At 34.3% G+C, this 180422-nt stretch carries 146 protein-coding genes, 5 tRNA genes, 1 other RNA gene and 1 riboswitch (1 of these 153 only partly in view); of the genes, 79 read left to right on the forward strand and 73 right to left on the reverse strand.

Going from position 1 to position 180422, the window contains the following annotated elements; all coding sequences use genetic code 11:
• From AC6QZF_RS04665 to AC6QZF_RS04680, 4 genes are all read left to right on the forward strand, one after another.
• Nucleotides 1-1908, forward strand: the 3' portion of a protein-coding gene (locus tag AC6QZF_RS04665) for an OmpA family protein (protein WP_499798715.1). It extends 738 nt beyond the left edge of the window; only the last 1908 of its 2646 coding nucleotides appear in the window; the start codon falls outside the window, past its left edge; its stop codon occupies nt 1906-1908.
• Nucleotides 1909-2290: 382 nt separating this feature from the next.
• A complete protein-coding gene (locus AC6QZF_RS04670; RefSeq protein WP_499798716.1) occupies nt 2291-2725 on the forward strand; it encodes a hypothetical protein in 435 nt (144 codons plus the stop codon).
• A 24-nt stretch (nt 2726-2749) separates the two neighbouring features.
• A complete protein-coding gene (locus AC6QZF_RS04675; protein ID WP_499798717.1) occupies nt 2750-3046 on the forward strand; it encodes a hypothetical protein in 297 nt (98 codons plus the stop codon).
• Nucleotides 3047-3288: 242 nt separating this feature from the next.
• The gene (locus AC6QZF_RS04680; RefSeq protein ID WP_499798718.1) at nt 3289-3819 is read left to right on the forward strand and encodes a T9SS type A sorting domain-containing protein; all 531 of its coding nucleotides are present in this window, start codon (nt 3289-3291) and stop codon (nt 3817-3819) included.
• 57 nt (nt 3820-3876) lie between these two features.
• Here AC6QZF_RS04680 and purH read toward each other — a convergent pair whose 3' ends face one another.
• From purH to AC6QZF_RS04700, 4 genes are all read right to left on the reverse strand, one after another.
• Nucleotides 3877-5424, reverse strand: a complete 1548-nt coding sequence (gene purH / locus AC6QZF_RS04685; protein ID WP_499798719.1) for a bifunctional phosphoribosylaminoimidazolecarboxamide formyltransferase/IMP cyclohydrolase — start codon at nt 5422-5424, stop codon at nt 3877-3879.
• Between the two features lie 21 nt (nt 5425-5445).
• Complete coding sequence (locus tag AC6QZF_RS04690; RefSeq protein ID WP_499798720.1) at nt 5446-6678, reverse strand: ABC transporter permease; 1233 nt, start codon at nt 6676-6678, stop codon at nt 5446-5448.
• 1 nt (nt 6679) lies between these two features.
• Nucleotides 6680-8302, reverse strand: coding sequence for an Ig-like domain-containing domain (locus tag AC6QZF_RS04695; protein ID WP_499798721.1), 1623 nt, complete (start codon nt 8300-8302; stop codon nt 6680-6682).
• Nucleotides 8303-8566: 264 nt separating this feature from the next.
• Nucleotides 8567-9643, reverse strand: a complete 1077-nt coding sequence (locus AC6QZF_RS04700) for an ABC transporter ATP-binding protein (protein ID WP_499798722.1) — start codon at nt 9641-9643, stop codon at nt 8567-8569.
• Between the two features lie 115 nt (nt 9644-9758).
• On the opposite strand from AC6QZF_RS04700, the gene murQ reads away from it, so the two are divergent.
• Nucleotides 9759-10694: an N-acetylmuramic acid 6-phosphate etherase gene (gene murQ, locus AC6QZF_RS04705; RefSeq protein ID WP_499798723.1), complete on the forward strand. Its 936-nt coding sequence runs from the start codon at nt 9759-9761 to the stop codon at nt 10692-10694.
• A gap of 98 nt (nt 10695-10792) precedes the next feature.
• Here the strand turns inward: murQ and AC6QZF_RS04710 are convergent, their stop codons facing one another.
• From AC6QZF_RS04710 to AC6QZF_RS04785, 16 genes are all read right to left on the reverse strand, one after another.
• Complete coding sequence (locus AC6QZF_RS04710) at nt 10793-12268, reverse strand: TatD family hydrolase (protein ID WP_499798724.1); 1476 nt, start codon at nt 12266-12268, stop codon at nt 10793-10795.
• A complete protein-coding gene (bcp, locus tag AC6QZF_RS04715; RefSeq protein ID WP_499798725.1) occupies nt 12261-12731 on the reverse strand; it encodes a thioredoxin-dependent thiol peroxidase in 471 nt (156 codons plus the stop codon). The genes AC6QZF_RS04710 and bcp overlap by 8 nt, the downstream gene beginning before the upstream one ends.
• Nucleotides 12732-12739: 8 nt before the next feature.
• Nucleotides 12740-14356, reverse strand: a complete 1617-nt coding sequence (gene dnaX / locus AC6QZF_RS04720; protein ID WP_499798726.1) for a DNA polymerase III subunit gamma/tau — start codon at nt 14354-14356, stop codon at nt 12740-12742.
• 83 nt (nt 14357-14439) lie between these two features.
• Entirely contained in the window at nt 14440-15615 is a 1176-nt protein-coding gene (locus AC6QZF_RS04725) for a M20 metallopeptidase family protein (protein WP_499798727.1), read from the reverse strand.
• A 12-nt stretch (nt 15616-15627) separates the two neighbouring features.
• Nucleotides 15628-16725 (reverse strand): hybrid sensor histidine kinase/response regulator, encoded by a 1098-nt coding sequence (locus tag AC6QZF_RS04730; RefSeq protein ID WP_499798728.1) that lies wholly within the window; start codon nt 16723-16725, stop codon nt 15628-15630.
• A 1-nt stretch (nt 16726) separates the two neighbouring features.
• Nucleotides 16727-17407: a bifunctional demethylmenaquinone methyltransferase/2-methoxy-6-polyprenyl-1,4-benzoquinol methylase UbiE gene (gene ubiE / locus AC6QZF_RS04735; RefSeq protein ID WP_499798729.1), complete on the reverse strand. Its 681-nt coding sequence runs from the start codon at nt 17405-17407 to the stop codon at nt 16727-16729.
• Nucleotides 17404-18033 carry a tetratricopeptide repeat protein gene (locus AC6QZF_RS04740; RefSeq protein WP_499798730.1) on the reverse strand — a complete coding sequence of 210 codons (630 nt, stop codon included), beginning with the start codon at nt 18031-18033 and terminating at the stop codon, nt 17404-17406. The genes ubiE and AC6QZF_RS04740 overlap by 4 nt, the downstream gene beginning before the upstream one ends.
• Before the next feature lie 8 nt (nt 18034-18041).
• Nucleotides 18042-19367: a tRNA (N6-isopentenyl adenosine(37)-C2)-methylthiotransferase MiaB gene (gene miaB / locus AC6QZF_RS04745; protein WP_499798731.1), complete on the reverse strand. Its 1326-nt coding sequence runs from the start codon at nt 19365-19367 to the stop codon at nt 18042-18044.
• A gap of 61 nt (nt 19368-19428) precedes the next feature.
• Nucleotides 19429-20910 (reverse strand): phytoene desaturase family protein, encoded by a 1482-nt coding sequence (locus AC6QZF_RS04750; RefSeq protein WP_499798732.1) that lies wholly within the window; start codon nt 20908-20910, stop codon nt 19429-19431.
• On the reverse strand, nt 20900-21640 hold the full coding sequence (locus tag AC6QZF_RS04755) for a hypothetical protein (RefSeq protein WP_499798733.1): 741 nt from the start codon (nt 21638-21640) through the stop codon (nt 20900-20902). Before AC6QZF_RS04755 ends, AC6QZF_RS04750 begins: the two co-directional genes overlap by 11 nt.
• Nucleotides 21616-22716, reverse strand: coding sequence for a glycosyltransferase family 2 protein (locus tag AC6QZF_RS04760; protein ID WP_499798734.1), 1101 nt, complete (start codon nt 22714-22716; stop codon nt 21616-21618). Before AC6QZF_RS04760 ends, AC6QZF_RS04755 begins: the two co-directional genes overlap by 25 nt.
• On the reverse strand, nt 22713-23315 hold the full coding sequence (locus AC6QZF_RS04765) for a lysophospholipid acyltransferase family protein (protein WP_499798735.1): 603 nt from the start codon (nt 23313-23315) through the stop codon (nt 22713-22715). The genes AC6QZF_RS04760 and AC6QZF_RS04765 overlap by 4 nt, the downstream gene beginning before the upstream one ends.
• Nucleotides 23308-23964 (reverse strand): carotenoid biosynthesis protein, encoded by a 657-nt coding sequence (locus AC6QZF_RS04770; protein ID WP_499798736.1) that lies wholly within the window; start codon nt 23962-23964, stop codon nt 23308-23310. The genes AC6QZF_RS04765 and AC6QZF_RS04770 overlap by 8 nt, the downstream gene beginning before the upstream one ends.
• The gene (locus AC6QZF_RS04775) at nt 23961-24803 is read right to left on the reverse strand and encodes a phytoene/squalene synthase family protein (protein ID WP_499798737.1); all 843 of its coding nucleotides are present in this window, start codon (nt 24801-24803) and stop codon (nt 23961-23963) included. Before AC6QZF_RS04775 ends, AC6QZF_RS04770 begins: the two co-directional genes overlap by 4 nt.
• A 39-nt stretch (nt 24804-24842) precedes the next feature.
• On the reverse strand, nt 24843-25781 hold the full coding sequence (gene miaA, locus AC6QZF_RS04780; protein ID WP_499798738.1) for a tRNA (adenosine(37)-N6)-dimethylallyltransferase MiaA: 939 nt from the start codon (nt 25779-25781) through the stop codon (nt 24843-24845).
• Nucleotides 25774-26430 (reverse strand): protein-L-isoaspartate(D-aspartate) O-methyltransferase, encoded by a 657-nt coding sequence (locus AC6QZF_RS04785; protein ID WP_499798739.1) that lies wholly within the window; start codon nt 26428-26430, stop codon nt 25774-25776. Before AC6QZF_RS04785 ends, miaA begins: the two co-directional genes overlap by 8 nt.
• Nucleotides 26431-26593: 163 nt before the next feature.
• On the opposite strand from AC6QZF_RS04785, the gene sucC reads away from it, so the two are divergent.
• Together sucC and gmk are read left to right on the forward strand one after the other, a co-directional pair.
• Nucleotides 26594-27835 carry an ADP-forming succinate--CoA ligase subunit beta gene (gene sucC / locus AC6QZF_RS04790; RefSeq protein ID WP_499798740.1) on the forward strand — a complete coding sequence of 414 codons (1242 nt, stop codon included), beginning with the start codon at nt 26594-26596 and terminating at the stop codon, nt 27833-27835.
• Between the two features lie 63 nt (nt 27836-27898).
• Nucleotides 27899-28471: a guanylate kinase gene (gmk, locus tag AC6QZF_RS04795; RefSeq protein WP_499798741.1), complete on the forward strand. Its 573-nt coding sequence runs from the start codon at nt 27899-27901 to the stop codon at nt 28469-28471.
• Between the two features lie 54 nt (nt 28472-28525).
• Here gmk and AC6QZF_RS04800 read toward each other — a convergent pair whose 3' ends face one another.
• The 3 genes from AC6QZF_RS04800 to AC6QZF_RS04810 are packed head-to-tail and all read right to left on the reverse strand — an operon-like array spanning nt 28526 to nt 30817.
• On the reverse strand, nt 28526-28942 hold the full coding sequence (locus tag AC6QZF_RS04800; RefSeq protein WP_499798742.1) for an acyl-CoA carboxylase biotin carboxyl carrier protein subunit: 417 nt from the start codon (nt 28940-28942) through the stop codon (nt 28526-28528).
• Between the two features lie 10 nt (nt 28943-28952).
• Nucleotides 28953-29252 carry a hypothetical protein gene (locus AC6QZF_RS04805; protein WP_499798743.1) on the reverse strand — a complete coding sequence of 100 codons (300 nt, stop codon included), beginning with the start codon at nt 29250-29252 and terminating at the stop codon, nt 28953-28955.
• A gap of 11 nt (nt 29253-29263) precedes the next feature.
• The gene (locus AC6QZF_RS04810; protein WP_499798744.1) at nt 29264-30817 is read right to left on the reverse strand and encodes an acyl-CoA carboxylase subunit beta; all 1554 of its coding nucleotides are present in this window, start codon (nt 30815-30817) and stop codon (nt 29264-29266) included.
• A 302-nt stretch (nt 30818-31119) separates the two neighbouring features.
• Between AC6QZF_RS04810 and dnaE the strand changes: the two genes are divergently transcribed.
• Complete coding sequence (gene dnaE, locus AC6QZF_RS04815) at nt 31120-34659, forward strand: DNA polymerase III subunit alpha (RefSeq protein ID WP_499798745.1); 3540 nt, start codon at nt 31120-31122, stop codon at nt 34657-34659.
• Complete coding sequence (locus AC6QZF_RS04820) at nt 34634-36172, forward strand: NAD(P)/FAD-dependent oxidoreductase (protein ID WP_499798746.1); 1539 nt, start codon at nt 34634-34636, stop codon at nt 36170-36172. The genes dnaE and AC6QZF_RS04820 overlap by 26 nt, the downstream gene beginning before the upstream one ends.
• On the opposite strand, the gene AC6QZF_RS04825 is transcribed toward AC6QZF_RS04820, so the two are convergent.
• The 6 genes from AC6QZF_RS04825 to guaA form a co-directional block, all read right to left on the reverse strand.
• Nucleotides 36153-36332: a hypothetical protein gene (locus AC6QZF_RS04825; RefSeq protein WP_499798747.1), complete on the reverse strand. Its 180-nt coding sequence runs from the start codon at nt 36330-36332 to the stop codon at nt 36153-36155. The two genes, AC6QZF_RS04820 and AC6QZF_RS04825, sit on opposite strands and share 20 nt — an antisense overlap.
• Nucleotides 36329-37537 carry a sodium ion-translocating decarboxylase subunit beta gene (locus AC6QZF_RS04830; RefSeq protein WP_499798748.1) on the reverse strand — a complete coding sequence of 403 codons (1209 nt, stop codon included), beginning with the start codon at nt 37535-37537 and terminating at the stop codon, nt 36329-36331. The genes AC6QZF_RS04825 and AC6QZF_RS04830 overlap by 4 nt, the downstream gene beginning before the upstream one ends.
• Before the next feature lie 158 nt (nt 37538-37695).
• Nucleotides 37696-37980 (reverse strand): hypothetical protein, encoded by a 285-nt coding sequence (locus tag AC6QZF_RS04835; RefSeq protein ID WP_499798749.1) that lies wholly within the window; start codon nt 37978-37980, stop codon nt 37696-37698.
• Nucleotides 37981-38147: 167 nt separating this feature from the next.
• Complete coding sequence (locus AC6QZF_RS04840) at nt 38148-38807, reverse strand: radical SAM protein (RefSeq protein WP_499798750.1); 660 nt, start codon at nt 38805-38807, stop codon at nt 38148-38150.
• Entirely contained in the window at nt 38804-40066 is a 1263-nt protein-coding gene (murA, locus tag AC6QZF_RS04845) for a UDP-N-acetylglucosamine 1-carboxyvinyltransferase (RefSeq protein WP_499798751.1), read from the reverse strand. The genes AC6QZF_RS04840 and murA overlap by 4 nt, the downstream gene beginning before the upstream one ends.
• Nucleotides 40067-40082: 16 nt before the next feature.
• A complete protein-coding gene (gene guaA / locus AC6QZF_RS04850) occupies nt 40083-41615 on the reverse strand; it encodes a glutamine-hydrolyzing GMP synthase (RefSeq protein WP_499798752.1) in 1533 nt (510 codons plus the stop codon).
• A 155-nt stretch (nt 41616-41770) separates the two neighbouring features.
• Here guaA and AC6QZF_RS04855 point away from each other — a divergent pair.
• A tRNA-Gly gene (locus AC6QZF_RS04855) sits at nt 41771-41843 on the forward strand.
• A 78-nt stretch (nt 41844-41921) separates the two neighbouring features.
• On the opposite strand, the gene AC6QZF_RS04860 is transcribed toward AC6QZF_RS04855, so the two are convergent.
• Entirely contained in the window at nt 41922-43067 is a 1146-nt protein-coding gene (locus AC6QZF_RS04860; protein ID WP_499798753.1) for a hybrid sensor histidine kinase/response regulator, read from the reverse strand.
• Nucleotides 43068-43400: 333 nt separating this feature from the next.
• Here AC6QZF_RS04860 and AC6QZF_RS04865 point away from each other — a divergent pair, with 333 nt between their 5' ends.
• Nucleotides 43401-44486 carry a PorV/PorQ family protein gene (locus tag AC6QZF_RS04865; RefSeq protein WP_499798754.1) on the forward strand — a complete coding sequence of 362 codons (1086 nt, stop codon included), beginning with the start codon at nt 43401-43403 and terminating at the stop codon, nt 44484-44486.
• On the opposite strand, the gene AC6QZF_RS04870 is transcribed toward AC6QZF_RS04865, so the two are convergent.
• Complete coding sequence (locus AC6QZF_RS04870) at nt 44483-45367, reverse strand: hypothetical protein (protein WP_499798755.1); 885 nt, start codon at nt 45365-45367, stop codon at nt 44483-44485. The genes AC6QZF_RS04865 and AC6QZF_RS04870 overlap by 4 nt on opposite strands.
• 72 nt (nt 45368-45439) lie before the next feature.
• On the opposite strand from AC6QZF_RS04870, the gene nth reads away from it, so the two are divergent.
• The 6 genes from nth (at nt 45440) to tsaE (ending at nt 50853) form a co-directional block, all read left to right on the forward strand.
• Nucleotides 45440-46081, forward strand: coding sequence for an endonuclease III (nth, locus tag AC6QZF_RS04875; protein ID WP_499798756.1), 642 nt, complete (start codon nt 45440-45442; stop codon nt 46079-46081).
• Nucleotides 46082-46120: 39 nt separating this feature from the next.
• Nucleotides 46121-47158, forward strand: a complete 1038-nt coding sequence (locus tag AC6QZF_RS04880; protein WP_499798757.1) for a cytochrome c biogenesis protein — start codon at nt 46121-46123, stop codon at nt 47156-47158.
• A 1-nt stretch (nt 47159) separates the two neighbouring features.
• Nucleotides 47160-47318: a CcmD family protein gene (locus AC6QZF_RS04885; RefSeq protein ID WP_499798758.1), complete on the forward strand. Its 159-nt coding sequence runs from the start codon at nt 47160-47162 to the stop codon at nt 47316-47318.
• Nucleotides 47319-47320: 2 nt separating this feature from the next.
• Nucleotides 47321-48649, forward strand: a complete 1329-nt coding sequence (locus AC6QZF_RS04890; RefSeq protein WP_499798759.1) for a PAS domain-containing protein — start codon at nt 47321-47323, stop codon at nt 48647-48649.
• A gap of 137 nt (nt 48650-48786) precedes the next feature.
• Nucleotides 48787-50364, forward strand: a complete 1578-nt coding sequence (gene porX / locus AC6QZF_RS04895; protein WP_499798760.1) for a T9SS response regulator signal transducer PorX — start codon at nt 48787-48789, stop codon at nt 50362-50364.
• A gap of 39 nt (nt 50365-50403) precedes the next feature.
• Nucleotides 50404-50853, forward strand: coding sequence for a tRNA (adenosine(37)-N6)-threonylcarbamoyltransferase complex ATPase subunit type 1 TsaE (gene tsaE / locus AC6QZF_RS04900; protein ID WP_499798761.1), 450 nt, complete (start codon nt 50404-50406; stop codon nt 50851-50853).
• Nucleotides 50854-50910: 57 nt separating this feature from the next.
• Here tsaE and aspS read toward each other — a convergent pair whose 3' ends face one another.
• Nucleotides 50911-52680, reverse strand: coding sequence for an aspartate--tRNA ligase (gene aspS, locus AC6QZF_RS04905; protein ID WP_499798762.1), 1770 nt, complete (start codon nt 52678-52680; stop codon nt 50911-50913).
• A 117-nt stretch (nt 52681-52797) separates the two neighbouring features.
• Here aspS and ffs point away from each other — a divergent pair.
• Nucleotides 52798-52896, forward strand: an RNA gene (ffs, locus tag AC6QZF_RS04910) — signal recognition particle sRNA small type.
• Between the two features lie 146 nt (nt 52897-53042).
• Entirely contained in the window at nt 53043-54287 is a 1245-nt protein-coding gene (locus tag AC6QZF_RS04915) for a hypothetical protein (protein WP_499798763.1), read from the forward strand.
• Between the two features lie 51 nt (nt 54288-54338).
• On the opposite strand, the gene AC6QZF_RS04920 is transcribed toward AC6QZF_RS04915, so the two are convergent.
• Genes AC6QZF_RS04920 through tilS form a run of 4 tightly spaced genes read right to left on the reverse strand, consistent with a single transcriptional unit; the run spans nt 54339 to nt 58515 of the window.
• Nucleotides 54339-55484 carry an amino acid kinase family protein gene (locus tag AC6QZF_RS04920; RefSeq protein WP_499798764.1) on the reverse strand — a complete coding sequence of 382 codons (1146 nt, stop codon included), beginning with the start codon at nt 55482-55484 and terminating at the stop codon, nt 54339-54341.
• The gene (gene truA, locus AC6QZF_RS04925) at nt 55471-56256 is read right to left on the reverse strand and encodes a tRNA pseudouridine(38-40) synthase TruA (protein WP_499798765.1); all 786 of its coding nucleotides are present in this window, start codon (nt 56254-56256) and stop codon (nt 55471-55473) included. The genes AC6QZF_RS04920 and truA overlap by 14 nt, the downstream gene beginning before the upstream one ends.
• Nucleotides 56256-56804 carry a hypoxanthine phosphoribosyltransferase gene (gene hpt, locus AC6QZF_RS04930; RefSeq protein WP_499798766.1) on the reverse strand — a complete coding sequence of 183 codons (549 nt, stop codon included), beginning with the start codon at nt 56802-56804 and terminating at the stop codon, nt 56256-56258. The genes truA and hpt overlap by 1 nt, the downstream gene beginning before the upstream one ends.
• A gap of 7 nt (nt 56805-56811) precedes the next feature.
• Nucleotides 56812-58515: a tRNA lysidine(34) synthetase TilS gene (gene tilS, locus AC6QZF_RS04935; protein ID WP_499798767.1), complete on the reverse strand. Its 1704-nt coding sequence runs from the start codon at nt 58513-58515 to the stop codon at nt 56812-56814.
• Between the two features lie 154 nt (nt 58516-58669).
• Here tilS and AC6QZF_RS04940 point away from each other — a divergent pair.
• Together AC6QZF_RS04940 and AC6QZF_RS04945 are read left to right on the forward strand one after the other, a co-directional pair.
• A tRNA-Ser gene (locus tag AC6QZF_RS04940) sits at nt 58670-58759 on the forward strand.
• 5 nt (nt 58760-58764) lie between these two features.
• A tRNA-Leu gene (locus AC6QZF_RS04945) sits at nt 58765-58848 on the forward strand.
• Between the two features lie 59 nt (nt 58849-58907).
• Here AC6QZF_RS04945 and AC6QZF_RS04950 read toward each other — a convergent pair.
• The 3 genes from AC6QZF_RS04950 to AC6QZF_RS04960 form a co-directional block, all read right to left on the reverse strand.
• Nucleotides 58908-61562, reverse strand: coding sequence for a T9SS type A sorting domain-containing protein (locus AC6QZF_RS04950; RefSeq protein ID WP_499798768.1), 2655 nt, complete (start codon nt 61560-61562; stop codon nt 58908-58910).
• A 32-nt stretch (nt 61563-61594) separates the two neighbouring features.
• Nucleotides 61595-64447, reverse strand: coding sequence for a S8/S53 family peptidase (locus AC6QZF_RS04955; RefSeq protein WP_499798769.1), 2853 nt, complete (start codon nt 64445-64447; stop codon nt 61595-61597).
• Nucleotides 64448-64544: 97 nt separating this feature from the next.
• Nucleotides 64545-64772: a hypothetical protein gene (locus tag AC6QZF_RS04960; protein ID WP_499798770.1), complete on the reverse strand. Its 228-nt coding sequence runs from the start codon at nt 64770-64772 to the stop codon at nt 64545-64547.
• 159 nt (nt 64773-64931) lie between these two features.
• On the opposite strand from AC6QZF_RS04960, the gene AC6QZF_RS04965 reads away from it, so the two are divergent.
• The 3 genes from AC6QZF_RS04965 (at nt 64932) to AC6QZF_RS04975 (ending at nt 67826) form a co-directional block, all read left to right on the forward strand.
• A complete protein-coding gene (locus tag AC6QZF_RS04965) occupies nt 64932-65828 on the forward strand; it encodes a proline dehydrogenase family protein (RefSeq protein WP_499798771.1) in 897 nt (298 codons plus the stop codon).
• Entirely contained in the window at nt 65828-66721 is an 894-nt protein-coding gene (locus tag AC6QZF_RS04970; RefSeq protein ID WP_499798772.1) for an endonuclease/exonuclease/phosphatase family protein, read from the forward strand. The genes AC6QZF_RS04965 and AC6QZF_RS04970 overlap by 1 nt, the downstream gene beginning before the upstream one ends.
• Nucleotides 66722-66827: 106 nt before the next feature.
• Complete coding sequence (locus AC6QZF_RS04975; protein ID WP_499798773.1) at nt 66828-67826, forward strand: YhdH/YhfP family quinone oxidoreductase; 999 nt, start codon at nt 66828-66830, stop codon at nt 67824-67826.
• On the opposite strand, the gene AC6QZF_RS04980 is transcribed toward AC6QZF_RS04975, so the two are convergent.
• The 3 genes from AC6QZF_RS04980 to AC6QZF_RS04990 are packed head-to-tail and all read right to left on the reverse strand — an operon-like array spanning nt 67819 to nt 71294.
• Nucleotides 67819-68412, reverse strand: coding sequence for a hypothetical protein (locus AC6QZF_RS04980; RefSeq protein ID WP_499798774.1), 594 nt, complete (start codon nt 68410-68412; stop codon nt 67819-67821). The two genes, AC6QZF_RS04975 and AC6QZF_RS04980, sit on opposite strands and share 8 nt — an antisense overlap.
• Nucleotides 68405-70129: a DNA repair protein RecN gene (gene recN / locus AC6QZF_RS04985; protein ID WP_499798775.1), complete on the reverse strand. Its 1725-nt coding sequence runs from the start codon at nt 70127-70129 to the stop codon at nt 68405-68407. Before recN ends, AC6QZF_RS04980 begins: the two co-directional genes overlap by 8 nt.
• A 22-nt stretch (nt 70130-70151) precedes the next feature.
• On the reverse strand, nt 70152-71294 hold the full coding sequence (locus AC6QZF_RS04990) for a DNA polymerase III subunit (protein WP_499798776.1): 1143 nt from the start codon (nt 71292-71294) through the stop codon (nt 70152-70154).
• 76 nt (nt 71295-71370) lie between these two features.
• Here AC6QZF_RS04990 and AC6QZF_RS04995 point away from each other — a divergent pair, with 76 nt between their 5' ends.
• From AC6QZF_RS04995 to AC6QZF_RS05045, 11 genes are all read left to right on the forward strand, one after another.
• On the forward strand, nt 71371-73554 hold the full coding sequence (locus AC6QZF_RS04995) for an alpha-ketoacid dehydrogenase subunit alpha/beta (RefSeq protein ID WP_499798777.1): 2184 nt from the start codon (nt 71371-71373) through the stop codon (nt 73552-73554).
• 21 nt (nt 73555-73575) lie between these two features.
• Nucleotides 73576-74007, forward strand: coding sequence for a nucleoside-diphosphate kinase (gene ndk / locus AC6QZF_RS05000; protein ID WP_499798778.1), 432 nt, complete (start codon nt 73576-73578; stop codon nt 74005-74007).
• A 58-nt stretch (nt 74008-74065) separates the two neighbouring features.
• Complete coding sequence (locus AC6QZF_RS05005) at nt 74066-74545, forward strand: NUDIX domain-containing protein (RefSeq protein ID WP_499798779.1); 480 nt, start codon at nt 74066-74068, stop codon at nt 74543-74545.
• Nucleotides 74542-75519, forward strand: a complete 978-nt coding sequence (locus AC6QZF_RS05010; RefSeq protein WP_499798780.1) for a hypothetical protein — start codon at nt 74542-74544, stop codon at nt 75517-75519. Before AC6QZF_RS05005 ends, AC6QZF_RS05010 begins: the two co-directional genes overlap by 4 nt.
• A gap of 2 nt (nt 75520-75521) precedes the next feature.
• A complete protein-coding gene (locus AC6QZF_RS05015; protein WP_499798781.1) occupies nt 75522-76739 on the forward strand; it encodes an HD domain-containing protein in 1218 nt (405 codons plus the stop codon).
• Between the two features lie 7 nt (nt 76740-76746).
• On the forward strand, nt 76747-77271 hold the full coding sequence (locus AC6QZF_RS05020) for a hypothetical protein (protein WP_499798782.1): 525 nt from the start codon (nt 76747-76749) through the stop codon (nt 77269-77271).
• Nucleotides 77271-77687 carry an EVE domain-containing protein gene (locus tag AC6QZF_RS05025; protein ID WP_499798783.1) on the forward strand — a complete coding sequence of 139 codons (417 nt, stop codon included), beginning with the start codon at nt 77271-77273 and terminating at the stop codon, nt 77685-77687. The genes AC6QZF_RS05020 and AC6QZF_RS05025 overlap by 1 nt, the downstream gene beginning before the upstream one ends.
• A gap of 1 nt (nt 77688) precedes the next feature.
• A complete protein-coding gene (locus AC6QZF_RS05030) occupies nt 77689-78291 on the forward strand; it encodes a CheR family methyltransferase (protein ID WP_499798784.1) in 603 nt (200 codons plus the stop codon).
• Between the two features lie 2 nt (nt 78292-78293).
• Nucleotides 78294-78893, forward strand: coding sequence for an MBL fold metallo-hydrolase (locus tag AC6QZF_RS05035; protein ID WP_499798785.1), 600 nt, complete (start codon nt 78294-78296; stop codon nt 78891-78893).
• Nucleotides 78890-79765 carry a TraB/GumN family protein gene (locus AC6QZF_RS05040; protein ID WP_499798786.1) on the forward strand — a complete coding sequence of 292 codons (876 nt, stop codon included), beginning with the start codon at nt 78890-78892 and terminating at the stop codon, nt 79763-79765. The genes AC6QZF_RS05035 and AC6QZF_RS05040 overlap by 4 nt, the downstream gene beginning before the upstream one ends.
• 68 nt (nt 79766-79833) lie before the next feature.
• The gene (locus tag AC6QZF_RS05045; RefSeq protein WP_499798787.1) at nt 79834-80340 is read left to right on the forward strand and encodes a hypothetical protein; all 507 of its coding nucleotides are present in this window, start codon (nt 79834-79836) and stop codon (nt 80338-80340) included.
• 4 nt (nt 80341-80344) lie between these two features.
• Here AC6QZF_RS05045 and nuoD read toward each other — a convergent pair whose 3' ends face one another.
• The 7 genes from nuoD to dnaN all read right to left on the reverse strand — a co-directional run bounded on the left by nuoD (nt 80345) and on the right by dnaN (nt 87649).
• Nucleotides 80345-81619, reverse strand: a complete 1275-nt coding sequence (nuoD, locus tag AC6QZF_RS05050) for an NADH dehydrogenase (quinone) subunit D (protein WP_499798788.1) — start codon at nt 81617-81619, stop codon at nt 80345-80347.
• Nucleotides 81620-81663: 44 nt separating this feature from the next.
• Nucleotides 81664-82200 (reverse strand): DUF5683 domain-containing protein, encoded by a 537-nt coding sequence (locus AC6QZF_RS05055; protein ID WP_499798789.1) that lies wholly within the window; start codon nt 82198-82200, stop codon nt 81664-81666.
• Between the two features lie 63 nt (nt 82201-82263).
• Nucleotides 82264-82339 (reverse strand) — tRNA-Pro (locus AC6QZF_RS05060).
• A gap of 120 nt (nt 82340-82459) precedes the next feature.
• Nucleotides 82460-83455, reverse strand: a complete 996-nt coding sequence (locus AC6QZF_RS05065; RefSeq protein ID WP_499798790.1) for a DHH family phosphoesterase — start codon at nt 83453-83455, stop codon at nt 82460-82462.
• 89 nt (nt 83456-83544) lie between these two features.
• A complete protein-coding gene (gene olsF, locus AC6QZF_RS05070) occupies nt 83545-85278 on the reverse strand; it encodes a bifunctional ornithine lipid synthase OlsF (protein WP_499798791.1) in 1734 nt (577 codons plus the stop codon).
• 94 nt (nt 85279-85372) lie between these two features.
• On the reverse strand, nt 85373-86485 hold the full coding sequence (gene recF, locus AC6QZF_RS05075; protein ID WP_499798792.1) for a DNA replication/repair protein RecF: 1113 nt from the start codon (nt 86483-86485) through the stop codon (nt 85373-85375).
• Between the two features lie 3 nt (nt 86486-86488).
• Nucleotides 86489-87649: a DNA polymerase III subunit beta gene (dnaN, locus tag AC6QZF_RS05080; RefSeq protein ID WP_499798793.1), complete on the reverse strand. Its 1161-nt coding sequence runs from the start codon at nt 87647-87649 to the stop codon at nt 86489-86491.
• 163 nt (nt 87650-87812) lie between these two features.
• Here dnaN and AC6QZF_RS05085 point away from each other — a divergent pair, with 163 nt between their 5' ends.
• The 6 genes from AC6QZF_RS05085 (at nt 87813) to AC6QZF_RS05110 (ending at nt 93044) form a co-directional block, all read left to right on the forward strand.
• The gene (locus AC6QZF_RS05085) at nt 87813-88475 is read left to right on the forward strand and encodes a hypothetical protein (protein ID WP_499798794.1); all 663 of its coding nucleotides are present in this window, start codon (nt 87813-87815) and stop codon (nt 88473-88475) included.
• An 82-nt stretch (nt 88476-88557) separates the two neighbouring features.
• Nucleotides 88558-89664 carry a flagellar biosynthesis protein FlhF gene (locus AC6QZF_RS05090; RefSeq protein WP_499798795.1) on the forward strand — a complete coding sequence of 369 codons (1107 nt, stop codon included), beginning with the start codon at nt 88558-88560 and terminating at the stop codon, nt 89662-89664.
• Nucleotides 89665-89689: 25 nt separating this feature from the next.
• On the forward strand, nt 89690-90469 hold the full coding sequence (locus AC6QZF_RS05095) for a MinD/ParA family ATP-binding protein (protein WP_499798796.1): 780 nt from the start codon (nt 89690-89692) through the stop codon (nt 90467-90469).
• 64 nt (nt 90470-90533) lie between these two features.
• A complete protein-coding gene (locus AC6QZF_RS05100; RefSeq protein ID WP_499798797.1) occupies nt 90534-91298 on the forward strand; it encodes a hypothetical protein in 765 nt (254 codons plus the stop codon).
• A gap of 11 nt (nt 91299-91309) precedes the next feature.
• Nucleotides 91310-92116: a sigma-70 family RNA polymerase sigma factor gene (locus AC6QZF_RS05105; RefSeq protein ID WP_499798798.1), complete on the forward strand. Its 807-nt coding sequence runs from the start codon at nt 91310-91312 to the stop codon at nt 92114-92116.
• Nucleotides 92103-93044, forward strand: coding sequence for an HDOD domain-containing protein (locus tag AC6QZF_RS05110; RefSeq protein ID WP_499798799.1), 942 nt, complete (start codon nt 92103-92105; stop codon nt 93042-93044). The genes AC6QZF_RS05105 and AC6QZF_RS05110 overlap by 14 nt, the downstream gene beginning before the upstream one ends.
• Here AC6QZF_RS05110 and AC6QZF_RS05115 read toward each other — a convergent pair.
• Complete coding sequence (locus AC6QZF_RS05115; protein ID WP_499798800.1) at nt 93034-93915, reverse strand: 3'-5' exonuclease; 882 nt, start codon at nt 93913-93915, stop codon at nt 93034-93036. The genes AC6QZF_RS05110 and AC6QZF_RS05115 overlap by 11 nt on opposite strands.
• 169 nt (nt 93916-94084) lie before the next feature.
• Between AC6QZF_RS05115 and AC6QZF_RS05120 the strand changes: the two genes are divergently transcribed.
• On the forward strand, nt 94085-97993 hold the full coding sequence (locus tag AC6QZF_RS05120) for a T9SS type A sorting domain-containing protein (RefSeq protein ID WP_499798801.1): 3909 nt from the start codon (nt 94085-94087) through the stop codon (nt 97991-97993).
• Between the two features lie 70 nt (nt 97994-98063).
• Here AC6QZF_RS05120 and AC6QZF_RS05125 read toward each other — a convergent pair whose 3' ends face one another.
• Nucleotides 98064-100034, reverse strand: coding sequence for a hybrid sensor histidine kinase/response regulator (locus tag AC6QZF_RS05125; RefSeq protein ID WP_499798802.1), 1971 nt, complete (start codon nt 100032-100034; stop codon nt 98064-98066).
• Between the two features lie 126 nt (nt 100035-100160).
• Between AC6QZF_RS05125 and AC6QZF_RS05130 the strand changes: the two genes are divergently transcribed.
• The 3 genes from AC6QZF_RS05130 (at nt 100161) to AC6QZF_RS05140 (ending at nt 104295) form a co-directional block, all read left to right on the forward strand.
• Nucleotides 100161-100967 (forward strand): chemotaxis protein CheW, encoded by an 807-nt coding sequence (locus tag AC6QZF_RS05130; protein ID WP_499798803.1) that lies wholly within the window; start codon nt 100161-100163, stop codon nt 100965-100967.
• A gap of 154 nt (nt 100968-101121) precedes the next feature.
• The gene (gyrA, locus tag AC6QZF_RS05135) at nt 101122-103617 is read left to right on the forward strand and encodes a DNA gyrase subunit A (protein ID WP_499798804.1); all 2496 of its coding nucleotides are present in this window, start codon (nt 101122-101124) and stop codon (nt 103615-103617) included.
• Between the two features lie 54 nt (nt 103618-103671).
• The gene (locus tag AC6QZF_RS05140; protein WP_499798805.1) at nt 103672-104295 is read left to right on the forward strand and encodes a regulatory protein RecX; all 624 of its coding nucleotides are present in this window, start codon (nt 103672-103674) and stop codon (nt 104293-104295) included.
• On the opposite strand, the gene AC6QZF_RS05145 is transcribed toward AC6QZF_RS05140, so the two are convergent.
• Nucleotides 104281-104949, reverse strand: coding sequence for a M48 family metallopeptidase (locus tag AC6QZF_RS05145; RefSeq protein ID WP_499798806.1), 669 nt, complete (start codon nt 104947-104949; stop codon nt 104281-104283). The two genes, AC6QZF_RS05140 and AC6QZF_RS05145, sit on opposite strands and share 15 nt — an antisense overlap.
• 126 nt (nt 104950-105075) lie before the next feature.
• On the opposite strand from AC6QZF_RS05145, the gene AC6QZF_RS05150 reads away from it, so the two are divergent.
• The 17 genes from AC6QZF_RS05150 to ade all read left to right on the forward strand — a co-directional run bounded on the left by AC6QZF_RS05150 (nt 105076) and on the right by ade (nt 124850).
• Complete coding sequence (locus tag AC6QZF_RS05150; protein ID WP_499798807.1) at nt 105076-107427, forward strand: chemotaxis protein CheA; 2352 nt, start codon at nt 105076-105078, stop codon at nt 107425-107427.
• A 16-nt stretch (nt 107428-107443) separates the two neighbouring features.
• Nucleotides 107444-107953 (forward strand): chemotaxis protein CheW, encoded by a 510-nt coding sequence (locus AC6QZF_RS05155; RefSeq protein WP_499798808.1) that lies wholly within the window; start codon nt 107444-107446, stop codon nt 107951-107953.
• Between the two features lie 3 nt (nt 107954-107956).
• Entirely contained in the window at nt 107957-108811 is an 855-nt protein-coding gene (locus AC6QZF_RS05160; protein WP_499798809.1) for a CheR family methyltransferase, read from the forward strand.
• A 26-nt stretch (nt 108812-108837) separates the two neighbouring features.
• The gene (locus tag AC6QZF_RS05165; protein WP_499798810.1) at nt 108838-109914 is read left to right on the forward strand and encodes a protein-glutamate methylesterase/protein-glutamine glutaminase; all 1077 of its coding nucleotides are present in this window, start codon (nt 108838-108840) and stop codon (nt 109912-109914) included.
• A 4-nt stretch (nt 109915-109918) separates the two neighbouring features.
• On the forward strand, nt 109919-112333 hold the full coding sequence (locus AC6QZF_RS05170; protein ID WP_499798811.1) for a response regulator: 2415 nt from the start codon (nt 109919-109921) through the stop codon (nt 112331-112333).
• A 2-nt stretch (nt 112334-112335) separates the two neighbouring features.
• Entirely contained in the window at nt 112336-112731 is a 396-nt protein-coding gene (locus AC6QZF_RS05175; protein WP_499798812.1) for a response regulator, read from the forward strand.
• A 29-nt stretch (nt 112732-112760) separates the two neighbouring features.
• On the forward strand, nt 112761-113558 hold the full coding sequence (locus AC6QZF_RS05180) for a ferredoxin--NADP reductase (RefSeq protein WP_499798813.1): 798 nt from the start codon (nt 112761-112763) through the stop codon (nt 113556-113558).
• Entirely contained in the window at nt 113542-114192 is a 651-nt protein-coding gene (locus tag AC6QZF_RS05185) for a hypothetical protein (RefSeq protein WP_499798814.1), read from the forward strand. Before AC6QZF_RS05180 ends, AC6QZF_RS05185 begins: the two co-directional genes overlap by 17 nt.
• Complete coding sequence (locus tag AC6QZF_RS05190; RefSeq protein WP_499798815.1) at nt 114193-115428, forward strand: DUF1343 domain-containing protein; 1236 nt, start codon at nt 114193-114195, stop codon at nt 115426-115428.
• Nucleotides 115429-115504: 76 nt separating this feature from the next.
• Nucleotides 115505-117133 carry a CTP synthase gene (gene pyrG, locus AC6QZF_RS05195; protein WP_499798816.1) on the forward strand — a complete coding sequence of 543 codons (1629 nt, stop codon included), beginning with the start codon at nt 115505-115507 and terminating at the stop codon, nt 117131-117133.
• A 110-nt stretch (nt 117134-117243) separates the two neighbouring features.
• Nucleotides 117244-119535: a coiled-coil domain-containing protein gene (locus AC6QZF_RS05200; RefSeq protein WP_499798817.1), complete on the forward strand. Its 2292-nt coding sequence runs from the start codon at nt 117244-117246 to the stop codon at nt 119533-119535.
• On the forward strand, nt 119528-120259 hold the full coding sequence (locus AC6QZF_RS05205) for an SIR2 family NAD-dependent protein deacylase (protein ID WP_499798818.1): 732 nt from the start codon (nt 119528-119530) through the stop codon (nt 120257-120259). Before AC6QZF_RS05200 ends, AC6QZF_RS05205 begins: the two co-directional genes overlap by 8 nt.
• Nucleotides 120260-120261: 2 nt before the next feature.
• Nucleotides 120262-120654 (forward strand): holo-ACP synthase, encoded by a 393-nt coding sequence (gene acpS, locus AC6QZF_RS05210; RefSeq protein ID WP_499798819.1) that lies wholly within the window; start codon nt 120262-120264, stop codon nt 120652-120654.
• Between the two features lie 14 nt (nt 120655-120668).
• Nucleotides 120669-121301 carry a ribonuclease H family protein gene (locus tag AC6QZF_RS05215; protein WP_499798820.1) on the forward strand — a complete coding sequence of 211 codons (633 nt, stop codon included), beginning with the start codon at nt 120669-120671 and terminating at the stop codon, nt 121299-121301.
• Nucleotides 121298-122212, forward strand: coding sequence for an N-acetylmuramoyl-L-alanine amidase-like domain-containing protein (locus AC6QZF_RS05220; RefSeq protein WP_499798821.1), 915 nt, complete (start codon nt 121298-121300; stop codon nt 122210-122212). Before AC6QZF_RS05215 ends, AC6QZF_RS05220 begins: the two co-directional genes overlap by 4 nt.
• A 95-nt stretch (nt 122213-122307) precedes the next feature.
• A complete protein-coding gene (locus AC6QZF_RS05225) occupies nt 122308-123021 on the forward strand; it encodes an SPOR domain-containing protein (RefSeq protein ID WP_499798822.1) in 714 nt (237 codons plus the stop codon).
• 200 nt (nt 123022-123221) lie between these two features.
• Nucleotides 123222-124850, forward strand: a complete 1629-nt coding sequence (ade, locus tag AC6QZF_RS05230; RefSeq protein WP_499798823.1) for an adenine deaminase — start codon at nt 123222-123224, stop codon at nt 124848-124850.
• Between the two features lie 75 nt (nt 124851-124925).
• Here the strand turns inward: ade and AC6QZF_RS05235 are convergent, their stop codons facing one another.
• The 4 genes from AC6QZF_RS05235 to sppA form a co-directional block, all read right to left on the reverse strand.
• Nucleotides 124926-125291 carry a DUF190 domain-containing protein gene (locus AC6QZF_RS05235; RefSeq protein ID WP_499798824.1) on the reverse strand — a complete coding sequence of 122 codons (366 nt, stop codon included), beginning with the start codon at nt 125289-125291 and terminating at the stop codon, nt 124926-124928.
• A gap of 3 nt (nt 125292-125294) precedes the next feature.
• Complete coding sequence (crcB, locus tag AC6QZF_RS05240; RefSeq protein ID WP_499798825.1) at nt 125295-125678, reverse strand: fluoride efflux transporter CrcB; 384 nt, start codon at nt 125676-125678, stop codon at nt 125295-125297.
• A gap of 27 nt (nt 125679-125705) precedes the next feature.
• Nucleotides 125706-125767, reverse strand: a riboswitch (Fluoride riboswitch).
• A 97-nt stretch (nt 125768-125864) separates the two neighbouring features.
• Complete coding sequence (locus AC6QZF_RS05245; RefSeq protein WP_499798826.1) at nt 125865-126593, reverse strand: FkbM family methyltransferase; 729 nt, start codon at nt 126591-126593, stop codon at nt 125865-125867.
• A 149-nt stretch (nt 126594-126742) separates the two neighbouring features.
• Nucleotides 126743-129181 carry a signal peptide peptidase SppA gene (gene sppA / locus AC6QZF_RS05250; RefSeq protein ID WP_499798827.1) on the reverse strand — a complete coding sequence of 813 codons (2439 nt, stop codon included), beginning with the start codon at nt 129179-129181 and terminating at the stop codon, nt 126743-126745.
• A gap of 145 nt (nt 129182-129326) precedes the next feature.
• Here sppA and AC6QZF_RS05255 point away from each other — a divergent pair, with 145 nt between their 5' ends.
• The gene (locus AC6QZF_RS05255) at nt 129327-131027 is read left to right on the forward strand and encodes a proline--tRNA ligase (protein ID WP_499798828.1); all 1701 of its coding nucleotides are present in this window, start codon (nt 129327-129329) and stop codon (nt 131025-131027) included.
• Between the two features lie 67 nt (nt 131028-131094).
• On the opposite strand, the gene lpdA is transcribed toward AC6QZF_RS05255, so the two are convergent.
• Entirely contained in the window at nt 131095-132498 is a 1404-nt protein-coding gene (gene lpdA / locus AC6QZF_RS05260; RefSeq protein WP_499798829.1) for a dihydrolipoyl dehydrogenase, read from the reverse strand.
• Between the two features lie 118 nt (nt 132499-132616).
• Between lpdA and AC6QZF_RS05265 the strand changes: the two genes are divergently transcribed.
• Genes AC6QZF_RS05265 through AC6QZF_RS05280 form a run of 4 tightly spaced genes read left to right on the forward strand, consistent with a single transcriptional unit; the run spans nt 132617 to nt 136769 of the window.
• Nucleotides 132617-134224, forward strand: a complete 1608-nt coding sequence (locus AC6QZF_RS05265) for a S41 family peptidase (RefSeq protein WP_499798830.1) — start codon at nt 132617-132619, stop codon at nt 134222-134224.
• Between the two features lie 9 nt (nt 134225-134233).
• Complete coding sequence (locus AC6QZF_RS05270) at nt 134234-135046, forward strand: hypothetical protein (RefSeq protein ID WP_499798831.1); 813 nt, start codon at nt 134234-134236, stop codon at nt 135044-135046.
• A gap of 11 nt (nt 135047-135057) precedes the next feature.
• Nucleotides 135058-135621: a flavin reductase family protein gene (locus AC6QZF_RS05275; RefSeq protein WP_499798832.1), complete on the forward strand. Its 564-nt coding sequence runs from the start codon at nt 135058-135060 to the stop codon at nt 135619-135621.
• Nucleotides 135622-135629: 8 nt separating this feature from the next.
• A complete protein-coding gene (locus tag AC6QZF_RS05280; RefSeq protein WP_499798833.1) occupies nt 135630-136769 on the forward strand; it encodes an iron-containing alcohol dehydrogenase in 1140 nt (379 codons plus the stop codon).
• Between the two features lie 179 nt (nt 136770-136948).
• Here the strand turns inward: AC6QZF_RS05280 and AC6QZF_RS05285 are convergent.
• Together AC6QZF_RS05285 and AC6QZF_RS05290 are read right to left on the reverse strand one after the other, a co-directional pair.
• Nucleotides 136949-137021, reverse strand: a tRNA-Phe gene (locus AC6QZF_RS05285).
• A gap of 57 nt (nt 137022-137078) precedes the next feature.
• Nucleotides 137079-137774 carry a lysophospholipid acyltransferase family protein gene (locus AC6QZF_RS05290; RefSeq protein WP_499798834.1) on the reverse strand — a complete coding sequence of 232 codons (696 nt, stop codon included), beginning with the start codon at nt 137772-137774 and terminating at the stop codon, nt 137079-137081.
• A gap of 129 nt (nt 137775-137903) precedes the next feature.
• Between AC6QZF_RS05290 and AC6QZF_RS05295 the strand changes: the two genes are divergently transcribed.
• Genes AC6QZF_RS05295 through AC6QZF_RS05315 form a run of 5 tightly spaced genes read left to right on the forward strand, consistent with a single transcriptional unit; the run spans nt 137904 to nt 143151 of the window.
• Nucleotides 137904-139217, forward strand: coding sequence for a TolC family protein (locus AC6QZF_RS05295; RefSeq protein WP_499798835.1), 1314 nt, complete (start codon nt 137904-137906; stop codon nt 139215-139217).
• Nucleotides 139218-139229: 12 nt separating this feature from the next.
• Complete coding sequence (locus tag AC6QZF_RS05300; RefSeq protein WP_499798836.1) at nt 139230-139883, forward strand: RDD family protein; 654 nt, start codon at nt 139230-139232, stop codon at nt 139881-139883.
• 12 nt (nt 139884-139895) lie between these two features.
• Nucleotides 139896-141173 (forward strand): efflux RND transporter periplasmic adaptor subunit, encoded by a 1278-nt coding sequence (locus AC6QZF_RS05305; RefSeq protein ID WP_499798837.1) that lies wholly within the window; start codon nt 139896-139898, stop codon nt 141171-141173.
• A complete protein-coding gene (locus tag AC6QZF_RS05310) occupies nt 141173-141883 on the forward strand; it encodes an ABC transporter ATP-binding protein (protein ID WP_499798838.1) in 711 nt (236 codons plus the stop codon). The genes AC6QZF_RS05305 and AC6QZF_RS05310 overlap by 1 nt, the downstream gene beginning before the upstream one ends.
• 14 nt (nt 141884-141897) lie before the next feature.
• Nucleotides 141898-143151 carry an ABC transporter permease gene (locus AC6QZF_RS05315; protein WP_499798839.1) on the forward strand — a complete coding sequence of 418 codons (1254 nt, stop codon included), beginning with the start codon at nt 141898-141900 and terminating at the stop codon, nt 143149-143151.
• Between the two features lie 94 nt (nt 143152-143245).
• Here the strand turns inward: AC6QZF_RS05315 and lpxA are convergent, their stop codons facing one another.
• The 3 genes from lpxA to AC6QZF_RS05330 all read right to left on the reverse strand — a co-directional run bounded on the left by lpxA (nt 143246) and on the right by AC6QZF_RS05330 (nt 147027).
• On the reverse strand, nt 143246-144025 hold the full coding sequence (gene lpxA, locus AC6QZF_RS05320; protein ID WP_499798840.1) for an acyl-ACP--UDP-N-acetylglucosamine O-acyltransferase: 780 nt from the start codon (nt 144023-144025) through the stop codon (nt 143246-143248).
• A gap of 3 nt (nt 144026-144028) precedes the next feature.
• Nucleotides 144029-145432 (reverse strand): bifunctional UDP-3-O-[3-hydroxymyristoyl] N-acetylglucosamine deacetylase/3-hydroxyacyl-ACP dehydratase, encoded by a 1404-nt coding sequence (locus AC6QZF_RS05325; protein WP_499798841.1) that lies wholly within the window; start codon nt 145430-145432, stop codon nt 144029-144031.
• Nucleotides 145433-145533: 101 nt separating this feature from the next.
• Nucleotides 145534-147027, reverse strand: a complete 1494-nt coding sequence (locus AC6QZF_RS05330; RefSeq protein ID WP_499798842.1) for a PAS domain S-box protein — start codon at nt 147025-147027, stop codon at nt 145534-145536.
• Between the two features lie 161 nt (nt 147028-147188).
• Here AC6QZF_RS05330 and AC6QZF_RS05335 point away from each other — a divergent pair, with 161 nt between their 5' ends.
• Complete coding sequence (locus tag AC6QZF_RS05335) at nt 147189-149000, forward strand: HD domain-containing protein (protein WP_499798843.1); 1812 nt, start codon at nt 147189-147191, stop codon at nt 148998-149000.
• A gap of 18 nt (nt 149001-149018) precedes the next feature.
• On the opposite strand, the gene AC6QZF_RS05340 is transcribed toward AC6QZF_RS05335, so the two are convergent.
• The 10 genes from AC6QZF_RS05340 to AC6QZF_RS05385 all read right to left on the reverse strand — a co-directional run bounded on the left by AC6QZF_RS05340 (nt 149019) and on the right by AC6QZF_RS05385 (nt 171731).
• Nucleotides 149019-150095 carry a YncE family protein gene (locus AC6QZF_RS05340; RefSeq protein ID WP_499798844.1) on the reverse strand — a complete coding sequence of 359 codons (1077 nt, stop codon included), beginning with the start codon at nt 150093-150095 and terminating at the stop codon, nt 149019-149021.
• A gap of 17 nt (nt 150096-150112) precedes the next feature.
• Nucleotides 150113-151375, reverse strand: a complete 1263-nt coding sequence (locus tag AC6QZF_RS05345; protein WP_499798845.1) for a 3-deoxy-D-manno-octulosonic acid transferase — start codon at nt 151373-151375, stop codon at nt 150113-150115.
• 63 nt (nt 151376-151438) lie between these two features.
• Nucleotides 151439-152476 carry a PorV/PorQ family protein gene (locus AC6QZF_RS05350; protein ID WP_499798846.1) on the reverse strand — a complete coding sequence of 346 codons (1038 nt, stop codon included), beginning with the start codon at nt 152474-152476 and terminating at the stop codon, nt 151439-151441.
• 72 nt (nt 152477-152548) lie between these two features.
• Nucleotides 152549-157150 carry a hypothetical protein gene (locus AC6QZF_RS05355; RefSeq protein ID WP_499798847.1) on the reverse strand — a complete coding sequence of 1534 codons (4602 nt, stop codon included), beginning with the start codon at nt 157148-157150 and terminating at the stop codon, nt 152549-152551.
• A gap of 40 nt (nt 157151-157190) precedes the next feature.
• A complete protein-coding gene (locus tag AC6QZF_RS05360; RefSeq protein WP_499798848.1) occupies nt 157191-160403 on the reverse strand; it encodes a TonB-dependent receptor in 3213 nt (1070 codons plus the stop codon).
• 45 nt (nt 160404-160448) lie between these two features.
• On the reverse strand, nt 160449-162407 hold the full coding sequence (locus AC6QZF_RS05365; RefSeq protein WP_499798849.1) for a T9SS type A sorting domain-containing protein: 1959 nt from the start codon (nt 162405-162407) through the stop codon (nt 160449-160451).
• A gap of 102 nt (nt 162408-162509) precedes the next feature.
• Nucleotides 162510-163880, reverse strand: a complete 1371-nt coding sequence (locus AC6QZF_RS05370) for an anti-sigma factor (protein WP_499798850.1) — start codon at nt 163878-163880, stop codon at nt 162510-162512.
• The gene (locus AC6QZF_RS05375) at nt 163870-164433 is read right to left on the reverse strand and encodes an RNA polymerase sigma factor (protein WP_499798851.1); all 564 of its coding nucleotides are present in this window, start codon (nt 164431-164433) and stop codon (nt 163870-163872) included. The genes AC6QZF_RS05370 and AC6QZF_RS05375 overlap by 11 nt, the downstream gene beginning before the upstream one ends.
• A 141-nt stretch (nt 164434-164574) precedes the next feature.
• Nucleotides 164575-165996, reverse strand: coding sequence for an MFS transporter (locus AC6QZF_RS05380; RefSeq protein WP_499798852.1), 1422 nt, complete (start codon nt 165994-165996; stop codon nt 164575-164577).
• Nucleotides 165997-166088: 92 nt separating this feature from the next.
• Nucleotides 166089-171731 carry a C25 family cysteine peptidase gene (locus AC6QZF_RS05385; RefSeq protein WP_499798853.1) on the reverse strand — a complete coding sequence of 1881 codons (5643 nt, stop codon included), beginning with the start codon at nt 171729-171731 and terminating at the stop codon, nt 166089-166091.
• 99 nt (nt 171732-171830) lie between these two features.
• Between AC6QZF_RS05385 and AC6QZF_RS05390 the strand changes: the two genes are divergently transcribed.
• From AC6QZF_RS05390 to AC6QZF_RS05415, 6 genes are all read left to right on the forward strand, one after another.
• A complete protein-coding gene (locus tag AC6QZF_RS05390) occupies nt 171831-172448 on the forward strand; it encodes an RNA polymerase sigma factor (protein WP_499798854.1) in 618 nt (205 codons plus the stop codon).
• An 11-nt stretch (nt 172449-172459) separates the two neighbouring features.
• Nucleotides 172460-173710: a competence/damage-inducible protein A gene (locus tag AC6QZF_RS05395; protein WP_499798855.1), complete on the forward strand. Its 1251-nt coding sequence runs from the start codon at nt 172460-172462 to the stop codon at nt 173708-173710.
• On the forward strand, nt 173703-174518 hold the full coding sequence (locus AC6QZF_RS05400) for a carbohydrate ABC transporter permease (protein ID WP_499798856.1): 816 nt from the start codon (nt 173703-173705) through the stop codon (nt 174516-174518). Before AC6QZF_RS05395 ends, AC6QZF_RS05400 begins: the two co-directional genes overlap by 8 nt.
• A 115-nt stretch (nt 174519-174633) precedes the next feature.
• Complete coding sequence (locus tag AC6QZF_RS05405) at nt 174634-174930, forward strand: ArsR/SmtB family transcription factor (protein WP_499798857.1); 297 nt, start codon at nt 174634-174636, stop codon at nt 174928-174930.
• Between the two features lie 20 nt (nt 174931-174950).
• On the forward strand, nt 174951-175295 hold the full coding sequence (locus AC6QZF_RS05410) for an OadG family protein (protein ID WP_499798858.1): 345 nt from the start codon (nt 174951-174953) through the stop codon (nt 175293-175295).
• Nucleotides 175296-175307: 12 nt separating this feature from the next.
• Nucleotides 175308-176465, forward strand: coding sequence for a sodium ion-translocating decarboxylase subunit beta (locus AC6QZF_RS05415; protein ID WP_499798859.1), 1158 nt, complete (start codon nt 175308-175310; stop codon nt 176463-176465).
• Nucleotides 176466-177110: 645 nt separating this feature from the next.
• Here AC6QZF_RS05415 and AC6QZF_RS05420 read toward each other — a convergent pair.
• Nucleotides 177111-180422: DUF8696 domain-containing protein (locus tag AC6QZF_RS05420; protein ID WP_499798860.1), on the reverse strand; the 3312-nt coding region annotated here is incomplete at its 5' end.

The following is a 180422-nucleotide window of genomic DNA, read 5'->3' on the forward strand; positions in this document are numbered from 1 at the left end:
TGGAAACCTGCCAAAAATTTAGAAGCAATAAATACAAAAGGGCGTGAAGTATCGCCATTCATTGCTGCTGACAATCAAACATTGTTTTTTGCTTCAGATGGACACAAACCCAACTATGGTGGGCTTGATTTCTATCTTACACGCTATGATCCTGCAACTAAAACCTGGAGTACTCCTGAGAATTTAGGTGAACCAATAAACACAAAAGAGGATGAAATGTTTATCACTTTGCCTGCCTCTGGAGATATTCTCTACTTCTCTTCTCGAAGGACAGATATTCAAGGCTACCAGGGAGATTATGATATTTTTATGGCATTTGTACCTACTTTTTTCCGTGCTGTAAATGTTGCGGGTACTGTTGTTGATGAATGTACAGGCGAATTTATCCCTGCAAAAATTGAAATAAAGAACCCACTTACTGGTAGAGTATATACAGATTCACTTAACTTACAACGCACAAAATTTGAATATGTTGTAACTAATAGCGATTATGGTGAAGGAAAAGATGCAGCGAATAAAGTTCAATTAGAAATAACTGCATTTAATCCGAAATACGGGAAAAAATCAGTATTTCAAGAAGTAGTCAAACCAAAGAAAACTGACGACCCAGAAGAAGCTAAAAAATTTGCTGATGAAATTAATGTTAAAATATTAATGGGACAAAGACCAGTCCTTACAGCAGAAATCGATGAAGCCGATTATATAAGAAGAGCAAAAGCTGCTGACCCAAAACTCGCAAGTTATCGCGGACTTGTAATGGAGGAGGTTCAAACTTGGGATTTATATCCATTACTAAACTATGTATTTTTCGATTTAGGTTCATCTGTACTTCCACCTCGTTATATTTTATTTAAATCACCTGAGGATACTAAAAACTTTACAGATACAACAATTGCAGGCGGTACACTGAATAAATATTATCACGTTCTGAATATTTACGGTTATCGCTTGAACAAATTCCCGGATGTTAAAATTGAAATAGTTGGAACAACTGACGGGACCTCTCCTGAAGAAAAAAGACCAAATCTTTCGAAAGAAAGGGCTGAGTTTGTATATAATTATTTCAAAAATATCTGGAGAATAAGTCCTGATAGAATGAAGCTTACATTTAGAGAGAAACCACTTGTAGTTTCAAATCTCAAAGATTCATTAGGTATTCAGGAAAATCGCCGTGTAGAAATTCTTTGCGACGACTGGAATATTACAAAACCTGTATTTGATAAAGATCCAACGACATTCCCACAACCAGAGGAAATGAAATTTGTAATAAAAAATGGCATTGATGACGCAATCATTGCAAAAAGAAGAATTGAGATTAAGCGTGGGAATGAAAAATGGATAACATTGAATAATATTGGGTTGACAGAAGCAAATTATATTTGGGATTGGACAAATGAAGATGGAAAATATCCAAAAGACGAAGTTTCATATACAGCTCAATTAATAGTAACTACAAAGAGCGGTGCAGAATGTTCTTCTGACCCAATAACAATACCAGTTAAGCAAATTTCAACATTGGAGAAGAAAACATCAGTTGTTGGCGATAGCACTCTTGAACGTTACAATCTTATTCTCTTCCCATTTAATTCTGCAGAAGCGGGTGAAACAAACAACAGAATTATGCGTGAATACGTCTACGATCGCGTTAAACCTACTTCTGTGGCAGAAGTTGTCGGGCATACTGATGTTGTAGGTTTATTTGATCATAATTTAAAACTATCTGAAAGACGTGCTGAGACTGTACGCCAGGGAATTATCAAAGCAACTGGTGGTAGATTTGCTTCGCTGAGCTCAAAAGGCGTAGGTGAAGACGATCCATTATATACAAACGATTTGCCAGAAGGACGCTTTTATAATAGAACAGTTCAGGTGGTTATTCGAACTCCGGTTTCAGAATACGAAAAGTAGATTTTTTTATTCTTTCAATCAAAAAAGGCGGGCTAATTTTGGTTCCGCCTTTTTTATTTAAAATAAAACTGAACATTAATAATAGAACTTTTCACAAAAAGTAAAAAAATAATTGTAACTTTTTTACACATCAAATAATCTATATTCATCGAAAGACATTCATGTTAATTCAATAATTACCTTGTATAGAATATTTTCTGCATATTACTACAACAGATTTGCAAAACGTATCAGTAAAAAAAGTATTGATTCTCTATCGTTCGTTTTGGGAATAAAATTATTTATTTGATAGCTTAAAAGATTTCTCTTTGGATAATTCTGTTTGTAAATATATTTAAAAATATAATACATATATCTACAAAAAATTATCAAGAGGCAAAAAATGTGCAAGTATTTTTCTACTTTTTATGTCATCCTTTTGCTAATAATATTGACGAGCAAACGCTCAAAGGCACAAATGATTGAACAATGGGAAATATTCTATACAAAACCAGTGTATGATATTATTGCTTTAGATGAAGATCATTTCGGTTTTTTTGATAAAAGAACCAATTTTTCATACAGCTCCGAACAAGTAAAATTATTATTAACAAATGATGGTGGAAAAAATTATCGCGAATCAATAGTTCTGGGGAGCAGCGATACATCCTACTTTCCATACGTACAAAAATGGTGTTGGATAGATTCCAAGTATATATATTTACTCGTGGATAGCGTATATTATGCTGGATTAGATGCGAATTATAATCCGAAACTATACTTTCGAACAAATATTTATAAGTCAACAAATTCTGGTCTTGATTGGGAATTGATATAAATTAATACAGAGTGGAGAAAAACTTTGTCCAAAGATTTAATGATGTTCGATTCATTGAATGGAATAATGATACAGCGTTTAAACACGTTTCAAGAACAATCGGATCCTATATATATCACCAATGATGGATGGAAAACCTGGGAAAATTTTTTTCAGGATATTGCTTTCTTCTCACCAAACAGATTGTTATTTTTAAACGATAGCACTTATTTTACCTTTTCAAATAAAAATCTTTTCAGAACAACAAATTCAGGAAGAACCTGTGGCCCACTTCTTAAGCCAGATTGGCAATATCCTATTATCTATAATGCAATAATTTAGAATGATAGCACTTATATTGTTAATACGAACTATTATCCTTTAATAACTACGAATTATGGTAATAACTGGGAAAAATTAATATATCCATATTTTTACAGTAATAATAAAAAATACAGCGTTTCAATAGTCAAAATATTTAGAAACAACAATATATTAGGTCAAAATGCAAGTATGTTATTCAAATTCAGTGGCAAAAAAATCTCAAACCACCTGATTTTACAAATCCAGTAGAAAGATATCTTTTGCCACTTGATTTTACCATTTCCTGGACACCGATTACCGGTGCAGAACAATATGAGTTACAGATAGTTGAACGAATAGGACACGACTTATATTCCCCGGAAGATCGTCCACCAGTAAATTTCGATACAATTTTATTTGCAAACGTATGCTTGCCGTCAAGCGACACTTCTTATCAATTAACAGGAACAAAAAGATTTAGAGAATATTTATGTAGAATTCGAGCAATCAATTCAGAATATTCGTCAGAGTGGTCCTCGGACTTCTGGGTTACTGATAATACATCGAGCGTTGCAGACGAACAAAAAGAAAATGAACTGAGTGTATCTCCAAATCCAGCATCTGATTACATAGATATCAGAATTCCAAAAAATTCTGAACGAATTGATGTTTTCAATATTTTTGGAGAAAAAGTATTGGAATTGAATTTTATTAATAATTCTGAAAGAATAAGAGCCAATATCAGCAGATTGCCAAAGGGTATCTACATCGTAAGAGCTGGAAATAGCAGTATAAGATTTGTCAAATTATAAACGAAATAGAAAAGGGGCCGAACAGCAATAATCAGCCCCTTTATTTAAGTAACAACATTAATGTCTAAAATGCCTAATCCCAGTAAAGATCATTGTCAAATTTAGTTCGTCGGCAGTTTTAATAACTTCTTCGTCCCTAACTGAACCACCAGGTTGTATTACGGCAGTAGCACCAGCTGAAGCAGCATAGCGAACACCATCATCAAATGGGAAAAAAGCATCGGAAGCAATCGCAGAACCCGATAAATCAATACCTTGAAGTTTTGCTTTTTCAACTGCAATTCTTGAAGAATCGACACGCGACATTTGTCCAGCACCAATAGCCAGTGTCCTATCGCTTTTTGCATAAACAATAGCATTAGATTTCACATGTTTGCAGACTTTCCAGGCAAACATCATTGATTGTAATTCTTCGTCCGTTGGCTTTCTTTTTGTTACAACTGTTAGGCTATTTTCGTTAAGCAATAATTTATCGCTATCTTGTGTAAGCAGTCCGCCAGGAACAGAACGAATATTTTTTGAAGAATGTTTTTTTAATAATTCAAAGTTTACTTTAATGAGCCTTCTATCTTTCTTTTTCATAAGCAATTCCAAAGCATCATCAGTAAAGTCGGGTGCAATGATTACTTCTGTAAACATAGAATGAATTGCATTGGCGGCATCTAAATCGATTTTCCTGTTGACAGCGATTATTCCACCGAAAGGAGAAACATTATCAGTAGCAAGTGCTTTTTCGAAGGCATCAGCGATAGTATTGCCAAGAGCAACCCCACAAGGGTTTGTGTGTTTTATTATCGCAAGAGCAAGTTCATCGAACTCGAGTATGAGTTCAGAGGCTGCACTAATATCAATAATATTGTTGAAGGAAAGCTCTTTCCCGTGCATTTTTTCGAAAATGCAATTAAAATAGCCATATAAAGCAGCTTTTTGGTGAGGATTTTCACCATAACGCAATGTTTGGGATAAATTGAAAGACAGGTTGAGTTTTTCAGGAATTTCAATTTGATTGTGTTGATTAAAATAATTAGCAATAAGGCTATCGTAATATGCAGTATGAGAAAATACTTCACCAGCAAGTTTCACACGATAGTCTTCCGGGATTGATTGCCCTGCTTCGAGATATGCAATGATTTCCGAATAGCGTGCTGGATTTACAACAACGGCAGTCCATCGGTAATTCTTTGCTGAGGCTCGTAGCATAGCGGGACCGCCAATATCAATGTTTTCAATTAATTCTTCGTGAGTAACATTTTCTTTATTTAAAGTTTGTTCAAAGGGATATAAATTTACAACAAGTAAGTCGATTGATTTAAGATTGTTTTCAGAAAGTTGTTTTGTGTGTTCTTCGTTCGATAGGTCAGCAAGCAAGCCAGCGTGGATTGCGGGATGCAAAGTTTTTACACGACCACCTAAAATCTCTTGGAAGCCTGTTAACTGAGATATGCTTTTAACATCAATCGAAGCATCTTTGAGAATTTTGGCGGTTCCGCCGGTTGAGTAAATTTCAATGCCAAGATTTGCAAGTGTTTTTGCGAAATCCACAATACCAGTTTTGTCAGAAACTGATATAATTGCTGTCTTGATTTTGTACTCTGATGGGTTCATAAAAAAATCTCCTAAAATTTATTAATCATTCCGTAATTCTTCTGCAATATTGATTTTAATTGCCTGTTTTGCAGGATAAATAGTTGCTAAAAAGCATAAAAAAATCGAGAAAACCGCAACAATAATCACATCAAATACATTCAAGCTCACAGGTATTGCATCAATAATATAGCGGTTAATATCGATTTTGAACCATTTGTAATTAGATTGTGCAAAAACAAAACCTATCCCAAGCAATAATCCTAAGCAGGTAGAAATAACGCCAATAAATAATCCAACCTTCAAAAAAATCTTTTTTATCAGTTTATCATTTGCTCCGAAAGCTTTTAGAGTTGCAATATCCTGTTGCTTTTCGGTAATTGTCATAGAAAGAGATGCAAACAGATTAAAAATAGCAATGATAATAATAATTCCAACAATTGCAAAAGAAACTAGTTTTTCAAATTTCATAATCGAATATAGTTGGCTATTTAAATCTTTCCAAGTTAGAATTTTGACATCTGGTGAGACTATACTTGATAACTTTGCTTTTATTTCATCGGATTTCCGAAAATCATCCAGAAAAACATCAATTGAATTAACTGAATTGGAAGGAATGGGGAGTAAATTATTTAAATCATTGGAATTTATAAATGCAAGCGTTAAATCATAATCTTTGATATTAGTATTGAAAATAGCACCAACTGTTACGGTATAGCCTTTGGGCTGTGAAAATGCCAACAAACTACCTTCGATACTATTGGGAGTGAAGAGTTCTATGCTTTCACCGGCAGATACTTGTAACCGTTCAGCAAGAGCAGAACCGATAAATATGGTTTGCTCGCTCAATTGATTGAAAATTCCTAAACTACCTGAAATAACATATTTTGGTAATTCATTATTAAACAAATGGCTATTTGGTTCTAATCCAATAAGGTTGAACACCTGCATTTTAGAATTATGCACAGCAACAACTTTACTTTGTAAAGTTGGATTTATGAAGTTTATCTGCTCAATTCCTTTGATTTGCTTAATGTTTATTGTGTTTAAGTTAATGTAATAACCTTTTTGAGGGACTAATCTGATATGTGGGTCGATACCAACGATTTGTTTGATAGTTAATTCCTGAAATCCATTAAAAATGGACTGAACGGCAATGAGCGAGGCATTACCAATGATAATTCCAAGAATAGAAAGAAATGTTATATAAGATATAAAATTGAATGAATGTTTTGGGAAAATATAGCGCATTGATATTAAATTATCAACTTTCATATTATTTCCCTATATGAAGAGTAATGCCTTCGGTTTCCCAGCGGCTTTTTACAGAAACTGTAAGACCTGTAAGATAAAACTTTTCAGAGAATTCGAAGGGTAACACATTTCCATAATCATATTTATTATTGCCATTTCTATCCTCGTATACCCAAATTCTGTAATCACCGCTTCGAATATTTTCGATCAGCCACTTGCCATTGTGATTTACTATTGCTTGATAAAATCTATTATCATTGATACCTTCTAAGACAACGCCTTTTTGCAACTCAGTGCCCGAAGAGTCTATCAATGTTCCACTCACTGTTCCATAATTTCTATTGTCTTCTGTCTTAAAGAACAGTGGAATTGTATCCTGAAACTTGTTTATTCCGAATTGTGGAATAATCGCTTGTGGCAGTATTTTAATAAAATAGGAAGAATTAAAATTTAATGGAGCATTTAGCAATAATTTCGTAGAATTGATAACATGCGTTGAGAAAGCAATAGATGAACTATCTGAGAATTGATAAAATTCAATAAATTCGTCTATTACACTATCAATTGGCTCAGTGAAAGTAAATGAAATTTGTCTGTCTAACGGTATGTTTATTGAACTATCTTTAATTGACGTAGAAAGAAAACGGAATTCAGATACATCTTCATCTGTAATGGATTTTGCTTTTACAGTTTTACCGAATTCGTTGAAGATATTACCCATTGTATCAGAAATAACAGCATTGCTATCGGGAATTGAAATATGTAGAACTTTTTGAGCCTCGATTTTTTCATCTAAAATTAGAATGAGAATATTCTGATCTTGATTATCTATATAAAAATTTCTGATTTTGTAGGATTGATTGCTTAATGAATCGAGAATTGAAATAGAAGAAGAATTTAAATTACGTATTAGTATATTCTCGCTAAAAAACAGTTTAAGTTTTTGATTGCTTTCAAATTCAGCAGAAAATAGTTTGGGAGGAGAAAAATCAATAATTTTCCCAAATCTAAAAAGAGCATCATCAGATTTACCGTTTATCACAGAGAAATCCTGATAAACGGTTGAGAAAAAGTCCTGGTTTTCATTCAATATTAGGTCCTTGAATTGGTCTTTAACGGCAATTAATCTATATTTGCCGTCAGCCAAACCTTGAAGAGTGAAGTTGCCTGATACACCAACCTGAACGCGATATTTAGGCAAAGCATTTAGTAATTGGAAAGTATCGATATCAATGTTTGTTATATCATAAGCAAAAATGAAAATACCCTGTGGATTTTTGTCGACGACAAGCCCGTTGATTCTACCAGTATCAATAATTTCGCCAGTCGAAAAAATCAAAGAAAATGCTTCGCTAGGTTTTATATTTTTGAAATCAGTGTAATCGGTGCCTAAATTAATGAGATAAGTTGTCCTAGGTTTAAGATTCTCTTTAAATTCAATAGAAAGTTTTCTGCCCGACCAACCAAATTCGGCATTAGTAAGAGGTTGAATATATAAATTTTCAAGAACAGAGTTTTTGTTCATATATTTAGTGAAATGCAATTCAACTTTTTTACCATCGAAATTAATTGTTCCTTGTTTAGGATATGTATTGGATATTGCAGGCGGGGTAACATCAGGAGGTCCCCCCGAAGGTGCTTGCACATTCGCACAGGAGTTAAGAAGTAAAAGAATGAACAAGAAGCAATATGTTAATTTGTTTTTCAATCTTGATTATTCACATTTAACAAAACATAAATGAAGCTTAAAAACAGTGATAGCAAAACTCCAAATGCCAGATGTCCCATAAAGAACTTTGACAGAAGACCGTAAGTTATTAACAATTGGTTGGAAATTGTCAGTGAAGTGTAGAAAATTGCGAACATAAGTAAGATTTTTTTAAATATTTTGGTTAGTCTATTCATAGTATCAGTAAATTAGTTCGCCTTGCTCATTATAAAAAAGAAGTTTATCTTCGAGAAGAGAAAAATAAATTTCATCATTGATATTAATCGAATTTTCAATATTAGTTTTGCAAGAATAAAGCAATTTCCCATATTCAAAATATATATTTTTTTCGTAACCTAAATTTTCAATATTAACAACTTTGCCCTTTATTGAATTTATATTTTGAGTTTTCAAGATAAACAAATTTTCAGGTCTAATAGCAAGAGTAAACCTTTCTGGAAGTTCGTGTTTTGCAAGAATATTAATAATATCGCCATTAGCAAGAGCAAAAGATGCTCGAAAATTGTTATATTCAAGAAGTTGGCAGTCGAAAAAATTAATTGGGGTAGAACCTACGAAACTTGCAACAAATTTATTTTTAGGTAAATTGTAGATTTCATCAGGAGTGCCAATTTGTTGAATTTTGCCATTATTAAGGATGATAATTTTGGTTGCCATTGTCATTGCTTCGATTTGGTCGTGAGTAACATAGATAGAAATTGCATTCAACGTGCGGTGCAACTTTGTTATTTCTGTTCTCATTTCAACACGCAACTTGGCATCTAAATTAGATAAGGGTTCGTCGAAGAGTAGAATTCGAGGTTGGCGAATTAATGCACGACCGAGAGCAACTCTTTGGCGTTGTCCGCCGGAAAGTTCCTTAGGTTTTTTATCGAGGCAATCATTAATTTTAAGGAGCTCAGCTATTTTTTCAACATTAGATTTTATTTGATTTTTTTTGAATTTTTGAATTTGCAACGGAAAAGCTAAGTTCTCAAAAACAGTTAGATGTGGATAAAGGGCATAATTCTGGAAAACCATTCCAATGTTTCTATCCTTAGGAGACAAATCATTGATAATTTTATTGTCGAGATATATTTCACCTTGAGAGACGTCTTCCAAGCCAGCAATCATTCTCAAAATAGTTGTTTTGCCACAACCTGATGGGCCTACCAGAACAACAAATTCACCTTCGGAGACTTCGAAAGAGATATTTTCAACTGCTTTGGTCCCGTTTGGATATACTTTTTCAATATTTAGTAATTTTAAATAAGCCATACCTACAATTATAAAAAACAAATTTATTTATTTTTCATAGAATTTCATAAGAAAAGTATTTTTTTGTTAATTTTGGTATCAATTTTGAGAATTCTCACTAAAAAAGGGAAGTCCATTGGAAAGGCAGGAACTATTTAAAAAACTATCTGCACTTGAGACAGAACAGATAAATCCAAACACATTGGATATTGATATAACCTCAATTGAAGAAACAATAAGATTAATTAATAACGAAGACAAAAAAGTTGCGTTCGAAATAGAAAAGATTATCCCTGAAATCGCATTAGCAGTTGAAACGATTAAAAACGCTTTTGAAGTAGGTGGAAGATTATTATATTTTGGTGCCGGAACAAGTGGCAGACTTGGAATACTTGATGCTGCTGAATGCCCACCTACATTTGGGACTTCGTCAGAAATGGTGGTTGGGGTAATTGCGGGTGGCAAAGAAGCAGTTTTTGTTGCACAGGAAGGTGCAGAAGACAAACCAGAAAATGGTGCAACTGATGTCGAAAAATATAATGTTTGCGAAAAAGATGTAGTATGCGGGATTGCAGCATCAGGAAGGACACCTTATGTTATCGGGGCACTGAAAAAAGCAAAAGAAATTGGTTGCAAAACAATATTAATTTCAACAGTAAGCAAAGAAACTGCAATTGACAATGGAACGATTACTGATATTATGATTTGTGTGCCAGTTGGTCCGGAAGTAATTGCTGGCTCAACACGTATGAAAAGTGGCACAGCCCAGAAGATGATATTAAATATACTTACAACAGCAAGCATGGTACATATTGGCAAAACATACGGGAATATTATGATAGATTTGAAGCCAACGAATATTAAGTTGCAGGAAAGAGCAAAAAGGATTGTAATGAAATTGACAGGGGTTGAATATAATATTGCCGAGAAATATTTAATATCTACCAATTGGAGTATCAAACACTCTTTGCTTATGATATTAGGTAATATATCATATGAGGAAGCAGAAAGTTTATTGAAAAGTTCTAATGGAAAAGTGAGATTAGCACTGGGGAAAATACCTCAGAAGTAACAAGTGATACATCGGTATATTAGTTTATATAAAAAATAATGTTGCTACAAATAGCAACATTATTTTAATTTTTAACATAGATTTATTTAACTCAATTATCAAAATTTAGGATACCAAAGAATAGATAGGCGTGGAATTGAATAAAATGTTGAAATATCGGTTTTTCTAATATGATTTGGATCTTGTGGGTTTTTTCTTGGGTCGAATTCCAGATTAGTTTTTTGCAAAGCAAAATTTAGTTTCCATTCGAGCATAAAACATAATATGCCTGCATTATTTAAGTCAATATTAACATTGAACCCTAATCCTGTATTTGCAGCTAATTTATTATCATTTTCATATTCTTTACGTCCGAATGGAAATTCATCGGAATAAATTCTACGACCATATTTATTAATCAAGTAGGATAATCCAAGGATACCGTAAAAATTGACACGTCCATAAGGATTAGGAGAGATAAAAGAAGAGAATTCAATAGCGTGATGATGATTAGGGTCAACTTTGTATTTTTCGACATATTCAATACTTTTAGAATAATGATAAGAAGCAGCAACTGTTAAATATTTAAGCACTCTGTAACTTGTAATAAACCCATATGAAACTAAACCATCATAAGAAATATCTTGCCCATCATCATAAGTTTCAACAATTGTATTAGTGCCGAGCATAGGACCAAAACCAAAAGTACGGGGATATAAATCGTAAATATCTTCTTTTGGTGAAGCATCTTCGAAATCATCATCATAAACTGTTGCTCTCGATTGAGCGAAAGCGGTTGTTGAGAAAAATAACAGGGAAATCAATAATATTGATAAATTAAAAAGCTTTTTTGCATTTTTAGTAGTCATCGAAATAACCTCATTTATTGGGATAGACTTTATTTCAGATATTTTCTGAGCAATTAATTTGAGAAACTTTGGTTCGTTACGCTTGCCACGATGTGGAATTGGAGCCATCCACGGAGCATCTGTTTCCAGAAGCAAGTTTTCGATAGGTGTTTGACGCACAACATTTGTTAGTTGAGTAGCATTTTTAAATGTAATATTTCCAGTAAAAGATATGAAAAAACCTAAATCAACGGCTTGCCGCATCATTTCTATATCGCCTGAAAAACAATGAAGAATACCACGCAAATTACCATCTTGATTTTGTTCCAGAATTTGCATCAAGTCTTCGTCGCTTTCACGGTTATGAATAATTATTGGCAGCTGTAAGTTTTTTGCGATAGCAATTTGGTCGGCAAAGCATTTTTTCTGAATATCAGTGGGAGAAAAGTCGTAATAGTAATCTAAGCCAATTTCTCCGATTGCAACAGTCTTATTATTTTCTTGAGCAATACTTTCTATTTCGTTTAAAACTTTCTTATTGACTTCAAAAGAATTATGTGGATGCACACCAATGCCGTTGAAAAGGCAATCGTAGCTGGAAACAATTTTCAGCAACGAAGCAAAAGTTTTAGGTTCGATGGCTGGAACGATAAGATATTCGACACCATCGTTAATTGCTTGATTTATAACATCATCTCGGTCTTTGTCAAATCTTTCTGTATCTATATGACAATGAGTATCAATCATTTTGTAGTTTTTTTAGTTCTTCAATAATTTGCTGGGCATGGTTTTCAGGTTTAACTTTATAGTTAGCATACTTAATAATGCCGTCAGGCGAAATAATAAAAGTTGAGCGAATGACGCCAATATACTTTTTACCATACATAGATTTTTCGCCTATAGTATAAAATTTTTGACAAATTTCTTTACTTTCGTCGCTAATTAAATAAAAATTCAAATTAAATTTTTCAATAAATTTTTTGTGAGATAATGGGCTATCAGGGCTGATGCCAATGACGACAGCGCCAAGTTTGGTAATTTCTTCCATACCATCACGGAAAGAACAAGCTTCTTTAGTGCAACCAGAAGTATTATCTTTTGGATAGAAATACACAACAAGCCATTTCCCAGCGAAATCATTACTACTAATAATTTCGCCATTAGCAGTATATCCGCTAAAATCGGGTGATTTATCATTAATTTTTAACATAGATACTCCTATTTAATTTCAACTGCACCAAATAAATCAATAATTTTTTTTTCAATGGGATGCTTTTCTTTATCATCCGTTATTTCGTTATTGAGGGACGATTTTTCTTGCGCTTCCGTGTTAATTTTGTCATTATTATGTTTTTGAAACACTTCAAGCACAATGTCGTCAATCAATACAAATTCGGATAAGTATTTTTGTAGTTCGGTTAAGTTTCGTTTTAATGTTTGGTAAATAATTTTGTTTTCGTGTTTAATCGATAGAATATTATTATTCAATTCAATATCGCAATTTATTAATTCAGCAAATATAGGATTACGTTTTGCGATTTCTTGGATTATGGAATTATTATTTGCTAAAAATTGTTGAACAGATATTTTTTCTGTTGCAATATTATGAGTTTCTGGTTTATTTATTGAAGATTTGATCTTTTCAACTGACACAGAGCTCTCATTTGTTGTATAAATTACATAATTACCTGATTTAATTTGTCTTATTTCCTCGATTAGTGATTTTAATTCTATTGCTTTATCCATTTCAGCCATATTAATGAGTGCAAGTTCAAATCGGACACGAGGTTGAGGCAAGTATTTAATAGCTTGTTCTGTATTATTAATAATATGGATGTAACGCAAAATATCAGATTTAGAGATTTTTTTTGATACTTCGAGATATTTCTTTTCAAATTCTTTGCTTGTATTTAGCAGTTTGGTATTTTTTGTAATAATAACAGTTAAGATATTGCGAAAATGTTCGAGCAATCCGCTTAGAACTTCTTGAATTTCATAACCTTGTGAAATAACAATTTGAGACAGTTCAAAAACTTTGGCGGAATCTTTGTTTGAGATTGATTCTGATAATTGAAAGAAAAAATCTTCATCAAGCAAATGAAGTGATTTAGCCATTTCACTGTAACTAACATTTTTACCACAAAGGGCAATTACTTGGTCGAAAATACTCTGGGAATCACGCATAGAGCCATCGGCTTTTTTTGCAATAGTAAACAGTGATTCTTCATCTATATTTATTTCTTCTTTTTTGGCAATGTTTCGAAGTTGATATACAATATCGGGAATTTCCATACGGCGGAAGTCGAAACGCTGACAGCGACTAATGATGGTAGCAGGAACTTTATGAGCTTCGGTTGTGGCAAATACGAAGAGTAAATGAGATGGAGGCTCCTCCAATATTTTAAGAAGTGCGTTGAAAGCAGAAGTAGATAGCATATGAACTTCGTCGATAATGTACATTTTAAATTTGCCCTGCGACGGTGGATACTTGGCATTTTCACGAAGTGTTCGTACATCGTCAACACTATTGTTAGAAGCTCCGTCAATTTCAATGATATCAATAGAACGATTGTTCAATGCTGCTTCGCAATTAGTGCACTGATTACAAGGTTCGGAATCAACCAGTTGCGAACAATTGACAGCACGGGCTAATATTCGTGCGGTGGTGGTCTTCCCTACTCCGCGTGGCCCGCAAAAAAGATAAGCGTGATGAATTCTACCAGTTTTAATGGCATTTTTCAAAGTTGTTGTGATATGCTCCTGCCCAACGACATTATTGAAAGTAAGTGGTCGCCATTTTCTTGCAGTTACAATAAACTCTTGGTTTTTATTCATACGATGCTACCAATTGAAAAATACTATTGCAATATATAAAAAAAACATAAAACAAAAATTAAATTTATCAAAGCAGTCCAATATTATAACAATTCAATGGCAGCATTAACCATTGTAAGTACACCTGTTTTCATTGCAAGTTCATCAGGATTAAGCTTTGAGTTATGCAATGGGATAATTTCGTTATCCAAAGCATTTTTCACCCCAAGGAGCCAGAAAACTGAAGGGACTTCACGCGCAAAATATGCAAAGTCTTCAGCCCACATTTTTGGTTCAAAATTATGTACTTTATCATTGCCAAGCAAAGAAACAGTAATTGTTTTAAATTTTTCTGCTAATTCTGCATCATTAATTAAGGCGGGAAAACCTTTTCGGATTTCTACATTACATTTAACATCGAATAGTGAAGATAATTGACGCGAATTATGTTCAATTAATTTATGGAGTTTTGAACGTAATTCTGCATCAAAAGTGCGTAATGTGCCTTGCATAGAAACAAAATCTGGGAATACGTTTGTGGCTTTGCCACCAATGACAGATGTAACAGAAAGAACAGCGGGAGAAAAAGGATTTTTGTTTTTGTTGAGCATAGTTTGCAAATGAATGATTAAATGAGCAGCAACAACAAGTGGGTCGTTGCCCATATGAGGCTGAGCTGCGTGAGAACCTTTCCCATACAAATTCCAATATAGTTCATCGGCGGCAGCCATAACCGGACCAGCCGAGACGGCAATCTCGCCTGTATTTAATTCAGGGTATATATGTTGCCCTAAAATAAATTTTGGGCGAGGATTATCGAGAACACCTGCTTTAATCATTTTCAAAGCACCACCGGGAATTGATTCCTCGGAAGGCTGAAAAATAAGTTTGATGGTCCCATTGAGATGGTTTTCAAATTTTTTTAAAATAATTGCTGAGCCAAGAAGCATAGCAGTGTGAAGGTCATGACCACAAGCATGCATTATACCGTGATTTTGAGAAGCGAAAGGCACGTCTGTTTCTTCTTTGATAGGGAGCGCATCAATATCTGCACGCAAGGCAAGGCAATTTTTGCCATAACCGATAACCCCGACAACACCCGTTTCTGTAATTCGCTTATATTCAATGTTATTTTCTTTTAAAATACTAATAATAAATTCAGTAGTAGCAAATTCCTTATTTGACAATTCAGGATTTTGGTGAATTTTTCGGCGAAAATCTACCACTTGTTGGTAAATTTCTTCTACTTGATTATTAATCTCAATAATTGAAGGTTTCATATAAATCAAAAATTAATTGATACATTTTAGTTTAATATTGATTTTTGTATATTTATTTAATTCGCTTTCAATATTAAAAGTGCCTTCATAAATTTTAACTAAGCGCTGAATAATAGCAAGTCCGAGTCCTAATCCTTGCTGTTCGTAGAAATCTCGTTTAAATTGTTTCATAGCACTTAATTGCATAATTTCAGGGTTGCTAAGCCCTCTTCCGTTGTCAATACATTCGATTATATATTCATTTCCAATAACTAATCCAGAAATATTAATATTATTAGTTTGTTCGTTGGAGAATTTAACAGCATTTTCAAGCAATTCTTTAATAATAAAGTTCAAATGTTCTTCGTAAATTTTAATATTGCTATTTTCGAAATTATAAGAAATATTATGCTTTTTCCCTTTTGTATTAATAAAACCGTGTATTAAATTTTCAATTCTATTTTTTGGAAGAAAAGAAACAGCATTTCGAGCGGTAACAAGCTTATCAACATCAGCAAGAATTATTTCAGTATCGACAAAAAGTAAGTATCGAATAATCAGTTCATTTAATCTATTGGCTGCTTGATACAAAACTTTGTAGAATTCATTCAGTTCCTGTTGAGAGAGTGTGTTGCCAAATTTCACCAAATAATCAGCTGAGCCAATAATTCCATTCAGAGGGGTGCGAAGTTCGTGCGGCAATGAACTTGCAAGATTAAGGCTTAACTGTTTTATTGAATTTTCGGAAATATATTTGATATCTTTAGTTTTTTTGAGTAGATTATCAATTTTAATCCATAGTGCTTCGGGAGTAAATGGCTTTGAGAGGAAATCATCTGCTCCAATATTGATGCTTTCCTGTATTTGTTTCTTGTTTTCTAAAGTTGAAACTACGATGATTGGAATGCTAATTGTACTAATTGAACTTCTAAGATTTTTAATCAATTCAAAACCATTGAGTTCCGGCATCATTAAATCACAGACAATTAAATCTGGCTTAGATTCTAATGCCATTTTGAGTCCGGTTTTGCCATCAGTAGCTGTAATTACATTAAAACCTGTAGCGATAAGAACATCTTTTACATTTCTTAAGATGAGCTTATCATCATCTATAACTAAAATCGTTTTCATATTATTTTTCTAATATATATATATACGCTATACCAAATGTCAGGCTGTAATAATTCATTTTTACAAAATCAGCAGAGTTTCGAGCTATATTAAAAAAATCATTCCTGCAAGGGAATTTGGCAGCAGTTTTAGGTAAATAGGTATAGGCTTCTTTTGAGCGGGCAAAAATTTTTCCGATAAATGGCATAATGTATTTAGAATAAATATTATAAATAAATCTAAAGAATGAATTTTTGGGTTGTCCGAACTCCAAAATAACGGCTTTACCACCTGGCTTAAGAACACGGTGCATTTCAGAAAGAGATTTATTAACATTATCAACATTTCTTATACCAAAACCAATTGAAACGATGTCGAAAGTAGCATCTTCAAAAGGTAAATTTAGAGCATCACCTTGAATAAACTGGACAGAACTATTTCGTTTGCTTGCTTTTTGACGGGCAATTTCGAGCATTTCTCTGCAAAAATCAATACCGATAATATTTGGTGTAAAACGTTCGAATTCAAAGGCAAAATCCCCAGTACCACAAGCAATATCAAGCACTTTTGAACTATTGTCGGGCGAAGCTAAAAGAACTGATTTTCGTCTCCACTTTTTATGAATACCGAAAGAAAGAATATCGTTTAATAAATCATACTTTTTTGAAATAGAAGCAAACATATTTTGGACGAATTGACTCATTTATCAGCTCGATCAATAATTTTAAGAATTCGTAGTGCTTCATCTTGAAGATTATCTTTATTAGCATTTAAAGAAATATAATTTTCAAGGTCTATTTTTGCAAGTGGGAATTTATTAGCCATATAATATGCGATTCCTCTACCATAGTAAGCAAGCCCAAAAGAAGGTTCTAAGTCGATCACGCGTGAATAATCTTCAATTGCTTCATTGTCCATTTGTAAAAAGTAGTAAGCATTTGCACGAGAATAAAGAAATTTTGTGTTGTTTGGAAGAATTGATAAAGCATCGGTAAAATATTTAATAGCATTTTTGTAATCGTTTAACTCAATTGAATTTAGTCCAGCAAGGAAAATAGCATCAGCATATTTGTTATCCAAAGAGATTGCTTTTTTGCAATCTTCAAGAGATTTGCTATAATTTTTTAATTTGTAGCTGGCTAGTGCACGACCATAGAAAGCAGGTGCGTATTTTTGATTGTTGGCAAGAAACTTGTTATATAGATTTAAAGCAGCGGAATAATCACCGCTACGCAAAGCATTCAGTCCAGCAGTGATTTCACTATCCTGTGCACAGAAGATATAAGCAGAAGAAATTAACAAAAAGACAACTAATAATAATTTTTTCATAGCTAGCCCTATATATTTTTTCCAAAGACTTCACCAAATAAAGTTGCTGATGTTGATTTTTTAACCAAAACATTAACATAATCACCGATTTTATAGATTCCATCGGGATTAGGGAAAATCACAACTTTGTTAGAAGAGGAACGTCCCATCCATTCTTGTGGATTCTTTTTGCTTGGCGCTTCGACAAGCACTTCCAAAACTCGACCTTTTTCGAGTTGGTTTAATTCTTTTGAAATAGCATTCTGCAAGTGAATGATTTCGTTCAAACGGCGAATTTTGGTTTCTTCGGGAACATCATCTTGTTCTTCGAAGGCACGAGTACCTTCGCGAGGAGAATATTTGAACATAAAAGCACCAGAGAAGCGGACTTGTCTCAATAGATTAAGTGTCTGTTGATGGTCTTCCTCAGTTTCAGAGGGATAGCCAGCAATAATATCGGTTGTAATAGCAGTATCTGGAATATCTGACTTTATTTTATCAATAATGGATAAATAATGTTCGACTGTATAGCGGCGGTTCATTTTTTTTAAAATGCGATTGGAACCAGATTGAACAGGTAGATGAATATGTTTACAAATATTTGGATAATCAGCAATAGTTTGGATTAACTTATCGCTCATATCATGAGGGTGAGATGTGGTAAAACGAACACGAAGCAAAGGGCTTATTTCGGCAATTTTGCTAATTAATACATCGAAAGTTGCGCCAGTTGATTCATCTTTGTAGCTATTTACGTTTTGACCGAGCAAAGTAACTTCACGAAAGCCTTTCTGAAAGAGCTGTTGGATTTCATCAATTAAGGAGAGCATCGGACGGGAACGTTCTCGACCGCGGGTATATGGTACAACGCAATACGAACAAAAATTGTTGCATCCGCGCATAATAGAAAGCCAAGCTGAAATACCCTCGGTGCGAAGTGGAATAATATCGTCGTAAGTTTCAACTGTGCTAAGTTCAACAGCCACAGCTTTGTTGCCTGATAAAGCTTGGTCGAGCAATACAGGCATACGACGATATTCGTCGGGACCGATAACAACATTAACGGAGTTTTCTAAATCAACTAAATGTTGATTGAAACGTTCTGCCATACAACCGATAATACCGATGATATAGCGTTTATTAAGTTTCTTAAATTTGTGGTTATATTGCTTCAAGCGCCTAATCACCCTGCTCTCCGCGTTTTCACGGACAGAACAAGTATTCAGCAAAACGGCGGTTGCTTCCTCTGGTGTAGGGACAATCTCCCAACCTGAATTCTTCATTATCGAAGCAACAATTTCAGTGTCGTTAAAATTCATCTGGCAGCCGTATGTTTCAATGTATAGTTTTTTCAATTTTTTATCCAAAAATACAATTAAATAGTATTAAATAGACGGTAATTATGATAATAAATTTTTATTTTTGAGCATAATGCACAATTCTTTCGAAAGCAAGTTTAGAGCTAATTATACCCATTGGGAGCCCAGCACCAGGATGAGTAGAGGCACCGGCATAAAAAACATTTTCGAAAACTTCATCATAATTTTTCGGTCGGAAAGCACCAATTTGCCACATATTATGAGCAAGTCCGAGCCCACTACCACGATAGAGATTAAATTTATTTTGCCAATCAATTGGAGTAAAAAATCTTTTAGCAATAATATGATTATTAATATTAATGCCTATTCTTTTTGAAAAATCCTGTATTATGCTATTGACTATCACATCTGCACCGTCCCAATTGTTCTTGTAGCGTAAATCTGGGACTGGACAAACGATAAAAACACTCTCGCAGCCAACAGGAGCAAGTTCAGAATTATGTTTTGAAATAACATTCACGTAATAATAAGGTTTTTCTAATGTATCAGGATTGCGATAAACATTTTTAGCGTAATCAGTATAGTTTTCACCTAAAAAGTAGTTGTGGTGGGCAACATTATTTAGTTTTATGTTTAGTCCAAGGTATATTGTAAGGTATCCCATAGTCCACTGCATTTTGTCTAGTTGAGATTGAGAAAAATCTTTTCTTTTAAGAACTTTACCACGAAAATAAGCAGCATCAGAGTTGATTAGATATATATCAGCTGACCAACTATTGCCATTGTTGTCAATAAATGCTGATAATTTAGATCCATTTGATTGAAAATCAACTATTTCTGTATTAAAATAAATTTTTACATTGTGCTTTTTTAATTCTTCGAGGATACCTTCGACGATTTTATACATTCCACCTATTACATTATGGTAGCCATCGTGCTTAAACTCTGTGTAAGAAAGCAAGGTGTAAATTCCCATAGTATCAAATGGTGTTCTTCCAAGGAAGAAAGCAACAAGTGAGATAATTTGTTTAACAGTATCAGAGTCAAAGTATCGGGAAACTTGATTATAAAAATTTCTCATAAGAACTGGCAAATGGCTTGGATTGACTTTCATTAAATTCCGGCAATAATGTAGATAACTATCGAAGTTTGATTTTATAACAATATTGATAGTATCGTGAAACATATCGCCTGCTTTAGATAGATATTTATTGAATTTTTGTTCAAATTCTGGTTCAATATCTTTAAACTGTTCGGCAAGTTTTGCTTCGTTTTTGAAGAGATGAAAATATTTAGGATTATTGCTCAAATTGACTACATAAAGTGGGTCGAGCGGATAGTATTTGAAAGGAAGGTTGATTTTACAATCTTTTGCAAATTGTTCAAATTCGTAGGACATGCTAAAAAAACTCGGACCTGTATCGAAAGAAAAGCCGTCGAATGAGAGTTTGTTTAGCCTTCCACCAGCAGTAGCGGCTTTTTCGACAATTGTAACTTGAAAGCCATTTGTTGCAAGGCGTAGTGCGGCAGCAAGTCCAGAAATGCCAGCACCGACAACCAGAACAGATTTATTTTGCATTTTTGCTCCAGATTTTTTTATTCAATTCTGGGTAAAGTTCGTTCTTTACCCAGTGGAAATTCGGAAAAAGTGATAAAGCAGAGTCATAGTATTTTTTTGCTAAATCTAAATTATCGAGTTCGATATACGTATTAGCAATACTGACAAGAAGATTTAAATAATTCCAATTAGATTTATAAGTATTATTATCTTCAAGTAATCTTTTTGCGCGCAAATAAGAATTCAGAGCATCAGTTTTAGAACCACCGACAATAGAAGGAGTATAAAATTTTATATTACCCATTTGTAAATGAGCAAACCAATTATCTTGAGATAATTTAAGAGCATTTTCAACATTATTCACACTCTTGGGCCCTAAAAATGGAGCTTTCAGTGGAGACATCGCAACTTTGAATCCAATGAAAGCAGCTCTGTAAGCATAAACTGTTGATAGAGAAAATTTGATTTTTTCTAATTCTGTAAGAGTATTTTCGGCTTTTTCGATATATTTTCTTGCTTCATTATATTTTTTCTTACCGACACACCAAGCAATATATCCATATTGATAATTAATAAACTCAAGTTTTAATTCAGGAGTACTTTGATACAGAATTTCATTATTGTCGATAAAATTCTTCCATTCGTTCATTTTATCAGAAATAAAATAAAATAATATTTTTTCATTACTTTGAGAAACAGCAAGCATTGGAAACAAAACAAAAAAAATTATTTTACATAACGACCTTTCCATAAGTATCCTTTTTTCTTCCTTGCAATTAATGATTTGAAAATTAAATAAATTAAAACAATTTGACGAATAGGTTGAGTAAGTATGTTAAAAATAAATGATTGATTGCTGAGTACGAAAATAATAAGCAATGTAAGTAATTGGATAATAAAAGCAGCGTAAAAATACTGAACATTTGAATAACATAACAAAAAAGGAAGTGCAAAGGTATTGATAACAACATAAAACAAAGATAATAGAGCAGAATTTCTGAAAAATGAGATGATGTTTTTTGCAAATCCCTCAATTGCATCAAAAAAGGAAGAATACATACGACAAGTGATTTCATTGTCTCCTAGCAAACAAGCGATTGGCACTTTTTGTTGCTTTAAATAATAAGCAATAGCAATGTCCTCTGCCTTATTTGATTTGAAATACTGGTATGGTCGAAATTTATCATAAATATCGCGATTATACATCATAAATTGGCCATTTGCAGCAGAAAGAGATGGGAAAAAACGGGAACGGACCGTAATCAATGGTAGTAATGAAAGCAAAATAATATTCATTATTGGAACAACCAATTTTTCTCCAAACGTCATCATAATTTGTTTCGGGAAAATACTGATTAGGCCAAGTTTTTTTCTTTGCATATAGGAAATAGAACGACGGATGATCTTTCCAGAAATCCGAACATCTGCATCTAAATAAAGAAAAAAATCACCGTTTGCGTGTTTGCCTAAATTCCAGCAGGCATAGGTCTTCCCATACCAGCCGCTAGGAAGAGAGTTACCATTAATAACTTTGATAAAACTGTATTTTCTGGAAAATTCTTCTGCAATTTTAAGTGTATTATCAGTTGAATCGTCGTTATAAATAATTATTTCAATATCTTTGTAGTTTTGGGATAAAATACTGTTGACAAGAGCGGGTAAATTATTTTCTTCGTTTCTTGCAGGGATTAAGATCGACACAAGAGGTTCTTGTTCGAATGTGAAATTCTTTCGAGGCAACTTATTACGAAAAAGTAAATTACTAAATGCAACCAATAACTGGAGCAATAAAAACCCGATAATAAAATATATTATAAATTCTATCATTGGCGCGATGAAACCTTACATAACTCATAAAAGTCATTAAAATCACTTTCAAGTGATTGAATATTACCAGGCTTCCACTCTTTATAATAAATAAATAGAGATAGCTTAGGATTTGAGAAATATTCGATAAAGTTACATACAAACAAAACTTGAATGTCGTTGCATTTATTTATTATTCTGCTAATTCCCTTCTCAAAATGAATATAATTTGTGTGAACACTTTGAATTTCGCCCTGTGGAAAAAGAAAAACAGCATTTTTAGGATTTTCGAGAAGTTTTATGGTGTAATTGAGAGAACGGACTGCATCTTTTGAGTTTTTCTTAATAGAGAATCCCCCAATATTATTAAAGAATCTGTGTTTTAGAAGTTGCTCTTCTAACATCATAAAGTACAACTTTCTGTGTGTAATTTTTTCGTTAAAGTAGTTGAGCCAAAATCCATCCCACCAGCTTTGGTGATTTGCTAATATCAGAATTGGCTTTTTTCTATCATTGAAAGTGCCCTGCAGAGTTACTTTTTCAAAATTTCGATTAATCTTGAAAATAGTATAAAATTTAAAGAATAGGTAATATAAGTAATTATGCTTTGCTTCAATCATATATAAAAATTTTCACAAAAAAGACAATTATTAAAAATGACAATTGAGATAAATACACAACAGAAGACAATGGGTTGTTGAACTTAATTTTAGAAAAATGGAAAATATATTGAATGAGTAGAGCGATCGAAAACCACACAACATAATTTTGAATTGGAATAGTATTATTTTGCCAGTACCACATTCCTAAAAAATCGGCAACAAGTTCTACAAAAAAATCATACAATACCATCAAAAAAGAGGCAAAAACAACTTTAATCAACCAATTAGCATTAATCAAACGCTCAGCAATCGAGGCAGTAATATAAGAAAGAAAAAGCCAGTTAACACCAATCATTAAGGGTGTATCGAATAGTTTCGGGCCAAGTCCAATACCATAGTAGTATTTGCCGAAAATAATTCCAGTTTGAACACCTGTTACTTCTATGAAATAAGAAAACAAATATACAAATGCAAAAGCAGTAATCTCTTTTGCTTTGATAATTTCTTGATGGAACTTAAAAATAAGGAAAGTTGTAAAAATCAGAGTGAATGGTGTTAAATATTGAAAAAATTGACGAGAAAAATGAATGGAAAAACCCAGAGAACCTATAATGTATATTAAAATTATTAGTTTTTTTGCTTCGAATTCGCTTATTTTCAAAATCATAATAATCTCAGCTTGTAAACTAAGAAGGATTTAATTGTAAGCAATATTTTGATAAAATTAGGAACGCTTACTCTTTGTTGCAATACTTCGTTTGCTGAGAGTTTATCAATACGATGAGTGAGAGAACGATAGTAATAATACGCCACTAAAACCGCGAAGCGGGCTCTTCCTTCCAGTTTTTTTATGCCTTTGACTGCTTCCGAGAAATCGTTTTTAATAATATCAGAGATAATTTGCTTTTTTACTTCATCAGTGAATTCCTGGTCAATTAGCTCCGGAAAATATATTCTGTTGAGTTTATTACTATCGAAGTTTAAATCACGCAAGAAATTAACTTTTTGGAATGCAGAGCCTAATTTCATTGCTGGATGGTAAAGCTCTCGATATTTGTTTTCGTCGCCATCAACAAACACTTTTAAGCACATAAGCCCTACGACATCGGCAGAACCATAAATATAATTTCGAATTTCTTCTTCGGAAAAATAAATACTTTTAGTAATATCGCTTTTCATACTTGAGAGAAATGCATCAATAAGATCGTAAGAAATATTATACTTTTTTACAGTTTCAGCAAATGCAAAAAGCACAGGGTTAGAGCTCATCCCATTCTTAAGTGCATATTGTAGATCTTTTTCTAAATCGTTTAGCAAATACTCTTTATCAAAATTATGAAATGTATCTACAATTTCATCAGCAAGACGAACAAATCCATAAATAGCAAATATTGCATCTCGTTTTTCTTTCTCTAAAAAACTCGTGGCAAGAGAGAATGATGTACTATATTGTTTTGTAATAATTTCACTAATTTTAAACGATACTGATTTATATAAATCAAGCATATTCATCAAATACTTGTAACTAAAAAAGTTAAATGAATATTAAAATACAGATTTTTTCTTAATAAAATCAACAAGAAATTTTACATTTTCTGTTAAATTTTGATTTAACCATTTTATTTCAGGACATTGATTTTTGAACCAAGTAAGTTGCCGCTTAGCATAATGACGAGTGTTTTGTTGAATTCTAGAGATTGTATTTTTTTTGCTTAAATTACCTTTAATGAATAGAATAGTTTCTTTGTACCCGACAGTATTAAGTGCATTTAAGTTTTCAGTGTACCCCATTTCGAGTAGTTTTATAGTTTCTTTAAGAAGTCCGTTGTTCCACATATTTACAGTTCTGAGATTAATTTTATCGTAAAGTAGTTTTCGAGGAATATCTATTGCGAAATAATAACAATTATAGTTTTTTTCAATAAGTTGAGAACTGTGAGATACTGAAAAAGGAATGCCTGTGAGACGATAATAAGATAGGGCACGAATAACACGGCGAGGGTTCATATCTGAGTATTTTTGAGCAGAAATTGGGTCAACAGCTGATAGTTCTTGATAGAGTGCTAAACGCCCTTTTTCAGCTAATTCTTGTTCGAGTTGCTCTCTGATTGCAAGAAGTTCACTTGAAGAATTTTCATCTTGAAAAAATCCTTCGCAAAGCGCCTTTATGTATAACCCAGAACCACCAACAACAACAGGGATTTTACCGCGAGAAATAATTTCTTGAATGGTATTATCAGCATCTTTTTCAAACACACCAGCAGAATAGTATTCATCAGGATTTTTAATGTCAATAAAATGGTGAGGAACTCGACTGAGTTCATCTTTAGTTGGTTTTGCAGTGCCAATATCCATAAATCTATAAATTTGGCGAGAATCAGCTGAAATAATTTCTATGGGCAAGTAATCACTTAGAGCAAGAGCTAATTCTGTTTTTCCAGATGCAGTAGGACCTGTTAACACAAACGAATCAATTTTATTCATTACTCCAACCTTCTTCACCGATAAGTGGAACAAATCTAAAAGAATCTTTTCTGATAATTTCGTATTTATTGGAAGAAGAACGAATAACAAGCGTCATTATTTGTTCATTTCGGGAACCCACAGGGATTACAATCTTTCCACCAATTTTTAGTTGGCTGATTAAAGAAGAAGGGATATCTGGTGCAGCAGCGGTAACAATGATTCTATCGAAAGGGGCAAATTCAGGTAAACCTTTCGAACCATCGCCTAAAAACAAGTTTGCTTTAATATTAAAACTAGCAAAAATTTTTTTGACTTTATTATGCAAAAATTCAATACGTTCAATAGAATAGATTTCACAACCAAGGACAGAGAGTATTGCACATTGATACCCGCTGCCAGTACCAATTTCCAAGACTTTGCATCCTTCGAAAGTATCAAGAAGTTCTGTCATATAAGCAACTGTATAAGGTTGAGAGATGCTTTGTCCACATTCAATAGGAAGTGCATTATCAATGTATGCTTTTTCTTTTTGGTCGTCGGACACAAAAATTTCGCGCGGTACTTTCTCAATAGTAGTTAAAACTCGTTCATCTTTAATACCTTTACGACGAAGAGATTCAACCAACTTAATTCTTTCTTCCAAAAAGTATTTTGGATTAATAACCAAATCGCTTAATGAATATTAACTAAATAATTTATTAAAATAATGATTTTTCAAGATTTGAGAAAATAATTCTACTAAACTTTAAACTTATCAAAATAAAAAAAATATATATTCGATTAATAAAATTTGAAATACGATGCAAAACAAATAATATAAAGGTTATTTTATGAAAATTCACGAGTATCAAGCAAAAGAGTTACTGAGAAAATACGATCTTCCAATCTTAAGAAGTGTAGTTGCTTATTCAGCAGAAGAAGCTGGCAAATTGACGTGGGACTTGTTTGAATCGCAAGGAGCAAGTGTAATTGCATTAAAAGCACAAATACACGCGGGAGGAAGAGGCAAGGGCATTATTTATAAAATAGATACAAATGAACCTGTAATTTTCGAAGAAAAGCAGCTACACGGAGTTACAATTATCAAGAACGGGCAATTAGCTGATAAAGCATATAGAATATCTAAAGAAATTTTGGGGAATAAACTTGTAACTTTACAAACAGGTTCAGAAGGCAAGGTTGTTAATAGAATACTAATTGAAGAGGGATGCAATATTTCACGTGAATTTTATGTAGGGATAGTATTGGATCGCCAACTTGGGAAAAATACAATAATGGCATCTACCCAGGGAGGAATGGAAATCGAAAAAGTTGCAGAAGAGACACCAGAATTAATTTTGAAAGAGATTATTGACCCTAAAATTGGATTTCAGGATTATCAAGCACGACGTCTTGCATTTGGGTTAGGTTTAAAAGATAGAGCATTCAAAAATTTTGTAGAATTTATTCATAAATTAGTTCTTGCGTATGATGAGCTTGATTGCAGTTTGCTTGAAATAAATCCACTTGTTTTGACAAGCGATAATAGTTTTGTTTTACTCGATGCAAAAATTACTTTTGACGATAATGCTTTATTCAGACATCCAGACTATTTATCATTACGCGATATAAGTGAAGAGGACCCATTAGAAGTAGAGGCCTCGAAATATGATTTAAATTATATAAAATTAGATGGAAATGTTGGCTGTATGGTGAACGGAGCTGGGCTTGCAATGGCGACAATGGATATGATAAAGCTTTCGGGGGGGTCACCGGCTAATTTTCTCGATGTCGGTGGTGGTGCAAACGTAGAAAGGATATCGAATGCATTTAGAATAATGATGAGCGATCCAAATGTTCGAGCAGTGTTAATAAATATTTTTGGTGGAATTGTTCGTTGCGATAAAGTTGCGAACGGAATAGTAGAAGCATTGAAAACAGTTCAAGTAAATTTACCTGTAATAGTGCGATTAGACGGAACAAATGCAGAAGAAGGAAAGCAAATTTTATTGAATTCAGGATTACAATTTGAAGTAGCTTCGGATTTGAAAGAAGCAGCTGAACTTGTAACAAAAGTATTAAGTAACAATTAGCAATCACAAGATTATCACAATAAGACAGGGTTTCCGCCTGTCTTTTTTTATTAGGTAATAAAAATGGAAAATATGAGCAAAAAACAATTAATTGTAATTTCTGCACCAAGTGGTGGGGGAAAATCAGTAGTGACAAGATACATATTAAGCAAATTTCCTAATGTGATTTTTTCTATTTCTGCAACTACACGTCCAAAACGTCCTAATGAGATAGACGGAAAAGACTATTATTTCCTTTCAAAAGATAAATTTCAAGAATTGATTTCACAAAATCAGCTAATCGAATGGGAGGAACTTTTCGGCAATTATTATGGCACACTGAAAAGCGAAGTTCAGAAAGCATTAGACAATAATAAAATCATGCTGTTTGATATTGACGTAAAAGGTGCTTTGTCTTTGAAAAAGCATTACCCAGACAATACACTATTAATTTTTTTAACACCACCATCGCGAGATGTTTTAATTGAAAGATTGAGGAAACGCGGTACAGAATCAGAAGAACAGTTGAAAAACAGACTTGCACGAGCAGAAATGGAAATATCTATGAGCAAGGAGTTTGATTATATCGTAGTAAATGATATTTTAGAGGAGACATTGCAAAAAGTAGAACAGATATTTACAGAAAATTGCCAATAATAATAGAGGCTGTCTTAGAGAGACAGCCTCTTTGTTTTTGTTAGAAGATAAATATTATTTATAAGTAAGAAGAATTTGTCCCGATTCAACAGAATCATTAACTTTAACTTTAATATCGGCAATAACGCCATCGCGAGAAGAAGAAATATTAGTTTTCATTTTCATAGCTTCGAGAACAACGACAACTTGTCCTTCTTTGACCGAATCACCAGGTTTGACAGGCACTTCGATAACGACACCATTCATAGGAGAAGTAAGCGAATTAGCATCAGAAGCGGAAGTGGAAGCTTTGAAAGCACCTTTCTGGCGTGGTTCTGATGCAAAAGCAGTAGGTGGCGGTGTCATAGGAGTAACCTGTGCGACAGGAGGCACAAAAGGAAGTTGAGGTACAGATGAAGAATCGGTATCTTCTAATACTTCAACTTCTACCTCGTATTCTTTTCCATTTACAGTTATTCTTAATTTTTTCATAAAAAACCTTTTATTCTTGTGAACTAAATAATTTCAATTTCCCAATACGAGACCAAGAGGTATCAGCCTGGTCGTGAACAAATTTTATTTTACGTATATGAAAAGCACGACCGAGAACAAAACTTGCAGCAGCAGTAATAGCAGCAACAGTTTCTTTGTCAATTGCATTAGATTGCACATTTTCAGCATTATTCTCCTGGTTTGCAGAATTAAGTGATGAAGTCAGTGCTGCAATAACTTCTTTGCTATTCGGGTTTTGTGGAACAATAACAAGCACTAATGCGGCTTGTTCAATTAATTTATCGAGCATAATAACTCCTATTATAAAGGAATAAGTCCGTGTTTCTTTTGTGGACGTAAATCTCTCTTGTTCTTCAAAGATTCGAGAGCAATAGAGAGATATTGTCTTGTTTTTATAGGTTCAATAACAGCATCGACCAAACCAGCTTCAGCAGCTGGGTAGGGTGAAGCAAATTGAATTCTGTATTCTTCGATAAGTTCTCTGCGTTTAACTTTTGGGTCAGGTGCATTTTTTATTTCATCTTTGAAAAGAACAGAAACGGCACCTTCTGCACCCATAACAGCAATTTCAGCAGTGGGCCAAGCAGCGACACGATCTGCCCCCAAGCTTTTAGCACTCATAGCAAGATAAGCCCCTCCATAAGCTTTACGCACAATAATAGTAACCTTTGGTACAGTAGCCGCAGAGAAAGAGAATAACATTTTCGCGCCGTGACGGATAATTCCGCCAAATTCTTGCTCAACACCTGGTAAGAAACCTGGGACATCAACAAAAGAAATAAGTGGGATATTAAACGCATTGCAAAAACGAATAAAGCGAGAAGCTTTATCTGAAGCATCAATATCAATACAGCCAAATTTTTCTTTAGGTTGGTTAGCAACAATACCTACAACATTACCATTAAGGCGAGCAAAGGCAACAATCATGTTTTTAGCAAAATGTTCCTGCACCTCCATAATACTACTCGGATCGAAAACGCGAAGCAGTATTTCCATCATATCATATGCCTCACGATGGTCATCAGGAACAATCTCATTTAGATAAGGATCTTCTATTATCTGAATTGTACCATCGCCGTAAGAAGGAGGATTTTCAGTATTGTTTTGAGGCATATATGAAAGCAATTTTTTGCAAATTTCAATTGCTTCAGCATCATTTTGAGCAACAAAATGAACATTACCACTATGGCTTGCTTGCGCCATCGCTCCGCCAAGTTCTTCGGCAGAGATTGCAACACCAGTAGCCTCTTTTACAACATTAGGACCGGCAATAAACAATTTTCCAATACCTTGAACCATAATAATAAAGTCCATCAAAGCTGGGGAATAAGCAGCTCCACCAGCACAAGGGCCAGCTATAATTGCAATCTGAGGCACAACCCCCGATAGCAAAACATTGTGGTAGAAAATTTCACCGTAACCGCGAAGCGAATTAATAGGTTCTTGGATTCGAGCACCACCACTATCGTTAAACGCTATATAAGGAACTCCGTTTTTTAATGCCCTGTGCATAACTTCGCAAATTTTCCAGGCATGGCGTCCTCCGACACTCCCACCCATAACTGTAAAGTCCTGGGATGAAGCATAAGCAAGGCGACCGTTAATTGCCCCCATTGCTGTAACAACGCCATCACCCGGTAATTTTTTACCTTCCATCCCAAAAGCATCACCGGAATGCTCAACAAATTTGTTAATTTCATCGTAAAAACCATTATCAAATAATAGATGAAGTCTTTCACGTGCAAGTAATTTACCTGCATTGTGTTGAGCTTCAATTTTGTCGATACCTCCACCAAGAAGGATTTCTGCTTCTTTTTTCTTAAGCTCTTCGATTTTTTCTTTTACTGTTGCCATACTCATTAATTGTTTTTTAGAAAAACGATTTTAATGATACAAAACTATAAAATATATCTTACTTATACAACTTTTTGATACAAATTTATCGATAATTCTCTATTCTCAATACACCCAATATTTTCAAAGACTTACAAAGTTTTATTAATGTTTTTTAATATTTTGATGATTTTTATCGAGATAATAATATCAATAAATCATTATCAAATTAAATTTTTCCACAATTTAAAATCTATCGTTATTGAATTTTTAATATTCATTATATTTGTTAGGTTACATTGATGAATTATTAAGGGTAAAAAATGCCTCAATTTGTTCATTTGCACAATCATAGTCATTATTCAATATTAGATGCACTACCAACGATAAAGGAATTAGTTGCTGCTGCTGTCGAGGATAGACAACCGGCAATAGCATTGACTGACCACGGAGTAATGTATGGAACAATAGAATTTTACCAGGAAGTTTTGAATGTAAATAAAAGTTTAAAGGAAAAAGGAGAAGAATATCAAATTAAGCCAATTATTGGTTTTGAAGCGTATATAGCAAGTGGCTCGCGTTTCGACAAGACATCACTGAAAGCAGATACAAAAAAGAAAAATTATTATCATCTCTTATTGTTAGCAAAAGATATAAAGGGATACAAAAACTTAATTAAGTTGACTTCAATTGGGCATCTGGAAGGATTTTATTACAGACCAAGAATTGACAAAGAGGTGCTTGAAAAATATAGCGAGGGTCTCATTTGCACATCGGCTTGTCTTGGTGGAGTAGTTTCATCTCACTTGCTAAAAGGGGATTATGAAAAAGCAAAAGAAGAGGCGAAATATTATAAAGAACTGTTTGGAAATGATTTTTACTTAGAAATTCAAAATCATTTTTACGACGAGGATAAAATTGTGCTTCGGGATATGCCTAAATTAGCAAAAGAGCTTGGAATAAAGCTTGTCGCCACAAATGATATTCATTACTTGAAGCAGGAAGAAGCAATTGCTCATAATATTATGTTGCATATCAGAGATACCTCCGGTAACGAAGCAGTTGATTACAAAAAGTTACGATATAGAACACCTGAATTTTACTTTAAGACTTCTGCTCAAATGGTGGACATATTCAAGGAGTTTCCTGAGGCAATTGCTTCTACACTTGAAATTACTGAAAAATGCAACTGTCAGATTGATTTAAAAACACTGTATATGCCGGAATTTCCAATTCCAGTTAATTCTAAATCTGAAACATTAGATGATTATTTGCGAGAACTTGTTTTCCAAGGATTAAATAAAAAATATGAAAAATTAACTGAGGAAATTGTTCAAAGAGCAGAGTACGAACTCGAAATAATTAAAAATATGAAATTCCCTGGTTATTTTTTGATTGTGTGGGATTTCATCCGAGCAGCAAAGGAACGTGGCGTTAGAGTAGGTCCGGGACGAGGTTCAGCTGCGGGAAGTATCGTAGCATACGCTCTTGATATTACGAATGTAGATCCGCTAAAGTATAATTTGCTTTTCGAAAGATTTTTAAATCCGGATAGAATTTCAATGCCAGATATAGATATTGATTTTGCAGACGACAAGAGATACAAGGTAATTGAATACGTCAAAGAAAAATATGGTGCGAATGCAGTTGCACAAATTATTACGTTTAGTAAATTATCGAGCCGAGCTGTTTTGACTGATGTAGCAAGAGTATTGAGTATCCCACTGAACACAGTAAAAGAGATAACTTCTAAAATACCGGTTATTCTTGGAAAAGTAATGCCAATAGCTGAAGCAATAGAACTGCCTGATCTAAAGTGGCTGAAAGAAACTAAAGATGAGAAACTCCAGGAATTCATTGAATATTCAAAAATGCTGGAAAATCGAAACAGAGGTGTTTCTACTCATGCAGCAGGAGTTGTGATTGCGCCGGGGGAAATTACTGATTTTGTCCCGGTTGTTCCACCTGCCAAAGGTGATAAAGAGTCGAATGACGTTGTTACACAATATTCTATGGCGGAACTGGAATCAGCGGGACTTGTCAAGATGGACTTTTTGGGTTTAAAAACTCTTTCTGTAATAGAAAACACGCTAAATATGATAAAGGAAAATCATAACATTGAAATAGATATTGACAAAATTGATTTTTATGACCCAGATACATATAATTTGATCAGCGAGGGACATACACTTGCTGTATTTCAATTTGAATCGGACGGGATGCAAGATTATTTGAGGAAGTTGAAGCCACAGAATTTAGAAGAACTTACTGCTATGAACGCTTTGTATAGACCAGGACCAATGGAGAACATTCCTGAATTTATTGATAGAAAATTTGGGCGAAAACCGATTGAATATTTGCACCCATATATGGAAGAATCGCTGAAAAACACATATGGAATTATCGTTTATCAGGAACAAGTGATGCAACTTGTTCAAAAAATTGCAGGATTCTCACTTGGGCAAGCAGATATTTTGCGAAGGGCAATGGGTAAAAAGAAAAAATCAGAAATGGATAAAATGAAGCCGCTATTTATCGAAGGAGCGAAGAAAAATGGTATAAATGAAAAGTTGGCACAGGAAATATTTGATTTAATTGAGAAGTTTGCAAATTATGGCTTTAATAAGTCACATTCGCTTGCATATTCATATCTTGCATTCCAGACAGCATGGCTAAAAACGCACTATCCTGCTGAATTTTTAGCTGCAAATATGACAAACGAAATTAATAATCAGGACAAGATAGTTGAATTAATTGATGAGGCAAAAAAGTTTAAAATTAAAGTATTAGCACCGGACATAAATCAATCTAAAACAAATTTTATTGCAAGAGGAAATGTAATTTATTTCGGGTTAGCAGCCATAAAAAATGTTGGGATTCCAGCAGTGGAAAATATAGTTCAGGCAAGAGAGAGTAGAGATTTCACTTCGTTTTTTGATTTTGTGCGGCGTGTCGATACATCTCTTATAAATCGGAGGACAATTGAAGCACTGATTTGTGCCGGTGCATTTGATAAACTTCACCCAAATAGCAGAGCTTCGTTATTTGAATCGATTGACATTGCATTAAATTATACCAAGGCATACCAAAATTACAAAGCAGATGCAACTGATAGCTTATTCGGCGGCCAAAGCGATGCAGAACCCAAAATGCCGAAATTAACAAATATAGAAGAATGGGAACAAAGTAAAAAATTAGAAAAGGAAAAGGAATACTTGAACTTTTATATTTCGGGACATCCTCTGGAAGAATATGAAATAATTTTGAAGTCAGTGAATAATTTTTATTTTGCTGATGTAGTTAATCCTCAAATTGGTGATTACCTACGAGTTATGGGGCTTGTTTCTGAAATTAGAACTAGATTGGATAAAAATAAAAATACTGTTGGATTTGTTACTTTGGAGGATTTCAACAGCAAATTGCGGGTGATTTTTTGGAGCGACGCTTATAGCCAATATCAAAGCGTAATTGAAAAGGACAAACCGCTGATAGTAGTTGGTAACTCGTCTTTTAACGGTGAGTTTATTGAAATTGTTGCTGACCAGGTATTCAGTATTGAAGAATTTGTCCAGAAATTCGTGGAAGGTTTCAAAATATGGATTGATGTTGATAAAATAACTGAAAATGATATAGAAAAGATGGCAAATAATCTTGAAAAGTCAGACAAAGAAATAAAAATTCAATTTTTTATAAAAAACGGAAATGTAAAGAAAAATTACATAGCATTTAATCAGTACTTTTCTACAAGCAAGAAGAATATTGATTTATTAAATGAAATTTTTGGCGAAGAGAATGTAAGATTACTTATTTCCAGTTTTGAAAAGCCATCAAAGAAAAATGGAAACCGATGGAATAAAAATTAAAACCATAGAAATACGCTTACCGATTGAGTATTCTAAAGGCGAATTGGAACAGGAAATTGCTCGAATTGTGGGTAGTAATTTATTTTTTTATGATATTATTTTGAAAAGTCTTGATGCACGGAACAAAAAAGACATTCACTGGAAAATGAGAATAAATGTAATTGAAGGCGAAAGTAAATATCACTTCAAAAGTAATACTTTAGAAATACCATATAGAAAAAGACATAAAAAAATATGTGTTGTCGGGAGTGGTCCGGCAGGATTTTTTGCAGCATATGTTCTTCAAAAAGCTGGATATGAGACAATTATTATCGAAAGAGGGAGTGAAGTAGCGAAAAGAAGCAAGCAGATTAGCAATTTCGAGCAAAAAGGTGAATTTTCTGAAAGTGCAAACTATGCATATGGTGAAGGTGGAGCAGGAACTTTTTCAGACGGGAAGCTTACTTCTCGAACAAAAAATATTGATAGAGAAAAAAACTTTGTAATAGAAAGTTATATTGAAGCCGGGGCACCAGAAGAAATACGGTATTTATCGCATCCACATATTGGGACTAACAATTTAATAAAGGTTGTAAGAAATTTAAGGGACAAGTTTGAAGAAATTGGAGGCAAAATTCTATTTGAGACGACACTACAAAATATTGAAATAAACGATAGCCAAGTAGTAGCAATTGAAACAGATAAAGGGAAGATAGACTGTGATTATTTATTCGTTGCAAGTGGTCATTCAGCGTATGATACATATCGATTGTTATTGCATAAAGGCGTAAAATTTCAAAATAAAGCATTTGCTATTGGTTCAAGAGTAGAACACTTACAGGAAGTAATCAACCTTTCGCAATGGGGCAAGCGAAAAATTAAAGGCCTCAAAGCAGCAGAGTACAAATTAACTCATAAAGCGAAGAATGCTCTTCCAGTTTATTCATTTTGTATGTGTCCGGGTGGCAAAGTAGTTCAAGCAAGTCCTAGAAATGGACTTAGCATAGTAAACGGGATGAGCTATTACAGTAGAAGTTCACCTTGGGCAAATTCAGCAATAGTTGCAGGAATTTATTTGCCGGAATTATTGAACAAGGAAATAACACCTAGCGAAGCACTTGATTGGCTTGAAAAAAAAGAACAAGTTTTTTTTGAGCTACACAATAATTTTGAGCTACCGGCAAATATTATTCAAAACTTTATTGAAGGAAAAGGAAGCAATAAGTTCCCTGAGACAAGTTATTCCTTTGGAGTTTTTGATTATGATTTTCGCGAATTATTTCCAGATGCGATATATCAGTCTTTAAGAAAATCATTAATAGATTTTTCAAGGAAAATAAGAGGGTTCGAGGAAGGATTGCTGATGGGATTTGAGAGCAAAACTTCATCACCAATACAAGTGATAAGAAATGAGAATTATTTAGCAGCAGGATTCACAAATCTATATGTGATTGGAGAAGGAAGTGGAAGAGCAGGTGGAATAATAAGTTCAGCGGTTGATGGAATAAAGGCATCTACGACTTTGATTGAGTAGAATTTCGCTTAATGCCAAAAGCAATGATCGAAAGACCTGTAAAAGCAAGTATATAACCGGCAGAGTTCCAAAGAGAACCTGCCGGTAATGTCTTTGTAAGTATAATACCCAAAAAAGAAGTAAGAATTCCTATTATCCAGTATAAATAATATTTTCTCATTTGAGCAATGTTACAAAAATTGCAGCAATAATTGCACTTGTAATAACACCGGAAATGTTTGCTCCCAATGCATCTGGCATAACTATAGAATTTGGATTTTCTTTGAAAACTGATTTTTGAGCTACTTTTGCTGTTGTTGGGACGCAACTAACACCCGCAATTCCAATGACAGGGTTAAATTTGCCTTTTGTAATGAAAAACATGATGTATCCGCCAAGAATGCCACCAATACCTGAAAGCAACAATGCTAAAATACCCAGCACAAGAAGCTTAAAAACAGCAGGATTTAAAATAATGCTCGCTTCACATAACACACCTAAAAGAACACCCAGAAAGAGTGTCGCAGTATATAACATTGGTCCGCTAACAAGAGAGATATAATGATTGATACCAGATTCGCGTATAGCTACACCTAAAAACAGAGAAAAGAAAAGTGGCGCGGCAACGGGAAAGAGCAAGCACAGCACTACACACGTAACAAATGAAAATGCTAATTTTTCGTTAGAAGTAATTACTAACACTTTTTTTGGTGGTGGCATTTTTATTGCTCGCAATTCTTTGGGAACCATTAGTTTTATCAAATACGGATAACCGCCATAAGTTAATCCAAGATAGAGATATGCAACAACTGTAATTGGAATGAAAAGATTTTTCGATAGCATAAGCGAAGCAAAAAGCACCATAGGACCATCAGCACCACCCACCATAGCAATGGAAGCAGCATCGTTTGGCGAAAGCCCCATCCAAACGGCAATTGGAAAAGTAAGAATTGTTCCAAGCTCAGCACATAATGCAATAAACATACTGGTAAAAGGTCTTGCCAGAAGGAAGCCAACATCAAGCAAAGTGCCAATACCCATAAAAACAACACAAGCAATTAATCCATTGCTAAAAGTATACGTAAAAACAGGTTGAAGGAAATCAATTTGTAACACAGTGAGAAGTTCATTGTAATCGGAAATCATAGGATTGATAAAGAGAGTACCATGAGCACCATTATCGAGAATTAATACACCAGCATTAATAGCTGCCATTCCTAAACCCATAGGAATCATTAAAAGTGGTTCGAGAATTTCTTTCCTTCCTAAATAAACAAGCAACCCACCTAAACAAATCAAGAAAATTCTGCCAATTGAAATAAGAATTGGAGCAGAAAAAAAAGTAGAAATACCTTGAAACATATTGACAATATCAAAATCGCCCATTTGCAGAAATCCCTAATTTTTTTTAATAATTTTTAAGAAGGAATACACTGATTTAATAACCAAAACCACGAAAAATGAGATTAAAGATGCAATTGCATAAACTATAAGTGAAAGTACAAGCGGATTTTTCATAACAAAACATCTATAATATTAACAAATTATCTTAAATAATGAGATTGCATAATATGAAGTTTACCAATTCGAGACCAAGCAGAATCATTTGAGTTTTGGAGAAATTTAATGCTTTTGACGACCACAGATTTATTAAGCACTGATTCGCAAGCAGCTGTTAAGATTGCAATAAGTTCGTCGTCTGAAATTTCGTTTTTCTCTAAAAATTTCTTTTCTTCAATATTTTTGATTTTGTAATAATACTTTAAGCCGAAAAATCTAAATAGCCAAGTAATAATGGCCAATATTGCCAAAACCAACAAAATTTCCATTTTTCCTGCCTTGAAATAATAAAAAAGATATTATTTGTGATAAATAGTCTGTTTTTGAGTTGCTACTATGACTATTATCTGCAATCATATAATAAAAAACTTTACAATTTAAATATATACAAAATTAGAAGAAAATTATGTATAAAAAAATACCGAGAAAAAAAACTTCATACACCGCGGGTGTTGGGTTCCCAAATGTATTTATGAATTTGGAGTTGCAATCTGATATTCAGATGTGAGGAAAGCACTAATTCGGCTAATTTACGAGGTTCAAATAGTCCGAAAGCGGGAGAAACTAAAACGGCACCGACGCGGTAGACAAGATCATACTGTTTAATAATATCGACAGCCCAACAGAAGTCGTTTTCGTCAGAAATGACAAACTTAACTTCGTCTTTTTTGTCAAGGTAATTGATGTTGGAATAATTGTTGAATTTGCTCATTCCTGAACCAGGGCATTTGAGGTCTAAAATTTTGATAACACGGCTGTCAAGTTTGGAAACATCTGCATGTCCGTTTGTTTCAATAGCAACCTGATAGCCTGAATCGCACAAGTATTTAGCAAGAATGTATGTATTTTCCTGAGCAAGTGGTTCGCCACCAGTAAGTTCGACAAACTGGCAGTTGTAGGATTTAATTTTTTCAATAATTTCAGCAATTGACATAATATGTTTGTTTTCACGTAGCTCAAGAGCATAGTCGGTGTCGCACCAACGGCAACGAAGCATACATCCCTGCATTCGAATAAAAACACAAGGCAAGCCGGCACGTATTCCTTCGCCCTGAATTGAAAAGAAAATTTCGTTTATATTTAATTTCTCTGTCATATTAAATCGGTTTTAACTCTTTTGATATTAGCACCAATGGATTGAAGTCTTTGTTCGAAATTTTCATAACCACGGTCAATATGATAAACACGAAGCACCTCAGTAGTACCTTCTGCGATAAGAGAGGCAAGCACAAGCGAAGCCCCAGCACGAAGGTCGGAAGCCATAACTGTTGCACCAGAAAGTTTCCGGCCACCTATAACAATTGCTGAATTATCAACAACTTCCACATTAGCACCCAAACGAATTAATTCAGGGACGTGCTTAAATCTATCAGGATAAATTGTATCAATGATTTTTGAAGTGCCATCAGCAGCAAGCATTAATGCTGTCCATTGAGCTTGGACGTCTGTTGGGAATCCGGGGTAAATAGTTGCAGTAATATCAACTGGTTTGGGCTTTCCGTTCATTTCAATAGAAATTTTATCGGCATTCACATCAATATCACAACCGGCTTCTTCTAATTTAGCAATAATAGCAGTTAAATGATACGGGTTAGTGTTTTCAAGTTCTAATTTGCCACCAGTAATTGCAGCTGCAATTAAGTAAGTAGCAGTTTCAATCCTATCGGGAATAGTAATTTCGTCGGCGGGACGAAGAGAATCAACGCCTTCAATTTCAAGTTGCGGTGTGCCTATACCATCAATTTTAGCCCCCATTTTTACAAGGAAGCGAGCTAAAGCGGTAATTTCAGGTTCAGTTGCAGCATTAGTAAGAAGAGTAGTACCTTTTGCAAGCACAGCAGCCATAAGCAAATTACCTGTTGCTCCAACGCTTGAAACGTCAAAATGGAAGCGGTTGCCAATTAGACGTTCGGCTTTAGCAACAACGTAACCGCTTTCGAGTGAAATTTCAGCACCGAGTTTTTCAAGACCTTTCAGATGTAAATCAACGGGACGAGGTCCCCAAGCACAACCACCAGGCATAGAAACTTTTGCAAATCCATAACGGGAGACAAGCGGTCCAAGGACATAAAAAGAAGCACGCATTTTTTTAACGTGCTCGTAAGGCGCCTCAAAACTTGTAATATTAGTTGTATCAATGAACAATTCGTTGCCATTAAGTTCGCAGAAAGCACCTAAACTGTTCATAAGCCGGGACATAGTCCAGACATCGCGTAAATTTGGCGTATTTTTCAAATGGTAGGTTCCGGGTGCCAATAGAGTTGCAGGCATGAGAGCCAGAGAACCGTTTTTTGCACCGGAAATTTTCACACGACCGACTAATCTATTTCCACCTTGAATAACAAATTTATCCATAACTATTCCTTTTAAATTATTCCCATTCGATAGTTCCGGGTGGTTTGCTTGTTATATCATAAACAACGCGATTTATGCCCCGAATTTCATTAATTATTCTATTGCTAATTTTTGCCAATACATCATAATGGAACTGGAACCAATCAGCAGTCATACCATCGACAGATGTAACTGCACGTAATGCACAGACGTTTTCATAGGTTCTTTCGTCGCCCATCACACCAACACTTTGAACTGGCAACAAAACAGCAAAAGCTTGCCAAATTTTATCGTATAATCCAGCTTCGGTAATTTCTTGAATGTATATATCATCTGCTTTTTGCAATATTTCAATACGTTCTTGGGTTATCTCACCGATAATTCTAATTGCAAGTCCGGGTCCAGGGAAAGGATGGCGACGAATAAACCACTCGGGAACACCAAGTTGGCGACCAACAGCACGAACCTCGTCTTTGAACAATTCTCGAAACGGCTCGATTAATTTAAGTCCCATTTTTTCAGGTAAGCCGCCAACGTTATGGTGCGATTTGATTACTGCCGAGGGTCCTTTGACACTAACAGATTCAATCACATCGGGATAGAGAGTTCCTTGGGCAAGCCATTTTGCGTTATTAAACTTTTTTGCTTCAATTTCGAAAAGTTCAATAAAAGTATTGCCTATTGTTTTTCTTTTTTGTTCGGGGTCGGTAACACCTTTCAAACGAGCAAGGAAAATATCGCTTGCATTGACTAAATCAATTGAAATATTGAAATTATCATTAAACAATTTCATTAATTTTTCACTTTCCTGAAGTCTCATCAAGCCGGTATCTATATGGATGCAATGTAGTTTATTTCCGATTGCCTTGCTAAGCAGCACAGCGAGCACAGTTGAATCGACACCACCCGAAAGGGCACAAATAATTTCGCTTGTTCCGACTTCCTCTTGAATTTTCTTAATGGCACTATCAACAAAAGAGTGCATATCCCAAACTTCTTTGCAAAGACAAATTTTTCGGACAAAGTTTTCAAGAATCTTTATTCCTTCGAGCGAATGATGCACTTCGGGATGGAACTGAACCCCGTATATTTTTTTATCTTGATTGCGAATAGCTGCAATTGGGGCATTTTCAGTATGAGCAATAATTTCAAAACCGTCAGGAATTTTAGTAAGAGAATCACCGTGGCTCATCCAGACTTGTGAATTTTTCGATACATCTTGAAAAATCAAATCAGATTTATCAATAATGAGGTTTGCTCTCCCATATTCACGTTTTGCAGCTTTGTTGACTTCGCCACCTAACTGATAAGCAATAAGTTGCAAACCATAGCAAATACCCAATATAGGCACATCCAAGGAAAAAACATCAAATTTTGGAATAGGTGCGTTTTCAGAATAAACACTCGAAGGGCCACCTGATAGGATAATGCCATTGGGGACAATGGACGTAATAGTATCGATATCTATTGAAAATGGATGAATTTCAGCATAAACATTTAATTCTCTAATTTTACGTGCGATAATTTGAGTATATTGAGAACCAAAATCTAAAATTACAATTTTTTCCATAATAACCTAAGAATGAGAAATAAAAAAGCAAAAATAATAAAAGTGGAATAAATAAAAAATTAATAAAAAAATCGAGGAATGGTGATTTTTTTCTTGCATAGTTAAAAAAAAGAATTTATTTTTGCATTCACCAAACGGTTGTTCTTTGGTATAAAGCGAAAGTAGCTCAGTTGGTAGAGCACAACCTTGCCAAGGTTGGGGTCGCGAGTTCGAGTCTCGTCTTTCGCTCGACGAACAAAGTTCGTCTCTTCCTCTTTATGCTGCGTGCCTTGCTGTCACAATCCCCCCGATAGCAGGGCTTTTTTATTATGTGCTATTTTGAGTTGGCTTCGGAAGCTTAACATAAAATGTGGTACCCTTATTAAGTTCAGTTTCGAAATATAAAGCACCATTTTGTTTTTCAGCAAGTTCTTTGCATAGGACAAGTCCGAGACCAGTGCCGGGTTCGTTTTGGGTTCCGGGAGTAGTATATTTAGATTCGATGCGAAATACTTTATCTTTGGCTTCGTCTGGGAGTCCAACACCAAAATCTTTAACATAAATTTCGACGCTATCGCCTAAGTCGCGAGCACCAAGGATAATTTTGCTGTTTGCATAGGAAAACTTAATTGCGTTGGAAACTAAGTTCCGGATTATGGTGTTTGCTTGATAATTATCTGCCCAGATGAACAATTTATCTTGCACTTCTTTTACAAGCTCGATGTTTTTGTTGTCGGCGTTGTCTTTGAAAAGACTTGATACTCTATCGAAAATGTCATTTACATCTATGATAGTTGGATTGTACTGCAAGCCTCCAATTTGCGAGCGGGACCATTCGAGCAAATTTTCAAGAAATTCGAATAATTTTTTAGCTGCAGAATTCATACTATTAGCAATTTGCTGTATATCATCGCGTTCTAATGAATCGTAGGCATCAACTAAAAGTTCGGATAGACCAATGAAACCTGTAAAAGGACCCCGCAAGTCGTGAGCAATAATAGAAAAGAACTTATCACGTTGTGCAATTGCTTGTTTAAGTTCAGATTGTGCTTTTTCGAGTTCCTTACTATAACGAACAACATTGTCGTGCGAACATTTTAAATCCAAATGAGTTTTTACTCTACTTAGTAACTCAACAATATTGAAAGGTTTTGTAATATAATCAACGGCACCCAGTCGAAATCCTAACACAATATCTTCGGTCTCGATCCTGCCGGTAATAAAAATAATTGGAATATTTTTGGTTATAGAATTATTTTTAAGTTTTTTACAGACTTCAAATCCATTGATATCCGGTAGATTGATATCCAACAGAATTAAATCTGGGTTCTGAATTTGAGCAATTTCAATAGTTTGTTTGCCAGTAGATGCAAATAAAACAGTATAGCCTTCTTTATATAGGGCTGTACTTAATATTTGCAAGTTTTTGGGATTGTCATCAACCACAAGAATTAGAAATTCATTATTTATCATAATAAGCTCGATAGATTGTGATGCATAATTGGGAATGATTTTAAATTTGTTGACGCAAGAAATATATAGAAATTGAAAATAATTAATAAACAAACTGTTAATTTATGATAATTTTTTTAAAATATTACAGTGGGCAATTAGTTTGAGAATAGACTAATTTAACTATACCATAAACGATATAACTATAAACATAATTAAGCAAATAAGTAAAAACGTAAAACATATCTAATATTAAAATCAACAAATAGATAATAAAATATGGTGGCATAATAATTGAGGTGATTAATTACAAATTATTTGTAGGCTTGAAACATACATATTATCGAGCAAAAAATGAAAAAGGAAGAAAATACATTGTGCAATATTAGCCAAATCAGTAAAAAAAACTGGCTGCTAATGATATTGTTGATTGCAATAAATTATCTCCCGCTGTATTCGGTGCAAACGTCTGGCGGCTATTCACAATCGTGGTTATCAAGAAATGTTGGAGGCAGAGGACTTGCTATGGGTGGAGCATTTACAGCAATTGCAAACGACCCTTTTGCAATATACTATAATCCCGCAGGAGTGGGATTTTTCTCGCCAACACCAATCGTTGCATCATCTGCTTCGAATTTAGGCTTCGATAGGACAAATGTAACGCTTGCTTATGCTCAGAAAGTTACCGACAATGTGGGAATTGGATTTGGTGTGAATAGCCAATATGCGGGTTCATTTACTCAAAGGGATATTCGAGGCAATCCGTATAAGCAACTTTCTTCGTATCAATATAATATTGGTGCTTATAGTGCGTACAGTATGGAGTTTGCAAGCATTGGATTTGGATTGAAGTATTTAATAGACAATCTAACCGGAGTACCGACCGAAGCAACAGGTATAGCGCTTGATGTAGGTGCAAAATTTAACGTATTTGATTTGTTTTCATTTGGTTTAGCGGTTCAGAATATTGGCGGAACCATGCTATGGAACACACAAAACTATAGCACGGAAAACATTCCATACACGATTAGAGCTGGTATTGGGCTTGAATTTGGATTTAACGAGCAAATCTATACAATGCGTTCAACCACTGATGGTGAAGAGGAAACCGTATATATACCGCCAACAAGATATTTGATTTTATCAATGGATGCAGTTTATAATCAATATGATTTGACGCCAACATTTATTGTTGGAACAGAGATGGTACTACACGAATTGATTGGGATACGTGGTGGAATTTCTGTTTATGGTAATAAATATGGCAAACCGCAGTTCTTCCCAAATACGTATTGGGGAACTGGTATTTCATTAAGACCGAAGTTAGGCGAGCTATTTCCGAATATTCCTTTCAAATCACACATTGATTATACAGTTGGGAAAGAAATAAATGCAGAAAGCGGATTACTGCATAACATTTCATTAGTATTTGAATTTTAATATAAATTAAGAAATTTTCGGGTAATCAAATCACTGGTTGAATAATCGTAAATTGAAAAAATTAGGAATCCTTTTGGCAGAATACTTTTGGGTATTTCGCAAAGCGAACTTGCTTCTGAGCTATAAATCAAGATACCTTGCAAATTATAAACACTGATTGTGCCTCTGATAAGGTTAATGACAAATCTATCATTCATTTCTTGAATTGACAGTTTAGTGTCAGTTTGGTCAATAATTGATGAATAATCAGGATATAGGACAGCAACAGCATCTAAATCAAATCCGGAGACTAAAAAAGATGGTTGATAATATGGATGAGTTTCGTTTATTGAGACAATCAAAGATGCATCTTTGATTTTAATATGAGTTATATAATCCAGCCCAACATTGTTTAAATCAAAGCCATCACCGCCACAATTTGGATAGTCGAATGATGATATTTGACCATTGGTAGGTGTTTTCCCTGCCATACCTTCGAGCGTCCATTCGTTATAAGGAAAAGTAATGAAATTCACACCATCTTGGCTGACAGAAACAATAGCTGGTTCAGCAAAGATTTTATCATCTATAAGTCTTTGAAAAGCATTTTCAAAAATAATAAAATCAACCCCTTCCCCATTTCGTATTACTCCATTTTTTATACCTACTATTATTTCACCGCCAATACCTATGGAGCAAAGTTCTTCGGGACGCGACTCAGGAATAGTCCAGGATGCGACACAAGATGGAGTCCCGAAAATATTTTTTGGGAAATATTCAGATGATTGTCCAGCGTTCTGCCCTGTTCCAGGAATAAACGAATATACAGTATCTATAAAAGTTCCGCAATGTAGAAATGAATTGCTTAGTAAAAACACCAAAATAAATAAAAATCTTTTCATATTTTTTTCACCAATTCGTTAATACAAATTTATTGAGAACATTAATTTTAACAAAGCAATATTAAACCTCTTATGAATGATAAACAGAGAATGGTTAAAATATTAGATATTTTATCAAAAGAATATCCTGATGTCAAAATACAGTTGCATTTTTCTAATCCGTTTGAATTATTAATTGCAACGATACTATCAGCACAATGCACAGATGAGAGAGTAAACAAAGTTACACCATCACTTTTCAAGAAATATAAAGGACCCGAGGATTATGTAAATACTCCGATTGAAGTGTTAGAGAAAGAGATTTTCTCGACTGGATATTATAAAGCAAAAGCAAAGTATATAAAAGAAATGAGTAAAATGCTACTGGGACAATACAACGGAGAAGTACCCACACAATTGGAAGAATTAATAAAATTACCAGGTGTGGGACGTAAAACCGCTAATGTGGTACTTGGACATTGCTATAACGTTCCGGCGATTGTTGTCGACACACACGTAATTAAGCTAAGCAATAGATTAGGATTTGTTTCAACAAAAAACGCTGAATTTATTGAAAGAAAACTTACGGAATTAATACCAAAAAAGAAATGGGTAATATTTACTCATTATTTTATTAGCCACGGACGAAAGGTATGCACAGCAAGAAATCCAAAATGCAATGAGTGTGTGATTTCGCAATACTGTAAATATTATTTGGAAAATATTAAGAATTAAGATAAATTAATTTTGTTTTATTACTCATTCTGTCTTGTTATGAAACTATTAGTAATATTAAGTGGATTTAGTTTAGCAATCGTGATTGGATTTTACAAAGGTCTAAAACAAGAGAAACCTGTAATTTGGAAATTAGGAGCCATGTTCTTGCTACTTTTAGGTGCGTTTTTGACTTTATATCCGCGTGTAGCTGCATCAATATCGGAAATTGACGAAATTGCACCATATATAAATAAGATGCCCATTCCAGCTGAAATTTTCATCAAAGACCATACTGTTTATGAGCAAGACAGCAGAAAGTTTTTGGAGATTTATGGGACTAAAAATTATGTAGATAAACCTCACAGACTACTTCTTGATGAAAATGACATGGAAATTTTGAAAAAATCAAATCATTGGGTAATAAAAGTTCAGGTTATCGAAGAGAACGAATTTTTATTGCGGGAAATAGTCCAGTCAAGTCCGTGGATTAGTTATCCATTTATATTATCGCTGGATGATAGAATAAAAATACTCAACTTTCACGTACCAATGGCTTGGATAGCTGTATTGGCATATTTTATTTCAATGCATTTTGCTGTGAAGTATTTGAGAGGAAAAGATATAAGTGATGATGTAATGGCTGCAACATCAGCTTCGTTAGGGACGCTTTTTGCTATTCTTGCAACAGTCACAGGTTCAATATGGGCAAAATTCAACTGGGGAAGTTTCTGGAATTGGGACCCAAGAGAAACATCAATTTTTATACTATTGTTAATATATTTCGCATATTTTGCATTGCGTGGAAGCATTGAACGAGAAGATATTCGGGCAAAAGCTTCGGCTGTATATTCAATAATAGCATTTATTACAGTACCATTCCTTGTTTTTGTATTGCCAAGAATAACTTCGGGGCTACATCCTGGTTCGCAAGGCGGTGGGATGAGTGGTCCAATTTTAAGCGCACAGAAAGGGATGCTTGATTCATCATTAATGTTTTCTTTTTCATTGTGTGTAATTGGCTTTACTTTGTTTTTCTTCTGGATGCTAAATGTAAATTATAGAGCAAACATATTAAAGAAAAGAGTGGAGGATTAAAATGGAACAATTTTTTCACGATAATTCGATATTTATTGTATTAACTATCGTTCTAATTATTATTTTCGGAATAGGTATGTATATGTTTTCGATAGATAGAAAGCTTACAAAAATTGAAAAAAATTGTAAAGAATATGTTGAGCAAAATATTAACGAGTAACAATGCAGCACGACCGAGAACAAAAATATAAAGATGAAATTGCTGAACTTAAGAGAAAAGTTTTGATTTTAGAAGATAAATGCAATGAGGTATTGCAAAATGCCGAAATGGCAATTGTTGAGACACGTGCCGATATGAGAATAATTAATGCAGAAGGTGCAATTGATCTAATATTTGAAGAAGCGATTGACGATTTTGAACGCGGCGAAAACCTATTAAAAGTAATATACAAAATAACGCATAATATTAAAGCAACAAGCAAAGAGCTTCCTAATAGTACTGAACAAGGAGACTCAATTGAAGAATTGATTAACAAATTTGTCGAAGGAACACTTGAAGAAAAAGTAATACGAATTGTCGGCGAAAAGGAAAGCGGTGAATTATTTTTATTAACTTGGAAAATAAAGCGATTAGGCAAGAACTTTAAATCATTTTTTAAGATAATTCCTACAAATCAAATAATTAAATCCGCACAGGATAAGCATATTGAAGAAATCAATGAAATGAAAAAAGTGGTACGGGACACACTTAATATTATCGAGGAAGGCGTTTTTATTCTGAATATGAAAAATGAAATTGAGTTTATGAATAATTCTGCAAAGAGATTTTTTTTCAGTAATAATATTAATTTGCTAAAAACTGCGCCAATCGAAGGGAGATTATACAATGAAATATTCATAAATGAAAGCGTTGACGAAATCAAGCATAGAATTGAGCAAAATGCAAGATGCATTTCCTCGAAAAAGCCTATCAAATACGCTGTTAAAAACAATGATCAGCAATTTGAATTTACTATTTTCCCACATTTTAACCACAAGAAAGAAGTTATCGGAACAATCACAATAATCAAAGACGATATTCCTATTTTTTCAGCAAATTCGCCAAAAGATGAAATTGAGAAGCTCTCAAAGGCTCTGAAATATTACTCCAAAATTGCAAAACAGTCCGAAGCAAGACTTTTAGAACTTGAAAACAACCAAAAATGGCTAATGAATAAAAACACTGAATACCAAATGTTGATTAGGTCATTAAATACATTTTTAGATCATATTCCGGCGCCTATTGCAATCTTATCACTTCCTGCAAGGAAATATGAATATGTGAATAATAGCTTTGTGCAAAAGTTCAGCATTTCTAAAGAACAAATAAAAGGAAAAACTGACGAAGATATTTTTAGTAAGGAAGATGTTGACGTTTTTGACACTAAAACAATTGAGACAATAGAAACAAAGGAAATTGTCAAGATATCTACTCCTAATTTTTATGCTAAACAAGTTGTATTAGTTAATTCCAGTAATAAACCAATAAATATTATTAGAATGTTTCTGTAGAATCTGTTTCATATAATTTGAAAAAGATTTAATACTACAAATTAATTTTATCATAAACTCGTCATTGAAAAACAAATAAGGGAGTTTTATGAAGCAATTCAAAACCACTGTTCTATTATTTTAAGGAAAAAATTAAGATGAAAAAAGGAAAAATTTTGTGGATCGACGATGAAATCGAATTGCTTAAGCCACACATAATTTTACTTAATCAGCGTGGTTTCGAAACAGAAACAGCCACAAACGGCGAAGATGCGATAGAGATGGTTCACCGAACTCATTACGACTTGATTTTTTTAGATGAAATGATGGTTGGCATAAGTGGTCTTGAAACTCTATCCCGTATAAAAGAAATCGACTCTACAACACCAATTGTAATGGTTACGAAAAACGAAGCAGAAAGTGTGATGGAAGAAGCCATTGGTAAGAAGATAGACGATTATCTTACAAAACCTGTAAATCCGACACAAATATTACTTGCCTGCAAAAAATTTATTGAAGGTGAGCGCATTGAAAAGGAAAAATTCACACAAGACTATCTTTCGGGGTTCGCCCAATTATCGATTAAGATGTTAGAACCACTTAACTGGGGGGATTGGCGAGACATATATATTCAGCTGGTGAATTGGTCAATAGAACTCGACCGACATAACGAAGAGGGATTAATTCAAACTTTACAAGACAAATGGCGTGAGTGCAATACTGAATTTTCAAAATTTGTGGAAAATAACTATATAGATTGGATTAATCATCCCGATGACAAACGAAATGATGATTATCCGGTATTATCCCCACACGTATCGGATTATTATGTACTGCCACATCTACGTGAAGGCAAAAAAGTATTTTATTTCGTAATTGATTGTATGAGATTAGACCAATGGTTGATGATGAAAGAACTTCTTCAACCATATTATACATTCAAAATAAATTATTATTCCTCTATTCTTCCGACAGCCACACCTTATGCTCGAAATTCAATATTCGCGGGGCTATATCCTATTGATATAAAGAAATACTTTCCACAGTGGTGGAATGTTGATTCGAATACAGAAGACCACAAGCAAAATGCCTACGAAAGGGAATTGCTCGAAACCTGGTTAGAAAGAAGACGAATAAAAACTAATGGAAAAGTTGGATTTATTAAGATTTTCGATACAGATTTTGGGCGGAAAATCGAACGAGAAATTAATGATTACGTCGATAATGCAATCACAGCAGTTGTTATCAATGCAGTGGATATGATTGCCCATAGCCGTTCTGATTACGCAATTTTGAAAGAGATTGCGCCCGACGAAGCCGCATATAGAAGTTTGACAAGTTCGTGGTTTAGGCATTCCAGTTTGTTCGGGATACTAAAATCATTATCAGAAAGAAAAGACATTAAAATAATAATAACTACTGACCACGGTTCGATACGTTGTATGCGAGGAGTGAAGGTATTGGGAGATAGAGACACATCTACAAACCTACGCTATAAATTTGGAAAGAATGTCAAAGCCGATAAGCGACATGCTATGCAAATACCTGATCTAACTAAATATAAAATACCATCATTAGGAATTTCTGTAAACAACATTATTGCTAAAGAGGATTACTACTTTGTTTATCCAACGGATTATCATCAATATTTGAATAGATACAAAGACAGCTTGCAGCACGGCGGTATTTCGCTTGAAGAAATGATAGTTCCAATAATTGAGCTCGAACAAAGATAACTTGTTTGCAATTTTATACATAATTTGTATATTTGAAGAATGGAAACACAAACATATACAACAAAGAGCGAAGACGAAACAATTGAGCTTGGCAAAAAGTTCGCAGAGAACTTGAAAAAAGGTGACGTTGTGCTTTTTTATGGTGATATTGGAGTTGGGAAAACTGAGTTTATTAAGGGAATTTGCAAGTATTTCAATGTGGAAGAAATTGTTACAAGTCCGACTTTCACAATAATTAATCAATATAATGGGACGAAAGATGGCGAGAGTATTGCTATTTTTCATATTGACCTATACAGAGTGAAAGACAAGAAGGAATTACTGGAAATTGGATTTGAAGAATGTTTATATTCAGCTGACTCAATAAAACTTGTCGAATGGTCAGAAAATTCTTTTGAAATTGTTAAGTTCGTTAATTATAGAATTGTTATTAAAGCTGATTTTGAAAATGTGAATGAGAGATTAATTGAGATCACATCAGAAAATTAATTTATTGATTTTATTATAAAAAAGGGGTTGCCTAAATTAGACAGCCCCTTTTTTGATTTATAATTTCAGCGAAATACCTAATTCATCGAGCTGAGATTGGTCAACTTCTGATGGAGCACCATCCATAAGAGAAAGCCCCGTGGTTGTTTTAGGGAAGGCAATAACATCGCGAATATTATCCGTCCCTGTTAAAATCATAACTAATCTATCTAATCCTAATGCTATTCCGCCGTGTGGAGGTGCGCCAAATTTCAAGGCTTTAAGCAAAAATCCAAATTTATTTTCGGCAGATTTTTCGTCCAATCCAATTAGTTCGAACATTTTTTTCTGTATTTCCCCATCGTGAATACGAATACTACCTCCACCAACTTCGGAACCATTGATAACTAAATCATAAGCTTTTGCTCTCACTTTATCCGGTGAAACATCTAAAAGTGGAATATCTTCGTCCATTGGAGAAGTAAAAGGATGGTGCATCGCTACGTAACGGTTAGTTTCTTCATCAAATTCAAAGAGGGGGAAATCAACGACCCAATGGAAGCTGAATTTATTTTTCACAGCGCCCAAAACTCCAGTTCTACGAGCAATTTCCAAACGCAAAGCACCCAAAATTGTCAATGCTTTATATTTTTTATCTGAAGAAATCAGAACCAAGTCTCCATTTTCTGCTTCAAGTACAGATTTGATAGAGTTCATTTCATTTTCGGATAAAAATTTGGCGATTGGTGAGTTGATTTCACCATTTTGCATAAATTTAATATATGCAAGACCTTTTGCACCGTATTTTTTAGCAAATTCAGTAATTTCATCAATTTGTTTTCGAGAAAAATCTGAGCAGTTTTTTGCATTAATTGCAAAAATTTTGCCACCGCTTTGGAGAGTGTCAGTAAATACTTTAAACTTTGAATTTGCAACAATATCAGATAAATCTTTTATTTCTATGTCGAAACGTAGGTCTGGCTTGTCGCTACCGAAGCGTGTCATAGCTTCTTCGTAGCTCATTTTTGTAAAAGACGTTGGGATTTCGATATTTAGTATTTCTTTCCAAACGCGAGCGATATATTTTTCGATAAGATTGAGGACATCATCTCTATCAACGAAGGACATTTCAACGTCGATCTGAGTAAATTCGGGTTGGCGATCTGAGCGAAGGTCTTCATCACGGAAGCATTTAACAATTTGCATATATCTATCGAAGCCAGAAACCATCAAAATTTGTTTGTAAATTTGAGGAGATTGAGGCAAAGCATAGAATTTGCCTTTGTTTATTCGGCTGGGAACAAGAAAGTCCCGAGCACCTTCGGGAGTAGATTTCATCAAAATGGGAGTTTCCATTTCGATAAAATCATTTTCGAAAAAATAATTATGAGTAATATGATATAATTTATTTCGAACAATAAAATAGTTCTGCATAATCGGGCGGCGCAAGTCAAGATAACGATAGCGAAGTTTAATTTCCTCATTAGTGCCGATATTATTTTTAATTTCAAAAGGAGGTACTTCTGATTTATTAATTATGCCGAAATCATTTGCAAGAATTTCGAACAAGCCAGTTGGGATATTATGATTGGGATTCTCGCGCTCTCTGACAACGCCTTTAAGCCAGATAACATATTCCGAACGAAGTTCTTTTGCACGTTCGGCAAGTTCCGTATTATTTTCTGGTTCGATTACTGCCTGAACTAAACCGTATCTATCGCGAACATCGAAAAATATCATTCCTCCCATATTTCTAACAGTATCGACCCAACCGTTAATTATCACTTCATTATTCAGATAAGAGCTTGAAATTTCTCCACATTTGATATTTCTTTTGCGCCAATTCATATTTACACCAAGTAATTTTATAAAGATTGTTAAATTAAGTAAATTTCAAGTTATTTCAAAAAATTTTGTATTTATCAAATATTTTGTTAATTTTGTAGTCCTTAAAGAAATATTTCGGGTCAAGCCCCTAACAGCTAAGAGTTGCCAAACCCCGCCAGGTTCGGAAGGAAGCAACGGTAGGCAAAATCTTAGAGTGTTCAGGTAAGCTTGGCCTTAATTTTTTATTTCTAGTTTCAATTACACAATTCAATACAATTCAATAAAATTAACTTTGGATTAATTTTTTCTCATAAAATAATAAATATTAGATTAATCCTTTATTATATTTATGTAATTGATTTTTCAAACAAAAAGGAGCTCTTATGAAAGTTTCTAAAATTTTAATTGCAACAATTGCAGCTGTATTAATTGCGAACTTAGGTTTGTTTGCCCAAAGTGATGCTTTTAGCATTAAGTTTTCAGGATTTGTTAAAACCGATGCATTTTATAACACGCGGAGTATGGTTTCAATTAGAGAGGATCACATTACTTTATGGCCTAGCAATAAGAATCCAGACAAGAATAATGAAGATCTAAACGAAATTGGTAACTTTCACATACTTTCGATTCAAACACGATTAGGAGCTAAGATTGATGGGCCGGGGATATTCGGTGGAAAAACATCTGGATATGTTGAAACTGAGTTTTTAGGTACAACTGATGCTGACATAAATTCATTAAGACTGCGCCATGCTTATGTCGATTTGATTTTCGATAATACGACAATACGTGCAGGGCAATTCTGGCATCCTTTATTTGCAACTGAGAATTTCCCAGATGTGTTAAATTTCAATACTGGTATTCCTTTAATTCCATTTAATCGTTCTCCTCAAATTAGGTTAACTCATAAATTTGATCAATTGAGTGTTTTTGCTGCTATTAACACTCAGCGTGACTTTACAATCGATGGTCCGGATGGATATTCGAATAAATATGTGAGAAATTCGGGAATTCCAGAAGCAAGTTTCGGTATTAATTATTCCACACCTGAATTTTACGCAGGAGTTGCTGCATCTACTAAAACATTTCGTCCTTTTACATATTATTCAGTAGGAACAGACAAATATAAAAACGAAGACAAAGCAACAACGTTTTCTGCTACTGGGAATATAAAAGTTAAAATTGATAAATTCCAAATTAAAGCACAAGGCAATTATTTCCAGAACAATCCTGACTTTCTGACAGTTGGAGGATATGGAATAAAATCAATTGATAACATAAATCATAAATATGAATTTACTCCAATTTCATCAGTAGCAGGCTGGATGGAACTAATGTACAAAGACGAGTGGGAATTTGGTATTGTTGGTGGTTATTTGCAAAATTTAGGTGCTGCTGATGATATTGCTCAATCGGGAAGTGTTTACGGTCGTGGTCTTGACATTGAAAAAATCATCAAAGTATTCCCAAGAATTGCTTATAATTATAATAAATCAAAGATCGGTTTTGAAACTGAATGGACTTCTGCTTATTATGGGAAAAAGATTTCTCCATTGAATAAAAAAGTTGAAGATGCTGAGGCTGTTAATAGTTTAAGATTTTTGTTAGCCTTTTACTTGTTCTTTTAGTTAGTATTTATGAGAATAGTGGAGAGTGTCAAATCATTTGGCACTCTCTTTTTATTTACTAACAACTATTTCGTGAAATAGTTGCAATAATTTAGGAGTCAATTGCTGACTGAAGAAGAGAACCAAGAAGTTATCCTCGCTGGAATAATTCATTGCAAATGATAAGTTACACGAATTAAGAAAATTTATGATATTCGTCAATAGAGTATTATTCACGTTCGCTACAGCAATATAAGATATTGGCTTTGTACAATTGAGCAAAAGTGAATAAATATCTTTATCAATCATTTCGTTATAACAAACAATTGGAATGCTAACGTCAGCAACAGTGGGAGAAATCAAAGTCGTCCGAATATTATTTAGCGAAGTATATTTTAACAAGATATCTTTATTTTCAATACCCTCTATCATTTGACGATGGATTAATTTAAGACCAAATTTCGAAAGTAGTTTAGCCGTTCTGCTGCTAATTCTTTCAATGGGAATTGTTTTTTTGATCAGTTTGGGGTCAGCAGAGTAAATACAATCAACGTCAGAAATAATAGTAATAGAATTAGCATCGAATACAGAAGCCAAAAGTGCAGCAGTTAAATTTGAGCTTTCGTAACCCATAGTTGTGATTTCACCATTAAGTGTCGAACCGTAAAATCCAGCAATTAGATAAATTTTATCTTGTATTGCAAGATTTTCTAATCTTTTTTTTGTTTTTTCAATAATTGGACTTGCTGACCCAAAATTATTATCGGTAATGATATAATCATCTGCGTCAATCAAAGAAACAGGGAAATTGTTGTTGGTTAAGTAATGATACACAATAATGGAACTTAATATTTCACCTTTTGCTAAAATTTTATCTACAATTTTATTATTGAGTTCTCTTGTTATAGAAATACCTTTGATAAGATTTTGAATTTCGATAAATGCATTATTTAATTGGATATTAACATCATTTTCTGCAACAAATAAGTTCCTGAGAATTGATAGATGCAATTCTTTTATTGCGTTAATTATTTCGATAGCACTTTCATAATTATTTTCGAAAGCTAAATATGCAGCTTTTTGCAAAAGTCGGGTTGTTTTTCCAATGGCTGAAATAACAATAAAAGTAGGTTTCGAGAATTCTTCGAGAAATTTCTTGAATTTATCGTAATTAGCAAAATCACTCAGAAGAATACCGCCAATTTTAATGATGTTCATAATTCATTAACTGCTTGTTATTGAAAAATATTTCGTTTGGATAATAAATTTTATTAAGATATAAGCCAGAAGCAGGTGCAAGAGCCGAAATATTATTTCTGGATAAATTATTTAGTGCTTCGACAATAATTTCCTTTGATTTATATCCACGAGCGTAGTCAATCATAGTTCCAATAATTGTGCGAACCATACCATAAATAAATCTGTTTGCTTTAATAGTGAAAAAATAATGATAATTATCGATTTTTTCCCAAAAAGACTTTTCAACATTACAAATATATGATTTTGTATCAGGATTATTTTTTGAAAAGGAAGTAAAATTGAATGAACCAACAAAAATGGCAGAAATTTCGAAAAGCTTATCAATATCAATTTTGAATGGGATGAAATGGCAGAAATTTCTCTCAAAAACAGAAAATTTAGTGGAAATTTTATAGATATATTCACGAGCAATTGCAGAATAGCGGGCATTAAAATCATCAGGGACATAATTTGCGTTTAATATTCTAATATCTGGATAAAGCAAAGAGTTAATTGCTTTTGGAATTTTTTTAATTGGGATAGGATTATTCTCTACCTTGAAATTAGCAACTTGACCATATGAATGAACTCCCGCATCGGTTCTTCCAGCGGAAACAACTGATACTTTTGTTTTATAGATATTTTGCAAAGCTTTTTCTATCGCTTCTTGAATTGAAATAGCATTTGGCTGGAATTGCCATCCAGCATAGTTTGTCCCATCATACTCTATTAGTAAAGCAATATTCGGCATTATTCTTTAAGGACATAAACAGCAGAGAGGTTCCTTCCAAGTTCGGCATAGTCCAGCCCGTAGCCTACAACAAAATCAGGAGGAATTTCAATTCCAACGTAATCAATTTCAACAGGATTGCTAATCATAGAAGGTTTCATAAGAAAAGTAGCAACACGAATAGAATTTGGCTTGTATAGTTCAAGTTCTCTTCTTAATTGAAAAATAGTAAGCCCCGTATCAACAATGTCTTCGACAATAATCACATCTTTTCCAGAAATATTTCCAGTCATCTGAGAAATAAGCACACTACCACCTGAAACCATACCTGATCCATAGCTTTTTGCTCTGATAGTTTCAATTTCACAGTCAATTTGAATTTTTTTAAGCAAATCAACAGCAAAAATAATAGCACCTTTCAAAGTTACAATAAAAACAGGTTTTTTATCTTTATAATCATGATTGATTTGTTTAGCAATTTTGTCAATTGCATCCTGGATTTGTTCAGGATAAATAAGAATTTTGAATTTTTTATCATTCAAAATCACTTCATTTTTTAGTTCTAACATATCAAACTCACAATTTAATTAGTTCAATTTTTAAAAATCGCTTAGTGCCTTCAGTAATCTTATATTTATCGTTAATTCTTTTACCAATAATCCAAATTATATCATTTTTAGAACACAAAACTAAAACTTTTGAACGCTCTAAAAAAGAAATTTTTTGATTAGTAAGGAAATCGGAAATTTTCATTGTCCCTTGCATTCCCAAAGGCTGGAAACTATCGCCTTCTTTCCAGTTTCTAACATAAAGAAGCGAAGGTACTAAATCAAAATCTAAGTATTCTTCGTTTGGAGAGTTTGAAAGCTTCACCTGTCGTTTATTTACTTCCTGTAAATTTATTTTGTAACCATTAATAGTATGAGTTCCGATTTTGCTAATAATTAAATTAACATCTTTTTTTTCGAAATTTTTGAAGAAAACTAGATAATTTCTATCTTTTGCAACAGTAATAGATTTAGTTATTTCGAAAAATGCACCAGTTTCGGAATCGATCAAGTCAAGTATTCTATCAATCTTAGCAAGCGTGGGTGGAGTAAGGCGGAAATACTTTAAGAAAGCAGTTTGTATCATTTCGCCCTGAACAAACTTATCGAAAGTTGAGAAAATAGGGATATTTATGTAGAAGCTATCAGGTGAGACATTTTCGATAACATCGGATAAATGTTTTTTTACGTAACTATGAATAATTTTATCAGCAGATTGTATCAATTTAGTCGTTCGATTAATAACATCAACAATCGAAGGATTGAAATCATTTTCTAATTTAGGGATTAAGTCTAGTCTCACTTTATTTCGAGTATATTCAAGCAAAGAGTTTGAGCTATCTTCACGCCATTTTATGTTTCTAATATTTGCATATTCGATAAGTTGGCTTTTTTTGAAATCAATTAAAGGTCTGATTAAGAGAACATCTTTGATAAATTGCCTGCGGAATGGAATACCGCAAAGTCCTGTGAGCCCGGAACCTCTGAAAAGATTGATAAAAAAGGTCTCAACGGAATCATTGGCAGTATGAGCGGTTGCAACGAAATCAGCATTAAAATTACGAGAAACTCTTTCGAAGAAATTGTATCGAAGGATGCGAGCAGCAGTTTCAATGCTAATACTGTTTTTTTCAGCGTATTTTTTTACTTTGCCACTTGCACAATAAAAAGGGAGACCATATTCTTTAGCTTCGTTTTTGACAAATTCTAAGTCTTTATTTGAATCAGCACCACGCAAATTATGATTGAAATGTGCAACAGCAAGTTTGAATTGATATTTCTCAGCAAGTATAGCCATCACATCCAGAAGCGTCATTGAATCGACACCTCCGCTTACAGCCAGAACAATTTTTGAAGTACCGTCAATCAGCATATCATTGATTAGGAAGTGCTCAATTTTTTGGACAAATTTTAGAAAAATTGGATTATTTTTTGGGTTGTTCGATAAAGATTTGCTTTTAGGTAATCGAAAAACTGTAATAGCATCAATTTTGTTTTTTTTGATAGATTTAGAGATATTTTTTGATTTGTCATTGATTTTTGCAGGTTTATCTAGTAATTTTGACAGCGTTTCTTTTCTATTTACATATTTTAATTTTTTCTCAAATTTCTTTTCAGTTTTTTCTGATAAATCAGAAGTAATTGGAGGTTCATTATTCTCTTCTAAAACCGGGTTTTCAGCTAAAAGAGCTAATAATTCTTCATCTGATAATATTTTCTTTTTTTTAGCCATTAGTTATTTTTTAAAAATAATAAATGCAAAAATAAAGATTTTTACTGTAAATATTAAATAAATCTGATAATTAATAATGAGAGGTATTCTAAAAGTTTATCGATAATAAATTTTTTGGCAAAAAGACAAAATATCACTAATTTTGTAGCTTATAGGTGAGGTGCGAGAGTGGTTGAATCGGGCGGTCTCGAAAACCGTTGTACCCGCAAGGGTACCGTGGGTTCGAATCCCACCCTCACCGCCAAAGTAGCCCGGATGGCGAAATTGGCAGACGCGCTACATTCAGGGTGTAGTGAGAGTAATCTCGTGCAGGTTCAAGTCCTGTTCCGGGCACAAGTAAAATAAAAATGGACTGATAAATTTTATCAGCCCATTTTTTGTATTGACTACTGCTATCTGGCTATTGTAAGATAACCGGATAGAATTTCTCCATCAATAATTATTTGCCACAAATATAATCCATTAGGAAGACCGCTAACATCAAATTTGATAGAGTTGTTACCTGATTGAACAAAGTATTGATTTTTCGTTAATACCTTTACACCGTTAAAATTGTAAATAGATGCATTAGCGATTGCAGATTTCGGGAAATCAAATGAAAAATGAACCTGGTTGTTTGCAGGATTTGGATAAATATTCATATTATACTTGTTAATAAACATTTCTGATACAGATGTCAAATCCATAGTTGTAAAATTATACGGTTCAGACCAATTACCTTCTCCAGCTTCATTCCATGCTTTAACTTTCCAATAGTATTTTGTCCTTGGTGATAAGTTATAGAGATTTAAATAGGTAAGGTATACATCTGGTTCATTAACAAAAAGGTTTTGAAATTCTGCATCAGTAGCAACCTGAACTCTATATCCCTCGGCACGCTGAACAGGCAGCCAGCTAATTCTCAAACCTAAAGGTTGATTAATAGCACCATTAGCTGGAATTGTTAAATCAGGAGACGTAGTTGGAGGAACATTAATTGTTCTAAAAGCAAAAGGAACAGACCAATCCGAAGGACCACCTTGATTTATGGCTCTAACTCTAAATAGATATACGGTATAGTTTTCTAAATTATTTAGAATATATGTTGTATCAATTAAATTGGTGACATTAACAACAAGTTGTTGAGTGAAATCAGGAAGTTTAGTAACTTGAAGCTGATAAGTTTGGGCTCTAAAAGCAGAATGCCAAACAAGTTTCAATCCATTGATTGGATGTTTAGTAGACTCGTTTGCCGGCGAAATGATCACAGGAGCTTCTGGTAAGAAATACCCAGTTGTAAAAGTGAATACAGACGACCAGTCGCTTGCACCTTCTTCGTTGACAGCCCTTACTCGCCAATAATAGATTGTATTTTCATTCAAAGTTTGGACAAGTCGCAATTCATTAGTTGGGATATTAGTGCGAGTAATTGCAGTAGAAAAGTTGCTTTTAGTATCGAGCATAAATTCATAGTTGCTGGCACCTGAAATAGGTTTCCAAGTAAAAGTTGGGGTATGATTTACATTTGAAGCGTTATTCTCAGGTGTTTGCAGAACAGGCGCAGGAAGTTTTGTTCTAAATACAAATGGTTTTGACCAATTGCTTGTGCAACCATTTAGCTCAGTACGAACTCGCCAGTAGTAATATTTGAAATGTTCTGTATGATAAACAGTGAAAGTTCTTTCTGTTAAGTTATTAACATCAACTATTAAATTCGAAAAATCTGCTTTATCAGAAACCTGCAGGCGATACTTTGCACCTACACCTTTATTTTTCCAAACATAGTGAACAGTAAGCGGATAACCACCTTTTTTATCTACTGGATATTCGTAATCCGGTGGCATCAAATTTGTAGTAAAAGTATATGGAGCAGACCAATAGCCGTTATTCCTGTTGTCTATTGCACGCACTCGCCAATGGTAAACAGATAGTTCTCTATCAAATGGAAATGCAATAAGTGTGTCAGTAATACCTGTTTTAAAATGCAAAGTATCAGAAAAATCCATTTTGCTTGATACGAGAACCTCGTATGAAGAAGCACCGTTAATTTTGTTCCATATCAATGGTTGTTCGAAATCAACACAAGTTGAATTATTCTCAGGAGAAAGTAAAGTAGGAGCTGAGTAAGGAGTCTTGAAACTATTCCAATTAGAGAATTCTGTAAAGCAATTCAAACTATCATTTACTATATGAGCTCGAACACGCCAATAATAATTCTTATTATAGGCGAAATTTGCTAAATTGATATTGACTGATGTATCGCTAACGGTTGTTTCATATAATATTGAATCGGACTGAATAAAATCGGTAACCTGAATATGATATAAATTTGCACCAGGAACACTTGCCCAAACAAAATTCACATTAAATTGACCAGCATTTGGTAAAATGTCAACACCAGAGGCAGCATTTGCAGGTTTTAATAAAACCATTGGAGCAGGAACAGTTCTGAAAGTTTTAGACGCGGACCAATAGCCATCGCAATCACCGTATAAGGCACGCACACGCCACCAATACCGGGTATTTGGAAGTAGATTAGTAATAAATTTAGTTGTATCAATGGATATTGTATCGTATGTTACAGTTGGTCCTACAAAGGTTGGTACGCGTGAAATCTGCAAAACATATTTTACAGCATAAGGAGCAGAATTCCAAACAAACTTTGTAGATTTTGTTACACAATATGAACTATCAATAGGAAACAAAGTCGTTGCTGGACGCGCGAGAGTTGTGAAATTCCAAATTTCAGAAACCAAAGTTGTATCACCAGCAGTTCGCCAAGCAGCAACCTGCCAATAGTATTTGGTTGAGTAGTTTAAGTTTTCAACATCTTCGTACAAAATTGTAATACTATCTTTCAAATAGACAACATTGGTTAAATTAGTATCTGTTGCAACAACAAGACGATAGAAATTAAATCCAGGAGCAGCATTCCAAGCAAGATGAATGTTTGGAGGAGCACATTTAACATTGTTAGGTGGAGAGAATAATCCAAAGTTTTGAGCATTTGCAAAGGTAGAAATAAATAAAAATGCAGCTAAAACAGCAAACAACTTGTTTTTTTTCATAATTAGATCCTTTTATTGATGAGCAAAAATTATCATTTTGATATTATTAACTTTTTAAAATAAATACTATTTTCTAATGAAATCTGAATGAAATAAATCCCATTCTGAAATTTCGAAATATTAAAGAATTCATCATTGCTAACACTTGACTTTTCAAAAATAAGATTACCAATATAATTATAAATTTTCAGATTATAAACAAGTGATTTTGGGTTAGAAATTTTAAAGAAATTTGAAGCAGGGTTTGGGAACAATTCGAATTCATCTAAACCATCAAATTCATCAATTGAATTGTAAGTTGAATCAACACAAATTTTCAATAGATTAGCCAAACCTAAACGAGCAGAATCAATTCCAATGCAGATATAACAATGAATAACTTCGCCCGGAAGCAAGGTATTATTAAAGTTCATTCCGACAACAAAACCAATGTCCGTAAGCAAGGAAGTTTGAATATTTCTACCGGAAGAAAGCAATTGCACCTGACGTGATTGGCTAAGTCCACCTTGGTTATAGACATCATCCATATTAATTCCAGCAGATTGAGCAATTGTGATTGGGTTATCAGAAAATGCAACAGCACCGATATATGTTTTTTTATCAACTGAATAAGCAATTTCAGCAGAGATATTAGAATTATCGACAAATTTCGGGGGAATGGCATCGGGGAAATACTCAACATAATTTTTCGATGCTTTCTGGTCTATATCCCAATCGAAAATATAACCAATTGCAGGTTGAAATATCGCAATATTTCCAACATTTTTAAGAGTTAATTTATTTTTCACAACGGGTTGATTTTGATTTGGGAATAGGAATTCAGAGGTAATTTGCATTCCCAAGACTTCATTAAATATTGCTGAAATAGTTCTTTTAGCTTCAACAATTCCAACATTATCCGGATTAATAAATTGCTTGACAGAAGTAAAATCGTTCCCTGAAAAGTCTTGGCCATACAAAGAGCTGAAAGCATAGGCAGTATTTCCAGTTGCCATTAATCCACCACGAAACAGATGATTGCCAACCGAGAAGGACTCAAATCCTACGCCATTTTTTCTATCATTATCATAGCCAAATGTGCCAAAGTCGCCAACTGAAAAGCGTAGAGCGTTATTCGACAATGTAGTAACTTCTTTTCCGAAATAGAATGGGATTTTGGCGAAATCTCTATATTTTTCATCTGCTGTTCTTATATCAAGGCGTAAAATAAACAGTTGCTTGAAATTAGAATTTACTATAAACTTAAAATTGTCAATGATTAATTCTTCTTTTTCATAGACTTTCGGAATGAAAACATTAGAATTGATGAACTCGATATTTTCCTGCAGAGCATAGCCTAATGATAAACTAAAATAAACGCTATCAGCAGCACCTAAATGATTTTTTAACTTTAAGACTAAACGAATGGTATCGTTTGCTAGGAATCTATCAATAATTTCGTTGTTTGAATTCATAAAATGGAAGTCTTCCACAGTAAGAGCACAATAGGAATATGGATTGCGAGCAAGAGCATTATATAGATTAATTCTATTTGGAATAAGTTTGCTATCGCTAAAGTTAATATCTGTAATATTATCACCATTTATGCGAAGCCATTCGGTTGCTTGCCGGGCAGATAATTCAGGGAAATGAGCACGTATAATTCCTAAGGCACCAGCAACAACAGGGGACGAATAGGAAGTTCCGTTGGATACAAAAACATAGCCATTTCCTGATGTAGTTAAATTGCCTTTTCCAGGTGCCATAATTCTAACACCAGCTGAAAGAGAAGTAGTAAAATAAGTAACTTTGTCATTTTGGTCAACTTCACCCACAGATAGAACACCACGATAAGCGCCGGGATAGAAATCTTCGTATTGAGTAATTCCCGAACGAATATTTCCAGCTGCAGCAACGATTGCCAAATCATTTGCAATTGCATAATCAATAATAGATTGCTCTATTACAGAGAAAGGTTTTACACCGCCCCAGCTACAATTGATTACATTGAAACCTCGAATTGCGGCGTAAACAATAGACTGATAGCCATAAATAATACCATCAAAGCTATTATTTGGCGAGCACTTAATGGGGAAAAATTTACAACTGTATCCCACACCTGCAATTCCTATGCCGTTGTTAGTTGTCGCAGAAGCAATTCCAGCAATTTCTGTTCCATGAGAATCGATGTGATATGTGCTACCGGGTTGAGTGCCATCATCGAGCCAAGCCAAATTGCAGCCAATGTAGTCATCAACATATCCATTACCATCATTATCAATTCCATCGTCTGGTATCTCAGCAGTATTAATAGCAATATTATCAATTAAATCAGAATGGTTTTGAAAAATGCCGTTATCGCTTATTGCAATAATAACATCAGGTGACCCTGTTGAAATATTATAAGCATCAATTGCTTTTATTTTTGTGAACAGATACTGCTCGTTAAATCTTGGGTCGTTAGGTATTGACATAGTTTGATAGACATAATAAGGTTCAGCGATTTCAATACGCGGGTCAATTTTTTTAATTTTTTCGGCAAAATCAAATGGATGCTTTTGCGAGTTGTATTCAACTACAAATGTTCTCAATAAAGGTTCTTCATAGCGTTCAATTTTGGCAACTTTGTCTGATGGGAAATTATGTTTTCTATTCGTAATTTTAGCACTATATGGAAGAATAGAAGCCAATATCTTGTAATTCTCACTATCATAAGAATGGGATTTATTCTTCGAACTGTAAAAATTTTGCTTGTATCTAATAAGCAAGGTATTAGACAAAACAGGTGTTGCAAGCCGATGTTCACGGTAAGAATTTAATAACTTTTTAGAATGGATATTCAAATATGAATTAGCCGGGCTAATAGCAAATAAGGAAATAAAGAAAAGAAGAAAGATTTTTTTCATAACCAGCTCTGAATAATAAAAACAAAAGCCATCTATTAAACCGTTGAATTGATTTAAAAGATGACACAAAAATATTAATAATTAAGCAACGAAACAACTATACTTTAATATCGAGATAGCCTTTTTCGAGCTGCTTTTGAGCAGTTTGTTGTGGATTTTGGTTAGTTTGCTGCGACGAAACAAGCATTTGAAGCATTTGGTTTTGGATACTTGTAGCTCCCATAGTAGCTTCTTTGAAAACTTGCTTTTGCAGCTCCATTTGAACATTATTCTGTGGCTTCTCGGGTATAGTTGGTTCTGGATATTTTACACCATCTACTGTCATAGATAACTCCTCCTATTTTAGGTATTTAACGTCTATAGATAATAAATATTTTAAATATTTCAAAATAATTTTTGATTAAAAGAAAATAATTTTACATTCATTATTCAAAAATTATTAAATTTGTAGCATCAATTTCAAAATTATATTGCGGTCGGAACTATGATTAATGAATTAATTATTAAAACTTTACCATTAGTACCAAAATCCTTGGTCTATGTTTTTGCAAAAAAATACATTGCTGGCGAAACACTTGATGATGCGGTTCGAGTAACAAAAGAATTCGCTCAATTAGGCGGGATGACAACTATTGATGTATTGGGTGAGTTTGTTCGTTCCAGAGAAAGAGCACTGCAAGAAAGGGAAGAATGCGTTAAAGTTATTGATGCAATTGTAAAGCATAATTTACCGACGTATCTTTCTATAAAGCCTACTTCGCTTGGATTAGATGTAGATTTCGATTTCTGTTATGAAAACATCAAGTATTTAGGAACAATAGCAAAAGAAAAAGGGATTTTCATCCGTATTGATATGGAAAATTCTCCATATACAACAAACACGTTGAAAATTTACAAAATGTTGCGTGAGGAGGGATTTGACAATTTTGGATTTGTAATCCAAGCGTATATGAAAAGAAGTATGGACGACTTGAAGAATTTAGCAGAATATAAGCCGAATGTGCGTCTTTGCAAAGGTATTTATGTTGAATCTGAGACCATTGCTTATAAAGACAAGGAAAAAATTCGGGATAACTACAAGGAATTGCTTGTATATATGTTTGAAAACGGGTACTATCCAGCAATTGCAACTCACGATGAACCATTAATAAAATTTGCAGAAGATTATATCAAAAAGAATTCAATAGACAAAAGTCGGTATGAGTTTCAAATGCTTCTTGGAGTGAGGGAATATAGAAGGGATGAATTATTAAAAGTAGGGCATAACGTTAGAATATATGTGCCTTTCGGAGAAGATTGGTACGGGTATTCGACTCGTAGGTTGAAAGAAAATCCGCAAATCGCGGGACATATAGTAAAAGCAATTTTTGGGATATCATAATGAAAAAATCTATATATTTTTTACTGACAATACTGATTTTCAGTACTTGCTTTTCTTCTTGTTTGTCAAATCCAAAACAAAATTTTTCGGATAGCACTGTTGTAAAAATTGGGACTTTTAACATTGAATGGCTTGGCGACGGGATTAAAGATACAAAACCCCGAACAGAAGAGGAATACAAATTTGTTGCCGAAGCAATTGCTTCAACTGGTTTTGAAATTTTTGGATTGCAAGAAATTGAAAATATTGACGCTCTAAACCGGATTCTAAAGTATCTACCTGAATATAAAGGATTTGTGCTGGGAAAAAGTGGCAACCAGAATTTAGGATGTATTTATAAAAATACCATCAAAGTAGATACTTTCTATGAATACTCACCAATTGCAATAGATCCTTCGAGAAACAGACCAGGACTGGTTATTTATGCTCGCAAAGGAAATTTTGATTGGATAATGGTGGTAGTGCATTTTAAAGCATCAACAAAATTCGACGATACAGAAGAGAAAAGAATAAAAAGTATAGAGACGAGAATGAAGCAATCTGAAATTTTGTCTCATTGGATTGATAGTGTGCTAACAAATTCAAAAGAACAGGATATAATTGTTGTCGGTGATTTTAATGATAATCCGACAAGAAAACAGTCTGGATTAGTACCACTGATTAGCAATGGAAACATTAAATTTTTGACCGAAAATGAGAGAAGTTGCAAAAATGAGAAATGGGACATTATCGACCACATAGTTGTATCAAGTTCAGCTAAGAATCGTGTTTTCATAGAAACATTAGTTATCGAAAACCACTATTATAAGTATGACGAACAAATTGCAAAACAAATTTCTGACCATTGTCCGGTAGGCATAGCTTTTGATATTGTCCAGCCCGACAATGATTAGGAGCTATTTAGGAAATAAAAACAATAAAAAAATCGCAAAACCAAATATTTTGCGATTTTTTCGTTTTTAGGGAATGATTTTTTGAATAAAATGAGGAGAGAAGAAAATGAGCACAAGATTCAAAGCGTTAGTCAGTAGATATATTGATGAAATTAATGTTACGAAAAATATTGAGTTAAAAGATATTTCGGAACTACCACAAAACGATACTTTAATTAAAGTCGAGTATTCATCTCTGAATTATAAGGATACTTTATCTGCAAATGGGCATAAAGGAATAACACGCAATTATCCACATACACCGGGAATTGATGCTGCTGGTATGGTTGTCGAAACAAAGGGTAAAAAGTTTAAATCAGGTGATAAAGTAATTGTTACAGGTTATGATTTAGGAATGAACACTTCGGGAGGATTTGCTGAATATATTAGAGTGCCGGAAGATTGGATTGTTCCACTGCCTAATGATATTTCAACAAAAGAGGCAATGATTTATGGTACTGCAGGATTTACTGCTGCAACTGCAATAAATGAGTTTCAGAAACACGGAATAGTCCCAGAAAGTGGGAAAGTGTTGGTAACTGGTGCTACTGGTGGAGTTGGAACGCTTGCTATCGCTATGTTAGCAAAACTTGGCTATAAAGTAGTTGCATCAACAGGGAAAATGAATTTATCCGGTTACCTGACAAAATTAGGAGCAAGTGAAATAATTCAAAGAGATGAAATCAATGATAAAACGGAAAAACCTTTGCTTGCAAAACAATGGATAGCAAGCTTAGACAACGTTGGCGGCAACACTTTGGCAACAATCCTGAGATCTACATTTGAGCATGGGATTGTTTGTAATTGCGGTATGGTCGAAGGAATTACTCTAAATACTAACATATTCCCATTTATATTGCGGGGAGTGCGGTTGGTTGGTATTGCTTCGGCAGAAACCCCAATGAAAAGAAGATTAGAAATCTGGAACAAAATTTTCAACGAATATCGTTTGGCGGAATATAATTTCAATATAAAGGAAGTAACACTGGAAGAACTACCAAATGAAATAGATTTAATGGCAAAAGGAGAGCAAGTTGGAAAAATACTTGTGAAAATTTCTAATTAGTGATTTTATTTTTTAAATTGATTAATTCCTCAATTAAGTAATAGACTGATTTTGAAGAACTTCTGCGAGCCAATGGCAGAAGTTTTTCATTTAATTGACACAAACGACTGACTAAATTTAGTTCGACATTGTGTATTCCATTTCGAAATACATCAACTTCTTCGGCTAATTTTATTATTAAGTAATCATCAAAAGGAATTTTCGCTTCGTAGGAGAAGTTTTCGGAAATATAAGCGGCTTCCTCTGTATCAAGCGAAAGCAAATCAACAAGGTAGGTAAGATATGCACCAAAATTGAAAGTAAGAATTTCCTTCGAAATATAATTCGAAATGATTGAATAATCGTGGAGAAGTGCAGCAACAATAATATCAGCGTCATAAATTTCGAGTTCAGTCAGAATTACCCGAGCGACACGGGTAAGGTGGTAGAAAAACGGAGTTCCATCTATGAAGACTGCATCTTTGAAAGCTTCTTCGCTCATTTCATAGCCGGCAATAATCTTATTAATATCGAGAGGGCTTGCTTTACCGGCAAGATATTCGTGAAGTTCATCAAGGCTCATCATTGAAGTATTTGCATCACTCATAGGCAACCGATTTGATTAGTTCTTTAGCATTTTTTATTGCATATTCGCTAATTTTCTCGCCACTAAGCATTTTGGCAATTTCTTTGACCTTCTCTTCAGCATTCAGGGCTTTGCTTCGGACGATTGTATCATCAAGCAAAGGAATTTTTTCAACAATGAAATTTCTATCGCCTGCGGCAGCGACCTGCGGAAGATGCGTAATAGCAATAATCTGATGAAATTTTGAGAGTTCTTTCATTTCTTGAGCTACTTTCTGTGCAATTTTCCCGCTTATTCCGGTATCAATTTCGTCGAAAATAAGCAGAGGAATATTGTCGGCTTTTGCAATAATGCTTTTAATTGCAAGCATAATACGAGAAATTTCGCCACCTGAAGCAACATTTTTTAGTGGCTGTACACTAAACCCCGGATTTGTAGAAATCAAAAACTCACAGTGAGAAATACCATTAGAAAAAGTTTTGTAATAATGATCTTCAATAATAGCACAAGGTTGCTCAAAAATTTCTTCAAAACCGTAGGCAGGTGATTGAGTGAAGCTAACTTCAAATTGGGCTTTCTCAATACCAAGATTTTTAAGTTTTTCGACAATTTCAGCTGACAATTTATTAGATCTTTCTTTTCTACGAGCATCAATTTTTTGAGCAATATCGCCTAATTGTTTGGACGTTGCAATAATTTTATCTTTAATTTCTGCAATCTTTTCATCAAATTTGTCGATGAGTTCTAATTCTTGACGAAGAGTTTGGCGAGCATCGATAGCATTTTCGAGTGAGCCAAATTGTCGAATAAGTTTCTTCAATTCAGCATATCGTTCTCTGAGTTGTTCAATTTCAAGCGGATTAAAATCAATGCTATCTAAAAAACTTTTGACAAAGACAGAAAATTCTTTTAAACTAATCGCAATTGAATTGAGTTCTGATTCATATTCGTTGAATTTTTCTTCGTATTTGGATAGATTGTCGATAATTTTTCTGGCACGATTAAGTTGTTGGTAGCATGAGAAATCGCCATCAAAAACAATGTTATACAATTCATTACCTAAAGAACTCAGAAATTCAGAATTTTCGATTTTTTTCAGTTTTGCGTTAATTTCTTCATCCTCATTAGGTAATGGATTAACTTTATTGAGAAGGTTAATATTGGCAACAATTTCATCTTTTTTATGGAAAATATCGTTCCTTTTGGAATAATATTCTTTCAGATGATAAATTAGCTCAGACAATTCGGTTAAAACCCGCTGATATTCAGAGATGAGCGAATGATTCTCTGCAAAATTATCTAAAATATGAAGCTGTTTCGAACTATATAATAAAGTTTGATGTTCGTGTTGTCCAAGGAAATCGATTAGCAAATCAGATAGCTCACGTAATTTGCTTGTTGGGACGGGCGTATCATTAATGAAACAACGAGAATTGCCTTTAATTGGAATTTCTCGGCGAACAATAAGTTCGTTGTCATCAATAAATTCATTAAAGCCACTTAAATCTATTCTTTCCTTGATATTCGATAAATCAAATATGCATTCGACAATAGATTTGTTTGCGCCATTTCTTATTAAGTCGCTTGAAGCACGTTCACCAAAAGCAACAGAAATAGCATCAACAATAATGGATTTTCCGGCACCAGTTTCACCGGTAAGGATATTCAGTCCCTTACTGAATTCTAATTCAATTTCTTCGATAATAGCGAAATTCTTTATATAAATACTTTTAAGCATAAAGATATTTTTGCAAAATTAACTATTTAGACAATAAATTTAATCGAATTTTCAAAAATAGCGAAAATACAATTAGTTGAAGGTTGACATTTCTACGAATTAAATAAATGGAATTTTCAATTTCATTGATGATTTTCAAGTAATCGGCATTTGGGAATAATTCAGCGAATTTAATTATCCTATCAAGCAAATCTAAATTTATTATACGTTCCTTAGAACAAGTGGTAATCAAAATAAAGCAGTCACGGAACCAATTCTGAAGAAGTCGCAAAGAATTTTCAAGAAACAGCTTATTTTTTGTATTGATTAATTCTTCAATTTTTTCAGAAAGCTCAGTTCTATATGTATTTTTCAGAGAGATACGTAGAATTTCAACAATATTATCGCGATATTCAGAAATATTGCTATCTAAAAATTCCTTTGCAGTATTGATAGACCCCTGAGCAAAATTAGCAATAATTTTGGCTTCTGCTTGCGAAATATTATATTCTTCAATCAAGCAATTTTCAATTATTGCATCAGGAATAGGTTCGAAATAAAGTTGTTGACAACGTGAGACAATTGTTTGAAGCAGCATTTCTTTCTTTGAAGAAATGAGAATAATTGTTGTGCGTTCGTGAGGTTCTTCTAATGTTTTGAGAAAAGCGTTCGAAGCTTCTGTTGTCATTTCCTCAGCATTAAATATTATTGCAACACGCCAACCTAAAATATTCGAGGTCATTGTTAAGTTACGTTTTAATTCTCGAATAGCACTTATTTTTATTTGCGTTGCATTTGGAATAGAAATTTTATGGTAAATATTTTGTGATTTAGCTAAAATCTGTTCTCTAACTAATTCAATTTGTTCATCGGATAATTTAGAAACGGCACTATCGACACTATCAGCATTCTTGGCTGGTGGGAGCGAGAAAATCAAATGCAAATTTGGATGTGAAAGATTTGCGAATTGCTTACAGGAACGACAATTGTCGCAAGCTGAGATAGAGTTTTCTTTGACAATAGGGTTTTGGCAGTTAAGAGTTTTTGCGAATTCAATGGCAACTGCTGATTTACCAATCCCCTCTATCCCCCAGAAAAGATATGCACCTGCAACCTTTTTTTCGAGGATAGACTTTTGCAATATTTTCTTACTTCTTTCGTGAGATATAATGTTTTTCCAAGACATTTTCAATGTTTCAAAATATTTTTTGCGAAAATTTTAAGTAAATATAAATGTTTTTTTTAATATTTCAGAGAACAATATGGCAAAGAAAACTCAACCAATCAAAAAAAAATCCAATGAAGACTCACCTGAAAAAATAATGAGAAAAGCAATAGAAGACTCTAATAAAGATTCACCTTGCACCAAAACAGATGGAGAAAGCTGTTCCTCTAAAAATGTATATATTTCTAAGAAAGATAAAAATACGTATAAGGAATTAGGACTGACAAAAGATGATTTGACAAGAGCACTCAAAAACATGATGATGGCACGCTACACAGATGAAAAACATCTTACGCTTGTCAAACAAGGTAAATCATATTTTCACATTGGTGGTAGCGGACACGAAGCAGTACAGACAGCAATTGGATTCCATCTTGAGAAATCTGCTTGGGGCTGGACTTATTATAGAGATTTAGCATTCGTATATTCTCGTGGATTTACCCCAAAGGATTATTTCTTGCTGGCTTTCGGTAAAAAAGACGATCCTGCAACAGGTGGTAGACAAATGCCGGGACATTATGGACATCCGAAACTCAATTTACCAACTCAATCCTCACCAACAGGCACACAATTTTTAAACGCAGTGGGAACCGCTCTTGCCTCAAAAAAACTTGGTACAAATGAGATTGTTTACGTTGCATCGGGTGAAGGGACTACAAGCCAGGGTGAATTTTATGAAGCGGTGAATTGGGCATCGAGAGATAAATTGCCTGTTATTTTCTGTATTCAAGATAATGGATATGCTATTTCTGTGCCCAAAGAAAAGCAATCAATGGGGGAAAGTGTAGGTCACACATTCTGCTGTTACCAAAATTTGAAAATGCTTACTTTCGATGGGACTGACTATCTTGCTTCTGTAAAAGCAGCTAAAGAAGCAATTGAATATATCAATAGCGGACGAGGACCGGTACTTCTGCATGCACTTGTGGAGAGACTTTTGCCACATTCTTCTTCTGACGACCATAGGAAATACAGAAAAGAAGATGAGTTAAATCGAATTTATACTGAGAATGATTGTATTAAAATTTTGTCTAATTATCTTGTTGATTTTAATTTATCAAATGAAGACGAAATAAATAAACTATGGGATGAAGTAAAGAAAGAAATTGATGAGGCAGCAGATTGGGCTTGGGAGCAACCAGACCCAGTTGCAGAAGAATCAACTTTACACATTTTTGCACCCGAAGAAACAAGAAGTCTTCCTTATGCTGAAAGCGAACCAACAGAAGGACAACCAATTGTGCTTGTAGATGCAGTCAATCATGCATTAGCAGAAGAAATGCGGCTTAATCCAAAGATGTTGATTTTCGGCGAGGACATAGCCGATCCGAAAGGTGGAGTATTCACTGCAACACGAGGATTGACAAATGAATTTGGTGAAGAAAGGGTGTTCAATTCACCTTTGGCGGAAGCTTCAATTGTTGGGGTAGCACTTGGACTTGCGGTACGTGGATTTAAGCCGGTTGTCGAAATACAATTTGGAGATTATATTTGGCCCGCATTCATGCAAATAAAAAATGAAGTGGCAACACTTCGTTATCGCTCGAATGGTGGATTTAGTTGTCCGATGGTAATAAGAGTTGCAGTGGGTGGATATATTCACGGAGGTTTGTGTCATTCACAAAATATTGAATCGATGTTTTCACACATTCCGGGGCTGATGATTGCATATCCGAGCAATGCTGCTGATGCCAAAGGTTTGTTGAAAACTGCTTGCCGATTGCAAGACCCCGTATTATTCCTTGAACATAAAGGGATGTATAGACTACCTTTTGCACGGGCAATTGAACCCGATGCTAATTATTTAATTCCGTTTGGTAAAGGGAAAATAGTGAAGGAAGGCAATGATTTAACAATCGTTACATATGGAATGGGTGTAAAGGACAGCATAACTGCAACCAAAAACTTTGAGAAAAACAACAGCAAAACAATAGAAATTATAGATTTAAGGACAATTATTCCGTGGGACACCGAATTAGTCCTTAATTCAGTTAGAAAAACTGGGAAATTATTGATTGTTCACGAAGATACAATGACAACTGGCTTTGGAGCAGAAATTGCAGCAACAGTTGGCGAGAAAGCTTTTCAATGGCTTGACGCTCCAATTGAACGTCTTGCAGCAAAAGATAGCCATATACCTTATGCTCCTGTTTACGAAGAAGATGTGCTCCCGAACGAAAAGAAGGTGTATGAAAAAATTGAGAAAATAATTTCATATTAATAACACCATACTGGAATAATTATGGGAAACAAAACTTTATGTATTATTAAACCCGATGCGGTAAGAAAAAAACACATCGGTGATATTATCAAAGCTATAATTGATGCAAATTTTGAGATAATTGGGCTGAAAATGACAAAATTAACAAAAGAAAAAGCAAGTGTTTTTTATTCTGTACACAAAGGAAAGCCATTTTACAATGATTTGATTGAATATATCACAAGCGGGCCGATAGTTGTAATTGCCTTACAGAAAGAAAATGCGGTAGAAGACTTCAGAAAATTGCTCGGATCAACTGACCCGAAAGAAGCAAGCGAAGGCACTTTACGTAAGAAATATGGCGAGAATAAATCCATCAATGCGGTTCACGGCTCGGATTGCGATGAAAATGCAGCAATTGAACTATCAATTATGTTTGAGAAATGCGAGATGATGGATTGTTGTGGAATGTAATAAATTTGGAAGAATTTCCAGAAAATTAATTGATAAAAATCCATATTGGAAATATTATGTGGATGAGTATCGGTTTCCCAATGGTAACATTGGGAAGTATTATCATATCGAGACTAATGGCTCGGTAATGATTGTCCCGATTTTAGATAATGGATTATTTTTAATGACGCGGCAATATAGGTATTTAGATAAGAGGTACAGCTTTGAGTTTCCTGGTGGGGGAATTAAATCTGGAGATACGGTGGAAGAAGCAGCTCGTACAGAATTAATTGAAGAAACTGGAGCAATACCATCAGAAATTGTGCAAATTGGGAGATTTAATCCTTTTAATGGAGTTACCTCAGAAATATGTAATGTTTTTTTTGCGAAAATATCTAATTTTGTTGAACAAAGGCTTGATGAAAGTGAAGAAATTGAGGTAATGAAATTTTCTTTGAATGATATTGTCAATATGATAGAATCAGGTGAAATTTATGATGGGATGACAATTTCGGCATTTACGATATATTATGTTTCACAAATTTTAGCAAAAAAATGAGAGTTTTATTGAAAATCGCAATATTATTGATTACACCACTTTTTTTGTTTAGTCAGCAAAAAGGTCTTCCCGAAGGTCAAGCAACACCATCAGAAAAATTTCGCCTATCTTATAAATTTGGGTTGAATATTTTTCATAATTATGTTTTTACTGAAGAATCAAAAATTATTAGAACAGACTTAAAAACAAATAAAGAAAGAGCTTTTCATAGAAAAGCACAAGTATTCATTACGTTAAGGCAAAACACCTTGCTGGAGAATGGATTTAACACAGTAAAGGTTTCTTTCGATTCAATACGTTATGAATTAGTTACAGATGATGGGAAAAGGTATTATTATAATTCGCAAGATGATGAGGCGGTTTCGCCATATTCAACAAACGAGTTTTATAATTATTCAATTCTACTTGGCAAAGATTTTCTTATTACATATTCTCCCTATAATGAAGTAGTAAAAATTTTTGGAGAAATGCTTGACACACTTAAAGTTAGGTTTAATCATCCAGAAGATGGGATAAAGGACCCGGAACTTAAATTTGTTTGGGATAGGATATTTCAACCAGGTTATCAAAAGCTTATTCCTGATTTATCAAAAAACTTAATACCTGAATTTTTAGTTTCGAAAACAGATGTCTGGAAGAGATTTTTCGACATTTTTGTTGATGGGGTGGTGCTTTCGGATACAGCAGAGGTGAAACTTGTTGATTTTTCTCCAAAAGAATATGTCATACAGGCAGAATTAAAGAACTTAAAAGGAACAAATTCAAAGAACAATGTGTATGGAATTAGCGAACTTGTAGATATATATAATATCCAAGGTAGTGGCACAATGAAAATGATAGTTTTGCCAAGAGGTGTAATCAAAGAATCGGAATTTGAAGGAAAACTTGAATATGAATTTGAATACGACGAAGTACCATACAAACAAAGCGTTCATACCAAATATTTCTGGAATCTTGATAAAATGTATAGATAAATATGATAGCCAATTTTGAACTTATCAATGAATTGTTTCGCGGATTTCACATTCAGCGATGGAATGATAGGGTTCGCCCTATGAATTTTTCGGAAATTGATAAGCATTCGCATAAATTAATCATAGCTTATGTGCTCGGCAAATACGAGGAAAAAGCAGGGAAGTTTGTTGATTGGGACAAACTGATACGAAATAGTATTTTCGAATTTTTAAGAAGAATAGTAATCTCGGACATTAAATCACCGATTTACAGAGAAATCAAGAAAAACAAGGCAGTTTTTCAGAAATTAAACGAGTATATTTTTGAGCATCTAAAAGACAAAATTAAAAATGAAAAAATAAATGAAGAACTTGAAAAGTATCTTTTCAGAGAAGAAGAGAATAATTTAACGGACAAGATAATCAATGCGGCACACATTTATTCGAGTTTTTGGGAATTTCAAATAGTAAGGACAAGCAATCCAAATAATTTTCAAAATCTCAGTATTGAAACTGAATTATTACAGGAAATAAAAAAGTACACTGAACCACCGAATGAATTAATAGGGATAAAGAAACTAATTGAACGAAATTCAATTACGAATTTTATTGATTTATGTGGACAGCTACGCTTTCAGATTAGATGGGCACAGACACCACGTGTTCCGCAAACCTCAGTATTAGGGCATATGATGATGGTTGCAACTTTGGTGTATTTCTTCACTGCTGATTTGCAATTCTGCAAAAAAAGAATGTATAACAACTTTTTTTGTGGACTATTCCACGACTTGCCGGAAGCGGTTACACGTGATATTATTTCACCGGTGAAGAGGTCCTCGCCTGAATTCGATAAATTAATTTCTGATTTAGAAAAGACTTTAGCAGAACAAGAGATTTTCCCACACGTTGAACCAGACTGGATAGATGAATTAAAGTATTTCACACAAAATGAATTTGAGAATAAAATAAACATTAATAATACAATTATCATGGAGCAAACAAATTTTGAAATCTCTGAAAAATACAATAAAGATGAATTTAATCCTCTTGATGGTAATATTGTACGATGGGCTGATCAACTTGCAGCATATTTAGAAGCTTGGCACTCAATAAATAACGGTATTAAATCGCAAGAATTAGTTTCATCGGCTATAAGTATCTCTAATAAATATTTGAATTCTGACATTAATTTTATTGACATTAAAACATTATATAAAGAATATCAAAAAAAATTGGGATAAAGATAAAATGAAAACGTTAAAATTCATAATTATAGTTGTCACTTTTTTGTTTTTGGTTAAATGTAGTGATGATAATTCTGTTTCGGATGCGATACCATATAAAATAGAAGATTTGAACAAGCTTCCTGGATATGGATGGTTTTACCAAGAATACGACAAGTATGATGTAGATACAAATTTAGTCAAGCTCATACAACATCAGTATAATTCATCAATTCACAAGATATTGATATATAGTATGCCTTCGTGTGCTTGTCCTGGACGAAAGTATGAACGATTTCCACAATTTTATAAAATTTTGCAAAATGTTGGTATTAGCCACGATAAAATAGAATTCTATTCATTAAACTCATTACGTTCACGTCATTCTTATGATAGCGTTATCGTTGTTACAACATTGCCAGCATTTTATGTACTAAAACAAGGCAAGCCTGTGTATTCGATTGCTGATACGCTGGATTTTAACATTTACTATGGCAAGCAATATCCGATAAAATTAGAAGAATTATTATTAGAAGGGTTGAAAAAATAATGGCTTATTGGATTGCAAAATCTGACCCCGAAACATATTCCGTATTTGATTTACAAAGAGATGGCAAAACGATATGGGATGGTGTTCGCAATTTTCAAGCAAGAAATAATTTAGCAAAAATGGCTATTGGAGATACTGTGCTGATTTATCACAGCAATACAGATAAATCAATTGTTGGGATTGCAGAAGTTACAAAAGAGGCTTTCCCAGACCCAACATCAGAGAACGTTCGTTGGTTAGCAGTCGAATTGAAATTTATTTCAATGCTTGAAAAACCAGTGAGCTTGGATACAATAAAGCAAGATAATATCTTAAATAAAATTGCATTGGTTAAGCAACAGCGATTATCTGTAATGCAGATTACAGAAAAAGAGTATAATAGAATTGTTGAATTTTCAAGAACAACAGAGGAATAAAATGGCTTTTACATTTTTTTTTCGCGATAGACATACATTAGAACAACTAACGAGTTTTCTGCTGCCACAAATCGATAGTTACGCAAAAATAAAAATTTGGGATGCCGGTTGTGCGATGGGACCGGAACCCTATACATTTGGGATCATTCTATGTGAAGCAATTGGTCCCGAAAAATATAAGAAAGTATCAATTTTAGCAACTGATATTGATGAAACAAGCAATTTTAAGGAAATAATTACACGCGGAGTTTATCCGTATTCTGATTTATCGCGAATGCCACCGAATATATTAGAAAAGTATTTCCACAAAATTGACGATTATGACAATTATCAAATTAATGATATAATTAGGAATAGTCTGTATTTCGAGCAACATGATCTTTTATCGTTGAAACCACTTGATACTGGGCTCAATGCAATTATTTGTAAAAATGTGTTATTACATTTTCAACCGGAAGAAAGAGTTAATGTAATCAAAATGTTTCATTCAGTATTACGTAACGATGGATTGTTAATTACTGAACAAACACAAACGCTTCCAGAAGAATGTTCTCACTTATTTGAAAAAGTATGTTCTGATGCCAATATTTTCAGAAAGAAATAATAATGAAAGTTACATTACTAAAAAAAAATCCGAATAAATATACTTGCAATGCATATCTTGTACGTGGGGATTGGAATGCAATAGATGATGTAAACACTCTAATTGATATTGGCAGCGACAGTTATATTATTGATGAAATAGAGACAATTTCGACAGGTGTTGGGAAAAAGCGAGTAGAGCAAGTGGTACTTACACACGAGCATTTTGACCATTCGGGTGGATTGAAGGATATTATCAAGGCGTATAATCCGCAAAGGGTAATTGCATATTCTATGATTAAAGGAGTTACAGAAAAAGCAAGAGATGGCAAATGGGTTCGCATAGGCGACCGCGACGCCCAAATTTTGCATACGCCTGGACACTCGCACGATTCAATTTGTATTTACGTGCCTTCGGAAAAAGTTCTATTTTCGGGAGATATGCAATTACAAATAAAAACACCGGGTGGTTCATATACGAGAGATTATTTTGATATTCTTGTTAGATTGGAAAGAATGAATATTCAGACTATTTATTCAGGACACGACGACCCAATCACATCAGGAATAAAAGAGATACTTGCACAAAGCATTGAAAATATTTTAAGAAGTAAAATAATATGAAAAAATCAATTATTCTATTGCTTTTTATTCTGTTTGTACTGAATACAAAGGCACAAGAGGAGCGTAGATTTTTTTTCTGGGAAATGACAGACAACAAGAGCAACAATGTAACATATTTACTTGGTTCAATACATTTAGGGAATAGCAGTTTATTCCCTTTACCAAAAATAATTGAAGAATCATTTGATAGAAGCAAAGTTTTAGTGCTTGAACTTGATTTAAATTCAATTGACCCATTTCAATTGGCGCATAGAGCTATGTATCTTGATGGCAGAACGCTTGAAAGTGCTTTATCTAAAAATACTTATCAAATGCTTATTAGAAAACTTGAAGAAAACGGTATTACCGAAGATATTGCTAATTTTTTTAAGCCCTGGTTTGCTGCAATGATTGCCAGTATTTCATATTACGAAGGAGAGGGATTGTCCGCTGAATATGGGATAGAATCTTATTTCCTAAAAAAAGCGAATGAAAAAGGCAAAACTCTTGCCGAGCTTGAAAATGTTGACGAGCAAATTAATGTGTTTGATGCAATGCCTGATAGTTTAAACGACTTAGTGGTAGAATACATTCTTTCAGGTGTAGCAAGTGGAAAAGAATTTGATACCGACAAGTTGCTTGAATGTTTTGTAAGTGGAAACGATCAAGAACTATCCAGTTATTTGTTTAAAGATGATAATCTTTCTGAAATTGATTTGCTATTTATGCAAAGATTATTAATCGATAGAAATATCAAAATGTCTGAGAAAATTGAGAATTATCATAAATCGAATAAAATACACTTTGTGATTGCAGGCGCCGCTCATTTTCTTGGTTTAAATGGAATAATAGAAATTTTAAATAAAAAAGGCTATAGAATAAATAGACTTTAATAAAATTAACTTTTCTTAATTATAAAAAATTCGTTAATTTTATATAAAGAAAAAGAGGAGCCTGCAAAATGAAAATTGCAAAATCAATATTTTTATTGAGCTTAATTGTGGTAATGAGTTCATCGGTTTTCTCACAAAAGCGCATAGCTGTTATTCCATTCAATAATATGGACGGTAATGTTCAGTATAATGAATGGTGTTATAATTTGCAGGACTCATTGATGAAAGAGTTGTTCAAATATGATGTTGATGGAAAATTTTTTCACATAGTTTCAATTGATTCAGTAGAAGCAGTGCTTGCAGAAATAAATATAAATCCAGATAATCCACAATATGAGTCAGATTTGTGGGCAGCTATTTCAAAATTGAATGTTCAAGAAGTGATAACAGGAAATTTCAAAATACAGGCAAAACGGTTTTTAATCAATGCCTATATTTATGATGTTGGGACAAAGCTACCTAAGCCAGAATTTCAGGTAAGGGATATTTTCAAAAAGGAAGATAAAATCTACGAAGCAATACCAATTATTGCTCGTACAATTGTAAAAGCATACGTACCACAAGTAGAACAATAAGGAATTACTTGTCGGCTTCGCCCATCACGGGATCAATAGAACCAATAGCAAGAATAACATCTGCAACCATCGAACCGATAACCATATCGTGTAAAGATTGAAGATTTGAAGCAGAGGGGGAGCGAATTTTTAGCTTCCAGGGGTGACCTGTTCCATCAGAAACGATGTAAAAACCGAGTTCGCCTTTTGGAGCTTCTACAGCTGAATATGTTTCTCCGACTGGAGGAGCAGCACCAAAATTGATAAGCATAAAGTCTGCAATAAGTTCTTCCATTTTAGTATAAACAGAAGCCTTTTTAGGCAATACAGTTTTAGGTTGATTTAGTTTTATTTCGCCTTCTGGCATTTTTCCCAGAATTTGTTTGATAATTTTCACGCTTTCCTTCATTTCTTGAACGCGCACCATATATCTTGCCCAAACATCACCTTCCTTGTAAGTAATCACATTAAAATCAACCTGATTATATGCTAAATATGGTTCATCGACACGTAAATCACGCGGTATGCCAGAACCACGTAAAGTGGGACCGGTAAGCCCTAATTCAATAGCCCTTTCGGGTGAAATATAGCAAATCCCGGAAACTCTATCTAAAAAGATACGATTACGATTAACTAATTTTTCGGCATATTCCAATTCAGAAGGAAAAGCATCGAGCCAGGTCTTAAGTTTTGAGAGAGCTTCTTCAGGAATATCATTAGCTACGCCTCCAATACGAGTGTAGCTTGTAGTAAATCTTGCGCCACAGATAAGTTCGAAAATATCATATAGTTTTTCTCTTTCAGTGAAAGTCCACAAAAGCATTGTGAGTGCGCCAGCATCCATACAAGTAGAGCCCATAGCCATTAGATGCGAAGAAATACGTGCAAGTTCAGCGACAAGCATTCTAATCCATTGAGCACGCGGTGGAGCTTCGATCCCAAGAGCATTTTCTATGGCAAGAGCAATAGCAACATTATTTGACATTGGCGAAAGATAGTCGAGCCTATCGGTGTGAGGAATGAACTCGTGATAGGTAACATTTTCCGCCAGTTTTTCGTATCCGCGATGCAAGTAGCCTAATTCAGGGACGCAATTTATGATAGTTTCGCCATCGAGACGAAGCAGCACACGAAGCACACCATGTGTTGCCGGGTGCTGCGGTCCCATATTTAGAACTATTGTATTCTCTAATGGGTCATCAACAGTAATAGAAGTGTTATTGTCTAATATTTTTTTATATATTTTTCTATTTCTAATTTGTTGAATTTTTTCAGCTTCTTCATAAGATTTTACATTCATCAAATCACCCAAATATGGTTGTTCAAACAAATATATTAACGATATTATTTAATATGATATTTTAAATTGAGATATAAATAATTCTTGGAATATGAAAAATTAAAGGAAAGGTTATCATCTACTGTAAAATTATAAAGATGAGCGTCCACATAAGCATCAACTGCTGCCAAAACGTAGATACCAAGCAAATAGAAGGCGCTTAAATCCCGATTATCTCTATAATATTCTCGCTTGTTTTTAGTTATTTGAGCTTGAATAGTAGTTTTGTCTGCTAATTTGTTATATTCATCAGCATATTTTTTGTATTCAGAATTATTTGAAATAATGAAATAAGCCAATGTAGAAGCACCTGCGAAAAAAATCGGAGCTTTCCAGTATGAGCCAGTATATAATTGCCCCCAACCAGGAATGGTTAACGAACGATAGATAGCCCCCGAGGGAGATTTGGAAAGATAATTGGAGTTAGACTGTTGATTTTTCGGTGTATTTAAACTGTCAGATTGCTCGCAAGAATACGAATGGGATACCCCAGAAAAGAGTAAAATGAGACAAATTAATATTGATTTTGAGTAATTAATCATAGTGTAATTTATGGAAAAACTTTGAGAAACAAAAAATCTGCGGGATAATCCCACAGATTTCTGTCGGCGTGACTGGATTCGAACCAGCGACCCCTACTACCCCAAAGTAGTGCGCTAAACCGGGCTGCGCTACACGCCGAAGAAGTTTTACAAAATTAATAATTATATTACTTATTTCAAAGCAAATCTGAAAATTTCGATTAGTTCTATATTCTACTGTAATGATTTGCAAATTTGCTAAATAGTAATATAAGCAAATTCAATGAAATAAATTTTGAGCTTCGTTAATTATCATTTTTTTGGTAGTGATAAAATCGGAACCATAGATTCGAACACCCGCAGCATTAAAATGCCCTCCCCCACCGAACCGAAAAGCAAAATCACGAACGTTAATATCGCCTTTAGAGCGGATAGAAATTCTAACCTCGCTTCTTCGGGCAACTTCCGTAATTAAAATACCTACTTTGGTGCCTTTTATCATTAAAGTTTTTTCGACAAAGCCTTCAATATCGTCGTCATTTGTGTTGGTCTTTTGAAACATTTCGTCGGTAATGGTCATAACTGAAAGTTTATTGTCGTAGAACAGTTCAAGGGATGCTAAAGCCAATCCAAGCAATCTAACGATATTATATGAGTTCTGGTTGTAGACTTTCTCGTATAGTTCAGTAGGGTTTGCCCCACAATCTATAAGTTCGGCAATAATACGATGGATTTCGCTTGTAGTGTGTTCAAATCGGAAGCTACCGGTATCGGTCAAGATTGCAACATAAAGAGCTTCAGCAATATGTTTGTCAATTTTTATTCCTAATTTATTGATTATTCTCCAAATAATTTCACCAGTAGAAGAAGCTTCGTAATCAATTATACAGATATTGCAGAAGTCCTGTGGTTCGAGATGGTGATCGATTAGTATTTTTTTTGCGTTAGAATTGCTAAAAATATTCCAAATAGAACGCATTCGTTTAGTTGCGTTGAAATCAAGACAAAAAATAGTATCGCATTCTCTAAAAATTTTGTCGTGGTTTACGGGTGAATAAGTTTCAATTTTATGAGCATCATAAAGAAATTGTAGAAAATAAGGGATTTCTGAATCGACAATAATTGTTGCATCGCAGTTTAATTTATTCAATGCTAATTTAAGAGCAAGAGAAGAGCCAATTGCATCACCATCAGGATTTATGTGAGTAATAATTATACTTTTTTTTGATTGACTAATGACTTCACAAGCTAAGTCGATTGCTTCAATATTAACCATAAGAATAGGATTATCATAAAACAAAAGATATTATGGGACGTTTAGTAAAACGAGAAATTTTAGAAGCGAACTAAATTTTCTAAAATTTTTCAGTTTACAAAGCTTTTCTGGAAATAATATCTTTCTTTATATTCAGAACGCAAATCGCGTAAATCCAATAAAATAAGCCCGTCAATTGCATTCATAAAACCTTCATCAATGCTAAATGTGATAAATTTAGCTCCGCCATAATTACATAATTCAGTATAGCGTCGATATAGCACGGGAATAGAAAAACCAAGATTTTTCAATGTATTTTTGAGAATAATGAAATCTTCTTCGTATGTATTTCCAGTAAAAATTGACTCGGCTTCTTGTTGTTGGAGCTTGGAAATAACAAAAGGATTTATTGGGGTAGCAAATTTTTCGTTGCCTTGATACCATTTTTTGTAGTAAGAGACGATAAGGACTTTTGCTAATTCGCTATATGAATTGCTAATACTAACAGCTCCCCAGAGATAGCGAATATTCGGATATTTTTGAATGAAAGCACCTATTCCCTGCCAAATGTAGTCGAGAGCATTGCTTCGCCAATATTTTTGCTGAATAAAGCTGCGACCTAACTCGATAGATTGGGACAACACTTCATCAAAATCCTGATGAATAATAAATTGAGAAGAATTGTAAAGTCCCATAACACCATGTTCAGCAATAATTTCACTTGTAACACCTAAACGATATGAGCCGATAATTTCTAATTGTTCTTCGTCCCAAAGAACAATATGGTGGTAGTGATTATCATAAACATCTGTATCAAGCACTTTTCCGGTGCCTTCGCCAACTTTTCTGAAAGTAATTTCGCGCAAGCGTCCGATTTCACGTAAGATATTTGGAGCAGTGTCTTTTTTGCAAACGTAAATTTTCTTGCCATCTTTGGTATTACCAAGAAGAATAGAACTATTTAGGTCACTTTTTAGTAATTTGGCAGGAACAGGATGAATAATAGCTTGCTCAGTAGCAAAAATTTCTCGCTTACCTTTCCCCACTCTATAAACATGGCGTTTAAGAAGATTTAGTTGGAGCTTTTGGTTGACAACTTTATCTAAATTGAAAATTGGTATTAAATCGCCAAATTTAATCGTAATAGTTTTATTTTTTTGTTTAAAGAGCTCTCGTGGGAGTAAGAACATACCGACACGTCGCCATAATAAAGAAAGAAAATAGAAAAGGACGCTATTTTTTGCAATGACAAAGGCTGGGAGGATTGGTGCGTTTGCATATTTTGCAAAACGAATAGCACCTTTTTTCCATTTACCATCTCGAATACCTCGCCAGGACATACGGGAAACTTCACCTGCGGGGAAAAATATTACAATTTCATCATTTGCGAGAGCTTTCTCTATATTTTTAATATTGTCTTTTTGCCCAATCGGATTGAATAAATCAAAAGGTAAAAAAAAGTCTTTAAGGTTTTCAATACTGGAAAGTACATCGTTGGCAACAATTTTGACATCTTGACGAATTTCGTAAATACACTTGATAAGAGCCAAACCATCTAACCCACCGAGAGGGTGGTTCGAAACGACTACTACTTTTCCTTCCGATGGGATGCGATATTTAGATTTTTCAGAAATATTGTATGTAAAATTCAGTTCCTCAAACAGGGCATTAATAAAGTCGATACCTTTGAGATGCCCATTCCTTTCAAGAAATCTATTGATTTGCTTGATTTTTAATATTTTTTCTAATAGATAAAGAATAAGCGAAGCAATGAAGGAAGGTCTGCTATTGAACAATTTAGGTGCTTTTTTTTGGAGAATTTCGTATAAATCAATTTTTTTCATAAAATATTATTATAATTAAAAAACAAAACAAATATACAAAAGAAGTGTTAATTTAGTAACAAAATCTGTTTAATAAAACTAAACAATTCGCCTATTAATTTATACTTATCAGATTAATATCCTGCATAGGTTTATAAAAGTTCAGAAATTGAGGACTTGTCATAGTAATAAACACCTGGGTTCGGTTGAAATCCATAAGATGCAGCACCTTTGCACTTCTTTCCTGGTCAAGTTCAGAGAAAATATCATCGAGTAGAATAATTGGTTTTTCGGTGTGATTATTCATAATGTAGTAATATTCGGCAAGTTTCAATGCAATGAGAAGTGATTTGTGTTGCCCCTGCGAAGCAAAGTCTTTTGCTGGTCCGCCATTTATATAGATTGCAAGTTCATCTTTGTGAGGTCCGAATAATGTTTGGAAGCGATATTTTTCTATATTTTTATATTTATTAGCAATTTCAGATAATTTAGTCAGAATATCATCTTTTGTGTGAATATTGTTGATGTCGTCGAAGACAAATGGTTTATATTCAGCAATTAATTTATCATTTTCGTTAGATATTTTTTTGTATTCATCGAAAAAATAAGGAAGGAATTCATTGAAAAAGTTCATTCTTTTCCAGATGATTTCTGCTGCGTAGTGAATTAGTAATTTAGTCCATTCATAGAATTCACTTTCATCGAAAAAGGAGTTTTTCTTTAGAGCAAGCAGCAAATTATTTCTATTTTTCAAGCATTTTTTATATTGGACTAAATTATCAAGATAGACTTTGCTTGTTTGGCAGAGGACACCGTCGAAAAAAGAACGGCGTGCAGAAGGTGGTCCGCTGGTAATATTTTTAAGGTCAGGCGAAAGAATTATTGTAGGGATAGCACCGATAATATCTTTGGGTTGAAGTTTTTCGCCATAACCATTAGTAATATTTTTTCGAGCACCGAGCAAATATTCGATGGAAAGAGTTTCTTGCAAGTTCAGATGATTAATTGTAGTTATATCAATTTTGTATTTATTTTCTCCAAATCTTACTAATAACGAATCGCTTATCGGGAGAAAGCTTTTTGAAACGGATGCGATAGAAATTGCTTCAAGAATAGTGGTTTTCCCGACACCATTATTTCCGTAAATAACATTTATTGAATCGGAAAATTCAAAAAAGCGTTGCCTATGGCAACGCAGATTATAAATAGAAATATTTTTAATATGCATTTTCTATATTCTAATAGGCATAATAAGTGAAAGCAACAAAGGATTTTCACGTTTTGGCATAATCAAAACAGGTTTAATAGGTTCAAGAAATTGCAATTCAATCAAATTATTATCAGTTTCTTGGTTATCAATATTGGCAACAACTTCTTCGAGGTTTTTCCAATTGAAGCCGACTTCGATTTTATCACCTGAATATTGGCAAGGAATTTTTTCTTCGGCGTAGTTGCCAGTTGCTTCTTCTTCGGCAGACATAGTTACTTCATTATTTTCGAAACGCATTCGGACGAGTTTCGAAAAATTACTTGCAAATAGAGAGACACGTTTAAGAGCAGAGAGAAATATCTTGCTATCGAGTGTAACGACAGCATTGATATTTTGCGGGATAACGCTTTCGTAAGGTGGAAATTTTTCGTCGATAACACGGGAAACAATTACAGTGTTGTCGTAGTCAATTCTAACGTGAGTAATTTTATCGAGACCTAAAATCATAGACATTTTTACTTCTGTAGAAATTTTCCGAAGAAATTCCAGCATACGCAGAGGAATAAGGACGTCGAATTCTTCTTCGAACACATAACTTTCGTCCTCTGATTTTGCTCTCACTAAACGGAAACTATCGGTAGCAACTGCATAAGTATAGTTGTTTCTGAACTGGAACAAGGCACCATTCATCGAAGGGCGATATTCATCAGTAGAGACTGCAAAGGCTGTTTTGTTTGCAAGCCTTTGGAGCACACCTTCTGAGAAATCAACACTAAATTTATTATTGGAAAAGTCTGGCTTTTCGGACTCAAAGAGTTCAGGAATTTGTATATATTCATCAGGATTAAGTCCTTTGATAGTATAGTTACCATTGGCAGTAACAATGTGAATATCAAAATTTTCTTCGTTGCTTGAAAAAGTAAAACTGCTGGAAGCATCCAAAGCTTTCACAATATCGTTCAGCTTACGAGCAGGGACAAGAATTCCACCGTTTTCACCGTCCTGCACTTCGATGGAGCTCATAATGCTTATATCCTGGTCGGTAGCGACAACGGTGAGAATATTATTTTGAAGTTCAAATTTAAGATGTTCAAGTACAGGTAAAGTTGATTTAGGTGGAATAGCAGGAACTACCTTTTGCAAAAGTTTAGAGAAGTCAAGTAAATTAGCTGTAAATTTCATATTTGACACCAATGTTATTTTATACCACATTAATTTACAAGTTACGAAAAAAAATCGAAAATTAGATAAAGATATTTATCCACATTTTGTATGTTCAAGTAATATTTTGATTTTCCGATAATTTAGATTAATTTTGAAACAAGGTAGCATTATAGTATAATTTATGAGAAGATTGGTAGGATATATAGTCATTGTATTTGTGCTGTTTTTTTCGGCAAGTGTAGAAAGCTTATCGGCCAATATTATAGTTAATCAAAAATCGTATCCGCTTAGGCTGGTTCAATTTAATAATGTGCAGTATGTGGAACTGAATTTTATCATATCTGCAATTTTTCCTGCTGCTACAATTAAAAACAATATAGTTACAGATAAAAACTTCGAAATTAGATTTGCGAATAGTTCATTTTTTGTATTTTTAAAAAAGGAAGAAATTAGTAGTATTTTTCAGATGAATTTACCAGTTATTTCAATAAATAATTTGCTTTATATTCCTATTGAGCCATTCTTGAAGATATTGGCGACAAATCAACTAATTAAGTATGATAAATTATCAGCTGGATATTTTATTGAACATTTTTCTAACATTAATGAACAAATGCTGCCCGCATTAGATAAAATAAATCAAGGCAGCTCCACAGTGAGAGAAGAAACAAAAGCAAAGCAAAACTCTCGAATTATTAAGTCAATTCCTGAAAAGGAAATCAAAAATCCATCTAAAAATACAACTCCTCAAAATGAATTAATTTTAGAACCCGTCTATAAACAAAAGAAAAAAGACGGGAAATACCACATACCCGAAGAGATAAAAAAGAGCATTATTCGCTAAAATTGAAATTCAATTGAAAGCTTTGAAATTGTGGCATATTTTTTTCTTTCTTACCATTAATAACAATAATGGTTGATTGAAAATGAGAATTAAAAAGTTCACATCAGAAAGCATAAAAGAAGGCAAGTCTCTGGTAATAAGAGAATTAGGCGAAGAAGCCGTAATATTATCCAGTAGAACAATGATAAATCCGGCAACTGGCAAGGAATATGTAGAAATTGTTGCAGCAATTGACGACATCAAACATAGCAAAACAAACAGAATAGCAGACACTCCAAAACAAGATAACATTTCTCATGAAAGAACTGAGTTATTAGGCGAAGCAATATTTTTGAAAGAAATAAGTGAGATAAAAAACACGCTTGCAATCATTAACAGCAACTTGAAATATAAATATTCAGGTAGTCTTTCGTCAGTATTTTCGAAATTATACAAGAGGTTAATCATAAATGAATTCCCAGAAAATTATGCATTAGAAATTGTCGGGAAAGTGTCTAATATAAATATAAATGTTGAATATTCGCCAGCGATTAAGTATACCAAAGAGATAATTGCTGAAAAAATTAAAATATTGGCACCTTTAAATGTAGTTACAGAGAAAACAGTAGCAATGTTTATTGGTAATACAGGATGCGGTAAAACTACTTCACTTGTCAAAATTGCTGTAATAGTGAAATTACTTACAAATAAGAATATTTTGATTGTTTCTGCTGATACGTATAAAATTGGTGGTGCGGAACAACTACAAACAATGGCGGCTATTGTGGGAATTTCGTTCAAGGCAGCATATTCAGCTGATGAATTACGCGATATTGTGCAAAAAGCAAAAAATGATTACGATTTGATTTTAATCGACACGATAGGAAGAAATCATAATACTGAGGAAAACATTAGAGAGCTCAGCGATTACTACAAAATGGCAGAGCCCAATTTGACCTACCTGGTAGTAAATGCAACTTTGTCGAATGCAACAACAAGAAAAATCATAGATAAATATTCAAAATTTGGACTGAGCGGTGTGATTTTAAGTAAAATTGATGAGTGCGAAACAATTGGAGGGATAATACCTGTAATCTGGGAAGCAGAGCTACCCATCGCATATATAACAAAAGGACAAAAAATACCAGATGATATTGAGCCTGCTGATAAAAATAAAATCGCAGAATTAATGTTAAATATTGAAGAATAAGAAAATTTGGATTGAGGTTCAAGAGATGAGCGATTTGCAAAATACACCTTTTAAGATATCATTTATAAGCGGGAAAGGAGGGGTCGGCAAGAGTGTTCTTTCTGCAAATATTGCATACGTTTTGTCGGAGATGAACTTTAGAGTTTTGGTTTGGGATGCGAATAGAAAATTTCCGAATACTCACCTATTTTATGGTATCGAGCCACCTATCAGACTTGGAGATGTATACAAAGGTATTGTTCCAGTTGAAAAGGCAATATTTTCGATAAATGAAAATCTGCATATATTATCTGACGAACCTGCTACCTTTACAAATGATGAAAAAGACAAGTTTAGTTTTGAGGACATTTATCAAGATATAATAATAAAAACAAATTATGATTATATAATTTTTGATACTCCTGCGGGGTTGAATAATATAAATATGGAGTTGGCTCCGATATCTGATATAAATTGTTTAGTGATTACAGACGAGCCAACTTCTTTGCTTGATGGGTATGCATTGATAAAAGTTTTTAAAGAATATATGGATATAGACAGAATAAAATTAATTGTAAATAATACAATTGATATAGACGATGGAAGTGATATTGCAACAAAGATGAATCTTGCAACAGAGAAATTTTTAGGCTTCAAAGCTGAGGTAATTGGAATAATACCATACAGCAGAATAGTACGCCAGTCAATAATAAAACAAGAAATTTTTACTAAAACAAATCCTGATGATGAAATAAGCCGAGCAATTCGTGAATTTTGTCAGTTCATATGTCAAAAAACAAGTAAAACAGTTTGTCAAACAAATTAAATAATAAATAAACTTACAATTTTTGATACTATATTCGTGTAATTAAGTAAAAAGTAGTTAGAAAATGGCAAAAGAAGAAAATAAAATATTAACTCCGGAAGACCAAAAACGCGAGAAAGAGCTCAAACAAAAAGAAAAGGAAGAAAAAGCCCTTATCGCGAAAATGCAAAAAGAAAAAGAACAAAAGCGAAAGCTAAAAGAAAAAAGAATCAAAGAAGAGCGTAAGCAGGAAATTAAAAGAATAAAAACTTTAGTTAATTTACCGTTTAAGCTGCTGCTACATCTTTCATTACTTGCAACAATGATAATGTCTATCATTTTGTATTTTTGGCTTGAATTAGATTTAAAAACATCTTTGATATATTTGTTTCTGATTTTTACTTTCTTTTATTTCGGGATTGGGATAATAATGGTTGCGGCAGTATTGATGATAAGCGAGGATAAGAAGAAGGAACTCGAAGAGCAGCAGCGGATTGAAAGAGAAAGAGAAGAGATTGAAACTCAACGGTTGAGAGAAGCAGAAGAAGCAAAATTGCAGATATTGGAGCGTGATTTAGCTACGATAAGGAGCAATGAACGGAAAGAATCTGAAATGTTGGCTTCAAAGCAGGAAGCTAAGCAAATACCACCAATTAATCAAAACGAAGGTGAGAATACTTCAGATGGGATGACCGACTTGATTGAAGATAGTAATGAACAATTTTCGTTGCCAGAATCGTCAATATCAATTAATGATGACTCAAATGATTTTAAGTTCGAACAAGAACAAAACATAAAGGATGAACCAAATAATGAAGATATCGACTATTTAAACGAAATAATGAAATAAAAGCATAAATAATGAGTAAACGCAATACAAATAGAGAAATAGTACTATCACCAGATGAGCTGAAAGAATTGTGGGAAAGTTTTATTATTACAAGAAGCGAAAATGACAAACATCAACTTATGCTTTCTTATATGTGGCTGGTTAAATATGTTGTAAGTCAATTGCAAATCCCAAATAATTCTATATTAAGCGAAGATGATTTTATAAATGTGGGCATATTGGGACTAAACGAAGCAATAAATAGATTTGATATTACTCGTGGAGTGAAGTTCGAATCTTATGCAATACCAAGGATCAAGGGAATAATCCAGGATGAAATGAGAAAACTTGATTGGTTATCTCGATCAACACGGAAAAAGGCACATGATTTTCTTCAAGCAAAAGATATATTAAGCAGCCAAACTGGAAGAGAAGTAACAGCCATAGAAATTATTGAGAAATTAAACATATCTCCGGAAAAATATCAGTCATATTTACAGGCAGCTGCGGCAGCAAAATCATCTTTCTCAATTAGTGAAAGTTCATATTACTACAATGAAGATTTAGAAGACTTTAATTTGATTGCTGAACTGCCGGACACAAATCAGGAAGATTATCTTCAACAATTAGAGAATGATGAAAGAATTAAGCAGCTCACAGATTTCCTTCAACAATTGAATGAGAAAAAAAGGCTTGTGATGACTTTGTATTACTATGAAAATTTGACCTTCAAAGAAATTGGGAACATATTAAACGTTTCGGAAAGCAGAATTTGCCAAATTCATTCTCAGGTACTAAATGACCTTAGAGATAAGTTAGATAAGTATGAGAATGCTTGACCCCAAAATACAGAAAAAACTTGATACCATAGTAGAGCTACCGACAATCCCAACAGTGATGTCTCATGTGTTAGCTGCACTTGATAACCCTAAATTAAGTGCAAATCAATTAGCATCATTAATAGAGCGGGACCAAACTCTGACTGCCAAAGTATTGAAGGTGGCAAATTCACCATTTTATGGATTTGCCCGTAAAATTTCAACTATTGATTTAGCGGTCGTAATACTCGGAATAAATGTATTAAAAGAAATAGTGTTGAGCTTATTAATTCAAAAGTTCTTTTCCCGATTAAGCAAAAGTATGTTCGACGTTAAAAGTTTTTGGAATTATTCACTATTTTGTGGGGCAGCGGCAAAGCTACTTGCAAGAAAATTAGGATATAAATTAGCAGGAGAAGCATTTGTAGCTGGATTGATGCACGATTTAGGGATTTTGATAATAATTGAAAATTTTCGAAAGCAGTTTGGAGAGATTAGAAAGCTTCAAAAAGCAAAAAATGTATCAATAACAGATGCGGAAATGCAAGTTTTAGGGGCCACACACGCTGATATTGGGCTTTGGCTGGCAGAGAAATGGAATTTACCGCCCAAATTGTGTTTAGCAATAAAAAATCACCATACAAATTATAAAGACTTTCTAACAAGCAAAGATAAAAAGAATATTACAGAAGACGTTGATTTTCACGAAATAGACCAACCATTGACTGCAATAGTATCGCTCTCTGAGTGGTTTGCTCAAATAATGGAATACAAGCAGTGGGATAAGAACTACACCCCTCCACCCTATTATCTTTCTGAGGAATTATTTGAAGATTTGTCAGAAGAAGATTTTCTTGACCCCGATAGTGCGTTTGAACTATTGAAGAAAGAAATAATCGAAGAATTCCAAAAAGCTGCAATATTTGGTGATATTTCAATTAGAGCTTAATTTTTTCAGTTAAATAATCGAAAAGTGTATTTTGCTGGAAGAGATTTTCGCCTTCGGAATTAATTTTCCAGGAAATATCATAAGAATTTTTGATAATTCGAGCAATTTTTTTCGAATAATGTTCATCATAACCGAAAAAGCTGAATAAACGACTTTGCAAAAAGTTCGTTTCAGATGAGAAAATTATATTGCCCTCTTTATCGAAAATATTGAAAAATCCAGCTTCGCTAGGAATGTGTTCGATTTTTTTTAGAATAGCATCAGCATTTTGGGACCTAGCTTTGGTTGCCCGCACTGGTTTGTTCTGAAAAGCAAGCAAATCATGAATAGTAAAAATATCGAAATCAGACTTTGCGATTTTGATAAGCTCATTGAGAATTGTAACAGTTGCAAGGCAATCATCGTAGGCACGATGGCGGTTCTCTATATCGTGATAGAAGTAATTTGCCAAAAAGCCAACATTTTTCTTTAAATCTTTTGGTAGAAGTTTACGAGCAAGTTTAAGGGTACATAATACGGGTACATCTATTTTAAGATTTAGTCTATTGAAAGCATTTTTTATAAAAGAAAAATCAAAAGAAGCGTTATGAGCAACAAAAATACTTGGCTTTGTATTCAAGAAATGGTGGACTTTTGAAAATACTTGAGGCGGTTCGGGAGCTGAATATACTTGTTTGTTGCTAACCCCCGTTAATTTAGAAATAAAAGGAGGAATAAATTGATGAGGATTTACCAGAGAGTAAAAGTTATCAACAATTTTTTCGTTTTCTACTCTTATGCAAGCAATATCGAAAATACGGTTCGAGACTGGATCGGAACCCGTAGTTTCAACATCAACAACTACAAAAGAATTATTCTCTATTAAACACATTTGTTTTGATTTTCATTTTAACTACAAAAATACTAATAAATAAACATTATTTTCAGAAGAAATGTAATAAATGTATTACCAATTAACTTTTTATTATAAATAATTAATTTTTAAATAACTTAAATTATCTTATATTAAGTAATCATTTCTAATTTTTTGGAGTTCGGATATGTTTCATTTAGCTACAAATTTGTCGAATTCATTGCAAAAAATGATTATTCTGGCAACAATCTGCTTTGCAATGATGATGCAGAATAAAGAAATTTCTGCATATTATCAAACACCCGAATTCCCCGTTACATTGAAATGTGTTGGTTGGACAAATCCATATGATACAACAATAGTTACTGCTACAATGTCTATACGGGAATGGGCAACAAATAGCATTTATATTCAAAATTTTACGAGTAGTTTCCGAGAAATTTTTATACCATTTCAAAATAAGCCAAAAGTCGGTTACAATTACGTTTGGTTGGAGGCTTCGCTTCTTAGATGGGACGATTATTCAAATTGTGGAGTTGACGGTTATGTTGAAATATTTCAATACGATACAACAAATAATATTTTTTCTGGTTTTATTAATTTTGAGCCGGCTTGCTATTTTGCACCAAGATTTAGACGAGTTTTAGGGAATTTCTCATATTCTGAGGCAAAACCTGAACTATTAGTGTCGGAATATCACAAGCCATATTTAGTTCCTATGTCGGAATTAAGTTTTGGGGTACAATTTACAGTAAGCGATAAAATTATTGGAAATGCGAGTATTTACTGTATTAATCCGTTTATAAACGAAGAAAACGAAATACTAATTGGAAGAACAAATGACAATGGCATATTATATTACAATTACATTATCCCGGAGAATACCGAGGCTAGCGAATATACATTCAGTTTCAGAGCGGTTAAAGACACACTGCAATCGAATACTGTTGAAAAAATCATTACGGTATTAGATAGTTTTCAATTATTTTTAAGGATTAATCCGATAGACAGAATAGAAATTGAGGCAGGCAAAGAAGTATTGTATGGTATCACTGCATTGGACAACAATAATGAAATTATTGAAGATGCTGAGATATATTGCTTAAATCCTATTTTGTCAGGAAAATATACTAAAATTGGCAACACAAATTCTGATGGAGAATTTAACTATTCTTTCAAAATACCATCGAACACGAATGCAAATGATTACACTATAAAGCTTATTGCCCAAAAAACTGGCTATAAAATTTCGCAAACAATTGAGCGACAATTAACGGTACTACCATCAAATTTGATAATGCAAGTTACACCTTCAAATGACGTGGAAATAGCAGAGAAAGATTCATTAACTTTTATGATTTATATTAGAAATGCCGACAACAAGCCTGTTGGTAATGCTAAAGTATATGTCAATAATCCGATTGAAAAATCTGGGTATCAACCAATTGGTATAACAGATTCATTAACAGCAAAACTTATTTATGGTTATAGGTTTGCTGAAAACTCGGAAGGTGAGTATGTTTTCGGGTTCATTGCAGAAAAAGATGAAATAACAACCGACACAATATTTAGGAAAGTTACAGTTGTAAAAGGATTGAAATGTTGGAGTATTCTTGATGGTGCATTGGAATTCTGTATAGAAGGAAAAGGAGTGTGGGAACCAGTTGAAAAAACAACTAAGATTGAGACAACTGGGAAAGTATTAATTAATGATTTAGTTGAATTTGTAGGGAAAATTGCAATTGATACAGCACAATTAGGGATAAGTTGCGAAGGTGATTTCCTTGTAAGAGATGTACCTTTGCCATTAGGTGGAGTAGGGACTTTTTCGATTGCAAGAGGAAAATATGAATTGAAAATATTGGGAAGCGATGGGGAAATTGCAAATTTTATTAATGCTTACACGGATAATTTAGCAGGTTTTAAACTCAAAGTAAAAGATATTCAATTAGTTGGAGGTAGGCGTGCAGAAGGTGTCAAAATAACTGCAACGATAACTGTTCCAGGAATTGCAGTAGGTTGCAGTGAGGAAGGTGACGAGAAAGATACCGAATTTGAAGTTAAAGATTTTGAAATTAAACGCACAGGGATTGAATTAGGTGGTTTTAAAGTAGAAAATCTCGGATTTATATCGTTCCCCAATTTCTGTTTGAGCAAATTGTATGGTGAATATGACAGCGAACGAGATAGGTTGGACTTTGGAGCGAGCGTTAAAATACCATTTGGAGAGGTAGGAGCAGGAATTGCATTTATTGAAGGTGAGCTTGATAGCATAGGCTTTAGAATGGAAGCATCGTTTCCGCCATTATTTGTAATTGGAACTACAACGGTTGGGATAAGTGGATTTTTTGGACATATATCAGGGATTACCCAGCCAGAACTTGAATTTGAATTAGGCGGTATTCTTTCTGATATTACTTCTGAAGATCTTTATAAAATTGACATATCAGGATTTTTCAAGACCCCGAACATAATTGGAATGAAAGGCGAAGCAAATCTTTTCAAAGATCCATTTTTGAAAAAATGGCAGATGAAAGGTGGAATTGAGGGTAATATTGATTTCTCAATTGCTCAGATGGAACTAAAAGGGAGCTTAAATATTGGAACAAAAGATGAAGAAAAATATCTTTTAACGACAGAAGGAAGTTTGAAATACAATATGAGACAAAGCAAGTTTTCAGGTTATGTATCAGGTCAGTTGGATATTCCAAAGTTACGAGATGATTGGCCATTTGATTGGATAAATGCAACGATAGGTTTGCCGAAGAAAGTCGATGCTGACGCTCGATTACTATTTGGAAAATCAAAAGTTCTGTGGGGAGAAGCTAATTTAGGTTCAAAAATTGGTAAGTTACGTTATGTCGTTGATTTAAATAAGAGCTACGATGATGATGAATTTTTCTTTTTCGAAAGAACGCCTGAAGAACAAATAGTTGAGAAAGGTAAAATAGCTATAAACGACAACACATATGAGCAAATAATTGTCAACAGTTCATTAGAAAGATTAGTAATTAGAATAATTGGAGAAAATTCCGTACCCCACACTCAATTAATAACTCCTTCTATGATAGAGTATCTTCCTTCGAATGAGTATGTAGGTGATATAATTTATTCAGAAGACAGTCAATCAAAGAAAGCGTTTTGGACAATTACCAAACCTGAGATTGGGACATGGCAAATTAAAGTGCTATCCACCGATCAAAATACTTCAATAAATTACTACAAATTCGAAGAAAAGCCAGAATTTAAAATATACACGATACAGAATTTAGACGAAATTGATGTCTATTGGGGGACAAGTGGATTAAATTCAAATGGTGTTGTCGAAATTTATTTTGATGAGAACAAATTCGGTGACGATGGAATTTATATTACATCATTCAATGCAACAGATGGTCATGGTAGAATAAAATTAAGTGATACAATGCAACTTTGTAGATATTATTTATATGCAGTTTACTATTATGAAAATCATAGTAAAAGTAGTTATTCGAATATAGAAATAATAAATAGTAAATCTATTTTATTCCCGCCAAACAATATCAGTGCAAAATATTTTACCAACAAGGAAAAATGTGTTGTTGAATGGGAACCATCTAAAGAAAATGGTATTGTAGGATATGTAATTGTAGGTGAAACTTATACAGGGAACGAAATTATTTTTGCTTCAGCTTCAAAGAATGAAAAGAAGAAGGAATTTGATATCGACGATTTCAGTAAATACAAAATAAGAGTATATTCGTTTAATGCTGATGGCTTAAAAGGTTGTCCATCTAATCCTGTGGATATAATAATGAGCAATAATGAAAACCATCAAACTGAAACAGCATTTCATGATGGTAGATTAAATGTTTTTCCTAATCCAACAAATGATAAAGTACATATAAGTTGCAAAATAGAAAAGCCTACACATATCAGAATTAAACTAATAAATTCAGTAGGCAATGTTGTAGCTACAATAATTGATAATCAGTTTATTTCCGATGGAATTTTCAGAACAACTTTCGACTGCAAACAATTGAGCTCATCGGTATATTTAGTCGTTGTGCAAACAGATGATGAAATAATTACTCAAAAAATTCAAGTAATTAAGTAATAAAAGCAAGATTTAAATGTTAATAGTGCCGGCTTATAAAAGTCGGCACCATTCTTTAAAAGACTTTATTCTATAATTTCTTGGAAATAGTAAATTTAAAAGTAGAGCCTTTGCCAATTTCGGACTCTACCCAAATTTTTCCGCCATGTTTTTCAACAAATTCTTTACAAAGAATGAGCCCAAGTCCTGTCCCCTTTTCTTGTGAAGTACCAATAGTTGTATAATGGACATCAATTCGGAAAAGTTTCTGTTTATCTTCGTCGGGAATTCCAATGCCTGTATCTTTGACAGAAACTATCACCTCACTTTCTGTTTTCTCTGCATTGACCAAAATTTCACCATTTTCTGGAGTAAATTTAATTGCATTTGTAATAAGATTTCTAACAACTGTAGTGATCATATTCACATCACAGAAGACAACAAGTTCATCATTAACCTTGTCGATAAGTTTTATTGACTTGTTGTTAGCAGTTTCTTTGAGTAGTTCTACGCAATTATTAATAATGTATTTAAGATGAGTTTCTTCGGGATTGAATTGAATTGCGCCTCTTTGGGAACGGGACCAGGTTAGCAAGTTTTCGAGAAGATCATAAAGTTTAATTGAAGATTTATACATTTCGCTAATAATTTCCAGTCGTTCTTCTTCGGAAAAATCACTATACATAGAATGCAAGATTTCCGAAAGATTTTTCAAAGCACCAAAAGGATTTTTCAAGTCGTGAGCAATAATGGAAAAGAACTTATCTTTAGTCGCATTAAGTTCTTTGAGTTCTTCTAAATACTGCTCTAATTTTCTTTGTGCCATTTTCTTTTCGGTAATATCGATTACGGTCCCGACAAGCTTAATTACTTTGCCTTCCGAATTATAAACAGGTCTGCCACGCCCTTCGATAATTTTTAAGTTACCAGCAGGAGTGTTGATTTCCAGCTCGATGTTGTATGGAATGCCTTCATTAATTGCTTTTTCGACAACTTTCATAAAATATTCAGAACATTCTGGTTTAAGCATACTATTAATTAATTCAATGGTAGGAATGGTATCCTCGGGATTGGCATCATATATTCTATATAATTCTTTTGACCAAGTAATAACATTAGATTGCAAATCGTATTCCCAACTTCCGAAATGAGCAATGGATTCAGCTTCCGATAGTAGGGCTTCGCTTTTAGCAAGCAACATAGCTTCAAGTTTCTTTTCGGTAATATCTCTTGCAATTATAACAAAGTTTGGTTGATTTGAGATTTCAACAAATGAAACGGAAACTTCCAACTCAATTGTTTGCCCACCTTTGCGTATGGCTTGAATTTCAAAATGTTTGGATAGTTGAATATCTTTCGCAGACTGTTTGATTGCCTCAAAATTTGATTTGTTAATTTGGTATTTTCCTGGTAAAGAAATTAGCTTAATAAAATCGATATTTTGAACTTCATTTGAAGAATAGCCAAAAATTCTGAATGCGGCTTCATTCCAAAAATTAATCTTATTATCCTGATTAATCATCAAAATAGCGTCGTAAGCAGATGAGGTAATTTTTCTAAATTTCTCTTCGCTTTGTCGAAGGGCTCTTTCGGCTAATTTACGTTCTTCGATTTCTTTTTCTAATAATTTATGATTGTCGCGAATTTTGCGATTACTCTCTCTCTCGTGTAAAATAAACCTGAAATACAACGCGAGAAGGCGAACAATTTCTGCTTCGGTAAAAGGTTTATTAAGGAAATCAATCCCGCCTACATCGAAGCTTCGATGAACAACTTCTTTTGTTGGAGGCATAGCAGTACAGAAAATGATTGGAATATCAGCATATTTTTCTTGATGTTTGATAATTTTTGCTGCTTTAAACCCATCAACTTCGGGCATATTTACATCAAGAAGAATGATATCGATCGGATGGTTGCCAAGCAAACGCATAGCCTCGAAAGCATTGCTCGCTTCAAAAATTCGAACGCGGAAGTTATCTTCTATCATTTTTCGAGCAGTAACTCGGAAAAAGTTACTGTCGTCAACTAACAAAATGTTAAAAATATTATCCGATAGATTCATATAACCTCTAAAGAAATAGAAAAATTTTACGATAAAATACAATAATTATTAATGTATTATCGTAAATTTTATTGTTTCATTTTATTGTTTCGTTAATAATTTTGCTACTGGAATAAAGGAATTAGTATGAAAGCAGATTTAATAAACAAGCAACTTGAAGAAGCTGATCTTAATCAGTATTTAGTTATTCAAATAGCGGATAATTCGTATGCATTGTCTATACTGCCAATTAAAGAAATTGTGATTGCCCCAGAGGCAACCCCTATGCCGAATTCACCAGAATTTGTAAGAGGATTAATAAAATTACGTCAAAACATAATAACCTTAATCGATTCTCGTAAGAGATTAGGCTTTCGTTCAATTTTGGAAATCGATCAAGAATTATTCCAGATGTTGCAGGAAAGGAAACAAGACCATATAAACTGGCTACAAACACTTTATATGGCGGTCGAGAAAGATGGCGATTTTAACCTAACAACAGATCCACATGCCTGTGCATTCGGACGATGGTATGATAATTTTAAAACTGACAACTACGGATTGGAAGTATATCTAAGGCAATTTGATGCACCACATAAGAGAATTCACGCGATAGCAAATCGAGCACTGAAAGAGAAAGAATTAAATGGTAAATCTACCGCCATCAAAATTATCGAACAAGCAAAAAATACTGATTTAAAAGCAATGATAGACCTATTTGATAATGCAGAGCAAGCCATTAAAGAAGCACATCGAGAATTAGCAATAATCTTAGAACATAACAATTCGATAGTTGCAATTACAGCCGATAATGTATCTAATATAGTATCTTTTGAAAAAGAACAGATACAACAATCTGAATTAAACGAACGAAATCGTTTTTTGAGCGGATCGGTAAATATTAATGGAGATATTATTTTGGTATTGGATTTAGACAAAATGGTTAATTATTAACAAAGCTAAATAAAAAGATTTTTTTTAATAAGGAGGTTATTTGAAGCCTCCTTTTTTTATTAGATTAATTCTAACCAATAAAAGGCAATTGTTTTGAATAAGAGCCAAAAAATTACTAATTTTGTTAGTTAATATTTATCACTCTGGAAAGAAAATGTCCTTATTAGGTAGCTTAAATATCAAGCAAGCATTTATAGAAGACGAGATGAAAAGCTCGTATTTGGATTATTCAATGTCTGTAATTGTATCTCGTGCATTGCCAGATGTACGAGATGGACTGAAGCCAGTTCATCGTAGAATACTTTATGCAATGAATGAAATGGGGTTACTTCCAAATCGAGCATATAAGAAATCAGCCAGACTTGTGGGCGAAGTATTAGGTAAATACCACCCACACGGGGATTCTTCTGTGTACGAAGCAATGGTTCGCATGGCACAAGATTGGGCAATGCGCTATCCACTTGTGGATGGACAAGGGAACTTTGGTTCGATAGACGGTGATTCTGCTGCTGCAATGCGTTATACAGAAACTCGAATGGCGCATATAGCCACCCATATGTTAAGAGATATAGATAAGGATACTGTTGATTTTCAACCTAATTTTGACGATTCTTTGAAAGAACCTGTTGTTTTGCCTACGGTAATCCCTAACTTATTGCTAAATGGCGCAAGCGGCATTGCTGTAGGAATGGCAACAAATATTCCACCGCATAACATTCGCGATGTTATTCACGCTTTACACGCACTAATAAAAAATCCAGAAATTACAGTAGAGGAATTGATAAAATATTGTCCTGCGCCGGATTTCCCAACAGGTGGAATAATCTATGGGTATCAGGGTGTTCGTGATACATATTTAACAGGTCGTGGGAAAATAATTATCAGAGCAAGAGCCTCATTTGAGGAAAATAGAAGTGGCAAGACTTCAATAATTGTAACAGAAATACCATATCAAGTCAATAAAGCTGCACTAATCGAAAAAATTGCTGACCTTGTTCGTAACAAAGTAATAGATGACATTTCTGATATTCGTGATGAATCTGATCGCGATGGATTGAGAATAGTAATAGAACTCAAACGCGAAGCAACACCAAAAGTTGTTCTTAATAATCTTTATAAACATACGAATATGCAAGTAACTTTTGGGGCAAATATGCTCGCGTTGGTCAAGGGAAGACCCAAGGTGTTGAATTTGCTCCAGATAATGAAACATTTCCTTAATCATCGTGTTGAAGTAGTTGTTCGTAGAACTCAATTTGAACTTACAGCTGCTGAAAAAAGAGCACATATATTGGAAGGGTTCATTATTGCCCTTGACAATTTAGATGAGGTTATTGCGCTTATTCGTGCTGCAAAGGACCCACAAACAGCATCTGAACAGCTACAGAGTCGGTTTAATTTGACGGAAATTCAAGCAAAGGCGATATTAGATTTGCGTTTGCAAAGACTTACAGGTTTGGAAAGAGAGAAAATTCAACAAGAATATCGCGAAATTTTACAACTAATAGAGAAGTTGAAAGCAATTCTTGCAAGCAAAGAACTCCAGATGCAAATAATTTATGATGAATTGAAGGAAATCCTGGATAAATATGGAGACGAACGTCGTACTGAGATTATTCCAGACTCTGAAGATATGTCCTACGAAGATTTAATTGCAAATGAAGAGATGGTCGTTTCAATTACGCATCGTGGTTTTATTAAAAGCACACTTGTATCGAATTACCGCAGACAAAATAAAGGCGGTCGAGGAATAAAAGGCGCTTCGACGTATGAAGATGATTTTGTAGAGCACGTGTTCCAAACTTCATCTCATCATTATTTATTGTTTTTTACAAATAAGGGGCGCTGTTATAGGATAAAGGTATGGGACATTCCGGAAGCAAGTCGCCAGGCAAAGGGTCGCTCATTGGCAAATTTAATTCAAATCCAAAGCGATGAAAAAGTTACTGCTTATTGTCCGGTGAGGAGTTTTGACGACAATCATTACATAATGATGGCAACAAGAAACGGAATAGTGAAAAAAGTAGAGTTAGACGCTTTTTCTAACGTTCGGCAAAGTGGAATAATAGCAATAAATTTAGATGAAAACGATGAATTAATAAGCGCTAGATTGACAGACGGAGCATCAGATATAATTTTAGGCACAAATAATGGTATCGCTTGCCGTTTCCGGGAAACTGATGTTCGTTCAATGGGAAGAAGTGCGATGGGTGTTACTGGAATTAACCTTGATGACAATGATTATGTAAATTCGATGATTGTAATTAATAGAAACGACGTACAAGTACTTGTTGTATCAGAAAATGGCTATGGGAAACGCACGAAATTTGAGGATTTCAGATTAACTCGACGCGGCGCAAAAGGCGTTATCTCAATGAATGTTACCGAAAAAACAGGTAAAGTCGTTAGATTGCTTACTGCATCTGATTTAGACGACTTAATTGTCATTACACAAAAAGGTATTCTCATTCGCCAACCTGTTTCTGCAATCCGGACAATTGGACGAAACACACAAGGTGTGAAGCTAATTCGTTTAGACGAAGGAGACAGGATAGCAGACGTCACAATAGTAAATCACGAAAATGATGACAACGAAGACAACAATGAAAATGAAACAATCGCCGATGACGTTCAAGCACGATTGTTATAATTTTGATATTTAGTTATTCTGTTATATTTTTGGGGTAGTAATTACCCCTTTTTTATGCTAAAAATAACAAAAATAGTGCAATCATCAAAGAATTCAAGCATTATTCAGTTTGATAACGGTTCGAATGTTGAAATCAATAATGATATTATCGTAAAATTTGCATTATCGGCAGGTCAGGAAATAAGCAATGAAAAATATTCGAATATTATTTTTGAAAATGAACTGTTAAAGGCAAAACAAGTTGTTTATAATTATGCTACATATACGACACGGACGGAACGACAGGTTTTTGAAAAATTAAGGAAATCTGGTTTTGGAGAAGAAGTTATTAAGTTTGCTATCGATTTTGTGAAAGAGTATAAATTGATTGACGACGAAAAATATGCTGCACTTTTTATACAGGAAAAAGCAAAATTCAAAAAATGGGGAATTAACAAAATAAAAATTGAATTGTTGCAAAAAGGTATTGAAAAAAAAATCATCGAGGAGCAAATTGATTATTTATACAATGAAGAGATAGATTTTGAAAACGCACTGAAATTAGCAGAAAAAAAATTGAAAGCAATTCTGAGCAAACCCACAGAAAAGCAAAGACAATCGGTGACAAATCATTTGCTCAATAGAGGATATAATTGGGATATAATAAAAAAGGTACTGCAGGAATTAGAGCTCAAGTAGTTGTGCGTTATCTCTTAGCCATTTTTTATGTTTTTTGTATTCGGGACAATATTTTCTAACCTCATTCCAAAAATCAACAGAGTGGTTTAAATATCTTAAATGAGAGAGTTCGTGAATTACAATATATTCGATAATTTCCACTGGTGCGAAAGCAAGTTTCCAATTGAAATTCAGGTTGCCTAAGGATGAGCAGCTTCCCCAACGCGAAATTGTGTTTTTAATAGAAATGCGGTTATATTTTACCCCCATAATAGAAGCCCATTTAGCAACATGCACACTAAAAAACTCTTTTGCCATTTTAATAATAAGGTGTTTGAGAAGAGGTTTAATATACTTTGATTGGTCGTTTGCAACTTGTAATAATTGATTTTTTAAATGAAGAGCAAATTGAAGGTTATCAACATATTGAATAATGTAATCTTTACCGAAAATAGTTATAGAAGCACCATCAGAAAGATTACGAGTAAATTTCTTTCTATTTTGAACTTCAATTTTTTTTGCAATTATCCAATTTTGCTTTTGTTGAACAATTTTTTGGATATAACTAAGAGGAACGGACGAGGGTGCTTTAATAATCAAGTTAGACTGATTATCAATTTTAAGAGCAATAGTTTTTCTATTAGAACGAATTATTTTAAATATCTCAATTTGCATATGCAAAATTAAGAAAAAAAACGTGATGTAATTTTTTTTAAATAATATCAAAATAAAATCTAAATATTTTAGTCAAAAATACCGATAAAGCATATAAAATTAATTAATAATAATTGAGATTGTATTATGTCGCAAATGGATAATGAAACTCGCGAGATGATTATGCAGTTTGTATCAGAGTCATTGGATTCGCTTGATACAAACGAGCCATTAGTTGAAAATTTAAAGTTAAAGGATAATTCAGAGTTTGTAAATTCAATTTTTAGAGTATTCCACACGCTAAAAGGACTTTCAGGCTTTTTTGAAATGTTTGTAATCAATAGAGTTACTCACGAAGCAGAAACTCTACTGGATATAATGCGCAAGCAAAATAAAGTCCAAAGCGAAGACATAATATCAATTATTTATTCGGTGTTTGACTTTCTACGTGATTTACTAAATAGAGTAAGTGAAAATTTAACAGATAGAAATGCGGAAGCAGAAGCTGAAGATATGATATTAATCATTCGCGATGCTATCAATCGGGTTCAAAACCCCGAATTAAGCGAGGAAGATTTTTTTCTTTCTGACGAAAGTGAACCAGTAAGCAACGAGACAACAAATCAGCGGGAGGGATTTAACAGTGAATTTGAGGAAGAAATTATGTTTGAAGCACAGCAAAATAATCAACTCTCTAATGGTTTGGAATCTCTTGTTTCAAATGAATTGTTAGAACAATATTTATCGAGTGCCTATGAATTAATTGATACTGCAGAAAATAATCTAATAATACTTGAAAATGAGCCCAACAATTATGAATTGATAGCCAATACATTTAGAGTTATTCATAGTTTAAAAGGTAATTCAGGGTTTATGGGACTATCGGAGATCGAAGAAATATCAATGGAGATGGAATCAATATTGGATTCAGTAAGAAATAAAGAACTACAGATCGATACAACTATAGTAAACATTCTTTTGAGTAACATCGAAACAATTCGTAATAGATTAAATGCTTTATCGCCCGAAGGTAATAAATCGAAAGCTTTTCAAGAAACAATCGCAGAAACAAATATTGCTTCAAGAGTTGTTCCCCAAGCAAAGGATACATTATCTGAAAATGATTTTAACCAATCGGAAGATTTTGAAATTTATGATGAGGAAACTGAACAAGACACAAGTAGTGTGGAGAAAGAAATACCAAAACAAACTCTAAAAGCGGAGCCTAAGAAAGATGAGACGAAGCCAATTAAACAAGCAATCGCTCCGAAACAAGAAGAAATGACTGCCGCTAAAAGTACACCTCCTGCATCAATGGCTAAAAAAGATATACGCGTTGAGACAAGTAAGATTGATAAATTGTTCGATTTAGTTGGTGAATTAATAACAATCGAAACGATGGTAACAAATAGTCCTGATTTGCAAGGACTTGAATTGCCAAACTTTTTGAAATCAGCAAATATGTTGAATAAAATCACCCGAGAGTTGCAAGAAGTTGCGATGTCGGTAAGAATGATGCCTCTCGAAAATTTATTCAATAAGATGAAAAGACTTGTTCGTGATGTTTCGTTGAAAATGAACAAAAAAGTAAACCTTGAAATATCAGGTCAAGAAACAGAAATGGATAAAAATGTTATAGATGAAGTCGCAGATCCACTTGTTCATATACTCAGAAATGCAATTGACCACGGGATTGAACCGCCTGAGGTTCGTATTCAAAAAGGGAAACCTGAATACGGTTCTATTAGTTTGAAAGCGAGATATGAAGGAAATGAGATACTGATAATTGTTAAAGACGATGGAGCAGGAATAAATAGAGATAGGATATTGAAAAAAGCTGAGGAAAGAGGTATTATATCTGGTAATACAGATAAAATGACGGATAAAGAAGTATTTCAGTTAATATTTGAACCTGGTTTTTCTACAGCTGAACAAGTAACTGATATTTCTGGGCGTGGCGTTGGAATGGACGTTGTCCGTAAGAACATTGAAAAGCTACACGGTTCAGTTGATATTGAAAGCAAGGAAGGAGTTGGTTCTACATTTACTTTAAGGATACCGCTTACACTTGCAATAATGGATGCAATGCTGATAAGAGTAGGCCAATCAAGATATGCATTACCTCTGCTTGCTGTAACAGAATCGTTTAGAGTAAATCGAAATATGATTTCCAAAACAATGGACGGATTAGAAGTATGCAAATTGCGTGACGATGTGCTGCCAGTAATCCGCCTACACGAGTTATTTAATATAGTGCCGGATAGTTATGATTTGGAAAAAGGCATAATGATAATAATAGAATCGAGGGAAAAACAAGTGGCTTTGTTTGCTGATGAGATAATAGGTCAGCAGCAAGCAGTAATAAAAGGATTGTCGGATTATATCGGAAAGGTATCAGGAATAACTGGATGTATGATATTAGGAGATGGTGGGATTGGGTTAATCATAGATATTGAAAGTTTAATAGAATTATCTGAAAAATCAGTAGTTGTTGGATAATGTGAGGTAAATAATTATGCAAACTGAAGATTTATATGAAGTAGAGGATGCAGGAGTAGAGCTCGATACTGAGAATACTCTTGAAGACAGGTATTTAACCTTTAAAACAGGCGACGAGCAATATGCTTTTGAGATAGAGTATGTAACTGAAATTATTGGCATTCAAAATATCACACCTGTTCCCAATATTAAGTCATTTATCAAAGGAATAATTAATTTACGCGGGATAATATATCCAGTTATTTGTGTAAGAAAAAGATTTAACATACCAGAAATACCATATAATGATAGAACCTGTATAATAATAGTAAATGTCAATAATAATGGAATTGGTTTAATAGTCGATGAGGTAGCAGAAGTCATCAAGATTCTGCCAGAGCAGATATCGCCTCCACCTCAAACAAATAAAGGTTCACATAGTAAGTTTATTAAAGGGATTGGAAGAGTTGGTGAAAATTTAAAAATCATCCTCGATATTAATAAATTATTGTATGATACTAATAACACTATTAACGAAAAAGAGTAAAATATGGATATCAGGGAAATACGATCCTTAGAGTTTGTTGAAGTAACAGATGAAGAATTCAAGCTCATTAGAGACTTGATTTATAAAAACATTGGAATTAACTTGACCGAAGAGAAGCGTTCTTTGGTGAATGGACGATTACAAAAAATATTACGGAAGCTTAATTTCAAAACATTCAAGGAATATTACCAGTTTTTGATTAATGATAAATCAGGTGAAGCGTTAAGCGAGCTTGCCAATGTTATTTCGACAAATCATACTTTTTTTGGACGAGAAATTGACCACTTTGAGTATTTTGTTGACATTGTATTACCCGAAATTGAAGCAAGAGCAAAAAAAACAAATAATTTTGATATTAGAGTGTGGTCAGCGGGGTGTTCCAGTGGTGAAGAGCCTTATACTTTGGTTATGCTAATGATGGAATATTTCGGAAAAGATTACTATAAATGGAAGGCGGGAGTGCTTGCGACAGATATTTCATTGACTGTATTAGAAAAAGCTAAGAAGGGAATATACCCCGATGAAAGAGTTCAGCCATTGCCCGATATCTTTAAGAAAAAGTACTTCAAGCAACTACCAACAGGCGAATGGGAAATAATCGACGCTTTGAAACGTGAAGTTACTTTTAGAAGATTTAATTTAATGAATGAAAGATTTCCTTTTAAAAGCCCATTTGATGTGATTTTTTGTAGGAATGTAATGATTTATTTTGATGAACCTACGCGAGAAAGGTTAGTGGACAAGTTTTATCAATTCACAGCACCAAATGGATATTTATTTATAGGTCATTCTGAAACCCTGAATAGGACTAAAACAAAATATGTTTATTTGAAGCCAGCTGTTTATAAAAAAGCATAAATTATTTTTTCAGATTGGAGGGAGTTGTGTCGAATTTATTTAAGAAAATAAAAGTATTAATTATTGATGATTCTGCATTAGTAAGAGATATTTTGTCAAAAGGATTATCTACCGATCCAGCAATAGAGGTTGTAGGAACAGCACCGGATGTGTATGTCGGAAGAGATTTAATCGTTAAATTAAAGCCAGATGTACTTACTCTTGATATAGAAATGCCCAAAATGGATGGCATTGAATTTCTTCGTAAATTGATGCCCCAATATCCATTGCCAGTTGTTGTTGTTAGCTCGCTCACTCAACGCGGGAAATTAATTACAATGCAGGCACTTGAGGCAGGAGCAGTGGATTTTGTTCCCAAGCCGGCAACAGATGTTGCTCGTGGATTAAGCGAAATGATGTTAGAATTGCGAACTAAGATAAAAATAGCATCAACTGCAAATGTTTCGCATTGGAAAAACAGAGAAATCCCTGTCAGTGATAAGAAATCGAAGGATGAAGCTGCCTTAAATAAAGCATTGGCAGAATCAACTGATAAAGTTATTGCAATTGGGGCTTCCACTGGTGGGACAGAAGCAATCAGAAAAGTTATTGAGCAATTGCCACCCTTTATGCCCGGAATTGTAATAGTGCAACATATGCCCAAAGGTTTCACAAAAACATTTGCTGATAGATTGAACGAAACATCATATATGCAGGTGAAAGAAGCAGAGGATGGCGATAGGATATTAAACGGACGTGTGTATATTGCCCCTGGCGACTACCATATGAAAGTGTATCGTTCGGGAGGACAATATAAGATACAGATACTCGAAGGAGAGAAAGTAAACGGGCATCGTCCGTCGGTGGATGTAATGATGTTCAGCGTTGCTGAAAGCGTTGGAGCAAATGCTTTTGGGGTGATATTAACGGGGATGGGCAACGATGGAGCAACAGGTCTGAAATCAATGAAAGAGGCAGGTGCGAAAACGATTGGACAAAATCAGGCAACTTGTGTGGTATATGGAATGCCAAAGGTTGCTTATGATATTGGAGCAGTGGATATCCAGCTACCATTAAATGAAATTCCTAATGCATTAATTAAATTGGTAAAACAGTCAAGTTAAATATATGGATAAATTTCCACTAACTGTATTAATTGCTGAAGATGACCCACCTTCTTTATTAACCATTCAAACTATATTAAAATCAAGGTTTGAAAAAGTCCTTTCAGCAGAAAATGGATTGAAAGCATTTGAGCTTTTTATGGAACATTCACCTGATATTGTTGTTTCAGATATTGGTATGCCATTTCTTGATGGGTTGGGGTTGGCTCGTCAAATACGCGAAATCAACGCACAAGTACCAATTATTTTTACAACTGCGTTTGACAATAAAGAAGTATTGCTCGACGCAATAAAAATTGGCATTAATCAATACATTGTCAAACCCGTTAAAAGAGAAAATCTGCTAGAAATATTAGATTCGGTTGCGAATTCATTATTTTTAGAGCAAGAATACCACAAGCAACAAGAAAAGATAAAGTTACTGTATTCCGCAATTGAGCATTCACCCGGTCTCATAGTTATATTTAATTCTGATGGAAAAATAACTTATCACAACCCCAAATTATGTGAAATTACAAATTTCACAAAAGAATCTTTTGAAGATGAAAACATCAAAAATATTTTTTGGGGTGACAATATAGTTGATTTTATTGAGGCAGTTGAAAAAGAAAGTAATTGGAAAGGAGAATTAAAACTAATCAATAATGGCAATTACGATATTTATTTGAATGTATCAATTTCACCTGTTTATGGAGAAAACAATTTAATCTCTTGTTTTGTGCTGGTTGCCGATGATATTACTGAAAAAAAAGCTATCGAGAACAAATTAAAGGAATATAATGAAATTCTTGAACAAAAGATTAAAGAAAGAACTTTTGAATTAGAGAAAATCAATCAAAAGCTTCTGGAAGAAATAGAAATTAGAAAAAATACAGAAAAAGAATTAATAAAAGCAAAAGAAGCTGCCGAAGAAGCAAATCATTTCAAAAGTCTTTTTCTTGCAAAAGTTACTCACGAATTAAGAACCCCGATGAATGGCATTCTGGGAATGACAAGTGTGTTGATGGATACTGAACTCGACGAAAAACAGAAAAGAACACTTCGTATTGTTAAGCATTCAGGTGAAACATTGCTGAATATTATTAATGATATTTTGGATTGGTCGAAGCTTGAAACGGGAAAATTAAGATTAGATAGAGTTACATTTAGTTTGGAAGAAGTGGTAAATAATGTATATGATCTGCTATATTACTCAGCAGCAAATAAAGGGATAGAATTGAAACTTAACTTAACTCACGATATACCTCAAAAAGTGTTAGGCGATCCCATTAGATTGCAGCAAGTATTAGTTAATATTGTCTCAAATGGGATTAAGTTTACTGATGAGGGATTCGTCGAAATTTCCGTTATTAAAATTAAGGAGGTTCAGAATAAAGTTATAATTCGATTTGATATTCGAGACACAGGTGTTGGTATTCCTTCGGATAAGATCGAGAAGCTATTTAGAAGTTTCAGCCAAATTGATGACAACTTAACTCGTAAATACGGAGGGACAGGATTAGGTTTGTATATTTCAAAAGAGATTGTTGAAATGATGGGTGGAGAAATTTATTGTGAAAGCACAGTAGAAGAAGGCTCTGTTTTTCATTTCACTATTCCATTTGAAGTATCCGACGGAATGCAAGAAGAACAAGAAGAAAAAACGAAAACTTTATCAGAAGTATCAAGTAATTTCAAGGACTTGTCTCTCAAGTTACTAATAATTGAAGATAGTTTTATTAATCAAGAAGTAATGAAAGAAGCATTAAATTCAACAAATTGTAAATACAAAATTGCTGAGAATGGTAAGATGGGGGTTTATTATTATTCGAACGAAAAGTTTGACGTAATACTTTTAGACATACAAATGCCTGAGATTGATGGATTTGAAACTATTAAAACGTTGTTGGAAATAGAGGCGAAAAGTAGCTTAGAACATACACCAATTATTGCTCTAACTGCACACGATGATGATGAAACAATTGATACAATTATGAAAGCAGGGTTTGATGATATTATTACCAAGCCAATTGAATGGTCAAATTTTTTTGATGTTCTTATTAAGTATTCACCTAATATCACTAACGATACTATTGATCTCACTAAATTACTTGTTTCTATCAATCATAATGAAGCATTACTAAATAAGCTAATTAAATATTTTATTGAAAACTCACCAGAACAAATAAACAATTTAGAAAAAGCAATATTAGATAATAATTTAGAGCAAGTAGATAGAATATCACATAAATTAAAATCCGAAGTTGGGAATTTTGGAGCAGAAAAAGCCATAAAAATTCTTAGTGAAATTAATCGTTTGAGTAGAAATAATTTCAATAGAAATTTAGGTAAATTATTTCGAAATTTCCGAGAAGAAATAAATAAAGTAATACAATATTTAGAAAGATATATCGAAAATAAAAATAACAAATCGAGGTAATTATGCGAACTTTAGTTGTAGAAGATGATTATATTACTTCCCAGGTAATGCAGGAAATATTGAGTGCATTTGGGGAGTGCGATGTTGCTGAAAATGGTGAACAAGCAATTGAATTATTTACATCAGCTCATCTTACTGGTGTTCTCTACGATGTTGTCTTTTTAGACATAATGATGCCAGAAATGGACGGGCAAGAAGTATTAGCTAAAATTCGTGAAATAGAGAAAATGAATGGAATAATGGGATTAGACGGGGTGAAAATTGTAATGACAACGGCTTTAGATGATTATAACAACATTAAGAAAGCATTTACAAATCAAGCTGAAGCATATTTGATTAAACCAGTTGATAAAGACAAAGTTGTAAAAGTACTTGTTGATTTGGAGCTTTTGAGTTAATTTTGTTTTTTATTAAATTGTAGTAAAGTATGAAATCATCACCATATAATGCAACAGTTGTTGCGAAAATTTTACTAACACCTGACTTAATGATTTTACGAGTGAGGACAGACACTCCAAGAGAAAAATTTGAAGCTGGACAATACACTACGATAGGAGTTTTAGCAAGGGAACAGCGTTCAGCAAATTCAGTTATAACGTTGGAACAATTGCCGTCGGATTTTTTAATTAAAAGACCATATTCAATAGCATCTGCAAATCACGAAACATCTAATTTTGAATTTTATATTAGTCAGGTCAAATCTGGACAACTTACTCCAAGACTTTTTGCTTTGTCCCAAGGCAGCAGGATGTGGATTGATGAGGAAATTCTTGGAGTATTTAGGCTGAAAGACACACCAAAGGGATGCAACATTGTTATGATTGCCACCGGAACAGGCTTGGCACCGTATATAAGCTTTCTTCGGTCGCACATAAAAGATAACCAGGATATTAAATTAGCAGTTTTGCACGGAGCTGCATATCCTTGGGATTTAGGGTACTATTCAGAACTTACTTTCATACAAAATTCTTTTGATAATTTTTATTATTTTCCTACATTGCTCAAAGCAGATAAAAATTGGAATGGACTTACAGGATATATCGAAAATCATCTAGACAATGGTTTGCTCGAAAATGTCGGAATAGAAATTAATCCGGGAAAAACACACTTTTTCTTGTGTGGCAATCCCAAAATGGTTGAATCAGTCTCTAAATTTTTAGAGAAATATAATTACACCAAGCATACTCAAACTAACCCGGGTTCTTTGCATGTCGAAGAGTATTAGTCCCTTAGTCAAAATATTGCTTTTTTCTATTTTGATATTTGGTGTTTCCTCTTGTATTGTTGTCAAAGAACAAGCCGACAAAGAGCAGGACTACGAGCAATCTGCAATTTTAAGCCCCAGACCTGAAATACCGATGTCCGATATAATTCTGCGTTCAAACAAAGGCGATATGGTTTCTTTTATTCCGAAAGAGTGGTTTTTTGTCGATACTGAGCAGCGTTCATCGGCAGATGTTCTGGCAGTAGTTTGCAACCCAGATTATAGTTTATGTGCAATTTTTACTTCTGTAAATTTACCAACGCAAAAAATAAACTTAGAGGATGAAAAAATTGATGTCGATATATTGTTTGATGTAGCACGTGAATGTTTTGCAAGACGTGCCCAAAAGTCGGCAGGTGCAGTCAAACTAGTTGGGAAATATCAAAATCTTCAAATTGGGAACAAAGACTTTGTTAAATATGAATTCTCTACTACAAATGGAGCAATTGTGGCAAAATCAGCTGTATTTGTCTCATCAATTGGACAATTCTATGAATTTACATTATTGCCTATGACAATTCTAGGTAACGAAATGCCAACTCAAAAAGAATTCAATAAGATTTTCAATTCTTTTTTGGCTGCAATACAGTACTAAATGCAGTTTTTCCTTAAAATATTATTTTTCCTTCTCCCGACAGCTTCGATAATTTCCGCAAATATTAGTTTAGGGATTGATGTATTAGTCGAGAATAATTTTGCTCCTTTGCAAAAGAAAAAAATTGGGCTTCTCACAAATCAGTCGGGGAGGAACTCTAACGGAATTCTCACAGCTGAGATTTTCAGTAAAACTGACAAATTAGCCCTGAAATACATTTTTGTTCCTGAGCATGGACTTTGGGGAAATTTACCCGCTGGACAAAAGGTTAGCGATGCGAATTTTAACGGAGTACCAGTAATATCTCTTTATGGAGACAAGCGCTCACCTAATTTGAAGTATATTAAGGAACTTGATGCGTTGGTGGTAGATATTCAAGATATTGGAATTCGTTCTTATACTTACATTTCTACAATGTATTATTTTATCAAAACAGCAGCGGAAGCTCATAAGCCTGTATATATATTAGATAGACCTAATCCAATAAACGGCGTTACTATCGACGGGAATGTTCTCGAAGAAGATAAAAAGTCTTTCGTAGGAATTTTACCTATCCCCTACATTCACGGAATGACAATAGGTGAATTAGCTAAAATGATGGTAGGCGAAGGGTGGTTAGGTAGCAATAAAAAAGGGGAAAAAATTAAAGCACAGGTTGAAGTAATTCAAATGAAAGGTTGGAAAAGGGAAATGTGTTTTGAAGATACGGGACTGATGTGGTTCCCGACTTCTCCACATATCCCTACGGTTGATGCAATTCGTGGTGCTGCCCTTGTAGGAATTTTTGGTGAATTGGGTATACTTAATATTGGGATTGGAACGACTTTGCCATTTCAATATATTGGAAGCCCTGATTTCAAGGCTGACGAAGTATTAAAAGAACTGAATATATACAAATTTGATGGTATAAGTTTCTTTAGAGCCCAGTTTAGACCACTTTATGCAAAGTTCAAAGAACAAACTTGTGAAGGTATACTTTTCAAATTCACTTGCAATGAAAATTATTCTCCGATGAAGTATGGTGCATTGCTAATATCTGCAATTAAAACAGTTCATCCCGAATTATTTAATAAGGCTGAAATTCCAAATAAAACTAAAGAAATGTTCATAAAAGTTACCGGCACAGATACTTATTTCAATTCATTATTTTCGCCGGATGATTTTTCCTATATAAGCTTATGCTCTCATGGGATAGAGCACTTCAATAAAATTCGTAATAAGTATCTTTTATACTAATTTGATTATAGTTTTTGTCTAATTTACTAATTAATGTTATTTTGCGTTTTTGTTTTTTTAGAAATAAGAAATAATTATGAAAGAGCAAGATACTTATTCAAAACAAACTAAATATATTTTCATAACAGGTGGGGTTCTTTCTTCACTTGGTAAAGGAATTGCATCAGCTTCGCTCGGCTATTTGCTCAAGCAGCGCGGATATAAAGTAACAATAATGAAGTTTGACCCATATATTAATGTCGACCCGGGGACGATGAATCCTTTTCAGCACGGCGAAGTATATGTTACCGATGATGGAGCAGAAACCGATTTAGATTTAGGGCATTACGAAAGATTTCTGGGGTATTCATTAAGCAAGAAGAACAATACAACAACAGGACAAGTGTACTTTGAAGTAATAACAAAAGAGAGAAAAGGGCACTATTTAGGCAAAACAGTTCAAGTGATACCTCACATTACGAACGAAATTAAACGAAGGATGACGATATTTGAAGGCGAATATGATTTTATATTAATTGAAATTGGAGGAACTGTTGGTGATATTGAATCGCTCCCATTTTTAGAAGCACAACGTCAGATGTGGCTCGAAAGAGGTCCTCAGAACGTATTGAATATTCATTTAACTTATGTTCCATATATCAAATCAGCCGGCGAACTTAAAACAAAACCAACGCAGCACTCAGTTAAGGCTTTAATGGAATTTGGTATTCGACCTGATATTTTATTATGTCGAACTGAGCATAAGCTTTCAAAAGATCTTCGTCAAAAAATAGGTTTATTCTGCAACGTTGAGGAGAATTCTGTTATAGAAGTCATTGATGTAGAATCTACGATTTATGAGGTGCCGTTATTATTTGCAAGAAGAGAGCTTGAACAAATCGTTCTTCGTAAAATGGGACTACCTATCAACGAGCTTGAACTTGAAACCTGGAAGAAATTTGTTGAGCGAATTCGCAGTCCTAAATACTCCGTTAATGTTGGATTGGTTGGGAAGTATACAAAATATACTGATTCATATAAAAGTATTATCGAAGCATTTATCCACGCTGGTTCGATAAATAATTGTAAGGTAAACATTGATTTAATCAACAGCGAAGAGATTACAGAAGAAAATGTAGAAAGCTTACTTGGACATTTAGACGGTATATTAGTTGGCCCTGGTTTTGGCTACCGTGGCATTGAGGGTAAAATTACTGCGATTAAATATGTGCGTACAAACAAAATACCATTTTTTGGTATTTGCCTTGGTATGCAATGCAGTGTTATTGAATTCGCAAGAAATGTATGTGGATTGCCTCAAGCAACAAGTGGCGAATTTGAAACAAATGATTACTGCGTGATTGATTTGATGGATGAACAGAAGAACATCAAAGAAAAAGGCGGAACAATGAGGCTTGGTGCTTATCCGTGCGTGCTTCAAGAGAATTCGCTTGCTTTCAAAGCATATGGTTCGAAAGAAATTTCAGAAAGGCACCGTCATCGCTATGAGTTGAATAATAAATTCAGATCTTTACTCGAAGAAAAAGGTATGGTTATGAGTGGAACTTCCCCCGACGGTAATCTTGTCGAAATAATTGAGTTTCCTGACCATCCCTGGTTCTTAGGTGTGCAGTTCCATCCTGAACTAAAATCCAGAGCTGTTACAGGTCATCCTTTATTTATCAGTTTTATTAAAGCTGCACTAAATAACAAGAATAAAAAATAGTGTAATCTTTTAAGGAAATTTAATATTTTACAACAAAGTAGTTTGTTTTTTTGTTGTTTTTTTATATTTTTTTAAATTATTTTTTGAAGTGATTAGTTTCTTTTCATCATATGAGCAAATCTAAAGAAATAGATTACCGTACTAAGGAGAAAATTTCTGAATTGTGGGATACTATTAACAAAGCAGCAGAGATAACTAATTATTCAAATTCTAAGTATTCTGAATTAATTGAAAAAATTGATGCTTTAAGCAAAGAGATAAGTGAAAAAGAAAAAATCATCGAAGAGGCGAACTCTAAAATTTTTGAAAACAACAAAGTTATCAACAACCTATCTAATCAAGTAACAGAACTCAACAAACGCTACGATGAACTTTATTCTCTATATTCACAATATGATTACGTTTATAAAGAAAGAAATAAATTACTATTAGAAAATGAAGATCTTTCATCGCAAGTAAAAGAATTAAGTAATAAATTAGAGAATGCAGAAACAGAAATAAATGAATTAAAGATAATACAAGCAAATTATAATGATTTATTATCTGAAAACACAAAAAATTTGAGGAAAATTGATGAACTCACTAAAATTGCTAATGACTTTCAATTTGCTCAAAAAGAAATCACACGAAAAAATTTAGAGTTAATCGAAAAACAGAAAGAAATTCAGAAGTTAAAAAATGAATATGCCGATGCACAAAATATTATTTTTAAATACCGTAATCTGGAAAATGATCTTCAAAATAAATCAACATTAGTAGATGATTTACAAACACAACTTACTGAAATTCAAAATAAAACCAATGATTATTTGCAAAAAATTGAACTGCTCGAAAATGAGAGTAATCAGCTAAAATCGAAGTTAGAAGAAGAACAGGTAATAATAAAGAATTTTGAGCTGACAACAAATGAACTTTTGAAGCAAGCTTTCCAACACGAGACGCAAATTGCAAATGCGAACAATACTATTGCTGAATTATCAGAAAAATTAGATTATTCCAATAAAACTATTAACAATTTCAAAACTGAGAATTCTGCTTACAAAGAAAAAATTACAGATTTAGAAAATGAAATAATGCTGATTAAAGCTAATAATTCAGAATTGCTTATTAAAAATGCTGATTTATTAAACAAGAATAATTTACTTGAAAAAGAGAACACAGAACTTCATAATATTAAATCAAAATATCAACAAATTTCGCAGCAATTAGCAGAAGAAATATTAAAAAATGAGCAAATTAAACAGAAGTTGGACGATTATACAATAAGAAGTACGAAATTGCTCGACGACATTCAATTGCTAAACGATAGCGTTGCTTTAAAAGAGGAGTTAATTAATAGACAAGCGGATGAAATCTCAAGGTTGAAAGAACAAATTGATAATTTTCAGGACAAGTTCATTACAATTCAGAGCGAAAATCTATCGCTTTCAGCACAAATTGAGGCATTGCAAATTGTTCAAAATAAATATGAAATTTTGTTCGAAGAGGTAAATCAATTAAAAATTCAAAACGACCAATTAATTGAACACAAAAGGTTATTATCCAATGAAATTTCAGAATTACAAAGAGATAAAGCCAAACTATCCTCTGAATTAGAATTTAAAAATAACATAATTAATGAAAAAGAGAATAAAGTATTAGAATTATCTGAAAAATACAACAAAGCAGTTGAGAAATCTCTCAAATTAAATGATTTAGAGAAAGAATTGTTTGATATAAATACTGAAAATAATGAATTAAAAGCTAAATTAGAACAAAATATTCAATCAGTTCAAGAAAAAGATGCTATTATTGATGATTTAACAAATAAATTGCAAGAGTCTGAGAATAGAGTAGCTGAATTAAGCGATAATATGTTCAATATTCCTATCAACAGTCAGCTTCAAGAACTGAGGAATCAAATAATTGATCTCGAAAAAATAATCGAAGAAAAGGACAAAACAATAAACAGTTTGAATAAGAAAATTGAAAAGTTAAATATCAAAGCAAATTATGGAAGGATGCCTGAACTATTTCCAGTAGAAGATGACGATAAAATAGAAAAATTATCAAAAGAAATAGAAAAGCTACAATATGAAATTCAACGAAAGGATGAAGAAATTGAAAAATTGAAGATTCAAACTGAAATGCAATTAGATGAAAATTTATATGCCGTTCGGGATAAATTAATAATGGATTTAAATACTGAAAAAACTCTCAAAGACTTACAGATAGTTACACTTAGAGAGAAAAATGAGGCTTTACGTGAGATATTAAAAAACCGTTACGAACAAATAAAGATATTAGAAGAAGATTTTAATGAACTAAATGAAAGCATAAAATTAAGTAAAAATCATAAAGAAAATCTTATAGCACAAATAGAGAGTTTAATTAACAAATTAGAAAGTTTAGAAGATGATTAATGAAGTAGCAAAAATTCTTAGAAAAGTTCGGAAAGTTGCCCTATTGACAGGTGCTGGTGTATCAGCTGAAAGTGGGATTGCGACTTTTCGGGATCCAGATGGACTATGGGCAAAGTTCAATCCAATGGAGCTTGCCAGTATGAAAGGCTTTACGTCGAACCCGCAGCTTGTATGGGAATGGTATCAATATAGACGCAAAATTATCGCAAATGTTCAACCAAATGCGGGGCATTATGCAATTGCTGAAATGGAAAAAATGTTTGAATTTTTTAGTCTTGCTACTCAAAATGTTGACCGATTGCATCACAGAGCAGGTTCGAGAAATGTTATCGAGTTGCACGGGAATATTATAGAAAATTATTGCATAAAATGTGGCGAGTATTATAAAAAAGAAATCAATGTCGAAGATAATAGTTTGCCGAAGTGTGAAAGCTGTGGTGGTCAGATAAGACCTGCAGTTGTATGGTTTGGCGAGATGTTACCAGAAGAAGCACTATCTAATGCTTATGATGCAAGTCAAATAGCGGAAGTATATTTTTCGATTGGCACTTCTGCCGAGGTATATCCTGCTGCTGACTTGCCCAGACACGCTAAAAGAAATGGTGCAGTGCTAATTGAGATTAACCCAAATCAAACTGTATTATCAGGATTTGTTGATTTCAAAATAGCTGAACCATCGGCCGTCGCTTTACCTAAATTACTAAAATTGTTAAAAGAGGAATGAGTATGATTCTTGGAATTGGAACAGATATTATTGAAGTTGAGCGAATAAAAAGTGCAATTGAAAAGTATGGTGATAGATTTCTTCGAAGAATATTTACAAGCAAAGAAATTGAGTATTGCGAAGAATTCAAAGAAAAGAAATTTCTTCACTATGCTGCACGATTTGCTGTAAAAGAATCTTTTAGTAAGGCAATAGGGACAGGTATTACACAAGGTTTTAAGTTCAATGAAGTTGGTATAATAAACGAAACAAACGGCAAACCTGTCGTTGTGCTTGATGGTAGAATGAAAGAGAAATACGAAAAATATAGAATTGACGTTTCTATTTCACATACTGAGCATTATGCAGTTGCTTTTATTGTAATGAGTGATGAATCTCAATCAGTTATCAACTAATAATTAATGAAAAAATGCAAAAAATAAATATATATACTGATGGAGCTTGCTTGGGAAATCCAGGCCCAGGGGGTTGGGCATTTATAGCAGAGATTGATGGAAATATTATTGAAAAAAGCGGATTTCTGCCTGACACTACAAATAATAGGGCTGAATACCAGGCAGCGATTGAAGCAATTAGTTTCGCAAGCCAATTTAGCAAAGAAATTCAAATCAATACAGACAGTGAATTACTGCTTAATACAATAACGAAGTGGATATATTCCTGGCAAAAGAAAAATTGGAAGAAATCTGATGGGAAGGTGGTTCAAAATCTTGATTTAGTGCAAAAGCTTTGGGAGTTAATCAATAAATATAAAGTATATTGGAACAAAGTTCCTGCTCATTCAGGAATTGTTTTGAACGAACGTTGCGATATGCTTGCAAAGGAAGCAGCTATAGGAGCAAGTTCCACCAATATAGAAGCAAAAAACAATTCCACCAATGTAAATTTGTTCGAATGCATTCAGGAAATTCATTCTACAGATGGAAAGTATAAATTAGTATTGAAAAATGATAATTCGTTAGAATTATTCAGTAATAATCAAAAATTAGCTAACTTCAATTTTTCGCTTGATGTTTTATTAAAGTCGAGCAAAGAAAAATGAAAAGAAGAGATTTCATAAAAAAAATAACAGACTTTATCACATTTGGGGGTGTTTTTTTCTCTGCTAGTAATATCATAGCTAAAAAGAAGAAAAAAATCAGACCTAAGAAAAATAAGAGTTCAGAAATTATTTTAACAAATGAAAGTATGTTTGAAAAGATACTTAAGCAAGCTGAACAAAATAAGTGGAAAACAAAGAATATTGGTGAAGTTGTAATTGAAGTAGCAAAATGCTTTTTAGGCAGACCTTATGAGGGCGGAACACTAGAAGTAAGCGGCGAAAATGAAGAAATAGTCGTTAATTTGATTGAATTTGACTGCGTAACATTGATAGAAAGTTCGCTTGCATTTGCCCGGATGATTAAAAAGGGACTTGCAACAATGAATGATCTCACTCGCGAGCTTGAATTTATAAGATACCGGAAAGGAAAACTGGTAGATTATACTTCACGACTTCATTATACTTCCGATTGGATTACAGATAACGAAAGCAAAGGAGTTGTCTCAGATATTTCGAAGAGTTTAGGTGGAACACCTATTCAATTCAATGTGTTTTTTATGTCCGAGAATTCCGAACTCTATCCAGTGCTTCGAAAAGTTCCAAAAATGATTGCAGAAATTGAAGTTTATGAAGAACATATAAGAAAAAGAACTTATCATTATATTCCTAAAGAGCAATTCCAAAATATTGAGAGTAAATTCCGATCAGGCGATATAGTTGCCTTTGTAACAAACAAGCCAGGTTTGGATTTTTCGCACGTTGGGCTTATTGTTGTGGAAAATAATGCTGTTAAACTGCTACACGCTTCTTCGAACCAGAAAAAAGTGGTACTGGAAAACACTTTGCAAAATTATTTGACCAACAACACTGCTGCAACTGGTGTTTGCATAGTTAGACCACTCGAAATTTGAAAAAATATTTCAAAAGCAATAAAGAATAAAAATAATTAGAATATTTATGAAATTTTATTTAAATTTTGTTTATTTTCATTTCACTGTTTAGAAAAATGAAAAAAATCTGTTTAATATTGTTAGTTCTATTCTTAGCTAATAATATTATTTATTGTCAATCTGAAAGGATATCATCTCTACTTAAATTAGTTGCACAAGGAAAAATGGAAGAAGTGCGTACAGCTATGCCTAAGCTGTTGGCTGATTATCCGAATGAGCCTGGAGTGCTTTTGCTCCAGGGTGTTTTGATGGAAGATGGAATGCGGGCTGTAAAAATATACAAAAACATAGTAAAAAATTACCCCAATAGCGAGTGGGCAGATGATGCTCAGTGGAGGATTGTACAATTTTATGCTGTTATTGGAGATACCCTTGAAGCCAAAAAGGAACTTGAATTTTTCAGAAAAAGTTATCCTAAATCTGAATTTTTAGCTCCTGCGACCGATGTTGTCCATTCATCGATTTCCTCTGTAAAATATGATTTCAAAAACAGAACTAATAATGAAAAATCTACACCAAAAGCTCAACCAGAGAACCAACGCTGGGGACTTCAGGTAGGTTTATACTCCACAAAATCAGCAGCAGAATACGAAAAAAAGCGTTTTTTAGCAATGAAGCTGCGAACAGAAATTATCGAAAAAGAAGTTGATGGAGAAATAAAATACGCAGTTGTGATTGGGAATTATTCATCAAAGGAATCAGCCGAAGCAGCGAAAAAAGAAGTCGAGAAAAAGTGTGAATGTACCCCTTTTGTATTCCAAAAAGAATAGAGCATGAAAAAAAAAAGAACAATTACTTTCAGACGAAAAAAAATATTCTCAGTTAAAAGTCAAAAATGGAAGCGTAAGTAATTTTCGCTTTTACGATGGGCAGTATCGCAAAAAAAATAATTCCCTGAGTCCAGAATTTATTCAAGCCTTCAAAAATTATTTGATTAATAAAAATAAACAAAATAAAAAGTAACCTAATTATGAGCACAATCTTAAAAGGCAACATTCTCGATATAATTAATAGAACCATTAAGAAAGGTTATATTCAAATTGATAATGGTATTATTAAAGATATTGTTTATACCGATGAAGTAGATGACAATACATTCATTATGCCGGGGTTTATCGATGCTCATGTACATATCGAAAGTTCTATGCTGCCACCATCGGAGTTCGCTCGTGCAGTAGTTAAATTTGGAACAGTTGCAGTGGTTTCTGACCCCCACGAAATTGCGAATGTGCTTGGAGTAGAAGGCGTTGAGTATATGATAACGAATGCACGGCGTGTTCCTCTGAAATTTTTCTTCGGGGTACCATCTTGTGTGCCTGCTACAAATTTCGAAACATCAGGAGCAAAGATAACATCTGAAGATATTGAAATTCTTTTCAAGAAATATAACTTAAAATATTTAAGTGAAATGATGAACTATCCTGGAGTAATTTACGAAGATCCTGATGTAATAGATAAAATTGACATTGCTAGAAAGCTTAATAAAAAGATTGATGGACATTCACCGGGATTTATTGGAGATAATTTACAGAAGTATGCTTCGTTCGGAATTTCTACAGACCACGAATGTTTTACTTATTCCGAAGCATTGGAAAAAATCAAATATGGAATAAAAGTATTAATTAGGGAAGGTTCTGCTGCAAAAAATTTTGACGTTCTATCAAAGCTTATTGCCGAGCACAATAATATGTGTATGTTGTGTTCGGATGATTTACATCCGGATGATTTGATAAAAGGTCATATTAATTTGTTGGTAAAGAAAGCATTGAAAATGGGTTTTGATTTGTTCGACGTATTAAGTGTGGCTTGCTTGCGACCAATGGAACATTATGGACTAAATGTAGGATTACTGAGAATCGGCGATCCTGCTGATATGATCATTGTTGATGATCTCCAAAATTTCAATATTTTGAGAACATACATTGATGGAAAATTAATTTTTGAAAATGGAGTGACATATATTAGTCCATTTATCTCTGAAAAATTGAATATTTTCGAAGCCGAAAGAATTACGCTTGAAGACATCCAAATAGAGGCAAGGAGCTCCCAAATTAATGTTATCAAAGCTCTTGATGGGGAGCTAATTACAGAAAAAATTATTTGCGATGCTAAAATTGTAAATAATTGTGTTGTCCCAAATATCGAAGATGATGTGTTGAAACTTGTAGTCTATAATCGTTATAAAAAGGCAAAGCCAGCAATAGCATTTATTAATAATTTCAAGTTGAAAAAAGGAGCAATAGCTTCGACTGTTGCTCACGATAGTCATAATATAATTGCTGTGGGTGCAGATGATATTTCATTGATTAATGCAATAAATGCAATTATTGATAGTAAAGGCGGTTTGTGTGTTGCTACATCGGCGGAAAGTATTTTGCTTCCACTACCAATTGCAGGGCTTATGTCTGCAATGGATTATCCATCGACTGCTAATCTTTATAACAAACTCACAGAAAAAGCAAAGGAATTAGGTACTGACTTGCAAGCACCATTTATGACATTATCATTTATGGCTTTACTCGTAATACCAAAGCTAAAATTAAGCGATAAAGGATTGTTCGATGGTGAAAAATTCGAATTTATTGATTTATTTGTATGATAGGAATACTTTCTAAAGCATAACTAAACTATAATCTTAAGCAAAGCCAGTTTGTTCAATTATTTTGTTCTTGATTTATTTTTCTTCTTTACCTTTTTCGTGTGGTTGGTAGACAACAACATCAACCTCGAAAGTTGTGATCATTCCACCAAAATTATGCCCTGTAAAAATTTCGTCCAGATGATCTATGAACTCAAAAATTTTCTCTTTTTTATCTATTATTTCAATAACAATTGGTAAATCAGTTGATAGAGCTAGTATTTTAGCTGAATGAATCATGCTATTTGCTCCGTACGAAAGTACACCACGAAAAACGGAAGCACCTGCCAATCCCTTACGTTTAGCTTCAAGAACCAAGAACTCATATGTGGGCTGGTGTTTGTATTTATCTTGTGAACCAATGTAAATGCGTAAAACTTGTGATTTCCCCTCTAATTTCATTGCTTATCTCCATATATAATTAACTACTGTTTTGCCCAATAATGTAAGTGAAATACCTAAAAATATACTTACACCCATATACAACATCAAAAACAAAACTTCCCTATCATTTATCAAATTTATTGTATCGTTCGTAAAAGTAGAAAAAGTTGTTAGACCACCACAAAATCCAACTGAAAGCATTAACCTCATCTCAGGTGACAACACTTCTCCTTTCTCGAATAAACCAAGAATAATGCCAATTAAAAAGCATCCCACTAAGTTTACAATTAAAGTGCCTAACGGAAAGTTAGTTGGGAAAATTTTATGAACAAATACAGTTGTAACGTATCTTGTGATGCTGCCGATAAAACCGCCTATTCCTGCTAACAGAACCCCTTTTAACATAAAACTCCTATAAAAAATTACTTATAATTTCTTATAGGAGTTATCAGCCATTGCTGGCGGTTTTGGCGAACTCCATCACCTTTTGATTGCAAAGTTATAAAAAAATTGTCATCGGTGCAAAAACATTCGAGAAAAAGATACAGGAATTGGATTGGTAACAACATAAAAATCAAGAGGATAGTACCTTTACAAATCACTTGCAATGAAACAAAATTCTTCGTTCAAGTTGAAATAATGTTCAAACTGATGTTTGCTTATAGACTTGCGATTTGAAACAAAAGACTTAAGAGTAAAAATTTTTAATCCAATTTCGTCAGCAATAAACTCATATAAAGAATTTGCATCAGTACCATAGAAATCGCTTGCACCGATACCAGACTCGAATAAAATAGTCGGCTTACTTGATTTAAGCAGATTTCTTGCTCCTTTCAATACGGGGAATTCACCACCTTCGACATCAATTTTAAGGAAATCTATGCGAACATTTTGCGGGATAAGCGAATCTAAAGTCTTAACTTCTACTTGTATTTCTTCAATTTGGGGTGAAGCGATATCATAGCGTCTTCGTTTAATTCCACTATAAGCTGGAGCATTCTTCACGAACTGAAAAGTTGAGCGTCCTTCTTTATCCGAAAGTGCATAAGGATAAATTTTTGCTTTTGAACTGAATTTATTAACTAATTCAGTGTATAAATGCGGTAGTGGTTCGAATGCGTAATGAATTCCATCAGGAGCGTATTTATGAAACAGTTTTAGAATATCACCCTTGTGGCAACCAACATCTATGCAATTTGAGTTAGATTTAAGAATTTTTTTTAAAATAAATCTGGTAATTCTATCATACTCAATATTTTTCGTGATATCAATTTTCGACAAGATTAATGCTTCGCGTAGAATGTTTTTTAGAAGTCCCATATTCACTCTAAAATAAAAAAGCAATTTACTATTATTATGAGTTATTTCAAAATACCTAATCGAAACAATTTTCGCAAGAACAAATAATAATAATATGGGGCGTATTTCTTACGCCCCATAAAATCGATTAAAAATGGGTTTGAGAACTCTTATTTTATCAAATCGTAATAGTCAAATGGCAAAATGTGTAGCGGTTTGCCATTATTATTAATTCGGAACTTAACATCATTGGAAATTTCTTTCGGGAAAATATTAATTTCTTCTGTTTTGGCTTCAAAACTAAAATCAAAAGGAATATTAGATTTTGGCCAGAATTCATCAATTTCAAGGACATCGTTTTTCTTGAAATTGATTTTCTTTTTTGCAATTTCAATTGCTTTATCAATGCCACCAATTTCGTCGACAAGTCCAATGGATTTACCTTTTGCACCGGAATAGATACGGCCTTGTGCAATATTGCCAATAGCTACACTATCAGTATTTCTTCCTTTTGCAACTTTATTTACGAAGTCTCCGTAGAAATCGGATATTAATCCTTTGAATTGGGATAGTTCTTCATCGGTGAAATTGCGTGCGGGAAGACCAATTCCAATGAATGGCAAAGAAATTGCATTTCCTAAATCAGAATGTTTTCCTCGTTTGACGACATCATAGGTAATACCCAAGCTGTCCATCAATCCTTTATTATAAATATAAGAAGCAATTACACCAATGGAACCAGTTATGGTAATTGGTGTAGCCAATATTGTATCAGCATCCATCGAAAGCCAATAACCACCTGATGCAGCAACTGAACCTTGTGAGACAATAATAGGTTTTTTCCCTTTATAGCGGCGCGTAACCTCGGCAACTAAATCGGATGCAAAGGCAGAACCACCAGGCGAATTTACTCGGAGAATAACTGCTTCGTATTTACTACTTCCAAGAATATTTTCCAGAACTTTTGATAATTTTCGTCCAGAAATACCAGTTTCTAAGTCGCAAACACCTTCGGCATAGACAATAGCAATTTTTCTATCTTGCTCGCTCCAGCGATTATCAATTGGGGTAAAATCTTCAAAGCGAACTGTTTCATTTGAAATTACATAATCTTTGTTATTTAACTTGATGAGAGTATCAATTTTGTCCCAGCGGTGAATTCTATCAATTAATTTTTTCTCTTTTGCTTTGTTTGCAGTAATAATTAATGAATTTAAGATGTCGTCAAATTCGTTTTCTGACAGATTTCTTGCTGTTTTAATGTCTGCTTTTGCTAAATTGAATAAGTCGTCGATGTATTCTTCACGCTGTTCTTTTTCTCCATCGGAGAAGTTTATTCTCGAAAAGCTTTCGGCAGCAGATTTATACTTGAAAAGGCGAATTTCTTCAAATCCCAAGCCATATTTTTCCATAAATTTTTTGTAGTAGCTTCTGCTCGACGAGAAACCTTCAATTGCGACTTCACCAAGAGGTTCGAGTATAATTTCATCTGCAACAGTTGCTAAATGGTAGTTTCTTATGTTGAAACTTTCAGAAAAAATCACAACTCTTTTACCGGTGGCTTTGAGCTGTGCAAGTTTTTCTCGAATTTCCCACATATCGGAATAGCTTGCAGTAAAATCAGTGATATTAAGATAAAGTTCTTTTATTTCCTTGTCGTTTTTAATTGCGTCAAGTTTTTTCAGCACATCATAAATTGTTGTATATTTTGATGAAATTGGGAAAAGAATAGATAAGAAAGAGGATTCGGGTTGGAGCGAACCAGTAAGTTCGAGTTTAGCAACTTTTTTCTTGCTAAGAAAAGCATCGTAGATAATTGAGCGGTCAAGTGGAGAAAATCTCACCAAATAGGCATTTGTTGCATCACTAAAGTTATCTTTTGAAGGTGCAGCAACAACTGAACCAATCCCAAGATAGCCAAAACTGATATCAAAACCAATTGAAAGACGTTCGTCTGAGAAGTAGCGTCCACCAATTCTAATTCCATCAAGAACTTCATAATTAGCGCCGGCGCTCCATTTTACCTCATTGTAGTCATCCAAGTTGCTGGCAGCAGCATCAATAAAGAAGGTAAGTGGGTAATTCTTAATCGGTCTAATGGCTAATTCACCAACGTGTTCTTCATTCAAATTTCTAAAATTACTTCGATAAATATATCCTGCAGAGACATAAGGCAATGGACGCCAAAGAAGACCGATGATATAAGAAGGCCTATAACCATAAGGATTGTCGCCACTTATTGCAGAATATCCAAATCCTACCCCAAATGTTCTATCTCCAAATCCAATAGAATATCGCATATCATAGAAGGATTTACCAGAAAAATCGTAGCGAACAACTCCCGAACCAAAATATTTGCCTCCCATGAAAATTCCATAATCAGGCTTTTCAAAGTTCTTGTTTTTGTCGTTAATCATAAAAAGAGATTCATTACGGTTTGTCATCGCAAGAGTGGCAGGATTGATGAAGCCATAATTACCATAGCGGAAGGCACCTTCGCTTGACTGCGTCCAGAATGATTGCGAATAATATGGAATGAAGCCAACACTTTTTGCAAAAATTTCGGGGACAAAAATCACAAAAAGTAACAAAGTTATTATTTTTCTCATATAAACCTCATAAGAAATATGTTTAATGAACTCTCAATAATTACGATAATTGATCAAATATGTTTCAAATTTACAGTTTGAAGATTAATAATATTTGTTATAATTTTGTTATTTTTTGAATAGCAAAAATTAGCAAAGGATAATTATGAAACAATCACAATTATTTATACCAACTTTGAAAGAAAATTCTTCCGAAGCACAAATTCCATCGCATCAATTAATGTTGAGAACGGGTATAGTCAGACAGCTCGCATCAGGGGTTTTCTCATTTTTGCCACTGGGTTATAGAGTAATCAAAAAAATCATACAAATTCTGCGTGAGGAAATGGATGCTATCGGTGGGCAAGAATTTTTGCTGCCAGCACTTAATCCAATAGAAATCTGGGAACAAACCGGAAGAGTAGAAGCAATGGGAGATGTATTGTTTCACATAAAAAACCGCGAAGGGCTTGTGCTCGCTCCAACTCACGAAGAAATTATTACTTATCATGCAAAGCAACATATTAAATCATATCGCGATTTACCTCAAATCTGGTACCAAATCCAAACAAAGTTTCGGAATGAACCACGCCCGAAATCAGGTGTATTACGTGGTCGTCAATTTATTATGAAGGATTCTTACTCGCTTGATTCATCCTGGGAAGGATTAGATGTTTCGTATCAGAAGCACCACGACGCATATTGCCGAATATTTGAACGCTGTGGTATCAAGTTCTTTGTAGTTGGTGCTTCCTCTGGTGCAATGGGTGGGAACAAAAGTGAAGAGTTTATGGTGGTATCTGATTCTGGCGAAGATGTTGTTGCAATTGCTGACGATGGTTATGCTGCAAATGTAGAGATAGCAACTTCTGCCCTATCTCCTGTGGGTAGAATTGAAATTGAATTGCCAATTGAAAAATTCCCTACTCCAAATGCAAAGACAATCGACGATTTGATTGCACAATTTGGCATTCCAGAGGAAAGATGTGCCAAATCAGTTGTTTACATAGTCGAAGACAAACCTGTGCTTATTTTTATGAGAGGCAATGATGAGCTTAACGAAAGTAAACTGCAAAGTGTATTAGGCACTGGAACGTTTCGCCCTGCTGAGAGCGAAGAATTAATTCGTTATACAGGCGCAGACCACGGTTCTATTGGACCGATTAATTTAAAAACTAATATAAGAATAATTGCGGATAAGCTGCTCAAAGATGCTAATGGGTTAGTTAGTGGTGCAAATGAAGATGGTTATCATTATAAGAATATTGATTTTAGACGTGATTGTCCATTTATTACTGAATTTTATGATCTTAGAACAATTCGTGAAGGAGAGCCATCTCCAATATCAGGTGCACCAATTAAAGTAGTAAAAGCAATAGAGCTTGGTCATATCTTCAAACTTGGGACTAAGTATTCTGAAGCGCTGGAAGCAAAATTCCTGGATAAAAACGGGAAAGAGCAACCAATTATTATGGGAAGCTACGGTATAGGTGTGGAAAGGATTATGGCTTGCTTTGTCGAACAAAACCACGACGAGAAAGGTATAGTCTGGGAACGTCCACTTGCGCCATTTGATATACATTTGATTGCTGTTAATCAGCAAAAATTCCTGGGGGTTAAAGATAAGTCTGATGAACTTTACAGAGAATTAGGTAAAGTGGGTTATGAAGTTCTTTATGATGATCGCGATGAAACTCCTGGAGTAAAATTTAATGATGCAGATTTGATTGGTTTGCCACTGCAATTAATTGTTGGTCCGAAAAATTTAGAAAACAATAAAGTAGAAATCAAAATTAGAGCTACTGGCGAAAGAAAATTAGTTGAAATAGATAAACTTAAAGAAGAGTTGGCAAGCTTGATTAAATAAAGATAAAGAGAATGGAAGATTAGATAAAAAAGAGGCTGCCCTTGAAAGACAGCCTCTTTTTATTAAATTAAAAGTTTACTGCTTCACCATATGCAGCCGCCGCTGCTTCCATAATAGCTTCGCTCAAAGTAGGATGAGCGTGAACAGTTTTGAAAATTGATTTTCCAGTTGCACCAACGCTACGAGCTAGTCCAATTTCAGCAATAAGTTCTGTCACATCAGGACCAATCATATGAGCGCCTAACACTTCCCCATATTTGGCGTCAATAACCAACTTGACAAAACCGCGAGCTTCACCGATACCGTGAGCTTTGCCACTGGCAGTGAATGGGAATTTTCCGATTTTCACTTCATAGCCTAATTTTTTTGCTTTTGCTTCAGTTAGTCCGACGCTGGCGACCTGCGGTTGGCAATAGGTGCAACCAGGAATATTGTTATAATCGACACCTTCAACTTCGTGACCTGCTATAAATTCAGCGGCAACAATGCCTTCTGCTGAGGCTTTATGTGCAAGCCAGGGTGCACCGGCAACATCACCTATTGCAAAAACACCTTCGACGTTTGTTCTAAGGAACTTATCTACCTTAATAAATCCTTTTTCTATTTCAACACCGATATTTTCGAGACCTATGTTTTCGATATTTGCTTGAATACCGATAGCATTTAATGCAATATCAGCTTGGAGGGTTTCTTCGGAACCATCTTTTTTCTGAACTTTAACTTCAACACCATCACCTGCTGCTTTGGCGGATAATACTCTTGTATTAGTTAATATTTTGATTTTATCTTTTCTGTAATTACGCTCTAATTCTTTTGAAATCTCTTCATCTTCAATAGGAAGCAGTCTATCCATCATTTCAATAATAGTAATTTCTGTTCCAAATGAGTTGTAGAAGTAAGCAAATTCGACACCAATAGCACCAGCCCCCATAATAATCATGGACTTAGGTGGTTCTTGCAGAATGAGTGCTTCTTTGCTAGTAATCACTTTTTTCCTATCGACTTCGATATCTGGGAACATACGTGGTCGAGCGCCAGTTGCAATAATAACATTTTTTGTTTCGATAGTGTCAGTAACTTTGCCATCCTTATCTTTTACTTCAATAATATTTTTGGTTTTGAATGACGCTTCTCCTTTAAGATGCTCGACTTTGTATTTTTTGAAAAGGAAGCCTATTCCGTTGGACATTTTGCTGGCAACATCACGGCTTCGCTTAATTACTTGATGGAAATCGACGTCAAATTTTTCGATATTGAAACCGTAGTTTTTAGATTCTTTCAAGAAGTGCATATATTCAGCGTTTTTCAGCAAAGCTTTTGTTGGAATACAGCCCCAGTTCAGGCAAATACCGCCAAGATGCTCTCGCTCGATACAAATTGTTTTCAAACCAAGTTGCGATGCTCTAATTGCTGCAACATAGCCACCTGGTCCCGCACCAATTACGACAAGGTCAGCACTAATTTTATTCATAATCTCTCCATAATGTGAAAAAATATTAACTAAATTAGTCGTTTAGACGTTTTAATGTTCATAAATATTTAATGATTGTTGTTTTTGTCAAGATTATAATTAATGAAATGGGGAAAACATGAGAAGAGTGTCGATGCAGTTCGTACTATTTATGGTAATTTTGAATTATACGATAAATTTATCTGCAAATGATGTCAATAATTTAATAGAATTTAATGCACAAAAGTTCAAGTTCATACTGGAAACAGCTGTTCAAAATCATTTAGACACATTTGATATTGAGCAAGCATCGGAAAGTGCATTCCGTGCAATGCTCACGTTTTTAGATAATCAAAGCAATTATTATTCAGCCAAACAACTAAAAGAATATCAAGAAAAGAACACGGGTAAAGCAGAAGGGATTGGGATTAATATTGCAACACTAAACGATTCGATTGTAGTTGGGTCAGTGCAAAAGAATTCACCAGCAGAAAAAGTAGGAATAAAGCGGGGCGATATTTTGTTGTTTGTTGATAATCAAGCAGTTACAGGGAAATCACAGCAAGAGGTAAACGAACTACTTGCCGACGATACTGGTACAGTGGTTAATTTGATACTAAAAAACACAATAGGTGAATTAAAGAATTATGTTGTAGGAAGAGAAATTTTCAAAGTGTCCAGCATTGCGACATCATTTTACTTGAAATCGCGTAAAATTGGCTACATTGCATCTTCTCGTTTCACTTCTTATGTGTATGAGGACTTGACGAATGCTATTGATAATTTTCTAAAAAAAGGAATAGAATGCTTAATTATCGATTTAAGAGGAAACCCTGGAGGTTTTCTTGACGAGGTGGTGAAAGTTACAGCAGAATTTCTTCCCAAAAATAGTCTTATTGTTTACACAAATTCAAAAAATAGCGATTTTATTTTGAATTTTAGAACAGAAAAAGACGGTAAATATCTGAAAATACCATTAATTTTATTGGTAGATGGGCAAACAGCTTCTGCGGCAGAAATATTTGTAGCAGCTTTGCAAGACTATGATCGAGCAATAGTGTTTGGCGAAAATACATTTGGCAAAGGCACAGTGCAACGATTATGGACGTTGAAAGATGGTTCTGGCTTCCGATTGACTGTTGCTGAGTATTTTTCTCCGATTGGTCGCCGTATAGACAAAGGAATTTTGAAAAAAAATATTGAAAAAACTGAACTTGACGAAAGCCTAAAATTATCTATTGGTGAAGAAGCATTCAAAGAAATATCCAAGGCGTTTGAAGAAACAGGTGGCGCAACTCGTTTGCCAACTTTTACAACAAAGAAAGGGAGAACGCTTATTTCAAAAGGAGGTGTTTTCCCGAATGAATTAGTTCGAAGCGATACATTAACTTTACTCTCAAAAGTGCTTATGAATAAGGGAATTTTTTTAGAATTTACACGTAAGATTTATTTTGCTCTATATCAAAAGAAAATAGCAAATGAATACAGAGACTTAGAAAATTATCTACAAAATTTCAGTGTTGATGAGTATTTGTATAATGATTTTCACCAATTTTCGTTATCAAAGAATATTTGGAATGCAGATATGGCAAAAATAGACGAGCACAACATCAAAAATTTAATAAAGTCTTATTTAGCACTCTGGAATTGGGATAATCCTGGATTCTTAGCATCCCGTGTTTTCGACGATAAAGTATTCAATAAAGCAATTTCAAACTTAGAAAAAGCAAAATCACTAATAAATTAGGAGTTTTCTATGAAAAAAAGCACAAACATAATAATATGGATTTTATCATTTGTAATTATGATAGCAAGCGCGATATACCAGAGAATGACAGGCCCAACTTATCCGATGAGGGGAAAAACTGAAATCAATGGAAAAGAGATAAAATTCAAGCTACCACGCAGTCACGACGGAAGCGGCAGTGAATTGGTTAAAATTGAAGTGCCGGATGAAGCAATTAGTGGGCAAATGACTTTGAAACGTTATAAAAGCTATGATGAATGGACAACACAAGCAATGAAACGCGATGGGAAGTTTTTGCTTGGAGATATTCCAGAGCAACCGCCTGCAGGCAAAGTTATCTATTATGTTGATTTGATTACAGAAAATGGCGAAAAAATAAGGTTGAACGATGAACCGGCAATAATCAGATTCAAAGGAGTTGTCCCGAAGTGGTTGTTAATTCCCCACGTAATTTTTATGTTCTTTGCAATGGTGCTGTCAGTTAAAACTGGGTTGCACACTGCTTTCGGTGGAGGCAATTTATATAAGTACGCACTGTGGACAACTGTATTATTTTTCATAGGAGGAATGATATTAGGCCCACTGGTACAAAAATTTGCTTTTGATGCATATTGGACTGGTTGGCCCTTCGGGCACGATTTAACGGACAATAAAACGTTGGTTGCATTAATTTTCTGGGTTATTGCATTATTCAAGCTACGGAAAAATCCAGATAATAAAACTTGGCCAATTATTGCTGCAATCGTAATGCTTGCTGTATATCTTATACCGCATAGCGTTTTGGGTTCTGAAATTGATTACACAAAAACCCAAAATCCATAGGAGGAAATAAAATGAAGAAATCAATTGGACCGAAAACACTAATTTATCCAAACCCTGTTTTGCTTGTAGGGAGTTACGACGAGCAAAATGTTCCAAATCTTATGGCTGTATCCTGGGGAAGTATTTGTTGCAGTGACCCGCCTTGTGTTGCAGTTTCTATAAGAAAAGCAAGATATACATATAACAACATAATGCAGCGAAAGGCGTTTACAGTGTGTATTCCATCGGAAAAGCACGTCAATGTTGCTGACTATTGTGGTATATATTCAGGTAAGCAAGAGAATAAGTTTGCAAGAAATAATCTAACGGAAGTTAAATCAAGTGTAGTAGATGCACCTTTTGCTGATGAATTCCCAGTAGTGCTGCATTGCAAGCTTCGAGAAATAAATGATTTAGGCGTACATACGCAGTTTATTGGTGAAATATTGGATGTTACAGTTGATGAAGAAATTTTGAATGAAAAAGGCACCCCAAATATTGAAAAAGTGCTACCAATAATTTATGATTATGGAACAAAAACATATTACGGTATAGGACAAAAATTGATTGATAGTTTTACTAACATTAAAAGATAGGAGACAATATGCAGAACTTTGTTTTTCATAATCCGACGAAACTAATTTTCGGCGAGAACACAATTGAAATAATTGGGAAAGAAATATCAAAGAATAGTATTAAAAGAGTTCTTTTGCTTTATGGAGGAGGTTCGATAAAGAAAAATGGCGTATACGACGCAGTTGTAAAATCACTCAAAGAGAATCATATTGAGTTTGTTGAGCATTCAGGGGTTGTCCCAAATCCAGTGCTTTCACACGCAAATGAAGGAATTAGCTTATGCAAAAGGAATAATTTAGAAGCAATATTGGCTGTTGGCGGTGGATCAGTAATAGATGAAGCAAAATCTATTGCAGCAGGCTATTATCTTAATAATTTGTGGGACGCATTCGAAAGAAAAGCGGAGATCAAAGACGCTTTGCCAATTTTTACAATACTTACAATTTCAGGGACTGGTTCAGAAATGAATCCGTTCGCTGTTCTGACAAATGAGTTGGATAAAAAGAAGTGGAATATTGGTGCTGCTTGTCTTTACCCGAAAGTAACAATAATAGACCCCAGAATTCAGATGAGCTTGCCATGGTCTCAAACTGTTAATGGCGGGATCGATGCAATTAGCCATATTCTTGAATATTACTTTAATTCGACTGTTCAGGAAGTTTCTATTTCTGTTTCTGAAGCGTTGATAAAAACGATTGTATTATGTTTGGACAAATTACAGGTTAATCAAAATAATTATCCAGCAAGAGCAAATTTGGCGTGGGCAGCAACTTTGGCATTGAATGGATTTGTTGGAGCATCTACTCTTGGTGAATGGACAGCACATAGAATAGAACACGGGATAAGTGCAATTTATCCGGAAATTGCTCACGGTGCGGGACTCGCTGTGGTCTTCCCTGCCTGGATTTCTTACACAAAAAACACAAATCCATCACAATACGAGCGCTTCGCAAAAAATGTGTGGAACTGCTACTCGCTTGATGAGGCTTTAGTTGCGATGAAATCGAAATACAGTTCTTGGGGAGCTCCAGTTTCATTAAGAGATTTAAACATTCCCAAAGAAAAAATTGGTGAGATTGCCCATAATGCATCACGGCTTGGAGTGGTTGGGAATTTGCTTCCACTAACGGAAAAAGAAATGGCAGAGATTTTGGATCTGGCGTATTAGTATTGAGTAAAGTGGAAAAACATTCGTGGGTAGGGTTTGAATACCTTACCCATTTTTCTAAAATAATTGCTGAATTGAGAATAATAAATAAAGAAACTTACTGAGAATAAGTTCAATTAGAGGAACACATATAAAAAACTATTTACTGCTGTGATAATAAAAAAAGTAAAATGAAGTTGTGGTCAGGGACGGAATCGAACCGCCGACACAAGGATTTTCAGTCCTTTGCTCTACCAACTGAGCTACCTGACCAAAGAGCAAATTAGAGTTACAAAAATAACTGTTTTTTTTAAATTACACAAATATTTTTTACATTTCGCTCAACAATTTTTTGACTTCTTCCCAGGTTCGAGCCATCAAATCGCTTTCTTCTGCACGAGTTTGAGGAATTTCTCTTATAGGTTTTCCTATTTTTACTTTTACCTGTCGAGGACGAATGCCGTTAATACCCTGACTTAATATTTCATAAGTTCCTTTAATAGCGACTGGGACAATAGGTTTGTGGCTTTTTGCAGCGATAATGAAAGCACCCCGTTTTGGTTCGGATAGGTTACCGTTTTTGGTACGTGTCCCTTCTGGGAAAACAAGGACGGAAGAACCTTTCTGAACACTTTTAATTGCAAGTTCCATACTGTTCATAGATTTGCGTGGATCTTCGCGGACAATCCCAATATATGGCGATTTTTTCAAACCATAGCCAAAAACAGGTATTTTTTCTAGTTCTTTTTTGTAAATTATTCGGAAATCATTCTCAATTGATGCTTGTAACACAGGAATATCAAACAAACTTGAATGATTTGCTACGAAAACATATGTTTCCTGTTTTTGTAAATTACCAGCACCTTCGACAATAACTTCAATACCTGCAATTTTTAGAATTCGTCGAGCCCAACGACGTGCGCAAGCAGAGAAACCGGGTGATTTAGCAAAAGCCATATGAAGAATTACAGCAACAGAATCAAAAAGCGTAACAAGTATAATTAGCAAAAGTCTTACGAAATACATTATTTTCTCACACAAGTTTCATAGTGAACAAAAATAACTTATTTCAATATTTTTTTCAAAATTTTGAAACAAATATATTTGTATAACGTAATAACAAAAGAAAATATAAGAATTATAGACGGAGAAGTAATGAGAAAGCTTTGGTATATGGTATTTTTTTTATTAATAGTAACAAATATATATTCGCAGTATTCATCAAAGCAAGTGTATGGATTACGTGAAGTTCTTCAAATAGCGCTACAAAACAATTATGATTTGAGATTGAGCAATGCCTCAGTTGAATTCTCGGAAGTCGATATGAAAAATGCTTTTGGTCAGTATTTGCCAAACATCTCGGTTAGTTCATCGTACTCGCGTCAGTTGAACAATCCGGATGAAATTCGCGATGAACTGCTCAATCAATATAATGCTCGGATAGGTGCTAATCTTGTATTATTCGATGGGTTTGGACGTGAAGCAAATTACACAAGAGCTCAAAAAACAATGCAATCTGCTGTTAAAACAGTTGATTTTCAAAAGCAGACTGTATTTCTGGATGCTTACAATGCTTATATTAATGTTGTTCGTTCATATCAAATAGTACGTGCCAGAAGAGAGAATCTTTCGCTCGGAGAAGCTGAACTTTCTCGTATTAGAGCCCGTTATGAGGCAGGAGTGCTACCCGCAACCGCTGTTTACGCGCAAGAAGCGGATTTAGGCAATCGTACACTGGAACTAATAACAGCAGAAAATGAGTTAAACATTGCAAAAGCCCAACTTCTAACAATTATGGGTATGCCACCCACAATGGATGTTGAATTTAGAATAGATGATTTGCCATCATTTTTGCCGGGAGAGGAAATCAAAGCATTTCGCAATGAAATAGGCAACATCAATAACGCTGTTAATATTGCATTGAACAACAGATTGGACTGGAAGTCGTCGAAACTTCGGTTAGAAGCAACACAGGAAAATCTTGAAATTGCTAAATCTTATTATTATCCACAGATTTCTGCTAATTCGTATTGGTCGTGGATGAATACTTCACTAAAAGGTTTCGACAAAAGTAATTATTATTTTGGATTGTCTTTGAGCGTTCCGATTTTTAATAATTTCAGCACTGATCTACGAGTACAATCGGGCAAGTTGGAGCTTACCCGAATTTCGGTTGAATTGCAAAAGCTCGAACAGCAAATACTTTCATCAGTTCAAATTGCATTTTTAAATTTGCAAACAGCTGAAAAACAAATAGAAATAGCCAGCAAAACCGTTCTCTCAGCACAAGAGAATTACCAAAGCACACAGGAACGCCTAAATGTCGGAGCAGCGACAACGAATGATTTAATTCAGGCGAATACACAGCTTATTTCATCCCAAATTAACCAAATCAATGCCATATATAATTATATAAAGGCACGAAATGATTTGAAATATTCCATTGGCACGCTTAGTTTTGAACAATAAATAGGAGGTATTATGAACGAGCATAACGATTTTCAACAAGAAATGCAAGACAAATACAGAAATTTAGTCCCTGATTATTCACAGCCGCCCAGCCCCGTTGATTTTCGGATTGGTTTTGGGCGCCGATTAGGTGCATATATGATTGATTTTGTAATTTATACGTTCTTGCTTGTTCTTGCAATGAGTTTTTTTGGGATACTTGATGATTTTGCATCATTGATGACAATGGGGCAAGACTTTGGAAGCAACCATGAAGAATTACAAATTTTTATGAAAGATTTATATGCTCGGTTTTATCCGTTGGTACTTGTAATTGCGTTTGCATATTACTCAATGGAGATATTTTTTGCACAAACAGTAGGTAAAATGGTACTAGGCATAAAAATAGCAAATTCGGATCGCACACAAGCAAGTCTAGGAACGCTTATAAAAAGATTTGTAGCGAAGTATTTTAACTACTTTTTGCTATTGTTGTATATTTTAACAAACGTTGAAATATTCTCGACTTTGCAATCAATATTTGGCATAGTAATTTTTATTGGTTTTTTTCTTGTACTTTCAGAATCTAAGATGGCGTTACACGACCGCATTGCAAAAACAGCAGTATTTTTTAAAGATGAGATTTTACTGGATGAAATTAAAGAAGAAAATAGTATTAATATATAATTGGGAAGATCAATGGCAAAGCGAAAGAACAACAAAAAAGGTATTATTATTGGAATAACAATTGCTATTCTGGCAATAGTGGGAATAGTATTAGTTATTTTTGGACGTGGTGAGCAAGCAATTGCAGTTACGGTAGAAGAAGTAAGTAAAAGAACAATAACACAAACAGTTTCGGCGGTGGGAAAAATCCAACCTGAAACCGAAGTCAAAATTTCCTCGCAGACATCAGGAGAAGTTATTTTCCTTGGAGTTAAGGAAGGCGAAACAGTTAAAGCACGTCAGTTGCTTGCACGTATTAATCCCGATATTGTCGAAACTCAGCTTGAGCAAGTAAAAGCAAGTGTCGAAGCTGCAAAAATCGATATTGACGCACGTGTTTCCGAGAAAGAAAGAGCAACAAATGATTTCTACCGTGCGAAAGAATTGTTCGATAAGAAGTATATTTCGAAACAGGAATTTGATAATTACAAAGCATCGTATGATTTAGCTATGAGTTCGTATAGATCTGCGATGGCTCGCTACGAACAAGCAAAAGCGACATTGCGACAGTATGAAAGGTCTTTGGCTCGCACCTCAATATACTCACCTATTGACGGCGTTGTTACTTCGCTTTCAGTTGAGCTTGGTGAAAAAGTGGTCGGAACAGAAATGATGATGGGGACGGAGATGATGCGAATAGCAGACCTGAATGTAATGAATGCCGTTGTTGATGTTGACGAGAACGATATTGTGTATGTAAAGCTTGGAGATACTGCCTATGTTGAGCTGGATGCAATACCTGATAGAAAATTTAAAGGAGTAGTACTTGAAATTAGTCATTCTGCTAAAGTATCGAGTGTAGGTACACAAAACGAAGTAACTAACTTTGAGGTTAAGATACGACTATTGGAGCGAGACACACGTTTTCGTCCAGGTATGAGCTGCAATGTGGAAATTCAAACAGAAACACGTCAAAACGTTCTTTCTGTTCCTTTGCAATCAGTAACCATAAGAGATTTAGGAATGAATTCGTTTAATGAGAACGAAACTGGACCTGATGAAAAACCAACACAAAGCAAATCTCGTCCTCAACAAATTGTATTTACACTCGAAGGCAACAAAGCAAAAATGCGAAAAGTTGAAACAGGCATAAGCGATAAAGGTTATATAGAAATTATTTCTGGGTTATCATTAGGCGAAAAAGTTATTTCTGGAAGTTATCAGGCAGTAAGTAAATTACTAACAGACGGGACAAAAGTAAAAGTAGATTCATTATTTGGAAAAGGACCTAAAAAATCTGGGAAAAAATAATGAAGGAAAATGATTTGCTCATAGAGATAGAACACATTTCAAAAGTATATGAAATAGGAGTAGAAAAAGTATTTGCTCTGAGAGATGTTTCACTACGTATTCATCGCAATGAATATGTAGCTATAATGGGACCATCAGGTAGTGGAAAATCCACTTTGATGAATATTATTGGATGCTTGGACACTCCTACTTCGGGCAAATATATTTTTGAAGGCGTAGATGTAAGTTCGCTTACAGATAATGAACTTGCAGAAATCCGTAATAGAAAAATAGGATTTGTTTTTCAAACATTTAATTTGCTTGCACGAGCAACAGCTTTAAAGAATGTTGAATTGCCACTCATATATGCTGGGATAAGCAAAAATGAACGCATTGAACGTGCAAAGAAGGCACTTTCCGACGTTGGGCTTGAGGACCGAATGAGCCACAAGCCAAACGAACTATCCGGTGGACAACGTCAAAGAGTAGCAATAGCTCGAGCTTTAATTACAAATCCATCAATAATACTTGCGGATGAACCTACGGGAAATTTAGATACAAAGACAGGCGAAGACATTATGAGGCTGTTTGCTGATCTCTGGAAATCAGGCAACACAATAATTCTGGTTACTCACGAAGAAGACATTGCACGACACGCACATAGAATAATACGAATTCGTGATGGACTAATCGAAAAGGAAGTACAAAATCCAAATCCGATTTATCTATAATTGATGAGAATATTATGTTACTGCTCGAAATAAAAGAATCTATAAAAATCGCATTTGAATCTATGAAGGCGACGAAGCTTCGTTCGGGACTTGCATCGCTTGGTGTAGTAATTGGAATTTCTTTTGTAATAATAATGGGTTGGATATTAGCCGGACTGGACAAAGCAGTAGAAGACACCTTTAATATTATTGGGAAAGATATGCTGTATGTTGATAAATGGGATTGGGCAGGCGGAAAAAACTGGAAAGAAGTGCAAGCGCGTAAAAATATCACTTACGAGCAAGCATTACGCTTCAAAGAACTAATTCGCTCAGCAGAAGTAGTTGTTCCCAATGCTCGATATTGGGGCGGACAGGTGAAATATGAAGGTGAAATATACTCTGGGATATCAATAGAAGGCGTTACTTATGAATATGCACGAACTCCTATGGGGAATATTGAACGTGGCAGATTCTTCAGCGAGTTCGAAGATAGAAACGGCGAGAATGTATGTGTAATTGGTTCCATACCTGCAGCTCGTATTTTCCCAGATAGCAATGGAATAGGCAAAACAATCAAAATTAACGGAAGAAACTTTCTAATAGTTGGTCAAATTACAAAGCAAGGCACAATGATGTTAGATTTTGTTGATAATATTATTTATATACCAATGAAAAGTTTCTTCTCTACATTTGGATATACAAATAGAAGTTTTACAATTTGTGTAAAAGCCGGCAGTATCAATGCGATGGATGAAGTTCGAACCGAAACCGAAGGAGTAATGAGAACAGTCAGGAATATTCTACCGGGAAAGGAAAACGACTTTTCGATAAACGAAAGTCAGGCGTTCGAAAAATCGTTTACAACAATAAGAGCAGCAGTTTGGGGTATTGGGATTGGAATGACTTTTCTATCGTTTTTAGTAGGTATGATTGGGATAATGAACATAATGTTTGTTTCGGTAACCGAGCGAACAAAAGAAATAGGGATACGCAAAGCAGTTGGGGCAAAGAAACGCTCTATATTGTTTCAGTTTCTTGTAGAGGCAGCAGTTTTGTGTATGATTGGTGCAATAACATCATTCATATTTTGTTCCGTATTAGTATATTTTGTAGCAACATATTTACCGTTATGGAACGAAAGTTTCAACTTCCTATCGCCAATAATACCGCTTAATTTGTTAATCATAGCAACGATTGTATCAATAATTGTTGGAGTGTTAGCTGGACTTATTCCAGCAATGCGGGCGGCTAATTTAGACCCAATAGAAGCGTTAAGGTATGAGTAGCTTTGATTAGTAGTGATAATTAAGATTGTATTTTAATAAAACGAAAAGAGGCTGATAAATGGACAGCCTCTTTTTGTATAAATAAGTATACTCACTATCTATGAATACCACGGGAAGAATTTCGGATAAAATCGATGCAATATTGGACATCATCAGAAAATTGTGGGTGATTTTTAATAAATTCCTCAATACCTTGCTTATTATTAAAGCCAGAAAATAGAACAGTATCGTAGAAAATTTGAAGTTCGTTAATCACATCTTCCGAAAAGCCTCTTCGACGCAAGCCAATTTTATTGACTTTTTCAACACGGGGTGGATTTCGACCAATAAGTACAAACGGCGGAACATCCATAACAATTTTAATATCGGCACCGATCATAGCATGTTTGCCAACGGTTACAAATTGATGAATTTTAGCAAAACCACCAAGAATCACAAAATCTTCGAGATGCACGTGCCCGGCAATTTGAGCAACATTGGACATAATTACGTTATCACCGACAATGCAATCGTGAGCTACGTGGCAATAAGCCATAATTAAGCAATTAGAGCCAACGGAAGTTTTACCGGTGGATGCTGTTCCACGGTGGATAGTTGCGAACTCGTGAATTACAGTATTATCACCAATAATAGTGAGAGTATCTTCGCCGGCATATTTTAAATCTTGCGGCTCGGTTCCAACGATGGAGTAAGGGAAAAGCCTACAATTACTGCCAATGGTAGTTCTACCATCGATGTAAGCACCAGCCATTAGAACTGAGCCGTCGCCGATTGTAACTTTGTCGCCGACGAAGCAATTTTGGTGTATAATAACATTCTCACCTAATTGAGCATTAGGCGAGACAACAGCTGAGGGATGAATTTGTACTGCCATATATTACCTATCAACAATTGCTGCTTGAAATTCTGCTTCTGCAACGGGGACGCCGTCGACATAAGCAATACCTTTAAACATAAGAGTATTAAGTTTTTTGTGAACAAGTTCAACTTCCATAACCAATTGGTCTCCTGGAAGCACTGGCTTTTTGAAACGAGCGTTTTTAATTCCCATAAAGAAGAGTAGTTTATTGCCAACTTCTTCTGGAGCGAGTTGACTCCAAACTATTAAACCACCAGTTTGAGCCAGGGCTTCACAAATGAGCACGCCCGGCATAACGGGTCGTTCGGGGAAGTGACCAAGGAAAAATGGTTCGTTAAAAGTAATGTTTTTATATCCAATAATTTTAGTTTTTTCTTCATTGAAATGTATAATTCTATCTATAAGCAAAAACGGGTAACGGTGCGGCATAATTTTAAGAAGCCCGTTTATATCAAGAACAACATCAGGGGCTTTTGATGGATTAAGTCGCTCTAATTCAAGTTGTTTGAGATATTTTTTGCGGAGAAGCTTAACAAACTCAAAATTGCTTGCGTGGCCAGGACGAGCAGCAAGGATTTGAGCTTTGATTGGAGCACCAACAAGAGTCAAATCGCCAATCATATCAAGCAATTTATGGCGAGCAGGTTCATTTTTGAAACGTAAAGAAGAATTGTTGAGAATACCACCATTAACAAGTGAATCAGGGACGTCTGAAGTTTTGAAAGTCTCTTTGACCCATTGTTTTTTTTCTTCGGAAAGCTCGCAATCAATAATAACAATAGCACTATCAAGGCTGCCACCTTTAATCAAACCATTTTTATAAAGCATTTCAACTTCTGTAAGGAAGCAAAAAGTGCGCGCTGGTGCGAATTCTGTTTCAAATTCCTGCTCTAAATTAAATAGACCAGTATGTTGACTGCCTAATGCTGGATTGAAATAATCTACCATAACAGTAATTCGATAGTCATCGAGAGGCAGGGCAACAATATCGACTTGTTTGGCTTCGTTTGTATAGCGAACAGTATCATCAATAACAAGGTATTTTCGTTCAGCATTTTGCTCGACAACACCAGCTTGCTTCAATGCTTCAACATAAGGCAAGGAACTACCATCGACAACAGGTGGTTCGTTTGCGGATAGTTCAATGATACAGTTGTCAATTCGCATACCAGCAAGGGCAGCAAGAACGTGCTCAACAGTATGAACACGGACATCGTCTATACCAAGAGTAGTTCCACGAGAAAGGTCAACGACATAGTCGACAAGTGCAGGAATTTCTACCCTTTTCTCTAAATCTGTGCGGATAAACTTATATCCATAATTTGCAGGTGCCGGCTTAAAAGTGATAGTAGAAGGGTTGCCTGTATGCAGGCCAATACCGGAAAAGGATACCTCTTTTAAAATAGTTCTTTGTTTTTCCATTTAACTTATTACTTTAGTTTATACTAAATTTTGCACAAAACATAAATTCAAAACTACAAATTATTTAGGTATAAAAAAAATAAAATAAGGGTGCCCATTAGTTATATAGACATAATATAAAGATAAAGATCTTGGTGTGTATTCAGTTTGAGTTTTTTCTTAAGGCGGAGACGAGCCTTTTGCACACTGGAAGGAGCAACATTTAGAATTCGAGCAATTTCTTTCGTTGTGTAGTTCATACGAATATAAGCACAATGTCGGAGTTCATTTTGAGTAAGATTTGGGAATTTATTCTTCAAGTTCGTAAAGAAATTTTTATGAACAGCTTCGAAGTGCTTTTTAGATATTTCCCAATCACGTTCAGGCAAGAAATATGAATTGAGTAATTTATTAAGCCGGCGAACATCATCATCGGAAATATTATATTTTTTAGCAAGAAGTTTATGACGTTTATTGAGTTCTTCAATAAGTTTATTTTTTTCATTAAGATAAACAGTTTCAACAGCAAGTTTTCTTTGAATGGCAGATAGTTCTGCTAGCTCAGTATTATCCAGAATGATTATCTGGTAGTAGTTTTTATCAAGCACATTAAAAAAAGAAACAGTTAAAATAATATATTTTATTTTATTATTCCTTTCTATTCTAAACTTGATAGAAACATTTTCATCTTTCAGTTTATACTCTTTCATCATTTCGATAAAATTCTGGAAGTATTCATAATCATCAGCGTAGATGTAATTCAATAGTTCAGAAATGCTTAATTCCTCAACATTTTGGAGTTCCAAAATATCCAAAGCTTTTGGATTTGCAAACACAGGAACAAGATTGTCGAGAACAATTATTCCGACAGGTGCGTATTTAGCGAGCGTTCTATACTGGGCCTCGTTTTCTGCAATAATTTTTTCTTGTTCTTTTTTTTGAGTAATGTTTTCAGCAACTTCCAAAATTCTATGCAATTTTCCGTCCTTGTTAAAAATAGGAGATGCTTTTATTAACCAATAAGTGCCATTTCGTGTTTTACGGATAAATTCTTCTGGTTTTAAGGATTGTTTGACGCGAAAAACTGAGCAATTCTCGCAGGGTGAATTATCGTCTGCCCAAATTTCGTAACATTTGCGGTTGAGCATTTCTTTTAGTGTCAGGTTAGATCCTTCAACAGCACTTTTATTTGCCCAAAGAATGTTATAATCAAGGTCTTGGACAATCACAAAGTCGCTTTGGTAGTCAAGAATGGCTTCTTTTTCGATTTCAGCATCTTGGAGGGCATATTCTTTCAATAACTTTTCAGTATTATCTTCGAAGAAAACACAAAATAGCCTTTTCCCCATTTGGTTTAATGTTAAACAAGAAACTTCGAGATAATATGTTTCGTGTTTAGCATTTTCGTATTTAATATTAATTTTAATTTTGTTATTATCAAATGAGGCAAAATTTAATGGCAAGTTTGTAATTTTCTCGAAAGATTTGCCTTTGCAAGAGTCATCACAGACAAAAATTTTTGAAAATGCAGAATTAAAAGCAACAATTTGAAAATTTTCGTCTAAAATACATTTGGCATCGAGACTATTATTAAATATTTCTTCGTAAATATTCATTGCAACAAAATAGAAAACAACGACTATAAATTTACAATTAATTTGAAATTTATCATAACTTAAATATATCAATAAGCACTAATTTTTTTGAATTGTCAATAAATTTAATTAATTTTCATTGAAGAAATATATTTTATTGTGTTATTAAAACAAAGCAAAAGATGGAGCAATTATACGAATTCCCAGATGAATATGATGAGCAGGGTCTATTTGGAGGAAATGAAAATAAAGATTTAGAGTTATTTTTAGAAAAAGTAATTGAAACCGGCAATACATTAAACATAGAGTTAATCACAAAGGCGTATTGGTTCTGCGTAAATTATCATCGAGGAGTAAAGCGAAAGAGTGGGTATCCATACTACACGCATCCACTAAATGTTACATTAATTTTGATTAAAGAATTAGGTATATTCGATGAGCAATCTATTATTGCATCGTTGTTGCATGATGTTATTGAAGATGTTGAATCGGTTACAAAGGGAATAATTGCAGAAGAATTTTCAGAAGAAATATCTGAGATAGTCGATGCTGTAACGAAGATAGACGAACCCGACGAGGAATTAATAAGCTTAGTAAAAAGTGAAAAAGAATTAATAAAAATAAAGAAAGCGGAAACTTATAGGAAGTTGTTTTTGTCGCTTGTTAAAGATGTAAGAGTTATACTTATTAAGCTTGCAGACAGGTTGCACAACTTGCGAACGCTGCACTATTTAGGGCAGCAAAAACAGTATGAAGTTGCCGTTGAGACGCTGAATTTCTATGTTCCGTTTGCACATAGACTTGGTCTGAACAAAGTTAGAATGGAGATGGAAAATAGAGCATTTTATTATTCTGATAGGAAAACATACGAAGCAATCAAAGACGCTCTCAATAGCAAACGGAGAGATTTTATTGAATATATAAAGGTATTTGTTAATCTAATTCAAAAAAGTTTAAAAGAAAAAGGAATAGAAGCGACTATTACAATAGTGCATAAGTATGAGTATGAAATTTTTCAAATGATAAAAGATGGCAAGAGTTTAGAGGATATAGATAATTTTTATTCGATAGTTTTAATACTACGAACAAATGATGTCGCAGAGTGTTATCGTGCTCACGGGATATTGGCAAATGTTTTTAATGCAATTAGTTTTGCCGATTATGTTGCAAATCCGAAGTTGGACTGGTATAGGTCATTGAATACAGAGCTTTTCGGTCCAGATGGGAAGCGCGTGGAGATTTTAATTAGAACAGAAGAGATGGAAAAAATTGCTGAGGGAGGTTTTGCAGCAAAATTTTCTTTGAAATCAGGACGAATCAGAGCCTTAGCCTTGAACGACACAGATGTGCAAAACTGGGGTATCTGGATGCGTGATATGATTCTGACAGAAGGAGAACGAGCAACACAAATTATTTGGGATTCTATAAAAACTAATCTATTCGATAGCGAACTTACTGTATATTCAAAAGAAGGTCATCCTATCAAGCTACCTGAAGGAGCTACAATTATTGATTTCGCATTTAATATTAGTCAGGAAACGGGTTTGCATTGTATTTCAGGAAAGGTGAATGGAATTGTGCGAGAATTAAAATATAAGCTTCGAAACGGAGATCAGATTGAAGTTATCTCTTCGCCAAATAGTTTTCCATCTGTCGAGTGGATAGAATATGTTGTATCCTTCAAAGCTGTCTTTCATCTTCATAATTACTTTAAGAATAATTCAACTCTTCAGAATCGTTCCAAAACTATGAAAAAAAATTATGAAGTGAAACTTTTGATAAAAGGCGAGGATCGAGAGGGAATGCTTATGGACATAACTATGGCAATTGGTTCAAACAATATCAGAAGAGTTAATCTTGATGCTTCAGGGTCAATGTTTGAAGGAGCTATCACAGTATACGTGAAGGACGAAAATCAATTAAATGAGATTTTTGGGAAGTTGCTATTAATCAAAGGTATTCGTGGAGTTGAAAAAATAGAAGAAATAGAGTAAACGGCACTAATTGAATTATCAGAAGAATATAATTTTATTTGGATTGACACCTATGGAATAAGTTTTTATTGGTATAGAATCGAAATTATTTTTGAAAATCAAGAGTTCTCCATTTGAAGTAAATCTTTTTGCATTACCAACTAAAACAAGAGAAGCATCAGGACTAATTGAAAGCGAATACCAAATTGAATTTGGATTTTTATTTATAGTTTTTGGTTCAATTTGAGCGAATGATTTATTTAATTGGATGAAGAACACACCAGAAATTGCATCAGTATTTCCTTGAAGAAAATAAAGAGTGTCCAAAGAGGGAGAAAGCGTCAGATCAGTCGGGCGTGTACGCCATTGGCGAGTGATTTGATGTGTAGAAGCATCAATTTCTACGATCCCACCAAGGGAATCAGGAAGCGAAGGAAGATTATAGTAGGCAGCGTAAATACGATTGTATTTGCTATTTGCAACTACTTCGATAAGATTTTTCCCGCAAAAGATGTTTTTGAACTCTTTGGAACTGTTAATATCAACAATGGACAGAGAGCCGGCTTTCGGAGCATTGTGGAAAAAATCGCCATAGCCAGAATTAGCAACATAAAGATAATTACCAAGTCTTGTTGCACCCTCAGGAAAAGGGCCGACATCAATTGTTTCGCCTTCATATGTTAGAGTTTTTGGGTTGAATATTGCAACTTGGTTTTTAAAAAGTAAAGTAACGTAGGCGGTAGTATCGTTGATAACAACAATATCGCGTGGCATTGAATTTTGAGGAAGAAATATTCTGCCAATAGATTTTCCATTAATTTTATTAAAAACTTCTATTGTTGAACTGGTAGAAACAGACACGAAAACAGTATCACCTTTGATTTCAATGTCGGAGGCAGTATCGCCAATTCTAAGTTCTGGATTAGCTCTTCTGAAATATTGATTAATAATTATCCCATTCATTAAATCTAAACGAGAAATAGATGCATTATCGCTTCCCCAAAGCCCTTCGCAAAGAATGAAAACGCCATTTTCCCCAATAATAAAATCTGAGGTTTCTGGTGAATTTGGTGTTCTAATACAAGAAACACACAAAATTAAAATTAGAATTGACAATGTAATTTTTTGAAAAATCATTGTAGAGAATGAGATAAAAATTCAACAAATTTATCAGAAGAACCAACTTTGGAATAAACATAATCTCGGGAAGCTTTGGAACGGGAGTTATATGTAGATTTATCAATCGTTAATTCTGTTATCCAGCGGTGGAGATCTTTAGAATTATGTATTATTGATAGCGCATTGCCTTCAAGCATAGGCTTGGCATCAGGTGAATTAAAGCAATTCGGACCACAGGCAACAGGGATGCCGTATCCCGCAGGTTCTGTGAGAGAATGAACACCCACTCCAAAAGCACCACCAACATAAGCAAAATGAGCGTTTGAATATAGCATCAAGAGCTTTCCAACGTTATCGACAAGGACAACGCCACCAGGTTGAACAGTCTGCGGTTCAGACAGAAGTTTTGACAATCTAATTGAATTTGGGAAAACAGTTTCGATGGATTGGAGAAAAGTTTCGTTTGGCTCGTGAGGAACCAGAATAGATGTAATTTTATTTAAATTACTGAAATTATATTTGATTAGAGCGTTTGCAATTATTTCAAAATCTTTTTCCCAAATGCTTCCTGCAACAAAAATAAATTTATCTGAGAAAGAAGAAGTTGAAATAATCGGTTTAGATTTAGCGGTCTTGACTTTTTGAACAATTCTATCGAAACGGGTATCTGGAAGAACTTTAATATCAGTTTTTATTTTTAATTGTTGAAAGTAATGGAGATGTTCGGAATTGACAACAAAAATTGCATTAAAAAGCGAAAAAACGAATCTATAAAATTTCTTCATTAAGAGTGTTTTATTAAAGAAGTTCTGATTTGGTGCAGTAGCATTAACAAGAAAAGTAGGGACATTGTATTTTTTCAAAAGCAATAGATAATTAGCCCAGAGTTCGTAACGAACGAAAACAACTGCATCTGGTTTGATTTTATTAATTACAAGCTTTGAGTTTGTTGGTAAATCAAGCGGAAGATAGAATATAGCGTCGGCGTATTCATATTCTGCTTGGGTTTTATATGCAGAAGGTGAAAAAAAAGAACAAACGATTTGTACATCAGGGAATTTTGTTTTCAGAGTTTCGATAATAGGTTTTGCTTGTTCGAATTCACCCACAGAAGCGGCGTGGAACCAAATTATTTTTCTTGTATGGTTAAGTTTATTTAGAGATTGAAGTGATAAATTAACATTTTTTTCTCTTTCTTTAAATTTTAGGAAGAATGGTTTCAAAATAAAAGAGAAAAAATAGAGAATAAGCAGTGCAATATTATAAAGAATAATCATATTTAGTTAAATAGAAAGATGCCGCCTACGGATGTAAACGGCATCTTACTAATAGAGCAATAATTACAAACCTATTTGGATTGTAATACGATTTACTAAACCAATATCAAAAGTTGGGCTGATAGAATAATCAATTTTTCCGTAGAATTGGTCAGTCAAATAGGAATAACCCACACCACCCGAGAAACCAAATTGGTCAGTGTTGAATACATAACCAGCACGGAAAGAAATCATATTTTTCCAGGTGTATTCGGCACCGATTGAGAACTGTTCAGGAGTATCGGAAAGAGTGGTAAATCCAACACCAGCATCAACTTTGTGTTGTTCATCTTTGTAGACATTGCCAGAGAGACCAGCACGGAAAATGATAGGAATATTATGGTAATAAGAGAGATAATCTACATCAATTGGTGCTGCCCAAAGAGCATCATTATATTTTTTTGAAGAGCGAAGTCCGCGACCAGTATATTTTTGTTCAGTTCCGAGATTGTGAATAGAGAAACCGAGTTTAATGTCATTAATACCAGTATTATACATTGTACCGACATCGAAAGCGATACCGTTAGCATCCATTTCAGCAAATGAATTATTAACATATTTTGCAGTAATTCCGAATGAGAACTGGTCAGTAAGATAACCGGCAAAAGTGATACCAACGGCAACATCAGAAGCTTGGTATTCATAGCCAGTTCCTTCTGGTCGTTCAACAGTAGTAATTTCAATATCGCTACTGTTTAGAGAAGTAACATTTGCAGCAATTACAAAATTTTCACCAATTGGCATTGAAGCTGCAGCAAAGTTGTGGCTAAAATCGAATAGCCATTGAGTGTAGGAAAATTCGCCAGCCATAGCACGGACATCTGCTAAACCAGCAGGATTCCAATAGATTGCAGAGAGGTCGTTAACCATAGAGGAATAAGCGGCTCCGATGGCGCTTCCTCTTGCACCAACAGGGATTTTTAAGAATTGAGCACCAGCGGCACCTACTTTACGAAGTTCTTTTCCACCTTTGGACGAACCGTAAGTATTTTCCAATGCGAAAAGATTGTTGGTGCTCATCAAGACTAAACAAGCTGCGATAAGATATACTATTTTTTTCATTTTATTCTCCAATTATCAAGTAATTAAACATTCACGGTGGAGGGTAAAGCCCCTCACACCGCAAGTTATTAATTATTCAGTAGTAATTCTGAAACCACCAACAACTACTGAGAAATTCTTAATAGTCTGTGCACCGTCTGGTGTAGTAATAACAGCCGCTAAAGTTTGGCTTGCAATACGTTGTCCGTTCTTAGTGAGTAAGTCCCAAATATTTAGAGCGTAACGGTCTTTTTCAGATGAAGTATTTTCGTCGTGCTTAATCGAAATCACAAGGTCGCCAGTGATAGTGTAAATATCAATTGTACAGACTTTTGGCAAGCGAGTGAAATAGATTTTAGCATCATAAGGTGAACGTTGACCTTGATGAGTTACGTAATATGGATTAGGCACAACCTGAATTTGGTCAAGAAGTTTATCTGTATATTTTTCGCCTTCTTCCATTGATTTGGAGATTTTAACACGAACTTTAGCACCGGGCATTGGTAGCCCCAAAGCACCACCGAATGTGCTGAGAACAATTTTATCTCCTGGTTTGAAGTCTTCGCCGAAAGTATAATCAGATGCTCTACCCCATTCGTTTTCGTTCGGGAAGCGACCGCCACGATTTACATAGTCGAGGCCAAACAGGACGCCGGAGATATCCAATCCGTGGCAGAAATCAACTGTATCACGACCATCTTCCGAAATACCGGTTAAATAATATTTTCCTTGGCCAACGTATGTTTTAGCTTTTTTAGCAAGTTCAGTTCCATAAGGACGAGCGAATACACGAGGAGCTTGCAAAGCAGTAGCGCGACGACCGTTTATCCAGCCGTATGCTGCAATATTATACTTGCCAATGTATTCATTAGTATTAATACCGTGATAAGCAAGATTGCGAGGATCTGGATAGTAACGTGCAGGGAATTGGAAATAAGAGGTAGTGTGAGCCGGAATAGTATCGATAAACATATGTTTGATTTCATCAGGATAAGTTACTTTCTCAGTTGCGTTTGGTCCTTTTTCAGGAGCTGGACGTTCGTAGCTGATGCGGTTTGTAATGCGAAGGTTTAGATAAGGCACTCTGAAACGCTTGTTTTGTTTTTGACCATCAGGTCCCCATTCTAAGTGCATAATTTCTTCGCCACCTGGTAAGAATTCAACAAGATATTCACCAGGACCATTATTGAACGAACCATAAGTAACACCACCAGCAACTCTGTCATATGTTTGATATGTAAAGTATGAATTTACTGGCTGTGTTGTTAGAACAATATCTTGATTTGGTTTTCTATCGAGATTGCGCTTAATTCCAATATGAGTTGAAGCATTAGTAGTACGGTTGGAACCGCCGTCGGCAAATTTAGCTTTGTGGATAGTCATTGTATCTGGACGGAAGTTGCCACCAAATTGTTGGATAGCGAAATCAAAATCAAAACCCAAAGTTCCGTAAGCAGGTGGAAGCATTGCATAAGTGTAGCAATATCCCATCTCTTTGAAATTACCGCTTGAGAATTTACCAGAGCGAGTAATTATTTCTCGGCTTTCAGGAGTACCGAATGTTACAGTTTTATTCGAAATACTGTCAAGAACCAGTGTATCTGAGAGTACATAAGAGAAAGCATTTTCAGTGAACAATCCTCTATATGATTCAAGATAGCATGGTTGAACTTCAAAGAATGTGATACCATCAAATAATGTTTGATTTTTATTGATATTTCTCAAAGTCATTCTTCTTTGATATAATCCGAATTTATTAACATCAGTTTCAGGGCGACCCATAAAACGCAGCTCACGTTGGTACCAGTATGGCTGAAATTCTAATTCGAGAGTGTCGCCACCGAATAGCTGCATAGCGCGTTCAGGATCTAATGCATAGAAGTTGAAATTATATAGACCACCAATGTTTTTGTCAACATCAATTACTTCAAACTTTAGGCGTTTTTCAGCGCGAGGAGCAGCAGGATATACTTCAGTGAAGTTTGGAAGTCCAGGGTTACCATCATTATATTTACCAGGTGTTGGTTGGTTGAAGTCACCTTCGTCCAAAGCTAAAATTTTGTAGTAATAAGGTATGTTATTGATTAGTTTCTCTGTTTTTGTTGGGTCGTCGTTAGTAGTAATAACACCATCATTATTATCGTCGCCAATGTCAGTAAATGTACGGTTATTTGTGATTTTTGTCATATAAGGAAGAATTACCTTTTGCTGAACTTCAGAAGTGCTTTCGAACTCACGGAAATGGTAGTCTGATACTTTACCTTCAAGGATTAATTTATAGATTTCTTGCAAAGCATTGTTTACTTGAGCATCATTTTGCATCCATTGATTTTTTGGAAGCGGAACGTAGGCATCGACAATAAATGTAAGTTTTCCATCTATATATGCAGAACGTAAAGTATTTTTCAAATAAGCAGTATCAACAGTTTGGGTTAAATTCCCGTTATTTTTCAAATAGACTAAACCATCTGCTGGAATTGAGTTAAGGTAAGCAGTATCAACGTTTATAGATTTCTTTTGATAGAGAAGTGGATTGTATTTCATTAATGCACGGTTTATATAAATCAAACCAGTAAGTATACTATCAGCAAAGAAATTTCTTTCTTTAACGTTATAGCTAACATATGGGAAGTCAATTAATTCTCCAGTCTGAGAATTAGTTAAAGTAATTTTTTTGAAATTAGCAATACTGTTGAAGTAAGGTCCCCAAGGCTGTGAGTAGTAACTTGTATCAAAGTTTGCTACAACAGGAGCTGTAGGATAAGGATTGTTCGCTTTAAATGTTGGGTCTATATAAAGCGTATTTCTAACAACTGAAGTAGGATAGAGATTACAGCCACGTGGAATGCGCATAACACGAACAACCATCGAATCCACAATATTATAATTAGCATCAACGTATGGACCAACAATTCTCAATGAATCGATTGCAGGATAATTAGTATTATTTTCATCGCCTGTTTTTATGTATGATTTTTGGAACGGAGTAGGCATCATCCATCTGCGCAAGAGTTTCCAACCAAGAGGACCTTTGCCACGAGGAAATTCGCTGGTTGGAGCAATAGTATTTTGGTCATAAGCATCTAAATCAGTGCGGCGAGCACGGTACAGAGCATACCCCATAAAGTCCATACCACGTTCTAATGGGTCAACGGAAACTTCGGCAGTAGAATCCCAGGTAATACGAACTGCATTATTCATACCTTCGGCTTTCAAGAAGACGGTTCTATTAGGTGGCTTTGGAGCAGCAAAATTTTTATTATAAACGTCGATAGCAAATTTTGTTTTTCTTACAAGATCTTGAACGTCTTCTTCTGAACCATCAGCATCTCCACCTTTCGAGGTATTTGCAAGAATGATACCAACGACAACACGAACGGTATCCATAGGACGCATATTGAATGGGCCTGTTGCCATCATAAAACGTTTATCACCAGGACCGGTATCACCTTCGCGAATACCAGCAGCAATAAATGAATATCTTTCATCATCTTCTTTTGGATCGTAGTCAATAGACCAGTTTCTGAAAGTACGCAAACCGAGCTGGTTGCTATAAGCATAATAAGCGCTATCTTTGCGAATAAAATCGCTATCTTCTTTAATAACAAGGTCTAATCTTTCGATTTTCTTTTCACCTGTTTGAGGATCGGTTGTCCAAACGGTATCATAATGCTGAATTACAGCAGGACTCTCGAGGAATGTATAACCAAGGTAGCCAAAACCTTGTCCGCGTTCACCACGATCGGTATTAGTCCATTGGAAAGCAAGGTTAAGTGTGGTATCAGTGTTATAGAATTTTACTCTATCGTTTGCTGCACCAGCACTCAAATTAGAAGAGATAGCCATATCAACGTCCATAACAGGTGCGAGCCAGCATTCTCTCAAAGTATCAGTAGAATGATTTGTAATGTTATAAGCTAAGAAAACAATATCACGATAATCGCCGAATCCCCAAGAATATATCATTTGTTCAAATTGAAGGCGAAGAGGATAACCTTCTTGACGGCGTTGAGCTGTACCACCTTCGTAGCGGCTTAAATCAGTATCTTTGAATGTAGCAAAAATATCTTCGCCAGAAATGAAAGCAGGACCTTTCGGATAAGTGTTGGTATTGCGCATGCCAACATCAGGAATATACCATCCAAAATATCTATCCTTTGTTACAACAGCGTTTGGATCAGGATTAGCATCCCAGATAGGCCAGTTGGGACCATCATTTTCGTTAATTGGCTTTCCATCGTTAGTGTAGAAGTCAGTTGAGAAATAAACTCTATATTTTTTTGCAGCTTCGTTATCAACTAAATCACCATCAGCAATTCTACCAGGTACCATCCAGGAAGCGCCTGAATTTGGGTTATAAGTAACACTAACATAGTTTCTGAATTGATCTGTGCCAGGTCTTTTTTTCTTGGCAGCAAACCAAACACCACCTCCGAAAATGTAGTGATTTTGTGAACCACGAGGCCAAATACCACTACCTTGGCTAAGAGCGGTATTCAATGCAAAAATACCGTAGTTAGTAGTGTAAAATTCAAGGTTGCTTACAGTATTTTTTTGCAAATCGAAGACACCACGAGCTGCTCTTTGAACTTCGTAGAGAGGCTTGCCTTGCGCATCACGAGCAACGTCAGCAAAAAGCGAACCGGCAGAAAGCCCCAGAGCAACAAGTATTAGCAGAAATTTTTTAGGATTCATATTCTTTTTACATCCTTTATATTATTAATCATAAACTCAATTAGAAATACATATTAAATCCGAGCCAAATTCTAAATGGCGTACGGAATAAGGAACGGAATTTCATTGATGTTTCAGCATTTTTTAAGTACTGTTGGTATTTTTCGAGCTGAGTAACAATTCCATTGCCATCTAAATCAGCAATGGGATTGTATAATCTATTTCCATAAGAGTCATATTGGTCAGAACGGAAGCTTTCAGCTTGAGCATAATTTGCTTCTTTATAAAGAGGCACTTCCGAGAAAGTACCAATTTCACGATCTAATGTACGTCCATCATCAATTGGGTCACCAGTTGTCGTATAGAAACCAGCAGGACCACGCATATTTAGGATATTACGCATATCAGCAAAGAATTCGATGCGAGAATTTTTCATACCTTGCCCGAACCAATTACGGAGGAAGAAAGATTTAGCAACTCTACCATCTAAGCTCCAATATGATGGACCGCGTTCAGCATTACGTTCTGAAATTGGTCTACCATTAAGGTCAACTCGAGTATATGGGGAGCCGGACTCATAGCCACCTGTGAATGAGAATGTAGTATTTTCAAGAGGATAAATACCACCGATTGAAGGACCTTCTCCTTTTTGCCAATAGAAGAAAATGTTATAGTTAATTACGTGGCGAACATCGTTATCAAGAGGATAAGTAGCCAGTGGGAAAGTTGGTTTTTGAGAATATGGGTCAATATCGATTCCTGCGTTATCAAATGCACTCGAAGAAGTACCATCAGAATAGGACAACGTATAATTTATCTGAAAACCTAAATTATTGGAAGCACGCTTATAAAGTTCGAATTCGATACCGCGAGAATTACTGTATTCAGTAACGTCGAGCAAATAGAAAGGATCGGGAGTAGCAGCAACATAGATAACCCCTAATTGATTATATGTATCTTTGAAATATGAAGTAATAGTCATCGAGAAGTCTTCCGACAATTGATTTCTATAAGCGACTTCGTATTGACGACTCTTTTCAGCTTCCATATTAGGATTTCCTAAACTACTGCCGGAGCGAATTCTTGAAACATTAAAGTTATCGTAGATGTTCGAAAGAAGGGGCGTTTTAAAATACATACCGTAAGCAATAGAAAGGTTTGATTTTTCAGTAATTGGATAAGTAATGTTAATTCTTGGGCTAACCTGATATTTCATTTCAGAATCTTTGAATGTATTTCTATCAGTTACGATAGAAGTAAATCTGGAAAGGTCAGTTCTATAGAGTGAATTAGAATTAAACATATCCAATCTCAAACCAGCAGAAAGGATTATGCCTTTGTAAGAAAATTGGTCTTGAGCATAAGCAGCAAATTTGAATGGTTTGAAAGGTTTACTGGATTCTTTGTATAGTTGTTCATTATCAGCATAGATATTACCACCCCAGCGGTCAGTATAAATATCGTAGAATGGATTACCATCCCAAGGATTTGAGTTTTGATGACGATGAAGCTCAACAAAACGCATTTCGAAACCAGCTTTAGCATTATGGTCGAAATCACCAGTTTTGAAAACGTTAGTATAGCTACCATCTATTTGTATATAGGAACCTTCACGAAATTCAAAGCCGCTTGAATTACCATGAGTGTAATAAGCATTAGGCAAACCATAAGCATTGTTTGAACCAGTTGCATTTCCACTACCTTCGTAATATCCAGTCAAAGGATTTTTCGCAATAAAATCTTTTTTAATATATCCGTCTTCGGATGTACGAATTTCTGTAAGTGATTGATAAATATCAATAATCTTGTCACCAACACCTTGTGGTGCAGGAACTAATTTATTTAAAATACCATCATATATGTATTTATCTTCTGGTTCATAAAGTTCGAAGCCGCTGAAATAACCTGGATCTTCCCATTTCTTTCTTCTTGAACCTGCCTCATTTTGAATATTTTGGGATACTGTAAGCTGATAATAGCTACTTTCAGTTAATGTATGATTAATACGAGCATATATATTCGATAGTTGAATGTTTACAACATTTTGTTTTGCAATGCGTTCAGGAATACCGTTAGGAGTGGGGACTCCATTAACAATATCAACTTTACCGTTCTTCATCAGAGGCGTTCCTTCATCATTTGCATAAAGCCAAGAACGAGAAGAAACTTCATAATTAGTCATACCGAACATACCGCCGGTGATAAGTTTAATGTCGTTAGTAATAGCAAAAGACAATACACTAGTAATGTTTTTTCTCCATAATTGGTTATCAGGCATGTGTCCTAAATTATTACCAAGAGGATCAAATATTTTATAGCTTGCGTTGCGATATTTTTCATAAAGATAGTTTGTTGAGATATAGAAAGTAGAACCATCGATTAAAGGAAGTGGACCGCCAACACCGAATTCGACAAGATGCTCGTTTTTGCCTTGAAGTTTGTGACCTTCACCATAGTCAATAGCTTTATATCGAGTACCATCTTGAATTACTTTAAGTCCATTTTTTTGACGTCCCCAGAGAGCAGCAGCGTCAGTTCTATAGCGCAAGAAACCTTCGTAGCGGTCAGTGCGTCCAGTTTTAGGAACAGTATTGACAACACCACCTAATGCTTCGCCAACTTCTGCGGAGAAACTCCCTTTGAGTACTTGAACTTCTTCGGTAGCGTTAGTAGAAACGATAGGAGCATAGTATGAACCAGCAGCACCGAAACCACCAGTGAACTGATTACCAATATCAAGACCATTGTAACGAATTTGAGATTCAGAAGCACGGCTGCCGCGAATTGCGAAACCGCCACCAGTATTTGTAACACCGGCACTCATACCAACAACGCTTGCTAAACCTTCGCGAGCAATATTGGTGAGATCTTCGCCAGAAAGAACGTTTTTCGAGCCTATAGCGGTTTTATCAACCAATTCTTTCTTGGCAATTACTTCGATTACTTCTGTTTGAACGCCTTCATCACGAAGTCTTACGTTAATTTCTGTAACCTGGTCGGCAACGATACGCACTTCGACAACATATTCGGCTTTGCCGACAGCGGTAACTCGAACTTTGTAAGTTCCAGCAACAATGTTTGCAATTGTAAATTCACCATTCGGACTACGAACAACCGCACCACGCGTTGTTCCTTCGATACGAACACTTGCACCAATAACACCTTTGCCATCAGTATCCACAACGCGTCCTTTTAAAACACCGTGAATACTTGCGAAAGCATCTGTTGGCAGTGCTATTGCTACAAGTAGAAGCAATAGAATAATTTTCCGCATTTTTTTACTCCTATAACAAACTTAGCTAAAAAATAAACAAAACATTTATTTAACAATTGTTATTACTTTTGTATCTCGTTTACCGCCACTGTAAATATCTAAATAATAAGTTCCTGTTTGCAAATTCTTTCCAGAAATATCAATTTCGATAGTATTAGGTCCGAATTGATATGTATTATCGAATTTTTTCAGATCGTCAACTATTCTACCTGTGGCATCAAAAATTGTCAAATTAGCTTTATCTTCTTTGGGCATATAGAAAGTAACAGACAAAGACCCATTAGAAGAGATAGGATTTGGTTTAACGTGAAGAATTTTCACTTCACAATTGCAAGGTTCTTCATCTTCGACGCTTGAAGCAAGAATATCGAAATTGCCGACTAGCAAATATTGATCTTTGCCACCGTAGAATTGTTCATTGAATTTTTGTTGTTCGGTCATACCAGGAGTAGTAATTGTTGCCATTTTGAAAATAGGAACATTTTTCAGGTCGTTTGGGATTAAATCTGGCAACATTGTCATTCTATCTAATTCATCAGATTGAGTAATATTTATTGGGGCAGACCAGGAATTTTCTGAAGTATTTCTGATAGAAACAAAAACGTCTGTTGTTCTGAATGTACTATTTTCAGGGTCGTAATCAATTAATCCGACCCATTTAGCTAAAAGATAGCGTCCATCGACAGTACGAGCAACGTCGAGTTCGTTATCATTCCAGTTAGTGCGTTGATTATTAGCATCTGTAATATCCTGATAAAGAATCCATCCGCCAATATCTTGTGCGATTGGATAAATATTCCATACGCCTGTATTATAATTATAATTGATTTCAACAACATAAGAAATAGTCTCGCCGGTGCCATAAGCGTGAAGCTTTGCAACAAAGGACATAAAAGTAGTGTTGTTCAATTCATAAGTTGTAAAAGCTTTATTGTCGTAAATAAACACAGCACTATCAGCAGGGTGTCCTTTGGAGGTAATAAAATTATTCACAACACTCCAAGGAAGCAAAATAAATTCAGACCAAGTGCGACCTTTATCAGTTGAAAGAGAAATACCAAAGGTATTTCTTTGAATTGAATAAGCTTCGAAACCACCAAAAACAGCAAGACATAGATTACCATTCCCAAATTCTTTGAAATCAACAACTTCATTTGAACGATAACCGGGATTGACAGTCCTGAATTTAGAGCTCGACCAAGCATCAGGGATTATATGTTGGATTGAAGATTCGCTAAGTTCAATAACTTTTCTCAATCCAATATGGTTGGCATTAGCAACATCCTGGTTGTTGGTTGGAGAAATACGGCTAACAATTAGGTGATAAAAGCCTTCACCATCTTCGGTAGTATTTGCATAAACACGAGAATCAATTCCCCATTCCAAGCCAGAATAGCCGGCAACATCTTTTGAATGGCGAATTGGAATAGAGCCGTAGCTATCGTTCCAGAAACCTACAATATGTCCAGTCCAAACACTTTGTTTTTCGATTACTCTTGAAGCATTAAAGCCAACAGCTAATTCATTTTCAAATACAAACGGATGGAAACTCGGGTAGCGAGCTTCATCAAAATTGGATACAGTTTTATCGTAAGCAATTTTAGCAGGTTCCCAAGTTTTGCCCCAATCGCTTGAAACGCGTATAAACAAGTTATTTTTAGTATTGTTGCCTGAGTAGTTTGGATAGCGATCATTATCAATGAAACCACGTTTAATTGTTACCAATTTATTTGTTTTAGGCTCATATTTGATAGCTTTGTTAGTCATCATATTCCCGTAAGAATAGACGTTAGCAAGCGAATCAAAAACGACGAATTTAGAATTAGCTTGCACTTTGTAATTAGATTTTACATACTTGACATTCTCAACTCCTACGGTAGGCAAATTAATACTGCGTTCAGGAGAAGGAAGAAGTTGTTTAGACATAACTTCTGCAAATAACGAATTAGTCATTAAAGCAGAAGCAATAATCAAAAACAAAAATACAGTAGATTTTTTCATCATTATCTACCTCTTAAATTATTGGTAAAAGTATTGAATGTATTTTTATACATTTTTCAAATATACAAAAAAAATTCATCAAACATAAAAAATGTGAAATATTTGTTAATAAAGTTTTAATTTAATTCCATAAATCAAAGAACCAGTAGTAATATATTTTGTTTTAGCATTGAGAACAAGTCCTTCGAACGATTTTATTTCACCGCCAAATTTCAAATAAACACCGTTGAAAAGTTCGACATCTGAAATAAGCCTTGAATAAAACATAGCTCCATTGCCAGATAATCCCGCACCAATTCTTGTATTTAGAGAAATACGTTCGTAATCAAAAACATCATAATCCATAAATGTGGAGACCCAATATTGTTTGTAGTTTTGAGCTAAATTTATTGGTATATAGACATACTCACTTGATTGGTCGTGATTATTCCCAATTTCGACTTTTGAGTTAAGAGAACCATTTGTAAAAGGAACTTTAATCATAGTTGTTCTGTCGTAATTATATTCTGTATAGCCAAACTCTATACCCAAAGCTACATCCTCGGTGCAATTATAAGCAATACTCTGTGACAGAGAGGAAATGGTTTTAGCATTTTTATTAATAGAGTTTGCGGTATAAAGTGTTGATAATATAACAGGAGTGGTGAAATTTTCAAGGAATGATAAATTTATGTTAGCATTAGGATTCAGTTTAATTTGATTATTTTGATTTGCAAAATTTGAAGAAAGCAACCGAGATGAAAATAAAGTAAACGAAGAAGCATTAGAAGTAGTTAAAAGTTTTTCGTTAGAATAATTATTACTACTTAAAGCCTTTGAAATATTTTCTGAATCTTCAACAATTTTAGAATTAATGGCAGGTTGATATAAATTATATGATATTGCATCTGAAAGAATATCATTTGAGGAAAAGCTTTCAGATAATTTAGAATTACTTTCTGATAAAATCTGAGCGATTTGAGAATCTTTGTTATATTTGGAAACAAAAACTTTCGGTGAATGAGATTTTGGTGTAGAGGTATTCTGTTTTGTAGTATCAGAAAAATCATCAGATAAATTTGGGTTATTTTGCTGTTGCTGACTGCTCGGATTATTAAGTGATAGAGCACGGGAATTGCTAACAGAATCTGTATTTGAAGTATTTGTAATAAAATAAAGAGTAGCAATCATAAACAAAGCGAACATAAAAGAAAGTCCGGGCAACCATAGAGGAAGTTTTCTTTTTTCTTTTTGAGCGACAGCAGGTTCATTAGCCGACAGGATACGCATCAGGACTAAGTCTTCTGTATTTTTGAGAAAATCCTGTGACGCCTGAATAGATTGAGCATCTTCGCGAATTGCAGAATTGATAAGCACAGCAGAATCAAACTCTGCCTTGGTATCTGGATTGTTTTTCAGCAAATTGCGAAGATGAATATCCTCGTCGTAAGAAAGTTCACCATCAAGGTATTTAGATATTAAATCGTCAAGTTTCATGTATTTCCTTCATAATTGGTTGCAACATTCTACGAAGAAGAAGCCTTGCTCGGTGTACTCTAACTTTTGCAAGAGAGAGTTCGATGCCTAGTATATCGGCAATTTCCTGGTAAGAGCGTTCTTCGTATTCGCGTAGTATTAGCGCTTCCCGCAAAGTAACTGGCAATTGGGCAACTGATTTTTCGATAAATTCACGCATACCAACATCACTACTTGGCATACGCAATTGACCGTGATAGACTTCGTCGAAAATTTCGTGTTCTTTGCGAGCTCTGATATAATTCAAGCAAGTATTGCGAGCGATAGTATAAAGCCAAGCAGCAAAATTATTTCCTTTAAAATTAGTCCGGTGTTCATAAACTTTTATAAAAATTTCTTGAAAGGCATCTTTTGCAATTACAGAATCGCCAAGCATACGCAAACAGAAGCGATAAATATTTTGTTGGTATTTATTATACAAAATATGAAATGCTTCTGCACTACCTTTCTTGAAATTTTCAGCAGCTTCGATAATCTCGCTATCACTTGCAATATGTTTGCTACTTTTAAACATTTATTAAGCACATTACACTTGAACGTAAGACAAAAATAGTTTTCATAAAGTTACAGATTTTTTTGAATTATTTCATTTATTTAAAAACAAGGATGTTAGAAAAAAAACTAACATCCTTGTAAAAATATCATTAAATATTCTTTATTTATTGTTGTTTGTATCACGAGTTCCAATAAGTTTTTCATAGAGGAAGAGGCTGATAATACATAAAATTCCAATACCAGCAAAAATCAACCAAAGTTCTGATGGATGTGCATATTGGGCAACTTGTTCCTTGGTGAGACCAATTTGCTCTGCAGCGGCTAAGGCTTCGTTTATGGTAACTCTTGCGGGGAGAACAATATCGGAGCCGCTTGCAGCTAATCTATCTTTTATGAAAGCAATCATTGGATTATCAATAAAAGCAACATAGAGAAAAGCACCAACTATACCTCCAATTGAGGAACCGAAGAACCCATAGAGGAAGCCAAATCCCATATAGGTAGCCTTTTTGTCTGGTGGTGCTATTAGTCCAAGATAAGAAATGTATTTTGGGTGAGCGGTCATTTCACCGATTGAAAAGATGAAAATACCCGCGATAAACACCCAAATGCTGGTGCTTAATGAAAGGATAGCCATACCAAGAGTAGCAATAGAAATACCTGTTATCATAGTTGGGAAAGCTCGTGCATTTCGGACAAGTGCCGAAATAACAATTTGAAGTAAAATAATAGTAAGAGCATTAATAACGGTAACGTGTTCGACATCAAAGCTCCATTTAATTCCAAAAGTATTATAAACAAAATTATTAAGTGGAGTTGGATCGACAAATGCTTTAACATACCAAAGAACGCTATCGAACATTTGGAAGTAGAGAATCCAAAAGAGCGAATAAAGGAAAATAAATAGGATAAATCTCCAATCCATAAAAACGATAGCGATTTTGCTGAAAATTGCTTTAATAGCAGTGCCTAAAGATTCTTTTGGTTTTTCTTCTCGTTTTGGTTCACGGAAAAACAGTAAAGTAGGGATAACCATAACACCAGTAAAAATTGCAGAAGCTATCATTACATAGCTCCAATCAATAGATTTTAAGTATGGGACTAAAAACATTGGAAAGAGGAAAGCACCAAGGTTAATAGACCAGTAGAATATTCCAAATCCAACGGAAGAAGTATTCTCGTCTGTTACTTTGGCAATAGTTCCTGAAATAATTGGTTTAAATGTTCCCGCGCCAAGTCCCATAATGACTAATGAGAAGAAGACAGCTGAATATGCCGTGGTCTGACTTGTGAGAAAATAGCCAATTCCGAGCAAAGAAAAAGCTACCATAAGGGTGCGACGATAACCCATTCTATCGGCAATTGCTCCGGCAAGAATCGGAAGGAAATAAAGTAGCGGTTGGATTGTACTTTTAATAAGTCCAACGCTTTCTTTTGTAAAATTAAGTTGGTCTGTAAGATAAACGGAGAGAATGCTCATCATACCATAGTATGAACCTCTCTCGAAAAATTCAAAAAGGATAACCAACCAAAACATTGGTGGAAAATCTTTTAAACTTACTTTTTTCTTTTCTTCTGCCATAAATCATTCTAATATTATTAACAAAAACTTACTAAAAGCTCAAGATAATAATAATTTTGCTTAATAAAAAATTATTTTTTGATGAAAAAAAATCAATAATTAATCAGAAACTTACCAAATACTGATTCATAATAAATTGAGTTATTGCTGATAATTGAGTAGAAATAAACACCATTGGGCAACAAATTCCTCTGGTCGTCAACATTATCGAAACTTAGAATATTTTCTCCAATTGTAGCTATAAAACTGAATTGACGAATTTTTTGTCCAAAAGAGTTGTAGAAATAGATCGTAAACGATTGATTGTTTTCGGGAGAAAGCAAGTAGAATTTAAGATTAGTTTTATATTTTGAAGGATTTGGATAAATCAAATTATCTTTAATTTCACCATTTTTGGAAATTTTCAGGAAATATTTTACGGTATCACGGTTAGAGGAAGCGTCAGAAAAATAAATAAGTACCGAATTATCTAATTCTCTAAGAGTATCAGGTATAATTGTAAGCTTGGCTTTGAGCGGACGAGTATTTCCAAAAGTTTCGAGTTGGTAGTATTTGCAGCGTTCGGGTGTTTGCATAACGCCATTGATACGGACTCGCAAATCATTTTGTCTGACAACAGGCAAAAGTGAATTATCATAGAGTTCAACAGAAATTAGGGGGGAATTTGAGATATAATCGCCGTTTTTTACGATTTTATCATCAAATTTAGCAATAATCCAAGGACGAACTGTATCTTCTCGCGTATTGAAGTTAGTCTGACGAATGTTGTTGAATAGAAAGCGTTCTGTATGAGATGAAGTAATTGATGACTGTATCGAAATTGTCCCGCTAAAATTATCAGTTGGGATTTTAGCAACAAAGGGAAGCGTTTCATTTACTTTGATTGTATCAAGAGTAAATTGATATTGAGCGCTAGCATTAAATTGGTCCTTAATAGCGATTTGAGCTTTGATATTACCTGAATTTGAACGTAAAGATAAGTTTTTAATGTTGAGTTGGATTTCGTTAGTATCGCCACGCAAAATGTTTGGAAAAGAAATATGTGAATTTGGCAAAAGTAGCAATTCTTCTGATGGCTCTAAATCAATGGTAACATCATCAATAAAAATGTCGTCTAAATAATGCGATTTCTTTAAAGATAAATTGATCTTTAAGAATGGGAATTTTTCGGAAGAAACGTTGGAAAGACTAAATAAACCTGTTCCCAGAAGTGTAGTATCCAAGGAAAGTGAGTTATCAGAAGAAAAAAATGTTAATTGTGTTTCAATATTTTCAGGTTCATCATAGTAACCAGTTATTTTGATACTGCCCCACCTTTTAGCAGGAGAAACACAAGAATAAGTTGCATTACCATTAAGCGAGTAAAATTCAAGGTAACCTTCGACCATTGCACTATCAAAATCATTGATACTTTCCCAAATTTGATTACTGCTTTTTCCACCTGCATAAACAAAAGATTTATTGGAAGCTAATTGTTCTGCAAGATTAGAGTGATACAAATCTTTGAGAAGCAAACGAAGGCTATCGATATAAGCAAAATCGGTATTGGGAACAAGTTCTTCGAAAGCACGGAAAGATTGATTGCAAGTAGCAATCAGAACATAATCATCATTTGTTACGCTATCGCGGAGAAGCCTAACCAAGTTGCGAGCATCATCAGGCAGTTCCCATGTATCAAATCTATAATAGCGACCTTTCGGCAATCGTTGATTTTTAGGCACGACAACAACGTTGAAACCACGGTAATACCGGTGGTCAATATACACATCGTTGCCAAGAGTAATATTCACCCAGGAATCGAGTTCGCCAGTAGGATAGCCGTTTAGCCCGAGCAACGAAAAGTGTATTTTTGGATTTTTGATTTTTATTTTATCATCAGATATTTCAGTGCCGTCGAATTGAAAATTAGAAAAATCTGAATAATCTGTAATTTTAATTTGGGTTTTACTTAATTGGTTATCCGAAGTATAAAACGGTAAAAACGAATAATAGCTCGATGTTCCAGTGGATAAATTAAGAACTTTATACCGTAAAACATAAGATTTATTGGCTTCCAACTCAATTTCAGGTTTCCAATCCAAATATCCATCATAAACAAAAATCTGTCGACCTTCTGAACTTGCAATAATATTAGTATCTTTATCATTAACTGAAAGAATATCTAAATAAAAAGCAGCCTGTTCCTTGTCGAAAAAATTAATAAAACGAAAAACTAGATTATGAGGAGTAACATTCCAATTAGCTTGTGGGTCGATTGGAATAATATTTTGGGAATACACAAAGAAAGTAGAATTCACTGAATTATCAGAAAAATTTTTATCCACAAAGAAATCGCTTTGTGCTAATATTTCAATTGAATGTTCTCCGGGTAAATTTTCGATTGGAAGTTGGAATTCGAACTCGGCTATATTGCAGATTAGATTAAAATGCTGGAATAAAGTATCTGCTTGATTTTCGTATTTTCGAATTAGGCGAACATACAAAGGATTGTTCTGGGCATAACCATTGTTATAAACTCGACCTTTAACAGTGGCATATTTTTCAGTTTCGGAGAGAACAGTCTCGTTGTTTTGGTTTGAAATGGAAATCTCATTGCGAGGTATAAACAGATCAGGTTCATAACCTAATCGAATAGAAAGAGTTGGGTCGCCAAGAAGGCTGACTAAATCACGAGTTACATAATACACCCATTGAGAAGGATCGAGACGAGAGGTTCCATATAGCAAAATATCACCAGCACGTCGAAGTGCTATGCGGTAGTCCGAAAAACCATCAACCATATAAGTCATCAGTGAAAGGGCACCTTCGACCATACCAACACCAGTTGAACCATAAGTAATAACAAAGCCATTATCTTTCGCAAGGACGTAAGATTCATTTCTACCGTGAAAATCAAGAGGTTCGGCAAATGCACCAGCATTGCAAGAGAGAGTGGAAAGAAAGCCTGTCCTTCCTTTATTGTTCATATATTCGACGTGCCAGCCATCTAAATCGAACACCTGCGAAGAAGCGTGTCCGAAAAAGAAAGTCCAGATAGTTCCAGAATTTAGGTGAGACAATATTTCATTTTTTTGTTCTTCGCTACCAGCATTGAAATTTTTTATTCCCACCCACGCTGTTTCGGCACAAATCGGGTATGGCTCAACCTTGTCGAAAACATTATAACGGTATGATGCGAATGAACGGCGTTGCAATTCGCTATCTCCGCCAGAAAGAAATAAGAATTTTTTCATCCAGCGGGCATTTGGTTGGTTTTCGAAAGCAATTGCTTTTTCAATATAGTTAGCAACTTCTTGTTTTGTTTGGGCTGGAATACGCCCGACTATTACTTCTGGATCGAAATCCTCTCCGTCCAAAAGTCCGAACCAATAGTCTGAAACTGGCCAACCAAAAGATGGAATAAAGCAATCGCTACGGCTACCTGCAAGGACTTTCCTGCTGTCCCAGGAGGCGTCTCCAATCAAGAGTAAATATTTGGGTCTAATCTCCCAATTCTGGTAGGCATATAGTAAATATTTTTTAATGGCAAGTGGAGAAATTTTACCATAATTAAATTCTTTGTATATATCATCAACATCAACTAAAATGTTTGAAACACCTTTGCTTGCTTTGTATTCTGAATACTGCTTAGCTTTCTCGAAAAATTTATTATGAGAAACAATTATTAGCTCAGCGCCTTTATTTTCATTAGGTAAATCTGTTTCATTAGATAAACTGACAACTGGAATTTGAATAGAGTTAAATGAATTCAAGAAAATAGAATAATTCTTATCTGCTTCGAAATCAAAATTAATTTGAAACGATCCAGCATTTTTCTGTGCAAAGAAACCATTAATAGATGCAATATTATTGCTTAATTTTTCAAATTTTTCGGATTTTCCTTTTAACGATGCAAAGACCCAATTTTTGTCGGAAGAGTAATTGGACATTTCGTTGCTACCAATGCTTTGGAAGAAGGAACGTACATCAGAAGGTAAAGTTTTGCGCATATTATTTGCAAAAAGCACTAATGAATTATCTGGCAATTGATTATAAATTGAAGAAAGAACATTAGAACTGATGTTATCATTGAAAATTAAAACTCTTATTTCTGAGAAATTATGATAAGCAAAAACAAATCCACTATCAATATAAACACAAGTATCATTTATCACTAATGTGTTAGCTTGCGAACCAGCAGAAGCAGCAAATCGGAACCCTTCCACACCGTTAGAGAATGAAATCAATTTATTTATAGTGTCGAGCAAAACAACATTGGAAGAGTTAAATCCGGGAATTGTTAGATTACTTGGTTGCTGTAGTTTTTTTATATCAAACTGAATAAAACCTTTTGTCGGAAATGGCTTGACCTTGCCCTGGAAGCGAAAGAAATCCACTCCGAGCAATCCATTTGAAGAATCAACTCTACGATTGAGTATTTTAAGCTCGTTAAGTCCATTATAAATATTATTGCCGGCGACTGAGAAACTAATAATTGAATCTGTCCATTGATTGACAAAAGTAGCATTAGCAGTGTCTTTGTTGAAAATTGTATGGAAAAAATATTTTTGAAGGGGATCTTTTCCACGATATTGAAGCCCAATGCCAGGTAGAGAAATATTTAGAGTAGCAAATCGATATAAGATACGAAGAGAATCATTTTCGGAAGGCAAAATCGGGAAATAATGCTTAAAGCCGAACAGTTGCTCTTCCCACCACTCCTTAAAACGATGAATTTTTGCCCAATACCACCCTTCAAGATAATCTTGACGAGAATAAATATCATTAGTCCCACCGAAATATTCTTTATCAAGTTCGATGTGATAATCAATTTCAACAATTTGTATAGAATTTGTTGCAGTTACTTCTGGGAATAAAGATAGCCGAACTGGTGTTTTATTATCATCTACGAACAGATAGAACACAGCTTTATCAGTGTAGAAATCTAAATAAGTCGTATCTCCCTGGGCTGCTCTACTTAAAAAATAAATTTTTGATTTAGAATTAAAGAATTGATTATCAGAACTAATATAAATTGGATAGTCCATCCCCATATAAAGCAGATGAAAAGCGTCAACTGGTTTATTTTCCCATTCGGGTATTAAACTAAGTATCTGCAAGCCATCAATTGCAGCAATTGAAAATTTATTGGTCTCTATTTTTAAATACTTTTGTTTAGGATTATACCAATTTGCGGACTGAGGATATATCTGCTGCTTAATCGAAGAATTGTCTAATATCGCTGGCAAATGTTCAGGATTTATTATATCCCTGAAAAATGATTTTTCGTATTCAAATAGTTTTTTATTGCTTTTTGAGAAAGTATTTATTGGATAAGTAAAAGAAATCTTGATTTCTAAACTATCAGCGATGAGTGGAGTACCGTTTTCGAAAAGAAAAGGATTTAGCTTAAGTCGAGCAATTTTAACGTTTCGTCGTATTGAGGAATGTATTTTCTCTAATAATGCAAGATTAGATTGAGTTTCAAATTCAATAACAGTTGCTTTGTAGGAATACACTTTGTAAGATAAATGGAAATCATTATCCTTCTGCAAAGCAATTGGGAAAATTAAACTATTAAAATTACCGAGAGTGTCGAACGATGTAAATAGTTTCAACTGATCATAATTATTAATGACCATTTTTTCAAGATTATTCAGCTTGATAATTATTTCATTTTGGTTTGAGTTTATTATTAATTCAGAAAAAAGCGAAAAAGTCGAGAGAAAATAAAGCAATATTATTGTTTTTTTCATTTTATTTCGATAAAAATATTCAACAAAATAGAATTAATAAAGACAAAATATACGCAAAAAGATTTCTTAAATTAAAAAAATAATTATATTTTTAGAATTATGGATGAGAGAAAAAAAGATATTATTAGAAATAAAAGTCAAGATGACAAAGAATTAATCATACTCATTTTAGAAAAAAATGATGAAAAGGCGTATAAAATTCTCGAAAAGAGATACTCGAAAATTTTGGCAAATTTAATCAGAAAAATGATAAAGGATGAAGATGATGTAGCGGATTTGGTGCAGGAGACTTTTATAAAAGCATTTAACTCACTAAGCAGTTTCAAATTTGAGTATTCATTTTCATCGTGGTTATATAGGATAGCATCAAATAACTGTATTGATTTTATCAGAAAGAAAAAATTCAATACTGTTTCAATTAATGCTGAAAGCAACAAATCGAATGAAGCATTATATATTGAGATTGAGGATACCGATAAAACTATTGATACAAAATTAATTGAACAAGAGAGATTTGAAATAATTAAAAAAGCTGTTGAAGAATTGCCTGAAAAATTCAGAGAAATTATTTCATTGCGTCATTTTGAAGAACTTGATTATAGCGAAATAGCAGAAAGATTAAATATGCCGCTGGGGACAGTGAAAGCGAATTTATTTCGCGCTCGCAAGATACTACAATTAAAATTAAAACGTTATAAACATATCTTATTAAATTAATTTGAAAGTTTATGTTGAAAGTATCTATTCTATCGATTGGCGATGAGATATGTATTGGTCAGATTCTCAATTCAAATGCCCAATGGATAGCAGAAAAATGTACAGAAATTGGGACAGAAATTATATTTCACCTGACTGTTGGAGATAATAAATTTAGATTAATAGAATCGCTTAAATATCTTGAAAAAAGTTCAGATGTAATAATAATGACGGGTGGACTTGGTCCGACAAGTGATGATATAACAAAATCAATTCTACTGGAGTATTTCGGCGACCAGCTATTGCTAAATAAAGATGCTTATTCGGATATAGAAGAATTTCATAGAAAAAGAGAAAGGGAGATATCAAAATTATCGCTTTCTCAGGCAGAAGTGCCATCAAAATGCCAGGTTATACGTAATAAGTTAGGAACTGCTCCTGGGATGGTATTCTACGAGAATGGAAGATATTACATATCGTTGCCGGGAGTACCTTATGAGATGAAAGAAATGATGGTAAATTTTATCATTCCGTTACTCATAAATGAAATTGAAAAAAGGCACGAATCGGTAGTAAAATATAAAACCATCCACACATCAGGAATACCTGAATCGAACTTGGCAGAATTAATCGGAGACGAAAGAAAGTTCATGAAAGAAGGCGAATCGCTTGCTTACCTTCCATCGACAAAGGGTGTTAGGTTAAGAATTGGGGTCACAGGTATGGATTTTTCTTCGTGCGACAAAAGATTATACGAGATTGAAAAAACACTAATTAGTAAAATCGCTAATTTTGTTCTGCCACTGGGAAATAAAGAACTAACAGAAACAGTTTGTGAATTACTCAAAACAAAGAATAAAACTTTGTCGGTAGCAGAATCTTGCACGGGCGGGATGCTTGGTGCAGAAATAACCTCAGTAAGTGGAGCAAGCGAATTTTTCATTGGAGGTGAAATTACCTATTCGAACTGGGCAAAAACTATACGACTAAATGTTCAAGAGAAGACATTGCTCGAATTTGGCGCAGTAAGCGAGCAAACAGCTTGTGAAATGGCTGAAAATGTAAGAAAAATCTTTAATACTGACTTTGGAATTAGTATTACGGGGATTGCCGGCCCGACAGGTGGAACTCCTGAAAAACCTGCTGGCACAGTATGGATTGGTTTATCAAGCCGAGAAAAGACATATGCAAAGAAGTTTATTTTTGGTGGGAATAGAAATATCAATAGAGAAAGAGCAGTATTTACGGCATTAAATGAGCTCAAAAAGGTATTAGTTGAATAGGATTGCGAAAATATTAATCTATCTTGTGCTAATCTTGACATCAATAGGTATGATAGTGCCTATGCTACTGATGGTATTTTATTCTTTGAAAGAATATCCCGAAGGCAAAACGCTAATTCAATTACTAACATCAGACTTTACTTTGAAAAACTATATAGATGCTTTTAAAAGTGATAGATTTGATATATATTTTTTCAACTCAATATTGGTTGCAAGCATTGTAACGTTAAGCAATTTGCTTTTTTGTCTGATGGTAGGATATGCTTTGGCAAGATGGAAATCGCTTACAAGTAAAATAATATTTTCGAGTGTAATAGCAGTTTTGTTTATTCCTTCGCACGTGATAATGGTACCATTATATAGGTTAATGGTAGAATTAGGTTGGATAAATACATATTTTGCATTGACAGTTCCGTGGATGGTAACTCCGTTTGGAATTTTTTTGGTAAGGCAGTATATATTGAATCTGCCGAATGATATTGAAGATGCGGCACGAATAGATGGAGCGAGTGAGTGGCAGATATTATTTACGATAGTAGCACCACTTGCAAAACCAATTTTGTTTGTTTTAGGAATATATACATTTCTATCAAATTGGAATTCTTTTTTATTTCCTTTTCTTTTCACAAATGAAGAATCATTCAGAACGCTTCCGGTTGGTTTGGCATTTTACCTTGGAAAACAATCAATAGATTGGGGGCATTTGTTTGCAGGCGCAGCAATTTCGGGTCTGCCAATAATCATATTATTCATCATATTCCAAAAGCAAATCATTCGTGGGCTCACCTCCGGAGCACTCAAAGAGTAATCTTAAATAAATATCTATCGCATTTTTTCTTTACAATTAAACATTTTTTTCTTATCTTATGCTTTTTTTAGATAATTAATTATCATTTATTAATAATTATTAATGTTTATGTATTATGAATGAGATATACTTTTCTGACAGCGATTTAAAGTTGATGACTGAAAAATTCAAGATGTTATCGAAACATTCGCGATTAAAAATCATTAGAGCACTTTTTGACGGTGAAAAAAATGTAACTGAAATCATCAATGCAACTGGGCTTATGCAAGCAAATGTCTCGAAGCAATTAAAACTACTGCAAAACGCTGGAATAGTTCAATGCCGTCCGGAAGGTCTATTGAGATATTATAGAATATCCGACCCGACAATAAAGAATATTTGTACGGCAATATGCGATAAAAATAAGCATTAAAATAAAATTAAGGAGTTAAAATGTTTTGGGATAACATTTTTGAAGGATTATTAGTATTGACAGTAGGAATGACAGGTGTTTTATCAGTACTTTTTCTGTTTTATTTAATCATTGAGGGAGTGAACAAATTAGAGATTTTTCTTGTAGAAAAACAGAAAAATAAGGCAGAAAGGGCTAAAACAATTATTGAATCAGAAAATGAAGACGATTTAGTAGCAATACTGACAGCAGCAGCATCGGTTACATTATCAAGTAAGATTAGAATTAAACAAATAAGATTTATCAAATCACAGCCTGTTTCACCGTGGGCAACATTAGGAAGAATGAATTTGATAAGTTCCCACAATATTCAGAAGAATCAATAATGGAGTGATGAAATGTTTGAACATTTGATGAGATTTGTAGAACAAATGGGATTTTGGTCAATTGGTTATCCCCAATTGATTATGTTTGCAATTAGTGGAATATTAATGTATCTGGCTATAGTAAAAGGATTTGAGCCTTTGCTACTATTACCAATATCATTTGGGGCAATACTTGCAAATTTACCTAATTCTGGTTTGCTTGTAGCGCCTGTAATTGAAATGATTAATGGGGAACCAGTGTTTCACGAAGCAGGTGGGTTATATTATTGGATTTCGAAAGGCATAAAATTAGAGATATTTCCGCCGTTGATATTTTTAGGGATTGGAGCGATGACAGATTTTGGTCCGTTGCTATCTAATCCAAAAACTTTCTTGCTTGGGGCAGCGGCACAGCTTGGTGTATTTGCCGCATTTATTTTTGCAGTAGCACTTGGCTTTACATTCAAGGAAGCGGCTTCGATTGGTATTATAGGTGGTGCAGATGGACCGACTGCAATTTATTTGACATCGAAATTAGCACCGCATTTGTTGGGACCAATAGCTGTGGCAGCATATTCATATATGGCGTTAGTTCCGTTAATTCAGCCTCCGATAATGAAATTGCTAACAACAGATACAGAAAGAAAAGTAGTAATGGAACCACCTAAGAAAGTATCGAAACGTGTTAAAATTTTATTCCCAATAATCGTAATGGTTTTCAGTATTCTGGTAGTTCCACCGACAGCTCCACTTATTGCAATGCTAATGGGTGGGAATCTTTTAAGAGAAAGCGGCGTTGTAGAACGTCTTGCTAAAATGGCTTCTAACGAACTAATAAACATTGTAACGTTTTTCTTAGGGACAGCTGTTGGGATTACAATGGCGGCAGAATCATTTTTAAGATTGCAGACAATTTTTATTATAATTTTGGGTGTAATTGCATTTGGAATGTCAACGGTTGGTGGAGTGTTAATGGGGAAAATAATGTATAGATTAACTGGTGGAAAAGTAAATCCATTAATTGGTTCTGCTGGTGTATCGGCTGTGCCAATGGCAGCGAGAGTATCTCATAACGTTGGTCTTGAATACAACAAACACAACTATTTGCTAATGCACGCTATGGGACCAAATGTAGCAGGTGTTATTGGTTCTGCAATTGCAGCCGGCATTTTGTTAGCAATATTTAAATAAAGGTAAACATCATAAATTATTATTAAAGAGACGCTATAATGCGTCTCTTTTTTTATGAAGCTTGACAAAAAGAAAGGAATAAATTAAAAATATTATATAGTTTATCTTTTTATTGTTACCTACAAAAAATAGTCAGAAATAAATACAAGAAGAATAAATACCTTTGCGGTATTGAACAATAATAGTCATAATAATGAATTTAAATAATTGTTATTCACAGTATATAGATTAATAACAATTTTGCAATTGATACTATCAATTATTACTGGTTTAGGATAATTTCGTCAAATTAGGCATTGATTAAATATTTATTAGATTTAGTCTTTTCACTATTTGGTTTACAGTAGAAACAATAATTAAATATTTGAGAATATATTTTTGTAATCTGAAGTATTTAGAAATATTAATCAGTAAGTAATCGTATAAGTAAATTAATTGAAATACAAGCGTTATTCTATTAAGTATTTCAATAAAAGAAATGTTTTTATGATTATACATACAATTGCTACAAATTAATATTGAGATGAAAAGTCACTTTCTCAACATTAAACATAATAGTCTATGCGCCATATTCAAATGTAAATTTATTAATAAAAAAGCCCCGGAATTGCTCTCCGAGGCTTTTTATTGTAAGGTTAAGTAGCGTTATTTGATTACAACTACTTTCTGAGTTTGAGCGTAACCGTTAGATACAAGTCTCAACATATAAGTACCGTCAGCAAGGCGACCAGTAGCGTCCATAGTTGGAATGCTCATTGGCCAAGTGCCTTCTGAAAGGTTTAAGTTAGTAGCGAATACAACCTCACCCAAAGTATTGACAAGTTCTAAGCGGAAAGAAGCAGCTTCGTAAGCTTCGATGTTGAAGTAGATGTTGTCAGAAGCAGGATTTGGAGAAACACTGCTTAGAGCAAATGGAGCGTCTAAGTAGCGAGTGTCGTTATTAAATTCACCTTCTTTGAGCGCTGTTTTACGGCTACGTGGGTTGTTAACTGTCGAAGTAGTGTTGTAGAGAATACCAGCAGATGTTTGATTGTATTCGAATACGTGGAATGCATAGTTAGTGTTGCGAGTAAGACCAGTAACATTTAAGGAATTACCGTTCCCTGCATAAACAATCTTAACACCTAATGTTTGATCAACAAAAGCAGCTGAAGCAAAGTTAGCGTTAGCAACACTTGCATAGTTGTGGTTTTGGGTCGGTGTCCAGTTCGGGAATGTAGTTGAGTTTTCAACAGCAGCAACGATTCTACCGTTTCCATTACCATTAGCCCAGTTCATATTAATGTTTGTACGTCCCCAGCTGAGCCAGTTGATATTGCTTGCTTGAACAGTTGGAACAACAAGAGGTTGTTCAACATTCAAAGTAGCAGCATTACTAATGACTGTTCCACAATTACCAACAACAACACGATAACGATTGCCATTCATTGATAGATCTACATTATTGAGGACTAATGTAGCACTATTAGCACCAACGATATTATTCCAAGGACCATTGTTAACAGAAACTTGCCACTGATATGATGTAGCATTTTGTGCAACAACAGAGAAAGTAGCATTTTGACCTGCTAAAACAGTTACATCGGTTGGCTGCTGAGTAATTACGACCGCAGGAGTAACAACGATGACAAAGTTAGCGCTGTTTGTACAACCAAAATTATCAGTGTATGTATATGTAATTGTATGGCTACCAACACCAGCAACAGATGGATTGAACATACCATTGGCAACACCTGCACCGGAGAATGTTCCACCAATAGGAGAAGCTGTTAGTGCAAATGGATTGTCAAGAACACAAACTGGTTGATAAGTTGGGATAGTAATTTCTGGAAGAGGTTTAACTGAAATAGTAAATGTTCCAGTTGCTATACATCCAAGAGCTTGATAAGTGTAAGTAATAATGTGATTGCCTACACCTGCTTGAGCTGGATAGAATACACCATTAACAACTCCATTACCAGTGTAAGTACCACCAGTAGGTGTAGCACCAGACAATGTAATAGGATTGGCATCAATACAAACGATCATATCAGCAGGAACGGTTACAACTGGAGTAGGAACAACTGTAATAGTAAACTGAGCAGAGTTAGTGCAGCCATTTGCGTCTGTATAAGTATAGGTGATTGTATGGTTACCAACGCCAGCAACAGCTGGATTAAACATATTATTGGAAACGCCTGTGCCACTGTAAACACCACCTGCTGGTGTTGCTACATTAAGTTGGAACGGAGAAGCAGATACACAAACTTCAAATCCGTTAACTGTAATTTCTGGCAATGGATTGACAGTAATTGTAAAGTAGTCTGAATTAGTGCAACCATTTGCATTTGTATAGCGATATTCAATTTCGTATTCGCCTGGATTCATATTTGAAGGATTAAATGTCGTAATTGCAACTCCATTCAAATAGTATGTGCCACCTACTGGCAATCCACCAGTAAGAGTGAACTGCGGAGAATTAGCACAAACAAACATATCGTTTGGAGCTATAACATTTGGAAGCGGATTTACAGTAATTTCAAATTCGCAATAGTTATCACATCCGGTTTGTGAATTCTGATAAGCGTAAATGATTGTATGTACACCAACACCGGCTTCAGCTGGATCAAAGTTACCATTATCATCAACTCCTTCACCAAAGAAAATACCACCAACAGGAGTTGCACCTTGCAATTGATACAAATTAATTAAACCTGCATCAACGCAAACATCAAATGAATTTGGACAAGTAACTTCTGGAGCAGGATTAATATTAATTGAAACTGTATGTGAACCAGTATTGCCATAAGCATCAGTGATATATGCTGTTACATCATAATTGCCATCAGTTTCCCAAATTGCAGTTAAACTATTCCCCCAATCATATGCTTCATCAGCATCTTCAGCATACCACTGAATGCTAACATTAGTTAGATTAACTGTAAATACATTTGGATTGAATTGGCAACCTGTTTCAGGACCCGTAACAACATTCAAAGGATAAGTGGTCACAGTACGAACGTTAGACCAAGCACTAGTATTATTGTTGTATATAGTTCGAACTTTATATTGGTAAGTTGTATTTGGATCGGCAGAGAAGCCAAAAGTAAATCCATTAGCGGTTGGGAATGCACCAACATCAACGATTTCGCCGTTAACATCTGCTTCAAAATAGTCATATTGACTAGAAGCAAGAGTCCAATTAGCAAAAAATGAGTTTGTAGTAACATTTGTTGCGGCAATTGCAACAGGAGCAACTACACCAAGTAAGGTTTCTTTGCTGCGTGGGTTAAGTGATGCTTGATTAACATTGTAAACGGCTGGATTTGAACCGTTGTATTCGGTAACGTGGAAGTAGTAAGTTGTGCCGGGCGTAAGACCAGTAACATCGACAGAACGAGCTGTTCCAGTTGTTCTACCGACAACATAAGCAGTTTTGCCTGCAGCAGTAACAGGTACTTTATTATTCCAGTTACCATTTACTCCTGCATAAGCTGCAACGTTAGCATTTAATGCATTAAGAATTGCATTCCATTGGGCAGGATTAAGGCTCTCTACTGCAACCAAAAGCAAGCGACCAACACCATTACCATTCAACCAAGTAACTTTCATAGAGTTAGGTGTAACTTGAGAGAAAGTAATGAACGAAGCTTGGTTTGGAGCACCTACAGTAGCCTGTTGAACGGTTGTGAATGACCATACTGATGACCATGGACCTTGTTCACTGCCACGCAATGCTCTTACTCGCCAGTAGTACGTTGTATTGTAGCTCAAACCACTCAATGCTTGGGTTAAATTGCTTGTTGTACCACTGAATACTGTCGTACCAAATGTACTGCTTGTCGATACTTCTACCTGATACCCTGTTGCTGTTGCTACTGCCTGCCATTCTAATGTCGGTGTCAATGTTACGTTTGTTGATCCATCTAATGGCATATATAATACTACTGCTGTCAATGGCTGCATCATCGTTGTGAA

This window comes from Eximiradius sp. (genome assembly GCA_937127445.1).
Taxonomy (GTDB): domain Bacteria; phylum Bacteroidota; class Ignavibacteria; order Kapaibacteriales; family UBA2268; genus JAKIZO01.

Excerpts from the sequence above, each read along its gene's own strand:
- AC6QZF_RS05280 (WP_499798833.1), top strand. The coding sequence starts at position 135,630 with ATGCAGAACTTTGTTTTTCATAATCCGACGAAACTAATTTTCGGCGAG.
- AC6QZF_RS05365 (WP_499798849.1), bottom strand. The coding sequence starts at position 162,407 with ATGATGAAAAAATCTACTGTATTTTTGTTTTTGATTATTGCTTCTGCT.
- AC6QZF_RS05415 (WP_499798859.1), top strand. The coding sequence starts at position 175,308 with ATGTTTGAACATTTGATGAGATTTGTAGAACAAATGGGATTTTGGTCA.
- sppA (WP_499798827.1), bottom strand. The coding sequence starts at position 129,181 with ATGAGAAAAATAATAACTTTGTTACTTTTTGTGATTTTTGTCCCCGAA.
- AC6QZF_RS05150 (WP_499798807.1), top strand. The coding sequence starts at position 105,076 with ATGTCGCAAATGGATAATGAAACTCGCGAGATGATTATGCAGTTTGTA.
- AC6QZF_RS04980 (WP_499798774.1), bottom strand. The coding sequence starts at position 68,412 with ATGAGTGATGCAAATACTTCAATGATGAGCCTTGATGAACTTCACGAA.
- AC6QZF_RS04990 (WP_499798776.1), bottom strand. The coding sequence starts at position 71,294 with ATGTCTTGGAAAAACATTATATCTCACGAAAGAAGTAAGAAAATATTG.
- AC6QZF_RS04885 (WP_499798758.1), top strand. The coding sequence starts at position 47,160 with ATGGAACAATTTTTTCACGATAATTCGATATTTATTGTATTAACTATC.
- purH (WP_499798719.1), bottom strand. The coding sequence starts at position 5,424 with ATGAACCCATCAGAGTACAAAATCAAGACAGCAATTATATCAGTTTCT.
- AC6QZF_RS05330 (WP_499798842.1), bottom strand. The coding sequence starts at position 147,027 with ATGAATATTTACGAAGAAATATTTAATAATAGTCTCGATGCCAAATGT.
- AC6QZF_RS05110 (WP_499798799.1), top strand. The coding sequence starts at position 92,103 with ATGAGAATGCTTGACCCCAAAATACAGAAAAAACTTGATACCATAGTA.
- AC6QZF_RS05125 (WP_499798802.1), bottom strand. The coding sequence starts at position 100,034 with ATGAATCTATCGGATAATATTTTTAACATTTTGTTAGTTGACGACAGT.
- AC6QZF_RS05295 (WP_499798835.1), top strand. The coding sequence starts at position 137,904 with ATGAGAAAGCTTTGGTATATGGTATTTTTTTTATTAATAGTAACAAAT.
- ndk (WP_499798778.1), top strand. The coding sequence starts at position 73,576 with ATGGGAAACAAAACTTTATGTATTATTAAACCCGATGCGGTAAGAAAA.
- AC6QZF_RS04965 (WP_499798771.1), top strand. The coding sequence starts at position 64,932 with ATGATTAATGAATTAATTATTAAAACTTTACCATTAGTACCAAAATCC.
- AC6QZF_RS04830 (WP_499798748.1), bottom strand. The coding sequence starts at position 37,537 with ATGGGCGATTTTGATATTGTCAATATGTTTCAAGGTATTTCTACTTTT.
- AC6QZF_RS05385 (WP_499798853.1), bottom strand. The coding sequence starts at position 171,731 with ATGAAAAAAACAATAATATTGCTTTATTTTCTCTCGACTTTTTCGCTT.
- olsF (WP_499798791.1), bottom strand. The coding sequence starts at position 85,278 with ATGAAAAAAATTGATTTATACGAAATTCTCCAAAAAAAAGCACCTAAA.
- nth (WP_499798756.1), top strand. The coding sequence starts at position 45,440 with ATGAATGATAAACAGAGAATGGTTAAAATATTAGATATTTTATCAAAA.
- AC6QZF_RS05350 (WP_499798846.1), bottom strand. The coding sequence starts at position 152,476 with ATGAAAAAAATAGTATATCTTATCGCAGCTTGTTTAGTCTTGATGAGC.
- AC6QZF_RS05085 (WP_499798794.1), top strand. The coding sequence starts at position 87,813 with ATGAGAAGATTGGTAGGATATATAGTCATTGTATTTGTGCTGTTTTTT.
- AC6QZF_RS05255 (WP_499798828.1), top strand. The coding sequence starts at position 129,327 with ATGAAACAATCACAATTATTTATACCAACTTTGAAAGAAAATTCTTCC.
- AC6QZF_RS05225 (WP_499798822.1), top strand. The coding sequence starts at position 122,308 with ATGAAAAAAATCTGTTTAATATTGTTAGTTCTATTCTTAGCTAATAAT.
- AC6QZF_RS05380 (WP_499798852.1), bottom strand. The coding sequence starts at position 165,996 with ATGGCAGAAGAAAAGAAAAAAGTAAGTTTAAAAGATTTTCCACCAATG.
- AC6QZF_RS04690 (WP_499798720.1), bottom strand. The coding sequence starts at position 6,678 with ATGAAAGTTGATAATTTAATATCAATGCGCTATATTTTCCCAAAACAT.
- AC6QZF_RS05360 (WP_499798848.1), bottom strand. The coding sequence starts at position 160,403 with ATGCGGAAAATTATTCTATTGCTTCTACTTGTAGCAATAGCACTGCCA.
- AC6QZF_RS05410 (WP_499798858.1), top strand. The coding sequence starts at position 174,951 with ATGTTTTGGGATAACATTTTTGAAGGATTATTAGTATTGACAGTAGGA.
- AC6QZF_RS05155 (WP_499798808.1), top strand. The coding sequence starts at position 107,444 with ATGCAAACTGAAGATTTATATGAAGTAGAGGATGCAGGAGTAGAGCTC.
- AC6QZF_RS04880 (WP_499798757.1), top strand. The coding sequence starts at position 46,121 with ATGAAACTATTAGTAATATTAAGTGGATTTAGTTTAGCAATCGTGATT.
- recN (WP_499798775.1), bottom strand. The coding sequence starts at position 70,129 with ATGCTTAAAAGTATTTATATAAAGAATTTCGCTATTATCGAAGAAATT.
- ubiE (WP_499798729.1), bottom strand. The coding sequence starts at position 17,407 with ATGAGTCAATTCGTCCAAAATATGTTTGCTTCTATTTCAAAAAAGTAT.
- AC6QZF_RS05190 (WP_499798815.1), top strand. The coding sequence starts at position 114,193 with ATGCAGTTTTTCCTTAAAATATTATTTTTCCTTCTCCCGACAGCTTCG.
- dnaE (WP_499798745.1), top strand. The coding sequence starts at position 31,120 with ATGCCTCAATTTGTTCATTTGCACAATCATAGTCATTATTCAATATTA.
- AC6QZF_RS04865 (WP_499798754.1), top strand. The coding sequence starts at position 43,401 with ATGAAAAAGGAAGAAAATACATTGTGCAATATTAGCCAAATCAGTAAA.
- AC6QZF_RS04765 (WP_499798735.1), bottom strand. The coding sequence starts at position 23,315 with ATGATTGAAGCAAAGCATAATTACTTATATTACCTATTCTTTAAATTT.
- AC6QZF_RS04915 (WP_499798763.1), top strand. The coding sequence starts at position 53,043 with ATGAAAGTTTCTAAAATTTTAATTGCAACAATTGCAGCTGTATTAATT.
- AC6QZF_RS05215 (WP_499798820.1), top strand. The coding sequence starts at position 120,669 with ATGCAAAAAATAAATATATATACTGATGGAGCTTGCTTGGGAAATCCA.
- AC6QZF_RS05140 (WP_499798805.1), top strand. The coding sequence starts at position 103,672 with ATGCTAAAAATAACAAAAATAGTGCAATCATCAAAGAATTCAAGCATT.
- recF (WP_499798792.1), bottom strand. The coding sequence starts at position 86,485 with ATGCATATTAAAAATATTTCTATTTATAATCTGCGTTGCCATAGGCAA.
- AC6QZF_RS04860 (WP_499798753.1), bottom strand. The coding sequence starts at position 43,067 with ATGATAAATAATGAATTTCTAATTCTTGTGGTTGATGACAATCCCAAA.
- tsaE (WP_499798761.1), top strand. The coding sequence starts at position 50,404 with ATGGAAACACAAACATATACAACAAAGAGCGAAGACGAAACAATTGAG.
- AC6QZF_RS05325 (WP_499798841.1), bottom strand. The coding sequence starts at position 145,432 with ATGGAAAAACAAAGAACTATTTTAAAAGAGGTATCCTTTTCCGGTATT.
- AC6QZF_RS04810 (WP_499798744.1), bottom strand. The coding sequence starts at position 30,817 with ATGGCAACAGTAAAAGAAAAAATCGAAGAGCTTAAGAAAAAAGAAGCA.
- murA (WP_499798751.1), bottom strand. The coding sequence starts at position 40,066 with ATGGATAAATTTGTTATTCAAGGTGGAAATAGATTAGTCGGTCGTGTG.
- lpxA (WP_499798840.1), bottom strand. The coding sequence starts at position 144,025 with ATGGCAGTACAAATTCATCCCTCAGCTGTTGTCTCGCCTAATGCTCAA.
- AC6QZF_RS05270 (WP_499798831.1), top strand. The coding sequence starts at position 134,234 with ATGAAAAAAAGCACAAACATAATAATATGGATTTTATCATTTGTAATT.
- AC6QZF_RS04760 (WP_499798734.1), bottom strand. The coding sequence starts at position 22,716 with ATGATAGAATTTATAATATATTTTATTATCGGGTTTTTATTGCTCCAG.
- AC6QZF_RS05090 (WP_499798795.1), top strand. The coding sequence starts at position 88,558 with ATGAGAATTAAAAAGTTCACATCAGAAAGCATAAAAGAAGGCAAGTCT.
- AC6QZF_RS05175 (WP_499798812.1), top strand. The coding sequence starts at position 112,336 with ATGCGAACTTTAGTTGTAGAAGATGATTATATTACTTCCCAGGTAATG.
- AC6QZF_RS04920 (WP_499798764.1), bottom strand. The coding sequence starts at position 55,484 with ATGAACATCATTAAAATTGGCGGTATTCTTCTGAGTGATTTTGCTAAT.
- acpS (WP_499798819.1), top strand. The coding sequence starts at position 120,262 with ATGATTCTTGGAATTGGAACAGATATTATTGAAGTTGAGCGAATAAAA.
- AC6QZF_RS05130 (WP_499798803.1), top strand. The coding sequence starts at position 100,161 with ATGAAAGCAGATTTAATAAACAAGCAACTTGAAGAAGCTGATCTTAAT.
- AC6QZF_RS05025 (WP_499798783.1), top strand. The coding sequence starts at position 77,271 with ATGGCTTATTGGATTGCAAAATCTGACCCCGAAACATATTCCGTATTT.
- AC6QZF_RS05065 (WP_499798790.1), bottom strand. The coding sequence starts at position 83,455 with ATGGTTAATATTGAAGCAATCGACTTAGCTTGTGAAGTCATTAGTCAA.
- AC6QZF_RS04670 (WP_499798716.1), top strand. The coding sequence starts at position 2,291 with ATGTGCAAGTATTTTTCTACTTTTTATGTCATCCTTTTGCTAATAATA.
- AC6QZF_RS05235 (WP_499798824.1), bottom strand. The coding sequence starts at position 125,291 with ATGAAATTAGAGGGGAAATCACAAGTTTTACGCATTTACATTGGTTCA.
- AC6QZF_RS04725 (WP_499798727.1), bottom strand. The coding sequence starts at position 15,615 with ATGAAACCTTCAATTATTGAGATTAATAATCAAGTAGAAGAAATTTAC.
- AC6QZF_RS04730 (WP_499798728.1), bottom strand. The coding sequence starts at position 16,725 with ATGAAAACGATTTTAGTTATAGATGATGATAAGCTCATCTTAAGAAAT.
- AC6QZF_RS04970 (WP_499798772.1), top strand. The coding sequence starts at position 65,828 with ATGAAAAAATCTATATATTTTTTACTGACAATACTGATTTTCAGTACT.
- AC6QZF_RS05185 (WP_499798814.1), top strand. The coding sequence starts at position 113,542 with ATGTCGAAGAGTATTAGTCCCTTAGTCAAAATATTGCTTTTTTCTATT.
- AC6QZF_RS05105 (WP_499798798.1), top strand. The coding sequence starts at position 91,310 with ATGAGTAAACGCAATACAAATAGAGAAATAGTACTATCACCAGATGAG.
- AC6QZF_RS04870 (WP_499798755.1), bottom strand. The coding sequence starts at position 45,367 with ATGAAAAGATTTTTATTTATTTTGGTGTTTTTACTAAGCAATTCATTT.
- AC6QZF_RS05055 (WP_499798789.1), bottom strand. The coding sequence starts at position 82,200 with ATGATTAATTACTCAAAATCAATATTAATTTGTCTCATTTTACTCTTT.
- lpdA (WP_499798829.1), bottom strand. The coding sequence starts at position 132,498 with ATGAATAAAATTAGTGCTGACCTTGTCGTAATTGGTGCGGGACCAGGT.
- porX (WP_499798760.1), top strand. The coding sequence starts at position 48,787 with ATGAAAAAAGGAAAAATTTTGTGGATCGACGATGAAATCGAATTGCTT.
- dnaX (WP_499798726.1), bottom strand. The coding sequence starts at position 14,356 with ATGAATAAAAACCAAGAGTTTATTGTAACTGCAAGAAAATGGCGACCA.
- ade (WP_499798823.1), top strand. The coding sequence starts at position 123,222 with ATGAGCACAATCTTAAAAGGCAACATTCTCGATATAATTAATAGAACC.
- AC6QZF_RS05375 (WP_499798851.1), bottom strand. The coding sequence starts at position 164,433 with ATGTTTAAAAGTAGCAAACATATTGCAAGTGATAGCGAGATTATCGAA.
- AC6QZF_RS04770 (WP_499798736.1), bottom strand. The coding sequence starts at position 23,964 with ATGATTTTGAAAATAAGCGAATTCGAAGCAAAAAAACTAATAATTTTA.
- nuoD (WP_499798788.1), bottom strand. The coding sequence starts at position 81,619 with ATGAATGTAAAATCTTATGAAGAAGCTGAAAAAATTCAACAAATTAGA.
- AC6QZF_RS05200 (WP_499798817.1), top strand. The coding sequence starts at position 117,244 with ATGAGCAAATCTAAAGAAATAGATTACCGTACTAAGGAGAAAATTTCT.
- AC6QZF_RS05145 (WP_499798806.1), bottom strand. The coding sequence starts at position 104,949 with ATGCAAATTGAGATATTTAAAATAATTCGTTCTAATAGAAAAACTATT.
- AC6QZF_RS04835 (WP_499798749.1), bottom strand. The coding sequence starts at position 37,980 with ATGGAAATTTTGTTGGTTTTGGCAATATTGGCCATTATTACTTGGCTA.
- AC6QZF_RS04755 (WP_499798733.1), bottom strand. The coding sequence starts at position 21,640 with ATGGAAAGGTCGTTATGTAAAATAATTTTTTTTGTTTTGTTTCCAATG.
- AC6QZF_RS04825 (WP_499798747.1), bottom strand. The coding sequence starts at position 36,332 with ATGAGAAAATATTATTTATACTGGATAATAGGAATTCTTACTTCTTTT.
- AC6QZF_RS05305 (WP_499798837.1), top strand. The coding sequence starts at position 139,896 with ATGGCAAAGCGAAAGAACAACAAAAAAGGTATTATTATTGGAATAACA.
- AC6QZF_RS05010 (WP_499798780.1), top strand. The coding sequence starts at position 74,542 with ATGAGAGTTTTATTGAAAATCGCAATATTATTGATTACACCACTTTTT.
- AC6QZF_RS04890 (WP_499798759.1), top strand. The coding sequence starts at position 47,321 with ATGCAGCACGACCGAGAACAAAAATATAAAGATGAAATTGCTGAACTT.
- pyrG (WP_499798816.1), top strand. The coding sequence starts at position 115,505 with ATGAAAGAGCAAGATACTTATTCAAAACAAACTAAATATATTTTCATA.
- AC6QZF_RS04950 (WP_499798768.1), bottom strand. The coding sequence starts at position 61,562 with ATGAAAAAAAACAAGTTGTTTGCTGTTTTAGCTGCATTTTTATTTATT.
- AC6QZF_RS04960 (WP_499798770.1), bottom strand. The coding sequence starts at position 64,772 with ATGACAGTAGATGGTGTAAAATATCCAGAACCAACTATACCCGAGAAG.
- AC6QZF_RS05335 (WP_499798843.1), top strand. The coding sequence starts at position 147,189 with ATGGAGCAATTATACGAATTCCCAGATGAATATGATGAGCAGGGTCTA.
- tilS (WP_499798767.1), bottom strand. The coding sequence starts at position 58,515 with ATGGCTAAAAAAAAGAAAATATTATCAGATGAAGAATTATTAGCTCTT.
- aspS (WP_499798762.1), bottom strand. The coding sequence starts at position 52,680 with ATGAATTGGCGCAAAAGAAATATCAAATGTGGAGAAATTTCAAGCTCT.
- AC6QZF_RS05035 (WP_499798785.1), top strand. The coding sequence starts at position 78,294 with ATGAAAGTTACATTACTAAAAAAAAATCCGAATAAATATACTTGCAAT.
- hpt (WP_499798766.1), bottom strand. The coding sequence starts at position 56,804 with ATGTTAGAACTAAAAAATGAAGTGATTTTGAATGATAAAAAATTCAAA.
- AC6QZF_RS05030 (WP_499798784.1), top strand. The coding sequence starts at position 77,689 with ATGGCTTTTACATTTTTTTTTCGCGATAGACATACATTAGAACAACTA.
- AC6QZF_RS04710 (WP_499798724.1), bottom strand. The coding sequence starts at position 12,268 with ATGATTGATACTCATTGTCATATAGATACAGAAAGATTTGACAAAGAC.
- AC6QZF_RS05100 (WP_499798797.1), top strand. The coding sequence starts at position 90,534 with ATGGCAAAAGAAGAAAATAAAATATTAACTCCGGAAGACCAAAAACGC.
- AC6QZF_RS05205 (WP_499798818.1), top strand. The coding sequence starts at position 119,528 with ATGATTAATGAAGTAGCAAAAATTCTTAGAAAAGTTCGGAAAGTTGCC.
- AC6QZF_RS05275 (WP_499798832.1), top strand. The coding sequence starts at position 135,058 with ATGAAGAAATCAATTGGACCGAAAACACTAATTTATCCAAACCCTGTT.
- AC6QZF_RS05390 (WP_499798854.1), top strand. The coding sequence starts at position 171,831 with ATGGATGAGAGAAAAAAAGATATTATTAGAAATAAAAGTCAAGATGAC.
- AC6QZF_RS05345 (WP_499798845.1), bottom strand. The coding sequence starts at position 151,375 with ATGATTATTCTTTATAATATTGCACTGCTTATTCTCTATTTTTTCTCT.
- sucC (WP_499798740.1), top strand. The coding sequence starts at position 26,594 with ATGAAAATTCACGAGTATCAAGCAAAAGAGTTACTGAGAAAATACGAT.
- guaA (WP_499798752.1), bottom strand. The coding sequence starts at position 41,615 with ATGGAAAAAATTGTAATTTTAGATTTTGGTTCTCAATATACTCAAATT.
- AC6QZF_RS05310 (WP_499798838.1), top strand. The coding sequence starts at position 141,173 with ATGAAGGAAAATGATTTGCTCATAGAGATAGAACACATTTCAAAAGTA.
- AC6QZF_RS05405 (WP_499798857.1), top strand. The coding sequence starts at position 174,634 with ATGAATGAGATATACTTTTCTGACAGCGATTTAAAGTTGATGACTGAA.
- AC6QZF_RS05015 (WP_499798781.1), top strand. The coding sequence starts at position 75,522 with ATGATAGCCAATTTTGAACTTATCAATGAATTGTTTCGCGGATTTCAC.
- crcB (WP_499798825.1), bottom strand. The coding sequence starts at position 125,678 with ATGTTAAAAGGGGTTCTGTTAGCAGGAATAGGCGGTTTTATCGGCAGC.
- AC6QZF_RS04750 (WP_499798732.1), bottom strand. The coding sequence starts at position 20,910 with ATGCAAAATAAATCTGTTCTGGTTGTCGGTGCTGGCATTTCTGGACTT.
- AC6QZF_RS04700 (WP_499798722.1), bottom strand. The coding sequence starts at position 9,643 with ATGGCTTATTTAAAATTACTAAATATTGAAAAAGTATATCCAAACGGG.
- AC6QZF_RS05020 (WP_499798782.1), top strand. The coding sequence starts at position 76,747 with ATGAAAACGTTAAAATTCATAATTATAGTTGTCACTTTTTTGTTTTTG.
- AC6QZF_RS05300 (WP_499798836.1), top strand. The coding sequence starts at position 139,230 with ATGAACGAGCATAACGATTTTCAACAAGAAATGCAAGACAAATACAGA.
- AC6QZF_RS05315 (WP_499798839.1), top strand. The coding sequence starts at position 141,898 with ATGTTACTGCTCGAAATAAAAGAATCTATAAAAATCGCATTTGAATCT.
- AC6QZF_RS05045 (WP_499798787.1), top strand. The coding sequence starts at position 79,834 with ATGAAAATTGCAAAATCAATATTTTTATTGAGCTTAATTGTGGTAATG.
- AC6QZF_RS05115 (WP_499798800.1), bottom strand. The coding sequence starts at position 93,915 with ATGTGTTTAATAGAGAATAATTCTTTTGTAGTTGTTGATGTTGAAACT.
- AC6QZF_RS04995 (WP_499798777.1), top strand. The coding sequence starts at position 71,371 with ATGGCAAAGAAAACTCAACCAATCAAAAAAAAATCCAATGAAGACTCA.
- truA (WP_499798765.1), bottom strand. The coding sequence starts at position 56,256 with ATGCCGAATATTGCTTTACTAATAGAGTATGATGGGACAAACTATGCT.
- AC6QZF_RS04820 (WP_499798746.1), top strand. The coding sequence starts at position 34,634 with ATGGAAACCGATGGAATAAAAATTAAAACCATAGAAATACGCTTACCG.
- AC6QZF_RS04800 (WP_499798742.1), bottom strand. The coding sequence starts at position 28,942 with ATGAAAAAATTAAGAATAACTGTAAATGGAAAAGAATACGAGGTAGAA.
- AC6QZF_RS04740 (WP_499798730.1), bottom strand. The coding sequence starts at position 18,033 with ATGAAAAAATTATTATTAGTTGTCTTTTTGTTAATTTCTTCTGCTTAT.
- gmk (WP_499798741.1), top strand. The coding sequence starts at position 27,899 with ATGGAAAATATGAGCAAAAAACAATTAATTGTAATTTCTGCACCAAGT.
- AC6QZF_RS05290 (WP_499798834.1), bottom strand. The coding sequence starts at position 137,774 with ATGTATTTCGTAAGACTTTTGCTAATTATACTTGTTACGCTTTTTGAT.
- gyrA (WP_499798804.1), top strand. The coding sequence starts at position 101,122 with ATGTCCTTATTAGGTAGCTTAAATATCAAGCAAGCATTTATAGAAGAC.
- bcp (WP_499798725.1), bottom strand. The coding sequence starts at position 12,731 with ATGTTAAAAATTAATGATAAATCACCCGATTTTAGCGGATATACTGCT.
- AC6QZF_RS05220 (WP_499798821.1), top strand. The coding sequence starts at position 121,298 with ATGAAAAGAAGAGATTTCATAAAAAAAATAACAGACTTTATCACATTT.
- AC6QZF_RS05245 (WP_499798826.1), bottom strand. The coding sequence starts at position 126,593 with ATGGGACTTCTAAAAAACATTCTACGCGAAGCATTAATCTTGTCGAAA.
- AC6QZF_RS05170 (WP_499798811.1), top strand. The coding sequence starts at position 109,919 with ATGGATAAATTTCCACTAACTGTATTAATTGCTGAAGATGACCCACCT.
- AC6QZF_RS05120 (WP_499798801.1), top strand. The coding sequence starts at position 94,085 with ATGTTTCATTTAGCTACAAATTTGTCGAATTCATTGCAAAAAATGATT.
- AC6QZF_RS04805 (WP_499798743.1), bottom strand. The coding sequence starts at position 29,252 with ATGCTCGATAAATTAATTGAACAAGCCGCATTAGTGCTTGTTATTGTT.
- AC6QZF_RS04775 (WP_499798737.1), bottom strand. The coding sequence starts at position 24,803 with ATGCTTGATTTATATAAATCAGTATCGTTTAAAATTAGTGAAATTATT.
- AC6QZF_RS05095 (WP_499798796.1), top strand. The coding sequence starts at position 89,690 with ATGAGCGATTTGCAAAATACACCTTTTAAGATATCATTTATAAGCGGG.
- AC6QZF_RS05395 (WP_499798855.1), top strand. The coding sequence starts at position 172,460 with ATGTTGAAAGTATCTATTCTATCGATTGGCGATGAGATATGTATTGGT.
- AC6QZF_RS05040 (WP_499798786.1), top strand. The coding sequence starts at position 78,890 with ATGAAAAAATCAATTATTCTATTGCTTTTTATTCTGTTTGTACTGAAT.
- AC6QZF_RS05160 (WP_499798809.1), top strand. The coding sequence starts at position 107,957 with ATGGATATCAGGGAAATACGATCCTTAGAGTTTGTTGAAGTAACAGAT.
- AC6QZF_RS05180 (WP_499798813.1), top strand. The coding sequence starts at position 112,761 with ATGAAATCATCACCATATAATGCAACAGTTGTTGCGAAAATTTTACTA.
- AC6QZF_RS04975 (WP_499798773.1), top strand. The coding sequence starts at position 66,828 with ATGAGCACAAGATTCAAAGCGTTAGTCAGTAGATATATTGATGAAATT.
- AC6QZF_RS04840 (WP_499798750.1), bottom strand. The coding sequence starts at position 38,807 with ATGACAGAGAAATTAAATATAAACGAAATTTTCTTTTCAATTCAGGGC.
- AC6QZF_RS05355 (WP_499798847.1), bottom strand. The coding sequence starts at position 157,150 with ATGAATCCTAAAAAATTTCTGCTAATACTTGTTGCTCTGGGGCTTTCT.
- AC6QZF_RS05265 (WP_499798830.1), top strand. The coding sequence starts at position 132,617 with ATGAGAAGAGTGTCGATGCAGTTCGTACTATTTATGGTAATTTTGAAT.
- miaA (WP_499798738.1), bottom strand. The coding sequence starts at position 25,781 with ATGAATAAAATTGATTCGTTTGTGTTAACAGGTCCTACTGCATCTGGA.
- dnaN (WP_499798793.1), bottom strand. The coding sequence starts at position 87,649 with ATGAAATTTACAGCTAATTTACTTGACTTCTCTAAACTTTTGCAAAAG.
- AC6QZF_RS05370 (WP_499798850.1), bottom strand. The coding sequence starts at position 163,880 with ATGAAACTTGACGATTTAATATCTAAATACCTTGATGGTGAACTTTCT.
- AC6QZF_RS04955 (WP_499798769.1), bottom strand. The coding sequence starts at position 64,447 with ATGAAAAAAATCTTTCTTCTTTTCTTTATTTCCTTATTTGCTATTAGC.